The following is a 226,990-nucleotide window of genomic DNA, read 5'->3' on the forward strand; positions in this document are numbered from 1 at the left end:
CAATGGTCTTGTTGCGATGGTTCTCGCGCAGCGCATGGTGAGCCACCGTCAGCGTCGCGCCCGAGGACAGCAGCAACGCCGTGTTGATGGTCGGCACCGGCCACGGTTGCATCGACTTGAAGTGGGACACGAGCGTTGCCGGTCCGATGTTCGGCCACACCGCCGTGAAGTCAGGCCAGATCAGCTTGTAGTCGAGGCTGCCCAGTTCATGCAGCGCAATTTCACGGGCGTAGAACAGCGCGCCGAAAAACGCGCCGAAGAACATGACTTCGGAGAAGATGAACCAGCTCATGCTCCAACGGTACGACTTGTCGACGTTCTTGCCGTACATGCCACCTTCGGATTCGGAGATCGCGTCGCCGAACCAGTGCCACAACGTGTAGAGCAGCCACAACAAACCGGCGAGCACCGTAATCGGCGCCCAGCTTTCGCCGTTGATCCAGGCCGCAAGCGATGACAGCATGACCAGCAGCCCGATGGCCGCGCTGATCGGATGCCGCGACGGATGCGGTACGAAATAGTACGGGCTCTCGTTTTGACCGCTCATTCTTGATTCTCCACTTCAGTCCAGTTGTTCCGCTCGATCCGGATGGGTCCGGCTGTCTCTCCGGCGGTGCGTCGATACCGCACCGCTTCACTCTAATTTCGGGGCTGTGTCCGGCCCGGTGCTACCGCTTTTGCTGTTTCCCTCTACTGCGCGCCGGGCGCCTTAGCCCACCACCGCGCGTACCACCAGAATCAGGATGCCGATAAAAATCGCCGCACCGATCAGCGCCGCCGCCAGCACGTGGAGCGGATTGAGCTGGGTGGCGTCCGATTCCAGGTCGCGCCGTTTGCGCACGCCGAAAAACGCCCAGAACACGGCTTTCATCGACTGGCTGAAGCTGCCTTTCCCTGCAGCAGGGCCACCACCGCTACCGCCGTTGTCACTCATTGCGCGATCGTCTTCAGGAGAAAAAGCTCCGCTTGACGAAGATACCCACGAAAAACGCAGCGGCGATGGCCAGCATGAGCAAACCGAGCCGCAGGTTGCCCGCGCGGATTTCCTCAGGCGTACGTCGTTGTAGTGGATTCCGGGTCATGCTGGAGTTTCTCGGTACTTCACCAATGGAGCGTCGCTCTGCCACTTTAAGACTTCGCGGCGCTACGCCTTCGTTGCACCCGGTCCGGCTTGCGCCAGGACCAGGCCTATCGCGATACAACCACGCTTACTCGACCGTCGGCGGGTTTTCGAACGTGTGAAACGGAGCCGGGCTCGGCACGGTCCATTCGAGGCCCGTCGCGCCATCCCACGGCTTGTCGCTCGCCTTCTCGAGTTCGCCACCGCCGCGGTAAGCCGGCAGGGCAACCGCAAACAGGAAGTACACCTGAGCGAGGCCGAAGCCGAACGCGCCGATGGTGATGACCTGGTTCCAGTCGGTGAACTGCGCCGGGTAGTCTGCGTAACGACGCGGCATGCCTGCGAGACCCACGAAGTGCATCGGCAGGAAGGCGAGGTTAAAGAAGATCATCGAGGCCCAGAAGTGGATCTTGCCGCGCGTCTCGTTGTACATCCAGCCGGTCCACTTCGGCGACCAGTAGTACCAGCCGGAGAAGAGCCCGAACAGCGAGCCCGCCACCAGCACGTAGTGGAAGTGCGCCACCACGAAGTAGGTGCCGTGATACTGGATGTCGAGCGGCGCCATGGCGAGCATCAGGCCCGTCAGACCGCCGAACGTGAACACGAACAGGAAGCCCACCGCGAACAGCATCGGCGTTTCGAAGGTCAGCGAACCGCGCCACATCGTGGCCACCCAGTTGAACACCTTCACGCCGGTCGGCACGGCAATCAGCATGGTGGCGTACATGAAGAACAGCTGGCCCGTCACCGGCATGCCGGTGGCGAACATGTGGTGCGCCCAGACCATGAACGACAGGATCGCGATCGACGACGTGGCGTACACCATCGAGCTATAGCCGAACAGCGGCTTGCGCGAGAACGCCGGAATCACCTGCGAGACGATCCCGAACGCCGGCAAGATCATGATGTAGACCTCGGGGTGCCCGAAGAACCAGAAGATGTGCTGGTACATCACCGGGTCGCCGCCGCCCGCTGCGTTGAAGAACGAGGTGCCGAAGTGGCGGTCGAACAGCAGCATGGTGATCGCACCGGCCAGAACCGGCATCACGGCAATCAGCAGGTAAGCGGTGATGAGCCACGTCCAGACGAACATCGGCATCTTCATCAGCGTCAGGCCCGGCGCGCGCATGTTCAGGATCGTCACGACGATGTTGATCCCGCCCATGATCGACGAGGCGCCCATCAAGTGGACCGCGAAAATCGCGAAGTCCATGCCCGGTCCCATCTGCGTGGAGAGCGGCGCGTACAGCGTCCAGCCCGCAGCGGTTGCCCCGCCCGGCGCGAAGAACGAACCCACCAGCAGCACCGCCGCCACCGGCAGCAGCCAGAAGCTGAAGTTGTTCATGCGGGCGAAGGCCATGTCCGACGCGCCGATCTGCAGCGGCACCATCCAGTTCGCGAAGCCGACGAAGGCCGGCATGATCGCACCGAACACCATGATCAGGCCGTGCATCGTGGTCAACTGGTTGAAGAACTCGGGGCGCATGATCTGCAGGCCCGGCTCGAACAGTTCGGCACGGATCAACAGCGCCATCACGCCCCCGGACAGGAACATGGTGAACGAGAAGATCAGGTACAGCGTACCGATATCCTTGTGGTTCGTGGCATACAGCCAGCGACGCCAGCCATGCGGCGTCCCATGCGCATGGGGGTCGCCATGGACGTGCTCGTGGCCCGCAACTACATCGTGTCCAACGCTAGACATGACAATCTCCTAAAGCTAATTCTGCGGTACTGACATGAACACGTCAGGCAGCCGGGCTGATCTGGACTCGCCGGGCTTCTTTGGCGTCGCTACCGCCGGTGACCGTTTCCGGTTTCTTCAAAATAATATGGTCTTCGGCAATGCCGGCCGCCTTCAGCGCATCGCGCACGGCTTCCGCGCGGCTCTTGGCCAGCTTCGCGTTGACCTCGGCCGAGCCGGTTGCATCAGTAAAACCCGACAGCGTGAACTTCGCATCGGGATGCGCCTTGGCGTAGTCCGCAGCCGCGTCGACCGCGGCCTTCGCGTCGTCCGGCAGCGTGCTCTTGCCGGTTTCGAAGTAGACGTTGGCCGGCAATGCGGCTTGCGGTTGCGACGCCGCGCTGTCCGAACCGCCGGCGGCCGGGGCCGCACCGCTGGCGGCGCCTGAGTCGGAGGGCGCGGCGGCGCCGCTCGCGCCTGCCGCTGCGTCCGCAAGGTGGTCGCCGCCTTCCGGCAGCTTGCCGTTGCGAGCGTCCGCCACCTGCTTCGGCTGGAGAATGTCGCCCGTGTGGTTGCCCCACGAGTTGCGCTCGAAGGTGATAACAGACGCGATTTCGACGTCGTTCAGGGTGGGCGCCCACGACGGCATCACGTTCTTGCCCTTCAGCACGATGCTCACGTGTTGCGCGATCGGGCCGTTGGCGATCTTGCTGCCGTCGAGCGCCGGGAACGCGCCTGCACCCTTGCCGGTGGGCTGGTGGCAGACCGCGCAGTTCGACGCGTAGACCTTGCCGCCGCGCTCCATCAACTCGGCCATGGTGTAGGTCTTGTTCGGATCGTCAGCGCCGGCGGCCATTTTCTTCTTCTGGTCGTCGACCCACTTTGCATAGTCGTCAGCCGAAAGCACTTCGACCACAACCGGCATGAAGGCGTGTTCCTTGCCGCACAGTTCGGTACAGAAGCCGCGGAAGGTGCCGGTCTTGTCGGCCTTGAACCACGTGTCGCGCACGAAGCCCGGAATCGCATCCTGCTTCACGCCGAAGGCCGGCACGTACCAGGAGTGGACCACGTCGTTAGCGGTGGTGATGATGCGGATCTTCTTGTCGACCGGCACCACGAGCGGGTTGTCGACTTCCTGCAGATACGTATCGGAGATGGGCTGCTGGCCGTCGGTTTCGGCGCGCGGCGTGCTGAGGGTGGACAGGAAGCTGATGCCTTCGCCCGGACCCTTCACGTAGTCATAGCCCCACTTCCACTGATAGCCGGTCACCTTGATGGTGAGATCGGAGTTCGTGGTGTCCTTCATCGCCACGACCGTTCTGGTGGCGGGGAGCGCCATCAGCACGACGATGATGAATGGGACGATCGTCCAGATAATTTCGACGGTGGTGCTTTCGTGGAAATGGGAGGCTTTGTGGCCTTTCGACTTGCGGTGAGCGAAGACCGAATAGAACATCACGCCGAACACGCCCACGAAGATCACCGTACAGAGGATCAACATGAAGGTGTGCAGGTGATAGAGCTCCTCAGCGATAGCGGTTGCAGGCGGCTGGAGGTTGATCTCGTTGACGGCGGGGCCGCCCGGACTGTCGCCTACTGCCAGCGCAGCGCCGGCAAAGAGCAGCCCGGTAAGCGCCAGCCCGCCCATGAGGGCTCGCTTGATTGTTTTCATAGCTTCCTTACCCAAATTTTCCATTCAAACCCTCGACCCCGCTGGAAGGCTGTCTCGCGCGCCCCCTGAACGGCGCGAGCCTCAAGGCGTCTTAACAACGCCTGAGCCACATGCGCAATTCGCCTGCAAATTGCGCGCGCCGATACTGCGCGAGGTGTTGCCCGATCATGATCGTCTGGCCACGCGAGACCAGTTTGATGTGGTCACGCGGCGTTGCGCCCGGCTCAATCTGCACCCAGCGTGGATTGAATTCGAACTGCGTGACTTGCTCCGCACTAACCCGTTCGATCACGAGCCGGTTCGGAAACAGCCTGATGCGTTCGTAGTCCACAGCATGACGCGCGTATATTGCAAAAGCGATACCGACCGCCAGCAACTCGATGCCAGTGAACGGCAACACCAGCCAGGCGCCGATCAGATCCAGCATGAAAGCGATTACCAGCGAGACCACCGCAAGCGACAGATAGAAGCATACAAACTGCTTAGGGGACACCGAACAGTTGCGTTTCATCGTCCAGTCCTTGAGGACCGGTTCCGACTCCGCCAGCAGATCAGATGACGCCATCGCTGTCTCCTGCGAGTTGCCTCTTAACCTTGCCTGTTACTCAGTTCGTGCCGCCCTGCCCTGCTGTCCAGCCCCTCGGGCCTGCCGCCGCGGAAGTGGGAACTCCGAGCGACAAACTGACGCATTATAGGCGCGTTCAATGGCATCCACAAGCAACGGCCTATCGGCCTGGAAGCCAGGCCTGACAAGCCTCTGCGCCATTTTGACGCGCCTCGGGAGGCACTTTTGCCCCCGTAATTTCAGGCATAACAGATGCCCTCTTTCCGCCTCAACGATTCTTCGACGGGCCGCGTCCAATGTCTTCGAGACGCACGATTCCGTGTCCTTCCGCGGTCATGCGCGGCACCGCTTTCCAGGCATGTCCGTAGATCACCTCGAAGGTCAAAGGAAGCGTGCCGTCGGCACGGCGGCGCGCTTCCAACGCCCCGAGCAGCGCCTTGTGCAGACGCCGTGCGGCCGGGTTGTCCGACTCGCGCTGGAACGGGTAAGCGCCCCAGCGGCGCACATCCGCAAGCAGGGACTGCGGCGACTTGTAGGTGATCGTGATCGTCTCCTGGTCCATCACCGGGATTTCAAAGCCGCTCTCCACCAGCATATCGCCCAGATCGTGCATGTCGACAAAATCGATCACATGCCTGGCGGACGGCACCCCGTGCGCGGCCTCCACTTCGGCATAAGCGCCGCGCAACTCCTTCAGTGTATCGGGACCGAGCGTGCTGAACATCAGTAGACCTCCTACCTTGAGCACGCGCTGCCACTCTGGAAACACCAGATCGGGCCGCGAGTGCCAGTGCAAGGCGAGGTTCGACCAGATGAATTCGAATGCGCCGGCCGCAAACGGCAAGGCCGAGAAATCGGCCTGGGCGAAGCGCGGACCGCGCGCGCCCAGCGCCTTGCCGATCGACGCCGGCAGAAAGCGCCGCCAGCTCGTGTCGCCGGCGTCGTGCCGCAGCGCGCGGCCGAGCATCGCCTGCGAAAGGTCGGTGCCGAACACGGGCGCCTGCGGAAAGCGCTCGCGCAGGCCCGGCAGGTCGTCGCCCGCGCCGCAACCCGCGTCGAGGACGCTGGCCGGGTTGACCTTGATGTAGTCGAGGCGCTCGCGCATGCGCTGGGCGATCTCGCGCGGCAGGAATGCAACCTCGTCGAAGGTCGCGGCGCGGCGGTCGAAAATCCGCTGAAGGCGCCGGGAATCATAGGCCGGACGGCTAGTTTTTGCGGGAGATGGGGACATGGGAGACACACGGACGAAGAGCTCGAAGTATACTCGCTCGCTCCCCTCCATTCAGCGCAGGAGGCCTTCGCGGGCGGCCCACCGATGCGATTTCCGGCATCTCGTTCTTCACCTTGCGGCCGGCTTGCAGAGTTTGCAACCCGGCTCGGTTCGTCATGGCCGCGCCTCGCTCACGCCGCCCTGCCGAACCTCTGCGCGTTATGCGGCAATTTGTCGCAGAGCACGCTGTGCAGGGGGTGCGACGAGGCTTATGCGAATGAAACGCGTCTGCGCTGCACAGTTTGCGCGGTGCCGTTATCCCGTTCGCGCCGTGATCTGCGCGCGGGCTATCGCTGTGCGGATTGCGTTGCTACGCCGCCGCCGTTCGAGGCCACGCTGGCCCTGGCCGACTACCGCGCGCCGCTCGACACACTCGCTGTGGGCCTGAAATTTCGCGCCCGGCTGATGCTGGCCGACGAGTTCGCGCAGCGGCTCGCCCGCCTCGCAGACGATATGCTCGACGCATCGCACTGGCCCGACGTGATCGCGCCCGTACCGCTGGCGGCGAAGCGCCTCGTCGAACGCGGTTACAACCAGGCATGGCAGATTGCGAAGCCGCTTGGCCGCGCGCTGCGAGTGCGCAGCGACGCCACGCTGCTCGCGCGGGTGATCGAGACGGCGCCGCAGTCGCGGCTCGATCTGGATGCGCGCCGCCAGAACGTCGGCCGGGCGTTCCGGGTCAACGCGCCGGTGCATGGCCTGCATGTGGCCGTCGTCGACGATGTGATGACCACCGGCGCCACCCTCGAAGCGCTCGCGCATGCGCTGAAGGCGGCCGGCGCCCGGCGCGTGACCAACTTCGTCGCCCTGCGCACGCCGAAAAACTAGTTTCCACTGGCTCATATCATGTTTAACGTCGTTCTCGTCGAACCCGAAATTCCGCCGAACACCGGCAACGTCATCCGCCTGTGCGCCAATACCGGCGCCAGCCTGCATCTGATCGAACCGCTCGGCTTCCCGCTCGACGATGCCAAGATGCGGCGCGCCGGGCTCGACTATCACGAGTACGCCCAGATGCATGTGCATGCCGATTGGGCGGCGTTCGTGGCCAGCGAATCGCCTGATCCGGCGCGCATGTTCGCGTTCACCACGCGCGGCTCCGGCGCATTCCACTCGCATGCGTTCCTGCCTGGCGACTGGTTCGTGTTCGGCGCGGAGACGCGCGGCCTGCCCGCTGGCGTGCTGGAACAGTTCGCCGCTGAACAGCGGGTGCGCCTGCCGATGCGCCCCGGCAACCGCAGCCTGAATCTGTCGAACACGGTCGCGGTGGTGGTGTTCGAGGCGTGGCGTCAAGCCGGCTTCGAAGGCGGCGCCTGACGGCGCCCGGCCAGCGCGGCGAGTTGAGTCTGATAGCGCGCGAACATCGCGTCGTCGAAGCAGGCGAACAGCACGCGCTCGATGGACGGCACGCGCGGCAATGTCTCTAGCACCGCGTCGAGCGCAATCCGTACCGCGTCATCCGCAGGAAAACGGTAGACGCCGCAACTGATGGCGGGAAACGCAATGCTCTTGCAGTGCGCCTCGCCCGCGAGTTCGAGCGAGCGCCGGTAGCACGACCCCAGCAGTTCGGCCTCGCCTCGGCCGCCGCCGTGCCAGACCGGACCCACTGCATGGATGACGTGTTTGGCCGGCAACTGATAGCCGGCGGTGATTTTTGCGTCGCCCGTGGCGCAGCCGCCGAGCGTCTCGCACTCGCGTAACAGCGCACGCCCCGCCGCGCGATGGATCGCACCGTCTACGCCCCCGCCGCCCAGCAGCGAGGTATTCGCCGCGTTGACGATCGCGTCGAAGGCCAGCGTCGTGATGTCGACGACGCGCGCCTCGAGCGAACAATGACCTGATGTGAGCATGGGGAACCTCGCCATCCGAAACGTCGATAAGACGTGGACAGCGAAGGGAAGGCAAGCGTTCAGCGGAGCAGACCGGCGCTCGAAACCGCGCCCGTCTCGCGCTGAACGAATGCCTTATTCGGCTTTGGCGTCGCGCCGCAACAGCGCGCTAACGGCATCGCGTGCAGCGACACCGTCGAACAGCACCGCGCAGACCGCCTGAGTGATCGGCATCTCGATCGAGTGAGCCCGTGCGATCGCCAGCACGGCTTGCGCACAACGCACGCCTTCTGCCACATGACCGAGGCCGCCGAGGATGTCGTCCAGGGTGCGTCCCGAAGCCAGTTGCAGACCCACGGTCCGATTGCGCGACAGGTCGCCGGTGGCCGTCAGAATCAGGTCGCCGAGGCCGGTGAGCCCGGTAAACGTTTCTGCCCGGCCGCCAAGCGTCACGCCAAGGCGCGACATTTCGGCAAGACCGCGCGTGATCAGCGCGGCGCGTGCATTAAGCCCAAGCCCGAGCCCGTCGGCAATGCCCGTGGCGATGGCCAGCACGTTCTTCACCGCACCGCCCACCTCCACGCCGACGAGGTCGTCGCCCGTATAGATGCGCATGGCGCCGTGATGAAACGCCGCCACGGTCCGCTCGCGGCAAGCCGCCGAGGCACTGGCGATAGTCAGCGCAACCGGCAAGCCCTGCCCCACTTCGCGTGCAAAACTGGGGCCCGACAGCACGCCATTGCTGGCGTGACCGGCCAGCTCGGCGGCGACCACCTGATGCGGCAGCAACTGCGTATCCGCTTCGAAGCCCTTGCAGAGCCAGACCACGTGAGCCGGCACCTTGCCGGCGTCGCGCATTGCCCGAAACAAGCCGCGCAGGCCCGCCACCGGCGTGGCGACGACGCATAGCGCGTCGTCCGCGAGTCCATGACTGAGCGCCGTGCCAAGATCCGCTTCGTAGCGAAGCCCGGCCGGCAAAGCAACGCCCGCCAGATAGCGGGCGTTTTCCTGCGCGGCTGCAAGCTCGGCGACCAGCGCCGGTTCACGCGCCCACAGCACCGTATCGTGCCGCACAGCCAGATGGCCCGCGAGAGCGGTGCCCCATGCACCAGCGCCGAGAACGGCGACTTTCATACCCGGCACTGCGCGCGACGCTTAGTGCGTGACGCCGTTCTGCGCCGCACCGTCTTGCGAGCCGAGCTGCGCGAGACGTTGCTCGTACAGGGCCTGGAAGTTGATTTCGGCGAGGTGGATCGGCGGGAAACCGGCGCGCGTGATCGCGTCGGCGATGTTCGAGCGCAGATACGGGAACAGGATCGTCGGGCACGCGATGCCGACCAGCGGGTCGATCTGCTCAGCCGGAATATTGCGGATGTCGAAAATCCCAGCCTGCTTGGCTTCGATCAGGAACGCCACCTTGTCCGACACCTTGGCCGTCACGGTACCGGTGACGAGGATTTCGAACACGGTGTCGGCGAGGCGCTCGGCCTTCACGTCGACTTCCACTTCGACCGACGGCATTTCCTGTTCAAGGAAGATGGCCGGCGAATTCGGCTGCTCGAGCGACATGTCCTTCAGGTAGATGCGCTGGATGTTGAAGAACGGCTGGTTATTCTCGTCGGACATGATTGGGTATTCCCTGAATATGGTCATTTCGGCGCGCCATGCTTCCATGACGTGCCGGATCGGTGCGATACGCGCCGCCCACCGCGGGCGTCGACGAACCGGCTTGTTTTGGTACTGTTTTGCTTGCTCGCGGCCGTCTGAGCAACCTCAGCGAACGTCGGGCCGCCGGCAAGGCAGCCGCGAGGCTGCCTCTTCAGCAGGCACGCTCAGGCTGCTTCGAGCAGCGGCATCAGGCCGCCCGCGCGATCAAGCGCGGAAAGGTCATCATAGCCGCCCACGTGCGTCTCGCCGATGAACACCTGAGGAACCGTGCGACGACCCGTGCGGCTCATCATTTCTTCACGCCGGGCCGGGTCTTTGTCGATCAGCACCTTTTCGACGTTCTCGACGCCGCGCGACTTTAAAAGACGTTCGGCCATCTGGCAATACGGACACACCTGGGTGCTGTACATGATTACCTTGTTCACTTCGCTGCTCCTTGTTTCACAACCGGCATGCCGGCTTGCTGCCAGGCGTTCAGGCCGCCTTCGAGCACATGGACTTCGGCATAGCCCGCGTCCTGCACGACGCGTACCGCCTTGTTCGACTGCTGGCCGGTCTGGCAGACCAGCAGCACCGGGTTGCTCTTGTTCTTCACGAGCTGACCGACCTTCGCCTGCAACTCGGCAAACTCAAGATGCCGGGCCGCGGGCAGATGACCGTTGGCGAACTCCGCCGACGGCCGCAGGTCGATGACTACAGCGTTGCGGCGGTTGATCAGCTGGGTGGCTGCGGCTGCGGTCAGGCCGCCGCGGCCCCGGCGGCTGATGGTCGGCCACAGGAGCAACCCACCGGAGATGAGGACGATCGCGATGAGTACAAGGTTTGTGTAATCGGTGAAGAACTTCACGGAAAATCCGCCGAAAAAGAGAGAAATCGGAATGAGGCAATCCTGCCATTATAAAATAACCGACTGACGCGATGGCGACGGCCCATTTGGCCGTGTCCGCCGCGCTTTACCGCTTCCTTACTACCGACCGGCCATCTTATGTACAAACTCGTTCTCATCCGCCACGGCGAATCGACGTGGAACAAGGAAAACCGCTTCACGGGCTGGGTCGACGTCGACCTGACCGAGCAGGGCAATCGTGAAGCGCAGCAGGCGGGCGTGCTGCTGAAGGAATCGGGCTACACGTTCGACATCGCCTACACGTCGGTCCTGAAGCGCGCCATCCGCACGCTGTGGCACGTGCAGGACCAGATGGACCTGATGTACCTGCCGGTGGTCCATTCGTGGCGCCTCAACGAACGCCACTACGGCGCGCTGTCGGGCCTGAACAAGGCGGAGACCGCCGCGAAGTTCGGCGACGAGCAGGTGCTGGTCTGGCGCCGCAGCTACGATACGCCGCCGCCCGCGCTCGACCCGTCGGACGAACGCACCGCCTACAACGACCCGCGCTACGCCAAGGTGCCGCGCGAGCAGTTGCCGCTCACCGAGTGCCTGAAGGATACCGTGGCGCGCGTGCTGCCCATGTGGAACGAGTCGATTGCGCCCGCCATCAAGTCCGGCCGCAAGGTGGTGATCGCCGCGCACGGCAACTCGATCCGCGCGCTGGTGAAGTACCTCGACAATATCTCGGACGACGACATCGTCGGCCTGAACATCCCGAACGGCGTGCCGCTCGTGTATGAACTGGACGAGAACCTGAAGCCCATCAAGCACTACTACCTGGGCGACCAGGAAGCCATCGCGAAGGCCCAGGCGGCCGTCGCGAAGCAAGGCAAGGCGGGCTAAGGCCGGCGTGCGGCGTATGGCGCAAGGGCCTGCGCCGCTCGTTTGAGCTCCTGAGCGGCCTGCGCGAAGGTGCTCTTTGGCCTTTGCACAAGCCTCGCAGGCCGCCCTGCTTGCCTTGGCATTGGCCACATAAAGCGCAATACAACACTGCAGGAAACACGCCGTGTGCTCCGGCCCAAAGCGGCCGGGGTGCGCAGCGCAAGGCTCGCTGCCGGGGCCGGACAGCATCCATTCACGCCGTTACCGCACATTTCTTCTCCACCCCAGCGCAAATCCCCAGAACCTGGCACGCCACGCGCTGTCGAACTGCGATTACTATGCTGTGCACTGCCTGAGCGGGTGTGCAGTTATACTTGTCCGTCCCCATCTCTTTGACGCTGCCACGCGCTTCCGACCGCAACAGACTCTATGCGAAAGAACCTGAAAAATATCGGCCTGATTGCCGCGGGCCTTGCTACCGGCGTTTTTGCAACATTGCAACTTTCCGCCTCGGCCCAGCAACCCGCCAGCAGCGCGGTCGCCCCGCTGCCGCTCGATCAGCTGCGACTCTTTGCCGAAGTTTTCGGACAGATCAAGCACGAATATGTCGAACCGGTCGACGACAAGAAGCTCCTCACGGCCGCTATCAAGGGCATGGTGTCGAGCCTCGACCCGCACTCGTCGTATCTCGACAAGACCGATTACGAAGAACTGCAGGAACAGACCAAGGGCCGCTTCGCGGGCCTCGGTATTGAGATCTCGTCGGAAGACGGCCTGATCAAGGTGATCTCGCCGATCGAAGACACGCCTGCGTTCCGCGCCGGCATCCGGCCGGGCGACCTGATCACGCGTATCAACGACAAGCCGGTGCGCGGCATGACGCTCGACCAGGCCGTGAAGCAAATGCGCGGCGACCCGGGCACCAAGGTCACGCTGACCATCTTCCGCAAGACCGACGACCGCACCTTCCCGCTCACGGTCACGCGCGCCATCATCAAGGTGCAGAGCGTGAAGATGAAGATTCTGGCGCCGGGTTATGCGTACATCCGCATCACCAGCTTCCAGGAACGCACCACGCCCGATCTGGCTGAAAAGCTCCAGGAAATCGCGCGTCAACAGCCGAACCTGAAGGGTCTCGTGCTCGACCTGCGTAACAACGGTGGCGGTCTGTTGCAGAGCGCGGTCGGTGTGGCGGGCGCCTTCCTGCCGCCGGATTCGGTGGTGGTGTCCACTAACGGTCAGATCCCGGATTCGAAGCAGGTCTATCGCGACACCTACGACAACTACCGTCTGCCGTCGTTCGACAGCGATCCGCTGAAGGACGAAGCGCCGATCTTCAAGACCGTGCCGATGATCGTGCTGACCAACGCCTACTCGGCGTCGGCGTCGGAAATCGTTGCCGGTGCGCTGCAGGATCAGCATCGTGCGCTGATCGTCGGCAAGACGACCTTCGGCAAGGGCTCGGTGCAAACGGTGCGTCCGATGACGGCCGACACCGCGCTGCGCCTGACCACGGCGTACTACTACACGCCGAGCGGCCGTTCGATCCAGAACAAGGGCATTCGCCCGGATGTCGCGGTGGATCAATACGCGGACGGCGATCCGGACGACGCACTCGTGACGCGCGAAGTGGATTATTCGAACCACCTGGCGAACACGCAGGATCCGAACGAGAAGAAAGAACAGGAACAGCGCGAGCAGGACCGCATGGACCAGTTGCGGGTGCTTGAAGAGCAGAACGACAAGAAGACGCCGGAACAACGCCAGAAGGACCGCGACCGTAAGCCGGTCGAGTTCGGCTCGGCCGACGACTTCATGCTGCAGCAAGGCCTGAACAAGCTGGAAGGCAAGCCGGTGCAGGAGTCGAAGTCGCTCTCCGAACGCCGTCTCGCGCAGAACAAGCCGGAGCAATCCGCTTCGGCCCCGGTGGCAGTCAAGCCGACCACGCCGGTTCCGGGCATGGGCGCATCGGCTGCAGAACCGGCGTCGGCGCCGGTGCCGGCTTCGCAAAGCAACTAAGCAGCACGCCTCACCTCAAGGACCTTCGCAGCACGCGCTGCGAAGGTCTTTTCCCAGCGCGATTAAAATAACCCGAACGAAAACTCGCGCAGCAGGCCATTCCTGACCTTGTCCCGTAGACGGTTGGCCGGTCTGCAGTTACCGCGCGACTCACCTCTGCGCCCCGCCATGAACGACGATCAACTGCTCCGCTATTCCCGCCATATCCTCGTCGACGAACTCGGCATCGAGGCTCAGCAGCGTTTTCTCGATGCGCATGCAATCGTCGTCGGCGCCGGCGGACTAGGCTCGCCGGCGGCGATGTATCTGGCCGCGGCTGGGGTCGGCAAGCTCACGCTGGTCGACGCCGACACGGTCGATCTCACCAACCTGCAGCGCCAGATCCTGCACGTGACGGCGTCGGTGGGTCGCAGCAAGGTCGAATCCGGTCGCGACGCGATCGCGCAACTCAATCCCGAGGTGGTGGTGGATGCGGTCGCGCAGCGCGTCGACGATGCCTGGCTCGACGCGGCTGTGCCGCAAGCGACCGTCGTGCTCGATTGCACGGATAACTTCGCGACACGGCACGCCATCAACCGCGCGTGCTTTGCGCACCGCGTGCCGCTTGTGTCAGGTGCGGCGCTGCGCTTTGACGGGCAGATCAGCACGTTCGACTTCCGCGACGCCACGTCGCCCTGCTACGCGTGCGTGTTTCCGGAAGATCAACCGTTCGAGGAAGTGGCCTGTTCGACCATGGGTGTGTTTGCGCCGACCGTGGGGATCATCGGCGCGATGCAGGCCGCCGAGGCACTGCGTGTGATTGCCGGCATCGGCACGCCGCTGGTGGGTCGCCTGATGATGCTCGACTCGCTGCGCATGGAGTGGAATACGATGCGCGTCGCGCGCCAGCCGGATTGCCCGGTGTGCGGCGCGGCGCATCGTAGTTAAGTTTCAAGCAAGAGGACGTTCCCTCGCGCGCACGCGGCGAGGGAGCCGCCACTCAAACCAGCGCCACCCGCTTCAAGGCCGCCTGCACCTCTTCGGGCTCGAACGACGCCAGCACATCCGCCACCGGCTTCTCCAGCGTCTTCACATGCGAGCGCAGGATCTCCTGCTTCACGACCAGCAACTGGCTCGGATGCATGGAAAACTCGGTGAGCCCCATGCCGAGCAACAGACGCGTCAGCGCCGGATCGCCCGCCATTTCACCGCACACCGACACAGGCACGCCCGCCCGCTTCGCCTCGCGCAGCGTGAAGGCGATCAGGTGCAGCACCGCCGGATGCAGCGGATCGTACAGATGCGCGACGGCGTTGTCGGCGCGGTCGATCGCCAGCGTGTACTGGATCAGATCGTTGGTGCCGATCGACAGGAAATCGAGCCGCTTCAAAAACAGCGGCAACGCAATCGCCGCCGCCGGGATCTCGATCATCGCGCCGACCTGCACGTTCGGCGCGTAGGCAAGGCCTGCGTCGTCGAGTTGCCGCTTGGCCTCGCGAATCAGGTCGAGCGTCTGATCGATCTCCTGCGCATGCGCGAGCATCGGAATCAGGATCTTCACGGTGCCGAACGCCGACGCGCGCAGGATGGCGCGCAACTGCGTCAGGAACATCTGCGGCTCGGACAGGCTCCAGCGGATCGCCCGCAAGCCCAGCGCGGGATTCGCCGCGGTCTCGTAGCCGTCGCCGCTGTTCATCGAATCGAGCGGCTTGTCCGCGCCCACGTCGATGGTGCGGATCGTCACCGGCAGCCCGTTCATCAGCTCCACGGCCCGCTTGTAGGCTTCGAACTGCTCCTCTTCCGCCGGCAGCTTATCCTTGTGATTCATGAACAGGAATTCCGTGCGGAACAGGCCAATGCCGGTCGCGCCCGCATCCACCGCCGCCTTGGCGTCGTCGGGCAATTCGATGTTCGCGCACAGCTCGATACGCGTGCCGCACAGCGTCTGCGTAGGCGAGAATTTCAGGCGCTGCAGCTTGCGCTGCTCGAGCGCCTTCTCGCTTTGCCGGTACGAATACTCCTCGAGCACGATCGGCGCCGGATCGACGATCACAATGCCGTGGTCGCCGTCGACGATGATCAGATCGTCCTGGCGGATCAACGCGCTCGCGTGCTGCACGCCGACCGCTGCCGGAATGCCGAGGCTGCGCGCGACGATCGCCGTATGCGAGGTGCGTCCCCCCAGATCCGTGACGAAGCCCTGGAAGGTCTGCGTCTTGAACTGCATCATGTCGGCGGGCGCGATGTCGTGCGCGACCACGATCATTTCGTCGCAGGTGCCGTGCACGCTCTCTACAAGGCTCGCCGCCGACGCGCCGGCCAGCGCCTTCAGCACGCGTTCGACCACCTGCTGGATATCGGCTTTGCGCTCGCGCAGATATTCGTCTTCGATGTCGTCGAAGTGGCGCGACAGGCGCTCCAGTTGCTCGGTGAGCGCCCACTCGACGTTATAGCGGCGCGTGCGGATCAGGTCGATGGTTTCCTGGACGAGCATCGCATCGTTCAGGATCATTGAATGAACGTTGATGAACGCGCCCATCTCGCTCGGCGCGTCGGCCGCGAGATCTTCGCGCAATGCGTCGAGCTCCTGATGTACGAGTTGCTGGGCCGAGCGGAAACGCTCGACCTCACCCTCGATCTGGGCAGGTTCGATCAAATAGTGGTCGACGTCGAGTGCAGCCGGGGCGATCAGATAGGCCCGCCCGATGGCAATACCGCGTGACACGGGAATTCCATGCAGCGTGAAGGACACGCGCACCTCCTCTAGTTGTGTGATGCCGCGGTAGACCGCTGCAATGCTCTCAGACCTTGCAAGTCATTATAAATTCCGCAGCCGCTCAGCGCCCGCTTCGACAGTGTGCGCCGCAACACAAATGATTCTGACTGGTTAAAAAAAACGCCGCGGTAGACCGCGGCGTGATGACCCAGACAAACCGGTGTGTGCGGCGCTTTTACTGACCCTCGCCGAATTTATCGGCGATGAGTTTCAGTAGTGAGTCCATCGCTTCCTTTTCGTCGGAGCCTTCGGTCTCGATCAGCACTGTGCTGCCGATACCCGCGGCCAGCATCATCACACCCATGATGCTTTTCGCGTTGATGCGCCGCCCATTGCGGCTCATCCAGATTTCCGCCTGGAAGTTACCCGCGAGTTGCGTCAGTTTGGCCGACGCGCGCGCGTGCAGCCCCAGCTTGTTCACGATAGTCGTTTCCTGTTGCAGCATGTGATGGTCCGAAGCGCGGGTAATGATGTTATGAAAGATGAAACTGAAACCGTATTGAAACCGGATCGAAGACTGATCGAAGCCCTGGCGAAACCGTGGGACACCGTTAAAGGCTCGTCGAGCCCTGCTTGTGGGTGAGATCGGTCTCGGGCGGCATGGCCGGCACGCAATCGCCCATCACTGGCGCGCACGCCGGCGGGGACGAACCCGGAACAATCGCCTGCACACCCTTCGTCGCCCCGGACAGCGCCTTGTCGACGAGCGTGTCGAGCGGCGTGGCGCGGTAGCAGACCGCACGCAGCAGCATCGGCAGATTCACGCCCGCCAGCACACGCACCTGAGGTAGCGTTGCGAGCCGCGCGGCGATGTTCGAGGGCGTCGCGCCAAACATGTCGGTCAGTACGAGTGCGCCGTTCTCTTCCTTGAGCCGCTCGATCTCGGAGTACGCGAATGCGACGACCTCAGCGGGATCGCAATCCGGCGACACGTCGATAACGCCGATACGGGCCGGTAAGCCACCGTAGACGTGCGCGATACAGTCCCTGAGCGCCGTGGCGAGAGGGGCGTGTGCAATGATCAGAATGCCTGCCATGTCAGCCTTGCTGCAAAAAAACGGCCCTGAACCGTGGCCCGGTATGCACCGGGCCGTCATCCCCTCGACCGGCCGATGGTCATGAGGGTCGGATCGGCGTTTCTCGACGCCCGCGCGCCCGGCCTGTTGAGGCCGGCAACGCGTGCGTGCTTCATGCCTGCTTCATCTCTGCGGCTACGCCCCGCACGCCTGCTGGCGATGCTAACCCAAGCGCGGCACCGCTGAAGAGCGGGCATTGTAACAGGCCCATTTTCGCGCTTCCGCCACTTGTTCGCTCAACGTCGTCACTGCTCACTATCCAGCCGCATGCTCCAGCGCGTCGATGAACATCGCGGCAACGTCGAAGCCGGTCTGATCCATGATTTCGCGGAAGCACGTCGGGCTCGTCACGTTCACCTCAGTCAGGTAGTTGCCGATCGCATCGAGGCCCACCAGCAGCAGGCCGCGCGCCGCCAGCACAGGCCCAAGCGTCCCGGCAATCTTGCGATCGTGCTCGGTGAGCGGCTGCGCCACGCCCAGACCGCCCGCCGCCAGGTTGCCGCGCACCTCATTGCCCTGCGGAATGCGCGCGAGCGCGAACGGCACCGGCTGGCCGCCGATCAGCAGGATGCGCTTGTCGCCGTCCTTGATCTCGGGGATGAACTTCTGCGCCATCACCGAACGCGCGCCGTCGTGGCTCAGCATTTCGATGATCGACCCGAGATTCATGCCGTCGGCCTTGACGCGAAACACCCCCATGCCGCCCATGCCGTCGAGCGGCTTCAGGATCACGTCGCCATGCTCGGCGTGAAACGCGCGCAGCCGTGCGGCGTCGCGTGTCACCAGCGTGGGCGCCACGAACTCCGGAAACTCGCCGATCGCAAGCTTTTCCGAGTGATCGCGAATGGCCTGCGGTTTATTGAAGATGCGGGCGCCGCCGCGTTCTGCAAGCTCGAGCAGCCATGTCGACGTCACGTATTCCATGTCGAACGGCGGGTCTTTGCGCATCACCACCGCGCTGAAGCTTTTCAGCGAGCGCGGCGCAGCGGCATCGGCCGCGTACCAGGTCTCGCGATGGCCGTCCGACTGATCGCCGACAATCGCAAAGCGCTGCACGTTCGCCTCGACATCCGCCCCCGTCCACGCCAGGTGTTTCGGCTCGCAGGTGTAGAGCGTGTGACCGCGCCGGGCGGCCTCGGCCATCATCGCGTAGGTCGAATCCTTGTAGATCTTGAAGTGATCCAGCGGATCGGCGATAAACAGAATGTCCATGGGGGTCCTGGTGCGCCCTGATGGGCTTGGCATAGTGCGTTAAACAAGAGCGGCGTGCTGCTCCGCGCCGCCCGTCGGTCAGGCGCAGCTCTGCTGCGCCGCGGTGAAACGCGAGGTCTGGATTCAGACCTGGATGGCTTCCGGATCGGTCTTTTCGAGTTCGACCGACGCGGCCAGCAGTCCGAGGCGCGCCACCACGCCATACATATAGAAACGGTTCGGCGGCGCGGCGCCCGGCTTCGCATGCGCGTCCGGCAACGCCGTGTGCTCGAAGCCGAGCGGCACGAAATGCATGCCCGGCGCATTCAGATTCTGGTCGCGCTCGCGGCTGCCATGGACGCGATAGAAACCGCCCACCACGTAGCGGTCGATCATGTACACGACCGGCTCCGCCACTTCCTCGCCGATGCGCTCGAAAGTGTAAACGCCTTCCTGGACGATCACGTCATGCACCTCGAGGCCGTCCTTGGTGGCGGCCATCTTCGCGCGTTCGCGCTTGGTGAGCGCCGCGACTTCGGAAGCGTCGTGCACGGTCATCACGCCCATGCCATAAGTGCCCGCATCCGACTTGATGACCACATACGGCTTCTCGGAGATGCCGTACTCGCGATACTTCTTGGCAATCTTCTTCAGCACGCCGTCGATCGCATCGGCGAGCGCCTGTTCGCCGGTACGCTCCTGGAAATCCACGCCTTCGACATGCGCGAAGTACGGATTGATCATCCACGGATCGATCTCAACCATCTTCGCAAACTTCTTCGCGACGTCGTCATAACAGGAGAAGTGGGTCGATTTGCGCCGTACCGCCCACGCGGCATGCAACGGCGGCAGCAGGTATTGCTCGTGCAGATTTTCGAGGATCGGCGGAATGCCGCCGGAAAGATCATTGTTCAGCAGAATCGAACACGGGTCGAAGTTCTTCAGTCCGAGCCGGCGCGGTGTGCGTTCAAGCGGCTCGAGGACGATCTTCTGACCGTCCGACAGTGCAATGGTGACCGGCCCGACGATGCTTTCGTCGAGCGTGCCGAAACGTACGTTCAGCCCCGCCTGGCGCATGATGGTGGCCAGCCGCGCGACATTCTCCAGATAAAACGCGTTGCGTGTGTGACGCTCCGGAATAACCAGCAGGTTCTTCGCGTCCGGGCAGATTTTTTCGATCGAGGCCATCGCCGCCTGCACGGCAAGCGGCAGCACTTCCTGCGGCAGGTTGTTGAACGCGCCGGGGAACAGATTGGTGTCGACCGGCGCGAGCTTGAAGCCCGCGTTACGCAGATCGACAGAGCAATAGAACGGCGGCGTGTGTTCCTGCCATTCAAGACGGAACCAGCGTTCGATGGCGGGTGTGGCGTCGAGGATCTTCCGCTCGAGATCGAGCAGCGGGCCGTTTAACGCCGTAACTAGGTGCGGAACCATTGATCACTCGCAGACTGGAGAAAAAAGATTGTAGAGCAAACGCTTCGTCCATTTGGGGACGGTTTCTCCATTCGCAAGCAGACATGAATGCATTCTCGCTATCGGCGCCATAGCCGGCGGAACGGCTCCTCCAAACCAGTTTAGCGCGATTCATCCGGAAACAGCAGCCCGGGCCCACCAAGAAAAAGGCCCGCCGGAAGGCGGGCCAAAGTCGCTGCGCTTGATTCGTGATCGTGATTCGTACAACCTTAAAACGTTGAAACCTTGAAGCCTTATTCGACGTGTTCGCCGTGCAGGCTCACGTCCAGGCCTTCGCGTTCCTCTTCTTCCGTCACGCGGATACCCATCACCAGGTCGATGACCTTCAGCAGGATGAAGCTGACCACGCCGCTGTACACCAGCGTCGTCAGCACGCCCTTGGCCTGCAGGATCACGCTGCCGTCCGCGCCGCCAATGTCCTTGACTGCGAACACACCGGTCAGCAGCGCACCCACGATACCGCCGATGCAGTGCACGCCGAACGCGTCGAGCGAATCGTCGTAACCGAGCTTGGCTTTGAGCCACGTAGCCGACCAGAAGCAGATCACGCCGGCTGCGATGCCGATCACCAGCGAGCCGCCGATGCCGACGAAGCCCGATGCCGGCGTAATCGCCACCAGACCAGCCACTGCGCCCGACACGATGCCGAGTACCGACGGCTTGCCCTTGGCGATCCACTCGGCAAACATCCATGCGAGTGCTGCGGCTGCCGTTGCAACTTGCGTCGCGAACATCGCGAAGCCGGCACGGCCGTCTGCTGCCACTGCGGAACCTGCGTTGAAACCGAACCAGCCCACCCACAGCATCGCGCCACCGATCAGCGTCAGCGTGAGGTTATGCGGAGCCATGACTTCCTTGCCGTAGCCGACACGCTTGCCGAGCACCAGGCAGCATACGAGACCGGCGATACCGGCGTTGATGTGCACCACTGTGCCGCCTGCGAAGTCGAGGATGCCTGCGCTAGCCAGCCAGCCGGTCGGTTCCCAGACCATGTGTGCGATCGGCGAGTAGACGATGATCGACCACAGCGTCATGAACACCAGCATCGCCGAGAACTTCATGCGGTCGGCAAACGCACCCGTGATCAGCGCCGGCGTGATGATCGCGAAGGTCATCTGATACACGCAGTAGACCGTTTCCGGGATCGTCGGAGCCAGGTGGCTCACCGTCAGCGTGGTCGCCTTGTCGCCGTGGATATAGTTCATCCCGGCCATGAAGAAGCGCGAGAAGCCACCGATAAACATGCCGCCAGGCGTGAAGGCGATGCTGTAGCCCACCACCACCCAGACGATCGTCACGACGCAGGTGATCGCGAAGCTTTGCATCAGCGTCGCCAGCACGTTCTTCTTGCGGACCATGCCGCCGTAGAACAGTGCGAGACCCGGGATCGTCATGAACAGCACGAGCGCGGTGGAGGTCAGCATCCAGGCGGTGTCGCCGGAGTTGATCTTCGACGAGTCGACCGAGAACGGCGCGGTCGGCGCTGCCGGTGCGGCTGCGGCGGCAGCAGATGCGGCCGATGCATCAGGTGCGGCTGCGGCGGTTGCCGGTGCGGAAGCGTCCGCTGCCGGTGCCGACGCTGCGGCAGCCGGTGCGCTGGCTGTCGTGTCGGCGGCAGGCGCCGAGGCGGCTGCGGGTGCGGAAGCGTCGTCCGCGAGGGCGGCGCCGATACCGCTCGCAAGCAGCGATCCGGCCATCAGCAAGGACATCAATAATTTGCGCATCTTCGTTTTCCTCTTGTAGCTAGTCGCTATCGTTCTAATTACAGGGCGTCCGCCCCGGTCTCCCCGGTGCGAATCCGAATCACTTGCTCGATCGGCGTGACGAAAATCTTGCCGTCGCCAATCTTGCCGGTGCGTGCCGCACGTTCGAGCGCTTCGATGGCCTGATCGACGATGTCGTCCGAGACCGCGGCCTCGATCTTCACTTTCGGCAGGAAATCGACGACGTACTCTGCGCCGCGGTACAGCTCGGTGTGGCCTTTCTGACGTCCAAAGCCCTTCACTTCTGTCACGGTGATTCCCGAGACGCCGATTGCCGACAAGGCCTCGCGCGCCTCATCGAGCTTGAACGGCTTGATGATTGCGGTAATCAGTTTCATGAAATCCTCGCTGTAGTTGCGTAACCCGTTTGCGTAACCTTTGTTTCCCCTGAACTGTTGCGTCGATCCGCGGTTGGTGTTCAAACCGCATTCGATGCAGCACCGGTAAAAAACTCCCGGCGGTGCGCGCCGGGCAGTAACAGCAACTCGCATGCCATGTGAGTGTCATAGTCCATGGAACCGGTCCCCGAAAGTCGCTCGCGCCCCCCCTGGCCGGATGGCTAACGTGGTCGGGGGACGGTGGCGCGCCGCCTGGATCGTTGCTAGAGTGTTCGCAGGCTTCGGATGCGAAAGCGCGCACCAAAGGCGCTCATGCAGCGGAACTGGTCTGGCAACCATGCACCAGAATCGCTCATGGAATAATCCGGGGCACAGACGTAATGAGATATGCACACTTTTTGTGCACCCAAGGGGAACACCATGAAACAACCGAACGACGTCTTCAACGATTTGCAGGCGCGCATGAGCGATCTGCTCAAGAACTCGCCGGCCAAAGATGTCGAACGCAACGTCAAGGCCATGCTGTCGCAGGGCTTCTCGAAGCTCGATCTGGTTACGCGCGAAGAATTCGATACCCAGACCCAGGTCCTGGTGCGCACGCGTGCCCGGCTCGAGGAACTGGAGCGGCGCGTTGCCGAACTCGAGCAGAAGCTGCCGGTGACGCACACGTCTTAAAGCATTTCTGGATGCTGCACATCACAGGCAAGCGAGCCGTGACGTCATCAGCGTATTAGGGAGTCGCGCGCGCCGCCGGCGCGCCGTCTGACGGGAGAAAACATGTCGCTTGCCGTGGTGCGCAGTCGCGCGCCGGCCTCTGGCCGCGCGCCCGAAGTAACGGTCGAGGTTCACCTCGCCAACGGATTACCCTCTTTTTCGATCGTGGGCCTCCCCGATCTCGAAGTGCGCGAAAGCCGCGAACGCGTGCGGGCCGCACTGCAGAACTGCGGCTTCGACTTTCCGGTTCGCCGCATCACCGTCAACCTCGCCCCCGCCGACCTGCCGAAGGAATCCGGCCGTTTCGACCTGCCTATTGCCCTGGGCATCCTGGCCGCGAGCGGACAGATCCCGGTGGAGTCGCTGATGCATCGGGAATTTGCCGGCGAGCTGTCGCTGACCGGCGCGCTACGGCCCATGCGCGGCGCGTTCGCGATGGCGTGCGGGACGGCGCGCAGTCATGCGGCGCAGGTGGGCGGCGAAGCAGGCACGCATCCGGCGGCCGGGATGGCGGCGAACTCCCGGCCGAACGTCACGCTGTCGATGTTGCGGCCCGCCGCGGCCGAGCGCTCGCAGCGGGCCTCCGAACTCTATCTGCCGGCGGCCAGCGCGGCGGAGGCCGCGCTGGTGCCGGGCGTGGACGTCTACGGCGCAACCGACCTGCCCTCGCTCTGCGCCCATCTGGCCGGCGAGCCGGATGGGCGGCTTACGCCGGTCGCCGCACCCGAGCTCGCCGCCACACCGGCCGTGCCGACCGCCGACATGGCCGACGTGATCGGCCAGCGCGGCGCCCGACGAGCGCTGGAAGTCGCCGCCGCCGGCGGTCATCACGTTCTGATGGTGGGCCCGCCGGGCGCCGGCAAGTCGATGCTGGCCGCGCGCCTGCCAAGCCTGCTCCCGCCCATGACCGACGAAGAAGCGCTGACCTCGGCGGCGCTGCTGTCCGCCAGCATGGCGGGCTTCTCGCCGACGCAGTGGCGGCAGCGGCCATTCCGCGCGCCGCACCACTCTTCCAGCGCGGCGGCGCTGGTGGGTGGGCGCAATCCGCCGCAGCCGGGCGAGATCACCCTGGCGCACCTGGGCGTGCTGTTTCTCGATGAAATCCCTGAGTTCGACCGTCACGTGCTGGAGACGCTGCGCGAACCGCTCGAAGCCGGCCGCATCACGATCTCGCGAGCGGCCCTGCAAGCGGACTTCCCGGCGGCCTGCCAACTGATCGCGGCGATGAACCCCTGTCCATGCGGCTGGCGCGGCGACCCGAACGGGCGCTGCCGCTGCACGCCGGAAATCGCCGCGCGCTACCTGCGCAAGCTGTCGGGGCCGCTGCTCGACCGGATCGACATCCAGATCGAAATTCCCGCGCTGACGTCGGCCGAGCTATCCGCACGCTCAAGCACCATCGGCGAGCCGAGCGCAGCCATCGCCGAGCGGGTGAGTGCGGCGCGCAAGCGTCAACTGGCGCGGCAGGGGAAAACCAATCGCGAACTGAGCGGACGCGAGGTGGACGAGGTCTGCCGGCCCGACGCGGCCGGCGAGGCGCTGCTGCGCGAAGCGGGCGATCGCTTCGGCTGGTCGGCGCGTGCCTATTACCGCGTGCTGAAGGTGGCGCGGTCCATCGCGGACCTGGCCGGCGCCGACGTGCCGACCGGCAACCAGATCGCAGAAGCGGTTCAGTACCGTCGCGCGTTCGCGGTCGGATGAAGCAAAAAAATCGCTGTCAAGACTTGACTTATGCACATAAAAGCATTCCTGACAAACCTAAGGGCAATTGAAAGGTAAGCACACACCGTTTCGGAGAAAGCCTTGATTTGATTGACTTTTTAAATTTTCCCCGCAACAGGGAAAAGTTCCGGGAAGCCCGCCGGACGGGCATTTCAGCCGTCTCGCACAAGGTTCTCCACAAAGTTATCCACAGGCGCTGTGGGTAACGGAAAAATCCTCATAAAATCCGGCTATTAGCGTCATAACCTGCGGAGGAACTTTCACTTCGCGCAATGCTCCATGACACGCCCAATCACGGCGTGCCAGATTCAATACAGCTGGAAAGACTGGAAAAACTGGTCGACCTGCTCCTGCGGCAACGGCTCGCTGGCGATGATCGCCGCCTGGTAGACATGCCGGCCGTGAGCCACAAGCCGCGCGTAGATCGTGCGAGTCTCCTTTTGCTCGCCGGCTTTGCCGCTCAGCGTCATTTCGAGGCCGGGCACCTGACCGCCCGCTGCCAGCGGAATCTGTACGGGGCGCGCGTCGGGAGCGGCGCCGACGTTGCGGGCCAGTCCGGTACGCAGGAAGTCGAGCGCCGTGCGCTGCGTCTGCGGGTCGTCGGAGGGCAGCATTAGCGTACCCACCGCAAAGACAGCTTTGCCGGCCTCGGCGGTTTGCATCGCCATCTGCATCGACGTCCCGCCCACGTCGATCTGGCGCGCATCGTTGCCCGGCTTGGCCGGCAGGTCGACGGTGTAGCCGTTGTCGTTGTTCATCACCGTGCGCCAGTCGTAGGTCGGCGAGCAGGCCGCCAGCAACCCGCCCACGGCAAGCATGCAGACACCTGCGAACAGCACGCGGCGCAGTCGCGCCAATCCGGACAAAAGGCGCTGCGGAGCGGCTCCCGGGCGCACAGCGAGATCGAGCAGAAAACCGGGGGATGACAGGCGGAACGCGGGTCGAGACATGAGCACGAAGTCAGGGAAAGACGCAGCATAAAACCCTATTATCCGCTGACGGGCAACTCCCAGCCGCCATACCGGATTGAGGCTACAATACGTCGCAACGTTACGCGCGTTCTGCGCGATCCCGAGGTCCGTTCATGAGCCCTACCCCTTCTGCTCCGGTGACGAAGCGCACCAGCCCGATCCGCTATGTCGTCATGGCCGTCGTGGCCGGCGCCATTGCGATTGCCGGCTATTTCGCCTTCAACGGCCAGCAGCATGTGCCGGATGCCACGTTCACGCTGCTGTCCGGCCAGAAAGTCTCCACGGCCGATCTGAAGGGCAAGGTCTACCTCGTCAACTTCTGGGCCACCAACTGCGACACCTGCGTGCAGGAAATGCCGAAGATGGTCGACACGTATAACCGCTTCAAGGGCAAGGGCCTCGAATTCGTCGCTGTGGCGATGAACTACGACGCGCCCATGTACGTGACCAACTACACCGCGACGCGTCGCCTGCCGTTCAAGGTGGCGATGGACGACGGTTCCGCTGCCAAGCAGTTCGGCAATGTCCAGTTGACGCCGACCACCTTCGTGGTCGACAAGGACGGCAAGATTCTCAAGCGCTACGTCGGCGAGCCGCAGTTCGCCGAGCTGGATCAACTGCTCGAGAAGGCGCTGAACGCGGCCTGAAACACCGGGCGAAGCATCAGATAAAAACGCGCCGGTAGCGGACAGAATCCGCTACCGGCGCGTTGCTTTTGGGACGTGCGGTTCAGGACGCCTGGCCGGCCTCAACCGCGCCGCCCATCACCGCTCACCCTCTCCCTTCGCCGCCAGCCCATAGCGCTTGATCTTTTCATAGAGCGTCGCCTTACCCAGCTGCAAACGGTCCGCCGCCACCGCCACCGCGCCGCCCGTCTGCTCCAGCGCCTGCGCAATCACCGCACGCTCGAACTGCTCGACGCGCTCCTTGAGCGAGTGGGCGTCCGCGGCTTCATCGACGGAAGCTGTCATCGGATCTTCCGCCACCCCGAGCACGAGCCGGTCGGCCGCATTGCGCAGTTCCCGCACGTTGCCGGGCCAGTCGCGCTGCATCAGGCCGGCCCGCTGACGGTCGGTGAGGATCGGCGCGGGACGCTGATAACGCACCGCCGCATCGAGCAGGAAATGTTCGAACAGCGGCACGATGTCTTCGCGCCGCTCGGCGAGCGGCGGCAGCGCGATGGTCACCACGTTCAGCCGGTACAACAGGTCGCGCCGGAAGGTGCCGGCCGCGACGTGCTCCAGCATGTCGCCTTTGGCGGCGGCCACCACGCGGCAATTCACGCGAATCGGCTGGTTCGAGCCGAGCCGTTCCAGCACGCCGTCCTGCAGCACGCGCAACAGCTTGACCTGCAGACCGAGCGGCATGCTTTCGATCTCGTCGAGAAACAGCGTGCCGCCGGATGCATGTTCGAGCTTGCCGATCCGGCGTTTCGCCGCGCCCGTAAACGCGCCGGGCTCATAGCCGAACATCTCGGACTCGAACATCGGTTCGGGCAGCGCGCCGCAATTCACCGCGATAAACGGCTTGTCGCGCCGTGGCGACAATTCGTGCAGGCTGCGTGCGATCAGTTCCTTGCCCGCGCCGGTATCGCCGTTGATCAGCACAGAGGCGTCGGTGGGCGCGACGTTCGCGATCAGCCGGCGCACCTGCTCGATCACCGGACTGCGGCCAATGATGCGCGGCGCCACCGTGTTCTGCCCCGCCAGTTCGCGGCGCAGCGCGTGGTTCTCCAGCACCAGGGTGCGGCGTTCCAGCGCGCGCCGTACGGTTTCGATCAGACGCTCCGAGGCAAACGGCTTCTCGATGAAGTCGTAGGCGCCGTCGCGCATGGCCTGCACGGCCATCGAAATATCGCCGTGTCCGGTGACGAGAATCACCGGCACATCCGGCGCGCGTTCGTGACATTGCGCGAGCAGATCGAGACCGCTCGCGCCCGGCAAACGGATATCGCTGACGATCACGCCCGGAAAATCCGCGCTGATGGAACGCGCCGCCGCTTCGACCGATGCGTGACCGGTGACGTCGAAACCCGCGAGCTGCAGGCTTTGCACGCTCGCGCGACGCACTAGTTCGTCGTCCTCGATATACAGCACCGGCAAACTGTTGTTGACCATCGTCCTTACCACCTTAACCTTAAAGCGCCCGAGCGCATCTGAAGCCGCCTGAATTCAGGACCCTGCCGTGAGCGGGTCCGTTGCCTGCACACGGGTCCGGCGCAGCGTGAGCACGAACAGCGCGCCGCCGTCCGGGGCATTGCGCGCCACCAGCGAGCCCCCCGCGTCGCGCACGATCGAGGATGAGATCGCAAGGCCAAGCCCCAGCCCCTGGCCCATTTCCTTCGTCGTAAAGAACGGTTCGAAAAGCCTCGGCAGGACGTCGTCCGGGATGCCGTGACCGTTATCGTGAACCGAGATCGCAAGCGTCGCTTCGGCGGCCTCGATTTCGATCTCGATACGCGGAGGGGCTACACCCACCGCGGCATCAAGCGCGTTGCTCAGCAGATTGATCAGCACCTGCTCAAGCCGCAAATCGTCGCAATTCGCGACAAGCCCGGGATGCTCGTCGGACGGATCGAAGCCCGTGCGCGTGCCCGCTTCCGCGTCGACCACCGTCAACACCACTTCCACGTCCTGCAAGCGCTTTTGCAGCAGCGCCAGCACATTGCGCAGCGCACGCGCGAGCGGCGCTCGCGCGCTGCGCGGCCGCGCCCGTCCCACGAACAGCTTCAACTGGTTGGTGATCTTACCCATGCGCTCGGTGAGCGCGGCAATCGCCTCGAGATTCTCGCGCGCCGACTCCTGATCGCCGCGTTCGAGCAACACCCGCGTGTTATCCGAGAAGCCGCGCAACGCCGCTAACGGCTGATTCAACTCGTGCGTAATGCCAGCGGCCATCTGACCGAGCGCCGCCAGCTTGCTCGCCTGAATCAGCTCGTCATGCGCCGAGCGCAACTCCTGTTCGGCGCGCGTGCGTTCGCTCACTTCCTTCTTCAGTTGCTCGTTCGCCTGCGACAGGTCCGCGGTCCGCTCCGCCACCCGCTGATTCAACTCCGCGTACGCGCGCTGCAGCAGCTCGCGGCTGCGCATCATCTCGCGCACGCGTGCACGGCGCATTCTCCAGTAGAACGCCAGCAGGCACAGCGTGACGTAGCCGAAGCCGGTCACGATAGCGGCATTGCGGGCGTCGGCGTCGACCGGATCGACGCTCGCCATGGTGATCAGTTGCCAGTCGGGTTCGAGCATCGCCCGCCGCGTTGCCAGGTAGCGCGGCGCGTAACGTCCACCGCCGATGCGCACGATCTGCGCGTCGCCCTCAAGCGTGCGTTCGATCGTCACCGGCAGCGGCGGAATCTCCTGCTGCGCGTACTGGCGCGTCTGATAGATCGAGTCTGCCACCGCGCCCGAGAGCGGCCGCACCGTGTGGTATTTCCAGGCCGGCACGGAGGATAGAAAGATCACGCCGTGATCGTCGGTGACGATCAGCGGCTCGGACGCATCCGCGCCCTGAAACCATTCCAGATTGAGTTTGACGACCGCCACGCCGACGATCTGTCCATCGCGCCGCACCGGTTGCGAGATGTAGTAGCCGGGGTCATGCGAGATCGTGCCGATGCCGAAGAAACGGCCCACGCCGCCCTTCACCGCGTCCATGAAATACGGCCGGAACTGATACTCGACGCCGACAAAGCTCTCCGGCTCGCGCCAGTTGCTCGCCGCGACGCACAGCCCGTCCGTCTGAATGATGTAGGTGGCCGTGGCCCGCGCGTGGCGGTTGAGGTCTTCCAGATAACGGTTGGCGTGCTCGACGTTCGGCGCCGTGGGATTCACCAGCACGTCCTGCACGAACGGATGCTCGGCCAGCAGGTACGGCAGGGATTCGTAGCGCTCCAGCGTGCTCTTGAGCGCATTGGCCGTGCGGTCGACACGCACCGCGGCGTTGCGCCGCAAACTGTCGATGCCGCGCTGCCACGCGATGCTCCACGTGAGTCCGCACGCCGCCACGAGCCCGGCGACGAGCGCGAAGAGGATCAGCAGGCGGCGCGTCACGTTGGTGGATTCCGGTGAATGGGGTGCGGCTATTGTGGCATAACGCGCCGGGGCGGACAGCGCGACGAGCCGACCGGCATCTCTCGATGCCAGGTCCTCGTTGTCGCGTTCAGATCGATCTGGAGCGCTATATATGTGACACCGGTGGATGAGCTTGCGGGAGAACAATGAGCCAGCATTCAGACGTTGTCATACCAGCGAGGTCCGCCATGAAAATCGACGTAAAGAATCAGACACCGTATCGGTCTAACGAGGACGAGGGAACGAGCGGGACAAAGCCAGCCGCTCCAGGCCCGAAGCCCAGGACCTACCCGCCGGCAAATACACCGGCACAGGCCGGTTCGGAAAGAGGCGGGGATACCGGCGCGACTGACCATGCGAAAGCGCCGCCGTCCGATACAGGCGACACGGTATCGGCTAAAGAAAAGCCGGGGGAGCCGGCAAAGCCGCAGACAAACGAGGATGGTACGGCAGACGCAAATCCCGGAGTACCGGCGCAGTCTAGTGCATCGGTCCCGCCGCCAAATGGCAACACGCTGCAGATCAAGGTAGCCGGTATCGTCAACGCGGTTCCTCCACTCAAGCCGAGCGGCAGCACTCCGATCACCGGTCATACTACGAAGGCTGGCAACGTGCAACGCTCCAATCAGGCGGGTTACACCGCCGGCAACGCGGGTAGAAGCCTTACGAAGGGAATCGGGGACGCCGGAGAGTTGGCGCAGAGCGGCAACCAGGACGAGCGCACCCGCTACGCATTGCAACTCATCAAGGATCTCGCGAATGGATCTGCTTCCGGCATCGATCTGAAAAGAATGACGGATAAGAAGACTGTGGCGCACGAATACTTGCACGGACCGCGGCGCAAAGGCGCCTACAACGTTGAACATGGAGGCCATGGGACGCCCCACCGACAGCAGATCGAGCTGAAGAGCATGCGTACCCTGCCGAAAGCCAAGGCGACGCAGACCCTCGCAATCTCACAGTCCGTCGCCGGTGTGCAGGTACAGCCCAACCAGTCTGGCAAGCAGACACAGGCACAGACACCGACGAGCACGCAGTCATCGCAGACGAGTCCGAATACTTACGACGCCGCGACGCAAACCATGCCCGCTGCCGACGCGAGCACGCAGACTTCAACGCCGCAGGCGCCGGCCCAAGGAGATGGCGCCCCACAGACAGCGGGAGAACACTCGTCCACTGGGGCGCCTCATAGCCCGCGCGAGCCAGCGAGTTCGCCGGACCATCACAAGACGACACAAACCTCATCGCCTGACCGCGCAAACCGCGGTACTACGACGCCAATGCCAGATAGCACCGATGCGGGAGTGCAAAACGGAGCCGACATGCAAGACGGTAGCACCCAGCATGCGCCCCCCCAGCACAGCGTGCAAACGCAAACTTCAGTTCCGGTGACATCGACGCGTACAACGCCTGCTCCGCAGCCACCCCAGTTGCACGTATCGGAACCAACCAACGGGAACGAGACGACAACGGCCACCCAGGCCGGCGCACCGCTCGATACACGCGGCACGCAAACCGCCACCGGGACGCCGAAAGCAACACAGTTGAGTCCGCAACGACAGACCGCTGGCACGCAAACCTCATCGCCGTCTGTCCATCACTCCGCCACGCAGCACACGCCGCGACAGGTACACGCGCACTCTCAGACCACGTTCGGCAACACCTCCTCCGCCGAAACTCAGACAGGCGCGGATAATTCGAAGGGTTCTCAGGCCAATACGGATACGCACACGGTCGGGACGCAGTCGAAAGTCGGCACTGGCGAAGCCAAAACGCAGGCTAATCCGGGAAGTGAGAATAAATCCATACAGACCCGACCGCCGGTACAGCAACACGCAACGCAGACACCCCCGACGCCAGACACGGGCGCGGCACAATCGAATCCCGTCGGTACGCCAGCGTCGCAGGAGTCGGTCGAGACTACACACACGTCCGAGCAAGTCCCCGGTGCGACGTCAAAATCCATCGAGCTCACAAAAGGCGTCAAGGAAAACGGCCATTGGGTGGTGGCGGATATCGGATCACTGCCCGCTGACATCAACAATGTGAAAAAGCACGCCGATCTTGGATCGATCAGCGCGATCACCTCGACCAGCGCCGTGACCGTAGGCGATGTCCTTAACGTTATCAACTCCGAAGGGGGCCGCGCACTGGCTTTGGGAGCGAAATCGCTGTCATTGCTGGGTACGCTAGTCGGTCTCGCGCCGTCGGTCGGGCAGCTTGCCAACGATGTCAAACAGCTAATCGCAAATCCGAACGACAATCAGTCGAAATGGAATGTTGCGAACAGCGGTTTCGAGTTAGGCGGTGGCCTTGCCGCGGCAGCTGCCTCGATGGCTTTTCCGCCTGCCGCACTATTGCCGATCTTATTTCCCAATCTGGCTGAAATCGGTCACGCGGAAATATTGAGGCAGAAGAAGAATGGCCTGTATGCGGAAGGTCTAAAAGTCGAAGGTGATGCAACCAGCAACGACTACAAGATAGCGGCTCTCAACGCGACGCCGATCGTGAACTGGTTCTCGTCCACCTATACGCCGGAGTTGCGTCCAGCCATCGAGAAATTCGAAACGGAGCAGGGAAACAAGCCTGGCAATCCACCCGCCGGTGACTTGCCGGAGAACACACTCCATGACCAGCGCGTCTACGACTACTATGCCCAGGCGCTGAACGAGCGCGCCGCGCTGCTCGGCAATGCGGCCAACTCCTACCTCAAGAGCATTGCAGACAATTCAACCCTGAGTTCCGTCACAATGGTCTCGCGATGCCCACAGGTGTTTGGCTGGCCATCGAACGGACAGGCCATGCGCGTGTTCGATCGGGCCGCCGCTATCACGTACGATCGCGTTCACGACACGATCCACACCGAGTTTTTCGGCCCGGACAAGGACGGCACGTACAGATTGCCCACGCGGGATCCGTCGCTGCCGTCCGGCAAGGACAGCAAGAATCTGCTGTTCTGCTCGACCATGCTGGATCCTGAAGCCAAGCGGGTGGACTTCGACTTGCCGCAATACTTTGCCGATCCGGGCACGGTCGCGCTGGATATTCGCAAACAGCCGAACAAAACCTGATGGAGCTAGCTCGACATTCAAACGACGCTTAGGAGTGCGGAGCGCGGCGGCATGACAGGTCTTCTGTCGTTTCGAATACGGAGTGGTGCGACGCCAACCATTCCGTATTCGCGCCCTTCCGCGACACGCCAGAGGCGGCCCATATCGAGACTAAGGGCGACGCGCGCGGGTTCAGGCACCCGCCGCTTCCGTGTCCTTCACAGGAGCCGCTTCGCCGCGCAGCACGGCGCGCAGCTTCGCGTGGTCCAGTTCCTTCTCCCACGCCGACACCACCACCGTCGCCACACCGTTGCCGACAATGTTCGTCAGCGCGCGGCATTCGCTCATGAAGCGGTCGATCCCGAGAATCAGCACCATGCCCGACAGCGGAATCGTCGGCACCACGGCCAGGGTCGCAGCGAGCGTGATGAAACCGGCGCCCGTCACACCGCTTGCGCCCTTCGACGTCAGCATCGTGACGGCCAGCAGCGTGAGCTGCTGCGTGAGCGAGAGATCGGTGTTGGTGGCCTGGGCGATGAACAGCACGGCCATCGTCATGTAGATGTTGGTACCGTCGAGGTTGAACGAGTAACCGGTCGGCACCACGAGGCCCACCACCGAGCGCGAGCAGCCGAGCTTTTCGAGCTTCAGCATCAACTGCGGCAACGCCGCTTCCGACGAACTCGTGCCGAGCACGATCAGCATCTCTTCCTTGATGTACGCCACGAAGCGCAGCACGCTGAAGCCGACCATGCGGGCGATCGCGCCGAGCACCACCACCACGAACACGATCGAGGTGAGATAGAACGTGCCGATCAGCTTGAGCATGGGCAGGAGCGAGCCGATGCCGTACTTGCCGATGGTGAACGCCATTGCGCCGAAGGCACCGATCGGCGCCAGCTTCGTGATGATGCGCACCACGCCGAACAACACGCTCGACAGGCTTTCGACCAGATCCGTGACGACCTTGCCTCGCTCGCCGAGCGTCGCCAGCACGCTGCCGAACAGCATCGCGATCAGCAGGATCTGCAGGATCTCGCCCTGCGCGAACGCATCCGTGATCGTGTTCGGAATGATGTGCATCAGGAAGTCGACCGTGCTTTGGCCGTGCGCCTTGGCGGCGTACGAAGCGACCTCCTTGCCGTCGAGCGTGGCCGGATCGACGTTGAAGCCGACACCCGGTTTCAGCACGTGCGTGGCGATCAGGCCGAGCACCAGCGCGAACGACGAAACGACTTCGAAGTACAGCAGCGCCTTGCCGCCGACCCGCCCGACCTTCTTCATGTCCTGCATGCCGGCGATACCGGTGACGACAGTACAGAAGATGATCGGCCCGATCACCATCTTGATCAGCTTGATGAAGGCGTCGCCAAACGGCTTCATGTCGATGGCGAGAGCCGGCGAGTAATGACCGAGGACGATGCCGACGATGATCGCGGCGATCACCTGGACATAGAGCACTTTATAGAAGGGTTTCTTCACGATGGTTCCTGCGATGTGGATGAGCCAATGGCCTGCCACGCTGCGCATCAATGCGAACGAATGGACGTATCGCCTGTGCACGGCATCGGGCCGCGACAAGACGACGAGGTTATAAATACGGGGAGGGGAAATCGGACATCGTTGTCTCCATGCTTTAGTTGTCGGGCCTTTGCGGCCGCGCTTCTACTTCGCAAGGTCGATGCCAGCTAGATGACGGCTCTTTCTCTTTGATTTTTATAGGTATTTTTGTTCGGCTCGGCGTCTTGCGTCCGGCTTTCCGGAAATCCGGAGGCGAGGCGTCGGGGATTCCGGACGGCCCACGGCCAAAAAAAATGCCTTCCTCGCGGCAGGAAGGCATTTCCAAGCGTATATCGGAGACTTTATTGTTCGTGGGCTTCGCGTTGCGGTCCTGCTGCGAAGCTCACATCTCAATATTAGGATTATTTGGCCGCGCCTACCGTCAAGGATTGTCAAATCGGCGCGGGCGATTGAAGCCACCGTCCGTCTCACGGCCGCTGACGGGCTCAATCGAAATCGAACATGTCGAACAGGGAGCGCTTTTTCCGGTATCCCGTGTGCCCCGAATGGCCCGAGTGCCCCGAGCGACGCTCGTCGTATCGATGATGGCTCTCGTTCGGATACTCGCGATGCCGGTCCCGGCGATCTTCGCGGTTCGGACCGGAGACGAGCGGCGCACCGGCGCGCTCGCCGTCCTCTGCGATCAGCTTGTCGAGTTCGCCGCGATCGAGCCAGACACCCCGGCAATCCGGGCAGTAGTCGATCTCGATCGAGCGGCGCTCGGTCATCAGAAGGTCAGTCGTCTTGCAAACAGGGCATTTCATGGCGTCTCTCCTAAAAAGGGTAAAGCTTCGAATCCGCAACCTGGCGAGCCGCCCGATCCGGGCAAAGCGATCCGGCCATACCTCGCTCAGGTTGTTCCAACTTCTTTCCATGCGCGGCCGGTACGCCAGCGCTCATTGCGTGACAGCGTCGGTGCGCTTCGACCTGGCCCGGCGCGCCAGCATGTTCATGGCCTCGACGAAGGCCGAGAACGCCATCGCCGCGTAGATATACGTCTTCGGCACATGCGAGCCGAACCCTTCCGCGATCAGCGTCATGCCGATCACCAGCAGGAAGCTCAGCGCGAGAACGACGATGGTCGGGTTGCGGTCGATAAAGCGCGACAGCGGGCGGGCCGCGAACAGCATCACCATGACCGCGGCGATGACCGCGACAAACATGATCGGCATGTGGCTGGTCATGCCGACCGCCGTGATGATGCTGTCGACCGAAAACACGATATCGAGCAACAGGATCTGGCCGATCGCGGCCCCTACGGTCAGCGGGACCACCGCACTCGTCGCGCCGCGTGCGTCGTCCGCGTGGGTGACGTGGTGATGAATCTCGCGGGTCGCCTTCCAGACGAGGAACAGGCCGCCGCCCAGCAGGATCAGGTCGCGCCACGAGAACGCGTGGCCCAGCAGCGTCACGGCGGGCTGAGTCAGTTGCGCGATCCACGCGACCGTGCCGAGCAGGCCAAGCCGCAGCACCAGCGCGAGCAGAATGCCGAGGCGCTGGGTGCGTGCCCGCTGCGCTTCCGGCAGCTTGTTGCTGAGGATCGAGATGAAGATCAGGTTGTCGATGCCGAGCACGATCTCCATCACGACCAGCGTGAGGAGCGCGGCCCAGGCAGCGGGGTCGGAAATCAGAATGGTCAGGGCGTCCATGGCATGCGTCGGCGAAGTGAACCGAGTGATGTCGAAGTGATGCCATGATCGCCGCTTCACGACTTCGGATAAATCAGTGATATGCTGAATGACATATCGCTTTTTTCGAAGTGTCACCGCTCATGCTGAACTATCGCCATCTCTACTACTTCTGGATCGTCGTCAAGGAAGGCGGCTTCGCGCGCGCGGCCGAGCGTCTCGACATGGCCGTCCAGACCATCAGCGCGCAGGTACGTGAACTGGAAAAATCGATTGGGCGTCAGTTGCTGAAATCCGCGGGGCGCGGTGTCGCCATGACCGAAGCAGGCGAGACGGCGTTCAGCCGCGCGGAGCAGATCTTTCAGATCGGCGAAGCGCTACTCGACGAGATGCGCGAAGCAGGCGGCGAAGGGGTTGCGCGGCTCGCCGTGGGTCTCTCCGACGGCATTTCAAAGCTCGCCGCGCACGCGCTGCTTGCGCCCGTGCTCGGCACGCCGTCGCTCAGGCTGCTGTGCCACGAAGGCGAACATGCGCAACTGTTGTCGGAGCTCGCGCTGCATCGGCTCGATCTGGTGCTGGCCTGCCAGCCGGCGCCGCACAACGCGGACCTGCGCGTGGTGAGCCAGCGCCTCGTCGGTTCGCCGGTGGACTGGTACGGCCCCGCGGCGATCGTCTCGAAGGCATCGCGCGCCGGCTTTCCGCAGAGCCTCGCCGATCTGCCCGTGCTCCTGCCCACCGGGCACGCCGCGCTACGCGCACGGCTCGACCGGTGGTTCGAAGCGGCGGGCATCCGGCCGCGGATTGTCGGGGAGTTCGAAGACAGCGCGTTGATGGCGGTGTTCGCCGCGCGCGGGCTCGGCGTGTTTCCACTCGCGGAACTAGGCGCCGAGGACCTGTCCCTGCTGCGCGGACTGCGCCGGCTCGGCCGCGCGGACGGCGTGATCGAAGAGATCCACGCCATCCGCTCGCGGCGCGGCCAGCATCATCCGCTCGCGACTCAGGTGATCGACGCCGCGCGTTCGTGATCGAGCAAGGCCCTTGGCGGGATGCCGTGGCGAACGGTGACCGCCGCCGGTGCCGGAGCGAGTCCCCACACACTAAACACGGCCGCCAACAGGGCGATCTCGCCATCCGCGAGATGGTCGTCGGCAACCGCCACGGCAACGCACAGGCGAATCACCTTGCCGCGCAACACCGGGTCGTCGATCTCGCCCAGCAGTGTGGCCAGCATGGCCGTGTCGATCTGGCCGATGGTCGGCGCAAGCGGCGCGTGGGCGATAGAGTGATCCTCGCACAGCGCCTGCACGATCTGCGCGAATTGCGTGGGCGCGAGACCGAGCTGGCCGGCGATATCGAGTCTGTCGAGCGCGCGCTCCTCGGAGCTGCAGACGTGTCCGTCGGAGGTCAGCACCAGCGCGACAATCCGTGCTGCGGCTTGAGGACTGTTGCGGGGATAGGTTCGCATGACCGGGGCTCCTTTAGCGGACGTTGTCCGTAGTAATGATGAGCCCTAGTCTGCGTCAGGTTTCGAATCGGATAAACCTGCTAATCCAGAAGTGACAGTTCGAGAAAACCGAAGTGGTGTTCTAAGCCGCACCCTCTTCCAGCACCAGCAGATTCTCGTGCGAGAAGCCCAACGCCACCGGCTGACCCCGCTCGGGCAGACGGCGATTCGGATCGTTGAAGACGTCGAGCGAAATCACCGCATCCTTCACCCGCGTCCTGATCCGCACCACGGCGCCGAGAAAATTCACTTCTTCGACGGTCGCCGCCAGCGTGTTGCGCCCCGCCGCCGGCGCTTCCAGCACAATCGCCTCCGGGCGGAGCGCCAGCAGACGCTTCTTGCCGGCGTCGTCCGGCGCGAGCTGCTGAGTGGTCACGAGTTCCTGACCATCAACAGCCATCTTGCCGCTCGCCGGATCCACCACGTGACCGGATAGGATATTCAACGTGCCGACGAACGACGCCACGAAGCGCGTGCGCGGATAGTTGTAGATCTCCGAAGAGGTGCCCACCTGCTCGACCCGCCCTTCGTTCATCACCACGATGCGGTCGGAGATGGACAGCGCCTCTTCCTGATCGTGCGTGACGAAAATCGACGTGATGCCGAGTTCACGCTGCAACGCGCGTATGTCCTGGCGCAGCGAAATGCGGATCTTTGCGTCGAGCGCGGAGAGCGGCTCGTCGAGCAGCAGAACCTGCGGCTTGCCGGCGAGCGCGCGGGCCAAGGCGATGCGCTGCTGCTGGCCGCCCGAGAGTTGCCACGGATAGCGTTCGGCGACATGCGGCAGCTTGATCAGATCCAGCATCTCGCCCACCCGCTTGCGGATTTCATCCTGCGGACGGCGCGCCACCTTTAGCCCAAAACCGATATTGTCGGCCACGGTCATGTTCGGAAACAGCGCGTACGACTGAAACACCATGCCGACCTTGCGCTGGCGTGTACGCAGATGCGTAACGTCGCGACCATCGAGGCGAATCACGCCGCGCGTCGGGCTCTCGAAGCCCGCGATCATACGCAGCACCGTCGTCTTGCCGCAGCCCGACGGGCCGAGAAAGGTGATGAACTCGCCGCGCTCGATCTTCATGTCGAAATGATGCAGCGCCGTGTTCGCCCCGAAGGACTTGTGCAGATTTTCGATCTCAAGGAATGCCATGATTCGATGCCTCAGTTCTTCAGGGTTTTTGTCCGGCCAGCGCGCGGGCCGAGCCGCGAGCCGATCCGAACACCTGGATCAGCCCCATCGAGGCCCAGGTAATGGCGAACGCGATAATCGCGAGTGCCGACGGTTCATACGCGCGGTTCGCGCCGATCAGTTGCAGGTACGGTCCGAACGCCGGCCGGTCGAGCAGGCTCGCCAGCGTGAACTCGCCGATCACCACCGCAAAGGTGAGAAAGGCGCCGGACAGGATGCCCGAGCGGATATTCGGAAAGATCACCTTGAACAGGATGGTGGGCCAGGTTGCACCGAGACATTCGGCGGCTTCGGTGAGCGAGCGCACGTCGACTGCCGCGAGACCCGCATCGACCGCGCGGTACATATACGGCAGCGACAAGGTGACGTAGCCGAACACCAGCAGCAGATCGGTGGCGCGCTCGTTGCCGGTAAGCGGCAGGATCGAGCTGCTGTTGTAGATGCGCAGGTAGCCGAACACGATCACGATGGCCGGAATCACCAGCGGCAACAGCGTGATGAACTCCACCACCGGCCGCAGTCTCGGCAAACGCAGGCGGACCCAGTACGCCGTCGGCACCACCAGCAGCACGCCGACCACGATCGTCAGGACTGCCATCAGCATCGAGTAGCCGAACGAGGCCTGAAACCGCGGATCGCTCAGCACCACACGATAGGCGTCGAAACTGTATTCGCCGCGCCGCATGCGCAGACTGAATTCGAGGGTGGCGGCGAGCGGAATCAGGAAATACAGCGAGCCCACGACCATCGCGGTCCAGGCGCCCACACGCGATTGGCTGTTCATCGACGTCCCCTCTCGGCCCGCGAGCGCAGCCAGATGTAGCCGCCATTCGACAGGCCCGTCACCAGGATCATGCCGAGCGCGAGCGCGTAGCCGAGATTCTGGTTATGCAGCACGTCGCCGCGGATCTGCGCGTACAACAGGATGGTCACGATGTTCAGCGAGCTGCCGGTGAGCGCATAGGCCGTCGCGACTGCGCCGAACGAGTTGGCGAACAGCAGCAGGGTCGCGCCGAGCACGCTGGGCCACAGCACCGGCAACGCGACATAACGCCAATACTGGAACGACGTGCCGCCGAGGCAATCGCAGGCCTCGCGCCATTCGCGCTTCAGGCCGTCGAGCGCGGGCGTGACGATCAGAACCATCAGCGGAATCTGGAAGTACAGATAGGTCACCGTCAAGCCGGTGAAACTGAGGATGCTGAAGCCCGTCGAGTACAGGTTGAAGCCGAGGTATTTCTTCAGCAAAACCGTGACGAGACCGACGCGCCCCAGCGTGCAGATAAACGCGAACGCGAGCGGCACGCCGGCAAAATTCGAGGCGACCCCGGAGAAGGTCATCAGCGTCGGACGAATCCATACCGGCAAGCGTCCCTGCACGGCCGCCCAGGCCAGCAGCGAACCGATCACCGCGCCGCCGAGCGCCGACGCCGCGCTCACCTTGAAACTGATCCAGTAAGCGTCGAGCACGCCGGGCTGGAACAGATCGCGGAAGTTGACGAGCGTGAAATGCCCCTGGGGATCCTGAAACGCGCCGACCATCAGGAAGCCCGTCGGCAGGATCAGGAACAGCAGGGCAAACAGGAAAAATGGTGCAACGCCGAGCCAGGTCAGGAGCTGGGACGACTGTCCCGGTCCCTTCACGCCGGGCGCAGGCGCGGGCACCGGCGGAACCAGCAGTTCCGGCTGCGCCGACCCGATATCCGATGAAGCGGTCATAGGTCACCCTTGAAGCAATCAGGCTAAAGCCGGGACCACGCGGAGCGACGCTCGAAGGCGCACTCGCGGGCCCGGCACACAGCATGCTGGAGCAATAAAAGTCCGGCCTTACTTCACGTTCGCGCCGACCACTTCATCCCAATGCTTGGTGATGGTGTCCTTGTACGCGTCCTGCTGCGACAGCGTCGGGAACACGGCGTTCTTGTAGGCCGATGCCGGCGGCAACTTGTCGAGCAGCGCCTGCGGCACCTTCTTGCCAGCAACCAGTTGCGTATAGCGCATCGGGTGGCAGTAGCCGGTCAACCAGCCGATCTGGCCTTCGTCCGAGTACAGGTATTCCATCCACAGCTTCGCGGCGTTCGGATGCGGTGCAAACGCGCTGATCGCCTGCACGTAGACGCCGGCGACCACGCCCGTCTTCGGCACCACGACCTGCACCTTCGGATTGCCCTTGAGCGTGTCGCGGTCGGCCAGCGCGTTGTAGTCCCAACGCACGATGATCGGCGTCGTGCCTTGTGCGAGGGAAGCGGCCTTGCCGATCACCGGCACGAAGTTGCCGTTCTTGTTGAGGTCGGCGAAGTACTTCAGGCCGGCGTCGGCCGCCTTGGCGGTGTCGCCCCTGGTCGACGACAGGCCGGACGCGTACACGCCCTGGATGGCCTGGTTGGCCGAGCGCGGGTCGCCGGCGAGCGAGACGGCATTCTTGTAATCGGCCTTGAGCAGATCGCTCCAGTCGGCCGGCGCCTTGTCGATCATGTCCGCGTTCACTTCGAACGACAGCACGCCGTAGTAATCGCCGTACCAGTAGCCGTCAGCGTCCTTGGCCGAATCGGGAATCTCCTTCCACGTCGACACCTTGTACGGCTGCAGCAAGCCTTCTGCCTTCGCGGTCGGGCCGAACGACAGACCCACGTCGATCACGTCCGGCGCTTGCGGTCCCTTGTTGCCCTTGTTGGCCTTGATGGCTTCGACTTCGTCGCCCGAACCGGCATCCGGATTCAGCTCGTTGACCTTGATGCCGTACTTCTTTTCGAAGGCGGCAATCATCGGACCATAGCCGCACCAGTCATGCGGCAAGGCGATCACGGTGAGTTGTCCTTCCTGTTTGGCGGCGGCGACCAGCGCGTCGAGCGGCGCTGCGGACGCGCTACTGGCGCCTGCAGCGGCGACGCCCGCCACCGCTGACATCGAGATAACACGGCTCAACCACGTGCGGTTCATAGTATTCCCCATCCTTTGCCTAAAGTTGCTACGTTAGGAAAACTGCATTCTGACGATTGTCTTCGGCGCGCAAACACCCCGGCGCGCCTGCCATGCCTTACGCCGTATTTCCCGGCGTGGACAGCATGTCGTGCGCAAGCATATCGATGCGATCGGTACAAATCATGTCAACGCCCCAGTGGGCGAGCAGCTTCGCGCGGTCCGGATCGTTCACCGTATAGACGAGTACGCGCAGACCCTCGGCGCGAATCGCGGCGACGCGTTCCTCGGTGAGATGCTTATGGCTTGCATGCAGCGAGACGCAATCGAGTTCACGCACGATGCGCAGCCAGTCGTCCGGCACCGCTTCGAACAGCATCCCGCGCGCGAGCGTAGGGGCGGCGTCGCGGGCGGCGGCGAGCGCCTCGAACGAGAACGACGACAGTAGCGGCGGCGTCTGGTCCTGCCAGAGCGCGAGCGCGGCGCCGGCGACGAGTTGGCCCGTGATGACGTCGCGTCCGGGGCAAGGCTTGATTTCGATGTTGGCCGCAATGCCGTCGCGCTTGCAACGGGCAGCCGCATCGGCGAGCGTGGGCAAACGCTCGCCGGCGAACGCCGGGTCGCGCCACGAGCCGGCATCGAGCTTCGCCAGTTCCTGCCACGTATGTTCGGCGGCCGGGCCATGGCCGTTGGTGGTGCGATCGAGCGTGTCGTCGTGCAGCAGGAAGAGGTGGTCGTCGGCCGAGAGCTTGGCGTCGAACTCGACCATGCGATACCCGTAGCGCTTGCAGGCGTCGAATCCTGCCAGCGTGTTTTCCGGCGCGAGCGTCCCGCCGCAACGATGCGCGACCAGTCGCGGATACGGCCAGTCGGCATTTGTACGATCAATCCCAGTAGCCACGTCTGTACACCTTCGAAATAGACTGTTGCGCGCGCTTCGCCGGGCTGCCATCGTCAGGATGACGAACCGAACGGTATTATCCGGTCAGCCGGTTATCATGTCGCGGCACGCATCGAAAACGGCGGCAACAGTGGCCGCCGAGCCTAGTATGGAGCCAGCATACGGCAGCTTGCTTGTCAAAAGCGACGTTCAATGTTCGAAATTGGACATTTCAATTCCTTTTCGAACATTCCGTGTTCGGATTGGCCGGCTGCCAGCTAATCTGCGAAGGCTAAATTCAAATACACAAATTTGCAAGGCACCAAAAAAATACAACACGAAGCGGGTAAAGTAGCGCCGATGACATCGGCGCGACACACAACCGTGTCAGTGATGTCAAAGGCCCAAAAGCCGTCCAGACCGACTCATTCGTAAAGGGAAAATGCATGTGGCAGGAAGACCGTCATCAGAGAATTCGCGCGCTGCTATCGACCCTGCAACGGGTGTCGACCGAACGGATCATGGCGGATCTCGGCGTATCGCGCGAAACAGTACGGCGCGACCTGCTCGACCTGGAAGCACTCGGCGAATTGCGGCGGGTGCATGGCGGCGCGATCAAGCCTGCCGACGAAGCGCCCATCGCGGAACGCGCCCATACGCGGGTCAAGTCCAAGACGGCGATCGCCAAGGCGGCAATGGGCGTCATCTCTAGCGGCCAGACGCTGTTTATCGATGCCGGCACGACCACCTCGGCGCTTGCCGAAGAGCTGGCGAAGCTCGCCAATCTCACGGTGGTGACCAATTCGATCGACGTCGCGCTGAAGATGCGCGGAGCGGTCGAGCAGCAGGCGGAAGCCGCCAACGAAGTCATCCTGCTGGGCGGCTCGATCAGCGACCGGGCCATGGCGACGGGAGGCAGCACGACGATCCTCGAGATTCACCGCTTCCGGGCGGATGTGGCCTTGCTCTCGCCGGTCGGCATCGACCCGCGGCACGGCGCCACCAACTACGATCACGAGGAGACGGAAGTGGCGCGGGCGATGGTCGCCAATGCCCATCGTGTGGTGATCCTCGCCGACTACAGCAAGATCGGCCAGCGCAGCCGCATTTCGTACTGCCAGCCCGAGCAGATCGACGTGCTGATCACCAACAAGAAAGCGGCCGAGGCACCCGACTTCGCGGCCCTGAAGAAGAAGGTCGCGCGGATCATCCTGGCGTAGGGGTTTATTCCGGCGCGTGCAGGGTATCGAGGACGCGCTTGCGCAAGCGCGTATCGTGCAACGCACCGGCTGCGTCGAGCACCGGGTAGGCCGTCGAGCAGAACAGCGAGTTGAGCCGCTTCATGTCGCTGATCATGTCGAGATGCAGCGCGCTGGTCTCGATGCTGCGCAAGGTCTGCCCAGCCAGACGGTCCAGGTGGGCGTATGAGTACAGCCGCTCCAGATCGCGGAACCGCTCCTTCTCCGCCAGCAAGCGCTCGGCGCAACGCAAATCGTTGTTCAGAAACACCGACAGCCCGAGCTGCAGGTTGCTGACGAGCCGCGCATGCAGATCCTCCAGTTCGCCCAGCCCTTCCTCGGAGAACGAGAGCCGGTGGGCAATCTTCTTCTCCTCGATGTCCCCCACGATGCGCTCGATGATGTCGCCAGCGTGCTCGAGGTTGATGGTCAGCGCGATGATGTCGGTCCAGCGCCGGCTCTCCACTTCGTCGAGCTGCTCGCGGGAGATGCGCGCGAGATAGCCTTTGACGGCCGCATAAAGCTGGTCGACGTCGTCGTCCATCCGCGCCGTCTCGCGCGCCTTGGCCAGGTTGTTGTGATGAATCAGTTCGGCCACGTTGCCGAGCATGGTGCCGACGATGTCGCCAATGCGCAGCACTTCGCGCGCGGCGTTCGCCAGCGCGAGCGAGGGTGTGGAGAGCGCCGCGGCGTCGAGGTGCAAGGCGCGAAATTCGCCGTTCTGCGCCGGCACGTCCGGCAACAGACGGCTGCAGATGCGCGCCACCGGATCGATCAACGCAAGGCATGCGCAGCAGCGCAGCGTGTTGTAGATCAGATGAAACCCGACCACCGCTTCACGCGGGTTGCCGATCAGTACCGGCAGGCCACGCGCCAGCAGCGACGCAAACGGCAGGATCAACAATGCGCCGGCCAGCTTGAACACCAGGCTGCCGAGCGCGAGGCGCCGCGCCGCCGCGTTCTGCGCCAGCGTGCCGCTCAGCGCCAGCAGCCCGCTGCCGAGATTGGCGCCGATCACCAGGCACAACGCCACTTTCAACGAAATCACGCCGGACGATGCCAGCGTCGCCGTCAACAGCACCGCCGCGAGGCTCGAGTAGGAAATCACCGCGAAGGCGGCGCCGACCAGCGCATCGAGCATCGTGTCGCCGGTTAGCGCGCCGAACATGACGCGCACGCCGGCACCTTGCATCATCGGCTGGGCGGCTTCGACAATCAGATGCAGCGCCAGCAGGATCAGGCCAAGGCCGATCGCCGTGCGGCCCGCCTGGCCGATCCGCGTCTGCTTGCGTGTGAGGAACAGCGGCACGCCCATCAGGACGAGGATGGGCGACAGCCACGAGAGGTCCAGCGTGAGCACACGCGCCATCAGGGCCGTGCCGACGTCCGCGCCCAGCATGATGGCGAGTCCGCTGGTGAGAGGCAGCAAGCCCTGGGCGGCGAACGAGGTGACGATGACAGCCGTCGCGTTGCTGCTTTGCACGAGGCTCGTCACGAGCACACCGGAGCCGAACGCGCGCAGGCGGCTACCGGTGCTGCGGCCGAGTGCCGTGCGCAGATCCGCACCGAGCACGCGCAGGATGCCTGTACGAACGATGTGCGAGCCCCACACGAGGAGCGCCACACCGGAGAGAAGATTAAGCAGAATCAACATAGGGCACTACGCTTCTCAAACCGCCAACCATGACCGGACCCGCATGCCGCTGCCTGGCGACACCCGGAGAAATATGACAGTAGTGTTGCACAAATTTGGCTTATTGTATTTTTGGGTATTTAAATATACGATCTGCCAGCATGCGGAGAGGTGTGCCGCGCCGGCAGCGGGCCGGCTTCGAAGCGTTGATGCAAGGAATCCCTAGATGAGTCGTAACCTCGCGCTGTTCGATCTGGACCACACCCTGCTGCCGCTCGACAGCGACCAGGCGTGGGCCCACTTCATCGCAAAGCTGGGTGTGGAAGGCGCAGCGCAACACGCGGAAGACATCGATGCGTACTATCGCCAATACGTGGCGGGCACGCTCGATATGAACGATTACCTGAACTACACGCTCGCACCGCTCGCACGCCACTCCCGCGCGCAACTGGATGCGTGGCATGCCTCGTTCATGAGCGAGGTGATCGTGCCGGCCATCCGGCCCGCCGCACGCGAGCTGATTCAACGGCATCTCGATGCCGGCGACCTGTGCTGCATCGTGACCGCAACAAATGTGTTCGTGACGGCGCCGATCGGCAAGGCGCTGGGATTCGAGCATCTGCTCGGCATCGAACTCGGCACCGAAGGCGGCGATCCACTCGGGCGTTATACCGGCGCCGCAGTCGGCGTGCCGACTTTCCGCGAAGGCAAGATCGTGCGTACGGAGAGCTGGCTGGCGTCGCTGGGTTACGCGCTGCAGGACTTTCCGAAGAGCTACTTCTATAGCGATTCGATCAACGACGTGCCGCTGCTCGAGCGCGTCACGCATCCGGTGGCGACCAATCCGGATGCACGGCTGCGTGCGATTGCGCAAGAGCGGGACTGGCCGATCATTGAGTTGTTCGCGTGATGTTTGCGTAACTGAAGAGCGGTTGAGCGCACGCTGCGCTCAACCGCCGTTACCTGGCCGGCGGGTCCTACACGCGGCCCTTCCACGGCACCAGCCGCCGCTCCAGCGCCCGCATCCCCAGGTCGAAGATCCACGCGATCAGACCGATCAGCACGATCCCCATCACCACCACGTCGGTACGCAGAAAGCTCGACGCGTTCAGCACCATCTGACCCAGACCCGCCGTCGCCGCCACCATTTCGGCGGCCACCAGCGTGGTCCAACCGAAGCCGATCGCAATCCGCAGCCCGGTCAGAATCTCCGGCAAGGCCGCGGGCAACACCACGTAGCGCACGATCTGCGAAAACTTGCCGCCGAGCGAATACGCCGCATGAATCTGCTCGACAGTCGCGCTGCGCGCGCCGGCACGCGCCGCCATGGCGATCGGCGCGAAACAGGCGAGGTAGATGACGACAATCTTCGCCGTCTCGTCGATGCCGAACCAGATCACCACGAGCGGCAGATATGCGAGCGGCGGCAGCGGCCGGTAGAACTCCAGCGGCGGATCGAGCAGTCCGCGAGCTACCCGGCTCACGCCCATCAGAATGCCGACCGGCACTGCGGTGACCGTGGCGAGTGCGAACGCACCGAACACGCGCAGCGCGCTCCACGCGAGATGCTGCGACAAGGGCAAGCCGCCCTGGATGCGTCCGTGGCACGCGTCGATGAAGGCGGCCCAGACGGCTTCAGGTGTCGGCAGAAAGAGCGGCGGCAACCATTGCAGGTGCGTGGCGATCCACCACAACGCGGCAAGCGCGGCCACCGACGCGACGCTCAACGCCGCGGTCGGCCCTTCGCCCGGCATGCGCCACGCGCGCACGGGCCTGCCCTTCTTCTTCAGCGGCGACGCAGCCGGGGTACTGGATGAATCCATCGCCGCAGCGCTCTGCTGAGCCAGCGGCGCGCTGTCAAACGAATCACGCGAAGCCGTCACGACACCACCTCTTCATCCGCACGCTGATGCAGACGACGCACCAGCCGTTCACGCCACTCGATAAACTCCCGCGACGACTTTACCGCGCGCGCATCGCGCGTCTCGAGAAAGCGTCGCGCGAAAGGCAAGTCATAGCTCTCGGCGATACGGCCCGGCCCCGGTGTCATCACGACGAGACGCGTCGCCAGAAACAGCGCTTCTTCGACACTGTGCGTGATGAAAAACACCGTCTTGCCCGTACGGCCCCACACGTCGAGCACGAGTTCCTGCATCGACTCGCGCGTCATGGCATCGAGCGCGCCCATCGGCTCGTCCATCAACAGGACTTCGGGATCGCTCGCCAGTGCCCGCGCAATTCCCACGCGCTGCTGCATCCCGCCCGATAGCGCATAGACTCGCGCATGCGCATGCTGTTCGAGCCCGACCAGCGCGAGCATCTCGCGAGCGACACGATGGCGCTGCGCTTTCGGCACGTGCTGGAAACGCAAGCCGAGCGCGACATTGTCGAGCACGTCGAGCCAGGGCATCAGCGCATACTTCTGAAACACCACGCCACGATCGGCGCCGGGGCCGTTGACCAGTTCGCCGTTCAGACGAACTTCGCCGCCGGTCGGCGCGATAAAGCCGGCGATGCAATTGAGCAAGGTCGTCTTGCCGCAACCCGACGCGCCGAGCGCCACGACGAACTCGCCGGACTCGATACGCAGATCGACATCGGCGAGCGCAACGTTCGGGGCCGCGCCCCGGGCACCTTCGTAGGCGACATGGAGCCGCCGGATCTCGAGACCACTCATCTGGATACCTGTTGATTCGGAGGACCGGGCAGCGCCGGCGCGCCCAGGCGACACACGGCGCGGCCCGTCTTCCTAGTGTGCTGCCTGCTGGACAAAGCGCGGATCGATGCCTGCCGAGTAGTCCGGCAGCACGTTCTGGATTGTCCCTTGCGCCTTCAGGAACGTCGCCGTCGCCGCCAGCGATTTCGCCGCCCCGGATTGCGCGCCGCCGCCCAGCCACGTGTTCGATGCCTGCTGAGCCGCCGACGGGAAAGCGTACAGCGCCAGGCTCGCCGGCACGTCCTGAGCATTTGCTCCGGACTCCTTGGCGACTGCCGCGACTTCAGGAGAGCCCGTCGTCCACGTCGAGGTGTGATCGCGATAGCTGGCGTCGCTCGCGGCCAGCACCTTGACGAAACGCGCCACGAACTCCGGGTTCTGCTGCGCGAACTTGCGATCGACCACGAAGCCGTCGAAGGTCGCCTTACCGGTTTCCTGGGCGACCTGACCCGAGGTAATCAGCACCTTGCCGTTCTTCTTCACCTTGGCGAGCACCGGGTCCCAGATGTAGGTGGCGTCGATATCGCCACGGTCCCATGCAGCCGCGACTTCCTGCGGGCGCAGGTTGACGATCTTCACGTCAGCCGGATTCACGCCCGCGGCCTGCAGCGCGACGAGCGTATGGAAGTGCGAGGTCGACACGAACGGCACGCCGATCTTCTTGCCCTTGAGGCCGGCGATGCTGGTCACGCCCGAACCGTCGCGCGCCACCAGTGCTTCGGCATCGTTGATGTTGTCGAGAATCCAGAACAGCGAAATGTCGACGCCCTGCGACAGGCCTGCCGCAATCGGACTGGAACCGGCCTCGCCGAGTTGCACCGAACCCGACGCCAGCGCGCGAACCACCTCTGCGCCGCTGCTGAGCTGACGATAGACCACCTTGTAGCCGGTCTCCTTTTCGACTTCACCGGTGGCCTGGGCATAGCGCCAGGGCAGGACCATGTCCTGATACGCGATCACGACTTCTTTGGTGTCGGCGTGGGCGACGCTCGCAAAGGGAGCGGATACGGCAAGCAGCGTCACGAGCGCGGCGAGCGGGCGGAAGAATCGGTTCATCGAGAAGCCCCGTTGTAATAAGGTGTTTGGGAGGCTTTCGACTATAGGGAGTTTGGGCACGGGCGGTTCTAACGAATTCTAGATTGCTAATTACGCTGTTCGAGCATTGCTTTTCACGCTGGGTTGGGTGAGCGGGTCTGCTGCGATGTGCGCGAAGGGGCTTGCGACGGAGGGTGGCAGAGTCGCGCGAGGGGCGCAAGCTGGCCGTTCGGTCGATTGACCGGCGTGTGGGGTGGAACGGATCATGGACTGGTTTTCTTCACTGCACGTCATCTCCATTCATGATCGATTTTCTTGCGCACTTGAGCTGGTTTTTGTCCAACGTTGGCGTGCCGGTTCTGGCGCCGATTGCCTTGCTGCCGTTGCTGAATTTTTCGCATGTTTGGCGCCGCCGACGCGCGAAAGTATTTCAGCGATCCGGCTAGCAACGATGTTCCCGGCAAAACCTTGATGTGGGTGTCGTTCGTCGCAACAGCCTTCGTCGCGACAAGTTTTTCCATATCTCATTTTTCGTTAAGCCAAATATTTAGCCCGAGCGAGATATAATTAAAACCATTCAAGGGAGAACTTAACGTACCTAACCTTATCGACTACCTCCTCGAGAACGATGATGTGCGACACCGCGTCATGATGTACATCGCCTACTTCATGTTTATTGGGAGCGGCCTCTACTCAGTCAGTCTGCTGATTGCGCGACTTTTCTTCTGGAAGTACTGAACGCCGACTGCAACGTGCACACTCGAGCAGCGAACACCTCGGCGGCCGCCCGCATAAAAAAGCCCGCATCAAGTGCGGGCTCTACGTCAAACCAGACTACCGGGAAAAAGCTCAGACCACGCCGGCCCCATGCGCCTGCAGGTCCGCGTGATAGCTCGAACGCACCATCGCGCCAACGGCCGCGTGCGTGAAGCCCATCTTGTACGCTTCTTCCTCATACATCTTGAACGTATCGGGATGCACGTACGAGCGAACCGGCAGGTGATGCTCCGACGGTTGCAGGTACTGGCCGATCGTCAGCATGTCGACGTCGTGCTCGCGCAGATCGCGCATCACCTGAAGAATCTCTTCTTCCGTCTCACCCAGGCCGACCATCAAACCCGACTTGGTCGCGACATCCGGATGCAGCGCCTTGAAGTCCTTCAGCAGCTTCAGCGAGTGCGCGTAGTCCGAACCCGGGCGCGCTTCCTTGTACAGACGCGGCACCGTTTCGAGGTTGTGGTTCATCACATCGGGCGGAGCGGCATTGAGGATGCCCAGCGCTCGATCCAGACGGCCGCGGAAATCCGGCGTCAGGATTTCGATACGCGTTTCCGGCGACAACTCGCGGGTCTGGCGGATACATTCCACGAAGTGGGCCGCGCCGCCGTCGCGCAGATCGTCACGGTCCACGCTGGTGATCACCACGTACTTCAGCTTCAGCGCGGCAATCGTGCGCGCCAGGTTGCCCGGTTCCTCGACATCCAGCGGGTCGGGACGGCCATGGCCGACGTCGCAGAACGGGCAACGGCGCGTGCACTTGTCGCCCATGATCATGAACGTGGCGGTGCCCTTGCCAAAGCACTCGCCGATATTCGGGCAGCTCGCCTCTTCGCAGACCGTATGCAGGTTGTGCTCGCGCAGGATCTGCTTGATCTCGTAGAAGCGCGAATTGCCGGTGGCCGCTTTCACGCGAATCCAGTCCGGCTTCTTCAGCTTTTCGATCGGGATGATCTTGATCGGAATGCGCGCGGTCTTGGCCTGCGCCTTCTGTTTCGCCGTAGCGTCATAAGCGGCGGGCGCTGCTGCAGCGTCGGGGGCGGCAGAGCCGGCGAGGTTCGCGGTAACGTCAGTCATTCGTTCGATCCAGTCAGGCGGTCAAGACACCGGCCTGCGGTTGGGCGACGGCCGCGGGAGTGCCGTCGATGTTTGCGGTGAGGCATGCAGCAAAGGTCCGGGCCACCTCGTCCCAGCCGGCGGCGGCGCCGAGCGTCGCCATGTCGACGGTTTCGAGCCCGGCGTACCCGCATGGGTTGATGGCCAGAAACGGCCGCAGATCCATCTTCACGTTCAGGCTGACCCCGTGATAACTGCAGCCGTTGCGGATTTTCAGGCCCAGCGCGCCGATCTTGGCGCCGGCATGCGGCCCCACATCCGGACCAGGCGCCACGTAGATGCCTGGGGCGCCCGCCTTGCGTTCTCCGGCGAGATTATACGCCGCGAGCGTGTCGATCACGGCCTGCTCGATCCGCGTGACCAGCTCGCGCACCATCAGCTTGCGGCGGCGCAAGTCGAGCAGCAGGTACGCGACGACCTGTCCCGGCCCGTGATAGGTGATCTGCCCGCCGCGGTCGACTTTCACAAGCGGAATGCCGCTGTCGGCGGCCAGCAGGTGCGCCGGGTTGCCGGCCTGGCCGAGCGTAAAGACGGGGGGATGTTCGACCAGCCAGATTTCGTCCACGGTCTCGCTGTCGCGCGCGTCGGTGAAGGCGCGCATGGCGTCGAAGCTGGTTTCGTAGGGTTCGACGCCGCGCCAGCGGAGCGTCAGTGCGGGAGCGGAAGCAGATGAAGCCGCGCAGACGGGCTCGGCGCTCGCAGTTGCGGTCGGACTCACGGAGTCGGGCACCGCCTGATCTTCACGGCAGGGTGCAGCAGATAGGGAAAGCGGGGAAACCGGCGTGGCACACATGATCCGCCTAGTTTACCGAAATAATGAGATCCCCGCCCGAGCCGCTGTCCAAGCCGGCCCGCCCAACCCACCGCCGAGCCGCCTCAAACGGTCCGCCACCCATCGCGCGACCGCAAGCCGATCCGGTCCGCGAGACGCACCAGCCAGTCGAACGCGCGCACATCCGCGCGGGCCGGCACGGCGAACGCCACCCGTGCCTGCGCTCCGCTCTCGACGCTCAGCCAGAGCCGCTCGCCGCGCCGTAGACGCAGCGTGTGCCCCGGTTGGAGCCAGTAGTCTTCGGTATCGTCGCTGCGGGTCACCCACACTGCCCCGCCGCTCACCGCCAGCCGGGTGCTGCGCGCCACCTTCATCGGAACCGTTTCTCCCGCCTTGATTTCAAACGTGATACTAGAGGAAATTTCTCGCATGACACCCTCGCAAAAAGCTGTTTCGTGACTACAATCCTAGGTGCAACAAGGGTTTACGCAAAACGATCAAATTTCACCTCTATGTGAGAAAAATTGCGATGGACCTCCGACAACTCCCTGGACTCAACGCCATCAAGGCATTCGAGGCCGCCTCCCGGCACGAGAGCTTTTCGCGTGCGGCGGACGAACTGTTCGTCACGCACGGCGCGGTCAGCCATCAGATCCGGGCACTTGAAGCGGAACTGGGCGTGACCCTGTTCGCCCGCGACGGCAAACGCGTGCGCCTGACCGAGGTGGGCCGCCGCTACGCGGGGCAGGTGCGCAGTGCCTTGACGGCTCTGGCCGACGCCACGCGCGAGATCCGCGCCGGCGAGCGCGAGCGGCGTCTGGTGGTGTCGATGCTGTCGTCGTTCGCGGCGCGCTGGGTGACGCCGCGCATCGGCAGCTTTATCGAGGCGCATCCGCAGTGGGATCTCGAGTTGCTGTCCACCAATTCGCTGGCGGATTTCGCCCGCGACGACATCGATGCGGCAATTCGTTTTGGCTTCGGCAAGTACCCGGGCTTGCACGCGGAGCTTCTGCTGGAGGAGATTTTCTTTCCGGCCTGCGCACCGAATTTCAACGGCGGCAACCTGCCGAAGGTGCCGTCGGACCTCGCCAAAGTTCCACTGCTGCGCTCCGACGACGAATTGTGGCGACCCTGGTTCGACGCCGCCGGTCTCACCGACTGGCCCGAGCCGAAGCGCGGCGTGCTGTACCAGGATTCGTCGAACCTGTTGCAGGCGGCGATCGACGGCCAGGGCGTCGCGCTCACGCGTCGTTCGCTCGCGATGCACGAAATCGCCGCTGGGCGGCTGGTGCGGCTCTTCGATGTGGATGGTCCGAGCCCGTGGCAGTACTACTTCATCTGTCCGCCGCAGATGATGCAGGCGGAGCGGGTGCAGGCGTTTCGGGATTGGGTGTTCGAGGAGGTAGGACGGTTCAAGCTGCTCTTCGAGCGGGCTTGCGCGGCAGGGCCGCAGAACGGGGCGGACGCGTTGCACGTCGCACCCTAGGCACAGGCGCCGCAGCCGGCGAGACGCGAAACGTCCCGCCGGCTCACTGACTCACAGCACCACGTTCACCATCGGATGCCCGGTGAGCGCGCGATAGATATCGTCGAGATGGGCGCGGCTGGTTGCCCGCACCGTCACCGTCAGGCCGGTGTAGTTGCCGCCGCTCGACGGGCGTGTCTCGACGCGCGACGCGTCGACCGCTTCGTCAAACTGCTTCACCACCGTCACGATCGTCTCGGCAAACTCGGGATGCGACTTGCCCATCACCTTGATCGGGAAATCGCAGGGAAACTCAAACAGCGAATCGTTATCGGCTTGCATCTTCTTTCACTCCTCGACGACGGCTCCGGCAGCCTCGCCGCCGGAGCCGTTACCACGCAACCGCACGCACGAGCGTGCGCCTGCGCTTACTTCTTCTTGTTGAACATCAGCATCAGCGAATCCCACACGCGGCCCACCACGCCGGCTTGCGGCACGGCCTGCAACGCCACGATCGGGAACTGCGAAATCACCTTGCCGTCCGACACCAGCTTCACCGTGCCGACCTGCTGGCCATCGGCGATCGGCGCGATCAGCGGGTCGATATGCTCGACCTGCGGCTTGGCCTTGTCGGCGAGACCCTTCGGCACCGTGATGTACTGGTCGGCCTTCACGCCGATCTTGACCGTGTCTTCCGCGCCCTTATAGACGCGCGGCGTCTCGATCACCTGGCCGGCCTTGTACAGGCGCACCGTGTCGTACGCGCTATAGCCGTAGTTCAGCATCTTCATGCTGTCCTCGACGCGGTCGTGCTCTTTCACCTCACCCATCATCACCGACACCAGACGGCGCGATGCATCCGACGCGCCCGGCAGCGGACGCTTGGCGCTCGCGATCAGGCAATAGCCGGCCGCCTCGGTGTGACCGGTCTTCAGGCCGTCGACGGTCGGGTCGATCCACAGCAGACGGTTGCGGTTCGGCTGCTTGATCTTGTTGTAGGTGAATTCCTTGACCGAGAAAATGTTGTAGTAGTCAGGGTAGTCGCGAATCAGGCGTGCCGACAGGATCGCGAGGTCGCCCGCGCTCGTGTAGTGCTGCGGGTCGGGCATGCCGTTCACGTCGGCGAAATGCGTATGCGTCATGCCGAGGCGCTGCGCTTCGGTGTTCATCATGTTGACGAACTGCGACTCGCTGCCGCCGACCAGTTCGGCCAGCGCGATGGCCGCGTCGTTGCCCGACTGGATGATCATGCCGTAGACGAGGTCGTGCACGGAGACCGGCTTGTTCGCTTCGATGAACATGCGCGATTCGTCCGTTTTCACGCGGCGCACGGCTTCGCTCGGCGTGACGATCTGCTCCATCGAAATCTTCTTCGTCTGCAGCGCTTCGAAGACCAGATAGGCGGTCATCAGCTTGGTCAGCGACGCCGGCTCGACGCGCTCGTCGGCATTGCCGGAGGCGAGCACCTGGTTGCTGGTCGCGTCGACGAGCACCCACGAGCGCGCGTTCACCGCCGGCGGCGGGACTTGCGCGAAGGCCGCCGTGCTCGCCAGCAGCGAGGCCGGCAGCAACACGCCGAGCGTCACCGCACGGCTGATGGTATGGGGAACGAAAGACGAGAGTGACGAAAAACCGGAGGTGGAAAAACGCATAGGATCGATTCGGGCAGAAATATGCATCGCGCCCGGGGGCGCGCAGTTTGGAAGAGCCGGTCGGCGAGCGCTGGCCGCGAAAAAACGGCGCGGCGCCCGTTGGACTTCCGGCCACACGATCGGTTCGCGCAACGCGCCCCACCACCCGGCGCTGCAATCACGCAACGGCGCGCAACCATGCGCCTTCGCCGGATGGGCCGCGCTGCGCCCAAAAAAGAGCGCTCATTATACGCGCGCCGGGGAGGCAACTTTGCGCCTCGCGTGCCGATAAATTTTCATTTGGCGCGTACCTGTACCCCGGAAAACGCGCGCAGCCCCGCTGACTAGCGCCAGGCGTCGACGATGATGCGCTTCAGGATGTGCAGTTTGCGGTGCAGAAAATGCTCGGCGCCGGGAATCACGACCACCGGCAATTCCTGCGGCCGCGCCCAGTCGAACACCGATTGAATGGGGACCGTTTCGTCGGTTTCGCCGTGAATCACGAGTGTGTTTTCCGGCACGGGCGCAACATCCCAGCGGCTCGCCGCAGTGCCGACAAAGACGATCCGCTCGATCGCCTGCCCTTCTTCGACGAGCCGCGCCGCCACATGCGACAACACGACAGTGCCGAACGAAAAGCCCGCCAGCACGAGGGGCAGATCGGCCTGGCCCGGCTGCGCGCGCATGTGATCGAGTACCGCGCGCAGATCGTCGCGCTCGCCGATGCCGGCGTCGTGCTCACCCTCGGTCTGGCCGACGCCGCGAAAGTTCGAGCGATAGGTCACGTAGTTCAGTTGCACCAGCGTGCGGGCCAGCGTCTGTGCGACCTTGTTGTCCATCGTGCCGGCGAACAGCGGATGCGGATGCGCGACGAGCGCAATGCCGCGCGGCGCGGCGCCGTTTTCGCGCGTCTCGTCGGGCAGATCGAGCGCGACCTCGATCTTGCCGACCGGACCATCGATCAGATACTTTTTCGTATTGACGTTCATGGCGCCGCTTACCGATCGATTTTCAGACGCTCGACGACCTTGCCGTTCGCAAGATGCGATTCGACGATCTCGTCGATGTCGCTCTCGTCGACATACGTGTACCACGTGCCTTCCGGATAGATCACGACGGCCGGCCCTTCCTCGCAACGGTCGAGACACCCCGCCTTGTTGATGCGCACCTGGCCCGGGCCCGCTAGACCCAGTTGCTTCACGCGCTTTTTCGCATGCTCCTGCATGGCCTGCGCATTGCAGTTCGCGCAGCTCGGGCGCTCTGCGCCGGGGTCGCGCTGGTTGAGACAGAAGAAGACGTGGTACTTGTAGAAAGAGTCCATGGTGTCCGGGGCGAGACTGAAAGTGGTGGAGGCTCGATGACCGCCGGCATGGGCAAGCCACGTGGCGCTCCTGTAGTGGGTCGATTATAGCGACGGGGGCAGGCAGGCGCTCGGGCGAGCCGCTGCTCAAGCCGCATGCCGGCGCCTGAGCCAGGCGCGCTCCGCCGACAACGCCAGCCAGCCCAGCGCCGCATACGGCCATGTCCATGCGAGCCAGTGCGCGAGGCCGTTGAAGTGCAGATAGCGTCCCTGGCGCCAGTCCGCGAGCGTCACATCGAAATAGGGATTGACCGGCAGCAGGTTGACGAGCAGCAGCGCAATCACCAGCGTCCCCGCTGCGAACGCTGCCCGCCAGCGGCGCGGCACGCGCAGGGCCAGCAGCATCGCCAGGGTGCCGCCCGCGAGACCGGCAAGTGCGCCGGGCGTCGCCCAGTCGAACACCAGCCCCGCCTCCGATTGCAGAAAGGTCGCGCCGATCTTGATGCACACCGTCATCGCGACGAGCACCAGCAGCAGCCGCGCGCGCGGCGCCGGCGGGCGCATCGGCAGCGAAGCGAGTGCGCCGGCGGCAAACAGGGTGAGCGTCGCGATCAGCGCCTCCCAGCCGTCGTCCGGCAGGGCCGCGCCGAGGCGTCCAGGCCACGCCGCGATATGCCAGCTGGCGGGCGCCCACGCGAGCAACGCGTCCCGCATGGTCGGATCGGCGCGCAGCCATAGCGCGCGCGGCCAGTCGCCGAGGCAGAACAGACGCGGCGAAGGAAACATCGTCGCAAACGGCCACAACGCGGCAAGGCAGACAAGCGCCGCGCTATCGCGCCTGAACCACAGGAGACGCAAGCGGCGCAACAGACCGCGATCGAGCAAGGCGCCGGTAGCCGGCGCAATCAACGCCGCGCCCAGCAGCGCGCCGAACGCATTGGCAGCCAGATCGAGATTGGACGCGACACGGGTGGGCAACCAGGTCTGCACCGCTTCCATCGTGCCCGACAGCACGACACCCAGCCCGAAGGCGAGCGCCACGGCCAGCGTGCCGCGCCGGCGCGGATAGAGCGCCAGCACCACCAGCGCGCCGAACGGCATGTAACCGAGGACGTTGGTGAGCACATCGAAGGCCGTCAGATACTGCGGCAGCGGGTCGGTCAGATAAGCGAACGGGCTGAGGCCGAGCGAGCGCCAGCCTGAGAATGGATACCAGGAGCCATACACGATCAGGGCGGTGTACAAACCCAGCACCTGCTTCGCCAGCGCCGATGGCCGGCGCTGCGGCGGCTTGCCGCTCACGCTACGCTCCGCCGCGTGCGTGGCGTAGCGGTCATTGAGCGGCGACGAGCGCCTGCACGCCAAGCCACGCGGAGATCTGCGCGACGAGGTCGTCGCTGGCCGCGGCAAGCGCCTGGGCGGCGCCGGCCGCATCCGCCGAACTGGCCGGCGCGCGCGCAATGAAGGTGCGCTGCGCGAGGACCTTGCCGCCCTGCGTCAAGGTGGCGCGCGCGGTGACGGCGCCGTGGCTTTGCGACTGACTGTCGAAGATCTGCTCGAACTCGTTCAGATCCACCTTCAGCACCGGCGCGTTCACGCCGTCCGCACCGGTCAGCACCGTGCCGCGCTGCGAGAGTGCCGCGCGCAGGCGCTGCGTCAACAGCGCCGACGGCGCCATGCTCCAGTGGCTGTTCGCATACGCCGCCGTCTGCTGCGCGTCGGCATAGCTCAGGCGGTAGATCAGCTTGTCGGAGGCGAGCGTCTCGGGCGCGGTGACGTCCAGCACCTTGACGGCCGGCATCGGTCCCGAGGTGGCCGCCTGCGGCGCCGGGCCGAGGTCGTAGCGGATGTCGGCGAGCGCCGCCGGGTTGCCGGCACAACCGGTCAGCACGCCGAACGCCAGCGCGACAGCAAACGCGGCGCCAGCCTGGTACCTATGCGGAAACAAGCGGTAAAGGGAGCGGTTAAGCGAGGGTGCCATGACAATCTTCCTTTCAGATCATTTTGCCGGGTGGGCCGCGGGCCACGTAAAGCCGGGCTCGCCGGGACCGGGCGCCGCCGCCGGCGCGCCGAACAGCACACTGCGCGGGCTCGTGCTGAACGTGTCGGCGGCGCGATCCACCGAACGCACAGCGGAGCGTACATCGTCAGCCAGCGAATTGACGCGCGGCAAGGTGTCGTAACCGACCCGTGCCGAGAGGTCCTGCAACGACACATTCATCGCCGTCAGCGCATCGCCTGCCTGCTGCGCCGCCGTGCCGACCTTGTTCAGGTTGGCCTCAAACGGACCGTCCGGCCGGTTCAGGCCGGTGATCAACTGATTGGTCGACGCGAGCGTGCGATCCAGCTGGTCGAGCGTCTGCGGCAGCTTGCCGGCGGCCGGCGCCATCTGCTTCGTCAGGTCCGTGACGCCGTCGGCGGCGTGCTGCAGGCTGGCGGCCGTGCCCAGCAACTGATCGCGCATTTGCGGCGACAGCACGTCGTTCACGTCGTCCGCGATGCGTTCCAGCTTGCGCAGCAAGATGTCGCCGCGCTGCTGCAACTGATCGAGCAGGCCCGGGCGCATCGGCAATTGCGCCACCGCTTTCTCCGACGACGACAGCGGCGTCATATCGCGCCCCGTATCGTCGAGCTGGATGAATGCAATCCCCGTCACGCCCTGAAATCCAAGGCTGCCGTAGGTGGAATGCGTGATCGGCGCGTGCGTGTCGACGAGGATCCGAATCAGGATCTGCCCCGGATGCTCGCGGTCGAACTTGATCGACTGCACCTTGCCCACGTCGAGGCCGCGATAGCGCACTGCGGCATCCGTATAGAGCCCGGTGACGTTGGTGCGCGCAATCAGATCGTACGGCACGCGCACCGAACGGTCGACGTTGAACAAAAAGGCCGCCGCCGCAATCGCCACCAGCAGCACCACTGTGAAGAGCCCAGCCCAGAAGGCATGTGATTTGTTTTCCATTGTCAGGTTCCCTGGTTCACAGCGGCAGTTCGGACGACGCGGGTTCGAGCGCCGCGGGCGGCAGCTTGGCGCGACGCTCCGGCGGCAATGCCTGAAGCGCGCGGCGGCCGCGCAGGCCGAGGAAGTATTCGCGGATAAACGGATGATCGACGCCCGCGGCTTCCTCGACCGGGGCCGCGACCAGCACCTTGCGGTCGGCCAGCACGGCGACGCGGGTGGACAGCGCGACCATCGTGTCGAGATCGTGCGTCACCATCACGACGGTCAGGCCGAGCGCGCGATGCAGCGTGCTGACCAGTTCGACGAACTCGTCCGACGCTTGCGGATCGAGCCCGGCCGTCGGCTCGTCGAGAAACAGCAGCTCCGGTTCGAGTGCGATGGCGCGGGCGATGCCGACCCGCTTGATCATCCCGCCCGAGAGCGCCGACGGCATCTTCGACGCATGCTTGCACGGCAGGCCGACCATCTCGAGCTTCAGCATGACGATGTCGCGCAGCAGGTCTTCGGGGATCTTGCCGAGCTCGCGCAGCGGCTGCGCGATGTTGTCGAACACCGACAGCGACGAGAACAGCGCGCCGCGCTGGAACAGCATGCCGGAGCGGCTGCGCATCAGCAGCGCGGTGTCCGGCGAGATGGTCGAGATGTCCTCGCCGAACAGCTTGATGGTGCCCGACGACGGCCGTTCGAGCCCGAGGATCTGCCGCACCAGCGTGGTCTTGCCGGAGCCCGAGCCGCCGACGATCGAGACGATCTCGCCGCGCCGCACCTCGAAGTTCAGATGCTGGTGCACGATGTTGCGGCCGTAGCGCTTGGTCAGGTCGCGCACCTCGATGACCGGCTCGGCGATCGAGGGCAGCGGCTGGCCGCGCACGGATTGAGTGAGTGGCGCGCTCATCCGAGCCCCACGTTCTGGAACAGGATGGCGAACACCGCGTCGGCGAGAATCACGATGGTGATCGAGCTCACCACCGAGGTGGTCGTGCCCTCACCGAGGCTTTGCGAATTCGCCTTGATACGGAACCCGAAATGACAGCCGACGATGGCGATCAGCATGCCGAACGCCACGCCCTTGCCAAGGCCGATCCACAGGTTCGCGACCGGCACCACGCTCGGCAGGGCCCGCGCGAAATAGCCCATGTCGATGCCCAGCACCACTTTCGCCGCGAGCGCGCCGCCGGTCAGCGCGACGATGTTGGTCCACATCACAAGCAGCGGCATCGCCACGCCGAGTGCGAGCACACGCGGCAGGATCAACCGCAGGCCATGCGGAATGCCCATTACCCGCATGGCATCGAGTTCCTCGGTGACGCGCATCACGCCGATCTGCGCGGTGATCGCCGAGCCCGAGCGGCCGGCCACCAGAATCGCCGAGAGCACCGGTCCGAGTTCGCGTATCACCGACAGCCCGAGGATGTTGACGATGTACTGGTTCGCGCCGAATAGCCGCAGTTGCTGCGCGGACAGATAGCTCAGCACGATGCCGATCAGGAACGCTACCAGCGCGGTGATGGGCAGCGCCTTGGTGCCCGCGTTGTAGACGTTCGCGGAGATCTCGGTCCACGGCGTGATCTTCGGATTGCGCACGATCGCGAGCAGATCGAGCACCACGCGCCCGAACATCGCGATGCCGCCGTACAGATGCTCGAAGAAGGAGAACAGCGCGAGGCCGAGGCGGGTGAACGGGTCGTTCCGCACCACCAGTTCGGGCGTATCGCGCAGGGTGTCGAGCAAGGCGATGCGCTCGAAAATGTCGCGCTGGGTGTCGTTCAGTTCAGTCAGTTGGGACGGCAGCTTGTGGCCCCACACGCGCCAGAGCGCCTGGCCGCCAACGTGGTCCATACGCTCGATGCGCGACAGGTCCCAGTGCATCCCGTCGACGCCGATGAGCGAACGCAGACGGGGCACGACCTTGCCGGTGGCGCGGTCGCGCGCGAGTGCAAGCGCCGTCCACTGGCCGGAGAGCCGGACGATCTTGCCTTGGCTGCCTGCCGCGACTTCAAGGCCGGGCGGAGTGTCGTAGTTCAAGGATCGCTGGATTCTGGTTATCGGATCAGGGGCCATTGTAACGAACGCGGCGCGCAGGAACCGTGCTTGTGCGCTGCGAGTGGGTCTTCGTTGCCCCCAATCGCTACAATATGCGACATGAACGCTTCCAAGTCCTCCCCCCCTGCCGGCCCGAGCGGCGACTGGCGCATCGACCGCGAACGCGCCATTGCGCTGTTCGGTCCGCACGCGCACGACTGGCCAATCGAAATCGTCGAGGAAACCGGCTCCACCAATGCCGACCTGATGGCGCGCGTCAAGGCGCTGCCGCGCCGCTCGAACGCGCTGCCGCGGCCGATCGTGCGGGTCGCCTATCTGCAGACCGCCGGACGCGGCCGGCGCGGCCGCACGTGGTATGCGGAACCGGGCAACGCGCTGCTGTTCTCGGTGGCCTGCGTATTGCCGCGGCCGCTCGAAGGACTCGCCGGGCTGAGTCTCGCGGTGGGCGTGGCGCTGGTCGACGGGCTGCGCTCGCTGCCGGTCGCAGGACCGGGGCAGATTGCGCTGAAGTGGCCGAACGACGTGCTGCTGGAAGGCGACAAGCTGGCCGGCATCCTGATCGAAACGGCATGGAGTACCGAGTACGCAAGTGCCGTGGTGATCGGTATCGGTACCAATGTAAAGGGGGCGGACGAACTGGCAGCCAAGGTCGGTGCATTGAACGCCGACGTGCCGCCGCAGGCGCGCGGCACGATGCCTACCGCGCTCTCGCGGGCGCTGCCCAACGCCAATCTGACCGATACCCTCGCGGCCGAACTGAACGCGCTCGAGCCTGCGCTCAAACGCTTCGGCGCCGACGGCTTCGAGCCTTTCCAGCCGCGCTGGAATGCCTGTCACGCCTACGCGGGCCGCGAAGTGGTGCTGCTCGAGCAAGGTGTGGAGATCACGCGCGGCGTGGCGGCGGGCGTCGATGAAAGCGGGCAGTTGCTGCTCGACACGGCATCGGGACGCCAGGTCATTGCCACGGGCGACGTCTCGCTGCGTCTGGCAGACGGCACTGCATGAGCGGCGCGCCTTTTCTGCTGATCGACGCGGGTAACAGCCGCGTCAAGTGGGCGCTGGTGCAGGCGGACGGGACGCAGACGCATGCGGGAGCGTTTGCGCATCGCGATGCGGGCGGTGCCGCTTCGACGGCCACCGCTCGCGCCGATGCCCCTGACTGGTCGCAACTGCCGCATCCCGCGAGCGCCTGGCTGTCCAACGTCGCCGGCGAAGCGGTCGCGCAGCGTCTCGCCGCCCTGCTCGACGCGCACTGGCCCGGCCTGCCGCGCACGACGATTCGCGCCTGCGAGCGGCAATGCGGCGTGAGCAACGGCTACACGACACCCTCGGCACTCGGCAGCGACCGCTGGGCCGGCCTGATCGGCGCGCACGCCGCGTTTCCAGGCGAGCCGCTCCTGATCGCGACATTCGGCACCGCCACCACGCTGGAAGCACTGCGAGCCGACGGCAGGTTCGTCGGTGGCCTGATCGCGCCCGGCTGGTCGCTGATGATGCGCTCGCTCGGCGAGCACACGGCGCAACTGCCCACGCTCGATGCCCACGCGGCACGCGGTCTGCTGACGCCCGGCGCCGGCACCGGCGTCGCCCAGGGCGGCGAGCCGCAAACCGGCTACGAGCGCCGCGGTCCGTTTTTCGCCACGGACACGCCGCGCTCGCTCTCGGCGGGTTGCGCGCTGGCGCAGGCCGGCTTGATCGAACGGATGTGGAATGACCTGCAGGCCGAGTGGGGCGTGCCGGTGCGCCTCGTGGTGGGCGGGGGCGCCGCCGACGAAGTGACAGCCGCCCTCAAAGTACCGCATACTCGGCACGATTCGCTCGTGCTGTCCGGTCTCGCGCTGATCGCCGCCGCACAAGGCGCGTGAACCGGCGGCCACCGTTGAGCAACGCGCCTACCGCTCGCCGCACCCTTTAGACGGAGACTCCAACGATGCTGCGCTGGCTGATCGCTATTCTGTTTCTTGCCAACCTGCTCGCGTTCGCGACACTACGAGGCATCTTCGGCCCGCTACCCTACGCGGGTGCGCGCGAGCCGGGCCATCTGAATCGCCAGATTCATCCGGACACGTTGAGGGTGCAAGCGGTCTCCGAAGCGGCCGATCTCGCCGTGGTCGGCGGACCGGCTCCGGCGCCGGCGATCGCCGCGTCGGCGTTGAGTCAGTAGAGCCAATAAAACCAGCCGACGCGCGAACGGCAACTCAACCCTGCGCGCGAACCTTCTTGAGCAGTGCGGTCGTCGAGCGGTCGTGCTCGAACGGAATTGCCAGGGCGCGGCCGCCCCAGCCGCGCACCAGCGCGGACTCGGGGAGCTTGTCCATGTCGTAGTCGCCGCCCTTGACCAGGATGTCGGGGTGCAGCGCTTCGATCAACGACACCGGCGTCTGCTCTTCGAAACACACCACCCAGTCGACGCTTTCCAACGCAGCCAGCAAGGCCATCCGGTCGGCTTCGTTGTTGATCGGCCGGTCGTCGCCCTTGCCGAGCCTGCGCACCGAAGCGTCGCTGTTCACGCCCACAATCAGACTGGCGCCGAGGGCCTTCGCATCGGCCAGATAGGTGACGTGGCCGCGATGCAGGATGTCGAACACCCCGTTCGTGAACACCACGGGACCTGTGAGCGAAGGACGCAGTTGAGCCAGGGCGTCGCGGGTCGTGAGCTTGCGTTCGAAAGTGGCGGACATGAGAAATTCGAAGAAAAGAGAAGTCATGCAAACGGCCCGGCAGGCTTGCACCTGTCGGGCCGTTCTTTCACACGCTACGTGTCGTGTGTGTCACCTGGCGCCTCGCGCCAACGCATCACGCAGGGACCGTCAAGCCGGCTGCTCAGCCGACTTCTGATCGGCCTGCAGACGCGCCACGACTTCCTTGCGATAGCGGTTCAGTTCCTGCGCCGTATTGAAGGTGCGCTCGAACAGGATGGACAGGTTGTGCAGAATGCGTTCCACCACCTTCTTTTCCCAGCCGTCGTCAAAGCGGATCTGCTCGTCGAGCCAGCGCTCGAGCCATTCAGGATCGGGCAGGCGCGACTGGATCGTGTCGCGCGGGAACAGCGCCTGATTCACGTGCAGGTTGGTGGGGTGCAGCGGCTTTTCCGTGCGCCGCGCCGACGCCATCAGCACGCCGATCTTGGCAAACGCAGCACGCGCGACGTCGCCGCAATTCGTCATGGCCTTCTTCATGTAGCGCAGGTAAGCGCCGCCATGACGGGCTTCGTCACGCGAGATGGTTTCGTAGATGGCCTTGATGACCGGCTCCGTGTGCCATTCGGCCGCGCGGCGGTACCAGTGGTTCAGGCGGATTTCGCCGCAGAAGTGCAGCATCAGCGTTTCGAGCGGCGGCGCCGGATCGAATTCGAAGCGCACGGCGTGCAGTTCTTCTTCGGTCGGACACATTTCCGGCTTGAAGCGGCGCAGATACTCCATCAGCACCAGCGAGTGCTTTTGTTCTTCGAAGAACCACACGCTCATGAACGCGGAGAAATCGCTGTCATGATGATTGTCGCGCAGGAACATTTCCGTTGCGGGCAACGCGGACCATTCGGTGATCGCGTTCATCTTGATCGTCTTGGCCTGTTCGTCAGTCAAGAGCGATGCATCGAACGTGTCCCAGGGAATGTCTTTCTCCATGTCCCATCGAACGGATTCGAGCGATTTATAAAGTTCCGGATAAAGCATGGTGTTCATAGTCCCACCCCTGTTCTGCGCATTGCGACGTCTGTTTGTGTCTTTTGCAACTCTTGCTAACGGCGAACGAAACACACGCGTTCGCGAGCCAAGCATTCAATTTTACGCGGGAATCAGCCACTCAGATGCACCGAGCGGTAAAGAAGTCCTGCGGCATGTGTGCGCCCGCTAACACCGCGGTCTCGGGCCACGCGGCCAACCGTGCGCGAACCTACCCAACGCAATCGGCAGCCTGCCAGATGGAAGCCGCTATCCAGCCCCGCGCCGGTCGAACCGGCGGCAAACGGGCGGCGGATTGGTTGTTTTCGGGGCGCGCCCAAGGGCCAAACAGGCTTACAGCATGATAGCACGCGGGCCTGGCCCCCTTCCCTTACATAGGGTCACAGGCACCCGGCCCTTGATCGGTCTCAATAAAATAGCGGACGTTCGTGTTGTGCCTGTGACGAAGATCGAGCGCAAGACGTGTGCCGCGTCGCCAGAATCGGCGATGTACCTGTCCGCCAACGCGGTCATTGCTGTTCACAGGTTCACACCGCCGTTGCCACTCTTGCCTTCGTTGCCGCCCTCGCGTCCCTTGCCCACGTTGCCGTTGCCGCCACCCGCGTTGCCTTCGCCGGCCCGCTCGATCCAGGCCGCGATCTCGCCGCGCCGCGCAAGCGCGTCGCGGCGGCCGAGTTCGATCAGCTCGCGCGTGAATTCGCTTTCGAACAGCAGATAGCTGGCAAACGACGCCCCGGACGCCCGGTTGCCGCCCACCGCGCCGAGCAGGCCACGTACCGTCCGCGGCAAATGCTTCAGGTGGCGCGCCGCAATCAGCTCAATGCGCTCGCTTGGCGCGATCGCCAGCACGTCGATATGGCGCCAGCCGCTTTCCGGTTCCACCGTATGCGGCAGGTGCAGCACCATCCGGTTGATGTGCTCGATGCGTTCGATGTCCGCGCCGAGCGCATCGAGAAACACGCTCGCCAGCACCTGCTGGCCGATCTGCGCCAGCGACGGATAAGCATCGTCGCGTCCGGCCGCCGGCACCTCCGGCCGCGGCGTCGCGGCGCCAATCACGAGAATGCGGTTCGCGCCGAAATGAATCGCAGGGCTAAGCGGTGCGATCTGGCGGATCGAGCCGTCGCCGAAGTACTCGTGGCGGCCATCCAGTTCCAGCGGCACGGCGGGAAACACGTAGGGAATCGCCGAAGACGCAAGCAGATGAGCCGGAGTCAGTTCGACCATCCGCGCGGTGCGCTGCGCACGCCGCCAGGCCTGGATCGGCTCGCTGGCCTGGTAAAAGGTCAAATGCCGTCCCGACGAATAGCTGAGCGCAGTAATGGACAGCGCATGCAGCGCGCGCGTGTCGAGCATCTGCTCGATACGGTGAAAACCGAGCGCGTCTCGTAGCAGCCGGGCGAGCGGCGAGTTGTCGAATAACGCGCGCGGCGAGCGGTGAGCGGCCCAACCGAAGCTCATTGCCGCCAGCCAGCGAGCCCCCGCCCCGACCATGCCCGGCCAGTCGGTGCGGTACACGTGATGCGCGTGCATGCTCGACCAGACATGCACGAGTCGCTCGGCGCCACGGTAAAAGTCGTCCGCATGGCTTGCAATCGAGGTGGCGTTGATCGCGCCTGCGGAAGTGCCGCAGATCACACTGAATGGCGACGCACGGGAGGCCGGCACCACCTCGCGCGCGATCTCGGCAAGCGCCAGCAGCGCGCCCGCCTGGTAAGCGGCGCGCGCGCCGCCGCCCATCAGAACTAGCGCGAGCCGCATGCTCGGGGCTCGCTCCTGATCACGTCGAGCCGACTCATTCGGGCTGCGAAGGGGTTTTCCTTGCCGCGCGCGGCCGGCTCGCCGTGCCGCTCGACGCCGTGCTGCTCGATCTGGCAGCCGGTGAGCGCTTCGCAGCGGACTCCTTCGCAGACGACGTTGCCGCACCCGACGCACCCGACGCTCCGGCGGCGCCGGCTTGCTCCGCAGCGGCGCCGGTAGCAGACGCGGCCGCAGTGGCGTCAGCCGCGGCGGCTGCCGCCGCGGCCGGCTGGGTCATCGCAAACTGCGCGATCTGGTTGAACTGCGATTGCAGCAGATTCCACCAGACGGACGCATCGAAACCCGGCGCGTTCGCGCTCTCGCCCGCTTCCGCTTCGGCACTGCTCGCGGCTTCGGCACGCGGCGCAGCGGCCGGTTCGGGACGTGGCTTGTCGGGCGCGGGGGTCGGGGTGGCCGCCGGTTGCGCCATCGACTGCTGCGCGAAGGCGCCGAACGCGCGCAGCGTCGCGAGCGTGGCGCGCTGCACTTCCAGCGCCTGAATCGCCGACTGCAGCATGTTCAGATTCAGCTTGAGCCACTGCTCGACCGCACGCATGTCGGTGATGCGCTTGTCGAGTTCTTCGACGTTGGTGAGCGGCGCCATCATGTCGGACATCATCGACAGCGACGGCCCGAGGCCCGGCGTCGCGCCTGCCGGCGCACCCTGAAAGGCCGAGCCGAACGGACTCAAGCGCATCATGTCCCACATGCGGTCCAGCATCTCGCCGGGAGGAAAACCCGGAAAGCCGGGAAAGGGCGGCGTGGAGCCAGGTGTATCGGTCATGCTTTTCTCCTCGCAGCAGACAGAAATGGAATAGGCGCAGTCCGACGCGCGTTTCGTCCGATCATACCGCGCGTAACGGGCGGGTAAAGGGCTGATAAAGGACCGATCGATCAGCCGGAATGCTCACCGGACGAATCGCCGGCCGGGTGACTACTCCCCGAATGACTGCCTCCCGAGGCGCCGCCGCGAAAATCCGGTGCGCGCCGCTCGCGCAGCGACGTCACGCCTTCGCGCACATCGGGGCCGGCGAAGCCCATGAACTCGAGCGCAAGCGACGCATCGAAGGTCGGCCCCGCGGAACGCAGCCAGTTGTTCAACGCGTATTTGGTCCAGCGGATCGCCGTTTGCGAGCCGTGCGCGAGTCTCTCGGCGACTTCGAATGCTTTGGGCAACAGATCGTTTTCGTCGACGGCCAGCGAGACGAGACCGATCCGCTCGGCCTCTTCGCCGCTCACCGGCTCGCACAGCAACAGGTAGTACTTGGCCTTCGCCATACCGCACAGCAGAGGCCACACGATGGCCGCGTGATCGCCCGCGGCCACGCCGAGGCGCGTGTGACCGTCGATGATGCGCGCGCTCTTCGTCGCAATCGAAATATCGGCGAGGAGCCCTGCCACCAGCCCCGCGCCGACTGCCGGCCCGTGCATGGCGGAGACGATCGGCTTGCTGCAGTTGATCACGTTGTAGACGAGGTCGCGTGCCTCGCGCCAGACGCGGGTGCGGACCTCGAAGTCGGTCGCCATCTGCTCGACGAGCTGCAGATCGCCGCCCGCCGAAAAGCCCTTGCCCTCGCCGCGAATCACCGCAACGCGGGTGTCGGGATCGCGGTCGATATCGCGCCAGATTTCGGCAAGTTCGCGATGCATGCGCGCATCCGCCGTGGCCAGTGCGCTCTTGTTGGCGCCCTCGCCGCTCATGATGACTTCGAGGATGCCATGCGGATGCCGTCGCACACGCAGCGACTGGTAGTGCGCATAGAAGACAGGGTCGTTGATCGGTGCTTCGTGAGACATGGCGGTCAGTCCGGTAGATCGGAAACGCGATAGATCGAGACGTCAGTGTGAACGCAACGCGGCACAGGGTACGCGCCGCGGCAGCTTCAGTCCGGTTGATACACCCACTTGCCGTTGCTGATTTCCACCATCACGCGGGCGCGCTGGTCGAGCCCGAGGTGATCGGTCGGGCTCATGTTGACGACACCGTTAGTGTCCGCCAGACCGTGCGTCGCTTCCAGTGCATCGCGCAAGGCGTGACGAAATTCAGGCGTGCCAGGTTGCGCCGTTTTCAATGCGACCGGCACGGCATTCGACAGCAGCATGCCCGCGTCCCATGTGTACGAGCCGAAGGCCGATACGCTGCCGGCACCGTGCAGCGCTTCGAAGCGCGCCGTGTAGTCGAGCGCGAGGCGCTTCGCCGGATGGTCGGCCGGCAGTTGCGCCGCGACCAGCACCGGGCTGGCGGGCAGGAAGGTGCCGTTGCAGTCCGCCCCGCAGACGCGCAGGAAATCGTTATTGCCGACCCCGTGGTTGTGATAGATCAAGCCCTTGTAGCCACGCTCCTTGAGCGTTCGCGGCGGCAACGCGGCGGGCGTTCCCGCCGCGCCGACCACAACCGCATCCGGATGGGTGGCGAGGATCTTCAGCACCTGGCCGGTGACGCTTGGGTCGGCACGGTTAAAGCGCTCGCTCGCCACGAGCTTGATGTGATGGAGCTCGGCGAATTTCGCCACTTCGGCATAGAACGTCTCGCCGAGCGCATCGGCCTGGCCGATGTAGGCGATCGTCTTGACGCCGTGCGAGCTGGCGTGCGCGGTAATCGCGGAGGCCATCATCGCATCGGTTTGCGGGGTCTTGAACATCCAGTGACGCTTGGCGTCGACGGGTTCGATGATCTTCGCCGACGACGCCAGCGAGATCGTGGGCGTCTCGCCTTCCGCGATCACGTCGATCATCGCCAGCGTGTTAGGCGTGATCGACGAGCCGATGATGGCGTCGACATGGTCTTCGGAGATCAGCTTCTTCGTATCCTGCACTGCCTGGGTGGTGTCCGAGGCATCGTCGAGCACGATGTACTCGACCTTCTGGCCGCCCATTGTCTTCGGCAGCATGGCGGCCGTGTCGCGGGCCGGAATCCCGAGCGAGGCGGCCGGACCGGTCAGCGACAGCACCAGCCCGATCTTCACCTGGGCCAGCGCGAGAGCTGGAAATGCAGCCGCAAATACAAACGCAAACTTAAGCGCAAGCGCAAACGGGCGGAACCGCATGCCTGTCTCCTCACCGTGGTTTTGTCGTTATGTGCCACTTCGCCCTGGTCGTGGCGGGCAGCGGCGGTTAGCCGCGCCCTCGCCACCAGGCGTCTGTCAGTGTAGCGGCGCCCGGGTGCACGGGTATCGGGCGAAACCCTTTCGCCTGACTTAAAGGCCGGCCAGCGGGACGCCCCGCGCTTCAGCGAGCCGCATCAAGCGGTGCAATGCCCTGCTCGATCGAGCCGAAGATCGATTTGCCCGCTTCGTCGAACATCTCGATCTTCACCGTATCGCCGTATTTCATGAACTCCGTCTGCGGCGAACCGTGCTCGATGGTCTCGAGACAGCGCTTCTCGGCGATACAGCAATAGCCGCGCTTCGCATCCTTGTTCGAGACCGTCCCCGAGCCGACGATCGACCCCGCGCGCAAATTGCGCGTCTTCGCCGCATGCGCGATCAACTGGCCGAAGTGGAACACCATGTCCGTCCCGGCGTCCGGCTGGCCGACCTTCTTGCCGTTCCAGTGGACGATCATCGGCCGGTGCACGCGGCCCTCGCGCCAGTGCTCGCCGAGTTCGTCAGGCGTGACGGCAACCGGTGCGAACGACGTGGCCGGCTTGCTCTGAAAGAACCCGAAGCCCTTCGCCAGTTCTGCCGGAATCAGGTTGCGCAGCGAAACGTCGTTGACCAGCGCGATCAGCCGCACGCCCTTGAGCGCCTGATCGGGGGTGGCGCCCATCGGCACGTCGGTGGTGATCACGGCGACTTCCGCCTCGAAATCGATGCCGAAATCCTCCGATGCGCATACCACGTCGTCTTTCGGGCCGATGAAGTCGTCGCTGCCGCCCTGGTACATCAGCGGATCGGTCCAGAATTCCGGCGGCATCTCCGCGCCGCGCGCGCGGCGCACCAGTTCGACGTGGTTCACGTACGACGAGCCGTCGGCCCACTGGAACGCGCGCGGCAGCGGCGCCATGCATTCCTTCGCGTCGAACGCAAAGGCGTTGCGCGCGCGGCCCTGGTTGAGCGCGTCGTACAGATCCTGCAGTTGCGGCGCGTAGAAGGTCCAGTCGTCGAGCACGCGCTGCAGCGTCGGCGCGATCGCATCGGCGATGGCCGCGGAGTGCAGGTCGCGGGACACGACGATCAATTGACCGTCGCGTGTGCCGTCCTTCAGCGTGGCAAGTTTCATAGGGGAATGAGCCGTGTTAGTGACGATAGAGGGAATCTATTCTACGATGGTGAATCGCCCTGGCCCAAACGGCCGGTTCAAACGGCACGCTTTGACGTCGCGCCGGCGCCGTCCCATCCGACTCACCGTTCGCGCCTCGTGCGCCTTGCTTATGCCTTCACTTGCCCGCCCCGGCGCGATCGCTCCCGACGCCGACCCGCTCGACTCCGCTGACGACGACGCCGCCGAGGCCGGCGAGGAGAAGCTGCGCTCGGGCATCCAGTCGATCGAGGTGGGCTTTCGCCTGCTCGACGTCCTGACCCACGAGCCGCGCGCGATGATGCTGCGCGATCTCGCGCAACGCGCCGGCATGAGCCCCGCCAAGGCGCACCGGTATCTGGTGAGTTTCCTGCGCCTGGGCGTCGTCGCACAAGACCCGCTGTCCGGGCGCTACGAGCTCGGCGGCTTTGCCTTGCAACTGGGCCTGGCGCGGCTCGCGCGGGTCGATGGCGTGAAGCTCGCGCGGATCGCGCTGGCGGAGCTGCGCGACCGGCTCGACCTCACCGTGGGCATCGCCGTATGGGGCAACCAGGGGCCGACCGTCGTCCACTGGATGGAATCGAGTCATCCGGCGAAGGCCTCGCTCAAGCTCGGCGATGTGATGCCGCTGCTCGGCTCGGCCACCGGCTTGCTGTTCGCGGCCTATCTGCCGTCCAGCAAGACCGCTGCGATGATCGAGCGCGAACTGGCCGACTCGCGCCGTTCGTCGCACACCGATGGCCCGCGCACGCCCGAAGAGGTCGAGCGCGTCCTCGCCGAGGTGCGCGCGCATGAAGCCGCACGCGTCGAAGGCATGCTGCTGCCGACGATCCACGCGTTCTGCATGCCGGTCTTCGACTCGACCGGCGATCTCGCACTGGGGCTGATTGCGCTCGGCCACGAGGGCGCTTTCGATATCCGCTGGGACGGCGAGACCGACACGGCGCTGCGCGAGTGTGCGCGCAAATTGTCGTACGAACTGGGGTACAGTCCAGCGCCGCGTTAGGATGTCGGGGCGCGCAGCGACGCCGCTGCGGAACATCGCCCGCGGCCTGACGGTCGAACCCGTTCGCTGCGTGAGTCCCGCGCAGGCCTTCGCCTGAAGCGGCGCGTCACTTTTGATCTGCCAGAATCGCTCGCCCGATGCCGTTCACGTCCGCCGTCAGCCGTTCCGATCGCATGTTGCCTCACGCGGCGCGCCGCCCGCGTGCGTGGCGCTGGCTCGCCGTGCTTGCGGTCGTGCTTTGCGTGCATTGGATCGCGGCGCAGTGGGTCGAACGCAATCGCGAGACGTTCACGTCCGGGAACACGGCTCACGTGCCGGTGCAGATCGCGCTGCTGACGCCCGAGCGCATCGAGCGCAGTCCGGCTGAGACAGCGCCGCACCCGGCACCGCCGCCCGAGCACAAAGCCAGGGCAGCCGCCAGCAAGCCGCGCGAACATGTATTGACCGCGCTGCGCTCCGGGCCCGCGCCTGTTACCGCTGCGTCCGCCCCTGCGGCTGAGGCCGCCTCTTCAGCAGCCAGTGCGGCCGCAGCGTCCACTGCGGCCAGCGCCGCTACAGCGGGAAGCGCGCCAGCCGGCGGCCACGCCCCCGCCTCGCAAGCCGCGCCAGGCGTGAAGTTCTCGGTGCCGCCGTCGGGCGATCTGCAATACGACACGTTCTATAACGGCGTGCGCAATCAGCCAGGCACCATCCACTGGTCGAGCGACGGCAAGATCTACGATATGGTGGTGTCGATGCCGGTGCCGTTCATCGGCACCTTCAGCTACTCGAGCCACGGGCACGTCGATGCGTTCGGCCTCGCGCCGGACCAGTACATCGAAAAGCGCGGCCATCGGGCTGAGGACGTGGCGATCTTCAATCGCACCACGAAGCAGATCGCGTTCACCAAAACGCCCGCGTCTTTGCCCCTCAGCGATGGCGCACAAGACCGCTTCAGCATGGTGATGCAACTGGCGAGCCTCGTGCGCGGCGATCCGGATGCCTACAAGCCGGGCGTGACCCGCCAGTTTTTCGTAGTCGACAACGATAGCGGCGAAATCTGGCCAATTGAAACAATCGGCGACGAAACCATCCGCACACAACAAGGCTACGTCAGTGCGCGTCATTTCATGCGCCTGCCGCGTCACGCCGGCGATCAGCGGCGCATCGACGTGTGGCTCGCGCCGTCGCTCGGCTGGTTGCCCGCGCGGATCCTGCAGACCGAACCGAACGGCACAGAAATCCAGTTGGTCTGGAGCGGGCCGCTGAGTCCGCCGGGCGGCAACGGCAATGCGACTTCAACGGGCAATGGCGGCAGCGCGACCGCTTCCGGCAATCCTGCATCCACGGCGCCCTCAGCGCCCGACTCACCGATGGCTCCGGACACCGCCCCAGCCCCTGTGCCGGACAAACCCTGAAGTCGAACAGATATTCGGCAATTTGCCGAAACTTCCGCCAGCGGCATGACTCGCAGGACAAGCGGCGCCGTTCCAGCCGTTTCACCGCATCCCCTTTGAAGGAGCCTGCATGCAAGTGAACATCAACGGTATCGACACGCGCTATGTTCTGAGCAACGAAGGCGGCGGCCCCTGGCTGACGTTCATCCATCAACTCGGTGGCGACCTGTCCGTGTGGGACCAGCTCGCCGGCTACTTCCGCGACGACTTCACCGTGCTGCGTTACGACGTACGCGGTCACGGCGCCACCGGTGTACCGGACAAGCCCTTCAGCGTCGCCGACCTGTCCCGCGACCTCGCCACCCTGCTCGATGCACTGGGCGCCCCGCATACGCATCTGGTGGGGATGTCGATGGGCGGCATGGTCGCGCAGCAGTTCGCCCTCGATCATCCATCACGCATCGATACGCTGACGCTCGCCGACACGAGCGCGGGCACCGCGCCAGAGAATCGCGCCGTCTGGGATCAACGCGCGGCTACCGCACGCCGCGAAGGCATGGCTTCGCTTGTGCCTGCGACCTTAAGCCGCTGGTTGACGCCCGATTTCCAGGCGGCGCATCCGGAAGCGGTCGAGCAGATCCGCGAGGTGCTGCAGCACACCTCGCCCGCGGGCTACGCGCTCGCCTGCGAGGCTTTGCGCGACTTCAACGTGCAGGAGCGGTTGAACGAGATTCGTCTGCCTACGCTCACGGTCGCGGGACGCCATGACACAGGCACGCCACCTGCTGCAACAGAATTCATCGCGAAGTCGATTGAAGGCGCACAATACGAACTGCTGGATGCTGCCCATCTGGCGCCGATCGAACAGTCTCACCGTTTTGCTGCGTTGCTTGAAACGTTTCTCGAAACACGGGTCTAACCTGAAGGTCCGGGATTTTTACCAGCGTTACTCCGGACCCACCCCTTGAATTCCACACCATACGCTCCACTTATGGCGCAGGAACGGCCAGGAGCCAACGGAAATAAGGAGTGTCGCCATGCAAATGATCTACAACAGCCCCAACTATTGTGTTGTCGAGTTCCCGCCCCAGGACGGTCCCCTCGCCATGAAGTCAGGTGGTTATGAGATCGTGGACAAGAACATGCAACGCGAAATCTACATTGACGGCGCAATGGCGGCGCGCTTTCGCGAGCACGTCACCAAGCTGATCGAAGAAGAACCGTCGCTTGACGAAGTTGACGAATTCCTCGGCCAGTTCGACAGCCTGATGCATCAACCGGTGATCCTCCACTAACACGCACGCCTCGGCGACACGTACTCAAACCCCCGTCCGGCTTGCCGGGCGGGGGTTTTTGTTTTAACCACGGGGCACGCTACTGATTTCGTCAGCGGATTCGCGCGGCCGGCGGCATAATCGATACGAGACGGCATCTTTTACCGCCTTTACCGCCTGAGGCATGAACCGCTCGTCTTCCCGGCTAACATAAGCCCTATCACCGCGCGTCTGCGGCCGGCGAGGCCGTTGCGCAGCGGATACAATGACAGGTTTCCTGAAAAAACTGGCGCAAGCCCACTTCTGCCATGAACCAGCCCGCCCCCACCGTCAGTCCAGCCCGCCCCGCCGCAACCTATACGCGCGGCGCCGCGTTGCCCGCGCTTCTGCAATCGCGCATCCTGATTCTGGACGGGGCGATGGGCACGATGATCCAGCGTTACAAGCTCGACGAAGCCCGTTATCGCGGCGAGCGCTTCAAGGACTATGGCCGCGACATCAAGGGCAACAACGAGCTGCTGTCGATCACGCAGCCGCAGATCATCAGCGAGATCCACGAGCAGTATCTGGCGGCGGGCGCCGACATCATCGAAACCAATACGTTCGGCGCGACCACGGTCGCCCAGGCCGACTACGGGATGGAAGATCTCGCGATCGAGATGAACCTCGAATCGGCGAAGCTCGCGCGGGCGGCTTGCGACAAGTACTCGACGCCGGACAAGCCGCGCTTCGTCGCGGGCGCGATCGGACCGACGCCGAAGACGGCCAGCATCTCGCCGGACGTGAACGATCCGGGCGCCCGCAACGTGACCTTCGACGAACTGCGCGCGGCCTACTACGAGCAGGCCAAGGCGCTGCTCGACGGCGGCTCGGACCTGTTCCTCGTCGAAACGATTTTCGACACGCTCAACGCGAAGGCTGCGCTGTTCGCTCTCGACGAGCTGTTTGAAGACACGGGCGAACGTCTGCCGATCATGATCTCCGGCACCGTCACCGACGCATCGGGCCGCATCCTCTCGGGGCAGACGGTCGAGGCGTTCTGGAATTCGCTGCGTCATGCGAAGCCGCTTACCTTCGGCTTGAACTGCGCCCTGGGTGCGGCGTTGATGCGGCCGTATATCGCGGAGCTGGCGAAGCTGTGCGATACGTATGTGTCGTGCTATCCGAACGCGGGCTTGCCCAATCCGATGAGCGATACGGGCTTCGACGAATTGCCGGCGGATACGTCGGGGCTGTTGAAGGAGTTTGCGCAGGCCGGGCTGGTGAATATCGCGGGCGGGTGCTGCGGCACGACGCCTGAGCATATTGCGGCGATTGCGAAGGCGCTGACTGGCGTCAGGCCGCGGGTGTGGGCAAACTATCGGGAAACCGATACTGAAGCAGTCTGATCGCGGCACGTACCTCAACGGGAATCGATCGATGGCTGGCGTCACCAAACTGACGATTGCAGGGTTCAAATCCATACGCGAGTTGCGCGACTTCGAGTTGCGCAACCTGAACGTGTTGATTGGCGCCAATGGTGCCGGGAAGTCGAACTTTATCGGGCTGTTTCGGATGCTGGCGGAGATGTATGAGGAGCGGCTGCAGTTGTATGTGCAGCAGCAAGGCGGGCCGGATGCGTTGATGCATTTTTCGCGGAAGACGACGGATGCGATTCAGGTCGGATTGACGTTCGAGGGTACAGATATCTACCGGTTTGAGCTGACGGCGACAAACGACAACCGGCTGATTTTCACAAGCGAAACGTTCAGCTACGGCAAAGAGGGGGTACTTCCCGGAATGGTGTGGTCTTTCGCCGGGACTCCTGAGTCTAGCTTGAGGCAAATTGCTAGCGAACATCAACTCCCCTACGTCGCCGCTGTTATCGAAGGCACTCGCGTCTACCATTTCCACGACACCGGCGAAAAAGCCCGAGTCAAGCAGCCGCACGCGATCAACGACACGCTACGCCTCAAGGTGGACGGTGCGAACCTGGCTGCCTACCTGAGCATGCTTAAGACCGAGCACACGGACAGCTACCGGCAGATTGTCGACACCGTCCGCCTCGTAGCGCCGTTCTTCGACGACTTTGTCTTCCGCACCGATCCCGTCTCGAAGATCCAACTGGAATGGACCGAACGCGGCGACCCGGACACGCCATTCACAGCCCATGCGCTTTCCGACGGCACGCTGCGTTTCATTTGCCTTAGCACACTGCTGCTGCAGCCATGGGACCTGATGCCGGCGACCATCCTGATCGACGAGCCGGAACTAGGGCTGCACCCCTACGCGGTCAACCTGCTCGCCGACCTGCTCAAACGCGCGTCCGAACAAAAACAGTTGATCGTCTCGACCCAATCCGTCGAACTGCTGAACCGGATGGAACCCGGCGACGTGATCGTCGTCGACCGCAAAGACAACGCATCGACCTTCCACCGCCTCGACGCGACGCAGTTGCAAGACTGGCTCGACGACTACTCGCTCGGCGATCTCTGGAAGCAGAACGTGTTAGGCGGGAGGCCGGCGTAATGGTCGATCTGATCGTGGTCGGCGAAGGCCAGACCGAAGAAACGTTCGTGCGCGACGTCCTTGCTCCCGCGCTCAGCGCGAACTGCATTTACGCAAGCCCCCGGCTGATCAACACCTCGCGTGAGCAGCGCGGCGGCGCGCTGAATCTCGAGCGTGTCCGCAAGTTCATCGGCAACACCCTGCGCGAGCGCAACGATACTTACGTCACCACCTTGATCGACCTGTACGGTCTCGATACGACTTTCCGCGGCGTGACCAACAGCAAGGGCCACGCACCGGCCGCCCGGGCCGCACGCATCGAGCAACTGCTGCACGAAGACGTCATCGCCTTCGCGCGCTGCCGCCCGGAACGCTTCATCCCGCACATCCAGCCTCACGAGTTCGAATCGCTGCGGTTCTCGGACATCGCCACCTTGTGCGACGTCGAATCCGGCTGGCAAGCACAAAGCGCCCCGTTGATCGCCGCGCGGAACGCAGTCGACGATCCCGAATGGACCAACGATTCGCCGCAAACCGCGCCGTCGAAGCGGCTCGAACAACTGCATCCGCGCTATCGCAAGGTCCGCCACGGCCCGGTGGCCGCCGCCCGCATCGGCCTCGACCGGATCCGCGAGCACTGCCCGCACTTCCGTCAGTGGTACGACCGCCTCGTGGCGCTGCCCGCCCTGCACGTGCGGCACTCCAACATCGAATATACGACCTAACGCCATGACCGATCACACCATGCGCCTTTCCGGCCTCGAGCCGTTCAACGTCACGCCCGGGACGCTTTTCATCAACGTCGGTGAGCGCACCAACGTGACCGGCTCGAAGGCGTTCGCACGAATGATCCTGAACGACCAGTTCGACGACGCGATCGCCGTCGCGCGACAGCAGGTCGAAAACGGCGCGCAGGTCATCGACGTCAACATGGACGAGGCCATGCTCGACTCGAAAGCGGCCATGGTCCGCTTCATGAATCTGATCGCCTCGGAACCTGACATCGCGCGCGTGCCGATCATGATCGACTCGTCGAAGTGGGAAGTGATCGAAGCGGGTCTGAAGTGCGTGCAAGGCAAGGCGATCGTCAATTCGATCTCGCTGAAAGAAGGCGAGGAAGCGTTCCGTCATCACGCCAACCTGATTCGCCGTTACGGCGCGGCTGCCGTCGTGATGGCCTTCGACGAAAAAGGCCAGGCCGACACCTACCAGCGCAAGACTGAAATCTGCAAGCGCTCGTATGACTTCCTCGTCAATGAAGTGGGCTTCCCGCCCGAAGACATCATCTTCGACCCGAACATCTTCGCCGTCGCCACCGGCATCGAAGAGCACAACAACTACGCCGTCGACTTCATCAACGCCACGCGCTGGATCAAGGAAAACCTGCCGTACGCGAAGGTGAGCGGCGGCGTGTCGAACGTGTCGTTCTCGTTCCGCGGCAACGACCCGGTGCGCGAAGCGATCCACACCGTGTTCCTCTACTACGCCATCCAGGCGGGGATGGACATGGGCATCGTCAACGCCGGCCAGCTCGGTGTCTATGCCGACCTCGACCCCGAGTTGCGCGAGCGCGTCGAAGACGTGGTCCTCAACCGCCGCGACGACGGCACCGACCGCCTGTTAGAGATCGCCGACAAGTTCAAGACCGGCGCCGCGAAGAAGGAAGAAAACCTCGAGTGGCGCAACCAGCCGGTCGAGAAGCGTCTCTCGCATGCGCTGGTGCACGGCATCACCAACTTCATCGTCGAAGACACCGAGGAAGTGCGCGCCAGGATCGCCGCAGCCGGCGGCCGGCCGATCAATGTGATCGAAGGTCCGTTGATGGACGGCATGAACATCGTCGGCGACCTGTTCGGCCAGGGCAAGATGTTCCTGCCGCAGGTGGTGAAGTCGGCGCGCGTGATGAAGCAGGCAGTCGCGCATCTGATCCCGTACATCGAAGAAGAAAAGAAGCTGCTCGCCGAAGCCGGCGCCGACGTGCGCGCGAAGGGCAAGATCGTCATCGCCACCGTCAAGGGCGACGTGCACGACATCGGCAAGAACATCGTCTCAGTGGTGCTTCAGTGCAATAACTTCGAAGTGGTCAACATGGGCGTGATGGTCTCGTGCAACGACATTCTCGCCAGGGCGAAGGTCGAAGGCGCGGACATCATCGGGCTGTCCGGCCTGATCACGCCGAGCCTCGAAGAAATGGCCTATGTCGCCTCGGAAATGCAGCGCGACGACTACTTCCGCATCAAGAAGATTCCGCTGCTGATCGGCGGAGCGACCACCTCGCGCGTGCACACCGCCGTGAAGATTGCGCCGCACTACGAAGGGCCGGTGGTGTATGTGCCGGATGCGTCGCGTTCGGTATCGGTGGCGTCGAGCCTGCTCTCCGACGAAGGCGCCGCGAAATACCTCGACGAGCTGAAGTCCGACTACGACCGCATCCGCGAACAGCACGCCAACAAGAAAGCGCAGCCCATGGTGACGCTCGCCGAAGCGCGCGCCAACAAGACGAAGATCGACTGGGCCGGCTACCAGCCGATCAAGCCGAAGTTCATCGGCCGCCGCGTCTTCAAGAACTACGATCTCAACGAACTGGCGAACTATATCGACTGGGCGCCGTTCTTCCAGACCTGGGATCTGGCCGGCCCCTACCCCGCGATTCTCAATGACGAGATCGTGGGCGAGTCGGCGCGGCGTGTGTTCTCCGACGGCAAGTCGATGCTCGCGCGCCTGATCCAGGGCCGCTGGCTGCAGGCCAACGGCGTGATCGCGATGTTGCCGGCCAACACCGTCAACGACGACGACATCGAAATCTACACGGACGAATCGCGCTCGGAAGTCGCGCTCACCTGGCGCAACCTGCGCCAGCAAAGCGTGCGGCCGGTGGTGGACGGCGTGATGCGGCCGAACCGGTCGCTGGCCGACTTCATCGCGCCGAAGGATTCGGGCGTGGCCGACTACATCGGCCTGTTCGCCGTCACGGCGGGCCTCGGCGTCGACGTCAAGGAAAAGCAGTTCGAAAAGGATCACGACGACTACAGCGCAATCATGCTGAAGGCGCTGGCCGACCGCTTCGCGGAAGCCTTCGCCGAAGCGTTGCATGCCCGCGTGCGGCGCGACCTGTGGGGCTACGCCAGCAACGAAACGCTCTCCAACGACGACCTGATCGGCGAAAAGTATCGCGGCATCCGTCCCGCGCCCGGTTACCCGGCCTGCCCGGACCACCTCGTGAAGCGCGATATGTTTGAGGTGCTCCATGCGGAGGAGATCGGCATGAGCGTGACGGAATCGCTCGCCATGCTGCCGGCGGCCAGCGTCTCCGGCTTCTACCTGGCGCATCCGGACTGCACCTATTTCTCGGTGGGCAAGATCGGCCAGGACCAGCTGGAAGACTACGCACAGCGCATGGCGCTCTCGAAGCAGGACGCCGAACGGGCGCTGGCGCCGCTGCTGTAAACCGGCCCCACTATATCGAAAACGGAAGGCTGAATATTTCAAGCAAGCGGGTTTTCGGCTTTGTAGACTGCAAGCGCTTTACCTGCCAGACGCGGCCAGAAAACGCGTCGGCTCAACTACTTGCAACCGTCACGGAGAATCTCGCATGAAAAAGCTGACGTTCGTTTTGGCTGGTCTTTCGCTCGCAGTCGGTACTTCGGTCGCCTTCGCCCAGACGGCCGCTCCGGCTGCCGGCAGCGCAGTCAGTTCGTACTCGCCGCCGACCCAGAAGCACGTCAAGAAGCCCAAGAAGGCGAAGGTGAAGAAGGGTGCTTCGGCGCCCGCCGCGCCGGCCGCCGCCAGCCAGTAAGCCACGCCGGCTCGACGATTCCGGCGGCCAGCCACCAGCAGTCAGGCGCGTGCCGCCGGCCCCGTGATTCCCGCTGGAGCCGGGCCGAAACCCGGCTTATGCAGCCGCATAAAAGACAAGAACCCGCTTCGAGCGGGCTCTTGTCTTTTAGCATCGTGATGCGCGTGGGGACGTTCCGGCGCGCCTCGTGACCTGGCGCCGCGCCAGCACGCAGCGCCCGTCAGGCACAGCGTCGCAGGCGCTTATGCCGGTTCAGACGCCCCACATGATGTCCGCGTCTTCCTTTTGCGCTGCGCGCAGCATGTCGAGGAACGGAAACGCGCGTTGCGCGAGGCCGATCGGAATCTCGTGGTGCTCGTGGCCGTCTTCGCCTTCGTGGAAATGCCCATCGTGCTCGGCACGTTCCTGCTTGTCCGAACTGATAGCCGACTCCAGTTTGGTGATCGCCTCGGGCAGTTCATCGTGCATGATGACCCCACGTTCGCCGAGCCGTTTGCCGACGATGCCGACCAGATACTGCGCCAGATTTTCCAGCATCACCACATCCGGAGCGGCGCGGCATTTGAAAGTAATCAGCATGACTGTTCCCTTTTTGTCTTGTTGGATTTACGCGCCGATGGCCGTGGGACGACCGTCTGCGCGGGTTTCGTTGACACGCCGGCAGAGAGCGGCGGCCACGGCCCTTGGTGGGCATCTCATTGGACATATTAGCACCTGCTAAAATCCGTCCTGACGGAAAAGCGCGCCGCGCAATGCTGGACAATGGCTCGCACGGCCGGTCGGCGCGGGTTTGCCCCGCCTCGCGGCCCAGCCGGCACTGACGTTGGCCGGGCCGCTGCCGCGCTGCCGCCAGCGCCGCCCACATGGCCAGACGCACGCTTTCCAAGCCTTTGACGGACCGGTTGCACGCCTCACGCAGCCGCTCCCGTTTCACCGCACTGCCTCACTGGACTCGCAACAAGCATGCTGCCCGCACATAAACACACACTCGAATCACTGCTCGCCGACACCGTGAAGCAGGTCGCCGAAGCAACCCAAGGTGCAAGCGAAGCCGCCTTCGTCGCCCCCACCATCACGCTGGAACGCCCGAAAGTCGCCGCACACGGCGACGTAGCCTGCAACGTCGCCATGCAGCTGGCCAAACCGCTGCGCGCCAATCCGCGCCAGCTCGCCCAGCAGATCGTCGATGCAGTGCTCGCGCATCCGCAAGCCCAGGGCCTCGTGCAGGGCGCCGAAGTGGCCGGCCCCGGCTTCATCAACCTGCGCCTTGCTCCCGCTGCCAAGCAGGCGGTGATCGGCGCCGTGTTCGCGGAAAAGGAAGCCTTCGGCCGCTCGCAGCGCGACGCCGGCAAGCACGTGCTGGTCGAATTCGTGTCGGCCAACCCGACCGGTCCGCTCCACGTCGGCCATGGCCGTCAGGCGGCGCTGGGCGATGCGCTGTCGAACGTGCTGGCTTCGCAGGGCTACGACGTGCATCGCGAGTTCTACTACAACGATGCGGGTGTGCAGATCCATACGCTCGCCGTCTCCACCCAGGCACGCGCCCGCGGACTGAAACCGGGCGACGCCGGCTGGCCCGAATCGGCCTACAACGGCGACTACATTGCGGATATCGCACGCGACTACATGAACGGCGAAACCGTCGCCGCGAAAGACGTCGATGCGGTCAAGGGCGAAGGCGACGTCGAGAATCTCGACGCCATCCGCCGCTTCGCGGTCGCGTATCTGCGCCACGAGCAGGACATGGACTTGCAGGCCTTCGGCGTGAAGTTCGACCAGTACTACCTCGAATCCTCGCTGTACTCGGAAGGCCGCGTCGAGAAGACGGTGGCGGCGCTGATCGCCGCCGGCAAGACCTACGAGCAGGAAGGCGCGCTGTGGCTGCGCACCACGGACGACGGCGACGACAAAGACCGCGTCATGCGCAAGACCGACGGCACCTACACGTACTTCGTGCCGGACGTCGCGTACCACGTCGCCAAGTGGGAACGTGGCTTCACCAAGGTCATCAACGTGCAGGGCTCGGACCACCACGGCACCATCGCGCGGGTGCGCGCCGGCCTGCAGGGTCTCGGCATCGGCATTCCGAAGGGCTATCCCGACTACATCCTGCACAAGATGGTCACGGTGATGCGCGACGGCGAGGAAGTGAAGATCTCGAAGCGCGCGGGCAGCTATGTGACGGTGCGCGACCTGATCGAATGGTCGGGCGGCGCGACGCCGGGCTCGGAAACCTCGCCGGACCTGCTCGACGAAGCAACGATCCGCCGCGGCCGCGACGCCGTGCGGTTTTTCCTGATCTCGCGCAAGGCCGATACGGAATTCGTCTTCGACATCGACCTCGCGCTCAAGCAGAACGACGAGAATCCGGTGCACTACGTGCAGTATGCGCACGCCCGGATCTGCTCGGTCATCAGCGAAGCGAAGACGCGCTACAACACCGACGAGGCAATTCTGCCGACCGTGGACGTGTCCCTGCTCACCAGCGAACGTGCGATGGCGTTGCTGCAGAAACTGGCGGAATTCCCCGACATGCTGCAACACGCCGCCGACGAACTCGCGCCGCATGCGGTCGCGTTCTATCTGCGCGACCTCGCGGGCGAATTCCACTCGTTCTACAATGACAAGGCCGAACGCGTCCTGGTCGACGATGAAGCGCAGCGCAACGCGCGCGTCGCGCTGCTCGCCGCCACGCGCCAGGTGCTGGCAAACGGCCTTGCGACGATCGGCGTCTCTGCTCCCGAAAAGATGTAAGTCCTCCGGCACGACATGCACGCGGCCGTCGTTATAATCGACGGCCGTTCCAGGATTCTTTTTGCAGGTGATTTATACGATGGCAAAACCACGCCGCACAACGAAGCAGTCGAAGCAAACCGGGGGCACTTTTCTCGGCATCGTACTGGGCCTGATTGTCGGCCTGGCAATCGCGGTAGTGGTGGCGCTGTATATCACCCGGGCGCCTACGCCGTTTGTCGCCAAGGTGGCGCCGCCCGCGGCGTCCGACACCAGCGCAAGCGAAGCGCAATACGATCCGAACCGTCCGCTGCAAGGCAAGACGCCGGGCCAGGCGGTGCCGCAAGCCGCCCAGCCGGCGCCGCAAAACACGGCGCCGCAGGGCCAGGCGCCGGGCATGCTGCAGGAACCGGAGATCGTCGAAGTGCCGCCGGCCAGTTCGGCCAATGCAAACGGCGTCGCCGTGGCACCGCAGCCCGCGCAGGATAACGGCCAGCCCGCTCCGGCGAAGAAGCCGCAGCAGGCCACCAGCGCGCCGACCAGCACCGCCGCGGCCCCCGCGTCGAATGCGGCCAAGCCGGGCTCGGGCGCAGCGCCTTCCGCGGCGGACGCGAACAGCGGCTATTTCCTCCAGGTGGGCGCCTACAAGACGTCGGCGGATGCCGAGCAGCAGCGTGCACGCCTCGCCTTCCAGGGTTTCGAATCGAAGGTGACGCAGCGCGATGCCGGCGGCGTGACGTACTATCGCGTGCGCATTGGGCCGTTCTCGAAGTTCGACGACATGAATTCGGCCCGCCAGCGTCTGTCCGACGCAGGGGTCGAGACCGCCGTGATCCGCTTCACCAAGCAGTAATGTTCCGTCATGCGCCGCCGCTGAACCTCAGCGCGCGGCGCGAGTCTCAAGCACGGCAGAGGCCTGCCGCCACACTCTCATAACGGTGACAGCCATGCGTTTTACCGCCGCACCGCGCCACCGTTATTCCGCCTAATTGGGTCAACAAGACATGAAAAAACTGCTGAGCATTCTCTTCCTTTCACTCGGCCTCGTCAGCGCGGCCGTAGAGGCATCGCCGGCTGCGCCCGTCGCGGGCAAGGACTACACCGTCCTGCCGACGGCACAACCGGTCGACGTGCCCGCCGGCAAGATCGAAGTCACCGAATTCTTCTGGTACGGCTGCCCGCACTGCAACGAATTCAACCCGTACCTCGAAGCGTGGGTCAAGAAGCAGGGCCCGGACGTCGTGTTCAAGCGCGTGCCGGTCGCCTTCCGCGACGACTTCATCCCGCATTCGAAGATGTACCATGCGCTCGACGCGCTGGGCCTCGCGCAGAAGCTGACGCCGGTCGTCTTCAACGAAATCCACGTCAACAAGGACTACCTGCTGACGCCGGAAGACCAGGCCAAGTTCCTCGCCAAGAACGGCGTCGATCCGAAGAAGTACATGGACGCGTACAACTCATTCTCGACGCAGAGCGAGATCCAGCGCGACAAGAAGATGCTGGATGACTACAAGATCGACGGCGTGCCGACCCTTGCCGTGCAAGGCAAGTATGAAACCGGCCCGGCTGCGACGAACAGCCTGCCGGGCACGCTGCAGGTGCTCGACTACCTCGTCGCCCAGATCCGCGCGAAGAAGATGTAAGACCCACGGCGCCGGTATGAGTACACCTCTGAAGGTTTTCATCACCGGCGCATCGAGTGGTATCGGCCTCGCGCTCGCCGCCGAATATGCGCGGCGCGGCGCGATTCTCGGCCTCGTTGCCCGTCGCGGCGACGCCCTCGCCAGCTTCCAGCAGTCCCATCCCCAGCATTCCATCTCGATCTACCCCGTCGACGTACGCGACGCCGATGCGCTCGCTGCCGCCGCCGCGCAGTTCATCGAGCTATACGGCTGCCCCGACATCGTGATCGCCAATGCCGGCATCAGCCGTGGCGCCGTCACCGGACATGGCGATCTGCGGGCCTTCCGCGAGGTCATGGACGTCAACTACTTCGGCATGGTCGCCACCTTCGAGCCGTTCGCGGCTGCCATGATGACGGCCGGCAAAGGCGCGTTAGTGGGTCTGGCGAGCGTGGCCGGCGTGCGCGGCTTGCCGGGCTCGGGTGCATACAGCGCGTCGAAGGCCGCAGCGTTCAAGTATCTCGAGGCGCTGCGCGTCGAGATGCGGCCCAAGGGGGTCAACGTGGTGACCATCGCCCCCGGCTATGTCCGCACGCCCATGACGGCGCACAACCCGTATCGCATGCCGTTCCTGATGGACGCCGATCGCTTTGCCGCGAAGGTGGCCGACGCGGTCGAACGCAGTACGTCGTTTGCGATCTATCCGTGGCAGATGCGCGTCGTGGCGGCGCTGTTGCACGTGCTGCCGCGCTGGCTCTACGACCGCGCCTTCGAAAGAGCGCCGCGCAAGCCGCGCACCGTGGACTAACTCACCAACGCACGATCACACGAAGCGCACATCCGCCCGGCCTCGGCTATTTGGCGCGGTATGCTTCCATGGCTTCCGGGCGTTGAGCGCATCGAAAGAGCCACGGTGCGTCCATATGGATATGCCGATTACTTTGTTGTCGGCGCAACCACCCTTCGATAAGCTTTCGCCCTGGCGGGATCGCGCAGGCACGCCCTGCGCCGGCCCCGAAAACGTATCACAATAAACTCGGTGGTCCGCGCGGGCCGTTTGCATGGCCGCGCTTGTTATGGGAGATCCTATGCGCATTAAACTGCCCGTCGCCTTCATTGCCGCTTTACTCGCCGCAGCGCCTGCGCTCGCATTGGCCAAACCGCTGACGGTCTGTACCGAATCGAGCCCCGATGGCTTCGATATCGTCCAGTTCAACTCGCTCGTCACGACCAATGCGTCGGCGGATGTGATTTTCAACTCGCTGGTCTCGTACGACGAGGCGGAGAAGAAGGTCGTACCCGCACTCGCCCAGAGCTGGGACGTGAGCCCCGACGGTCTCACCTATACGTTCCATCTGCGCCCCAACGTGCAGTTCCAGACCACCGACTACTTCAAGCCCACCCACGCGCTGAACGCCGACGACGTCGTCTTCACCTTCAGCCGGATGCTCGACGACAGCAACCCGTGGCACAAGGTGACGGGTGCGAGCGGTTTCCCGCACGCGCAATCGATGGGTCTGCCGAAGCTGATCAAGTCGGTCTCGAAGGTCGACGACAACACGGTCAAGTTCGAACTGAACCAGCCGGATGCGACCTTCATCTCGATCCTGACGATGGGCTTCGCCTCGATCTATTCCGCCGAATACGCCGACCAGTTGCTGAAGGCGGGCAAGCAGGTCGACCTGAACGCCAAGCCGATCGGCACCGGCCCGTTCGTGCTGAAGAGCTACACGAAGGACGCCGTGATTCGCTATGACGTGAATCCTTCGTACTGGGGCCCCAAGCCGAAAATCGACCGTCTGATCTACGCGATCACACCGGACGCCACGGTGCGGGCGCAGAAGGTCAAGACGGGCGAATGCCAGATCGCGCTGTCGCCGAAGCCGCAGGATGTGGCGGACGCCAAGACCGACAAGTCGCTCGCGGTGGTGCAGACGCCCGCGTTCATGACCGCGTTCGTCGCGCTGAACACGGACAAGAAGCCGCTCGACAACCAGAAGGTGCGTGCCGCGCTGAACATGGCGTTCGACCGCACGACGTATCTGAAAACCGTGTTCGACAACACGGCGACGGCGGCGGTGAATCCGTATCCGCCGAACACGTGGAGCTACAACAAGTCGGTCAAGCCGTGGCCGTACGATCCGGCGAAGGCCAAGGCCCTGCTCGCCGAAGCGGGTTTCCCGAACGGCTTTTCGACGACCATCTGGGTGCGTCCGACGGGTAGTGTGCTCAACCCGAATCCGAAAGCCGGCGCCGAGCTGCTGCAGGCCGACTTTGCGAAGATCGGCGTGAAGGCGGACGTGAAGGTGATCGAATGGGGCGAGCTGATCAAGGAGGCCAAGCAGGGCCAGCACGACTCGCTGTTCATGGGCTGGGCGGGCGACAACGGCGATCCGGACAACTATCTGACGCCGCTCTTTAGCTGCAACGCGGTGAAGTCGGGCATCAACTTCGCGCGCTTTTGCGACGCGGATCTCGACAAGCTGATTGCCGACGGCAAGGCCACCACGGATCAAGCCAAGCGCGCGAAGGCGTATGAAGCGGCGCAGCAGATCATCCACGATCAGGCGCTGTGGATTCCGCTCGGCTATCCGACTGCGGCGGCTATCACGCGTACGGACGTGAGCGGCTATCACGTGAGTCCGTTCGGACGGCAGAACTTTACGACGGTGGCGGTGCAGTAATAGCGCAGCACCGTTCCAAGAAGGGGAAAACCAACAGGCCCGGTTGCACTGCACCGGGCCTGTTTTATTTCCTGCGAGTTTGAGGAGGACAACGCGTCAGTCGCGTTGGTCCTGAAGGCACCACCCTCCTCGCGTGACGTAACGCAAACGTCTCAGGCCGCAAACCGGATCACCCCATCCGCATCCTGCGTGCGCTTCAACTCCCCCGCGAGCCACAGCAAGTGCAAGTGCGCGAGCGCCTCGCCCATGGCAAACGTCAACTGATGGACATCGAGCTGCCGCCTGAACATCAGCGGCACGATATCCGCGGCACTCTGCGGCTTCTGCGCACAGGCTTCACGCACTTCGGCGAGCCGCGCATCATGATGCTCGCGCAACTGCGCAATGCGGGTCCGCACGCCGCGAAACGGCTTGCCGTGCGACGGCAGCACCAGCGTGTCTTCGGCCATCGTCTCGTAGCGGCCGAGCGACTCCAGATACAGCGCGAGCGGGCTGCCTTCCGGCTCCATGTCGAACACCGAGACGTTGGTGGAAATGCGCGGCAACACCATATCGCCCGAAATCAGCACACCGTCGGCCTCGTTATGCAACGCGCAGTGTTCCGGCGAGTGACCGTAACCGGTCACCACCCGCCAGGTCTTGCCGCCAATCACAATGCCCTGACCTTCGCGCATGCGCCGATACTGGCCCGGCACCGCCGGCACCAGATTCGAGTAGTAGCTGGTACGGTTGCGCAGCTTCTCCAGCGACGCCTCGTCGCTCAAGCCATGCCGCGCGAAGTGACGCGCGGCGCCCGCACCGCCGGCATTCGAGCCGTCGCCCGCCGCCAACACGCGAGCCTGCATGTATTCGCCGAGCGTCATCCACAGACGCACATCCCAGCGCTGCTTGTCGCCACCCGTGCAGATCCAGTGCGCCAGACCGATGTGATCCGGATGGCAATGCGTGGCGATCACGCGCAGCACCGGCAGGCCGTCCAGCACCGTGTCGAATACCTGCTCCCAGTTCGCCTTGATGGTGTCCGAGGTGATCCCGCAATCGACCACCGTCCAGCCTTGCTGACCGTCGATCTCATCGCGCAGCAGCCACAGGTTGATGTGGTCGAGCGCGAACGGCAACGGCATGCGCAGCCAGAACACACCGGGCGTGACTTCGAACGCATGACCGGGTTCCGGCAGGGTGTCCTTGAACGGGTAGTCGAGTTGGTGTTCGAGAGCATTCATTGTGGGGGGCTTCCTCCGCCGGTCGCGCAGCAACGGTGGTCACTTCGCCGCGGCGCGCCATGGTTGCGCTTTACTCAAGTTGACGATAACGTAAACGTCGATTCTATCGTCCAATCCGATTTTCTGCCCGGCCACGGGACGTCCCAATGAACACGCAATACACCATCACCGAGCTCGCGCGTGAATTCGACGTCACTCCCCGCGCAATCCGCTTCTATGAAGACCAGGGTTTACTCTCGCCGAGCCGGGAAGGGTCGAGCGGCTTGCGGCGCGTCTATTCGGGCCGCGACCGCACGCGCCTCAAGCTGACGTTGCGCGGCAAACGGCTGGGTTTCACGCTGTCGGAAATCCGCGACCTGCTCGACCTGTACGACTCGCCCACCGATACCGTGCCCCAGTTGCATGCCTTCCTCGCCACGGTGAAGCGGCATCGCGAAGTGCTGGAGCGTCAACTGGAAGACCTGAACGCCACGCTCGAAGACCTCGCGCAATACGAAGTCGAGGCGCGCACGTTGCTCGAAAGCGGTGCACGTGGGGCGGATGCGTTGGTGTCGGATGCACGGTCGACATGAATCACTTTCCCAAACTGCTATCGTCGCAAATCGGCTTCGACGTCGCGCAAACGATGCTCGAAGGCTTCGACCGTCACTATCGAATCTTCCGCGACGCGGCGATCGGCGCGAAGGCGCTCTTCGAAGCCGGCGACTGGCATGGCCTGCAACGTCTGGCGCGGGAGCGCATTACTTCGTATGACGAACGGGTCGAGGAATGCGTCGAGCTGCTCGAAGACGAATACGACGCCGAAAATATCGACGACGAAGTCTGGCAGCAGATCAAGCTGCATTACATCGGCCTCCTGACCACGCACCGGCAGCCCGAGTGCGCGGAGACGTTCTTCAATTCGGTGTGTTGCAAGATCCTGCACCGCTCGTATTTCAACAACGACTTCATCTTCGTGCGGCCCGCCATCTCGACCGAATACATCGAGAACGACGAGCCCGCTGCCAAGCCGACTTACCGCGCGTATTACCCCGGCAAGGAAGGACTCGCCGCGACGCTCGAGCGCATCGTCACGAACTTCCAGCTCGAGCCGCCGTTCGAAGACCTGCAGCGCGATGTCGGTTGCGTGATGCAAGCCATCGAAGACGCGTTCGGCACGTTCACTGAAGCTGCCAACTTCCAGATTCACGTGCTGTCGTCGCTGTTCTACCGGAACAAGTCGGCGTATATCGTCGGCCGCATCATCAACGGCGATTCGCTGCTGCCGTTTGCGGTGCCGCTGCGTCATGTGAAGCCCGGGCTGCTCGCGCTCGATACCGTGCTGCTCAAGCGCGACCAGTTGCTGATCATCTTCAGCTTCTCGCACTCGTATTTTCTGGTGGACATGGAAGTGCCGTCCGCTTACGTCGAATTTCTCGGCACCATCATGCCGGGCAAGCCGAAGGCGGAAATCTATACCTCGGTGGGCTTGCAGAAGCAGGGCAAGAATCTGTTCTATCGCGACCTGCTGCACCACCTGTCGCATTCGAGCGATCCGTTCATCATCGCGCCCGGCATCAAGGGGCTGGTGATGCTGGTGTTCACGCTGCCGTCGTTCCCTTACGTATTCAAGCTGATCAAGGACAACTTCCCGCCGCCGAAAGAAACCACGCGCGCGCTGATCCAGAGCAAGTATCAGCTCGTCAAACGGCACGACCGCCTGGGGCGCATGGCCGACACGCTGGAATATTCGAGCGTAGCGTTGCCGCTGGCGCGGCTCGACGAAGCGCTGCTGCGCGAACTCGAAAAGGAAGTGCCGTCGATGATCGAATACGAGGGCGATAACCTCGTGATCCGCCATCTGTACATCGAACGCCGCATGGTGCCGCTCAACCTCTACCTGCAAAACGGCAGTGACGAGGACGTCGAGCACGGCATCAAGGAATACGGCGAAGCGGTGAAGGAACTGATGCAGGCGAACATCTTCCCCGGCGACATGCTGTACAAGAACTTCGGCGTAACGCGTCATGGCCGTGTCGTGTTCTACGACTACGATGAGATCGAGTACCTGACCGATTGCAACGTGCGCGCCGTGCCGCCGCCGCGCAACGAGGAAGACGAGTTGTCCGGCGAGCCGTGGTATTCGGTCGGCCCGCACGACATCTTCCCGGAGACTTACGGCACCTTTCTGCTCGGCGACCCGCGTGTGCGCCGCGCCTTCATGCAGCACCACGCAGACTTCTTCGATCCCGCGCTGTGGCAACGGCATAAGGATCACTTACTGAAAGGCGAACTGCCCGACTTCTTTCCCTACGACAGCAGCGTGCGCTTTTGCACCCGCTACCCGGAGCGCTTCGCGCCCGTGGCCGATGCGGATGCCACCGGCAATGCCAACGACACAACGGCAGCGCGCCAACCTGCTGCGCGCGCGGCGTGAACGAGCATGACTTCCGTTCACCGTCCGCCCCTCCTGTAACGACACCGACCAGTCCAACGGTCCAGCAACCGACCCGACGCACCATGACCTCAAACGCCTCTGCTCTACCCAATCCGCTTGCGCATCTGTTCGACAACAACGACAAGTGGGTGACGCGCAAACTGTCCGAGGATCCGGAGTATTTCTCGCGCCTCGCCGACCAGCAGACGCCCGAATACCTGTGGATCGGCTGCTCGGATTCGCGCGTGCCGGCCAACCAGATCATCGGCCTGCCGCCGGGCGAAGTGTTCGTACACCGGAACATCGCGAACGTCGTGGTGCACACCGATCTGAACTGCCTGTCGGTGATCCAGTTCGCGGTCGACCTGCTGAAGGTCAAGCACATCATGGTGGTCGGCCACTATGGCTGTTCCGGCGTCGCCGCGGCGCTGCACGGCCGCCGTGTGGGCCTCGCGGATAACTGGCTGCATCACGTGCAGGACGTGCGCACCAAGCATGCGGCGCTGCTCGAGGAGTGGCCGATGGGCGAGGCGCGTCACCGCCGCCTGGTCGAACTGAACACGATCGAACAGGTCGTCAACGTCTGCCGTACCACCATCGTCAACGACGCGTGGGCGCGCGGCCAGGAACTGACTGTGCACGGCTGGGCCTACGGCGTGCACGACGGCAAGGTGCGCAATCTGGGCATGATGATCGGCGCGCCGGGCGAGCTCGATGAAACGTATACGCGGTGCGTGGCAGCCGTCTCGGCGGGCGGCGCGCACAAGACAGACAACGACGTGGTCGCCGCCGATGCGGCCAGGCTCGGCGATGTGCCGGCTGTCGTCGCAGGTGTGATCAAGGAGCTAAAACATGAGTGAGACAAAGCGTGACAAGCTGGCCGATCCGATCGTGATCGTTTCGGTCGCCCGTACCCCGATGGCCGCGTTTCAAGGCGATTTCGCCACGCTGACCGCGCCGCAACTCGGCGCCATCGCGATCGAAGCCGCCGTGCGGCGCGCGGGCCTGACGCCCGCTCAGATCGACGAGGTTGTGATGGGCTGCGTGCTGCCGGCCGGTCTCGGCCAGGCGCCGGCTCGCCAGGCGGCGCTCGGCGCCGGCCTGCCGCTCGCCACAGGCAGCACGACCGTGAACAAGATGTGCGGCTCCGGCATGCGCGCGGCGATGTTCGCGCACGACATGCTGGCCGCGGGTTCGGTGGACGTGATCGTCGCCGGCGGCATGGAAAGCATGACCAATGCGCCGTACCTGCTGCCCAAGGCGCGTGGCGGCATGCGCATGGGCCACGGCCAGGTGATCGACCATATGTTCTACGACGGTCTCGAAGACGCCTACGAAAAGGGCCGTCTGATGGGCACCTTCGCCGAAGAATGCGCGGCGTCGTTCGACTTCACCCGTGAGGCGCAGGACGCCTTCGCGGTGGAATCGCTCAAGCGCGCCAAGCGCGCCAACGAAGACGGCGCGTTCGCATGGGAGATCGCGCCGGTCAAGGTGGAGAGCCGCAAGGGCGACGTGACGATCGAGCGCGATGAACAGCCGTTCAAGGCGAACCTCGACAAGATCGCCACGCTCAAGCCTGCCTTCAGCAAAACCGGCACGGTGACGGCCGCGAACTCGTCGTCGATTTCGGACGGCGCGGCCGCGCTCGTGATGATGCGCGAATCGACCGCGAAGGAGTTGGGCGTCGAACCGCTTGCCCGCGTGGTCGGTCATTCGACCTTCGCTCAGGAGCCGGCGAAATTCACCACCGCGCCGGTCGGTGCGATCCGCAAACTGTTCGAGAAGAACGGCTGGCGCGCGGACGAAGTCGATCTGTATGAGGTGAACGAAGCGTTTGCCGTGGTCACGATGGCCGCGATGAAGGAGCACCGTCTGCCGCACGAGAAGGTCAACGTGAATGGCGGCGCGTGTGCGTTGGGTCATCCTATTGGCGCTTCGGGCGCACGCATTCTGGTGACGTTGATTGGCGCGCTGAAGCATCGCGGACTGAAGCGCGGCGTGGCGACGCTGTGCATCGGCGGCGGCGAAGCCACCGCGATGGGGATTGAACTGGTGTAAAGCGTGACGTGTGCGCCCCGCTCGTCGTGCGCGGCACGAACGGGCACGGCGCATGCGGTGCACGCATGCATGGAATCATGAGGTGATCGAATGAAAACAGTGTTGATCGTAGGGGCGTCGCGTGGCATCGGCCGCGAGTTTGCGCGCCAGTACAAACACGCCGGCTGGCGCGTGCTCGCCACGGCGCGCGACGAGGCGGCGCTCGAAGCACTGGAGGCGCTCGGTGCCGAGACGTTCTCGCTCGACGTCACCTCACAGACGGAAATTGCCGCGCTCGGCTGGAAGCTCGACGGCGAGCGGCTGGATGCGGCGATTGTCGTCTCGGGTGTCTACGGTCCACGCACGGACGGCATCGAAACCGTCAGCGCCGAAGACTTCGACGAGGTCATGGTGACCAACGTCCGCGGCCCGATGCAACTGCTGCCAATCCTGCTGCCGCTCGTCGAAGACGCCAACGGCGTGCTCGCGGTGCTATCGAGCAAGATGGGCAGCATCACCGAGGCGACCGGCACCACCGGCTGGCTGTATCGCGTGAGCAAGGCGGCGCTGAACGACGCGCTGAAGATCGCCTCGTTGCAGACGCGGCGGGCTGCCTGCGTCGCGCTGCATCCGGGCTGGGTCCGCACCGACATGGGCGGCGCCGAGGCGGCGATCGATCCCGAGCGCAGCGTGAGCGGCATGCGCCAGGTGCTGGCCCAGGCGGCGGCCGCGCGCGAATCGTTCAACGGCAGCTTCTATCAATACGACGGCACCGCGCTCGACTGGTAAGGATCAATGTCCCCCTCTTTGTTGACGACGCAACGACCGTCCGAGTGCCCCTGTGGCGGCGCTGCGGCGAACCTTCGCAGCGGTGCGAAGCCGCCCCGCTTCGCGCTTTGCTGTGGCCGTTATATCGACGGCGGCGAAGCCGCGCCCACGGCGCTCGAACTGATGCGCTCGCGCTATAGCGCGTATGTGCTCGGCGCGAGCGACTATCTGCGCGCAACGTGGGCGCCGCAGACATGCCCGGCCGATCTCGACGCCAACCCCGACGCGCCCGATGCACCACGCTGGCTAGGTCTGCAGATCAAACGCTTCGCCGCGCAAGACGAGACCCACGCCGAGGTCGAATTCGTCGCACGATATAAAGTCGGCGGCCGCGCTCACCGGTTGCAGGAACTGAGCCGCTTCGTTCGCGGCGACGATGGCCGCTGGCGCTACGTCGACGGCGACGTCAGCGAGACCTAGAGGCATCGCCATCGACGACACGCGGTAAGGGTTTGAAAGGCTTCCGCGCTGTTGTCACACGATTAATCGCGCGTTCACATATGCCCCTCAAAATGGCGCTGGGACGTGTGTTGGCTGTCTACCACATTGGCCGTATCGGTCATTTCTCCCGCCCTCCCCGCGCTGCAAGATGCACGCGGGGATTCGGCGCGTCCGTCACGTGTCGAGCACTGCGAATTTTTTGTCGCGGGTTCTCCTTAATTGCACAAACACAAATTGTCGTGCCAGGATCGGCCTGTAGGTTTTGTAGCGACACGTTGTGAGGGTGCGGTCCAAACCGTCCCCACAAAGATGAGCAAAAGCAGCGCCGGCTCCTGATACCTCGCGTTTCGACGGCTGCTTCCTGTGCATCGTGTGCCGCTCATCATCGGCGCGTGGGGTCGCGTCGGCCAGCTGGTGGGTTATCCCGTGCGATCTCGATCGGCGTGTGTGCGCTCAGCGCGCAACGCACGCGAGTGTCTTTTTGTGCCGCAAATCTTGCCGAAAGGCAGTTGTCAGCGAAACGCAAAAGACAGCAGACGATGCAGGTTTTAAGGACGTACTTCAAGGTAGGTGCTGCGAATGGGTTGCAGAAAGTTTCTGACGGTGGGTGCGATGGTGTGCGCGTGGGCGGGATGTGCCGCATCGTTTGCGCACGCCGATCCGCTGGCCGATTCGCAAGCAGGTCCACTGACGCGCGCCGAAGTGCCGCGCATCGCGCTGGACGACGACACTTACCTTCCCCGCGCCGGTCTCAACGAGCAGGTCATTCGCGTACCGGTGGACGCCGCCGGCACGATCACGCTTGAAACCACGGTTTACAAGCCCGACGGTCCGGGACCGTTCCCGATGATCGTCTTCAACCACGGCAAGATGCCGGGTGACCCACGCATGCAGGCACGCAGCGATCCGCTGCCGTTCGCGCGCGAGTTCGTGCGGCGCGGCTACGTGGTGGTGGCGCCGAACCGTCAGGGTTTCGCGCAATCGGGTGGCGCCTACGAGCAGGACGGTTGCGATGTCCAGCGTAATGGCCTGGGTCAGGCGGGCGATGTGGCTGCGACGGTTGAGTTCATGTCGAAGCAGCCTTATGTCGACGCGCAGCACATCGTCGTAGCGGGCACGTCGCATGGCGGTCTGGCGACGATGGCTTACGGTGTCGAGGCAGCGCCGGGCGTGCGGGCGCTCATCAATTTCTCCGGCGGCTTACGGCAGGACGCTTGTACCGACTGGCAGGGCAATCTCACGCATGCGTTTGGCGCGTATGGCGAGAAGACGAGTGTGCCGTCGCTGTGGCTGTATGGCGATAACGATTCGATCTGGTCGCAGCCTCTGGTCGCGAGCATGTATGCCGCGTATTCGGCGCATGGGGCGAGTGCGAAGATGGTGGACTTCGGCACTTACAAGAACGATGCGCACCGGTTGGTTGGCGATCGCGATGGCGTGCGGGTGTGGTGGCCGGCTGTCGAGGCGTTCCTTGCACGGGTCGGGATGCCGACGGGTGTGCAGTATCGGGTCGAGGATCCGGCGCCGCCTAAGGCTAGTGGCTATGCGGCTTTGGATGCTGTTACCGCTGTGCCTTTTGTCGATGAGGCCGGGCGGAATGGGTATCGCAACTTCCTGCATCAGTATCCTAGTCGGGCTTTTGCTGTTTCCGATTCGGGGGCGTGGTCGTGGGCTGAGGGCGGGGATGATCCTATGTCTGTCGCTGTGGCTAATTGCCAGAAGCAGAGTTCCGATCCCTGCCGGTTGTATGCAGTCAATGATGCTGTTGTCTGGAAGGATTCTTCTTCGCAGACGGCTAGTGCCAGTTCTGGTGATTCGGCTGGCTCCGCCGGTGGGAAGGGGGCGGAGGATAAGCGGGCTTTGGCTAGTCGGGAGTGATTGGTTTTTTTGCCTACGGCGGTGGCTGTGGTCCTGCGGTGTTGGCCTTTCCTTGCTTTGTTAGTGGTCTATTAGGTTCGCCCCTGTGCGGGGCAGCACTTACTTTCTTTGCCGCCGCAAAGAAAGTAAGCAAAGAAAGCGGGCTGCAACCGCTAGCCCGTAGTGAGCCATCTCTTGTGTGACCCCGGAGCGGTCCGAGACGAGAGCATCCCTCGCACTACCCTCGTTCGTGGCAAAGCACTCATCCGCTCCAGCGTCGCGCTGCGCGCCCCGCCGTCGGGTAAATCTCTCCCCGCAAATTCCGCAGTAGTCCAAATGTTATTTGCGCTGCACACCCTTTCCTTGCGTGTCCCGCCAAGATAGATTCTTCAAACCTTCCTGCACGCCCCGCCTTCCCCAGCAGACCGGTCCGCGACGCACTAGTGCGGAGTGGGATGGATGAGCCCTGTGTCACAGACGAGTGCGGTGCGAGAGAGGGTCTTGTCTTGGGCCGTTCCCCGTAGCAGCCCTAGATGGCTCACTACGAGCTAGCGGTGTGAGCCCGCTTTCTTTGCTTACTTTCTTTGCGGCGGCAAAGAAAGTAAGTGTGTAGTGGTCCAATGACTCTGGACACCTCTAAAGGGGATAATTCTCCAACCGAGGTGAGAAATGAGCAGACGGAACATAACTGACGAATTCAAGGCAGAAGCGGTGCAGCTGGTGGTTGCGCAGGGCTACTCGTTCGCGAAGGCCAGCGAAGCGCTAGGTGTTGGCGATACGGCGTTGCGGCGGTGGGTGGCGCAGTGGCGCGCCGAGCAGGTCCAGCCGCCGCGCACGCAGGTGCAGGTCAAAGCTGACCAGCGGCGTATCCGGGAGCTTGAGGCGCGGGTGGTCGAGCTTGAACGTGAGCGCGACATACTAAAAAAGTCCACGGCCTTCTTCGTCAAGGAACTGGATCGCTCCTCGAAGTGATCCGTTCGCTGAAGAAGGCCTGGCCGGTGAGTCTGATGTGCAGGTTGCTGAAGGTGCCGCGAAGCAGCTACTACGCGTTCGCGGGACGGGTTTGCAAGCCGGCAGCTTCACCCGCGCTACTCAGAACTGTGCGCCAGATCCACAGCGAGAGCCGCAGCAGTTACGGCAGTCGCAGGATGGCGCGGGCGCTGCAGCAGCAAGGTCACGCGATCGGACGCTACCGGGCCCGTTCGCTGATGCGCGAGGCGCAACTGGCGGTGGCGCGACGGCGAACGCACCGCTATCGCAAGGCCGAAGGTGAAGCACTGGTGGCGCCCAACCTGCTGGAGCGCAAGTTCGAGCCGGGTGCGATCAACCGGGTATGGGCCGGTGACATTACGTATGTGAGAACGCGGCAGGGCTGGTCCTATCTGGCGATCGTGATGGATCTGCATTCGCGTCGCATCGTGGGCTGGGCGTTTGCCTTGCAGGCGGATACCGAGCTGGTGATCCAGGCGCTACAGCAGGCCCGCAGCAGCCGGCGCCCAGCCCCCGGACTGATGTTCCACTCCGACCAGGGCTGCCAGTACACCAGCGAACGCTTCGTGAGTGATCTGAAGGCAAACGGGATGGTGCAGAGCATGAGCCGAAAGGGAAACTGCTGGGACAACGCGGTGGTCGAGCGCTTCTTCAGAAGCCTGAAGAGTGAATGGATCGGAGAACAGGAGTACTGCAGTCACGAACAGGCCCAGCGCGATATCGCGGGTTACGTGGCTGACTTTTACAACTACCGGCGCATCCATTCGGCGGCCAATGATTCGCCACCGGCGCGTTATGAGGCTTCTATTTACTGAAAACCCCTTTGTGGGTGTCCAAAGGGGCTTGACCACTACAGTGCCGCCCCGCACAGGGGCGACACTAATAGACCGATAAGAATACAAGGAAAGGCCAACACCACAGGAACGACAACCAAAAAGAGGCCGCCGCAGGCCAAAACCCACCCCCACCCCAAAGATTTTCCCCAACACCCCCCATGACTTTGCCGTCGTCATCTCCGCCGATTTGAACCCTTCTGACCAGAACGGATATCACCTGCAGAGAACACCCGCAAACCCCATACAGAGCGGAAAGAAACCGTGATTCAGGGGGTAGTGCATCAACCGAAAGAACGCGCTAATCTCGACCCCGCCGCAGCCAGCCTGCCACGCATTACCCCTATGGGGGACAGAAACACCCACCCCACACGCAAGCAAAAAATGGCACACCGCCGCGCGAAACAAAAACCCGCGCAGCACCGTACCGGAGTCGTTTTGGACACACCAGCAACAGCAGGAACCACCGCCGAGACCGACGACTGGGTCGCCCGCAGCCTGCGTGCCGTATGGCACCCCTGCACCCAGATGAAACACCACGAGCGCCTGCCGCTCATCCCCATCGCCCGCGGCTCAGGCCCCTGGCTCTATGACCGCGCCGGTCATCGCTACCTCGATGCCATCAGCTCCTGGTGGGTCAACCTGTTCGGCCACGCCAACCCGCGCATCAACGCCGCACTGAAAGACCAGCTCGACACGCTCGAACACGCCATGCTCGCCGGCTGCACGCACGAACCCGCCGTCGAACTCGCCGAACGCCTCGCCGCCCTCACGCAGCACACGCTCGGTCACGCGTTCTTCGCCTCCGATGGCGCATCCGCCGTCGAGATCGCGCTCAAGATGAGCTTCCATTCGTGGCGCAATCGCGGCTACGGCGACAAGCAGGAATTCGTCTGCATTGCGAACAGTTATCACGGCGAGACCATCGGCGCGCTCGGCGTCACCGACGTCGCCCTCTTCAAAGACGCCTACGATCCGCTGATCCGCCATGCGCACGTCGTCGCATCGCCCGACGCGCGACGCGCGGAACCGGGCGAAAGCGCGGCCGATGTCGCGCGCCGCGCGCTCGACGCCGTACGCGCCCTGTTCGAAGCCCGCAGCCACAGAATCGCCGCGCTCATCGTCGAGCCGCTCGTGCAATGCGCGGCCGGCATGGCCATGCACGATCCGTCGTATATCGCGGGTCTGCGTGTGCTGTGCGACCAGTTCGGCGTGCATCTGATCGCCGATGAAATCGCCGTCGGTTGCGGCCGCACCGGTACGTTCTTCGCCTGCGAGCAGGCAGGTATCTGGCCCGACTTCCTGTGCCTGTCGAAAGGTATCAGCGGCGGGTATCTGCCGCTGTCCATCGTGCTGTCGCGCGATGAAATCTTCGCCGCGTTCTACGACGACGACACCACACGCGGTTTCCTGCACTCGCATTCGTACACCGGCAATCCGCTCGCTTGCCGTGCCGCGCTCGCCACGCTCGATCTGTTCGCGAGCGACAACGTGCTGGCCGCCAACGCGCAAAAGTCGGCCACACTGCGCGCGGCGCTCGCGCCGCTTGCCGGGCACCCGCAAGTGCGCAATCTGCGTCAGTGCGGCACGATCTTCGCGTTCGATGCCGTCATCGCCGATCCGCAACAGGCCAAGACGTTCTCGCGCCGCTTCTTCACCCACGCCTTGCAGCGCGAATTGCTGCTGCGGCCGATTTCGACCACGGTGTATCTGATGCCGCCGTACATCCTCGATGACGCGGAGCTCGCCCTGCTGGCGGCCCGCACGCACGAGACCTTCGAAGCCACGCTCGCGGAGGCCGCATGATGCCGTTGCTCGCCACCCTCGAACAAGGCCTCGCGGATATCGACGCGCAAGGTCTGCGCCGCCGTCGCCGCACCGCCGACACACCGTGCGCTGCGCACATGATGGTCGACGGTCGTGAAATGATCGGCTTCGCCAGCAACGATTACCTCGGTCTCGCTGCGCATCCGCTGCTGGTCGCCGCGCTCGCCGAAGGCGCGCGGCGCTATGGCGCGGGCAGCGGTGGCTCGCATCTTTTGGGCGGCCACTCGCGCGCGCATGCGCAACTCGAAGACGATCTCGCGGGCTTTGTCGGCGGCTTCGTCGATGCGCCGCGCGCCCTGTACTTCAGCACCGGCTACATGGCGAACCTCGCGACGCTCACCGCGCTTGCCGGCCGCGGCGCCACACTCTTCTCGGATGCGCTCAATCACGCGTCGCTGATCGACGGTGCGCGGCTCTCGCGTGCCGACGTGCAGGTCTATCCGCACGCCGACACCGAAGCCTTGAGCACCATGCTCGAAGCATCGGATGCGGCCGTGAAGCTGATCGTCTCCGACACGGTGTTCAGCATGGATGGCGATGTCGCGCCCCTGCCCCGCCTGCTCGAACTCGCCGAGCGGCACGGCGCGTGGCTCATCCTCGACGATGCCCACGGCTTCGGCGTGCTCGGCCCGCAAGGCCGCGGCGCCATCGCTCATGAAGCGTTGCGCTCGCCGCATCTGATTTCGATCGGCACGCTCGGCAAAGCGGCCGGCGTGTCGGGCGCATTCGTCGTGGCCCATGAAACCGTGATCGAATGGCTCGTGCAGCGCGCCCGTCCGTACATCTTCACGACGGCGTCGGTGCCCGCTGCAGCGCATGCGGTATCGGCGAGCCTGCGCATCATTGCCGGCGACGAAGGCGATGCGCGGCGTGCCCATCTGCAGCAACTGATCGAACGCACGCGCGCGATGCTCAAGGCCACGCCGTGGTTGCCAGTCGATTCGCACACTGCCGTCCAGCCGCTCATCATCGGGGCGAACGACGCAACGCTGCAGATTGCCGCCACGCTCGATCGCGCCGGCCTATGGGTGCCCGCCATCCGTCCGCCGACCGTGCCGGCAGGCACCTCACGGCTGCGCATCTCGCTGTCGGCGGCGCACTCGCACGCGGATATCGATTACCTCGAAGCGGGCTTGCTGCAACTCAGCGAAGGCACGGTATGAGTACGGCGCTCTCGCTCTTCGTCACCGGCACCGACACCGAAATCGGCAAGACCCTGGTTTCGGCAGCCCTGCTGCGCGGCTTCGTGCGCGAAGGGTTGCGCGCCGCCGCCATGAAGCCGATCGCCGCCGGCGCGTTCGAAGTGAACGGCGTGTGGCACAACGAAGACGCGGACCAGCTCGACGCCGCGTCCAGCGTGCTGCTGCCGCCGACGCTTCGCACACCGTATCTGCTGAAGGCGCCCGCCGCGCCGCATATCGTTGCGACGCTGGAAAACGTCACGCTCGATATCGGCCACATCGTCGCTTGCCATGCACAGGCGCTCGAGCTCGCCGACGTAGTCGTCGTCGAAGGCGTCGGCGGTTTTCGCGTGCCGCTCACCGATACGCATGACACCGCGGATCTCGCCCTCGCCCTGAACCTGCCGGTCGTACTCGTGGTCGGCATGCGGCTCGGTTGCATCAGCCACGCCTTGCTGAGCGCCGAGGCCATCGCTGCGCGCGGCTTGCATCTGGCAGGCTGGGTCGCGAACCGCATCGATCCGGACATGGGCTTCGCGGATGAAAACATCGCCGCCATCCGCAGTCGGCTCATGCGCCAGTACGACGCGCCGTTGCTCGGCATCGTGCCGCATCTGAACCCTTTGTCTGCGGACGCGGCGGCGGATTGCCTCGATATCACCCCATTGTTGCAGACGCTGCGCACTGCGCAGCGCTGACTCACTTCATCTCCATCCACGAGGATTGACGATATGACCCAGCTTCACCTTGATCGCCCCCAAACGGACTCGACCGTTGCCAACGCAACCAATGCGGCCAACGCAGCGGCGCCAGGCACCGCGCGCTGGCGCGTCGTCGACGTGGTCGCGCTGTACGAACTGCCGCTCAACGACCTGATGTTCCGCGCGCAGCAAGTGCATCGCGAACACTTCGACGCCAACACCGTGCAACTCTCGACGCTGCTGTCCATCAAGACCGGCGGCTGCGAGGAAGACTGCGCGTATTGTCCGCAGTCGGTCCATCACGACACGGGCCTGCAGGCCGACAAGCTGATGCCGGTCGACGAAGTGCTCGCCGCCGCCAAGGTCGCCAAAGACAACGGCGCGACGCGTTTCTGCATGGGCGCGGCATGGCGCAATCCAAAGGATCGTCACCTTGAGCCGATCAAGGACATGATCCGCGGCGTGAAAGCGATGGGCCTCGAAACCTGCGTGACGCTCGGCATGCTGGAGACGCATCAGGCGCAAGGGCTGCGCGACGCCGGCCTCGATTACTACAACCACAACCTCGATACGTCGCCGGAGTTCTACGGTCAGATCATCTCGACGCGTACCTACCAGGACCGCCTCGATACGCTGGAACGCGTGCGCGACGCAGGCATCAATGTGTGCTGCGGCGGCATTGTGGGTCTCGGCGAATCGCGCCGTGAGCGCGCGGGGCTGATCGCACAGCTCGCGAACATGGATCCGTATCCGGAGTCGGTGCCGATCAACAATCTGGTGCAGGTCGAAGGCACACCGCTCACGGGCACCGAAGCGCTCGATCCGTTCGAATTCGTACGTACGATCGCGATTGCGCGCATCACGATGCCGCGCGCCATGGTGCGTCTGTCAGCCGGACGTGAGCAGATGAATGAGGCGCTGCAGGCCATGTGCTTCCTCGCCGGCGCGAATTCGATTTTCTACGGCGACCAGTTGCTGACCACCAGCAATCCGCAGGCCGAAGCGGACCGCAAGCTGCTCGAGCGTCTGGGTATTCGTGCCGAAGCCGCGCAGCAGATGCCGCTCGACAAGAGCGGTTGCGAGCGTGGTTGCGATGGACACGCGGCGGCGAACTAGGCGCGCCGGATTTGCTCACACCACCGCATGCCCCGCCAGTTCCAGCGCCTCCTCCTCGCGGAACCGCAACGGTGCGGCGCAATGCACCAGCGTATCGATGAAGTACTTGGCCCGCGGCCAGGGCCCAAACCCTGCCGCGGTATTGATATGTCCTGCGTCGCCGAGATTCACGAACGCGCTGCCGAAGCGTTGCGCCAATTCGCGCGCGCCGGCTAGCGGCATCCACGGATCGGTCTCGCTGCCGATCAGGATCGAGGGCACGCCCAGACGCCGCGCCTCGAACGGACCCGCGAAGGTAAATTTTGCGGGGCTGGCCGGCGCCACGAACAACACGCCCACGACCTCTCCCACATACGAAGCCTGCTGCAACGCATGCGCCGTCGCGAGGCAACCGAAGCTGTGCGCCGCCAGCACGAACGGCCCACGCTCGCGCGCCAGCAGTTCCCGCACCGAGCGCGCCCAGCCCGCCAGATCCGGTGCGTCCCAATCGGCCTGCTCGACGCGCAACGAGCGGGCGAACTGCCGTTCGAGCCACGTCTGCCAATGCGCGCCTTCGCTACCGTGCAGGCCCGGGACAGTCACGAGCCGCGGCGGCCATGTGGATTTGCTGCATGATTGCATGATTGTCCTCGCTGCCGGAATCCGGAAACCTATTGTGGAATGCGGGCCTGCGCGCGCGAACCAACTTTTTCTCATTTGCTTATTGGACCGCCGTCCCGCCGCCGGACCAGTCCTCCCCCGCGCGTCGCAGCGCCTCGCCGCGCGTCCCCGCACCCCGCCGCATCCCGCCCAACCGCACGCCCGTGCCAAACTGCGCGCGATTGCCGTCGAAAAAGTAGAATGAAGCCTATTCGTAAAACGGAGGAGGCCCCATGTCGCAAGCGTCGTCTGCCCAGCCACGCGCGTTGCAGCCGTTTCATCTGGCATTTCCTGTCGCCAGCCTGGACAACGCGCGCGCCTTCTATGGCGACCTGCTGGGCTGCCCCGAGGGCCGCAGCTCGCCGGAATGGGTCGATTTCGACTTCTTCGGCCACCAGTTGGTCGCGCACCTCGCGCCCGACGAAACCGGCCGGGCCGGCGTCAATGCGGTGGACGGCGACGACGTACCGGTGCGCCATTTCGGCGTCGTGCTGACCATGGACGACTGGAATGCCCTCGCCGCCAAGCTGAAGACGGCCGGCACCGCGTTCATCATCGAACCGCATATCCGCTTCAAAGGCGAAGTGGGCGAGCAGGCCACCATGTTCTTCCTCGACCCATGCGGCAACGCGCTCGAGTTCAAGGCCTTCAAGGACATCAGCCGGCTCTTCGCCAAGTAACGTCTGCCCCGAGCCGATCGCATGAAAATTCTCTTCTACACACCCCAGAACGACGCCGCCACCTGGCTGCACGATTTCAACCGCGCGCTGCCGGAAGCCGAGCTGCGCGAGTGGCAAGCGGGCGATACCGCCCCGGCCGACTTCGCCATCGTCTGGCGGCCGCCGCGCGAGATGCTCGCGGAACGCGCCGGGCTGCGCGCCATCTTCAATCTCGGCGCGGGCGTCGATGCCATTCTTGCGCTCGAACGCGCCCATCCCGGCACCCTGCCACGCAGCGCGCAACTCGTGCGTCTCGAAGACTCCGGCATGGCGCCGCAGATGGCCGAATACGTGACGCACGCCGTGCTGCGCTATCTGCGCCGCTTCGACGAATACGAAAGCCTGCAAGCGCAACGCCGCTGGAAAGTGCTCGACCCGCATCCGCGCGACACCTTCACGGTCGGTGTGCTGGGCCTCGGCGTGCTCGGCACGCATGTGGCGCGCGCACTTGTGCCGTTCGGCATGCCGGTGCGCGGCTATAGCCGCAGCGCACGGCAGATCGACGGCGTGACCACCTTCGCCGGCGAAGCGCAATTCGAAGCGTTTCTCAGCGGCGTCAAGGTGCTGGTCAACCTGCTGCCGCACACACCGGATACGCACGACGTACTGAACCGCCGCACGTTCTCGAAGCTCGCACGCGGGGCGTATCTGATCAACGTCGCGCGCGGCGCGCATCTGGTCGAGCAGGATCTGCTCGAAGCGCTCGCCGACGGTCAGATTGCCGCTGCCACGCTCGACGTGTTTCGCGAAGAACCGTTGCCGGTCGATCATCTGTTCTGGCAGGAGCCTCGCATCACGATTACCCCGCATAGCTCGGCGCAGACCTTGCGCGAAGAGAGCGTCGCCCAGGTCGCACAGAAAATCGCCGCGCTGATGCGTGGCGAAGCGGTGAGCGGCGTGGTCGATATTGCTCGCGGATATTGAACACCTGAGACAGCACCGCCTCGCGCGGACTCATTGCATGGGACCGGAGTAACGCACTAAAGCGCGAACTCCGGTCAACAGAGGAGACTCATCATGGCCTTGCCCCAAGCCGTCAAGATCGTCGAAGTCGGTCCACGCGACGGTCTGCAGAACGAAAAAGACTTCGTGCCGACCGCCGTCAAGATCGAACTGATCAATCGCCTGTCCGCGGCGGGCTTTCGCAATGTCGAATCCGCCTCGTTCGTCTCGCCGAAGTGGGTGCCGCAGATGGCCGACGGCGCCGAGGTGATGGCCGGCATCGAGCGCCGACCCGGCACGCTCTACTCGGTACTGACGCCGAATCTGCGCGGCTTCGAAGGCGCAATCGCCGCGCGAGCCGACGAGATTGTGATCTTCGGCGCCGCCAGCGAAGCCTTCTCGCAGAAGAACATCAACTGCAGCATCGCTGAAAGCATTGCGCGCTTCGAACCGGTGACGCAGGCCGCCAAGGAGCATGGCCTGCGGATTCGCGGCAGCGTTTCCTGTGCGCTTGGCTGTCCTTATCAGGGTGACGTGCCGGTGGCGTCGGTGGTCGACGTGGTCGAGCGTTTTGCGGCGCTAGGCTGCGACGAGATCGATATCGCCGATACGATCGGCGTGGGTACGCCCAAGCGCACCCGCGAAGTGTTCGCCGCCGTCACCCAGGTGTTTCCGCGCGAGCAACTCTCGGGACACTTCCACGACACCTACGGCCAGGCCCTCGCCAACATCTATGCCGCACTGCAGGAAGGCATCGAGATTTTTCATGCGTCGGTCGCGGGACTCGGCGGCTGCCCGTATGCCAAGGGCGCCACCGGCAACGTCGCGACCGAAGACGTGCTGTATCTGCTGAACGGCCTCGGCATCGAGACCGGCATCGATCTCGCGCAGGTCGTCGCGATCGGCGATTTCATTTCGAGTTCGATCGGCAAGCCCAACGTCTCGCGAGCCGGCAAGGCTCTCCTCGCGAAAGCACGCAGCGAACAAGGCTCGTGCGTCTAACCCATATCCACTGGAACGCGCTTTATGACGGACAACGCTTCTTCCCAACCTGCCGGCGATCTCGGCACACTGCCGGATTCGGCACGACGCGTCGCGTTACTGCTGCGCGAGCGCGGCCACGCCGGGCAGATCGTGATGCTGCCGGAGACCGGCAAGACTTCCGCTGAGGCAGCGGCAGGCCTCGGCTGCGAGGTCGCGCAAATCGCCAAATCGATCCTGTTTCGCCGGCGCGAAGACGACGCGCCGGTGCTGGTGGTCGCAAGCGGTGCGAATCGCGTCGACGAAAAGAAGGTCGCGGCGCAGGTCGGCGAGATCGCGCGTGCGGACGCCAAATTCGTGCGCGAGAAAACCGGCTACGCGATCGGCGGTGTGTGCCCGATCGGTCATGCCACGCCGCCCGTCACGCTGATCGACGCGGATCTGCTCGCGCTCGATAGCCTGTGGGCTGCAGCCGGACATCCGCATGCGGTCTTCAATCTGTCGCCGCAGGAACTGGTTGCGCTGACCGGCGCGCCGGTCGCCGACGTCGCGCTGCGAGAAACCGTATGACCGCGGCGACCACGACGGTGGAAGCACAAGACGCGGTCGCGCCGGTGCCGTCGCCGTGTATCAACGTGTGCCGGATGGACAAGGCGAGCGGTTGGTGTGAGGGGTGTCTGCGCACTATCGACGAAATTCGCGGCTGGTCGTCCTACGACGATACTCAGAAGCGCGCCGTCTGGGACACGCTCGACGCCCGCCACGCGCAGTGGATGGCGCACAACCGGCAGACGGCGAGATGAAGGTGGCGCCGCGCGTCGTGACGATTGGGGAAAGCTTCGGCAGCACGCTTACGCTGTCCGTGGACTCCGTCAAAGCATTCGCGACGCTGGTCAACGATCTCAACCCGCTGCATCACGACGACGCTTATGCCGCGCAAAGCCGCTTCGGCGGCTTGATCGCCTCGGGGACGCAACCTACCGCGCATTTCATGGCGCTATTGGCGACGCACTTTTCGCAGTACGCCCAGCCGCTCGGTCTCGAGTTCGATATCAAGCTGAAGAAGGCGGTCCACGCGCAGGACACGCTGACCATGACGTGGCGCGTGCGCGATGCATGGTGGAAGCCGAGCCTGAACGGCGATCTGACGCAGCTCGACGGTTCGGTCGTCAACCAGCACGGTGAGACGGTGCTGCTCGGCGCTTCGACGATCCTCGTGATGCCGAAGCCCACGCAGGAGTCTGCTCAGGAGTCCTGTGAGGATTCCGCACGCGCATCAGCGACGGAGCCGAAGCCATCATGAGCCTGCCCGAGTCCATCCAGGTCTTCGAACGCGGCTGGTTGTCGTCGAACAATGTGCTGCTGGTCGACGACGCGTGCGCCGCGATAGTCGACACCGGCTACGCGAGCCACGCACCGCAAACCCTCGCCCTGTTGCAGGCGGCGCTCGGCGAGCGGCCGCTCGATCTGATCGTCAACACCCATCTGCACTCGGACCACTGCGGCGGCAATGCGCTGCTTCAGGCGGCATGGCCTTGCCGTACCGCGATTCCCGCATCAGAGGCCGCAGCGATACGTAACTGGGACGAGGCGCACTTGAGCTATCGCGGCACCGGCCAGACCTGCGAGCGTTTTACGTTTACCGAGACGCTTGCCCCAGGCGACCACCTCACGCTCGGCGCGCTCGACTGGCAAGTGCTTGGCGCACCAGGCCACGACCCGCACTCGCTGATGCTCTATTGCGCGGAAGAGCGCGTGCTGATCAGCGCGGACGCGCTGTGGGAAAACGGCTTCGGTGTGATCTTTCCGGAACTCGAAGGCGAAAGCGGTTTCGCGGAAGAACAGGCCGTGCTGGAAGCGATTGCAAAGCTCGACGTGCGTACCGTCATCCCCGGTCATGGCGCGCCGTTCACGAACGTTTCGCTGGCGCTTGAGCGGGCCTTTTCGCGCGTGGCCTGGTTGCGCGCCGATCCGGCGCGCAACGCGAAGAATGCGCTGAAAGTGCTGATTGTGTTCAAGCTGCTCGAAGTGCGCACCATGAGCTTCGACGCGCTGCTGCGCATGCTCGACGCCGCCGCCGTCATGCGCGCCGCCGCGGCGATGCTCAAGCCGCGCGATGCCTGGCCGGCGCTGTTGCGGGGGTTGATCGAAGAGCTGGCGTCGAACGGCGGACCGTTGACGGTGGACGGCGAGCGTATCGACGCCCGGCGTATTGTCGCGCAGTGAATCGGCGCCCACTAAAATCCAGGCGCAAAAAAAAACCGCTCGCCATGAATGGCGAGCGGCGGAATTCGGTCGACGTGATCATCGTCTGAGGAAATCATACCCGGGCGGCATTTTTGATCGCATCGGTGATTTCCCTACAAAAACTTGACACTCTGACGTGGCGCGAATTCACACGCATGTCACGTAGACGAATATCGGCGCTGCGGCACCACCCGCCAACCGAGATTGACGCCCGCAGCGGCAAGCAGGATCAGCACCGCGCCGAGTACCTGCACCCAGGCGAGTTTCTGCCCAAACGCCACCCGGTCGACGATGATCGCGACAACCGGATAGATGAACGACAACGCGCCGGTCATCGCGGTAGGCAGCTTCTGGATCGCGCCGTAGAGCAGCACATACATGATGCCGGTATTGACCACCCCGAGCGTGACGAGCTCGAGCCAATGCGCGCCGGTGGTCGGCAATGCGTCGAAGCGCACGAACGGCGCGAGCATCAGCACGCCGAGGCCGACCTGGATCAGCGCGATCAGATGCGGCGGCGTGCCTTTGAGATGCTTGGTGATGATCGACGACACCGCGTACATGGCCGCCGCGCCGACCGCATAGGCGATCCCTTCGAGGTACTGCCCCGGCACCGCGAGTACCGCCGGCTCGACGCGCACGACAAACACCAGCCCGACGAACGCCACCAGCAGCCACGCGACGGTGGACGCCGTGACGCGTTCGCGGAACACCAGCGCACCGAGCGCCACCAGCATGAACGGCTGCGTGTTGTAGACGGCCGTGGCCATCGAAATGGACGCGCGCGAATACGCCGCGAACAGCAGCACCCAGTTGAGGACGATCGCCGCGCCGCCGAGCGCCGCCAGCCCCAGCACGCGCCAGGAGAACAGGCTGCGCCGGAACAACCCGAGCGCGGCGCACACCAGCATCAAGGTAGCGCCGCCGAACACGCAGCGAAAAAACACCACGTTGAGCGCGCTCTGCTGCGACGAGACGACCAGCCAGCCGATCGTCCCCGACATCAGCATGGCGACGCTCATCTCGGCCGCGCCGCGTCTCACTTCGTTGGTAGCCATCTTTCGGTCCTCCCAGGATTGATCACCGCATTGAAGGCAGTGTATTTAATCCAGATCGCCGAATACATGGCTAAACTGAGGCCCTCAGGTTCATCGACCTAATAATCGAAGGCCATCATGGCAAAACGCCTCGCGCCGGCCAGCCCGCCCGCTGCGCTCGACGACACCGATCGGGCGCTGCTGGCCGCGCTCGCAGAAGATGCACGCCAGCCGGTCAGCGAACTGGCGCGGCTCGTCGGCCTGTCGGCGCCGAGCACGGCCGAGCGTTTGCGCCGGCTCGAAACGCAGGGCGTGATCGAACGCTTCACCGTGCAGATCGATCCTCGCGCGCTCGGCTACACGCTGCAGGCCATCGTGCGCGTGAAGCCGTTGCCCGGGCAGTTGCATCTGGTGGAAGACGTGATCCGCCGCATCCCGGAGTTTGTGGAATGCGACAAGGTGACAGGCGACGATTGCTTCATCTGCCGCCTGTACCTGCATTCGATCGAGCAGCTCGACGAGATCCTCTCGAAGGTGACGGAACGTGCGGAGACCAGCACCGCCATCGTCAAGTCGACGCCGGTCGCGCGACGGCTGCCGCCGCTGGGCTGATCTTCTGCGCGCTGCTTCGCGAGACCCTGCCGAGTCCGCGTTGGCCCAGCGGAATGGGCTGCGCTCTGCGCAGCCCAGGCTTTACTGCTCGACGGTCTCGAAGAAGGCCAGCATCTCGGTGACCAGTTCCGCAGGCACCTCCTCCGGAATGTAGTGCCCGCACGGCAACGCCCGGCCGCTGACATCCCGCGCGACATGGCGCCATTCGGCAAGCGGCTCGAAGCACTTCTCGATCACCCCTTCCTCGCCCCACAGGATCCGCAGCGGACAGCCGATCTTGTGACCACGTTCGATATCCGCGCGATCGTGCTCGAGATCGATCGTCGCCGACGCGCGGTAGTCCTCGCACATCGCATGGACCGCCCCCGGTTGCCGCAAGGCGCTGCGATAGGCGTCGAGCTCCTCCGGTGCAAACGGCGTCAACCCGGCGTGGCGGCTGCCCATCACGCGGTCCACGTAGACATCCGGGTTCGCGCCGATCAGCGTCTCCGGCAACGGTTCCGGCTGGATCAGCAAGAACCAGTGGAAATACAGCGTGGCGAAGGTGCGGTCGGTGGCTTCGTACATGGCGAGCGTCGGCGCGATGTCGAGCAGCATCAGACGCTCGACGGCGTCCGGGTGATCGAGCGCCATCCGGTGCGCCACCCGTGCGCCGCGGTCGTGGGCGCAGACCAGAAAGCGGTCGTAGCCGAAGTGGCGCATCACGGCGACCTGGTCGGCCGCCATCGCCCGTTTCGAATAGGGTGTGTGGGTCGCGTCGCTCTCCGGCCGCGCCGAGGCGCCATAGCCGCGCAGATCGGTGGCGATGACCGTGAAATGCTTCGCGAGCTGCGCCGCGCACCGATGCCAGATCAGATGCGTTTGCGGATGGCCGTGCAGCAGTAAGAGAGGCGGTCCTGCCCCGCCCTTGACCCCGAAAATATCGACGTCGCCCGCGGCGACGCGAAAGGGCGTGAAATCCTCGAAGGGCATAGCGAGTCTCTTGTCGTTGTTCGTCAAAGCATTGTAGGAGCGCTGTGTGTCCGTACGGGGTGGGTTAGGTCACGTAACCGTAGAACCTGAACACTCCTTCCAACTGTCCGGCCCCTGCAGACGGACAGTCATTCGCCTATAATCGAACGATCGTTCTTAAATTCGAATCACCCCGACGGACCAACCGGACGAGATGGCCAGCCTGGCGTCGCGCCGCGGTTTGTCCCGCTACACTTCACATACGCCGGGCGTTTGATGCGCACCGGTCCGCTTTACAGGAGACTCGCACCATGGCATTGCCCGCCGTCCTGCAGCAGCTCGCGCTGCCCGTTGTTGCCTCGCCGATGTTCATCGTCAGCTATCCGGACCTCGTACTGGCCCAGTGCAAGGCCGGTATCGTCGGCTCGTTCCCCGCGCTCAATGCGCGGCCGGCGGAGCTGCTCGACGAATGGCTCACGCAGATCCAGGCATCGCTCGCCGAACACAAGGCCGCCCATCCGGATGCGGTGATCGGCCCGATCGCCGTCAACCAGATCGTTCATCAGTCGAATGCGCGGCTCGAGCATGACGTGCGGGTGTGCGTCGAACACAAGGTGCCGATTTTCATCACCAGCCTGCGCGCGCCGGCCAGGGAGATCGTCGACGCGGTCCACAGCTACGGCGGCATCGTGCTGCACGACGTGATCAACATCCGTCATGCTCAGAAGGCGCTGGAAGCGGGTGTGGACGGGCTGATCCTGGTGGCGGCCGGCGCGGGCGGCCATGCCGGCACGACCTCGCCGTTCGCGCTGGTCGGCGAAGTGCGGAAGATTTTCGACGGCCCGATCATTCTGTCCGGCGCGATTGCCAACGGCGGCTCGATCCTCGCTGCGCAGGCGATGGGCGCGGACCTCGCGTACATGGGCACGCGTTTTATCGCGACCCAGGAAGCGCACGCGGTGGAAAGCTACAAGCACGCAATCGTCAACTCGAGCGCCTCGGACATCATCTACACGAACCTGTTCACGGGCGTGCACGGCAACTACATCCGCGAAAGCATCCTCAACGCCGGGCTAGACCCGGATGCGCTGCCGGAATCGGACAAGACCGCAATGAACTTCGCCAGCGACAAGGCCAAGGCGTGGAAAGACATCTGGGGCGCAGGCCAGGGCGTGGGCCTGATGGACGACGTGCCGAGCGTCGCCGAACTGGTCGAGCGTCTGAAGAAGGAATACAACGAAGCGAAGGCGCGGCTCGGGATCGCACGCTGATCCTCGCGAACAACGCACGGCTCCTTTGGGGGCCGTGAGTCGTTTCATTTACAAAGCGCCCGACACCGGCTCTTGCTCGACGCAGCGGCACGCATTCAAGCCTCTATACCGGCGGACGCCCGTCCGCCTAGCTCACTGCCAGCGCCTTGATCTGCTCGAGCGACGGCCACAACGTCTCGTCTGCGAATCGCTCAGCCAGAAAATCGACGAACGAGCGTACCTTCGCCGACAGGTGACGCCGGCTCGCATACACGACATGAATCGGCAACTCGCGCGGCGGCACCTGGTCGACGAGCAGCGGCACCAGCCGGCCCGCGGCGAGATCGTCGCCGATCACTTCCGTGCCAAGCATCGCAATCCCGGCGCCTTGCAGCACGATGACCCGTTGCGCCTCCAGGTGATTGACGATCAGGTTGCCGGACAGCCGCACACGCGGCCCGCCTTCCGCGCCTGAAGGGCCGAGTTCCGGCGCAGCGACGCCCGCGTACTGCAGATAATTGTGGCGCGACAGATCGGCAATGCGGGTGGGCGTGCCATGGCGGCGCAAGTAGTCGGGCGACGCGCACAGCACCAGGTGCGCCGTCGCAATCTGCCGCGCAATCAGCGACGACGACTTCAAGCCCGACGGCGAGGCGCGAATCGCGACGTCGAACCCCTCGTCGATCAGTTCGACAACGCGATCGGACAACGTGATTTCCACCGTGACCTGCGGATACTGCGCCGCGTAGTCGGCCACCGCGCTCATCACACGGCTCAGGCCAAACGCCGACAGCGACGACACCCGCAGCCTCCCCTGCGGCACGACGCTCGCGGCGCCGACCGCCTGTTCCGCTTCGTCGAGTTCGGTCAGCACCTGGCTCAGCCGTTCGTAATACTCACGACCCGCCTCGGTGGGCGCGACGCGCCGGGTGGTGCGGTTCAGGAGCCGCGCACCGAGCTGCTGCTCCAGATGCATCACGTGCTTGCTCGCCATCGCCGCGGACATCTCCATGCGCTCGGCCGCGCCGACGAAGCTCCCCACTTCGACGACGTGGCGAAACACTTTCATGCTGACCAAGGTATCCATGGCAATCGCTCGTGCGAGGAATCAATCGACGCCATTTTGCCGTCTTTATCAAAGCAGTGTGAGCAAACCAGTCTTATCGCCCCTTTCCGTTTCCAGAAGCGACAAACCCCGCCTTCTCACGAAGGCGGGGTTTGCGAAGCACAACGCGTCGCAGCCGGGGATGCGCTCAAGAGAACACCGGGCCGGGCCGCTTCAGGTTCGAGGATGCTCAGAACTTCGTGCGGATACCCACGCCGTACGTGTTGCCCGAGGTCTGGCTGGTGTAGTGGTCGTACATATAAGCCGCGTAGACGTCCGTGCGCTTGGAGAGCGGATAGTCGTAGCCGAGCGCCGCCGTCTCACGCGTCTGGTCCAGGCCGCTGCCGTCGCGCGAGTACGCGTACGAAGCCATGATCGTGCCGGGGCCGGCCGGCACCGTGACGCCGCCCTGGGCGGTGTTCACATGCCAGCTGCCCGTGGTCTGGTCGTTGTACGTGTACATGTACTGACCGTAGAACTTGATGAACTTCAGGTCGAAGGTGGCGCCGAACTGGGCCACGCTCTGGCTCTTCATGTCCGGCAGGCCGACGCTCTGCGCGAGGCCGGTGAGGTCGCCCGGATTGTTGTTGAAGTTCACGTACTGGTACACACCGGTCAAGGCGAACGGGCCATGGAAGTACAGGAACTGGGCGCTCCACTTCTTCGCGCCGTTATCCCCGGCCGTATTGCCGAGCGCGTACATCACGTTGGCGCTCAAGCCATTGAAGTTCGGCGACGAATACTCCACCGCGTTGTTCCAGCCCGAATCGCCGACCACGCCCTGATCGGTCGTGTAGGTCGGGAACGTGCCGAGGCCGAGGTACGTGTGCCATACCATCGGCGAGAATTCGTACGAGTCGACGAACGGGTTGAACAGGATGGTCGACACGAACAGCGGCGTCGTCAGGCGTCCGGCCGTCACCGTGCCGTATGGCGATTCGATACCCACATAGGCGTTACGCGAGAACATCGTATCGCCCGTGAAGCGGCCGTACTGGCCGTTCTGCGCCAGGAAGAAGCCTTCGAGCGTGAAGATCGCCTTGTAGCCGCCGCCCAGATCCTCCGCTCCCTTCATACCCCAGTAGGACGTCGACATACCGCCGCCGGACACCTCCGCTGCGCTTTTGCCGTCCGGGAATTTCTGCACGCCGACCCATTCGTCGACCTGACCGTACAGTTGCACGCTCGATTGTGCGAACGCCGTCGATGCACCCGCCAGAAGGCCGGCGACCACGCTGGCCTTGAGAGTTGTTTTGAGCGCACGGCGGTAGTTTGTATTCATGGGTTCTCCTGTCTTTGTCAAAAGGGGGTATGGCTGTGCGGCGGGGAGCTCGCGCCAACGGTTTCTTGGTCGTCCGTTAGATCACCGAGCTAATCTGGGCGAGACCATCTTTGCGGACCATTTTTGTGGACAAAAATATGGGTTGTTATTGCCGGTATATCGGTCTGATTAGTTTTGTCGTTTATCGGACTGCTAAAGCACGGTGGCCTTTCGCCGGCACCCCCGTATCACGTCCCTAATAACGGGCTGTGAGGCCCGCCAGGACTGCTGCGCAAAGACGGATAACGGCTCAGGCGCCGCGCCGATGACCGATTACGGGCAAAGACACGAAATTTGACGATCAGGAGGGAGGCGACGTAGGGCGTTGTCACGAAAGTGTGGCGTGCATACGTCACTTATTTGGATGGGATCAGCGACAGCGGCCGGCGCGAAGGCTGGCTGACGGATTGAAAGCTACGGAAAAGGGTAGTGACGACCGCAGAACGCGGCAGTGCGCCGGTTGACTCAGGCTGGGTCAGTACGACGTTCGAAGGCTGAAAGCCTCACCGCGACGCAGGCGAGGATACGTTGAACACGCCGGGATAAGGTTAATTGCGGTAGGGGGTGGGCGCCGGTGGCCGCCCCATGTACTCGTCCGGCGGGCGGGGGACGGGACGCGTCGCCCCGCGCTCCTCGTTGTAGCGGGCCACGTCGGCGCGGATCGAGCCCGCACGCACCATCGACTCGTCTTCCGGCGGACGCGGCACCGAGCGCGTCTCGGCGCTCACGGTAGTAATGGATCCGGCGTACTGGAAGCCGTTGCGCGGATCGGCGCGGCTGTCGCCGCGATAACCGCCGCCGGCCACCCGCTGCGGTTGCGGCGCGTTGTAGCCGCCGCGGACATTGCCCGCGCCATGCGCAAGCCGGACATTGCGGTCAACAGGCGCGCCGCGTTCTGCACGGGCATTGGCATTGCGTGCATCGTGCGGGACGCCGGCGCGAGCGAAACCACCGCCCTGACCGCCGCCATGCGGCATCTGGGGCGCTCTCGCGGAGGCGAGCGAACAGAGCGCAGTCACGACTGCGCCCAGAACCCACCGCCTTGTTTTCGCCAAACCTGCGTCCACCATGATTCACCTGCTCGAAGACCCGCCTGAAGCCTGCCGTTCGAGCTGCGGCGAGACTTGTTCCAGGATTTGCGAACCGCGTCGGTCTTTCCGAGGCGGATGCATCCCATTGGCCTTTGATCAGTAATTTATGGGTCGCTCCGAGGGGTGTCGAGCCAAAAAGTGTTAGGCCCGACACTGCCTTGTAACACCGTGTTACTGCGACGTTTTTTCACGACAAAGGCCTTGCGTGAGGGCCCTGTTGGGGCTTCCAGATTGCCTCGTCGGACGGCCCAAACGACCGTCCCAAAGGGCCGGATTCCGTCGGTAGAAAACGCCTGGAAAAGGACGCACGCAGCACTCAAACGGAGAGGGTTCCATGGCCTTCGTTACGCAATACCGACCACCCTGCCGCGACCATCCGGCGCGGTGGTTGCGAGTCCGTCACATGCACTACCCGCATCAATCGATTCCGCAAATGAATTTGCATTTTTAATCGCTTTCCATTACTAATGGACCCTCCCCTTACAGCAAACGGCCCGTGCCAGTGCGCACGCGTTTTTGCATTTCCGCCTTACCCGTATTGAGATTCCGAAATGGCTCGCCCGAAACTGCTTCCCGATAACTTCACGTTGTGCCTTGTCTGCACGGTGGTCCTCGCCAGCCTGCTGCCGGTGCATGGGCAGGCGGCCGTCGGCTTCAACTGGTTGACGAATATCGCCGTCGGCCTGCTGTTTTTCCTGCACGGCGCCAAGCTTTCGCGCGAAGCGATCGTGGCGGGCGCGACGCACTGGCGCCTGCATCTCGTCGTTCTGCTGAGCACGTTTGCGCTGTTTCCACTGCTCGGGCTCGCGCTCAAACCGCTGCTTTCGCCCCTTGTCACGCCTGCGCTCTACGCCGGCGTCCTCTTCCTCTGTACGCTGCCATCGACGGTCCAGTCGTCCATCGCGTTCACTTCGATTGCCAAAGGCAACGTGCCTGCCGCCGTCTGCAGCGCGTCGGCGTCGAGCCTGCTCGGCATCTTCATCACGCCGGCGCTCGTCAGTCTGGTGGTCACGAATCAGGCAGCCGGCGGCACGTCCGCCTGGCATACCGTCTGGAACATCGTGCTGCAGTTGCTGGTGCCGTTCGTGGCCGGACAGTTGTTGCGGCCGGTGATCGGCAAATGGATCGAACGCAACCGCGGCGTGCTGAAGTTCGTGGACCAGGGCTCGATCCTGCTCGTGGTGTACGGCGCGTTCAGCGAAGCCGTCAACGAGGGCCTGTGGCGTCATACGTCGCTTGGCGCGCTGGGCGGTCTGGTGTTGATCAATGTCGTGTTGCTGGCGCTCGCGCTGACCGTCACGATGTTCACCAGCAAGCGGCTCGGCTTCAACCGCGCGGACCAGATCACCATCATCTTCTGCGGCTCGAAGAAGAGCCTCGCCGCCGGCGTGCCCATGGCGAAGGTCATCTTCGCCTCGCACGCGGTGGGAGCTGTCGTACTGCCGCTGATGCTGTTTCATCAGATCCAGCTGATGGTGTGCGCCGCGCTCGCGCAACGCTGGGGCGCGCGCGACACCAGTGGCGAAAGCCACGCCGCCGCAGAGGAACGCCCCGCGGCTGCGGTTGCGCGCCGCTAGCGCATTGCTGTACGAGTCGAACAAGAGATTCATAAGCTCCTCCCTGAGCCTGTTTGAAGAAAGCCGCCGTCGAGCGGCTTTTTCGTTATTTCACGCCTAAACGCGCGCGCCGTCGCCCTGGCCTGATGGCATAGGCCAAGGTGACGGGCTTACCGGTGAGATGTCACCAAAGATTCACTTAATTTATCCGCGGCGCTGCCGATAAGCTGACGGTCCACCGTTTTGGCCCACTGCCATGCCACTTCGCTCGTCCCCTCGATACGGAGCGCCCAGCATCGAGGATTTGATCGCCCGGCGTGATTTGTCCGCCGTATTCCAACCCATTGTCGATTTCGACGACGGAGCGATTCTCGGCTATGAGGGGCTGATTCGCGGACCGGCGGGCTCTCCGCTCGAGACTCCCTTCGCTCTGTTCGCCCAGGCGAACGCCGAGGGTTGCGTCATTGCGCTGGAGCGGGCTGCCGCGCGCACCTGCATCGAGGCCTTCGCGCGCCTCGCGTGCGAGGGCCAGCTGTTCCTCAACTTCAGCGCGGGCGCGCTGCGGCAAATCGCGGATGCCTCGGATGACACGCTCGCCGTACTGCGGCACGCCGGCATCGAACCCGGGCGGATCGTGATCGAGTTGACCGAGCAAAGCGCGATTCCCGACGTCGGCAGCTTCCTGCCGGTGCTCGCGACGCTGCGCACCGCCGGCGCGCAATTCGCCCTGGACGACTACGGCACCGCGAACGCCAGCATGAACCTGTGGGTGCGGCTGCAACCGGACGTCGTGAAGATCGACCGCTTCTTTATTCACGACATCGCGAGCGACCCGCTGAAGTTCGAAGCCGTGCGCGCGATGCAGCACTTCGCCAACGCGAGCGGCGCGAAACTCGTGGCGGAAGGGATCGAAAACGAAGCGGACCTGATCGTCGTGCGCGACATGGGGATTGGCTGCGGGCAAGGCTATTTCTTCGGCCGCCCCAACGCGCAGCCCGCGCGCATGGTCGCCGACGACGCACGCCAGGCGATCCGCGCCGGCCATATCGCGGTGTTCCCGGAAACCACCCGCTCGGGCGGCGCTTCGCCGTCGGGCGGCATGGCCTCCGCGAAGATGCTGGTGCATGCGCCGGCCTTGCAGCGCCACGCCACCAACAACGACGTGCTCGAACTGTTCAACCGCTTGCCCGACCTGCACGCGGTGGCTGTGGTCGAACACGACGAGCCGGTCGCGCTGATCAACCGGCGCAGCTTCATGGACCGCTATGCCCTGCCGTATCACCGCGAGCTGTTCGGTAAGCGGCCCTGCCTGCTGTTTGCGAATGCGTCGCCGGTGATCATCGAAAAATCGATGACCGTCGAGCAGATGGCCAAGCTGCTAGCCAGCGACGACCAGCGCTACCTGGCGGATGGTTTCGTGATCACCGACAACGGCAAATATGCGGGCCTCGGCACCGGCGAGAAACTCGTGCGCGCGGTCACGGAGGTACGCATCGAAGCGGCGCGCTACGCGAATCCGCTGACCTTCCTGCCCGGCAACATTCCGATCAGTTCGCACATCTCGCGCCTGCTCGGCAACGACGCCGGGTTCTACGCCTGCTACGTCGATCTGAATCACTTCAAGCCCTTCAACGACCAGTACGGCTACTGGCAAGGCGACGAAGTCCTCAAATTCGCGGCGGCGGTGCTCGCCGACGTGTGCGATCCGACGCGCGACTTCCTTGGCCACGTGGGCGGCGACGATTTCCTGATCCTGTTCCAGAGCGACGACTGGCAGGAGCGTGTACTGCGTGCGATTCATGTGTTCAACGAAGGCGCACAACGCTTCTACGCGCCCGACGACCGCCTGGCCGGCGGCATTCACGGTGAAGACCGGCGCGGCAATCCGACCTTCTTCGGCTTTGTCACGATGGCGATTGGCTGCGTGCACGTCGAATCCGACGGCGGTCCGACGCTGTATAGCAGCGAGGAAATTGCGTCGGTGGCCGCGCTGGCCAAGCGGCGGGCGAAGCAGGACGTGTCGGGCTTTGTGCTGATCGAGGCGGATGAGAGCGCGGCTTTGTTGAAAGGGCACGCGGAGCCGCCACAGTTGGCGAGTTAGTGGCGTGGGTAACGTGGGGTACTCACGGTTCCTGCAGGTGGAAACAGCAGATGCGGCTGCGTGAGTTCGTATGCCCCGTTCCTGGCTGGGAGAGGCACGTACTGATACGCCTTTCAGCTCGACGCCGCTTCCTGAGCCAGTTTCCGAATGTCCGGGTCCGCGTCGTGCAAGCACTCCGAAATGATTGCAGGCGCCAGCACGCCTCTTTCGCTCATCATGCTTACCGTTCCACATCGGCACAGCGTACAAGGATTATTTTCATAATCCCCAATGAGCGCTTCCAGGAGATCGCAAGACTCGTTCTCACGGCACATTCTCGCAATGCTGAAGCCGATCGCATGAGCCTCGCCATCACTCGCGGAAATGCCTGACAACGCAGATCTCACGAGAAGGGCGTCTTCATTGCGATAGTGTTTTACGAGCGTTTCCATACCGTCCGATACGGCCTTCGCGGATCGCGCAGAACGCAGGGCCGCGCGCGCGAAATTGCCCACGCTCGGATCGTGGCACTGTGCAAGTGCAGTAATTGCTGCGGCGCGAATCTTGTCGTGATCTGATTCCGCCAGCTTCCATATCGCAGGATGCAATTCCGGTAGCATTGCTGCGCGGAAAACCCACAGCAGTCGCAAGCAGACCTTCTCATCGCTTTCGTTGATCAAACGAAGCCAGACTACTTTCAGTTCGTCCACAGTCGCGTATTTGCCGAAGCGCGTGTATTTGAATGACGTGTCACCGACGCCCGCTGCCGCGTCAGCGAGTATTTTCTCGAGTGGAAACTCGCGACGCGAACTCTCCCTTCGCTCCTCGTCGCGCAGAGGCACCTTGTCTGTCTGAAACTCACGCTCCCACGACTGCTCACTGTTCCAGAAAGCGCCGATTGCTTCATCGGATACCGCGAGTTGCTCAAGCACAGCATCTGCCGATTCTCGAAGACCCGATTCACCCGCGAGGTGATATGGAAACGGCAACCTCTCCTCGGAGCTCTCAAGCAACGACCGTCCAAAACGTCGCGCCAGTTCCACAACGGCATCGACACCGTCCAACAAAACAAGTGCATTGCAACCGAACTGATCGCCCTCAAGCACAAACGACTGATCGCCCTCAAGCACAAACGACTGATCGAGTACGCGACGTCGAAGTGCATTGGCTGCGATCTCGTCACCATGTATGGCCAGTTGCGCGGTCAATTCGCAAAGGTGTTCGATATCGTTGTTGTCCGTTTCCTGGCGAAACGCGGACAGGATTGCCGATGCGAACACGGGATACTCCTCGCGTCCCTTGAACATGCTAAAGAGCCACGGCGCCCGACTCGACTCGCATTGCCGGTCGTATGCGGGGTTCTTCAGGCATGCTGCGAGAACAAGATCCGCGACTTCGGGCAGGCCGAAGTTTTGTACGTGCAAGAAGGCGCGGCCGTGACCTCGTTTGAGGGCAGTAGCAAATACTTCTTTTGAGAGGTGTTTGTGCATTTTTTGACCTGTTATGCGGGCGCGGTCGATGGGCTAGATCGGAGGCGTTCTCGGAATGCTTCTCGACGCTCACGCAACCGCCCGTTGCAAGCTCGCCAGGGTATTAGATGAACTCTTTGCCCGTATATGGCTCTACCGACACCAATCGCACAACAGCGCAATGCAAGAAGATGGGGAGGCCCGCGGAAGGTTCGACGTCGACATCAATTCGACCATCGTCGCGCCTGCTGAATCGCATGTCATTTATCCAGTTTGGAACGTTCACTTCTTCCGTTGAAAATTCGTCCCCCGCTACGTCCTTGAGCTGAAATGTGAGTTTGCAATGCAAGTTTTCGCCGTTCCACTCCGGGTTGTCTTGGCCGCCATGATGAATGCACATCTCCATATCGGCTTGCTGCTTGTCACCCAAGGCGTAGCGACGTAGCGATACCTCCAGCAACTGCGCGTCGTGAAACGCAGGCCAATACCCGTAGATACGGCGAATCAGCCACCCGTCCGTGACTACACTTTCGTCAGTCTCCTGGTGGCGATTGAATCGCTCCGATTCGTAGTGCTCAGGCAGACACTCGATTTGTTGTTCGATCAGCTCCCGCACGCGCGCTTCTGCCCCGTGTCGCGGACCTTCGAAGTCTAATGGGCTCGCACCACTGCCGAACCAGCCTTCGCTTGATTCCCGCGCGACCTCAAAGCCGTATACATACGAACCGTCGCTACGCTGATAGACGTGATATCCAATGTCGTAAGTCAATGCTCGGTAAGCGGCTCGTCCTCACCGTCGTAGACGGTTGCTGCGATACACAGCAAAGTGATGTCCATCATTTTCGATTTGATGGACACCACTTTGTCAGAGTCTCCAGAGAAGAAGCATGGAAGTCGAGCAGGCCGTCCGAATTACCCACGGGAGCTTCGGGACCGGCTGGCGGCAGCAGCGTGTGAGCCGGGCGTCTCGGTCGCGAGACTGGCCCGTGAGAATGGCATCAACGCGAACATGCTGTACACCTGGCGGCGGCGATATCTCGCCGAGCAGCAAGCTCCGTCTACCAGCCTCCTCCCGGTCGTACTGCTGAGTGACGCGCTGACGCAGGTCGTTGCGTCATCTTCGGGGGTTCCGCAAGCGCCAGATATGAAGCCGGCGTCTCCTGGGGGCACGATCGAGATCCGCATCGGCCGTGCGATGGTTAAGGTAGACGGCCTGGTCGACGCTGACATGCTGCGTACCGTGCTGGGCAGTCTGCGATCATGATCTCTCTGCCGGTTGGTACGCGCATCTGGATCGCTGCAGGCGTGACCGATATGCGATGTGGGTTCCAGGGACTGGCCGCAAAGGTACAAACGGCGCTTGAAGAGAATCCGCTGGGAGGCAACGTCTACATCTTCCGGGGCCGCCGGGGCGACCTCGTAAAAATCCTCTGGGCAACGGAGGACGGAATCTGGCTTCTCGCGAAGCGGCTTGAGCGGGGCCGTTTTATCTGGCCCCAGGCCGACGGCGGGAAGGTCCATCTGAGTTCAGCACAACTGTCAATGCTTCTCGAGGGCATCGATTGGCGACAGCCCCGTCGTACCGCCGCGTTATCGATGTTGTAAACCGCGCCGCGGACTCGTAAACTACGGCGTATGTCGAACGGCGCCGATCTTCCAGACGATGTCGAATTGTTGAAGGCCTTGCTGGTCGAGGCCCGTAGTCTGCTTGCTGAACGCGATGTCGAGATCGAGCAGCTTAAGGCGCAGATCGACAAACTTCGACGCATGCAGTTCGGCCGCAAGTCCGAACAGTTGCAGCGGCAGATCGAGACCCTCGAGACCCAACTCGAGGATCTGGCCGCCGGACGCGGCGTTGCAGACGTGGAGCGAGCGCAAGCTCGAGGCGCAAACGCTTCCTCCTCCAATGCAACGATGGACGAAGCGGCTTCGAGGCAAGCGCTGGCTGCGCACCTCGCGCGTGTGGATCATGTGCTCGAGCCCGAATCGAGTTGCCCGGACTGCGGTCAACAGATGCAGGTGCTCGGTGAGGACGTGTCCGAGCAACTCGCCCGGGTCGCAGCGGCGTTCAAAGTCGTTCGCACGATCCGGCGCAAATTCGTTTGCCCATGCTGCAGCACCATCAGGCAGCCACCCATGCCCGGCCTTCCGATCGAGCGGAGCATCGCCCATCCAAGCTTGCTGGCGGATATCCTCGTTTCGAAATACGCAGACCACCAGCCGTTGTATCGGCAATCGGCGATCGCGGCGCGCGACGGCGTGACGCTCGACCGGGCCAGCATGGGTCGCTGGGTCGGCCAATGCGAAGCGTTGTGCGCGCCGCTGATTGAGGCGCTGCGCCGCTATACGGTGTCGGCCGCCAAGCTGCATGCGGACGACACACCGATCCCGGTGCTCTCACCGGGCAACAGGAAGACCCGCACCGGTCGGCTATGGGTCTATGTGCGCGACGATCGTCGCTCGGGGTCGACGCAACCCGCTGCGGTATGGTTCGCATACTCGCCGAACAGACAGGGCATCCACCCTCAGACTCATCTCGCCGGCTTCAGGGGGACCCTGCAAGCGGACGCTTACGCGGGCTTCGATGAGCTGTTCCTGGGTGGCTCTGTACTGGAAGCGGCATGTCATGCTCACGCGAGGAGAAAGTTCTACGACATCCACGTGCGCACGCCGTCCGACACGACGCAAAAAGCGCTTGAATACATTGGCGCGCTATACGACATCGAGGCCTCCATTCGCGGCAAGCCTGCGGCCGAACGGCTACAAATACGGCAGGAGAAAGCCAGGCCACTGCTTCAAATCTATGAAGCGTGGCTCAAGGCCAGGCTCGAAACATTGTCGTCGAAGTCCGACACTGCCAAGGCGATCAACTACTCGCTTAACCAGTGGCGCGCCCTGACGCTATATTGCGAAGACGGCACGCTCGAGATCGACAATAACATCGCGGAAAACGCGTTGCGTTGTGTAAGCCTGGGTCGGAAGAATTTCCTGTTTGCCGGTTCCGACAGCGGTGGTGAACGTGCTGCTGCGATGTACTCATTGATTGGCACGTGCGCCCTCAACGACATTGATCCGCGCGCTTACCTGAACTATGTGCTAGCTCACATCGCTGACCATAAAATCAATCGCATCGACGAGCTTCTGCCGTGGCGCGTGGCCGACAAGCTGCACACGCCAGCCAGTCCGCCGACACCCGCTACCTGACAGTCCAAGTCCGGATCACCATCATGCCTCACGTGCACGCGCGTGGACGAACGGCCCACGTGAGCCGCTTACAATGCTCGTTCATTCTTGCGAACATATCGATACGTGTGATCGTAGTCGGCTCTTAGTCTCATCTGGTCTTCACGATGCTTTGAGCATCGCACGTTGCGCTTTTGGAATTTACGATGTAGTTGTGCATCAACCACAGCTGAAGACACGATGGTTGCACAGCAAGCCGGTCATTTGCGATCCGAATGAATAACGTAGGTGCAAAGAAAATTCGGATTCTTGACGACCTCTCCAGACGACCTGAGTCGATAGTCTCCCGGCGGAGCAGGTTCAACGTGCGAAAAGTCCGGAGGCAGAGCGAACTCCGCCCCGCCGCCGCTCAAACGCAAGACAATCCCGGCTTGCGAGTTTGCGCGCACAACCTCACCGTGAAATTGTTCCACGCCGGTAGTCTCGTTGTCGCGATTCACATAGGTGAGACCAACAAGCACACTTTTTCCGATCACAGCCGCGGCTAGCGCTTCGTCGAAGTCGGGGAGTTGTGAGTTGTCGTTGGTCATGATTGATTCGTTGTTCCATGGGATAACGATGCACGCGAGGAGCGTACGGTCACTCCACTAGCAGCGCTGCTCAAGGTTTCAGCGAAGTACTGCTCACTCATCTCGCTTAACTCTTCCGCACCCTGGCGAACCAGCGGGAACGTGCAGTAGCTGAGGTCATAATGTCCTGCAATAGGCAGCCCTTTGGCGCTCGTCCTCTGATCACCAATCTTGTGCATCCATTTTGGTTTCATGCGAAGTTGATCACAGATTTCTTGCGGATCGACATTTTTGCTAAAAAATCGAAGGGATACAGTAAAGCGAAATGAATTCATACCTGTTCACCTATGGCACATAGACCTTGTAATCACCGTAATTCACGGCATCGCCATTTGAATCACCCGTAATCACATCACCATTGGGTGCTATTCCTGTCCAATCCCTTGGACCCGCCCCTACACCGTCTTTGATTCCGTGCACAGGATCCTTATCAAATCCCATCGTATCAATCGGCCTCGTACCTGCAGTGCATCCCTTAGGTTTCGAGCCTGGCTTAGGCTTCGCAAAGGTCGGCCCTGACCAACTATCGCGGAGTTTGTTCCATCAGTTGCTAACTCCTTGTGGACCAGGTAACGGCGCAACCCAAGACGGCCTGCTTGGCCCATACCCGCTACCTGGCGGACCAGCAGGAACAGGAACGCCCATTGCCTGCAATCCGGACGGATCAGTAAGCTGCACCGGGTTCCCCCCACATAAGCATACGCATTCGTTTGCCCACTCGCTCAGCCGATCGGATCCTCGCTGATGAACCGCCCGGTTTGCGGACTGTAATACCGGTTGCGATAGTAGTACAACGGTACTGCAGCGGCACGACATCGTTCACAGTCGGACGGGCGCGTCGTAACTGCATTTGTTGCACACACTTGCGTTTGACTGGCGACACCCCCAAAGCTGGGTGCTCGGCTTAATCAAGGTTAGACAAAGGATGGCAGCTTACAGACTAGCCTCCACCACATTCGCCGTTCTCGGTGAAGTAACACCTGCCTAGCTCGATAGCGGCTGGTGGATATCCCAAGTCTGGCATTTCCATGCAAGCCTTTAGGTGTCCTTCGAACTCGAGGCGAACGGCTTCAGATCTCAAATACGAAAGCCGGGTATGCGTCATATATTTAGCTACATCGTGCAGCACGCCAAAGATAGCGTTATGCAGATTCCGCATCACGATTTCTTCATCAGTGCCAATATACCGAGCCTCCCGGATATCGGCCGTGTCATAGAGCCCGGCAACCGAATAACGCCCCGATTCGGCATCCCTATGAAGCAACGCGCTCAAATCGATCTCGTCCGGCCACTCCAAAAGCGCTCGTGCAAGTAGATCGTTAAACCTAAGTGACATACTTCTCTCCGTCCACTATTTCCGAATGCGTCCGTCGGGCCAGATGCTCTGGGGCTTCTTCCCGCTTTCCCATGCCTTCTTGTCCGGCCAGCGCTTCCATTGCGGACCATCACCGTCTCGGTTGCCGTGCCCGGCAGTGTCCTTCTCCCAAACGGAACCGTCACTTGGGCACAGTTTCCCGGGAGTGCCGGTAATTGGCTGAAACTTATCTTTCGCACTGCCCGGATTGTCTGGATAAACAACAGGATCATCACCGTCGCTGAACATCGGGCCGAGAACATCACCGGCAACAATGCCGCCAATGATCCCCCCGATAATCCCGCCCGCTATTGTGCCCGCCGGCCCGAGGGTAGACCCAGCCTCGCCTCCTGCTATAACACCTGCAAGCGGATTGGTGCCACGCGAATCGCGATACGAAACGGGATTGCCGCCCACATAAGCATACGCGTTCGTCTGCCCACTCGCCCAGCCGGTCGGGTCTTCACTGATGAATCTCCCGGTTTGCGGACTGTAATACCGGTTCCGATAGTAATACACCCCCGTCCCATCATTCTCCCGCCCGGTGTACTGCTGCGAATTCACATCCGCGGCACCCGCCAGCGTCGTCACCCCATACGGCTGGTACCTGTACTGCGTCTGGCTCTGCTGGTTCGCATCGGTCAGCGCAATCACATTGTTATTCGCATCGCGCAACACATACCGATCCCCACCCGCATCATCCCCAACCCGCCGGTACGTCAGCTCATCCAGTCCACCCTCCGGGTACGGCGAGAACACGCGAATCCGCCTTGACCAGTCGTTATCCGGAATCGTGAAGCTCAGCTCGTCGCCAATCCAGAACGACTGTATCCGGTGGCCATTGACCGTCTGGTCCCGGCGACGCCCGGACATGTCATAGCTGAAGCTCGCCGTCACCGCACCGCTGATCTGTCCCAGCAGGCCCTGCGCGTTCCAGCTGTACTGGTTCGCCCCGTCGCTCGCGAGACTGCCGTTCAGGTCGTAGGTGTAGGCCATGCCCGCCCAGCGCGTGAGCTGGTTCGCGCCGTTGTACTGCGCGTCGCTCACCGCCTGCGGCAGGTCCACCTTCGCCAGGCTCCCGCCTGCCCTCGTGCGACGCCCCGCCGCGTCATAGCCATACGTCAGCTCGCCCAGCACGCTGCCGTCCGCGCGCCTGTACGTGATGCCCGTCAGCTGGCTGGCCGCATCCCACGCGTAGTCCGCCGTGATGCCATTGGCCAGCGTCGCGTGGCTGCGCCGCCCGAGCGCGTCGTAGCCGTAGCTGAACGTGCGCACGTCGTGGTTGAGCTGGTACTGGATCTGCGTGATCCGGTGCTCCGCATCGCGGCTGTAGTCCACCGTCGCATCGCTCATCTCCATGCGCGACAGGTCGCGGCTGTCCGGCGCATAGCGCAGCCACACCGTGCCCTGCTGGCTCGCGTGGTCGAACCAGCCGTTGAGGTAGCCCGTCACGCTGTCGTAGTAGCGGTACGTCGCCGTGGGGGCCTGGCCGTCGTCCGCGTCCGTACCCAGTTGCAGCCGGCCGGACGCATCCCTGCCGTAGCTCCACGAGCGGTTCGGCTTCGCACCCGCACTGCTGGAGAAGTAGACCGCCGCCAGCTGGCCCGCCGCGTCGTAGATGTACGTCCTCACCTGCCCCTTGCGGTCGGTCACCGTCGCCAGTTCTCCGGCGCTGTTCCACGTGTAGGTCTCGCTGTGGCCCAGTGGATCGCTTTTGCTCACCGGGCGCCCGATCGCGTTATACGTGTAGCGCGTCGTGACGCCCTTCGGATCGGCCCCGGCAAGCAGGTGCCCATTGCGGTCCCACGTGAAGCGGGTCACACCGCCCAGTGCGTCGGTGACGTCGGTGGTACGGTCCAGCGCGTCGAGCGTGCGCCGCGTCGTGTTGCCCAGCGGGTCCTGTACCGCCGTCACCCGGCCTGCCGCATCGGTCGTGAACTGCGTGGTCCGGTTCAGCGGGTCGGTGACGCTCGCCAGATCCGGCCCGGCGTAGGCGTACTTCGTCACGCCCCTGAGCGCATCGGTCACCGTCAGCGGGCGGCCCTGGCTGTCATTCGTGAACGTCGTGCGGTTGCCGGCACGGTCAGTCGCCGTCAGCAGGTTGCCCTTCGCGTCGTACGTATAGACGGTGCTCACACCACGCTGGGGGTCGCCCGCCTGCGCTTCGGTGAGCAACTGGCTGTAGCTGTCGAAGCTGCGCGTAACCAGCGTGCCGGACTGGTCCGCCTCGCTGGTCCGGTTACCGTTCGCGTCGTAGCCGTAGGTGTACTGGCGGTCCATCGACGTGAGGTTCGTCGTACGGCCATTCGCGTCGTACGTGAAGGTCTGCACCTGCTGGATCGGCTGGCCGGCCGGGTACGTGTTGCGCACCACCCGCCCGTTCGCATCGAACTCCAGACGGCGCACGCTGCCGCGCCGGTCCGTCACTTCCGTCTGGGTGACCTTGCCGCCCGAGACCGTGTACGCCATCGCGAACGTGCTGCCGTCAGCCAGCGTCTGCGCCACCACCCGGTCGCTGTCGTCGTAGGTGTTGACCACCTGCGGGTTGCCTTCCGGGTCCGTCACGCTGACGAGACGGCTCTTCGTGTCCCAGCCGTACTTCCATACGCCACCACCGGCGTCGGTCATCTGGGTGAGACGGTCCTGACTGTCGTACTGATAGGCGACCTGCCGGTTCAGTGGATCGGTCACGCGCGACACCAGCGGCGTGCCGCGGCTACCCGTGATGGACGTAAATGCCAGTGCGCGCCCGCCTGGGCTGGTGATGCCCGTGACCGCGCCCGTCCTGCTGTCGCGGGCGATCACCACAGTGTTGCCGTTGCGGTCCTGCACACGGGTCAGGCGGTACAGGCCGGCGATCATCGTGAACTGCCGCACGCGCCCATCGCGCAGCGTGAGCACTTTCGTGGTGCCACTGCCGGTGATGCTGGCGCGATAGTAGTCGCCGGGGCTCGTCAGGTCGTCCCACGTTGAGGTGGTGCCGGTCCGCAGCGCGAACGGCACGTGAATGCCACTCGACAGGTAAAGCTGGATAAGCTGCCGCGCGCCATTGGCATCCGCAGCGGCCACCGTCAGGTAGCTGTCGTAGTTAAACGTCGCTCCGATGCCGAAGGCACCCGCCATCGGTCTGCCCGAGGTGTCATAGGCGCTGCTGCGGTAGACCCGTGCGAGATCGAGCGCGCCTGCCGGATCCGCAACATGCAGGTCATGGGCAACGAGGTGGAACTGGCCTGTGTACAGCCGGACCGGATCCCCGCCCGACGTGCTGCTGCCGCAACCCGCCGTCGCATCGCCGCCACCGCAGCCGCCCGCGCCGCCGGCGTTGCCGTCCACGCCATCACCGTCGATGACCACGCTCTCATCCGGCGAGACCGGTTCAACCGTCGCGCCGGCGGACGGCCCGCTGCAGTACGACGCGATCTCACCGGGGTCACCGCAGACGTACCCGCCCATTCCACCGAAATCGGCCGTCGATGCCTTAAGCGGGCACGCCGGATCGGCGGGATAAGCGCCCGCAGCAATGTACTTCGACGGGCAGTCGACGGCATGCGCGTGCGGTGCGGCAAACCACGACAGCAAGACAAACAGCAGCAGCAGGAACGGACGCTGCAGGGACTGCCGCCGCGCGGCAGCAACGTGAACAGTTCGCATGGAAAACCTGACAGATCAGATGCGGGAAAGAAACACGCGGGCCAGCCGGCTCAACGCGCCGCGGCCTGGCTGGCGGTGGCATTCGACGCATCATCCGCACGCGTGGCAGCGACACTCTCCTGCCGGCGAATCGCGGTGATATTGCCGGCCGCGTCGTAGTCGTAATACGCGGTGTTGCCCGACACCGTCACCAAGGTCAGACGCCCCACGGCGTCGTAGCCATAAGTGATGTCGTCAGCATGGGAGAGCGAAGAAAACAGCAGCACGCACACCGCGGCGAATCCACCGGCCAGCCCCTGAACGACACTCGCTTTAGCACAGCCGGATAACGCAGAAGCAGCCCGGACGCGGGCGCAGACAGCAGCCATCAATATCTCCCCCAAGAATCAACAGTAAGGTTTACTGAATAATTCTGAAAGATATCGAATACCGATTCGACTCGGTATCAGGCTGCCCTGAGATTGCGTAGGAGAATCCGCACGCCAACGCAAAACTTCAACGCATCGCCGATGTGGGCATCTGGCGACATCACCACAGTCAGCATCAGTCATCGCAAATCTGAGTGACAGCTACACCAAGTCCGTCACCGCACCCCATCACCCTGTTTAGTGAATTTTACTAAACACAATAAAACTGTATTTAACCCATACATACGGGTATTTACGCGTATCAAATCCCACCACCCGAGGGACTTTCCAACCGGTTTTACTATACAATCCCCGAAAATCAACTAACCCGCGGTCAGCCGAGCGCTCGCCGCCCACCCAGATGGCCACAACCATCCGCGATGTCGCCCGCGCCGCCAGCGTGTCGATCGGCACCGTCTCCCGCGCGCTGAAGAACCAGCCAGGCCTCTCCGACGCCACCCGCCTGCGGGTCGTCGAGGCCGCGCGCCAGCTCGGCTACGATCACGCCCAGTTGCGCCCGCGCATCCGCCGGCTCACCTTTCTGCTGCATCGCCAGCACAACAATTTCGCGGCCAGTCCGTTCTTCTCGCATGTCCTGCACGGCGTCGAAGACGCGTGCCGCGAACGCGGCATCGTGCCTTCTGTGCTCACCGCAGGCCCCACGGAAGACGTGATCCAGCAGATGCGCCTGCATGCGCCCGACGCGGTTGCGATCGCCGGCTTCGTCGAGCCCGAGACGCTCACCACGCTGGTCGCCATGCAGCGTCCGCTGGTGCTGATCGACCTGTGGGCGCCCGGCCTGCGCTCGGTGAATCTCGACAACGCCGCCGGCGCCGCTCTCGCGATGCAGCATCTGTTCGCCCACCAGCACAAGCGCATCGCCTTCATCGGCGGTTCGCTCGCGCATTTCAGCATTGCGCAGCGCGCGCTCGGCTACCGCCGGGCGTTCTTCGAAGCCGGCCTGCTGTTCGATCCGTCGCTCGAAGTGACCATCGACGCCGGGCTCGACCCCGATACCGGCGCCGCGCTCGCCATGCAGCGGCTGCTCGACATGGCCGGCGCCACCGGCCAGCGTCCCGATGCCGTATTTGCCTACAACGACGCCGCCGCGCTCGCCGCGCTGCGCGTCTGCCTTGCGCGCGGCCTGCGCGTTCCGCAGGACATCGCGATCATCGGTTTCGACGACATCCCCGCCGCCGCCCACGCCACGCCGCCGCTGTCGACAATCTCCGTCGACAAGGAAGCGCTCGGCCGGCGCGGCGTCGAGCTGCTGCTCGAGGAGTCGCCTGCCGAACGCGAAGTCCACCTGCCCGTTCATCTCATTGCCCGTGCCAGTACCTCGGTGAAAAAGCCATGACGCAATCCGATACGCTTCAGCCTGCCCACGCCGGCGCCCCCTCGTCCGCAACACCCGCGACGCCTGCGGTCGCCAGCTTCCGCGAGCGCGACTTCCTGCTCGCGCATATCCAGGACACCTTGCGCTTCTACGCGCCGAACGTGTTCGACCCGAGCGGCGGTTTCTACCACTTCTTCCGCGACGACGGTTCGATCTATAACCGCACGACGCGCCATCTCGTCAGCAGTTGCCGCTACGTGTTCAACTACGCGATGGCGTACCGCGAGTTCGGCGATCCGCAGCATCTGGAGTACGCGCGCCACGGCCTGAATTTCCTGCGCGACGCACACTGGGACGCGGAACTCAAAGGCTACGACTGGGAACTCGACTGGCGCGACGGCAGCAAGCACGTGCTCGACGCCACCCGCCATTGCTACGGTCTCGCCTTCGTGCTACTGGCGTATTCGCACGCCGCGATGGCCGGCATCGAAGAAGCGAAGCCGATGATCGGCGCCACCTTCGAGCTGATGGAACACCGCTTCTGGGACGCCGCCGCCGGTCTCTATGCCGACGAAGCGACGCCCGACTGGCGCGTGAGTTCGTACCGCGGCCAGAACGCCAACATGCACACCACCGAGGCGCTGCTCGCCGCCTACGAGGCGACCGGCCATCTGGTGTATCTGGATCGCGCGGAACGGGTGGCGTCGAACATCACGCTGCGCCAGGCAAAGCTCTCGCAAGGCCTCGTGTGGGAGCATTTCCACGCTGACTGGTCGGTGGACTGGCACTACAACGAGGAAGACAGTTCGAACATCTTCCGTCCGTGGGGCTTCCAGCCAGGTCATCAGACCGAATGGGCCAAGCTGCTGCTGATCCTCGAGCGGCATCGTCCGCTGCCCTGGCTGCTGCCGCGCGCCATCGAACTGTTCGACGCGGCCATGACGCACGCCTGGGACGACGACCACGGCGGCCTCTACTACGGCTTCGGCCCGGACGGCACGGTCTGCGATCACGACAAGTATTTCTGGGTGCAAGCCGAAACCTTCGCGACCGCCGCGCTGCTCGGCAAGCGCACCGGCAACGAACGTTTCTGGGACTGGTACGACGAGATCTGGCGCTATAGCTGGACGCATTTCGTCGACCACAAGTACGGCGCGTGGTACCGCATCCTGACCTGCGACAATCGCAAGTACAGCGACGAAAAAAGCCCAGCCGGCAAGACCGATTACCACACGATGGGCGCATGCTACGAAGTGCTGATGCATGCACTGCCGCACACGCCCTCCACAACGAACGACTCCGCACGGTGAGCACCATGAGCGCCACGACTGAATTTCCCCTCTTCGTCTCGCCCGGCGACATCCTGACCGACCTCGTGCGCACCGGCGATTCGCAATGGCTGTCGCGCCCCGGCGGCGCCGGCTGGAACGTCGCCCGTGCGGTCGCGCGCCTCGGTCTGCCGACCGCCTGCGTCGGCTCGCTCGGCACCGACAACTTCTCCGACGAACTGTGGAACGCCAGCGTCGCCGCGGGTCTCGACATGCGCTTCATGCAGCGCGTCGAACGGCCGCCGCTGCTTGCGATCGTCCATCAGACGCATCCGCCTGCGTACTTCTTCATGGGCGAGAACGGCGCCGACCTCGCCTTCGATCCCGCCAAGCTGCCGGAAGGCTGGATGAACCAGGCGAAGTGGGCGCACTTCGGCTGCATCAGTCTCGTGCGTCAGCCGCTCGGCGACACGCTCGCGGCGCTGGCCGCGGAACTGCGCGCGCGCGGCGTCAAGATCAGCTTCGACCCGAATTACCGCAATCTGATGGCGCACGGCTACGAGCCGACGCTGCGCAAGATGGCCGCACTCGCCGACCTGATCAAGGTCTCCGACGAGGATCTGCGCCTGCTCTTCAAAGGCAGCGAAGCCGAGGCGCTTGCCGAGTTGCGCGCCATGAATCCCAAGGCGATGGTGCTGGTCACGCGTGGCGCGGAAAAGGCCACGCTGTTCGACGGAGATACGATCATCGAGGCACAGCCGCCGCGCGTCGAAGTGGCCGATACGGTCGGCGCGGGGGATGCATCGATCGGCGGCTTCCTGTTCAGTCTGATGACGGCGCCGCAGCGCACGTGGCAGGAGCATCTTGCGTTCGCGCTGGCAGCGGGCGCTGCGGCATGCCGGCATGCGGGCGCGCACTCCCCGTCGCTGGACGAAGTGGTGGCGTTGCTGGAGGGGTGACGAGGCGCCGGGCGAGAGGGGTGAGCAAAGGAGTGCGCGGCGCTCGCAGGAAGGCCGGTGAGTCCGAAATCGGCGTGCTACGATGGAATCTCCCCCTTGCTGGAGAAGCATCATGGAGGACGTCACCTATACCAAAGGACTCTACACGGCCACCGCCACGGCGCGTCCGGTAGACGGCGGAGCATATCGCGGCGTGGTCACGCTCTCGCGCGACGAAGGCGGCGAGCTGGAAGACACGCTCTATGAAGTCGAGGCCACCTCGGCCTCCGAGGAAGAAGCGCTCGAGGAAGCGAAAGCGTTAGCCCATCGCATCCTCGGCGAGATCGAATTCTAGGCAGACCCGGCGCCGCGCGCGCCGGCGTATTCCCGCTGCGTGGCGCTTGTCCCGACCCCAGCGGATGGAGGCGAAGATGGCTGAACAGCACTTCCCCTATGGCGTGTACTCGATTCACGTGCGTCCCCTCGAACTGCAAGGCGCGCGCTGGGATGCGGAGTACGAAATCCGCCAGCTCGACCGCGCAGTGCAGGCGTGGACCACGGTGGGCGGCGACAGCGGTTACGCGAGCGAAACCGAAGCCGTCGATACGGCGCACCGGCAGGCGGTCGCGGATATCGAACACGGCGCCGGCATTCCGAAGCCACGAACGTTTCCGTGATGGCGTGAGTTCGCACGCGGCGGACTGCGCGCCGCGCGAGACGTGCGATGTGCGAGCCATGCGAACGTTCGCTTTGCGGCACCTCGACCCGCAGCGAAAATCCGTAAAAGCGCGTCGTGCGGCGTGCTACGCTTTGCGCGTTTTCACGCTGAAGAACACGCAATGGCCACCGACACGTCAGACCGCACACCCGGCGCCGGCGCCGAAACGGGCACCCGCGCTGCCGGCGCGGACGCAACGGCATCTTCACGCAAGCGCCTGCCGCGCGGCAGCCGCGAGATCCCTTTCGGTTCGCGCACGATCATTGCGCACGGCATGCCGATCCGTTTCTGGCAGGATATTTACCACAGTGCATTGACGATCAAGTGGCCCACGTTCTTCGTGTCGCTCGCGCTGATGTTCCTGCTGCTCAACGCGACGTTTGCCTCGCTCTATATGCTCGGCACGGCACCGATTGCGAATCAGTTTCCCAAAGGCTTCGGCGGTGCGTTTTTCTTCAGCGTCGAAACGCTCGCGACGGTCGGCTACGGCGACATGCATCCGCAGACGGTCTACGCTCACTGGATCGCCACGCTCGAAATCTTCGTCGGCATGTCGGGCATCGCGTTGGCGACCGGCCTGATCTTCGCGCGCTTCTCGCGGCCGCGCGCCAAAATCATGTTTTCCCGTTACGCGGTAATCCGGCCAATCGACGGCCACATGACGCTGCAGGCCCGCGCGGCGAATGGCCGCCAGAATATGATCGCCGAGGCCCACGGCAGGATGCGCATGATGCGCGTCGAAACGTCGGCCGAAGGCTACCGGCTGCGCAAGCTCTACGACCTGACGCTCGTACGCGACCAGCATCCGGCGTTTCTGTTTAGCTGGACCCTGATGCACATCATCGACGAGACCAGCCCGCTTTTCGGCGAAACGGCCGAGTCGATGAAGGCGCGCGAAGCGTCCTTGCTGATCTCCATCGAAGGCGCCGACGAAGAGACCGCGCAGACCATGCAGGCGCGTCACACCTGGGAAGCGGATAGCATCCGCTGGCAACACAAATACGTCGACCTGCTCCGCGAGGAAGACGGCGTAAGCCATATCGACTACATCCACTTCGACGAAATAGAACCGCTGGAACCGCTGGCGCCGTCCGTCCCGGCCGCCCAGATGGACCCGCATGCGGTGCCGGGCGCCTGAGCCACCGGCAGATCTATCTCAAAACCGCGCGAATTCGCGGAGTACTTCACTCCTTTCGGGCAACAAAGCCGGAAACAAGCAAAAATAATCTCTAATCGGCGCTAAAAAATAGAGTCTCTTTCGACGCGAAGCCTTTATGGTCCCCATCCACTTCGCGCGAACGCATAAAAACGGAGACTTACCATGACCGCTCGCCTGCCTGTCGACGGCACGCCCGCCCTCGCCGATTACAAGCTGTCCGATAACCTCACCGCCACCCGCGGCCGCATTTTCCTGACCGGCACGCAGGCACTGGTACGTCTCGTGTTGATGCAACGCGCGCTCGACAAGGCGCGCGACATGAACACCGCCGGCTTCATCAGCGGCTATCGCGGCTCGCCGCTCGGCATGGTCGACCAGCAGTTGTGGAAGGCGAAGAAGCTGCTCGCGGCGAGCGATATCCGCTTCCTGCCCGCGATCAACGAGGAGCTGGGCGGCACCGCGGTGCTCGGCACGCAGCGGGTCGAGTCGGACCCGGAGCGCACCGTCGAAGGTGTGTTTGCAATGTGGTACGGCAAAGGCCCGGGCGTGGACCGCGCCGGCGACGCGCTCAAGCACGGCAACGCCTACGGTTCGTCGAAGCATGGTGGCGTGCTGGTGGTGGCGGGTGACGACCACGGCTGCGTGTCGTCGTCGATGCCGCATCAGAGCGACTTCGCGATGATGGCCTGGCATATGCCGGTGGTGAATCCGTCGAACGTCGCCGACATGCTGGAGTTCGGCCTGTACGGCTGGGCGCTGTCGCGCTTCTCGGGCGCCTGGGTCGGCTACAAGGCGATTTCGGAGACGGTCGAATCCGGCTCGACCGTCGACCTCGATGCATTGCAAACGCAGTGGACGGATCCGCAAGACTACCAGGAACCCGCCGGCGGTCTGCATAACCGCTGGCCCGATCTGCCGAGCCTCACCATCGAGGCGCGGCTCGCCGCCAAGCTCGACGCCGTGCGCCATTTCGCGCGCAGCAACAGCATCGACAAATGGATTGCGCCGAGTCCGCAGGCGAACGTCGGCATCGTCACCTGCGGCAAGGCGCATCTGGATCTGATGGAAGCACTGCGCCGCCTCGACCTCACCGTCGCCGATCTCGACGCGGCCGGCGTGCGTATCTACAAGGTCGGGCTGTCGTTCCCACTGGAGATGACACGCATCGACAGGTTCGTCGAAGGCCTTTCGGAAGTGCTGGTGATCGAGGAGAAAGGCCCGGTCATCGAGCAGCAGATCAAGGACTACCTGTACAACCGTCGCGACGGCGCACGTCCTGTCGTGGTGGGCAAGTACGCCGAGGATGGCTCGTTGCTGCTGTCGTCGCTTGGCGAGTTGCGGCCTTCGCGCATCCTGCCGGTGTTCGCCAACTGGCTCGCGCGGCACAAGCCCGCGCTCGATCGCCGCGAACGCGTGGTCGATCTGGTGGCGCCGCAAATCCTTTCGAATGCCGCCGACGCAGTCAAGCGCACGCCGTACTTCTGCTCCGGCTGCCCGCACAACACCTCGACGAAAGTCCCCGAAGGCTCGATTGCGCAAGCCGGCATTGGCTGCCACTTTATGGCCTCGTGGATGGAGCGCGATACGACCGGGCTGATCCAGATGGGCGGCGAAGGCGTGGACTGGGCTTCGCATTCGATGTTCACGAAGACGCGTCACGTGTTTCAGAACCTCGGCGACGGCACCTACTTTCACTCGGGCATTCTGGCGATCCGCCAGGCGGTGGCGGCGAAGGCCACCATCACCTACAAGATTCTCTATAACGACGCCGTGGCGATGACGGGCGGCCAGCCGGTCGACGGCAGCATCTCGGTGCCGCAGATTGCGCGTCAGGTGGAAGCCGAAGGCGTCTCGCGTTTCGTGGTGGTCAGCGACGAGCCCGAAAAATACGACGGCCATCATGGGCTGTTTCCGCAAGGCACCACCTTCCACCATCGCAGCGAACTCGATGCCGTGCAGCGCGTGCTGCGCGATATCGACGGCGTCACCGTGCTGATCTACGACCAGACCTGCGCGGCCGAGAAACGTCGTCGCAGGAAGAAAGGTGAATTCCCCGATCCGGACAAGCGCCTCTTTATCAACGAAGAGGTCTGCGAAGGATGCGGCGATTGCGGCGTGCAGTCGAACTGCCTGTCCGTCGAACCGGTTGAGACCGCGCTGGGCCGCAAACGCCGCATCGACCAGTCGTCGTGCAACAAGGACTTCTCCTGCGTGAACGGCTTTTGCCCGAGCTTCGTGACGATCGAAGGCGGCAAGCTCAAGAAGGCCGCCGGCGCCGCCTTCGATGCCGCCGCGCTGGCTGCCCGCGTCGACGCGTTGCCGGTGCCGGCCACGCAACTCGATGCCGCGCCGTACGACATTCTGGTCACGGGCGTCGGCGGCACGGGCGTCGTGACGGTGGGCGCGCTGATCAGCATGGCCGCGCATCTGGAAGGCAAGAGCGCGTCGGTACTCGACTTCATGGGTTTTGCGCAGAAGGGCGGCTCCGTGCTGTCGTTCGTGCGCTTCGCCGCGCGCGACGAATGGCTCAACCAGGTGCGTATCGACACGCAGCAGGCCGACGTGCTGCTCGCATGCGACATGGTGGTGGGCGCGAGTTCCGACGCGCTGCAAACGGTGCGTCATGGCCGTACGCGGATTGTCGTGAATACGCATGCGATTCCGAACGCGACCTTCGTGCAGAACCCGGACGCGAACCTGCACGCGGATGCGCTGATCGACAAGATGCGTCACGCGGCGGGTGAAGAACGCATGTCGAGCTGCGATGCGCAAGCGCTCGCGACGCGGTTCCTCGGCGACACGATCGGCGCCAACATCCTGATGCTCGGCTTTGCATGGCAGTTGGGTCTCGTGCCGGTGTCGTTCGGCGCGATGATGCGTGCGATCGAACTGAACAACGTTGCTGTGCAGATGAATCAACTGGCGTTTTCGGTGGGCCGTCTTGCCGCGGCTGATCCGGCGGCGCTCGAAGCGCTGTGGCAGGAACGGCATGCGGCGCAACAGCCGCTGCGTATCGATACGCTGGACGAACTGATCGCGCATCGCGAAACGCGCCTGGCGGTGTATGGCGGCGAGCGGTACGTGAAGCGCTATCGTACGCTGGTGGATGCCGCGCGGCGGGCCGAGGCGGGTATCGGCGGTGCTTCGTCAGGTGAGCGCCTGACGCGTGCGGTGGCGACGACGTTCTACCGGCTGCTGGCGGTGAAGGATGAATACGAAGTGGCGCGCCTGCATACGGACAGCGCGTTCCGCGCCTCGCTCGAAGCGCAATTCGAAGGCGTGGCGGGCAAGGACTTCGGCGTGAAGTTCAATCTCGCGCCGCCGACCTTGTCGCGTCCGAAGCATGGCGCGACACCGGTGAAGAAGACCTTCGGTCAATGGCTGTGGCCGCTGCTCGGCACCATGGCGAAGTTCCGCGGACTACGCGGCACGATGCTCGATCCGTTTGGCCGCACGCTCGAACGCCGCATGGAACGCGAACTGGCCGACGACTACGAAGTGACCCTGCAACAGGCGTTGGCGAAGCTCGATGCGGGCAACGTTGAAGAGATCGTCAAGCTGGCGGATCTGCATGCCCGCGTGCGTGGCTATGGGCATGTGAAGCTGGCAAATCTGGCCGGCGTGAAGCGCAGCGAACGGGATTTGGCTGCGCGTCTGCAGATCGCAGCGGCGACGGGCGCGGCGGTTAAGCAAGCGTTGGAGGAAGCGAAGGGCGCCGGGACCTTGCGGGGGATTCCGGTGGTGGTGGCGAAGTAAGCGTGTGAAGCGCGCGCCGCTGCGCAGAGGATTCATTCGCAGCGGTGCACGGCACTTTCTGACTCAAGCCGACAGACCCCCACCTGCATGGCCCGTTTTCAAAACCGCTCTTCATCCACCCAATCAATGTCCCCGCACAAGACGCAGGTCTGTTCACCGACATGCGTCACCACCGACAACGTCACGCACGGCAACGCCTCGTTGATCGACAGATACGGCCGGGTCACATGCACCCGCTCCGGCGCATTGATCGCCGCCCGAAAATACGGTCGACGCAGCCAGTTGGCCCCCTGCGCATCGGCGAGCGGCAAAAAGCGCGTCTCATGCGCCGCGCGATCCGCCCGCAGCACCACGTTGCGGCCCGCCTGACGACCCTTCGCATCCAGCAGGAAGCAGCGCGCCGCGTGATCGAGCGCGAGGAAGTTCCAGCACACTTCATCGAGCGGCTCACCGGCGGCGAGCCGTTCCGCCGCGCGTTCGAACGCGCGGACATACGGCGCCAGCCGGCTCGCATTGCGCCGCTCGCGAGCCTCTGCCTGGTCGCGATAACGCTCCGTGACTTCGCTGATGCAGGTCACCGCTTGCACGCTGTCCGCGGCGCCCGGATTCGGCCGGCCGAAGAAAAAGCCCTGCACGAAGTCGGCGTCGCAGGCGAGCGCCATCTGCGCCTCATGTTCGGTCTCCACGCCTTCGATCAGCACCAGCTTGCCCGCTTCGTGCAGCAGCGCGACCAGACCCGGCAGGATCGTCGCCATGTCGGCGCGATGGGCGGCATGCGAGAGCATGATGCGGTCGAGTTTCACGATGTCCGGATTCAGTTGCCAGATCCGTTCGACGTTCGAATGTCCCGCGCCAAAATCGTCAAGCGCAATCAGGAAGCCGAGTTCGCGGAACTTGCGCACGGCGTCCGCGAGACGCTCCAGATCTTCCGCGCGCTGTTCCAGCACCTCGAGCACGATGCGTCGCGGCGACAGATCCAGCCGCCGCAGATTCGCGAGTAGCGCAGCGGCGTGATACGGATCGGTCAACGCCCCCGGATGGACGTTCAGAAACAGCCACTCCTTCTCGGCGCCGAGCACCTTGAAATTCTCCAGGTGCAGCGCCTGAGCCAACCGGTCCACCTGCAGCACGTCGCCGAGCCGGGCGGCCTGGCCGAAGACGTCGAGCGGCGACACAGGCCGGTCGAGCGCGTCGTGGGCCCGCAGCAAACCCTCGTAACCGACCGCGCGCATGTGCGACAAACTGAAGATCGGCTGAAACACGCTCGTCAGCTCCAGCTCGCCATGCCGCACCGAATACCGCTCCAGCCCCGAAGTCACACTCACCTCGAAGCCGTGCGGTGCGGCGGTCGTCCTTTCCTGTTGCGCAATCGTCATGCATTCCTCTCACGCGAGATCAGGGCCGGTTCGTGCGGAGGCAAACAACCACGGCGCCGTTTCTCAAAATGTGCGTCATCGCCACTCCTTAAGCAAGCTCCGTGCGCACGCAGCCGCACATTCCAATGAAGTTTGCATGCCCGGCTGCACCGCCAGTAGCTACGTGCCTCGCGTCCGGGCGCGCGATGCACCACCTGGGTGCATGACCCTTAGCCGGCAAAGGCTATTGGGGAGCGCACGCGGCGCGGCGCAATCCGGCCGTTCGCTGCATACCTCGCGCCGGCCAGGCGCGGCCTCGGGCTAAAATTCGCGCTGGTGTTCACGGGCCTGCCAGATGGAAATTGTTTTCACCGTCCTGATTCTCCTGCTCGCGGTGGCCGTCTCCGGTGTCGGCGTCCGCGTGCTGCCCTTCAAGCTGCCGCTGCCGCTCGTGCAGATCGCCCTCGGTGCGCTGCTCGCGTGGCCGAGGCTCGGCCTGCACGTCACCTTCGATCCGGAAATCTTCATGATGCTCTTCATTCCGCCGCTGTTGTTCGCGGATGGATGGCGCATCCCGAAGCGCGAGTTCTTCATGGCGCGGCGCTCGATCCTGCTGCTCGCGCTGGGTCTCGTGTTCATGACGGTGCTGGCGGTCGGCTACTTCGTGCATGCGCTGGTGCCGGAGATTTCGCTGCCGGTCGCCTTTGCGCTCGCCGCCGTGCTATCGCCGACCGATGCGGTCGCGCTGACCGGGATCGCCGGCAAGAACCGGATTCCCGCGAACCTCATGCACATCCTCGAAGGCGAGGCGCTGATGAACGACGCGTCGGGCCTCGTCGCGCTGAAGTTCGCGATTGCCGCCGCGTTGACCGGCGTGTTCTCGCTGCGCGACGCGTCGGTCAGCTTCGTGATCATCGCCCTGGGCGGTCTGGCGACGGGAGCCGCCGTGAGCTGGCTGTTCGGCTTCGCGTCCGCACGCTTTCTGAGCGTCACCGAGGAAGGCGACCCCGCGCCGGGCGTCGTGATGACGCTTCTGATTCCGTTCGCGGCTTATCTGTTTGCGGAGCATTTCGGCTGGTCGGGCATCCTCGCCGCCGTGGCCGCCGGGATGATGATGAACTACACCAGCATCGCGAATGCGGGGCCGGTCTCGGCGCGCGTGCGGGCCAACAGCACGTGGACGATGATCGAGTTCGTCTTCAACGGCATGGTGTTCATCCTGCTCGGGCTGCAGTTCCCACATATCCTCGGCCGCGCGCTGATCGATGCGCACGAGACCAGCAACGAACAGATGGCGCGGCTGATCGGCTATATCGCGGCGGTGGCGCTCGCGCTGTACGCGCTGCGCTTCGTGTGGGTCTGGCTGCTGCGCTGGTTCGCCAGTCGCGGCGCGGCCAAACAGGGGATGAGCAGCGCGGTGCCGGGCCTGCGCACCGTCACGGTGACGACGGTGGCCGGCGTGCGCGGCGCGGTGACGATGGCCGGCGTACTGTCGCTGCCGGAGGCGTTGCCCAACGGCGTTCCACTGCCTGGCCGCGATCTCGCGATCTTTATCGCCTCGGGTGTGATTCTGGCGTCGCTGCTGATAGCGGTGATCGGGCTGCCGCTTTTGCTGCGCGGCTGGCGGCGCGGGCGCGATCCGAACGCCGCCGAAGAACGGCTCGCCCGCAAGCTCGCGGCGCAAGCGGCGATCCGCGCCATCGACGGTCTGCATGAGACCGCCAGCGCCGACCTCGACGAATCGGCCTTCGCCTATGCCGCGGATGTGGCGGCGCGCGTGATGGATATCTACCGCCGGCGTCTGGCCACCCTCGGCGATGAAGCCACCGCGCCGAGCGAGCAGGCGCGGCGCGCGGAAGCGCTGGAGTTTCAGATGAAGCTGGCGGCGATGCGCGCCGAACGCGCCGTGCTGCTTGCGCTGCGCAACGAGCAGAAGATCAACGACGAGACGCTCAACAAGCTGATGCGCGAAGTGGATCTGTCGGAGACTGCGTTAATCACGCGCGGCGTGGCGCGCGCGTGACCGGCACGCTCACACCGCTGGCTGCTGCGCCGGCTTGCGACGCAACAGTGCGTACAGAATGATCGCGCCGAAGGTAGCGGTACCGATACCGCCGAGCGCAAAGCCGCCCAGCTTCAGCGAGAAATCGCCCGCGCCCAGCACGAGCGTCACGGCGGCGACGATCAGATTGCGGTTGTCGGAGAAGTCCACCTTGTTGACGACCCAGATGCGCGCGCCCGTCACCGCAATCAGCCCGAACACCACGATCGACACGCCGCCCAGCACCGGCCCGGGAATCGTCTGGATCACCGCACCGAACTTCGGCGAGAAGCCGAGCACCAGCGCGATCACGGCGGCAATCACGAACACCAGCGTCGAGTAGATTTTGGTGACCGCCATCACGCCAATGTTTTCCGCGTAAGTCGTGACGCCGGTGCCGCCCGAGAAGCCCGAGACGATAGTGGCGAGACCGTCGCCAATGAAGGCGCGGCCCACGTAGCGATCGAGGTTCTGGCCGGTCATCGCGCTTACGGCCTTGATGTGACCGAGATTTTCCGCGACGAGGATCACGGCGATCGGCGCGAGCAACGTCATGGCCTGAGCGTTGAACGCCGGCGCGGTGAAGTGCGGCATGCCGAACCAGGCGGCGTTGGCGACGATCGAGAAGTCGATGGGCTTACCCATACCGAGTCCGTTCGTGACGATCGCATAGATCACGTAGGCGACCAGCAGGCCCACCAGAATCAGCAGCCGCTGCAGCATGCCGCGCGCAAACACCGCCACGGCGGCCACGCATAGCACGGTGACGAGCGCCATCCACGAATCGAAGTTGCTGCCGCTCACGCCCTTGACGGCGATCGGCGCGAGGTTGAGGCCGATCACGCAGACGATCGCGCCCGTCACGAGCGGCGGCATCAGCGTTTCGATCCACTTCGTGCCAACCGCCGCGACGATCAGCCCGATGATCGCGTACACCACGCCGCACGCGATGATCCCACCGAGCGCCACGGGGATGTTCAGGTTGGGACCGTGTCCGCCGTAGCCGGTCACGGCAATCACGAGGCCGATGAACGCGAAGCTCGAACCGAGATAGCTCGGCACCCGGCCGCCCACCACCACAAAGAACAGCAGCGTGCCGATACCCGACATGAAAATGCACAGGTTCGGATCGAAGCCCATCAGCAGCGGCGCAAGCACGGTCGAGCCGAACATCGCAACGACGTGCTGGATGCCCATTGCCAGCATCTGCGGCCAGGCGAGCCGCTCGTCGGTGTTGACGACGCGGCCCTCGGCGGCGCTCGGCTGCGTTCGCCAGCGGGGGAAGTAGGAATCGGCCATGGCGGGGGTTCTCCTCTATCGGCGTGGTGTGCGTCGGGCGTGGCTGCCGCCTGGGCGGCGCCTCTCTCAGAGCCGCCGTGCAAGCGCGCACTCCGATCGACGCCTTGTTCGACGCGTGGTTTAAATTACGCGCGAGTGTACGGAGAGCGTCTGGCGCTGACAAGCGAACTCGTGGACGCGCTGCGGCAAGCACGGGCCTTGCGCGCCCGATGCAACTACGGCTCGCGGTGCGCCTGATGCACCGGAGCCACCCGAGGCGCCTAGAGCGCGAACACCGCGACCGCGGTCTTCAGTTCGCGCGCCTGGTCCGCCATCGACGCCGCTGCGGCCGCGGCCTGCTCGACCAGCGCCGCATTCTGCTGGGTGACCTCATCCATCTGAGCGACGGCGCGGTTCACCTGTTCGATGCCCGTGCTCTGTTCGTGCGATGCAGCAGAGATTTCACCCATGATGTCGGTCACACGCTTCACCGCCTGGGTGACTTCGGCCATCGTGTGCCCGGCGCGCTCGGCGAGCGCGGCGCCGCTGCCGACACGTGACGTCGAATTTTCGATCAGCTCCTTGATCTCTTTGGCCGACAACGCGCTGCGTTGCGCAAGCGAGCGCACCTCGCCGGCTACCACCGCGAAGCCGCGGCCCTGCTCGCCCGCGCGGGCCGCTTCGACAGCCGCGTTGAGCGCCAGGATATTGGTCTGGAAGGCGATGCCCTCGATCACCGCAATGATGTCGGTCATGCGCTTCGAGCCCGCAGCCAGTTCGCGCATGGTCTCGACCACGTCGCCCACCAGATCGCTGCCGCGCGCCGCCACCTCCGACGCGCCATGCGCCACGCCGCTCGCCTGCTGCGCGTTGTCGGCGTTCTGCCGCACGGTCGCGGTCAACTGCTCCATGCTCGACGCGGTCTCTTCGAGCGACGCGGCCTGCTCTTCCGTACGCTGCGACAGATCGGTATTGCCCTGGGCGATCTCGCCGGAAGCAAGCAGGATCGACTCGCTCGATTCGCTGATGCCCGAGACGATCCCGGCAAGCCGTTCGCGCATATTGCGGAGTGCGAACAGCAGGCTGTGGGTATCGCCGGCGCGAGTGTCGACTCGCACGCTGAGGTCGCCATCCGCGATACGGTTGGCAATCTGCGCGGCGTAGCCGGGTTCGCCGCCGAGTTGGCGCCTGAGCCGACGCGCAATCAGCCACGCCAGCAGCATGCCGGCCACGAGCGCACCCAGCACGAGCGACGACAGCACGATACGCATCTGCCGGTAGCTGGCTGCGGCCTGGACCTGCGCATCGCTCGCCTGCTGGCGGCGGTAATCGATCACCTGCACGATGCTGTCGCGCAAGGCTTCGCTCGACGCAATCGCGCGGCGCACCAGTTCCTTGTTGTCGACACCCGCCGGAATCGGCTCCGCGCCAATCTGCTGATGCACGATCCCTTCCCACACCGCCGACTTGCGCAGCACCTCGGCGAACAGCGCCTGGCCCTTGCTGGTGGAGAGCGTAGCCCGGTAGCGATCGTAGGCGTCGTGCATGCTCTTGAGCGAGGCGACGATGCCGGCATCGAGACGCCGGCGACCGGCATCGTCTTCCGCGTAGCCGAGATTCGCCGCTGCGAGGTCCGCATCGATCTTGTTGCGGTTCGCTTCTTCCATCCAGTAGAGACCGTCCATATGCCGGCTGCCGATCTCGTTGGTAAGGTCATGCATCGACGCTAGCGTCATCAGGCCGGTGGCCCCGACCACCGCACAAAATCCGATCACGATCGCGAATGCCAACAGCAGGCTTTGCAACACCGTCATGCGCTCGAACCACTTCATTTCACCATCCTCGACTGAGCTTCGCGCCAATGCGGCGTCGACAGTACGCGCAATAGCGCGTCCAGTCCTTTTACGGCCGCGCAGTGGGCGACTTGACCTGCTAATGGCGGGAATAACCGGGACAGGATGTTGAAAGGCTGCGTCTCGCAAAGCCTTATCGGGATTGGGATTTGTCTGATTTATCGGGGATTACCCGCTGGCTACACTGGCTTCTGCTGCGTGACCCCATGTATTGCGCATGCGATGTTGTAACTCTCCGACTTGCCGCTCACGTTTCCCCAGCGTGAGCGGTTTTTTTTCGCCTGCTGGTTTGTCGATGGTGTTACTGGCTCAATGCCCGCGCGGCGAGCTTCGCCGTATGCTCGCGCACATCGGTGGGCCATTGCGCGATTGAGGCGTCGAAACGCACGGGATCAGCGGCATACAGCGCCCGGGTCGCTTCCTCATAACCCGGCAGATTGCCGGCCAGCGCGGTCATGAAGCGGTAGGCCGCTTCCTGCGCACGACGCATACGGTCTTTGTCGTCGCCCGCGAGCCGCGCCGCTTCCACCAGTTTGCGCAACGCCACCGAGGCCCCGCCCGACTGGCTGTTCAGCCAGTCCCAATGACGCGGCAGCAGTGTGACTTCGCGCGCCACTACGCCGAGCTTCGGCCGGCCGCGGCCGCGAGGCGTGCCTTCCCCAACGGACTCTGCGGGCTCGCCTTCTGCACCCGGCTCCTCGCGCTGCAGTCTTGCGAGCACTTCGTCCGCCGTGCCGCGCAAGTCGAATTCGACGGGCTGACTGGTCTCGTCGTCGAACACCAGCACCGGCGCCTGTTCGCCGCGCTCGATCACCCGCCTGAGCGCCAGCGCAACCTCCTTGCGTGTGCCTGAGGCAATGCGTCGAAGGCCTTCGAAGGCGGTACATGTGCTTGCTTGCGGGGTCATCACGAAAATCCTCATTCATCGATTTTCGTTAATTATACCCGGGTAAAATTAGAACGCAATATCACCCGGATAAAACACTGTGCCCCCGCGTCGGCCCGCCTAATGCCCCGGTTGCGTCACCATGCCCGGGCTGTCGGCACGCGCCGCGACCGGATAGGCGAGGATGCGGTTGCGGCCCGCATCCTTGGCCTCGTAGAGGGCCGTGTCGGCCGCGTTGACGAATGCCCGGTAGGTGGCGAAGGCGTGGCTCGCCGTACTGGCAATGCCGATGCTGATGGTCAGCACGTGATGCGCACTGGCGACGTGGCCCAACACCAGCGCCTGCACGGCCGCGCGAATCTGTTCGGCGATCTGCGCCGCACCGCCGGCATCGGTGTCGGGCAACAGCACGGCGAATTCCTCGCCGCCGTAGCGCGCGGCCACGTCGCTGGGCCGCCGGACGTTGCCGTCGATGCAGCGGGCCACCGCCACCAGCGCATCGTCGCCGGCCGAGTGGCCGTAGAGATCGTTGAAGCCCTTGAAGTTGTCGACGTCGATCAGCAGCATCGACAAGGGCCGCCCGCTGCGCTGCATCAGAAGCCACGCCTCTTCCGCGCGTTCCTCGAAGGTGCGGCGGTTGTTCAGCCCTGTCAGTCCATCCGTGCGGGCCAGTACCCGCAACGCTTCTTCCACTTCCTGGCGGCGTCTGAGCTGTTGCGAGAACAGCACCGCGAGCGCGATGATCGCCATGTCGAGCGAGCCGATCAGGCTGCCGATAATCCAGGCGCGGCGCCGCCAGCCGGCGTAGATATCGCGCGTGGAGATCGCGACGTCGAGCAGCAGCGGAAAGCGGTCGATATGGCGGAACGCGTACCAGCGCTCCACACCGTCGATGGAAGCCGTGCCGAAGAAATCGCCGCTGTCCTGCAGCGTGAAGCGGGTGTAGTTCGCCGTGCCGACCAGACTGATGCCGATGATTTTCGGGTCGTAGGGGCGCCGCATCAGCATCGTGCCGTTGGCCAGCATCAGCGCCATCGAGCCGCTATTGCCGAGGTTCATCCCGGCAAAGAGGCGGTGGAAATACTCGAGCCGCAGCGTGCCGACCACCACGCCGGCGAAGCTTCCGTCCGGGTGCGAGAGGCGCCGGCTCAGCGCGATGCTCATGCCGGCGTTGGAGAGCCTCGACTTGAACGGCCGGCTAACGTACAGCCCGACGTCGGGTGAATTGCGATGAACCACGAAATAGTCGCGGTCCGCGGAATTGATGTGCCGCGGCGGCACGGACTGCGAATCGATAATGGCGTTGCCGGCTTCGTCCAGCACGAGCATCGAGCCCATGTCCTGGGCGCTCGCGGCGCCGTCGAACAGCACCAGCTGACGGATCGCGGGCGGCAAGGCCATCACACCCGGCTGCTTGAGACCGGCGATGACCGCCAGCAGCGACAAATCGTACAGTTCGAGGTTGCGCGCCACGTCGCGCTCGACCAGCAGGGAAACGTTCCCGGCCGAGTCCTGGGCGCGCCGCAAGGCATCGTCGCGCATCTGCGCCAGCACCCAGATGGCGATCGCGAGGATCGCGCCGGCTAGCGCGAGGCTGATGACAATCACGGCATTCGGTCGGCGCGTCACCATGTGTCTGGTTGTGTCGAGCATGCGCGTTGGCCTACGCGCGTTATCGGGGACTGCAATCGCGGCCCGGCCAGAAAGCGCAGTGGGCATGAGGCGGATCATGCCTTCGCGCGCGGATTCCTGGAAGCGGTAGCGTAACAGACGCCTATCCGGTATATCGGCGCATTTCTTATTTTGCTTAATGCCCCGCAGCGATGCCTATACTGATCATTAAAGCTGAAGAATGGTCGAACGGCGAGCACACGACGGCCGCGCCCGCAGGCAAGGTCACGGCAAATCGTTCAGGTTTCCGGAGGAAAATCGATGACACCAAGCGTTGTCGCGGACGAGCCATCCGCAGCCGTGCGGGCTGTCACCCGGGCCTACGTCAGCCTGCTGATCGCCGGCTTTGCGCTGATCCCGGCCTACCTGATCGCCTATCTCTACGTTTTCCAGAACCCCGCCCTCACGTTCGAAAACCACGTTTTCCACGAAGTCGCGATTGCCGCGGCGACGCTCGAAGGCCTGTTCGTCGCCTATGTTGCCTGGCAATGCTATCTGTCGTCCGGCGAGCCCCTGCTGCGCTGGCTGACGCTGGGCTTTCTGGCCTTCGTGCTGATCTACGCGCTGCACGGCGCCTTCACCGGCATGGCGCATCACAACATGTGGCTGTTCCTGCTATACGGTCCGGCGTCGCGGCTGGCGATGTCGGCGCTGCTGCTCGTCGCGCTGCTGGCGTGGCATCAGCCGCCCGATCCCGTGCCGGCGCGCCGCGCGCCGCGCCGCTGGCTCGGATGGATCGCCCTGTTCCTCGCAATCGATGTGGCGGTGGGCATCCTCGCCTACTCGCCGATCGCAGGCGAGCTCGCGGTGCGCCTGTCGCTCGAAGGCGGCGCGCTGCTGCTCTCGAGCGTGAATGTGGCGATCCTGCTGGCGCGGCGGATCTACTCGCCGCTGATGAAGATTTTCGGCATCTCGGTGACGTCGTTCGCGCTGTCTTCACTCGCCTTCATCCTGGGGCGGCCGTGGAATCACATGTGGTGGCTCGCTCACGCAATCTTCGCCGCAGGGTTCTTTTTGCTGAGTTACGGCGTCGTCCAGGCGTTCCGCACCACCCGCTCGTTCGCGACGATCTACAGCCAGGAAGAGCTGATGGCGCGTCTTGCCGAAGCGATGGCGCGCACCGAGAGCGCCTTGCAGGAGTTGAAGCGCACCAACCTCAAGCTCGAGCATCTCGCCGCCACCGATCCGCTGACGGGCGCTGCCAACCGGCGCCAATTCATCGACATGGTGGACGCCGAGATCGAGCGCGCGAAACGCGGCGGCGCGCCGTTTTCGCTGCTCGCGCTCGATCTCGACCACTTCAAGGCGATCAACGATTCGTACGGACATCAGGTCGGCGATGAGATCTTGCGCGGCTTCGTGCAGCGCTGTCTCGACGCCATCCGGCCGTATGACGGCGTCGCACGCGTGGGCGGCGAAGAGTTCATGGTGCTGCTGCCGCAGGTGGTGCTGGCGGTTGGGCAGTCGGTGGCCGAGCGGATTCGCGAAGCGGTCGCCAACGGCGTGTTTGGGGGGCAGTCCGGCAAGAGCGTCGCCCTCACCGTGAGCATCGGCGTGTCGCAGTTCGGCCGCGATGGCGACACCATCGACGCTATCCTGCGCGCCGCCGACGAGCGGCTTTATCGGGCGAAACATCTGGGCCGCAACCGGGTCATCGCCACCTGAGGCGAGACCGGTTGCGCCAAACAATCACACTATCCTGCGCGCGGCGTCAGCGGCGGCGTCCCCGCCGGGCCCGCCGGCGTGCGGCAGATCGCGCTGATATCCGCCGGCTCCAGCACCGCTCGCGCCGCGTCGGGCCGTCGCGCTACCGCGAGCATCGCGAGGCCGACCTCCTCGGTCGTCACGATCTGATTCGGCGTCAACAGGCGCATAAGCGCCATCACCGGCCGCAAGAGCGGATAGAGCAACCGGTACATGCGCGTTTTGGACTGGATGCCGTGGAGCGGCTCGATCACCCCGGGACGGAACAGATAGACCGCGCGGAACGGCAGCAACTTCAGCGCGTTCTCCGTGCGGCCTTTGACGCGCGCCCACATGCTGCGGCCGTGCTCGCTGCTGTCGGTGCCGCGTCCGGAGACGTACACGAAGGTCATCTGCGGATTGAGGCGCGCCAGCGTGCGGGCGGCTGCCAGCGTCAGGTCGTAGGTCAGGCGGCTGTAGTCGGCCTCCTGCATGCGGAACGACGACACGCCGAGGCAAAAGAAGCACGCATCGAAGCCTTGTAGCGACGACTCGATCGCGCGGTAGTCCATCATGTCCGGGTGGACGATCTCGGTGAGACGCGGATCAAGCTGGCCGGTCGGCGAGCGGCCCACGGTCTGCACGAACTCGACGTCCTTGGCCCGCAGGCACTCGCGCAGCACGCCTTGTCCCACCATGCCGGTTGCGCCGAATAACAAAACTCTCATGACACCTGCTCCGGTTCGGTACGCGGCCAACGAAGGTTGGTCAGCGCTTCAGATACATCCCACAGGCGGGCAGCCACCGCCCGGTCTTGCGCTCGCGGCGCGATAGCGGCCACACCCGGCGGCCCCTTCAGCTCGAACAGTCCACTCGGACCGTAGTAGCCGCCCGGCATCGCTTCGGGCGCCGTGGCCGCCAGCAGGGTAGGCAATGCGCCTGCCGCAGCCGAGTGACTCATCAGCGGTTGAATCGTCAGGCGGTTGACGGTTTGCATGAAGCCATCCGCACCCGGCCCGTTGGCGATCAGATCCGTACGCGCGAACCCTGGATGCGCCGCATTGCTAAGGAGTCCCCATCTATTGGCGTCGCTGCGGCGTTGCAGTTCCAGAGCGAACATCAGCATGGCGAGTTTCGATTGCCCATACGCGGCCCATGGGTCATAACGGCGGGCCCATTGCAGATCGTCGAAATGGATGGCGGCGTGTAGCTTGTGGGCGATGCTGCTCAGATTGACGACGCGCGCTTGCCGGCCGTTGCGAAGCACCGGCAGCAGTTGCGCCGTCAGCGCAAAATGCGCCAGATAGTTGGTGCCGAACTGCAATTCGAAACCATCCGCGGTGGTCTGGCGAGCGGGCGGCGTCATGACGCCCGCGTTGTTGACCAGCAGATCGAGCGCGTCGTGATCGCCGGCGAAGCGCTCGGCAAACTCGCGCACCGACGCGAGGCTCGCCAGATCGAGATGCTCGTAGGCGATCGACGCCGCTGGATATTGCGCGCGGATCGCCGCGAGCGCCGCGCTGCCCTTGGCCGCATTGCGCCCGGTCAGCACCACCTGCGCGCCCGCCCCGGCCAGCGCGAGCGCGGTTTCGAAGCCGAGCCCGCCGGTCGCGCCGGTGATCACCGCGAGGCGCCCGGTTTGCCGTGGCATGTCGTCGGTGGTCCAGTGAACCATAGTGCCCGTCCTCAGGATTGTGGGAAGTCCGGCAGTGCAGCGGGTGCAGCAAAGTCGGTTGCGAGGCTCACCTCGCGCCATGCAGCGGCACTTGCCGCGCGTGCCTTGTCCGCTTCGCCGAAGAAGTGAAGCGCGTCGCTGCCGAGCAGCAGGTGCACCGGCGTCTGCTCGTGATAAGCAAGCTTCAGCACGACCTGCGCCACCTTCGCCGGATCGCTGGTTTCCTTGCCGACGTGCTGGCCCAGCAGCCCAATGATGGCGCCAACAGAAGGAGCATAGTCCTCCAGCAGTTCGGGCAGCGCGTTACTTGCTTCGTTGCCCCACTCGGTTTTCATGCCGCCCGGTTCGAGCGCCGTGACCTTGATGCCGAGCGGCGCCAGTTCCTGGCTCACCACTTCGGTAAATCCGCCCACTGCCCACTTGGCCGATTGATAGGCGCTGAACCCCGGCATGCCGATGCGGCCGCCCACCGACGAAATCTGGATGATGTGGCCGCTGCGTTGCTTGCGCAAAATGGGGATCGCTGCGCGCGTGACGTTGACCACGCCGTAGAAGTTGGTGTCGATCTGCGCGCGAAAGTCGTCTTCGCTAGCCTGCTCGAACGGCGCGAGGTGACCGAAGCCGGCATTGTTGACCAGCACGTCGAGCCGCCCGAACGCGTCGAGCGTCGCCGCGACGGCAGCCTGCGCGGCGGCGGCATCCGTGACGTCGAGTGCGACCGCGCGCACCTGCTCGCCGTACTGCTCGACGAGATCCGCGAGGTGCTGCGGATTGCGCGCCGTCGCGACCACCCGCTCCCCGGCTGCCAACGCGGCTTCGACAATCTTGCGCCCGAGTCCGCGCGCGCTACCTGTAACCAGCCAGACCTTTGCCATGATGCACTCCTTTCGGTTTAGATGAGCATGTAATCACTCATTAACTACATAAAAAATTTCGACCAAACTTCAGCCTTTAGCGACGGCGTTCCAGAACGCCTCAAAACCTGCGTCGCGGTACCGCTCTGCCTGAGCGGGCTCGCGTTCGATGAATTCCATGGTGGTGTCCGCCAACGCCCCCATGATGGCCGCCACGAAAGCCGGCGGATGATCGCGCAACACGCCGCTGGCGACGCTCGCCTGCATCATCTCGTTGACGTCGGCAAACGCCCGCATGCCCGCCGCGCGGGTCGGCTCGCTCAGGCGGTCGGAGACAGCCAGTTGCGCGACGGCCCGGCGCTTGTGCGGAAAGGCGACGCCCCAGTCCACGTATTTCTGCCACACGTGGCGCGAACGCGCCCGAATGCTCGCCGCCTTTGGATAGCCAGCCATCATCACCTCCCGCATGTCCGACTTGATGTCGAGATACAGTTCGTTCAGCAAGGCGTCCTTGCTTTCGAAATAGGTGAAGAGCGTGCCTTCCGCCACGCCGGCGACCTTCGCGATCCGCGCAGTCGGCGCACCCAGCCCCTGCTCCGCGATCACCTGAGTGGCCGCAGCCAGGATGGCGTTGCGTTTGTCTTCGCTTTTCGGACGGGCCATGCGCGTTTCGGATCCAACTTGAATAATGAGTGAATACTCAATCATAAACACGACGACCGACTAGTGCAAGTGCGACTTTTGCCCGTCCCGCTCCGCCACGCTCGCCAGCTTCGATTCAAGCCCGACACATCCGACGAAATGAAAGACAGTTGAAATATGATGATTGGAGCCTCGCTCGCGTCGTCAGTTATTTAGGTGTGCATCATAAAAAAGTGGCACACCAATTTCTCCTCAAAACACGCCGTATTGCGCACGATCAGAATAGCGTTTGACCCCTGTTTCACAGGCCTGGTGCGTGATTCGCACCGCCGCGGGATCTATTGTTCATACGTTACAGCTCGTTACGTCTTTTCGGCAGACCTAAGAAATATCGTCCGGTAGGATTCACCCGGCAAAAAACAAACCACCACTTAAATCGGTAAGTTCAGGTCCGCGGGCCGCCTTGCATTGAGGTTGATACCAACCTTACTTTTGCGTTTCGGCACCGGACTCTCAGCGCAAAACCACGCGGCCGGGCCGGATGCTTCGCCGCCGTCACAGGCTGTGCGACATCCATCGTGAGTCCGCAGGCCGTGCCGGCAACAGCAAGATGCATCCGCGCTCCGACACACCGCGCTTCGAACCACCGTATCCGCAGGCAGCGACCGCACGAGGCCCAGCCTCGGCGTCGCCTGCTGACGTCAAAACCCAATACTGAGTTCGCGCGGCGACGCACCCGATGCAAGACGTCGCAGGACCGGTATTTTTACTTTTGCGCCCCACAGATGAAACTCCAACCGTTATTGCTTTCTTCATTGGTATTGGCGCTAGCCGGTTGCGGCGGCGGTGGCGGATCCGGCAGCGGCTCCAGCGGCACGACCGCCAACAACGGCACCAGCGGCTCCACCAACGGCAGCAGCGCCACGCTGACGGCCAACGCCAATGCCGGCGAACTGATGTCCTGCCAGTCCCCCACTACCTCGAGCGCCGCCGCCGGCAGCCCGCTGATTTCCGCCGACACGCCAAGCGCCGACGCCACCCGCATGTTTGCCTCGGGCAGCACGTTCCAGCTTGCGTTCGTGACCAATGCGCCCACCGCCGACAAGGTCAACTGGGCGGTCAGCGACCAGCTCGGCAACGTCGCGGCGAGCGGCAGCTTTCCGGTCGCGAACGGCCCCGTCACCACCACGCTCAGTTGCACCTCGACGCTCGCCGGCTATTTCGCGGCCTCCGCGACGCTGGCGGCCAACGGCGGCCAGTTGCCGTCGGACGGCACGCGTCCCACCGGCATCGCCTCGTTCGGCGTGGTGCCGAATCTGTCCAGCGTCGTGCCCGCGGTGACGTATGCGCATCAGGAAGAACATCGCTTCGGCATGCAGGGTGAAAACGACAACGGCCCCTTGCTGGCCGACCTCGGCATTGCGTCGACGATCGACAACCGTCAGATGTCGACGATGGAACCGAATGCTGCGAACACCTTCAACCCCGCGGCAAACAACCTCGACCCGTTCTATACCTCGGGCAAGGTGATGCGCCTGATCCGTCTGGACGGCATTCCCGCCTGGGCGAGCCCGACCGGTGCATTCGAGGACGACACCAACCCGCCGTCGAGCCTCTCGTATTACCAGAACTACATGAGCCGGGTGGGGACGGAATCCAATACGATTCGCACTACGTATTTCCCGAACCAGGCGAACAACTACTACCAGGTGACGTGGGAGCCGAACCAGTTCTGGGTCGACACGGACGCCAACTTCGTCGCCCTGTATCAGTCGGTGTATCAAGGCATCCACTCGACCGACCCGCATGCGGTGGTGATGGGGCCGACCGACGCCTTCCCGGCGCTGACGACCACGCGCCTGAAGCGTATCGCGTCGCTCGGCTTCGGCAACTATATCGACGGTATTGCGACGCACGGCTACTACGACGCGGGCACCTCACCTTCGCATCCGCCCGAGCGCCTTGAGACCGATCCGAACCCGGCCAACGTCGCCAACTCGTTGATGAGCCAGATTCGCGCGCTGCGCACGGAAATGGCAACGGACTACAAGCCCGGCATGAAACTGTTCCAGACCGAGGTGGGTATCAGCTATGACCTCGGCTCTTCGTACGGCCCGAACTATCCGAGTGCCAACGTGCTGTTCGCGCAAGCCGCGGTCGTGGCCCGCACCCACATCATCACGCTGGGCGAAGGGGTGGATCAGACCTACGTGTTCTACGGTGCGGATTACCCGGGTGAAGTCGGCTACGGTACGTTCTTCGACCTCGCCGATGCACAGGGCGCGTACGGTGCGACCGACATCAGCCCGAAGCCGGCCGCGATGGCCGTCAGCGCGCTGACGCACGTTCTGGACGGCACCAACACGCTGGGGCCGATGAACGGCACGCCCTCCGGTGTCTATGCGTACGCGTTCCAGCAGCTCGGCAACGGTGCGGTGATCACGGCGCTGTGGACCCACAACAACAATGTGTGGAGTGCGAGCACGGGATTCAGCTCGACGTATAGCGTGCCTTATAACCTCGCCGTCGATGCGCCTGGCACGAGCGGCACCGTCAAGGTCATCGACATGATGGGCAATCCGCTGACGATGAACTACACCAACGGCACGCTGACGCTCAACCTGACCGAAGCGCCGGTGTACGTGGTGTCGAATAACGCAACGGTGGCCAAGGCGAACGTGACGACGCCGACCGGCTACGTGGCGAACTGAGCGACAGCGCAATAGCGCGATGCTCGCGGTCGCGTCAGCCGTGCGGGTCCGGCGGCTGGCGCGACGAGCGGCCAAACAGCGTAGCGTGTCGGGACGGCTTGTCGGGCGGGTCGTCGGCGATGATGCCGAACTCGACCGGCGAGCGTACATAGAACACGTGCACGCGTTCGGCGCGCACGATTTCGAGCAACCGTTCGGCCTCCTCTTCGGTCACGGCGAGGATGATCTGCAACGGCTGATCGGTGAGCTTGAGCATGTGCGCAGCATGATGCGCACCGGCATGGCCGATGCCTTCCGCACAATTGATGACGGTCGCACCGTGGATGCCCAGTGCACGAACCTGCAGCAGCAACCATTCGCACACCGTATGATGGCCATGCTTGCGGTTTTTCTCTGTGTAGAACGTCAGTTGATAGCCATTCATGGCTGCCTCCCCCGCCTCATGCCGGCCTGCCCGGCAGCGGCCCGCGAGCCCGCCGAAACTCACTCCCCGCCGCCCTCTGCTTCGCTCACTCCCAGCACGTCGTATTCGACCGGGCAGCGCGTATAGAACAGCCGCACGCCGCCGCGCCGCAGGTGATCGAGTAGCGCATCGATACGTGAATCATCCGACGCCACCGTGACCACGACCGGCTGATCGACCAGTTCGAAAAAACGCGCTGCGTGGTACTTGCCGTGTACGTCGATACTCTCGCTCACTTCAATCACCGTCGCGCCCTCGATGCCGGCCTGCGTCGTCTGCTCCAGAATCCACTCGACGACCGTCTTGTGACCCTTGCGATGACTCTGATTGTCCGCGAACACGGTCAACTGGCTGCCTTTCATAAGGGCCTCCGCCGCCTTGCGATGCGTCCGCGCTCACGCGGGCCGTCATCTTAAGGATAGGAAATTGTTCGGCGCTGTGCGCGCCAATCAGAAAACCTGACCGTCTGCGGCGAGCCGGTCAACATGACGCGCAATGCTTACCTTGCGGTAGTCCTGACCATAAAACACCGGCATTTTATGCGCGGGATGCGATGAATACACGAACGCTTGTGCTTCTCTTGCGGGTTCGTTTCGTTGCACGGGAACATATTCGCCCAAAGGACGTCAGGGAATATATCCCCCGCGAGAATAACGAGAGCGCCCCATGAACGACCTGCTGACAAGACTCCTGCATGTCCAACCGTCACTGATGGTGACGGTGGCGTACGACGTGCTCCACCTGGTTGCCGCCGCGCTGATTCTCGCCGTGGGCTGGTGGCTGTCCAACCGGATTGGCACGCTGTTCGCGAGGGCATTTGCGCACACGCATGCCGATCCCACGCTCGGCCCCATGCTCAAGGCAATGGGCACGTGGGCGGTGCGCGTGGTGGCGTTTATCGCCGCGCTAAGCGAGGTCGGCATCGCGACCGCCAGCGTGCTGGCCGTGCTGGGCGCAGCCGGCCTCGCGATCGGGCTGGCGCTGCAGGGCACGCTGCAGAACATCGCGGCGGGCATCATGCTGCTGATGCTGCGGCCGTTTCGCGCCGGCGACGTGATCGAAGGCAGCGGTGCGGCCGCAGGCATCGTGCGGGAGGTGGGGCTCTTCACCACCCGCATCGAGCGCAGCGACGGTAACGCCGTGTTCGTGCCGAATAGCCAGATCTGGAGCAATCCGGTCATCAACTACAGTACCGGCGGCACACAGCGTATTGAAGTGGATGTGGAGCTGGCGCAGCGCAAGGATGTAGATGCGGCGATCGGTGAGTTGAAGAAGCTGGTGGCGGACGAGCCGCGGGTGTTGAGTGGGACAACGCTTGCGCCGGTGGTCACGGTGGCGAGTTATTCGAAGTCAGGCGGTGCGCGGTTGCGGATTGCGGCGTGGGTGCGTAGTCCGGACGCGCCGCTTGCTACTGAGGATTTGCGCGGTCATGCGAAGGCGGCGTTGGCGGAGGCGGGGTGTGCGGTGGGGATGGGGTGAGGGGGGCGTAAAAGTGGTTGATTTGTAACCTAGCGAAAATACATCATAGCCCTGTGTTATATGGTTTTTTGTTGCACAGATTATTTTATGTGTACCATCCCCGCACGTTGACGATATCCAGCGCTTCGCCAAATCGCTTCTCGCCACAGATCGGCTCCAAGCGGCAACATGCGAAAAGCGGCCACCCAAATGCAAAACACCGCACGACATCCGAAGACGTAGTGCGGTGTTTCTAAATGGCTTCGTGGTGGAGAGGAGGAGGATCGAACTCCCGACCTTCGCATTGCGAACGCGACGCTCTCCCAGCTGAGCTACCCCCCCAACGACAAATGATTCTAGCACAAGGTTTTTCGCTTTTGCCAAGCCCCCGAGTGCTGCAAAACGTCACTTCGACGGCGCTCCCGCGACCACCCAATCCACCACCGTGCGGATATCCGCATCGCTCATCGCCGGGTGGGCGGGCATCGGAATCGCCCCCCACACACCCGAGCCGCCGTTCTTCACCTTGAGCGCCAGCTTCGCCGGCGCCTGGGCGTCGCCCTTGTACTTCGCCGCGATCTGCTGAAACGACGGCCCAACGAGCTTGCGATCCACCGCATGGCAACCCATGCACGCATTGGCGCTGGCGATCGTCTGACCGCGCGGCGTGCCGTCGGCGTGCGCCGTTGCGGCCAGACCGCTCAGTGCGAGAACTGCACTCACGCGAAGCAAGCCCCGCCCAAAACCACGCTGAATATGAACACCCCACTTCATTGGCTGACCTGCGGGTTGCCCGGATGCACCTGGGTCGAGTTCGTCACCGGCGCCGGCGCCTGCTGATCGAGCGGACGCGAGCTCACCGATGCATCCGGCACCGCGCCAACCGTCGCATCGGTGGTCGGCGGGGGCGGCGGCGCAGCCGGTGCACTTGCTGCTGCCGCAGTCGCCGCAGCGGCGTCTTCCGGCAGGATGTACTGGAACACCTTCACCACTTGCGTGACGCCCGGCACGCGGCTCGCCACGTCGGCGCCGCGCGCGCCTTCATCGCGAGTGACGAGGCCCATCAGATAGACCGAGCCGTTCTCGCACACCACCTTGAAGTTGTTCGCCGAAATATTCTTCTCAGCGATCAGCGCAGTCTTCACCCGTGTTTCAAGGTAGGAGTCGTTAGCCCGCGAGGAAATCTCCGCTGCGGGCTGAACGGCCAGTTCGTTGACGATCGAAGTGACATTGTTCAGGCTGCGCACAATCTGCTCCGCCTTCTGCTTCGACGCGTCGTCCGGCACTTCGCCGGTCAGCAACACGCGGCGGTTGAACACCGTCACGTTGACGTGCGCCGAATCCGGCAAATTCTGGCTGATCTGCGCGAGCGACTTCACCTGAATCTCACGGTCCTCGGTCTGCGCGCCAACCGTGCGCCGGTCGGTCGCCACCAACGCGCCGCCACCGGCCGCACCGGCCACCAGCAAAAAGCACCCTTGCAGCGTCGCGGACAGACCCGCCGCCAGCCCCACCACCAGTGTCGTTCTCACCAGTGTCGTCTTGACGCGAAATACGCTCATCAACTAGCTCTCCTTCGGAATCAGTCTTCGCCCAGCAACATGGCATCGATGCCGTCGCACAGACAATGGATGGTCAGCAAATGCACTTCCTGAACACGCGCGGTGCGGTCCGATGGTACGCAGATCGAAATGTCGGTGTCGGCCAATACTTCGTGTGCCTTGCCGCCGCCTTTCCCCGTCAACGCCACCACGATCATTTCGCGCTCGTGCGCGGCCTCGATGGCGGCCAGCACGTTCGCCGAGTTACCCGAGGTCGTGATGGCGAGCAACACGTCGCCGGGCTGACCGAGCGCCCACACCTGCTTCGAGAAGATCTGCTCGAATGTGTAGTCGTTGGCTATGGCGGTGAGCACGGAGCTGTCGGTACTCAACGCAATAGCGGGCAAGCCGGGCCGTTCGCGTTCGAAGCGGCCGATCAGTTCGGCTGCGAAATGTTGTGCGTCGGCAGCGGATCCTCCGTTGCCGCACGCAAGAATGCGGTTGCCGTTGGCAAGCGCCATAAACATCGTGTCGATCGCAGCGGCGATCGGCATCGACAAGGTTTCCAGGGCTTCGAGTTTGACCGCCGCGCTGTCGCGGAAGTGCTGTTGAATGCGTTCGACTGACATCGAGTCTCTATCTTTTACCGCGTATGGACCGCTGCACGCGGCCCTGTTGTGAAGACATGTTGTTCTGACTGACAGTGCGGGCGGCGCCCATGCGCCTGCGGCCCCGCGAATGACTCGACGCCGCGTCACCCGCACGCGAGCGCAAGTTTATCGCACTCAAGCCCGTTATCCGCGAGGCGGCTCAGACTTCGTCGGCGCGAAATGCGTCGCGCAGCCAGACCAGCCGCCCGGCTTCGAACGCGACCACATCGAAACGGCACGCCGGCACGACACTCACGCGCGTGGCCAGATAGTGCCGCGCGGCGCGCACCAGCCGTTGTCGCTTCTGCCAGCCAATGCTCGCGGCCGCGCCGCCAAAGTGTCGTTGCGCCCTCGCTCGCACTTCGACGAACACCAGCGCGCCATCGCGCTCGCGCATCACCAGATCGATTTCTCCGCCACGGCACGCCACATTGCGCGCCACCAGGCGCAAGCGCTGGCGCTGCAGAAACACCAGTGCGTGCGCTTCGAAAGCGGCTCCGACGTCTTTGGACCCACCCCGTCCCGAAAAGTTGTGGGCACCGGAAGGTGGCGTTGAACGGCCCGGCCGCTCGGCCGCTGCGTGGCACAATGTCGGCCTTGCTCTGTCTGTCTGCGTCTTCTGCCTCATGACCCCTCTCTCCGAACTTGCGCAAGGGCAGCAATATCCTGCTGCCGCGCTCTATGTGGTGGCGACGCCGATCGGCAACGTAGCGGACATCACGCTGCGCGCGCTGCACGTACTCGGACTGGTGGACCGCATCGCCGCCGAGGACACCCGCAACACCGGTCAACTGCTGGCCCGCTACGGCATCTCGAAGCCGCTTCTCGCCGTGCATCAGCACAACGAGCGCGCGGCGGCGTTGCGCATCGTCGAGCATCTGCAAGCGGGCGAGCGGGTCGCTTACGTTTCCGATGCCGGCACACCCGGCATTTCGGACCCCGGCGCGAAGCTCGTCGACGCCGTGCGCGAAGCCGGCCTGCCGGTGATTCCGCTGCCCGGCGCGAGCGCGCTCGCCACGGCGCTCTCCGCCGCCGGCGATTGGGTCGCGACCTTCTCGTTCCTCGGATTTTTGCCGCCCAAAGCGAAGCAACGCGCGGCAACCCTGCAAGCGCTCGCGACGCATCCACATGCAATGGTCTTCTACGAAGCGCCGCATCGCATCGTGGAAACGGTCGAAGCGCTGGCCGAAGCATTCGGCGGCGCACGCAAACTGCTCGTCGCCCGTGAGCTGACAAAGTTACATGAGGCGCTGCATCAATGCACCCTGGCCGAAGGGCCAACGTGGCTGGCAGCCGATCCGAACCGGCAGCGCGGCGAATTTGTGCTGGTCGTGCAAGGCGCGCAGCAGGAAGCGGCCGGCGAACACGATCACGACGCGTTGCTAGGCATCCTGCTGGAAGAATTGACGGTGAGTAGCGCGGCGAAAGTCGCGGCGGCCATCACGGGAGCGTCGCGCAACGCGCTGTACGCGCGCGCCCTGGCGCTGAAAAAAGACGCGGAAGAATAAAGGGCCGCGCGAGCGGCCCTTCGGAGAGGCGCGCGGACGGCAACAAGCCGAACCCGCCTCAGCGTGAGCGACAAGGTACGCATCACGCGCACCTTGCGGCCTTCAGCACATCATTTGACGTCGTTGCTGTTCGACGCCAGCATCTCGGCGCGTTCCGCCTTCGCCTGCTGCTGTGTCAAACCTTCGATCTGCACGCGCGCGGTGCCGGCGCGCTGCATGTGCAGCGCGGTAGCGGCCGCCAGCGAGAGATCGATGACCCGGCCGCGCGCGAACGGGCCGCGGTCGTTGATCCGGACGATCACGGAACTGTCGTTGGCCGGATTGGTGACCTTCACGTAAGAGCCGAGCGGCAGCGTGCGGTGCGCTGCGGTGAGCGCGTGCATGTCGTAGCGCTCGCCGTTCGCCGTGCGACGGCCGTGGAAGAACCTGCCGTACCAGGACGCGCGCCCGGTTTCGTGGTAACCGGCCACATTAGGACCTGTTTCCGAGAGTGGCTGGGCGTCGGCAAGCGACGTACCGCTTGCCGCGGAAGCCGATGCAGCCGGCGTGCCGAAGGCCTGCGGCGCGAACGTACCGGCGCCGCCTGCTTGCGCGCTCTTCGTGCTGAGCGGCGGGTTACTTGCCTCGTTGGCTGCGTTCGGGGGCATGGCGCACCCTGCGAGCACAAAAAAGGCAAAAAGACTCCCCATACTTCGGGATGACCGAGTTTTCATAAGACGTAAAATCACAATGTCGAGCCGCATCACGCGATAGCTGCGTGTTGCTGCGACTCCGGCGGAAAGCGAACGACCACGCGCCGCGCAGAAAAGCGCAGTACGCCGAAGCCCGCACGCGGCACACTCTGCCGCTCCCGCACGGTTAATTTTCACGTCTGGCGCAACCTGTCCCCGGCAGCCTGACCAGACCCCACAAGCCGCCATCGAACGTGGCAATCACGTTCTTGCGCCCTAGACAACAGCGCGCAGGAACGGCGGCGTAGGCCCCACCCAGCGTCACGGCAGAAGGCCGTTGCAGGCGCGTGGCACCTGGCTGGACGAGACGTGCGCATCGGACGCATCCGATGCTGGATTTGCCGTCAACTACAACAACGACGGCACTTACTTGACGACGATCGGCGCCCTATTTTTAATAGGTACGCATCGTCCTGTGGCAGCACGGTTTCCCGTACACATGAGCCCATTATACCCAAAACACAATTTTGGGATGGCAAGCGCCTGATAACTTTGATGAATTTTCACTATTGATGCAAAAATGGGCATGGCGAAGCCGTCATTGGGCGTGTCGGCGAGGGCCCTGCCGCGCCGGTACAATCAACGTTTTTGCCGCGGCCTACCGTCCTCATGAAAGTCACTCTGATCCCTGTCACGCCGTTCCAGCAGAACTGTTCGCTGCTCGTTTGCGAGGCGACGGGACGCGCCGCCGTCGTCGATCCTGGCGGCGATCTCGAGATCATCCAGGGTGAAGTCGAGCGGCAGAAGGTGTCGGTCGAAAAGATCTTCCTCACGCACGGCCACATCGATCACTGCGCCGGCGCGAAGACCCTGGCCACGCACTACGGCGTGCCGATCGACGGGCCGCATCCCGATGAACGCTTCTGGCTCGACAAGCTGCCCGACCAGAGCACGCGCTTCGGCTTTCCGGCGGCGCAAGCGTTCGAGCCGGACCGCTGGCTGCAGGACGGCGACACGGTCCAGTTCGGCCATGAGACGCTGGAGGTCTATCACTGTCCAGGGCATACGCCCGGCCACGTGATCTTCTTTAGCCGGGCCCACCGGCTCGCGCTGGTGGGCGACGTGCTGTTCGCCGGCTCGATCGGCCGGACGGATTTTCCGCGCGGTAACCACGCCGACCTGATCCGCTCGATCCGCGACAAGCTGTGGCCACTCGGCGACGATGTCACCTTCGTCCCCGGTCACGGCCCGACCTCGACGTTCGGCGCCGAGCGCCGCACGAACCCGTATGTCGCAGATGGAGTGAGTGCATGAGCACCGAAATCTATGTGAGTACCGACGTCGAAGCGGACGGCCCGATTCCGGGTCCGCACTCCATGCTCAGTTTCGCCTCGGCCGCGTACACCGAAGACAAGCAACTCATCGGCACGTTCTCCGCGAACCTTGAAGTGCTGGAAGGCGCGAGCGCTCACCCGGTCCAGGAGGCGTGGTGGAAGACCCAGCCCGAAGCGTGGGCAGCCTGCCGCCGCGACCTGCAGCAGCCGGCCAAGGCGCTGACGGACTACGTGACCTGGGTCGAAGCGCTGCCGGGCAAACCGGTCTTTGTGGCCATGCCGGCGGGCTTCGATTTCACCTTCATGTTCTGGTACATGATGCGCTTCACCGGCCGTTGTCCGTTCTCGTGGTCCGCGCTCGACATCAAGACGCTCGCGTTCGCGATGACCGGCCTGCCTTATCGCAAGTGCATCAAGCCGCGCCTGCCGCAGCGCTGGTTCGACGATCACCCGCATACCCACGTCGCGCTCGACGACGCGATCGAACAGGGCGCCCTCTTCTGCAACATGCTCGCCGAACTGCGCGCCACCCAGGCGGCCACGGCAGCAGCCGCAAAAGATGGGGACGGCTCAGGGCAAAAAGCCGCTGTCAAACCTGCAAATTAGGGAATCTCCCTCGTCAGAGCCGTTTTACATTGCGTTTCGTTTTCGCGGCCTCTACCATTAGGACCATGGCACGCCAACGGAGGCGCAGTTGACACTCGATACGTTCTCGCAAAAGATCCTGCGCCTGTTGCAGCTCGACGCTCGCCGGTCGGTACAGGAGATCTCCGACCAGGTCGGTCTCTCCAGCACACCGTGCTGGCGGCGGATCAAGGACATGGAGCAATCGGGGGTGATCCAGCGCTATACGGCACTGCTGGATCGCGAAAAGCTCGGTCTGCATGTCTGCGCGCTCGCCCACATCCATCTGACACGGCACACGGAAGGCGGGGTCGAACAGTTCGAGCGCGAGATCGCCACCTGTCCCGAAGTGACCGAGTGCTACAGCACCACCGGCGAATCGGATTACATCCTCAAGATCGTCGCGCCGGACATCAAGGCGTACGACGCGTTTCTGCACGAACGCATCTTCAAGATTCCGGCGGTCGCGCAAGTTCGCACGAGCGTCGTCCTGCGCGAAATCAAGTTCGACACGCAACTGCCGCTTTAAGCGTGTGACGATGGCGGCCGGCCCAAATGCATCGTCGGGGGCCGCCGCTTCTAGACGAGGTCGTGACGCTCTGGCGTTGCCGGCTCGGCGGCCTGTTCTTCGACGCGCGCGTCCGGCTCCATTGCCCTCAGCACGCTCAGATGCCGAGCACCCAGCCGACGCTTCAATCCCGCGAGATCCAGATGGGCCAGCCGCTGTGCGTCGCTTTCGCGGGCACCGGACGCGCTGGCGGGCAGCGTCACGTCGACGTCGAGACCCGTGCTCAGGTAGTGCAGATTGACCGCCGCAGCATGCTCGCCCTGTTCGGCCAGCGCTGTGTCGATCTCCGCCACGATCTGCTCGCGCGGCGGCAGGTCGACGGGTGGCCGGGCCAGCGTATCGTTTTCCGGATCGACGTGGATCAGCGCATCCAGTACACGGTTGTCCGTCAGGACGCGTGAACGCGCCGACTCGGCAATGTAGTGCCCTTCCGATACCGAGATCAGCGGATCGACCAGGATGTGTGCGTCGACGAGTGCGAGGTCGCCCATTTTGCGCGTGCGCAGTTCGTGCACGTCGCGCACGCCGGGCGTCGACATCAGCAGCTTGCGCACGTCGGCCGCCGCGACATCGTCGAGCGCGCGGTCGGACAGATCCTGTAGCGCATCCCAGCCGAACGTCCAGCCCATCCGCGCGACCATGAAACCCACGATCGCCGCCGCAATCGGATCGAGCAGCCGGACACCGGCCACACTGCCGAGAATGCCAAGCGCCACCACCAGCGACGACGCGGCATCCGACCGCGCATGCCAGGCGTTGGCAATCAGCATGGCCGAGCGCACGCGTTGCGCTTCGCGCAGCATATAGCGGAAAAGTCCTTCTTTTGAGACGAGTACCAGCAGGGCCACGACGAGTGCGCTGAGGTGAACTGCGGGAATATCCTGCAAATCGGCCAGACGCGTTCCGGCCCGCCACAGCATGCCGACGCCGACCGCGATTAACAGCGCACCGAGAAACAGTGAGGCAACCGTCTCATAGCGGCTGTGGCCATAATTGTGATCGGCATCCGGTTCGACGCCGCTGTGACGATTGGCAATTAGTACGACAATATCCGAGACCAGATCGGCCAGCGAATGGACGCCATCCGCGACGAGCGCCTGCGAATGGGCAATCACGCCGATGACGATTTGCAGCATCATCAACACCGTATTGAGCACGATACTGACAAAAGTGCTTTTACGCGCGACGTGATGTTTTTCGGCGGATTGGGCGGCGAGAGTAGAAAGCATGCGAGCGCGCGGAATTTTTCAATGGCCGAATTCTAACCGCCGCTTCATGACAAAACGACCCACACCCCTAAAATTCTCTTTTAAATCAGATGCTTATCTAAACACGAAGCATTCGTGTTTCGACTCTAAGAGGGTGGATTTGCGCAAGGCATTGGGAATGGAGTCCTGCAGATAGCGCGATCGGCTATCCGGAACAAAAAAACCGCGCACCTGGTGGTTGCGCGGTTCTCTGGCCGACGGCGCACTTAAGCGCACGCCGGGATGCTGCGATTAACGCGCGATCAGAAACTTCTCGCGATCCTGACCGGCGATCCAACGCGGCGGCTTGCCACGACCGGACCACGTGCTGCCGCTTTCCGGGTCGCGGTACTTCGGCGCGACACCAGCACGCGGACGGCCCACTTTCGCATTCTTGCCACGGCCACCGCCCAACTCGGTGAGCGTAATGCCGTAGTCGGCCATCTTCTGCTTGATCTCGTTCAACACTTCCGCGTATTCGCGCGACTTTGCTTCTTCGATCTGCTTTTCCAGCTTCTCTCGCTGCGCGAGTAGTTCCTTGTAGGAAGACATAGGTTCCCTTATGGTTTGGATAAATGACTACCGGTCTGAGCCGGTTTGCCCTTTGAAGGTGTTCATGCCTCGGAATTTGCAGGCGAGATTAACACAAAACGGAAAGCGGGGAAAAGTCCAATTCTTAAATTAATTATGTTTCGTTTCAAAAAATTTCATTAACCTTCATGCAACGGAGTCTTTCATTTACCTCTTTTTCGCAGGCTACGGAAAAGACCGCCGCACGCCGAGTAAATATCTCAATTTAATTCCCCAATTATGAAAATTAATATGAGAATTGGGAGGAAAGATCTCATGGGATGAGAGCTTCTGACGAGATACCGGCTCAAAAATGAGATAAATAGCCCGGATGCATCAAACCGTCGGTGTTTTCCCGGAATAGTAGGCGTCACGAAGCATTCATCTGTCGCGTCATGCAATCTTCTAGTGCCGCATGCAAGAATCCGGTCTCTTTGGCGACTGTCTCGAATATGTAGCGATTCCGCATATTGCCGCTCTGCAGATCCGCGCCGTAGCGGTCCACGCCCAATAGTTCGAGATCAGCCGGTCGCTGTGGATGCGTGTCGAAAAACGCCAGCAATGCCTCCTCTTCATCTAACGCCAGGGGTTCGAGGGGATCGAGTTCATTGCCGTCGAGCCAGCCCATCGCGCCAAAGCCGCCGATATAGCGCATTCGTTCCAGCGTCATCACCCAGAAACTGAAGTCGCCGAGCGCGAGGTAACGCTCGGCGTCCGGGTGATAGCGCAGGTAACGCCGCACTGCGGCGGGCGCCGGTTCCATCCTCTCGAACGCGCCTAACAGGGTGAGGCGCTGACCGTTGAGCACGTCGCCATCCGGAGCGTGCGAAACGAGAAAGCCCGCCCGCGCATCCGCCTCCAGGTTGCGCGTGTGTTCGGCAAGGCGGCTCACCAGGATCGTCGGACGATGTCGCGCGTCGGGCGCAAACGGCAGGATCGACGGATACGGGAAACCCTCGGGCTGACGCGAATGCGTCGCGAGCGTGCCGGCAGCGGCCCGGTGCAGCAGATGAAGCGGAGCGTGAGCGGGAATATTCAAGTGCGCGTCCTCGATGGATGGCGAATCGTTGCGCAAATCAAGGCAGCGATGCGTCCATCATTCTGAATGAATAGGAGAAGATATTAGTGCAGCGCAAGCCTGCACGACCCCGGCGGCTTCGTTAGAATCGAACCTTCGCTTTCAGGCGGCTTTCTTGAATCCGCCTGCATCCTCGCTCACTTCCTGTTGCCCGCCCACGAGACTTCTGTGTCCGACCGCTCCCCCGACCTCTCTGCGCTTCCCGCTGCTCATCGCGATCTGCCGGCCGCGTCGCTGCGTCGCGCCCGCATCGCGACCATGGCGCTCTTCTTTATTGCCGGGATGATGTATGCGTCGTGGGGGGTGCATGTGCCGACGGTACGCGACCGCTTCCATCTGAACCCGGCGCTGCTGTCCTTCGCGTTGCTGGCGGTGGCGGGCGGGTCGATTACGGCAATGGCAACCAATGCGTCGTGGATTGCGCGAGTCGGCACGCGCCGCGCGTGTCTCAGCGGCGGGCTGATGATGGCGGCCTGCGCAGCGCTGATTCTCGTCGTGCCCGCCTACTGGATGCTGCTGATCGTGCTGGCGGTGTTCGGCGCCGGCATGGCCACGCTGGACGTCGCCATGAACGCCGAAGCGAGCGCCGTCGAGCAGACGCTGGGGCGGCCGATCATGTCTGCGCTGCACGGCATGTTCAGCGTAGGCGGCATGGTGGGCGCGGCTGTGGGCGGAGCATTGCTGTCGCGCGGGATGGCGCCCGAGATGCACCTCGCGTTGACCGCGACGCTAAGCGCACTCGTCCTGCTGGTGGCCTGCCCGGCCGTCTTGCCGCACGTGCCGCACGCCGACCACCCGGATTCCGCCACGCCGCGCGCCAACCGCTGGCGCTCGCCTGCGCTTTGGGCGCTGGGGGCAACCGCACTGGTCGCGCTAATCGCCGAAGGGGCGATGTACGACTGGGCGACCGTGTATATGCGCGATGTCGTCCTTGCCACGCCGGCGCTTGCGAGCGCGGCCTACGCGGCGTTTTCCGGCGGCATGGCGGCGGCCCGCTTCGGCGGCGACGCCGTGCGCGCCCGGTTCGGTGCGCCGCAACTCGTGATGGTGAGCGCCTCACTCGCCTGCGCGGGGATGATCGGGGCACTGCTGCTGCCCTATCCGTTCGCTGCGTTGACCGGCTTCACGCTGATGGGTCTCGGGCTGGCGAACATGATGCCGGTGCTGTTCGCGGCCGCCGCGCGGGTCGAAGGCATTCATGCGGCCGAGGGACTCGCGCATGTGGCGGGGCTCGCGTACTTCGGACTGCTGCTGGGGCCGGTGATCATCGGCGGGGTCGCGCAGGTGACCAGTCTGCCGGTTGGGTTGTCGGTGGTGGCGGTGTGTTCCGCGTTGATCGCGTTCGCCGGGCCCAAGGTTTTGCGGCGCCTGAAAATCTGATCTGGGCCGGGGCCGCACGCTGGTTGGCAGCGCGTCGGATTGGCTGGAATGCGCGGCCTTACGTAACGTTACACCCACGGGACGCGAGGTCTTGTTCCGTGACACATCACTGTGTGCAGCGGGCATCGGGCTCTTCATCACATCCGGCACACCCTTGATTCTTCTGGGTTTGCTCTGCATGACCGATCACGTCGTACAAATGGCATAGGGCTTGCAGTTAGCTCCCCCACCGGTTTAAAGACAGGGGAGCAAAAACATGAAGCGCAATTTCCAGATGACGGCCATCGCCATGTGCGTGTCGTCAGTGATGATTCTCCAAGGCTGCGGGACAACGGTGAATAAACCACCGACAGTCGGCAGCGGTTCGGGAAGCGGTACCTTAGGCACGGGCGGGGGTTCGGGCGCTGGGTCCGGTTCGGGGTCTGGGTCGGGTTCGGGTTCGGGCGGGGGTACGCATACGCCGACGCCGACGCCGACTCCGACTCCGACTCCGACTCCGACTCCGACGCCGACGCCGACGCCGACGCCAACGCCGACGCCTACTCCGACGCCTACTCCGACGCCCACACCGACGCCGACTCCGACGCCGACGCCGACTCCGACTCCGACTCCGACTCCGACGCCAACACCGACGCCGACTCCGACACCCACGCCGACTCCGACTCCGACACCGACACCGACACCGACACCGACACCGACACCGACGCCGACGCCGACTCCGACTCCGACGCCGACGCCGACGCCGACGCCGACGCCGACGCCGACTCCGACTCCGACTCCGACTCCGACTCCGACTCCGACGCCGACGCCGACGCCGACGCCGACGCCGACGCCGACGCCGACGCCGACGCCGACACCAACGCCGACACCCACGCCAACGCCAACACCCACGCCCACACCGACACCAACGAGCGCCAACCCCATCGGCGTCGTCGTCCAGAACACCGGCAACGTCGTCACCGCCACCGGCCAGACCGTCTCGTCAATCGGCAGCCAGATCGGCCTCACCCCGATCCCCGGCGGCAACTCCGCGACCACCGCCGCGCTCGGCAACGTCCTGTCCAATCTCGGCAATGGTGTCACCGCCGTCGGCATGGGCGCGACCAACGGCCTCGGCCAGCTTGGCGCCTCGGCCAATCCGCTTGGCGTCACCCTGTCGAGCAGCGGCAACCTCGTCTATGACGCCGGCCAGGCCGTCAACAGCGCCGGCCAGCTCGTCACCAGTCTCGGCACCGGTCCGACCGCGGCCCTCAGCCCGTTGACCACCCCGCTCGGCAGCACGGTCTCCACACTCGGCAACGCCGTCAGCGGACTCGGCACCCAGCTCGGCACGGCCCTCTCCACCGGTCCGATCGAGCAGGTCACGCAGTCGGTCAGCACCGTCATCACGCCGATCACCACCACCGTCGCCCAGACGACGCAGACCATCGGCAACACCACCGGCCTCGGCGCGCCGCTCAACGGCCTGCTCTCGACCATCGGCCATGGCCTGGACAGCGCAGGCAGCCAGATCAGCAGCGCAACCGGTAACCCGATCGGCCAGAACCTGGGCAACGTGGTCACCAAGCTCGGCGACACCGTCACGTCCGCCGGCGGCCTGCTGACCGGCGGCACGGGTGGCAATCCGCTGGCGCCTATCACCGGCATCCTCAGCGGCGGTACCAACCCGCTCAGCGGGACGCCGCTGGCACCGCTCACCAGCATCCTGACGGCCTTGCCCGGCACGCTGAGCGGCGGCCTCACCGGCGGCAGTTCGGGTAACCCGCTCGCTCCGCTCACGGGTGTGCTGACCTCGGTGACCTCGTCGCTGACGGGGGCACTCGGCGGCGCCAGTGGCGGCTCGGGCAGTCCGCTTGCGCCGCTGACCGGCATCCTGACCTCGGTCACCGGTGCGCTCGGCGGGGCCAGCGGCGGCTCCGGCAATCCGTTGGCGCCGGTCACCTCGGCGGTCTCGTCGCTGACCGGTGCGCTGGGTTCGGCAACCGGCGGTGCGACCGGATCCGGTTCGTCTGGCGGATCGGGTTCAGGCGGGTCCGGCTCAGCCGGCAACCTGCTGGCGCCGCTCACGGGCCTCGTCTCCTCGCTCACCGGCGGGCTGACCGGCGCGACCTCGGGTAGCGGGTCCGGTACCACGGGCGGCCTGCTCAGCGGACTCGCAGCGAAAAAATAACGACAGTAGATAAAAAGAAGCACTAAGGGGGGCGGCGGGCCGGGCAACCGGTCCGCCGTTTTTTTATCGCGCGGACGCGAACAACCCCTCCGCCGATCGGGCCGTCCGCGGCGGCGACCTATTTCGCGCGGGTCGCGCGCACCGGACCGACTGTGTTGCAGTGTTTGAAAGTGCGATCAAGACCGGCTCGGCGCGCCGCTTTGCGGCGAGTGAGATCGCTAGAAACGCGCCGCGTTGCGTTACGTTACACGCGCCGGACGCGAGGTTTTGTTCCGCGACACATCGCTGCTCGCAGCGACTGCCGGAATCGTCATCACATCCCGCACACCCTTGATTCTTCTAGGTTTACTTCGGACGACCGATCACATCGCACGAATGGCATAGGGCTTGCAGTTAGCTCTCCATCAGTTCAATGACGGGGGAGCAGAGACATGAATCGCAATTTCCAAATGACGGCCATCGCCATGTGCGTGTCGTCGCTGATGATTCTTCAAGGTTGCGGCACAACGGTCAACAAACCGCCGACAACTGGCAGCGGCGCGGGAGGCGGTACGGTAAGCACGGGCGGGGGTTCGGGTGGAGGCTCGGGTGCCGGTGGTTCGGGTGGAGGCACGTCGACACCGACTCCAACTCCGACGCCCACACCGACTCCGACACCTACTCCGACACCGACGCCAACACCGACGCCGACGCCGACACCAACGCCGACACCGACACCCACACCGACGCCGACACCCACGCCAACACCGACACCAACGAGCGCCAACCCCATCGGCGTCGTCGTCCAGAACACCGGCAACGTCGTCACCGCCACCGGCCAGACCGTCTCGTCAATCGGCAGCCAGATCGGCCTCACTCCGATCCCCGGCGGCAACTCCGCGACTACCGCCGCGCTCGGCAACGTCCTGTCCAATCTCGGCAATGGCGTCACCGCCGTCGGCATGGGCGCGACCAACGGCCTCGGCCAGCTTGGCGCCTCGACCAATCCGCTTGGCGTCACCCTGTCGAGCAGCGGCAACCTCGTCTATGACGCCGGCCAGGCCGTCAACAGCGCCGGCCAGCTCGTCACCAGTCTCGGCACCGGTCCGACCGCGGCCCTCAGCCCGTTGACCACCCCGCTCGGCAGCACGGTCTCCACACTCGGCAACGCCGTCAGCGGACTCGGCACCCAGCTCGGCACGGCCCTCTCCACCGGTCCGATCGAGCAGGTCACACAGTCGGTCAGCACCGTCATCACGCCGATCACCACCACCGTCGCCCAGACGACGCAGACCATCGGCAACACCACCGGCCTCGGCGCGCCGCTCAACGGCCTGCTCTCGACCATCGGCCATGGCCTGGACAGCGCAGGCAGCCAGATCAGCAGCGCAACCGGTAACCCGATCGGCCAGAACCTGGGCAACGTGGTCACCAAGCTCGGCGACACCGTCACGTCCGCCGGCGGCCTGCTGACCGGCGGCACGGGTGGCAACCCGCTGGCGCCTATCACCGGCATCCTCAGCGGCGGTACCAACCCGCTCAGCGGGACGCCGCTGGCACCGCTCACCAGCATCCTGACGGCCTTGCCCGGCACGCTGAGCGGCGGCCTCACCGGCGGCAGTTCGGGTAACCCGCTCGCTCCGCTCACGGGTGTGCTGACCTCGGTGACCTCGTCGCTGACGGGGGCACTCGGCGGCGCCAGCGGCGGCTCGGGCAGTCCGCTTGCGCCGCTGACCGGCATCCTGACCTCGGTCACCGGTGCGCTCGGCGGGGCCAGCGGCGGCTCCGGCAATCCGTTGGCGCCGGTCACCTCCGCGGTCTCGTCGCTGACCGGTGCGCTGGGTTCGGCCACCGGCGGTGCGGCGGGATCCGGTTCGTCAGGCGGGTCCGGCTCGGCCGGCAACCTGCTGGCGCCGGTCACGGGCCTCGTCTCCTCGCTCACCGGTGGGCTGACCGGCGCGACCTCGGGTAGCGGGTCCGGTACCACGGGCGGCCTGCTCAGCGGACTCGCAGCGAAGAAATAACGACAGCAAATAAAAAGAAGTACCAGGGGGGCGGTGGGCCGGGCAACCGGCCCGCCGTTTTTTTATCGCGCGAACGCGAACGACATCGCGCCCGCATCACAGCGCATTGCGCGCCTAGAGTTCGTGATACGTATCGTAGGTATTGCAGAAATCGTTGCGCACGACGAAGTTCGTATAGGTCATCGTGACAGAGGCCTCGAGGCCTTCCACGTAATGCCACCAACCGATCGGCAGGAACAGCAGGTCGCCGGGCCCGATCGTGCATTCGATCAGGTTCGCCTGCTGCAAAGCCGGAAAGCGCGACGCGTCGATCGCACTGCCGTCTACCTGCGAATAACAGTGCAACAGGTTATACATGTGCGGCGTATCCGACATCGGCACCAGCTTGACCCGCTTGCGCCCGATCACCTGCGCCATGAAATTATTGGTCAGGTCATGATGAAACGGCGTCTTCGTGCCGGCCGGGCCAAACCAGAAAAAGCCGGTATCCGGCGACGCGGGATCGAGATACTCGCGGATAGTCGGCGCATCTGCCCACAACGCCGCTAGCGACACGCGATTTTGCGACGTGTTGTTCGCCGTCATATAAAAGTCATTGGTCGCGCCACTGCCTTCAACCAGATCGACATACTCGCGAAACGGCATGGTTCGCTTCAGATTCGGCTGGTTGATCTCGTAGTTCGGATCGGCGTTGCGACCGAACTGCACTTCCACTTCGCAATCGCCGCAGCGCGCGCGAAAGTAATCGAAATTCCATTGCTTACGCGCCGGCCATGCATCGAATGCGCCGGTGATAATCACCGGCCGGTTCTGAAAGTAGTACTGCTCAAAGAATTCGTCACGCGAGAGCCGCTCGCGCCGTTCGACTTCGCCGCCACGCTCCCGCATGCGGCTCAACTGGCCATACACGGAAAGCGTCCAGTCGCGCTTGCGCAAACGATTGCGCAGACGCGTGCCGCCCTGAAGATACGGGCTCGCCAATGCGGTGTTGATTTCGAGCGCCGCTTCTTCGGGATTGAATCCCTGTTGCAACAGCGCGGCATGCAAGTCGGGCGGCGGCGCGCCCAGCAGCAGATTTTCGGCTATCCAGCGGCGCCAGTCGTCGATCGATCGGGTCACGGTTTGTCTCCCCCTGCGTTGATTCGTCCTATCGTTAGACTCTCATGCAAGCGCCCAAAAGAAAAGGCACGCGTTTCTAAAAAACGCGTGCCTTGAATCATCCGGCAGACGGCAGGTGAAACACCTACCGTCATGCCATGTGATATTTACATCTTGACCACGTCGAGCAGCGTCTTCTTGCCGCCCTTGTAGTTGTACAGCGAGATCACGCCGTGCTGCAGGTCGCCGTGCGAATCGAACGTCGTTTCGCCAATCACGCCCTTGTAGTCCGTCGTCGGCATGGCTGCCAGGATCTTTGCCGGATCCGTCGAGTTAGCACGCTTCATAGCGTCGACGATGATGTACACAGCGTCATACGTGAACGGAGCGTAGATCTGGATCGGTTGGCCAAAACGCTTTTCGTACTTGGCTTCGAACGCCTTGCCGCCAGCCATCTTCTCGAGCGCCATACCGGCTTCCGAGCAGACGATGTTGTCGGTTGCGTCGCCAGCCAGGTCCGACAGCTTGTCGGTACACACGCCGTCACCCGCCAGAACCTTCGCACGCAGGCCGAGCTGCTTGGCTTGCTTAGCGAACGGGCCGCCGGTTGCGTCCATGCCGCCGTACATGATCGCGTCAGGGTTTTCGCCCTTGATCTTCGTCAGAATGGCGCGGAAGTCGACAGCCTTGTCGTTAGTCGCGTCATGCGACATCACGTTCATGCCGAGCGACTTGGCGGTCTTCTCGAACTCGTTTGCCAGACCCTGGCCGTAAGCCGTCGAGTCGTCGACAATCGCGACGCTCTTCACCTTCAGGTCCTTGGATGCGTAGTTAGCCAGTGCCGGGCCTTGTTGCGCATCGGTCGCGACGACGCGGTACGTCGTCTTGAAGCCCTGTTGCGTATAGGCCGGGTTCGTTGCCGACGGCGAGATCTGCACGATGCCTGCATCGCTATAGATCTTCGAAGCCGGAATCGAAGTGCCCGAGTTCAAGTGGCCGACCACTGCAACCACCTTATCGTCGACCAGCTTCTGCGCAACTTGCGTTGCCGTACGCGGGTCAGCTGCGTCGTCTTGTGCGTCCAGTTCCAGCGTAACCTTCTGGCCGCCAATCGTCAGACCCTTGGCGTTGATCTCTTCAACTGCCAGACGAGCGCCGTTTTCGTTGTCCTTACCCAGGTGAGCAATACCGCCAGTAAGCGGTGCGACGTGGCCGATCTTGACGACCTCGTCCGCCACCGCGCCCGTTGCCAACGACGCAAACAACATGGCCGCAGCGCTGATCGGCAACAGCTTTTGAATCTTGATGTTCATGTAAGTCTCCAGTTTCGGTCCCAAAAACAACGTAATCGCCCTGTGCCCCGCTTCCTTCTCGTGTCGCTCAATCCCGTGGACGACCACGCCGGTTGCATCGTTATGCACTTGGCCAGCACGTGAACCAGTCTGTTTGTGGCAGGCGGCTATGCGTACTTGCGCGCAAGTGTAGGCTATCAAATTAATTTGTGGGATTTTTTTGAGGAAGTGGGATGAACACCAATAGCGTTTATCCCATGAGGTTGAATGGAGAACCGGTGGCCACCCCGGAAAGCACCAGCCCATGCGGGTTTCCGCTAAGCGAGGCGAATTTTTCGGCGCGCCTGCCTAAAGGGTTTTTCGCGCATAAACCGTTAATTGGCCGAATAAGGATTGCGTGGCGGAAACAAATCCGCCACATGCGCCGCGCCGCCTCCAGCCTCGCTGCACGGCCTTTCTTTTAGTGGCAAACTGACCGCCCGCTGCGGGCATTGCCCGCCTGCACCCATAGTCATTTGAAGGAGAGCAACGTGAGCGTGACTTCCCGATGGATCGACATTCCGGCCGGCAATGAAAGCTTCCAGGGCTATCTCGCGCTGCCCAAAGGCGGCAAGGGTCCGGCCGTCATCATCATTCAGGAAATCTTCGGCGTGAACAGCCATATCCGCGCGGTCGCCGACCAGTACGCGCAAGATGGCTACGTGGCGCTCGCGCCGGACATCTTCTGGCGCACCCAGCCGCGCGTCGAGCTGACCTATGCCGGCGCCGACCGCGACAAGGGCATCGAAATCCTGCAGAAGACCGACGTGGGTCTTGCCGTGGCCGACATCGGCGCCACCGCCGCTGCGCTGCGCGCCCTGCCGGAAGTCACCGGCAAGGTGGCGGCAATCGGCTACTGCTTCGGCGGCCGCCTTGCCTACCTGACCGCCGCGCAAAACACGATCGACCTCGGCGTGAGCTACTACGGCGGCGGCATCCAGAACCTGCTCGACGAAGCAGCGAAGATCAAGGTGCCGATGCAGTTCCACTACGGCGAACTCGATCACGGCATTCCGCTGGAAGCGGTGGGACAGGTGCAGGAACGTTTCGCCGGTCGCGGCGACGCGGAATTCCACATCTATGCGAATGCCGATCACGGCTTCAACTGCACCGACCGTGCGTCGTACAACCAGCATGCCGCCGCGCTCGCACACGGCCGTACGCTGACGTTCCTCGGCGAGCGTCTCTAAGTCAGTTACGCTAGCGATACGCGAGGCTCATCCGGCGTGCTATCCGACTACCTGGCCCATGACGCAATCGGCCTCGCCACGCTGGTCCGCACCCGCGAAGCCAGCGCGCGCGAATTGCTCGACATCGCGATCGCGCGCGCCGAAGCAGCCAATCCCGCCATCAATGCCATCGTCCTCAAGGACTACGACGCGGCACGCCAACGCGCGTCACGCAGCGATGCTGCGCGGACGCCCGGCGACGGCCCGTTCGCAGGCGTGCCCTATCTGATCAAGGATCTGGGTGCGCCGGTTGCGGGTTTACGGATGTCGATGGGCAGCCGCCACTACCGCCACTTCGTGCCCACCGAAGACGCGCCGGTCGTCGCCCTGGCGCGCGCCGCCGGCCTCAATATCTTCGCCAAGACAAGTACCTCGGAACTGGGCCAGATGCCCTACACCGAGCCTGAACTGTTCGGCCCGTGCCGCAATCCGTGGAGCCTCGACCACACGCCAGGCGGCTCGAGCGGCGGTGCCGGAGCCGCGGTCGCCGCCGGCATCGTGCCGCTCGCGCATGCTTCCGACGGCGGCGGCTCGATCCGCATCCCCGCCTCCTGCTGCGGTCTGTTCGGCCTCAAGCCATCGCGTGGACGCGTTCCGGGTCTCTACGCTCCCAGCGCCGGCGAGCTAGGCGTCGATCATGCCGTCTCGCGCAGCGTGCGCGACAGCGCCCTGCTGCTCGATTTCATGACCGGACACACGCAGCATCAAGCCGTGGGCGCACCCGGCACGTTTCTCGGCGCGCTCAGCGAACCATGCGCGCCGCTGGCGATTGCCTACGTGACGGACCCGATGCTCGCGCCCACGCTGTCCGCCGATGCTCGCGCCGCGCTCGACGACGCGGCGCAGCTCGCGGCATCGCTCGGACATCATGTCGAACCGGTCACGCTCGGCATCGACTTCGAAGCGGTGCGCCATGCCTTCCTGATGCTGTGTTCGGTGACAACGCGCGACATGGTGCTGAACGCCGAGCGCATCACCGGCCGCAAGCCCTCGCGCGACGAGTTCGAAATTGCGACGTGGGCGATGGCGCAAATCGGCCGCAAACTCGGCGAACGTGCGTTGCCCGCCGCCCTCGAGGAACAACGCCGCATCACCGTCAAGCTCACCGATCTGCTGTCGCGCTACGACGTGATCCTGTGCGCGACGCTGGCCTCTGCGCCGATCAAGATCGGCGAGATGCAGCCGACCCAGAGCGAGCGCATGCAGATGCGCGCGGTCACCGCGATGCCGATCGAACCGCTGTTGCGAAAGATGCTGGCGGAAGCCGCCGACAAGGCATTCGCCTGGGCCGGTTGCACGGAGGTGTTCAATCTGAGCGGACAGCCGGCGATGTCGGTGCCGCTGTACTGGAATGCACGCGGCCTGCCGGTGGGCGTGCAGTTCGCGGCCCGCGAGGGCGGCGAGGCCACATTGTTGCGGCTCGCTGCGCAACTGGAAGCGGCGCGTCCCTGGTTCTCCAGAAGACCGCCCTTGATGCCGGCGCGCTTCTGAACGCAGCACGCGCCAAAGCGTGCGCTCAGCTCAGGCGTGTTTGCGGCGCGCGTCGAGATCGGCGTGACGCATGCCGGGAATACAGGCGAGCGCGACGGTCGATAGCGCGAGTCCAGCCATCACGTAGTAGATAGGCGCGAGCGGCGAGCCGGTAGTTTTGGTGAGCCAGGTAACGATGAACTGACCAAAGCCGCCGAACACCATCACCGCAATGTTGTATGCGAGCGAGAGTCCCGTAGAGCGCACGTTGGCCGGAAACAGCTCGGCAATCAGCGCACCGAATGGACCGTAGTAGCCGGACAGCGTGATCGAGAGAAGGGCCTGCACCAGAATCAGTTTGGACACACTCGGTGCCGCCGCAAGCCACGAGAACAGCGGATAGATGATCGCGAGGGTCAGCACCAGCGACCACATCGACAGTCCCTTACGGCCGATGCGGTCCGACCATGCACCGGTCAGCGGCGAGAGCACCATCAGCAGCAGGTTGCCGGCAATCACCGCATAGAACGACTGCGCATACGGCAGCTTCAGTTGCTTCACTGCGAAGGTGGGCAGATAGCTGATCAATACGTAAATGGTGACCGTCAAGGCGATGACGGTGCCCAGTCCGCACACCACTTCGCGACTATGGTTCGTGAACACTTCACGCAGCGTCGCGCGACGGGCGGTCTGTTGGGCATGCAAAAACGCTTCGGAATCAGCAAGGTGGCGGCGGATATAAAAGCCGATCGGGCCGATTACGAGCCCAAGCACGAAGGGCACGCGCCAGCCCCACGACTTGAGAGCTTCCGGCGACAGTCCATGCGTAATCAGTGCGCCCACCACCGCGCCGAGCAGCAAGGCGGCCGCCTGGCTCGCCATCTGCCAACTGCCGTAAAAGCCGCGCTTCGAGAACGGTGCGGCTTCGATCAGGAGTGCAGTTGAACTGCCGAATTCGCCGCCGGCCGAGAAGCCCTGCAGCAGACGGCCGAACACGATCATCAGCGGCGCGCCGATGCCGATGGCGGAATACGGCGGCGCAATCGCCAGCAGCAGGATGCCGAGGGTCATCAGCGCAATCACCAGCGACAAGGCCGCCTTGCGTCCCGCACGATCCGCGTAAAGTCCCAGCACGATGCCGCCGACCGGCCGCATGACGAACGCGACACCGAAACTGGCGGTGGTGAGAAGCAGCGACGAATAATCGCTGCTGGTGGGGAAGAAGAGCCCGGCGATCACCACGGTCATCAGACCGAATACGGTGAAGTCGTACCACTCGAGCGCGTTGCCGATAACCGCTGCTGTCACCGCTCGCGTGTTGAGGCTCCTGGATGCCGCCATCAGAATCTCCAGCCTTCGAAAAGTATCGCGCGCGGTGTTGAAGATGGGCCGCTCGACGCAACGACGCGCTGCTGCCATGCCAAATGCATTGCGAGTGTAAAGATCGCTGTAACGGTTTTCAAGCTGCAAAAAGGCGCCGGCCGCTCGCTGCGGCCGGCGCCTTCATCCATCAGCGGGAGAACCGTGCCGTCATGCTGCAGCGCGTTTCGCGCGACAGGTCCGACACGCGGCCCTCAACGGCATCTCATGCCTTCTTGTTGTATGCACTGCACCAACCCTTGGCCGACACCTGCTTGCCGCCGAACATCGGGCAGCCGCCCCACGGATCGGCGGCCTTGCCCTGATAGAAGCTGCAGTTGCCGCAGTCCTGGCCGGCGGCGTACTTGGCGTATTTGGCCTTGTCGACCTGGGCGGCGTCCTGCTTGTAGCCGAGCGCCTGAGCGGTCGGATCGGCTTCGGTGACTTTGGGAGCGTCGGCAAAGGCCTGGCGCGACAATGCAAGCGTCGACGCGACGCCGATGCTCGTAATCAGGAAACTACGACGGGATGACTTCATGGGGACTCACTCCATTTTGTATTGGGCTCAACGCCGTTCTGACGACAGCGGTCCTCAAGCATAGCAATGAAGCCCCCACGCGTGACGGCTCAAATGATAGAGATAAGCGAATGGGTAGTTCGGCGCATGACCGTGTCATAGGCGCTGCCCGCGCCGACTGCGCGTGTTGCGCGCTCCGGGCCGCAGGCCGCGATCGGTTCAGGTGCGGCCCACCAGTTCGCAGACGCGCTGCGCGATCGCCAGACACGCGGTTAGCCCCGGCGATTCGATCCCGAACAGGTTGACGAGGCCACGCACGCCGTGTGCAGCGGGGCCCTGAATCACGAAGTCGGCGGCGGGTTCGCCCGGACCGGAGAGCTTGGGACGAATGCCGGCATAGGCCGGTTGCAAGGCGCCGTCGGGCAGCGCGGGCCAGTAGGCGCGAATCGCCGCATAGAAGGAATCCGCCCGATGCGGATCGACGTCGTAGTTGATCGCGTCGACCCATTCGACGTCCGGACCGAAACGCGCCTGGCCGCCGAGATCGATGGTCAGATGCACGCCGAGACCCGCCTCGTTCGGCATCGGATAGATCAGGCGGCTAAACGGCGCGCGCCCCGAGATGCTGAAGTAGTTGCCGCGCGCCAGATAGAGCGGCGGCACATGGCGGGCATCGAGTCCTCGAATCTGCCGGGCCAGCGCATTGGCCTGCAGCCCCGCACTGTTGATCACGCACGCCGCGCTGATCGTCGTGGGCGCCGCGCCGCCTACCTTCACGACGAAGCGTCCGTTGCTCGACGTGATCGCTTCGACCGGCGCGTGGAACGCGCACACTGCGCCATCGCGTTCGGCGTCGCCCTGAATCGCCAGCATCAGTTGATGACTGTCGACAATGCCGGTGCGCGGCGAGAACACCGCCTCGACGCATTCGAGCGCCGGCTCCAGCGCCTGCGCCTCAGCGCCGCCAATGCGCATCAGGTCGAGCACGCCGTTTTCCTTGCCGCGCGCCATGATGCTTTCGAGCTGCGGAATCTGGTTGCGCGAAGTGGCCACGAGCAGCTTGCCGCAACGCGAATGCGGCACGCCGTGTTGCTCGCAGTACTCGTACAGCATCTCGCGGCCGCGCACGCAGAGTGCTGCCTTCACCGAGCCGCGCGGATAGTAGATGCCCGCGTGAATCACTTCGCTATTGCGCGAGCTGGTGCCTACGCCGATGGCTTCGGCCGCCTCCAGCACGATCACTTCGTGGCCGCGCGCCGCGAGAGCACGCGCCACCGCCAGGCCCACGACACCGGCGCCAATCACTACACACTCGATCTGATCCATGTCCCTTGACGCGGCCTACCGCACCGCGCGCTGCCTCGTCCACCTGATGAAGATGAAGACAGGATGTGGCCGTTTGATAAGGCTCGCCGCTCGCTGCCGAACGCATCCTGCACACATGACAAAATTGTACGGTGCGGTACAGAAACGAATGCCCGCAGTCGCGACGACTGCGGGCATCGGATCGGGAACCAGCCCTGATTCTGCGTGTTGATTCTGTGTGCCGCACGGCTTCAGTGTACGCCGTCGAGGGACGAGGCGCTCGCTTGATACGAGCAGACGGCGGGTTCAGGTGGTTTTTACGGCGCCTCAGTTCTGCACGGCGGCGCGATTGAGCGAGGCATCGCGCTCGGCACTGGTTCGCACCGTATTGATCTGCACACGCGGCACGGTATAGCCGCCGGTGGCGAACTGTGCGGGATATGCGGGCGCGTTCGGATTCATGCTCAGTTCGCCGTCGGCGCGCGCCTGCGCCAGTTCGGCCCGAACCTCGGCACGGGTCTTCGGGGCATTGTTCGCAGCGGCGGTGTCCTCGCCGGCGAAGGCGGGCACCGCAACGGCGGCGGAAATCAGCAAGGCAGCGAAGGGAGCAAAGCGAGCAAAGGGGGCGAGTTTCATGATGGGTTCCAGATTCGTCAGTACCGTTGAATCGACTGAGATGCCGCGCCGCCGTTTGCGCACCGCTGCATGTCGGGACAACCCAGTGTAGGCCACGACTATCAAAAATTTATTCTGATTGGGCCAATTAACAGTTACATCCAGGACAACAATCGTGGCGCCCGTGTGGTCGATTGCGCTCAGGATGGGCACGCCGCGCGCGGTCCCTCCGACCAACAAAAAACCGCCCGAAGGCGGTTGTTCGCGGTGGAGCGGTGAGCCTCGCTCAAAAGCCGATCGGTTTGCGGCGGTTGCCGTAGTCGAGCCGGATATCGTCCGCGCCGATCCAGTCGCGGCCGTCGATCCGTGCCGCCCCGAAGCCGTTCAGAATCGCGCGGCGCATTTCCCGCGGCGAGGCATGTTTCAACGCATCGAGCGCGGCATCGCCCAGTTCGCCGGGAAAGCGCAATCCCCAGCCATGGGCCGTGCGGATTTCATCGTAGATGGATTGGGCGATGCGCCGCGCACCGTCGCGATCCGGCGGCGGGATCTCGTAGACGTTCATGCGGTTGAGGATCGGCTCGGGGATCGAGCGCTCGTCGTTGGCCGTCGCGATCCAGATGACGTGACCCGCGTTGATCGGGATCTCGGCGAATTCATCGATGAAGGTTTGCGCCGTGTCGTGCTCCAGCAGCGCATACAGCGCGCCGAGCGGATCGTATTGCGAGTCGCCGGTGGCCTTGTCGATTTCGTCGACGGCAATCACGGGGTTCGCGTAGCTGCCATGCACGAGTGCATCGAAGACCTTGCCGGGCTTGGCGTTCTTCCATTGCGACGACGCCCCCGAGAGAATCCAGCCCGCCGTCAGCGAACTCATCGCCACGTAGTGATACGACGTGCCCAGAAGCCGCGCGAGCTGCTTCGCAAAATGCGTCTTGCCGATGCCAGGGTCGCCGAGCAGCAGGATCGGCATCAGTTCCAGCCGATCCTCGGTCTCGAGGCACAGCGCGACCTGCTTGCGCACGTCGTCGAGCGGTTCGCTGAAGTTGGGCAGCGCCTCGACCAGATCGTCGATAGAGGGCATCCGGTTCGGCTTCACGCAGAAGCGCAGATTGCCGATCTTCAGCATCTTTTCGTAGGTAGTGCGCAGCGCGTCGTTGGCGCCGTCGCCGAGATCGTTCAGCGCGGTTTCAACCCGCTCGAGGTCATAGACCTTGCTGAACGACGCCACCGCGATTTCCTGTTTGACCATTGCTGTTGTCATAGCTCACCCCGTCGTGCTGGTCTTGCCGCTACGGCACCGGTGAGGCGCCGTTTCAAGTCCAGTGTAACGAGGCCATATTCGTGCGCAAGCCAGCAGCCATGCGGGTCTGCTGCTAACACGCGCAGTGGGCTATCGGCACAGCCTGGTTGAATGGGCCGAACTCATCCTCATCTGATACGAAACGCATTGTTGCTGAACCCGGTCCCGACATTCGTGTCAGAAAGACGTTATGCCCATCAGGCGTAAGATGGGCGCCTGTCACCCAGCCGGACACAGCGCTCCCGGAGAGCCGTCAACCATGTGGAAATCCAGTCTCGTCGCCGTGCTGTTCGGCACATCGTTATTCGCTCAGGCCCAGCAACCGGCCGACCAGCAGGTCGTGCAGTGGCAGTTGCAGGTGATGCGCGACGGCCAGCAGATCGATGCGTTCGAGGGTGAGACGACGGTCGGCCAGGCGCGCACCGACACGCATCATCAGGTGGTGCAGCACAACGTCGGCTGCAAGGATGCGCCCGCCGGCAGTATCGATCTGACGCGCACGCTCACGGTCTCGCCGATCCAGGCCGACGCGAATCAGGTCACGCTCGCCATCGACGCGCAGGAAACCCTTGAAGATGACAGCGCCCAGAAAACCGATACCGGTTGCAAGCTGCCGCCGCAGCCGCGCCAGGTGAGCGCCAATCATCCGGGTCTGCAAGTGGCTGCCGGCCAATGGGCCACCTGGCAGATCGTCGACAAGAATCCGAACCTGGTGTACCGAATCCGTGCGAGCCTTGCCCATCACTCCTGATATCAACGAACACCGTGGACCACGCGGTATGCGAAACCCCGAAGAACTGATCCGCCCAGGCGTGCAGCCCAAGGACTTCATTGCGGTCAGCTGGAACCTGCACAAAGGGCGCACGCCGCTCGGCTTTCAGGCCTGGCAGGCAATGCAGCGCTGGGTGCAGTCGACCCCCGCCGACGCCTTCTTCCTGCAGGAAGCGATGGCGCGGCGCATGCCGGCGCCGGTGCTCTCAGGCGGGTTCGGCGCACCGCTGCGCGATCCGCTCGACGATGTCTGGCATTGCCAGGCCACTGAAATCGCCCGCTCGGCGGAATTGCAGATTGCGCTAGGGCCGAACGTGTTCAAGCCGTCGTGGCGGCATGGCAATGCGATCCTGTCGCCGCATCCGCTCGATCTCGGCGGCCGTTGGGACATCTCTGCCCACCGCTTCGAAAAACGCGGCCTGCTGGTGGCGCGGGCCACCTTCGCCGGCCATTCCGTGACGCTGCTGTGCGCGCATCTCGCGCTCACGCGGGCGGCCCGTCTGCGGCAGATGACGTGGATTGCTCACTGGATTGCGAAGGAAGCGCCAGAGGGGCCACTCGTGCTCGCCGGCGACTTCAACGACTGGCGCAACGACTCGGTGCCGCTGTTCGGCGAACACGGTCTGTATGAGGTGGCGACATTGCTGGGGGAGTCCGGACGGACCTTCCCGGCGTTCTCACCGGCGCTCGCGCTCGACAAGATGTTCGTGCGCGGCATGAAGCCGGTCGAGTGGATCCAGCCAACGCAGGAGACCGCGTGGCTGTCGGATCATTTGCCGTACATGGCGCGCTTGCGGGTGGAGTAACGCTGCGCGTAGCAGCTTGCGCGCGGATCGACAGCCGTCGCGCTTCGCTTGCGGGTTAGACCCGCTGCGGCGTCCAGTGCACGGTCGCGGCGATCTGCTCATCCGGCATCAGCACGCAGCCGCCTACATGGTCGCGCGTGTCGTCGGCGTTGAAGCAATCGGTGGTGTTGGTCACCGGTTCGACGCACAACAGCGCTTCGCTCGCAGGCGCAAACACCACCAGATGATCGAACGGCGCTTGCGCCGTCAACGTCAGTTGACGGCCTTCGTCCGGCCACGCAATCGTCGCGCTGCGCGACCAGCCGGCGAAGTTGTTGTCGAGATCGAACGCATCGGCGGCCATCCCTTCGCGCATGGCATCGACCGCGGGATGCGGGCCCAGGTGGGTCGGCAGCACCTCGCCGTCCGCGTGCCACATGCCCTGCACCTGCGCATGCACGCGCGTGCTGGCGGTACGCGGGTAATACGGATGATGCCCCATGCCGAACGGCATTGGCCGCTCAGCCAGGTTGTGCGCAGACAACGTCACCCGTAGCGCATCCCCCGCCAGTTCGATGCGCTGCATCGCGCGATAGCGAAACGGCCAGTCGCCTGGCGCGTGCGGATCGGGCTCGTGATCGAAGTGCAGCTCCACCGAACTCGCGGTGCGCGCGCCCACCCGCCACGCGCGACGCCACGCATGACCATGCAGCGCGTGGGCGAACAGGTTGCCGTCGCCGGCGAGATCGACGGTGCGTCCGTCGAACTCGAAACGCGCATCGCGAATGCGGTTGCAATACGGCAGTAGCGGGAAGCTCCCCATGCGCAGCGGATCGCGTGCGGCGAGCGCCGCCTCGGTGGCGGGCCGCAACCAGTGCACTGGCCCAGTGGCCGCCGCCTCGTAGTACGCAGCAATCGAACCGCCGACGTGCGGCGCAACCAGCAGACGCATGGTGCCGCTCGCCAACGCGATCAAGGCGGGATCGTCGAGCTGGAACGCCTCTGTCGCGGCTGGCCGGATCGGATTCAAGGAAACATCGCGCATGGTGAGGATAGGAAAGGCCCTGGGCGGAACGCGGCCGACATGGCCCCGCGCGACCGAGAATCGCACGTCGCAACTCTCAGGTCAATATTATTAGTAATATTTAGTTCAAAATTGCACCAATAGAAAGCCCCGCCAGACGTCCCAAATGACGGGTTTTTGCGCGTTGCCGTCCGCATATTATTAGTGGTACCGTCAGCACGATCGTGCCCTTGGCATTCCCTGTTTTCGCCGCCGCTTCGGCGCGGCCCGCTCAATGAAAAAATCGACTCAACGCCGTCCCACGATGACCGACATCGCCAAGCTCACCGGCGTGTCGCAATCGACGGTCTCGCTTGTCCTGAACAACGCGACCGGCGCGAAATTCTCCGAGGCCACCCGCAACAAGGTGCTCAAGGCCGCCCACGATCTCGGCTACCGGCTCTCGGCGCGCGAACCGGTGCTCGCGTCCAAGGACGAGCGCAACCTGATCGTCTATCTCGCCGACGAAATCTCGACGAGTCCGCACCCGGTCGTCAACATCGACGGAGCACGCGACGCCGCCTACGCGAGCGGCAAGATGCTCGCGGTCTACTCGACCCACGGCAACGCGGACATCGAACAACAGGTGCTCGAAACCACGCTGTCGAATCCGCACCTGTTCGGCGTGATCTACGCCACCGTCTACACGCGCAAGGTGAGCCTGCCGGCCGCGCTGTCGCGCGTGCCGACCGTGCTGCTCAACTGCTACACGAGCGAAGGCGGCCAGTCGTCGGTGGTGCCCGCCGAAGTGGCGGGCGGCCATATCGCCACCGAGTACCTGCTCAACGCCGGCCACCGGCGCATCGGCTACATCAACGGCGAGCCGTGGCAGGACGCCTCGAAGGACCGCCTGAAGGGCTACCGCACCGCGCTCGCCACCGCCGACCTGCCGTTCGCCCCGGAACTCGTGCGCGAAGGCGACTGGAGCTCGGGCGTGGGCTTCGAGCACACGCTCTCGCTGATGCGCGAGGCGCATCCGCCCACCGCCATCTTCTGCGCCAACGACCTGACCGCGCTCGGCGCGATCGAGGCGCTCAAGCAGCTTGGCCTGCGGGTGCCCGAAGACATCTCCGTGCTCGGCTACGACGACCAGGAAATTGCCCGCCACACCCATCCGCCGCTCTCGACGGTCGTGCTGCCGAACTACGAGCTGGGCCGCTGGGCAGTGGAAACCTTGCTGCAGGAAGAACAGAACCGCGCCGCGGGCGCGCCGGTGCGGCACCGCATGGTGAAGCTCGACGGTCCGCTCGTCGAACGCGCCTCAGTGAGGGTAATTACCGAGGCAAAATCGCCCATAATTAATATTATTAGTGATTGACCGATAATAATTCCGAGTGGAATAATCGGCACGTCCGGTCAACGGTGCGCAGGTGCCGACCGGCAGGAGAAACACCAAAAAGCAAATACACCTACCTCACCAGGTACTGGAGGAAGACATGGCATCGCTCGAACGGCAATTGCGTGGTCAAAGTCGTCGGCTGACCGCATCCCCGCTGGCTGCATCGCTTGTGGCCCTGACACTCGGTTTTGGCGTCGCAACGGCTCACGCCGACGATGCCCTGCCCAAGATACCCAGCAAGACTCCGCTGAAGGTCGGCTTCGCGCAGACCGAAAGCAACAATCCGTGGCGGCTCGCGGAAACCAAGAGCATGAAGGACATCGCCGCCAAGTGCGGCTGGCAACTGGTCGTCACCGACGCCAACGGCTCCAACGCCAAGCAGGTCTCGGACATCCAGAACATGATCGCGCAGCACGTCGATCTGCTGGTGTTCCCGCCGCGTGAAGAAAAGCCGCTCTCGCCGGTTGTGCTGCAGGCGAAGAAGGCCGGCATTCCAGTGATCCTGGTGGACCGCGACGTCGATCACTCGGTCGCCAAGCCGGGCACGGACTACATCACCTTCATCGGCTCCGACTTTATCAACCAGGGCCAGCGCGCCGCCGACTGGCTGGTGAAGGCCACCAACGGCAAGGCCAAGATCATCGAACTCGAAGGCACCACGGGCGCCTCGGCTGCGAACGATCGCAAGAAGGGCTTCGACGACGTGATCGCGAAGCATCCGGACATGCAGATCATTGCTTCGCAGGACGGCGATTTCTCGCGCGACAAGGGTCGTCAGGTGATGGAAACGCTGCTGCAGGCGCACCCGGACGTGACCGCGGTCTACGCGCATAACGACGAAATGGCGCTGGGCGCGATCGCTGCGATCAAGGCGGCCGGCAAGCAACCGGGCAAGGACATCCAGATCGTGACGATCGACGGCACCAAGGGCGGCATGGACGCCATCGCCGCCGGCGAACTGGGCGCCAGCGTGCAGTCGAGCCCGTTCTTCGGCCCGCTCGCCTGCGATGTCGCGCAGAAATTCGCCAAGGGCGAAACGATCCCGACCTGGGTGAAAGTCTCCGACCGCTTCTACGACAAGAGCAACGTGCAGCAGAGCATGCAGTACGGCTATTGATGTCGCCCCGGCCGTCGGCACGCCGGATCCGGCGTCATAGCTGATCCGGCGCTGCCGATGGCGACGCGCAGTCAGTCTTCTACCCTCGGAGGCGGTCACCTCTGAGGATTGGGAGGCGCCCCGCAGGACGTCCCCTTTATGTCTCCGGGGGGACGGGAAGGGTTCGGAGCGACGCGCCCGTGCCACGACGGGCCGTCGCTTCGCTTTGTCTTACGGACTACTATGGGAAGGTGGCGCGAGCCGCTCCGCCGCCCCGCCGCACAGTATCTGCAGCAGGAGAATAGACGTGACGCAATCCGGCAGCCCCACGCCGCCGTCTCCCAGCGCCGGACGTTCGCCGCTCCTGGAGATGCAGGACATCCAGATCAGTTTCGGCGGCGTGCCCGCCCTGCGCAACGCCAATCTGAGCGTCGCCGCAGGCGAAGTGCATGCGCTGATCGGCCAGAACGGCGCCGGCAAATCCACCATGATCAAGATCCTCACCGGCGCCTATCGGCGCGCCGGTGGGAGCGTGCGTTTCGAAGGCCGCGAGATCGATTTCCGCACGCCGAAGGAAGCGCGTGAAGCGGGCATCAGCACGATCTACCAGGAGATCAATCTGGTGCCGTTCCGCTCCGTGGCGGAAAACATTTTTCTCGGCCGTGAGCCGCGCCGCTACGGTTTGATCGACTGGCGCGCGGTGCAGCGGCGCGCAGCTGCGCTGCTTGAGTCGTTCGGCCTGCAGATCGACGTGAAGAAACCCGTGCGCAGCTATTCAACCGCCATCCAGCAGATGGTGGCGCTCGCGCGCGCGGTGTCGTCCGACGCGAAGATGGTGATCATGGACGAATCCACCTCGTCGCTCGACGAACGCGAAGTGGAACTGCTGTTCAGCGTGGTGCGCAAGCTGCGCGACGACGGCCGCGCGGTGATTTTCGTCTCGCACCGCCTCGACGAACTCTACGCGCTGTGCGACCGCGTCACGGTGATGCGCGACGGCCAGACCGTCGCCCAAAGCTCGATGGCGGAGATGGACAAACTGCAGCTCGTCACGACGATGCTCGGCCGCACGCTGGCCGCCGTCGTTCAGGACGACAGCACCGCGCGCGAGGCCAATCTCGCGCGCCGCGGCGCGCAGGTGATGGCGGCGCACAACCTCAGCGCCCATCCGAAGGTGAGCGACGTCTCGCTCGAAGTGCATGCGGGCGAAGCGGTAGGGCTCGCCGGCCTGCTCGGCTCGGGCCGCACGGAGACGATGCGTCTGATGTTCGGCGCCGACCCGCTCGAACACGGCACGCTCGCCGTGGGCGGCGAAACCGTGACGCTCAAGTCGCCGCAAGATGCGATTGCACGCGGCTTCGCCTACCTCACCGAAGACCGCAAAGGCGACGGCATCGTCCCTGAACTGTCGGTGCGCGACAACCTCACGCTGGTGTGCCTGCGCACGCTGGCCAAACATGGTGTGGTGGACGTGAAAAAGCAGCAGGCCATCGTGGAGCGCTTTATCGCCTCGCTCGGCATCAAGTTGCGCTCGCCGGATCAACCGATCCGCGAACTGTCCGGCGGCAATCAGCAAAAGGTGTTGCTGGCGCGCTGGCTCGCCGCCGAGCCGTCGCTGCTGCTGCTCGACGAGCCGACCCGCGGCATCGACGTCGGCGCCAAGGCGGACGTCGCGAAGATCGTGCGCGAACTGCGCGACGCCGGGCTTGCCGTGCTGCTGTCCGCGTCGGAACTGGAAGAGCTCACTGCTGTGGCGGACCGCGCCGTGGTGATCCGCGACGGCCGCACCGTCGCCGAACTGAACGGCGCTCAAATGAGCGAGAGCAGCATCATGGACGCCATCGCCTATGGCAGCGACGGCCCCTCGCAACTGGTCGAAGCCGCCCACACGGCCCATATCGAAGACGCGCTGGAGGGCGACCGTCATGGCGCTTAAGTCGCTTAAACCACTAGGCAATCAGGCTGCGCAGCCGCTGGCCGCGCAAACCCCGCTGTCCGCCCCGGATAGCGCAGCACAACAACAGGCGAAGAAGCGGCACCGCGTCACGATCCAGCGCGAAGTCATCGTGCTGCTGGCGATGCTGGTGTTCAATCTGCTGTTCACGCAGCACTTCTGGTCGCTGCAAACCTTCAACGTCAATCTGACACAGGTGGTGACGATCGTGATCGTCGGCATCGGCATGACGCTGGTGGTGGCGACGGGCGGCATCGATCTGTCGGTGGGCGCGTCCATGGCGATTTCCGGCGCGCTGGCGCCGATGCTGTTCATGAATATCCCGGGCCCCGGCGGCATCGCCCTCGCGTTCGTCCTGCCGGTGATCGCCGCGGCGGCATGCGGCGTCTTCAACGGCTTGCTGGTGACGAAGCTCTCGGTGCAGCCGATCGTCGCCACGCTGGTGCTGTTCATTGCCGGTCGCGGCATCGCCCAGGTGGTCACCGACGGCAGCCTGCAGGCCTTCGACAACCCCGCGTTCCAGTGGATCGCCCTCGGCAAGGTAGGCGGCGTGCCGTTCCAGGTGCTGCTGATGTTCGCACTGGTCGCGCTGTTCGTCTGGGTCGTGCGCAAGACGCTGTTCGGCCAGTACCTGCTGATCACCGGCGGCAACGAAAAGGCCGCCTATCTGTGCGGCGTGCCGACCGCACGCGTCAAGCTGATCGCCTACACGATATGCGCGGCGCTGGCGGGTCTCGCAGGGTTGATCTCGATTTCGGTGAACTCGTCGTCGGACGCGAATGTGGTCGGCCTCGGCATCGAACTCGATGCGATCGCCGCGGTGGCGGTCGGCGGTACGGCGCTGACGGGCGGCAAGGCGTATATCGGCGGCACGCTGATCGGTGCGCTGATCATCCAGTTGCTGCGCTTTACCCTGCTCGCGCACGGCATTCCCGACGCGGCGGCGCTGGTCGTCAAGGCCGCGATCATCGTCGCAGCGGTGTACGTGCAACGGCGCTCGCGCTGATCCCGAACCGCCCATGTCGACCCTGCTGCCCGTGCTCTCCAAGACTCCGGACCCGATGCGATGAAAAAGAATCTCCCCATCCTGCTCGCGCTCGTCGCCCTCGTGGTGTTCGGGCTCGTGCGTTACGACCACTTCGGCTCGGCCTACAACATCAATTCGTTCTGGCGCTACAACTCGATGTTCGCGCTGATCTCGGTGGGCATGGCCTTCGTGATTATCACGGGCGGCATCGACCTTTCGGTGGGCACGGTAGCGGCCATGTCGAGCGTCGTGGCCGCGCTCACCAGCACCTATGGCGGTTGGGTCGCCGTACTGGCCGGCTCCTTGGCAGGGTTAATCGTGGGTGTGCTGAATGGCATCATCATCACGCGTCTGAAGATCCTGCCGTTCATCACGACGCTCGCCACCAGTCTCGGCGCGCACGGCGTCGGGCTGCTGCTCGGCAAGAACGACGCGGTGTCGATCGCCCCCGACTCGAATTTCGGCGCCTTCGGTCAAGGCGATCTGTTCGGCCTGCCGATCCCCGGCATCGTCGCGGTGGTGGCGGCGCTGGCCGGGTGGCTCGCGCTGCGCAGCACGCGCTTTGGACGGCATTCGCTCGCCATCGGCGGCAGTGAGGAAGCGGCGCGCCTGATGGGACTGAATGTGGACCGCACGCTGGTCACGGCCTATGCCGTAAGCGGCCTGCTGGCCGGCATGGCCGGCGTGATCCTCGCGGCCCAGTTCGGCGCGGGGCAGCCGAACGAAGGGGTGGGCTGGGAGCTGTTCGCGATCTCCGCCGTGGTGCTGGGCGGCACCCTGCTGACCGGCGGCGAGGGCTCGATTGCGATGACGATTGCCGGCGTCCTGCTGCTCGGCCTGGTGTTCAACCTGCTCAACTTCGAAAACGGCCTTGGCTTCATCAGCCTGTCGGCGTACTGGCAATCGGTGATTCGCGGCGTGTTCCTGCTGGCCGTCATCGTGATGCAGGCGCGCGTGCTGAAACAGCGGGGGCGCAAGCGCACGGCTGCCGTGGCGGGCTAAAGGCGGCCTCGCAGGGAATTCGGGCCACGCGCACTGACGCGCGGCGCCCCGGCGCCGTTTTGCCGGCGGCAGCAGCCCCGCTTGTGGTGGCTAAAGACGGCACTTGCGCCGCTTTCCCGGCGCTTTTTCGCCACTTTTGCGGCATTTTTGCCCCTTTTGCCGTCCCGCTAGCAGGGTCAATGCTGCGCTGCGCGACGGCTTTCTGTATCATCCCAAAAACTTGTTGTGAGGACGTATGCCTACCGGCACGCGATCCGGTCACCGGACGGCGCAACGCACCACGCGAATTTGCCCATCGCCGTACCGCTGCTGAACCCCGGCTGTACCCCCGCCGACGTGCTCCACCGCGTGCCGTTCCGACGCCGAAGCCGCAAGTCCGGCAAACCGCTTGACCACGCTCGACGCCGTGCCGATACCCTCAGGTGGCAAGCGCGGTAAAATAGCGGATTGCGCATCATTTCCCTGGCCCCGGATCAGCAGCGGGGTTAGCGCAGCATCGCCCTTGCCGTGCCGGCCGGCTAGTCGTCTGGCCGTCTTTGTTTTCGCACCATCCAAGAAGCCATGAGCAACCTGAATTCACAAACCGTCCTGAGCGTCCATCACTGGACCGATACGCTGTTCAGCTTCACCTGCACGCGCGACCCGTCATTTCGCTTCGAAAACGGCCAGTTCACGATGGTGGGCCTCGAAGTCGACGGCAAGCCGCTGATCCGCGCCTACAGCCTCGCGAGCGCGAACTACGAAGAGCACCTCGAATTCCTGAGCATCAAGGTTCAGGACGGCCCGCTCACCTCGCGCCTGCAGCACCTGAAGGTCGGCGACGAAGTCCTGATCGGCAAGAAGCCGGTCGGCACGCTGATGGCCGACAACCTGTTGCCGGGCAAGACGCTGTGGCTGCTGTCCACCGGCACGGGCCTCGCGCCGTTCATGTCCATCATTAAAGATCCGGACATCTACGACCGTTACGAGCGCGTGGTGCTCACGCACACCTGCCGTTTCGTCGACGAGCTGGCGTACAAGGAATACATCACGGACCACCTGCCGGCGCACGAGCACCTCGGCGAACTGGTTCAGGAAAAGCTGCTGTATTACCCCACCGTCACGCGCGAAGCGTTCCAGAACCGTGGCCGGATCACCGAGCTGATCGAAACCGAAAAGCTGTTCGCCGACCTCGGCGTGCCGGGCTTCTCGCTGGAAAACGACCGCGTCATGCTGTGCGGCAGCCCGCACATGCTGCGCGACACGCGCAAGCTGCTCGACGACGCGGGCTTCCAGGAAGGCAGCAACAATGCGCCGGGGCACTACGTCGTCGAAAAGGCGTTCGTGGGCTAAGCCTAAGCCGCGCGTTACGCGGACGTACCCGGCTCGCCGCCCGCCGGCTGAGCCGCGAAAAACCGGAGCCTTCGCGCTCCGGTTTTGCTTTTTGCGCGCTCGCCGCGAACGCTCGCCGGGTGTTTTTCTGCGCCCGGCAAACCCTCTGCGAAGACATGACCGGCTCACCGCCGACGCCGGAATCCTCGCCCGCTCATCCAGTTACAATTCCGACACACGGCCTCACCTTCAATGTCAGCATTTTTCCTACATGCAAAATGCATATGACAAGTCAACCTCAATAAATTCCTGCCGCAAAAAACCCACGCTGAGCCTTGTCCTATCTGCTTCTTTTCTTTTTTTTGGGATATGATCGCGGCGCATCACCGGTTGCCGTAAGACCCCACCAGGGTTACAGCCGATTTGTTACTGAATGTAAATTTCGTTACGCTACCTCGTAGCGATTTGTCCGTCATGCCGGGGTGCGCAGCGGACACTTCTTGAGGCCAGAGATTCGCATGCGTTCCCTTGTCTTCGCGCCGTCGAAGCGCACCCGGTTTGCTGTGCGAGCAGCATCCTAAGCGGGAGAGTCATGGATACGTCGATTGTCGTACCGATCACCGCGCATGTGCCCACTTCCATCGCCCGCGAAGGCCTCGATGGGGCGAGCGCCAGCAGCCCTGCCGAGCGCGAGATCGCGCGTCTGCGCGCCCGCGTGCGCGAACTGTCCGCTGAACTCGTCCATGCCCAGGAAGCCGCCTGCCAGCGCGTCGCGCGCGAGTTGCACGACAGCGTCGGCGCCGAACTGACCGCGACGCACTTCGCGCTCGCCGGCGTCGAAACCTGGCTGCCCGCCGATGCGCCGCCGCAGTGCGCCGCCGCGCTCACGGTTGCCCAGCGCTCGCTCGACGCCGTCGGCGAAGCCACCCGCCATGCGGTCGCCGAATTGCACGCGCCTTCGCTCGACGCCGGTATCGTGGGCGCGCTGTCGCAATGGACCGGCGACTTCGCCGCCCGCACGCAATTGCGCACCAGCTTCGTGTGCGCTGCCGACGTCCGCCTCACGCGCTTGCCGGCGGATGCCGCGCTCGCGATCTTCCGGGTCGCCCAGGAAGCGCTCAACAACACCGCCAAGCATGCCCGCGCCAGCGCGGCGGACGTGCGCATCGAAGCGAGCCGCCGCCACCTGACGCTCGTCGTCAGTGACGACGGCATTGGCCTCGCACCGCGCGCCCGCACGCGCCGCGGCCATTTCGGCCTCGCCGGCATGCGCGCCCGCTGCGCGGCCTTCGACGGCAGCCTGCAGATCGGCGCCAGCCGCCCCGACGCCAGTACGCACGCGCGCGGCACCACGGTGCGTGCGCGTTTTGCGTGGGATGCGATGCTCGCCGGCGCTGCGTGCGCCGAACGCCTCGCGGCCGGCGCCGCGTCTTTCTCTTCCTGAGCGCGCCGTCATGAGCCTGCGCATCCTGCTCGTCGACGACCACGCCGTGGTCCGCCAGGGCGTCCGGCAACTGTTGATGGACCGTGGCGTGGCGCTCGAAGTCGACGAAGCGGAAACCGGCGCCGATGCGCTCGTTGCGGTGGCGAAGCACGTCTACGACGTCGTCCTGCTCGACATCTCGCTGCCCGACATGAATGGCGTCGAAGCGCTCAAGCGCCTCAAGCGCAAGGCGCCGCGCGCGGCGGTGCTGATGTTCTCCATGTATCGCGAAGACCAGTATGCAGTCCGGGCGTTGAAGGCCGGCGCGGCCGGTTACCTCTCGAAGACCGTCGACGCCGCGCAGATGATCGGCGCGATCCAGCAGGTCGCGGCGGGCCGCAAGTACGTCAGCCCGGCGATGGCCGAGGCGCTCGCCGATTACGTTTCGTTCGACGGCGAGCAGTTGCCGCACGAAAAGCTCTCCGACCGCGAATATCAGACGCTCTGCATGCTCGCCTCCGGCAAGCGGCTGACGGATATCGCCAATGCGCTGTCTTTGTCGGTTAAGACCGTGAGCGTGTACCGCACGCGGCTGCTGGAAAAGATGAAGCTGCGCAACAACGCCGAACTCACCTTCTATGTGATGAGCAACCGCCTCGTCGACCTGAATCCGGCCATGGCCGGCTAGGGTTAAGGGCACCGCAGCGGGGCGCGGCACGACGGCGCGCGTCCTGTCCTGCGTCATCCGCCTGCTATCCCGGAAAAGTAAGGGGTCGCACATCCGCTAAAATCCTGGGTTTCCCGACATTCGGCGCGCAAGACGCGTGCACTACTGGAGACCCACGCCAATGTCCCTGTTTCGCAAGAAAAGCGTCGAGCACATGCTCGCCGCCAGCAGCAAAAGCGGCGGCCTGAAGAAAACCCTCGGCGCGCTCGACCTCACTTTCCTCGGTGTCGGCGCCATCATCGGCACCGGCATTTTCGTCCTGACCGGCACCGGCGCCGTACAAGCCGGCCCGGCGCTGATGCTGTCGTTCATCATCGCGGCCATTGCCTGCGGTTTCGCGGCGCTGGCTTATGCTGAGTTCGCCTCCACCATTCCGGTCGCCGGCTCGATCTACACCTACTCGTACGCCACCCTCGGCGAACTGGCCGCGTGGATCATCGGCTGGGACCTGATGCTCGAATACGGGCTCGCCACCTCGGCCGTGTCGGTCGGCTGGTCGGGCTATCTGCAGTCGCTGCTGTCGGGTTTCGGCGTGACGCTGCCGGTCGCCCTGTCGGCCGCGCCCGGCGCGCTGCCCGGCCATACCACCCTGTTCAACCTGCCCGCCTTCGTCGTGATGATGGCGATCACCGCGCTGCTGTCGGTCGGCATCCGCGAATCCGCGCGCATCAACAACATCATGGTGGCGATCAAGGTGATCGTCGTGCTGCTGGTGATCGGCGTCGGCGTGTTTCACGTCACGCCCGCTAACTGGCATCCGTTCATGCCGAACGGCTGGAACGGCGTGTTCGGCGCGGCGGCGGTGATGTTCTTTGCGTTTATCGGCTTCGATTCCGTTTCGTCGGCGGCCGAAGAGGTGAAGAATCCGAAGCGCGATCTGCCGGTCGGCATCATTGCCTCGCTTGGTGTGTGCGCCGTGCTGTACGTGGCGGTGGCGGCGGTCGTGACGGGCATCGTGCCGTCGGCGCAGTTCGCCAGCATCTCGCACCCGGTGTCGTACGCACTGCAGGTGGCCGGCGAGAAATGGGTAGCTGGCTTCATCGATCTGGGCGCCGTGCTCGGCATGCTGACGGTGATTCTGGTGATGGCCTACGGCCAGACGCGTGTGATCTTCGCCATGTCGCGCGACGGACTGCTGCCCGCCGCGCTTTCGCACGTGCATCCGCGTTTTGCGACGCCGTTCCTGACCACCTGGCTCGTCGGCATCTTCTTCGGCCTGATCGGCGCGCTGGTGCCGCTCAACGTGCTCGCGGAGTTGATCAACATCGGCACGCTGGCGGCGTTTTCGATGGTGTCGATCGCCGTGCTGATCCTGCGCAGGACGCATCCGGACCTGCCGCGCGCCTTCCGCTGTCCAGGCGTGCCGGTGGTGCCGGTGCTCGCCGTGGCGTCGTGCCTGTTCCTGATGGTGAACCTGAAGGCGGTCACGTGGATGGCCTTCGTGATCTGGCTGCTGATCGGCATGGTGATCTATTTCGGTTACTCGCGCCGCCATTCCAAACTCGCGCACGGCTCGCAGCATTGATAGAGGAGCGCCGCGAAACTGAGCGTTGCCCGCCGGCGTTCTGAGGCGCTCAGCGGTATGCATAGGCCTTCATGGGCCTTCAGCAACGCCCAACGGCCTTCCCTGCCGCCTCAAAATGGCTTCAGAACGGCACGCCTGCCCACGCAGCGTGCCGTTTTTTCTTGTCCGGGCCGACACCGCCGCGCGCGCCGTGCCAGCCTCCGGACGATTTCCCCCGATAGCAGCCCTGCCCGATTTGTGCTTTACTTTTCGGTGGAACCATAAAAAGCACAAACCGAAGCGAGCCCTCACAGCAGGCAGGCGGAAGGTAGTGAACGTGGGCCCGCGCCGGTCTCGATCCCTCTCGCAACCATGTTGCATGGGACCAGAGTAAGCGCCAAAGCGCTAGCTCTGGCCGACAAAGGAGACAGTTCATGGCGATCAGCATCAGTCTGACGGTGAACGGCACGCCCGTTACCGCCGAAATCGAGCCCCACACCCTGCTTGTCCAGTTCCTGCGCGATCAACTCCGGCTCACCGGCACGCATATCGGCTGCGACACCGCCCAATGCGGCGCGTGCACGGTGCATCTGAACGGACGCGCGATCAAATCGTGCAACATTCTCGCCGTGCAGGCCGAAGGTGCGCAGATCACCACCATCGAAGGTCTCGCCAAAGACGGCGAACTGCATCCCATGCAGGCGGCGTTCCGCCACTGCCACGGCCTGCAGTGCGGCTTCTGCACGCCGGGCATGGTGATGAGCGCGACCTCGCTGGCGCAGCGTCAGCCCGATCTCACCGAAGCGGACGTGCGCGCCCAGCTCGACGGCAATCTGTGCCGCTGTACGGGGTATCACAACATCGTCAAGGCCGTGCTCGAAGGCGCTGCCGGCATGAAGTCCGGCGCCGCCGCTCAGGCGAGCGCGCAAGTCACGGTCTGAGGAGACGACGATGAACGCACCCGACCCGCATCCGCTGATTGGCGCCTCCGTCCAGCGCAAGGAAGACTACCGGTTCCTGACCGGCAATGGTCAGTACACCGACGATATCGTGCTGCCCCAGCAAACCTATGCCGTGTTCCTGCGCTCGCCGTACGCGCATGCGCGGATCAAAAGCATCGACACGGCCGCGGCGAAGCAATCGCCTGGCGTGGTGGCGATTTTCACCGGCGCGGATATGGCCGCTGACAGCGTGGGCGGCCTGCCCTGCGGCTGGCTGATCCACAGCGTCGACGGCAAACCGATGAACGAGCCGCCACATCCGGTGATCGCGCATACCAAGGCGCGCCACGTCGGCGACCAGGTGGCGCTGGTGATCGCCCGCTCGGTGAAAGAGGCGAAAGACGCCGCCGAGTTGATCGAAGTCGATTACGACGTGCTGCCCGCCGTGGTGGATACGGCGCACGCCGCCGATCCGGGCCAGCCCGCCGTGCACGACGAAGTGCCGGACAACGTCTGCTACACGTGGGGTCACGGCGACAAGGCGGCCACCGACGCCGCCTTCGCCAAAGCCGCGCACGTCACGACGCTCGATATCGTCAACAACCGCCTGATCCCGAACGCGATCGAACCGCGAGCGGTGAACGCCAGCTGGTCGCCGCAGGACGACAGCTACACGGTATATGTCGCGAACCAGAATCCGCACGTCGAACGGCTGCTGATGGCGGCGTTCGTGCTGTCGCTGCCGGAATCGAAGCTGCGCGTGATTGCGCCGGACGTCGGCGGCGGCTTTGGTTCGAAGATCTTTTTATATGCCGAAGATGTGGCGCTCACCTGGGCGTCGAAGAAAATCCGCCGGCCGGTGAAATGGACTGCAGAACGTTCGGAGGCCTTCATTTCGGATGCACATGGCCGCGACCATGTGACGAAGGCCGAGCTGGCCATGGACGCCAACGGCACTTTCCTCGCCATGCGCGTGCACACCATCGCCAACATGGGCGCGTACCTGTCGACCTTCGCCTCGAGCGTGCCCACCATCCTCTACGCGACGCTGCTGGCGGGTCAGTACGCCACGCCCGCGATCTACGCCGAGGTGAAGGCGGTCTTCACCAATACGGTCCCCGTCGATGCATACCGTGGCGCGGGCCGGCCTGAAGCCACCTATGTGGTCGAACGGCTGGTCGAAACCGCGGCGCGCGAAATGAACCTCGATCCGGCGGAGATCCGCCGCCGCAACTTCATTCGCACGTTTCCGTATGCGACACCGGTAGGCCTCACTTACGACACCGGCGATTACGAAACCACGCTGGCCCGCGCGCTGGAACTCGCCGACGTGAAAGGCTTCGCGGCCCGCAAGCAGGCCTCGGAGCGAAACGGCAAGCGGCGTGGACTTGGATACTCGTGCTACATCGAAGCCTGTGGACTCGCACCGTCGAATATCGCCGGCGCGCTCGGCGCTCGAGCCGGCCTGTTCGAAGCGGGTGAGGTACGCGTGCACCCCACCGGTTCGGTGACGGTGTTCACCGGCTCGCACAGTCACGGCCAAGGGCATGAGACGACGTTCGCCCAGGTCGTGGCGGACCGGCTCGGCATTCCGATTGAGAACGTCGAAATCGTGCATGGCGATACCGGTCGCATTCCGTTCGGCATGGGCACATATGGCTCACGCTCGATTGCGGTGGGCGGCTCGGCGATCATGAAGGCGCTCGACAAGATCGAAGCAAAGGCGAAGAAAATCGCCGCGCATCTGCTGGAAGCGGCGGCCGAAGACATCGAGTTCAAGAACGGCGTGTTCCGCGTCGCCGGCACCGACCGCACCAAGGCTTTTGCCGACATCTCGCTCGCCGCCTACGTGCCGCACAACTATCCGCTCGACAAGCTCGAACCGGGACTCGACGAAAGCGCCTTCTACGATCCGACCAACTTCACCTATCCGGCCGGCTCGTATATCTGCGAAGTGGAGGTGGATCCGGATACCGGCGAGTGCCGCATCCAGCAATTCACCGCGGTCGACGATTTCGGCAACGTGATCAATCCGATGATCGTCGAAGGCCAGGTGCATGGCGGCCTGGGTCAGGGGATCGGCCAGGCGATGCTCGAGCGCTGCGTGTACGACAACGACAGCGGCCAGTTGCTGTCCGGCTCGTACATGGACTACGCGATGCCGCGCGCCTCCGACCTGCCGAGCTTCACGGTGGAAACCGCCAAAGGCACGCCGTGCACGCACAATCCGCTCGGCGTGAAGGGCTGCGGCGAAGCGGGCGCAATCGGTTCGCCGCCGGCGGTGATCAACGCGATTCTCGATGCGCTGGCGCCGCTCGGCGTGAAGGATCTGCAAATGCCCGCCACGCCGCATCGTGTGTGGTCCGCGATCCGCGCTGCGCAACAACCCTGACCGGAGCAAGCCGACATGTACACCTTCGACTATCAACGCGCGGCCGATCCCAAAGCGGCGGTCGCCGCGCTCGCCGGCGACAGCGACGCAAAATTCCTCGCCGGCGGCCAAAGCCTGCTGCCGACCATGCGCCTGCGCCTCGCGCAGCCATCGAAGCTGATCGACGTCACGCGGATTGCCGCGCTCAAGGAGATTCGCGTCGACGCCAACAGCGTGACCATCGGCGCGGCCGTCTGTCATGCGGACGTCGCCGATCACGCCGACATCCGCCGCGTCCTGCCTGGGCTTGCCAGCCTCGCGAGCCATATCGGCGACCGTCAGGTGCGCGCGCTCGGCACGATCGGCGGCTCGCTCGCCAACAACGATCCCGCCGCCTGCTATCCGGCCGCGGTGCTGGCGCTCGGCGCCACGATCGTGACGGACCGGCGGCGCATCGCCGCCGACGACTTCTTTGTCGGCATGTACGAGACTGCGCTCGCGCCCGACGAGCTGATCACCGCCGTCGAATTTCCGCTCGCCGAGCGCAGCGCCTACGAGAAATTCCGCAATCCGGCTTCGCACTTTGCGCTGGTTGGCGTGTTTGTCGCGAAACGGGCGGATGGGGTGCGGGTGGCGGTGACGGGCGCGGGGGCATCCGTGTTTCGCTCTCCTGATCTGGAGAGCGCGCTCACCGCGAACTTTACGCCAGCGGCGGCGCAAGCCGTCACGGTGTCCGCAGACGACCTGAACACGGATATGCACGCCAGCGCCGAGTACCGGGCGCATCTGATTCCGCTGCTGACTGCACGGGCGGTGACCACCGCGAATGGTTAGTTCAATTGACGACACCCTTGCCCAGCTCGGCGCTCAAGGCTATTTCGCGAGCCGCGAGCTGGCGACCGCGCTGTTCCTTGCGCTGCGCATGGAACGGCCGTTGTTTGTCGAGGGCGAGCCGGGAGTCGGCAAGACCGAACTGGCCAAGGCAGCCGCGGGCCTGCTCGGCACGTCGATGCTGCGGCTGCAATGCTACGAAGGGCTCGACACGGCCAGCGCGCTCTACGAGTGGGACTATCCGCGGCAGATCATGGCGCTGCGGCTGGCAGAAGCGGCCGGTGAGCGGCCCGGCAACGACACGCTATATCGCAGCGAATTTCTCCTCAAGCGCCCGCTGTTGCAGGCGCTGATGCCGGACGAACTGCATCCCGGCGCGCGTCGTGTGCTGCTGATCGACGAGATCGACCGCGCCGACGAGCCGTTCGAGGCGTTTCTGCTCGAACTGCTGTCGGACTTTCAGGTGTCGATTCCGGAATACGGCACGGTGCGCGCCGAGCAACCGCCGCTCGTCGTGATGACCTCGAACCGCACCCGCGAGGTACACGACGCATTAAAGCGCCGCTGCCTGTATCAATGGATCGACTATCCGGAGCGCGATCGCGAACTGGCGATCGTCGCGGCGCGCGCCCCGCAGACGAGCGCCGAGTTGCAACGGCGTGCCGTCGATTTCGTGCATCAGTTGCGCGGCATGGATCTGTTCAAGGCCCCGGGGATCGCGGAGACAATCGACTGGTGCCGCGCGCTGGCCGCGTTGAGCGTGACCGAACTCGATCCGCAGTCGGTGCAGGACACGCTCGGCGTGCTGCTGAAGTATCAGGACGATCTGGCGCGGGTGGACGCAGCGCAGATCGGGCAGTGCCTGGCAGCGAAGGAATGACGGCGGGTATGACAGTCATGCCAAGTGCTCCCGATGACGAACTGCCTCCCACACTCGCGCACAATGTCGTCCATTTCGTGCGCGTGCTGCGCGGCGCGGGCTTGCCGATGTCGCCGTCGCACGCGGTGGATGCACTCGATGCGTTGCGCTGGATCGACCTCGGCCGCCGCGATGACGTATGCGCCGCACTGGCCGCGCTGCTGATCTCCGCCCCCGACGAACGCGAGATCTTCAACACGGCCTTCAACCTGTTCTGGCGCGATCCCGACTGGGAAAGCAAGCTGCGCGCGCTGCTGCTGCCGAAGGTGCGCAACGGTCTGCCGCCGCCCAGGCGCAACAACCGTCTCGCCGACGCGCTTGCCGCGCGTCCGGCCGGCTCACGCAACGCCCAGACCGCACCCGAAACCGAGCAACACGAACTGCGCGCGCACGTCACGTTCAGCGCCGAAGAGCGTCTGCGTCACCGCGACTTCGACACCCTCAGCGCCGACGAATGGCGCACGCTGCGTCATGTGATCCGCGGTCACCGCCTGCCGCTCGCCACCGAACCGACGCGCCGCCTCAAGGCCGCCTCGCGCGGCACCCATGCGGACCTGCGGGCGAGCGCGCGTCACGCGGTACGCTCGGGCGGCGACTGGACCGTGTGGAAGTACCGCGCTGTCATCGAACGCAAGCCGCCGCTCGTGCTGCTGCTCGATATCTCCGGATCGATGAGCGCCTATTCGCGCGCGGTACTGTATTTCTGTCACGCATTATTGCAATCGCGAGAACGGCTGCAGGTATTCTTGTTCGGCACGCGCCTCACCCATGCGACGCGCGCGCTGCGCGAGCGCGACCCCGACGTGGCGATCGCCGCGCTGGCCGATCAGGTGGTGGACTGGTCGGGCGGCACACGCATCGGCGCGGCGCTCGCCGAGTTCAACCGGCGCTGGGCGCGGCGCGTGCTGTCCGGCAGGGCAACCGTACTGCTCGTCACCGACGGCCTCGACCACGAGGCCATTGACATGCTCGACACCGAAATGGCGCGTCTGCGCCGCTTCGCCCATCGCATCATCTGGCTCAACCCGCTGCTGCGGTATAGCGGCTTCTCAGCGAAGGCGCGCGGCGTGCAGGCGATCCTGCCCTATGTCGACGCGCACCGGCCAGTTCATAATCTCGATAGTCTGGCTGCATTCGGCCGCGATCTGGCGCAACTGACGCGCGCCCCTCGCGCCGATGCCGCGGCCGGAACACAAGGAGTCACGCGATGGAACTGACCGAAAGCTACACGCTGCCCGTCTCGCAGCAGCGCACGTGGGAGGCGCTGAACGACACCGCGATCCTGCGCGCGTCGATCCCCGGCTGCGAGAGCATCGAAGCGGACGGCGAGAACGCGTTTGCGCTGTCGATGGCCGCCTCGGTAGGTCCCGTGAAGGCGCGCTTCAAAGGGCGTATGCTGCTGACCGATATCAACGCGCCGCAGACCTACACCATCGTCTTCGAAGGCCAGGGCGGGGTGGCCGGGTTCGGCTCCGGCAATGCCCGCGTCACGTTGGAACCGGAGGGCCCCGAAGCGACCAGGCTGACGTACACGGCGAGCGCGCAGGTCGGCGGCAAACTGGCGCAAATCGGCTCGCGGCTCGTCGACGGCGCGGCACGCAAGCTGGCCGGCGAATTTTTCAAGCGCTTCAGCGCTCAGGTGACCGATGAAGGCGGCGCGGATGCAGCGGCCGACACCGCGGCGCCAGCAGACGACACAGCATCAACCGACGGCGCGGATTCCGAATCCGGCGACGCTCAAGCGAAAAGGAAGAAATCATGGACAGCGTGGATCTCGAAGTCCTGAAGTCCAGTGCACGCTGGCTCGAACTGGGACATCGCGCGCTACTCGTCACCGTGGTCAAGACGTGGGGCTCGTCGCCACGTCCGGAAGGCGCAATGCTGGCGGTGCGCGACGATGGTCTCGTGGTGGGATCGGTGTCGGGCGGCTGCATCGAAGACGACCTGATCGACCGGGTGCGGCAACGCGGCATCGAGCAAACCTTGCCGGAGGCGGTCAAGTACGGCATCACGGCGGAAGAAGCGCATCGTTTCGGGCTGCCCTGCGGCGGCACCATCCAGTTGGTGCTCGAGCCGTTGAACGAGGCAAGCGGCATCGCCGAACTGTGTGAAGCGGTCGAAGACGGCAAGCTGATTGCACGCCGGGTCGAGATGGCGACGGGCGGGGTGCAACTGGGCGCCGCGCAGGCGACGGACGGCGTCGACTTCGACGGCGAGCGCCTGCTGACGATCCACGGACCGCGCTACCGGATGCTGGTGATCGGCGCGGGGCAATTGTCGCGCTATCTCTGCCATATCGCGGTGGGGCTCGACTACCAGGTGACCGTCTGCGATCCGCGCGAAGAGTACACCGACGAATGGGATATCCCCGGCACAAGGATCGTACGCACGATGCCCGACGATACGGTGCTCGACATGAAGCTCGACGAGCGCTGCGCGGTGATCGCGCTGACGCACGACCCGAAGCTCGACGATCTTGCCTTGATGGAAGCACTGAAGACGCCCGCGTTCTATGTCGGCGCGCTGGGATCGCGGCGCAACAATGCCGCCCGGCGCGAGCGGCTCAAGGAGTTCGACCTGAACGATACCGAACTGGCGAGGCTGCATGGGCCGGTCGGCATTTATATCGGCAGCAGAACGCCGCCGGAGATCGCCGTGTCGATTCTGGCGGAAGTGACGGCGGCAAAGAACGGCGTATCGCTGCCGACCTTGCTGCAGGTTGAAGGCGCGAAAGCCGCACGGGAAATTGCCGCGAGCGGCGGCGCGACCTGTAACGTCTAACGCGTTTCCTCTACACCTTTTCCTCCACAACGTTAGCCATCCGGCTGACTGGTTTCTCTCCCCCAAATCCCTAGCATGACCTCATGCGCGGCGCCCCGTCGCCGCGCACATGCGTTCGTCGCGCGAGGCGCTGCGAGGTCGCTTGCGATCTCTGCGTATCGCACGCGCAACGGCGTCGTTATTCCGTTGACGGAATATTCCATGGAGGGTATATTTATCTATGAGTTGGGAAATCGAGTACACCGATCTCTTCGGTGCATGGTGGGAAGATTTGACGGAAGCAGAGCAGGTGTCGGTCAAGGCATCGGTTGATTTGCTTGAGCAGGTTGGCCCGGAATTGCCGCACCCGTATTGCAGCCAGGTCAAGGGCTCGAAGTACGGTCGTATGCGCGAATTGAGAGTCCAGCATGCGGGCAAACCTTATCGCGTGCTTTATGCATTTGACCCATTCCGCACGGGCATTCTGCTGCTCGGCGGCAACAAGACCGGTAACGATCGCTGGTATGCAGTCAATGTGCCACGTGCCGATGCGTTATTTGGCGAGCATCTGGCACAACTGGAACAGAAAGGAGGCCGTAATGGCAAAGAAGTTCTCTGAACTCGCAGCAAAGATGTCACCCGAGTTGCGTGCCGAGGCAGCGCAACGGACCAACGCAATGCTCGCCGAAATGGCGCTCGCGGAATTACGCCGTGCTCTTGGCTTCTCGCAGGAGGAGCTGGCCGGCTTGCTGGATGTGAAGCAACCCAGTATCGCCAAGCTCGAGCAGCGAACGGACATGTACATCTCCACGTTGCGTGACCATATTCATGCACTGGGCGGCGAGCTGGTCATGATCGCGCGCTTCCCGGATCGCGACGTCAAACTGAGTTCGCTAGGGGAGAGGCCTGCGGCCCGGGGCGCGGCCGCCTGACTCGTCGGCACAGTGTAGAGGCGAAAACCGGGCTTATGCGCGCCGCCCGCTTGACAAGCGGCTTCTGTGAACCGACTCTGAGCGACGCAGCCCCGTCAACGTATCCGTTCGGACACCTGAACCCGCCATGCGCCTCGCCCCTTTCGCCTATATCGCGACTGCCAGCTGGCTCTTGAGCGCCTGCGCCGCCAGCGCGAGCGTTGCGGTCGCGGTCGGCCCGGACGATCCCTACACCAACGAGGGCGAAACCCAGACCTACACCGTCAACGCGGACGGCTCGTACAGCAAGCTCGACAGCATGACGCTGCACGTGAACAACGAGGCGGGCGTGGCGCGCGTGGCCCAGCAATACATCTGGTTCAACCGCAACATGGCGGATGTGCAGATCATCGAGGCTTATACGACCGGTGCGGACGGAGTGCGCCATGACGTCCAGCCCGACGAGATCCGCGACGTGCAGGAAGCTCGCTCGTTCGACGCCCCAATGTTCCAGGACATCCAGGAAAAGGTGATCGTGTTCCCTGCGGTCGAACCAGGCTCGCGCGTTCACCTGACTTACCGCAAGACGCAAAAGGTGCCGATCGTAGCGGGTGAATTCAGCGATTTCACGCCGCCCGATCTCGCACCCACTCACAACTTCCGCCTGATCTACGACCTCCCCGCCGACAAGCCGCTTTACGCCGACGCCCGCGGCTTCACGGTCGAGCCGCCGGTCACGCACGACGGCCGCACACGTTACGAATTCCGCTATGACCGGGCGCATTTCAGCCGCCTCGAGCATGGTTCGGTGGCGTATGTGTCCTACGGCGACCGCTTGATGGTGTCCACCTTCGCGGACTACGCGGCATTCGCCGCGACGTATCGCGCGTCGGCGGCCGACCCGAGCGCGCATGACGCCGCGCTGGTCCAGCTCGCGCAATCGGTCGCTGCGCACCAGAGCTCGCCACGGGCGAAAGCCAAGGCGCTCTACGACTGGGTCCGCCGCAATGTGCGCTACGTCGCCATCAACGTGGGGCGCGGCGCGGTGGTGCCGCATCCGGCGAGCGCCATCCTCGCGGACCGCTATGGCGACTGCAAGGACCACGTCGCGCTATACGGCGCGTTGCTCGACGCGGTGGGCATCCGCAACGAGCCGGCGCTGATCAGCAGCGGCACGATCTACACGCTGCCGAGCGTGCCCGGCTACGGCGTGATCAATCACGTGATCACCTGGCTGCCCGACTTGCAGATGTACGCCGACTCCACAGCATCGAATGTGGAATTCGGCTTTCTGCCGTCCACCGACATGGACCGGCCCGCGTTACTCGTCGACCAGGGCAAGCTGGCGCAAACGCCGGCGACTGCCACCATGGCGCATCGTTCCGAGTTGTCGATCACGGTCGCGCCCGATGGCTCGGCGAGTTTCGTCTATCAGGTGCAGGCGTCCGGCTGGCCGGCGGAACAGGGACGCGCAATGCTGCGCATGCAGACACCGGCGCAGCGTGAGGAATCGATTCAGGCCGAACTGCGCAGTGCCAACCTGAACGGCACGGCCACGCTATCCACAAGCGACCTCGCCGCCACCGACGGCCCCTTGACGATCACAATGAAAGGCACGTTGGAGAGCCTCGTGGTGCCGGGCACCGCGGCCTCCATTCCCGCACTGACGAGCTTTGCGGGCGGCTTCAGTGCGGATGCGCAGTACTGGTTAGGCGAACGTCAGCGCACCCAGCCGTTCGTCTGCCGCAACCTCGAGTTGCACGAACACGCGCGCATTTCGCTGCCACCCAACTTCAGCGTGCTCGACATGCCGGAGGCGACGCAAGCGCAGGATCGCTTCATCGATTTCCACTCGCAGTACCGCTTCGATCCGCTTACCAACATCGTGACGATGACGCGCGACGGCGTCACGCATTTCGACAGCGAAGTCTGCACTCCCGACGAGTTCGCGCAGATGCGTCCCACCATCGAGCGGGTCGGGCGCGACGTGCGGGCCGAGGTGATCGTTAAGTCGACGCTGGTCGAGTCGTCGCACGTGGCGGCGTTCTCACCCTCTACGCCGTCCTCGTCGCTCTCGCCGTTCGCGCCATGATAAGGCCGCCCTACGGCCGCAATACCGCCTCAACCGAAGGCTAAACCGGCCAGAGCGGCCCTTCCTGCATGGCGCCGAGTTGCTCGCGCATTTCGAGAATGCGGTCTTCCCAGTAGCGCTGCGTGTTGAACCACGGAAACGCCGCAGGAAAAGCCGGATCGTTCCAGCGGCGCGCAAGCCATGCCTGGTAATGAATCAGACGCAACGTGCGCAAGGCTTCGATCAGATGCAGTTCGCGCGGCTCGAACTCGCAGAAGTCTTCGTAGCCCGCGAGCAGATCGGTGAGCGCGCGCGACGCTTCGGCCCGCTCGCCCGGCAACAGCAACCACAGATCCTGCACCGCCGGCCCCATGCGGCTATCGTCGAAGTCGACGAAATGCGGGCCGGCATCGGTCCATAGCACGTTGCTCGGATGGCAGTCGCCATGCATGCGCAAAGGGCGAATGTCGCCGGCCCGCTCGAACGCCTGTTCGACGCCTTGCAGCGCGAGATTCACCACGGTTTCCCATGCGGTGCGTACGTTGTCGGGCACGAAGTGCTGCGACAGCAGGAAGTCGCGCGGCTCATAGCCGAAGGTCTGGATGTCGAGCGTGGGACGCGCCGTGTAGTCCTCGGTCTGGCCCACGGCGTGGATGCGGCCGATAAAACGGCCGAGCCATTCGAGCGTGTCGGGCCGGTCCAGGTCGGGCGCGCGACCGCCGCGCCGCTCGAAGATCGAGAAGCGGAAGCCATCGAATGCATGCAGTGTGCGGCCTTCGAAGACGCGCGCGGGCACCGCCGGAATCTCGCGCGCGGCGAGCTCGGCGACAAACGCGTGCTCTTCGAGAATCGCCTCGTCCGTCCAGCGCTCGGGCCGGTAGAACTTCGCGACGACGGGCGGGCCGTCCTCGACGCCGATCTGATAGACGCGGTTTTCGTAGCTGTTGAGCGGCAGCATGCGTCCATCGGTGCGAACGCCGACCGTGCTCAACACGCTGTCGATTGCGTCGAGCACACATTCCGGCGTCAGCCGGGTAAAAGGCACAGCGCCGGAGACGCTGTCCTGCGAATCGTGAGTGTCTGGGTTCATGCCCGCATTGTGCGCCGCGACGCCGTCAAAGACGAGCGCTGCAGCGACACGCGCGGACACGCGCCGCGTTCAGTGCATCTGCGCACTGGCCGGGCGCACGAGCTCGCCCGTATCGATCAGGTCTTCGAGGAAGAAGGGTTCTGTATTCAACTGGAGCGATGTGCCGGGTTCGCCGGCATACCACGCCACCATCGCCATATCGCCAAGAATGCGCATGACAATCCCGCGCGCGCCCTGCGGCACGGCGATATGCACGGATCGGACAATAGAACCGACTTGCATGATATTTCCCCGTTCTCCCATTGCCGGCTATATGACGATCGTGCCGGTCGAGGTGATGATAAAAGCGCCGCTTCGCCGAACACGTTGCGCACGCACCTGATTGTCTCCGCGTCGCACGCGGTGGTGGACCGGCAAAAAAACCAAGCCGATGGCCCTACTCTACCGCATGCTGATGACCCATCATAAACCCTGCGGCACTGATATCTCAAAAACGTGCGTGCTGGGCGGCGGCATCGTCGTCATGTTGAACAACCTCGGACCGACGATGCTGAAGACAATCGTGGTCATCGCAGACGGTGTCGCTTCTGTCGCGTTTGGTTTTTTCCTGGGCCGTGCACGAGCGGGCGAGGCACCGGGTGCCCCATCATCCAGAAAGGACAATGTAAGCGGCCGCTACACTGCCTGGCGCGTCAACGACGCCTGGTGAAAACCCGCGCAGCCCCGCCAGGCAAGACTTCCACGCACTGCGAAGCCTCGCTGCAGCGCCGCAAACAGGTCCCCCATCGCCCAAGGGGTGGCCTATACTCACATCAAGCGTGGCAGCCGCATCAAGCCTAAAAATACAGGGCTGAACCCGCGAGCAACACCATAAGGAGACGAGCATGACGACCTACTTCACGATCGCCGATTTCATCCTGATCATTCCGATGGCGCTAGCCGGTGCGTTGTTTGTCGGCGCCCTACCGTGCAAGACGGAGTTGAGGCACAACATCTTCCGCCTGATTGGCGCGCTGATGGGTGTGGGCGTCGCCGTGCTGCTAGTCGAAGGACTACCCGCGCTAGTCTAGCCGCGCGGCCGCGGCCGGGGCGCCAGTCAATGCGCCGTCGCCGCGTCCAGCGCTCCGGGTCCCCTGAACTGGCGTAACGCGCTGCGGAAATAGGCGGGGTCGATCGCGTCCGTTTGTGCGTCCGCTTTTGCGTCCGTTCCTGCGTTTTTTTCGCCGCGCGTTTCAAGCGCGAGCGCCGGCAACGCCGTCCACGGCAACGTGGGATGCTGATGATGCAAACGATGCAGATGGTGATTCATCAGCACACCTTGCCATACCCGCGCCACGCGAAAGTTGCGCGAACGTCCGGGTACGTCGAGCGCCACGCCATGGTGCGGCAGGTTGTCCGCGAGCGACAGCCACACGCCGCGCAAATACATCGACACGGCCAGCACCGGCCACCACGTCCCATACAGATAGAAGGCAAGCGCGAACAACGCAAGGCTCAATAGCCAGTCGCGGCGGATGCGTGCGCGCCGCGCGGGATCGGCCGCGAAACTCGCGAACAGACGCTGCACGTCGGCACCGGCGGGCCCCTCCGCTCCGATTGCGCGGGACACCAGCGAGCGCGCCAACTTGGCCGGCGCAAAGGCGAGCAGCGGCAACACCAGTTCGCCCGCATACAGACCGCCCAGCAAACGTCCGTAGTAACCGGGCAGCACCTGCCACAGCGGCCGGCTTGCGTCGAGCACGTCCGGGCGATCGAACGGTTCGCGGGTAAAGCGATGATGCATCAGGTGTCCGAAGCGTACGGCGTCGAACGGCAGCGCGAAGGCGATCGCCAGGGTGCGCGCCACACCTTCGTTCAGATGCCGTGCGGCAAACAGTTGTCCGTGAATCGCTTCGTGAATCAAACCCCAGTGCATGGGAGTCGACACCACCAGCGGCACGATCAGCAGCAACGCCGGCATCCCCCATTCACGTAGCAGGAACGGCAAGCCGAAAAGCTGCAGCGCCGTCGCCAGCGTGACCACCGCAAGCAGCGTGAGATTGGCGCGTACGTCGATGGCCGCGCGTCGCGGGGTGCGTCGCGCGTTTGCCGTAGTCGGCGTTGCCGGTCCAGCCTGAGCGGCCGCACGTGGGTCCATTTTCCCTCCGTCGAGACGAGATCGCCGCGACCTTAGCAGCGCTCTGTGACAGCGGGAAGAACGGCCTCGGCGTGGCACAACGGGTGACGCGAGACCCACGCCCAAAAAGGAAAGCCGCCTTACGGCGGCTTTCCTGACATCGCTCCGACGGGTACGCCGTCAGCTTTAGATGGCCTGATCCGTGGACGGCTTCTCCCACAGGTTGACGCCGCCTTCGGTCGCATAGCGGTCGATCTCCGCCAGCTCTTCCTTCGAGAACTCGAGGTTCTTCAACGCACCGACGTTTTCACGTACCTGCTCGGCCTTGCTCGCGCCGATCAGCGCCGAAGTAATGCGTCCACCACGCAGCGTCCACGCGAGCGCCATCTGCGCGAGACTCTGACCGCGACGTTGGGCAATCTCGTTGAGCTTGCGCACATGCTCGATGTTCTGCGCGCTGAGGTGGTCCTGCTTCAGCGAACCGCCGCCCGGCTTGTTGACGCGCGCATCGTCCGGTACGCCGTTCAGATACTTGCCGGTCAACAGGCCTTGCGCGAGCGGCGTGAAGGCGATGCTGCCCGTGCCGAGATCTTCGAGCGTGTCGAGCAGCTCGTGCTCGACCCAGCGGTTCAGCAGGTTGTAGGCCGGCTGATGGATCAGCAGCGGCACTTTGTATTCGGCGAGCAGCTTCGCCATCTCGCGCGTCTTGGCGGCCGAGTACGACGAGATGCCGATGTACAGCGCCTTGCCCTGCTGCACGGCGCTCGCCAGTGCGCCGGCGGTTTCTTCGAGCGGCGTGTCGGCGTCGAAACGATGCGAATAGAAGATGTCCACGTACTCGAGCCCCATGCGTTGCAGGCTCTGATCCAGACTCGCGAGGATGTACTTGCGCGAGCCGCCGCCCTGGCCGTACGGACCCGGCCACATGTCCCAACCGGCCTTCGACGAGATCAGCAGTTCGTCGCGGTACGGCTTGAAGTCGTCCTTGAACAGACGTCCGAAGTTCGTTTCAGCACTGCCGTACGGCGGCCCGTAGTTGTTCGCCAGGTCGAAGTGCGTGATGCCGAGATCGAACGCGGTACGCAGGATTTCGCGTTGCGTGGAGAGCGGTGTCGTATCGCCGAAGTTGTGCCACAGGCCCAGTGAGAGCGCCGGTAGTTTGAGGCCCGACTTGCCGCAAACGCGGTACTGCATGTCCGAATAGCGTGCTGAAGCTGCTTCGTAAGCCATTGCTTGAATCCCTTGATGAAAACGGAAGGAAGAGTCGTCAGGCAGCCGCTGCGCCGATTGCTCGGGCGGCACGGCCGCGTGCGGTTCAGTGCGGGGTGAGACGAACTCACTATCTTAGCGAATCGTCGAAAGACTTGCTGAGGCCCATTATGCGGGACAGAAGCGAGCGGCGAAGAGGCCTGCCAGGCGATTGAAGCGGCGGCTGGCAACACGGCTGACGCATGGACGCGGCAGCAACCCTCCCCTACACTTCGACGACCCTGTTTATAGGAGGTTTTTCATGACCAAAGCGATTTCGCTCGCATTGATTGTCGGCGGCGTGGTGCTGCTGTACTTCGGCGGCGAGGCGTACCACTCGCTCAGCAGCGACGTGTCGCGCGTGTTCACCGGCTCGCCCTCCAACAAGGCGATTTACCTGATTGCAGGCGGCGTGGTGGCGACGCTCGCAGGCCTGATTGGGATGGCCACATCGAGCGGCAAGCGCTAGGACGCGCGGCAGAGGGCACCCGCCCGGCGGGTGCCCGGCCTTGGTTCAGAAGGCCACTTCGGGCTTCGACGCGGAGCGCGAACCCGGCAGCGGCACGTTGCTCGCGCCGTGATAGGTGTACACCAGCGAAAACTTCACGTCGTCGCTGATGTTCTTGCCGGCCGAATGCAGCGTATTGCAGTGGAAAAACACCACATCGCCGGCCTTGAGCTCCGGGGACACAGCCGTCTGGATCAGCGCCTGATTCTCGGGCAAATCGGAGCGGAAGAACTTCGCGTCGTCGAAACGCTCGGACGTGAACGTCGCACTGTGCGACTGCGGCACGAGCCACAGCGCGCCGTTATCGACGGTTTCCGGGCCGAGCGCGAGCCACACGGAGACCAGATCGTCCCGCTCGAACGACCAGTAACGCACGTCGCGATGCCAGCCGGTCAGACTGCCATAGGCAGGATGCTTGGTCATCATGCAGTTGTGATGGGCGCGCGACAGGCGCGGTTCCTCACCGAAATAGGTTTCCATCCAGCCGCGGATTTCCGGCGCCGTGGCCCACTCGGCGAAGCGCGGGTGGCGCGCATAGGCATCGAGCAGCCGGCGCACCGTATGGCCGCCAGGCGCATGCTTGGACTCCGGCGCGCCCGGATAGCGCAGATCCGCCTCGAACTCGACCGGCGTGGCCGCTTCCTGCAATTGCTGCAGGGCGATCTGCTTCAGTTCGCTGCAGCGCTCGGGCGAAACCAGCCCCGGCACGACGACGAAGCCCCGTTCCCGCAACATCTGAACCTGTTCTTTCTTCGAATGAACTGACATGGGGTATTCCGTTACTTTCTACTGGCTGATGCTCGATTGTAAAACGTGCGCGATCAGCGTGCGGCCTTTGCGGTGCGACAAAGGGGCCGGGTGCACGCGGCAAGGGCGGACATGCACATTTTTCGACCGTCAAGGGACGGATTTCATCTGCGCCGGCGACGGATCTGCCCCGTAAAAACCCGTAAGCCCGAGGGTTAAAACGGACTTTCTGACGTCACGATTCGCGTGTAGCCTGCTCGCATGTTGATTGCAATTCCCGCTGCTTTCCTTAGCGCACGGCCTTTCCAGGCCGCTGCCGCCACTTTCCGGTCCATTTCCGGGCTTGCGCGCCGCTCCCGCTGGCATAGTTGGTGCTGCTTTTTCTAGCACCTCCCGTCGCGCGACACGCTGCCCACCTTTGAAGCCATGCACACTCTCCTGAGCACCCGTCTTACCCGCGCCGCCCTCAAGGCAGCGCGTCCCGCGCGCCGCCATGTCGTGCGCGCGCTGCGCCACCACGCAACCCGTACCCGCGCGCTCGCCGGGCAATGGCGCGACGCCAAACCGGTGGACGGCATCCGCACCTGGTTCCAGACGTTCTTCATCGCACTGCGCACGCAAGCCGGCTCGCGCCGCTTTTCGCTGCGCACGCTGCTGCGCAAGCCGACGCCGTTGCGCGCGCTGCCCGCGCCACGCGTCGCCGCGCCACGCAGCACCAGCCGTCGGCCGCGCCGGATGTCGTTTAGCAGTGAAGGGTGGTTTGGGTTCGCAAGCCGCTGAGGCATGCGTTTAGTGCGATTTTTTGTACTACCCAGTGGCAACCATTGCTTAGAGCTCTCCGATACACCCTCCTATGGCGTCCGCCACGCTAAATAAGCTCGTTCGCGACAAAATCGCGTCCAGCTTAGCGCTTCGGCGACATTTCTCGTCCAGAATCCCAGTTCTTTAGCGGGAAAGCGACGGACCATGTGCCTCAGCACGCCTCGGATTTAGCTGAAAAACGACAAAAGCACTATAATAAAAGCTGAAATACGACACGCGCGGGCGAAAATGAGCGGCTTAAAAGCGGAAAAACGACAGTTCGATGAAGTGCTGTTTGCGACCGGCGACGCTGCATTCGACCGCGACCTCCAGCGGCGCGCCAAGAGCGGACTCTTGACGCGAGTCGCCCCGGGTGTCTACGTCGAAGCTGGAGTCGATGAAGAAATCGCAGGGCGAGTTCAGCGGAACTGGCAAAAGCTTGCCGCGCACGCCGTCCCTGGCGGCGTCGTTTCGCATCTCAGCGCGTTCACGCGCGGTATCACAGCGACCAACGAGGTCGTGATATCGCATCCCACGCGCTTCAACCGGCGCATCCGCTATCCCGGCCTCACTCTGGTCTTGCTTAAGGGCCCCGGCCGCCAGCCCGGAGATTTTCCACTTGGATCATTTGACCTGTATTGGTCTTCTTTCGAACGCGCTCTGCTCGAAAATCTAAGCCGTGGCTCTGCGACGACCCGCGCGTCGCACGAGGAGGTGGAGGAGCGCCTCATCAACTGCCTGAACGCAAACAAGGAAACTGGGCTAAACCGGATTCGCGACCGCGCTCGGGAATTGTCCGTTCCATTGGCCGCCGGGGCCAGTTTTGATGTACTCAACAGTATGATCGGGGCGCTGCTGAGCACTCACTCGAAAGGGACGCTCAAAACCAAGACAGGATTGGCCATCGCTAACGGCACGCCCATTGATACGAACCGCATCAACCTCTTCGGTACCCTCGCGACCGCGCTACGCGTCGCAGTGCTGCCGGATATTGCCGAGGTCGCTGCGCCAGGCAGCGGCCGAATCAATTTCGCGTTCTTCGAGTCGTACTTTTCCAACTACGTAGAGGGGACCAAATTCTCCGTGGAGGAAGCCGAAGGGATCGTCCTGCGCAATAAGATCGTTCCTCAACGACCTAAGGATTCTCACGACATTTTGGGAGTGTTCAATCTCGCCAACAGTACCGACACCAGGGCAGCCGTACCTCCGGTCGGTGACGACTTCGTCGATGTCCTTCAGGAGCGGCATCTGAGAATGCTTGAGCGACGCCCCGAGGCTCGTCCTGGGCAGCTGAAACTCGAATCGAACTATGCGGGCACGACGCAATTCGTACAGCCTTCGCACGTACGCGGAACCCTTGCAGAAGGGTCCCGCCTGGCGCTTGCAGTTCCCGAGGGACTTGCTCGGGCCATCTACTATCTTTTCCTGATTGCCGAAGTTCATCCGTTCGAGGACGGTAACGGCCGCTTGTCGCGATTGATCATGAACGCCGAGCTATCCAGAGTCGAGCGCTGTCGCATCATCATCCCGACGCTGTTCCACCCTCAGTTTGTCGACTGCCTTCGAGTGCTGACACAAGGGCAGCACACGGAGCCGCTAATCAAGGCAATGTCCCGAATGGCAAAGTGGTGCGCCCAATTCGACTACTCGGGCCTTGCCAACCTAATACTGCAAATCAGGGCCACGAACTCGCTGGAAGAATCGCCTGCGGAGTTTCGTCTGTTGAATGCCGACGGTTCCCGGGCAACGTAGCCGGCCTGTCACAGACAACCCGCCGCTCGGCTCAAGCACGTATTCCCGCGACGAAACACGCGTTTCAAATAAAAAAGGACAGGGATTCGCGTCCCTGTCCTTCATTCAAAACCGCCAGACAAACGTGGCTTAAGCCAGCGCAGCCACCGGCTCCGTGCCTGCGGCCTCAGCGAGGACCAGCGCCTTGTCGGTCGCCTCCCACGTGAATTCCGGCTCTTCGCGGCCGAAGTGGCCGTAAGCGGCGCTCTTTTCGTAGATCGGACGCAGCAGGTCCAGCATCTGGATGATGCCCTTCGGACGCAGGTCGAAGTGTTCCTGAACGAGGCGCGTGATCGTTGCATCCGACACGCGGCCCGTACCGAACGTGTTGACCATCACCGACGTAGGCTGCGCCACGCCGATCGCATACGACACCTGAATCAGGCAGCGCGACGCGAGACCCGCAGCCACGATGTTCTTCGCGACATAGCGGCCGGCGTAAGCCGCCGAACGGTCGACCTTCGACGGATCCTTGCCCGAGAACGCGCCGCCGCCGTGCGGAGCCGCGCCACCGTACGTGTCGACGATGATCTTGCGGCCGGTCAAGCCGCAATCGCCTTGCGGGCCGCCAATCACGAACCGGCCGGTCGGGTTGACCAGGAACTTGATGTCGCCCTTGATCAGCTCAGCCGGCAGCGTCGGCTTGATGACTTCTTCGATCACGGCTTCGCGCAGTGTGGACAGCTCGATGTCCGGCGAATGCTGCGTGGACAGCACGACCGTGTCGATTGAATGCGGCTTGCCGTCGACGTAGCGCACGGTGACCTGCGACTTCGCATCCGGACGCAGCCAGGGCAGACGGCCGTCGCGGCGCAGGTTAGCCTGGCGTTCGACCAGACGGTGCGAGAGGTGGATGGGCAGCGGCATCAACTCCGGTGTTTCTTCGCACGCAAAGCCGAACATCAGACCCTGGTCGCCCGCCCCCTGGTCGAGGTTGTTGTCGTGCGCACGGTCCACGCCCTGGGCGATGTCCGGCGACTGCTTGTCGTACGCGACCAGCACCGCGCAACCGCGGTAGTCGATGCCGTAATCGGTGTTGTCGTAGCCGATGCGCTTGATCGTATTGCGCGCGACCTGGATGTAATCGACGTTGGCGGTGGTGGTGATTTCACCGGCCAGCACGACCAGACCCGTGTTGCACAGCGTTTCAGCGGCGACGCGGGAATATTTGTCCTGAGCCAGGATGGCGTCGAGAATCGCGTCCGAGATCTGGTCCGCGACCTTGTCCGGATGGCCTTCGGAAACGGATTCTGAGGTGAAGAGATAGTCGTTTGCCACGTTGCAGACTCCTGTTATGTGGTTACGGTTGAGTTTCACGTAGCCAGCTTCGGAGGCCTGAAGCGGCGACGCTTTAGCGGATTTCCTGACTAGCGGGCGCGTATCGCGTGGATCGCACCTGCCAGCTTCGCCCCGCAAGTTGTCTATTAACTCGGCGAAGCCCTTATTATAGCGACTTCCTACATTTGTCACAGAGTACCCACGCGTGTTGTATTTCGACTCGTTTTCGGTTTCCTTGAGCGCCGCGTCCTCAGGTGCCCGCCGTGGAGCGGCGACATGCTGAGCCGCTTCGGAGCCAAACTCGCCATCGGACTGCTGAAACTGTTTGCGCTTTTGCCCTACGGCCTCATCGCCCGCATCGGCGACGGCCTGGGCTGGCTGCTCTATCAGATCCCCAGCCGGCGCAAGCGCATCGTCCATATCAACCTGAAGCTGTGCTTCCCCGAATGGAGCGACGAGCGCCGTGAAGACGTCGCGCAGAAGCATTTCCGCCACGCCATCCGCAGCTATGTGGAGCGCAGCGTCCAGTGGTTCGGCTCGGCCAGGAAGCTCGAAAAGCTGATCCAGCTCGACAGCGCGATCGACCTCACCGACCCCAACCTGCCGCCCACGCTGTTTCTCGGCTTTCACTTCGTCGGTATCGAGGCGGGCTCGATCTTCCTGAACTATTCGCTCAGGCGCCAATGCGGCTCGCTGTATCAGCCCATGTCGAACCCGGAACTCGAGGCCGTCGCCAAGGCGGCGCGCGCCCGCTTCGGCGCGGACATGGCAAGCCGCGCCGACAGCGCCCGCATGGTGCTGCGCTGGCTGCGCGACAAAAAGCCGGTGATGCTCGGCGCCGACATGGACTACGGCATGCGCAATTCGGCCTTCGTGCCGTTTTTCGGCGTGCCGGCCTGCACGCTGACCGCCGTCGGGCGGCTTGCCAAGGTCGGCCAGGCGCAGGTGGTGCCGTTCATCGGCGAAGTGCTGCCGAACTACAAAGGCTATCGTCTCAAGGTGTTCAAGCCGTGGGACCACTACCCCACCGGCGACGACGAAGCCGACGCGCGCCGCATGAACGCGTTCCTGGAAGAGCAGATTCCGCTGATGCCGGAACAATATTATTGGGTGCACAAGCGCTTCAAGACGCGGCCGCCGGGCGAGCCGAGCGTGTACTGAACGCAACGCGGGAGCCGCCTGGCGGAAATGGCGAGCCCCGCAACACGAAGGATCCCGGCGCAATAAAAACGGCGTTCGGCGCACGTCCGCGCGCGTCCCTTACAATAGCGACATGAGACTGAAATTCACCAAGATGCACGGCGCGGGTAACGACTTTGTCGTGCTCGACGGCTTTACGCAGCCGCTCAAGCTGAGCGCGGAGCAAGTGCGCGCGCTCGCGGACCGGCACTTCGGCGTCGGCGCCGATCAGCTCCTGCTGGTCGAAAAGCCCACCATCGAGGGCGTGGATTTCAGGTACCGCATTTTCAATTGCGACGGCGGCGAGGTCGAGCACTGCGGCAACGGCGCGCGCTGCTTCGTCAAGTTCGTGCGCGACACGCGCCTGACCGACAAGCGCAGCGTGCGGGTCCAGGTGCAAAACGGCGTCATCACGCTGACCATGCAGGACAACGGCGAAGTCACGGTGGATATGGGCGTGCCTGTGTTCGAACCGGCCCGCGTGCCGTTCGACGCAAGCCGCCTCGACGGACGCCGCGAGGGTGGCGACACGCTCTGGCCGCTCGAGGTGAACGGCGTCGAACGCTGGATCTCGGTCGTCTCGATGGGCAATCCGCACGCCGTGCAGGTGGTCGAGGACGTCGAGGCGTTTCCGGTGCTGATCGAAGGGCCCATCATTGAACATCATCCGCGCTTCCCGCAACGGGTGAACGCCGGCTTCATGCAGATCGTCGCGCGCAACGAGATCAACCTGCGCGTCTACGAGCGCGGCGCCGGCGAGACACTGGCATGCGGCACGGGCGCCTGTGCGGCGGTCGCCGCCGGGATCCGCCGCGGGCTGCTCGATTCGCCGGTGAAGGTGCATACCCATGGCGGCGCGCTGACAATTTCCTGGAATGGCGAACACGACGATGCGCCGCTCCTGATGGCCGGGCCCGCTGCGACCGTATTCGAAGGTGAAATCGAACTGGCCGACTAAGCGGCCACGACGCGTGGCCCGAGGCATGGCCGTACCCAACCAGACACGTGACCGACTGACCCCATTGACCGATGCGCCCGCGTGAGGGCGTAGTCCTTTAGCCGAAACCATGAACGATCGCGAAGTCGCTGAATACCTGCTCGCCAACCCCGAATTCTTCGCCGAACACGCGGAAATGCTCGCGACCATCAAGCTCGCGAATCCGCACGGCAAAGCCGCGGTCTCGCTGCAGGAACGGCAGATGGAAATGCTGCGCGAGAAGAACAAGCATCTCGAACGGCGCCTCGCCGAACTGCTGCGCTACGGGCACGAGAACGACAGCATTGCGTCGAAGTTCAACCGCTGGACCATCCGCGTGATGTCCGAGCGCGATCCGTACGCACTGCCGCGCACCATCGCCAACGGCCTGCGCGATGTGTTCGACGTGCCGCAGGCGGCGCTGCGCGTGTGGGACGTCGCCGAGCCCTACACCCAGGCCGACTTCGCGCGTCAGGTTGGCGAGGAAGTGCGGATCTTCGCGAACAGCCTCACCACACCGTATTGCGGCGCCAATTCCGGCTTCGAAGCGGCGCAATGGCTCGTGCCGGCGGTGACGTCCGTGCCCGCTGAAGGCGCCGAGCCGCAGGAAGGCGGGCATGCCACGGAATCGATCGCGCTGCTCGCGCTGCGCGACCCCGAGGGCAAGGAAGAGACGCCGACTTTCGGCTTGCTGGTGATGGGCTCGTCCGACCCGCGGCGCTTCCACGACGGCATGGCGACCGACTTCCTGACGCAGATCGGCGCCTTGGCCAGCGCGGCGCTCAGCCGCCTGCTGCCGCGCTGAACGGCCGATCCGCCACCCGCCGCCGACCCACTGTGACCACCGCCGATCCGATCGCCGACTACCTGTCGAATCTCGAGCACGAGCGGCGGCTATCGGCGCATACGTTGCGCGGCTACACCCATGAACTGGACGAACTGAAGCGGCTGGCCAAAGGCCGGCCGCTCGAAAGCCTGACCGCCATCGACATCCGCGGCGCGGTTTCGAGAGCCCACGCGGCCGGCATGACGGCGCGTTCGATCAGTCACCGGCTGTCGGCATGGCGGGCCTTCTACCGCTGGCTCGCCGGGCGGGTCGACCTGCCGGCCAATCCGGTTGCGACAGTGCGCGCACCGAAGCAGGCGAAAACGCTGCCCAAGGCGCTCTCGGTCGACGATGCCAACCGGCTGATGGAAGCGCCCGCCGCCGGCACGGCAGAAGGGCTGCGCGATCACGCGATCCTCGAACTGTTCTATTCGTCCGGCTTGCGCCTCGCGGAACTGGTCGGGCTCGACGCCCGCTTCGCCGACACCGGCGGCTACCGTTCCGCCGGCTGGCTCAAGCTCGATTCCGCCGAAGTCGAAGTGCTCGGCAAGGGCAACCGGCGCCGCATTGTGCCCGTGGGCAGCAAGGCGCTCGATGCGCTCAACGCGTGGCTCGCGGTGCGCGGCGAATTCGTCAAGCAAGACCCGCATCCGCTGTTTCTGTCGGCGCGCGGCAACCGGATGTCGCCGAACGTCGTGCGCGAGCGCGTCAAGCGCATGGCGCTGGTCGCCGGCATTCCCGCCAATGTCCATCCGCACGTGCTGCGCCACTCGTTCGCCACCCATGTGCTGCAGTCGAGCGGCGATCTGCGCGCCGTGCAGGAACTGCTGGGGCACGCCAGCATCACCGCCACGCAGGTGTACACCGCGCTCGATTTCCAGCACCTCGCGCACGTCTACGACCAGGCGCATCCGCGCGCCAAAAAACGCGACTGAGACGAACGCTTCTGGTGGGCGTTCGGCGCCCGCTCTCGCCAGTTTCGCCGCCTCGAGCGGCCTATTGTTCTGCTGAATACCTCACGAAGTCATGAATACCGTTACGCTCAAACCGTCGAAAGAAAAGTCGCTGCTGCGCCGCCATCCGTGGGTCTACGCGACCGCCATCGACCGCGTCGACGGGAAGCCGGCCGCCGGCGCTACCGTGCTGGTCCGCTCGCATGACGGCCGTTTTCTGGCGCGCGCCGCCTACAGCCCGCATTCGCAGATTCGCGCGCGGGTCTGGAGCTTCGACGAAGCGGAGCCGATCGACCACGCGTTCTTCAAGCGCCGCGTGCAGCGCGCCATCGAGCATCGTCAGGCGATGGTGCACAACACCGGCGCCGTGCGCCTGATCTTCGGCGAAGCGGATGGCCTGCCGGGCCTGATCGTGGATCACTACGTCGCCGACGACGCCGGCCAGCGCAGCCAGCTCGTCTGCCAGTTCATGGCCGCCGGGGTCGAGGCGTGGAAGGAGGCGATCGTCGCGGCCTTAAGCGCCGCCACCGGCTGCCCGAACGTCTATGAGCGCTCGGACGTGTCGATCCGCGAGAAGGAAGGCCTGGAACAGATCACCGGCGTGCTGGCGGGCGAGCCGCCGTCCGACCCGCTGATCGCCAGCGAAAACGGCGTGCGCTACCACGTCGACGTGCGTAACGGCCACAAGACCGGCTTTTACGTCGATCAGCGCGACAACCGCGCCCTCGTGCAGGAGCTCGCCCAGGATCGCGACGTGCTGAACTGCTTCTGCTACACCGGCGGCTTCTCGCTGGCGGCGCTCAAGGGCGGGGCAAAACGGGTGGTGTCGATCGACTCCTCCGGCGAGGCTCTGGCGCTCGCGCAACAGAACGTCACCGCCAACGGCTTCGACGCCGCCCGCGCCACCTGGCTCGACGCCGACGCGTTCAAGACGCTGCGCCGGCTCCACGAAGAAGGCGAGCGCTTCGACCTGATCGTGCTCGATCCGCCCAAATTCGCGCCGTCGCGCGAACACGTGGACCGCGCCGCGCGGGCCTACAAGGACATCAACCTGACCGGCCTCAAGCTGCTGCGCCCGGGCGGCCTGCTGTTCACCTATTCGTGTTCCGGCGCCATCGACGCGGAGCTGTTCCAGAAGATCGTTGCCGGCGCGGCCGCGGATGCCCGCGTCGACGCCCGCATCCTCAAGCGCCTCGGGGCCGGCGTCGACCATCCGCTGCTCACGGCTTTCCCGGAAGGCGAGTATCTGAAAGGCCTATTGTTGCAAATCGCCTGATCGCCCATAGTTTGAGGGTTATTTCCCGCGCGGCGGGCGGACCGGGTGCCTGAGTGCCCGAAGGCCCGCCGTCTGCAGCGGCTTGACAGATATGTTTCAATAACCGATTAGCTCGAACGGCGCAGGCTTATGTCTGCCGCCGCTCCAGGCATTCCGATTCACGCACAGATTCACGCACAAACAGGCGACCACCATGATTCCCGTCACTATCCTGACCGGCTTCCTCGGCAGCGGCAAAACCACCCTGCTCAAGCGCATCCTGAACGAAAAGCACGGCATGAAGATCGCCGTGATCGAGAACGAGTTCGGCGAAGAGAATATCGACAACGAAATCCTCGTGCAGGACGCGAACGAGCAGATCATCCAGATGAGCAACGGCTGCATCTGCTGCACGATCCGCGGCGACCTGGCGCGCGTGCTCGGCGACCTGGCGGCGAAAAAGCGCGCCGGCGAGCTGGATTTCGACCGCGTCGTGATCGAAACCACAGGTCTCGCGAATCCGGGTCCGGTCGCGCAGACGTTCTTCATGGATAACGAGATCGCCGACGAATTCCTGCTCGACGCGATCATCACGCTGGTCGACGCCAAGCACGCCAACCACCAGCTCGACGAGCACGAAGTGGTGCAGCGCCAGGTCGGTTTCGCCGATCGCCTGTTCATCACCAAGGCCGATCTGGTCGACGAAGCCGCGCTGGACGCGCTGCGTCATCGCCTGCTGCACATGAACCCGCGCGCGGCGATCAAGATGGTGAATTTCGGCGAAGCGGACATCAAGGAAATCTTCGACCTGCGCGGCTTCAACCTGAATTCGAAGCTGGAAATCGACCCGGACTTCCTGGCTGAAGACGAGCACGCGCACAGCCACGCCCACGCGCACGACGAGCACGGCCATACGCATGACGACCACGCGAATTGCGACCACGATCACGGCCACTGCGATCACGAAGGCCACGACCACGGCCATCACCACCACGCGCATCACGACGACAAGATCAAGTCGTTCGTCTTCCGCAGCGACCGCCCGTTCGATCCGAACAAGCTCGAGGACTTCCTGGGCGGCATCCTGCAGATCTACGGCGAGCGGCTGCTGCGCTATAAAGGCGTGTTGTACATGAAGGGCGTCGACCGCAAGGTGGTGTTCCAGGGCGTGCATCAGATGATGGGCAGCGATCTGGCCGCCAAATGGCAACCGGTCGAAAAGAAAAACAGCAAGATGGTCTTTATCGGCATCGAATTGCCGCAAGACCTGATTACCGACGGCCTGAGCGCTTGCCTCGTCTGAACGGCCGCCGGCAGGGGCGGCAGGGGTCGCAGAGCCGGGAACGAAGAATGCGTGGGGCTCGAAAAGCCCCCGGTTCTGCCCAAAAGCACCCAGGAAGCACGCAACCTGTGAAAAACGCGTGAAAACCCTGTTGCAGGAATCGTGCACGGGCATCGCTTTTTAGGCGTTCGCGCGTTATATTTTCGGGATAATGGCGTGCCGCGGCCCGGAATAATCCCGGTTGCGGTGACGGATTGTGATTCAGTTACAATACGTGCCCACTGGAGAATGAGAACGATTGCCCGGTCAGCGCGTATCCCGCGCCGGGCCTGACACGGCGCCGGAAAATCTTGTCCGGGAAGCAGCACGCCGACAAGCTGGCTGGCCCACCGCCGCAACAGGCACGCCGCCGGTAAGCAATGCCTCAGGAGCATTTGAAGATCGTTTCCAGAGGAGTTCGGCCCCGCATCGACGCCAGGGCGCCCAGCGCTTAGGCGTCCGGCGCTTCGGCGTCACGACAGCCCACCGTCCGTGTTCGCCGGCGCTCATTGAGCGTTTCACCGCCTTTGCGGGCAACACGAAAGTGCGGGCAACATGTACGAGTTTTGCCTCACATTGAAGAAGCAAGCCAGATGACGACGAAACGACTCTTGACCGAAGCCGAAATCCTGAAGATGAGCGACAAGGATTACATGAATGAGGATCAGCTCGCTTTCTTCAAGAACAAGCTTGAACAGCTGCAGGCGGAGATTCTCCGCAATGCCGGCCAGACGACCGAAAACCTGCGCGAAACCGTGATCGTGCCGGACCCGGCCGATCGCGCGACGATCGAGGAAGAGCATGCGCTGGAACTGCGCACGCGCGACCGCGAACGCAAGCTGCTGAAGAAGGTGCAGCAATCGCTCGCGCGCATCGAATCGGGCGACTACGGCTGGTGCGAAGAAACCGGCGAGCCGATCGGCATTCCGCGTATGCTGGCCCGGCCCACAGCTACCCTGTCGCTCGAAGCGCAGGAACGCCGCGAACTGCGCCAGAAGCTGTTCGGCGACTGAACGCCTGCGGCGCGGCCTACGGCCCGCCCTGACACGCTGCTTCGTTGAGAGGCGCACGGTGAGCTGTGCGCCTTTTTCTTTGCGGCCAGTGGGGGCTGGCGCCCGGCGTCCCGCTTTACGCCGCATACCCGCCCCGCCTGTGCCCCGGTCACCAGCATCTTTTACCGCTCCGGGCACCGCGCCCGCCGCGCACCAGTCATTTGGTCGCCGCGGCTCCCATCCCCTCGCGTCCTACCCCGTCTCTGCCGCTTTTTTCCGGCGTTTTTCCGCCCTATGCCGTTCGGCTGGCTCTTGATATGACAGCGCCCGCCCTAAAATAAACCCGACATGCGTCGTACGAGCGCGCGGGCCGCCCTTTGCTGGCTTGACGTCGCGCGCCGTGCGCTCTATCGGCTTCAGGCGGTAGCGCCCGGCGCATCGGCGCGATGGCGTGCGAGCGCTGCCGCGTCCTACCCGTTTTGCAAAAGGAACGCATATGGAGCAATTTCACGGCACGACGATCGTATCCGTGCGCCGCGGCGACAAGGTAGCCCTCGGGGGCGACGGACAGGTCACGCTGGGCAACATCGTCATGAAGGGCGGTGCCAAAAAAGTCCGGCGCATCTATAACGGCCAGGTGCTGGTCGGCTTCGCCGGCGGCACAGCCGACGCCTTTTCGCTGCTCGACCGCTTCGAAGCCAAACTTGAAAAACACCAGGGCAACCTGACCCGCTCGGCCGTCGAGCTTGCCAAAGACTGGCGCACCGACCGCATGCTGCGCCGGCTCGAAGCCATGCTGATCGCGGCCGACGCGCACACCACCCTCGTCATCACCGGCAACGGCGACGTGCTGGACCCGGAAGGCGGCATCTGCGCAATCGGCTCGGGCGGCGCGTATGCGCAGGCGGCGGCCAAGGCGCTCGCCGACAACACGGAGCTGTCGCCGCGCGAGATCGTCGAGAAGTCGCTGCAGATTGCCGGCGACATGTGCATCTACACGAATCACAACCGCGTTATCGAGACGATCGAGTAAGGACCCACGATGAGCACCATGACCCCTGCCGAGATCGTCTCGGAACTCGACAAGCACATCATCGGCCAAGGCCGCGCGAAGAAAGCGGTCGCGGTGGCGCTGCGCAACCGCTGGCGCCGTCAGCAGGTGGGCGAGCCGCTGCGCCAGGAAATCACGCCGAAGAACATTCTGATGATCGGACCGACGGGCGTCGGCAAGACGGAAATCGCCCGGCGTCTCGCCAAGCTCGCTGACGCACCGTTCATCAAGATCGAAGCCACCAAGTTCACCGAAGTGGGTTACGTGGGCCGCGACGTGGACAGCATCGTGCGCGACCTGATCGAAATTTCGGTGAAGCAGACCCGCGAA

General features: G+C 64.0%; 214 protein-coding genes, 1 tRNA gene and 1 pseudogene (2 of these 216 only partly in view). 111 read left to right on the forward strand and 105 right to left on the reverse strand.

The window, feature by feature from the left end:
* The 7 genes from BUS12_RS29540 to BUS12_RS29565 form a co-directional block, all read right to left on the reverse strand.
* On the reverse strand, nucleotides 1-547 hold the 5' portion of the coding sequence (locus BUS12_RS29540; protein ID WP_074300895.1) for a cytochrome c oxidase subunit 3. The gene continues 311 nt to the left of window position 1, outside the view; the window shows 547 of its 858 coding nt (coding positions 1-547); the start codon lies at nucleotides 545-547; its stop codon lies beyond the left edge, outside the window.
* Between the two features lie 162 nt (nucleotides 548-709).
* Nucleotides 710-934: a DUF2970 domain-containing protein gene (locus BUS12_RS29545; RefSeq protein ID WP_074300896.1), complete on the reverse strand. Its 225-nt coding sequence runs from the start codon at nucleotides 932-934 to the stop codon at nucleotides 710-712.
* Between the two features lie 13 nt (nucleotides 935-947).
* Nucleotides 948-1,082, reverse strand: coding sequence for a cytochrome oxidase small assembly protein (locus BUS12_RS39150; protein WP_216352739.1), 135 nt, complete (start codon nucleotides 1,080-1,082; stop codon nucleotides 948-950).
* A 126-nt stretch (nucleotides 1,083-1,208) separates the two neighbouring features.
* A complete protein-coding gene (gene ctaD / locus BUS12_RS29550; protein WP_074300897.1) occupies nucleotides 1,209-2,825 on the reverse strand; it encodes a cytochrome c oxidase subunit I in 1,617 nt (538 codons plus the stop codon).
* Between the two features lie 43 nt (nucleotides 2,826-2,868).
* Entirely contained in the window at nucleotides 2,869-4,500 is a 1,632-nt protein-coding gene (coxB, locus tag BUS12_RS29555) for a cytochrome c oxidase subunit II (RefSeq protein ID WP_074300898.1), read from the reverse strand.
* Nucleotides 4,501-4,567: 67 nt separating this feature from the next.
* Nucleotides 4,568-5,041: a DUF2244 domain-containing protein gene (locus BUS12_RS29560; protein WP_074300899.1), complete on the reverse strand. Its 474-nt coding sequence runs from the start codon at nucleotides 5,039-5,041 to the stop codon at nucleotides 4,568-4,570.
* A 268-nt stretch (nucleotides 5,042-5,309) separates the two neighbouring features.
* Complete coding sequence (locus BUS12_RS29565; RefSeq protein ID WP_074300900.1) at nucleotides 5,310-6,272, reverse strand: methyltransferase domain-containing protein; 963 nt, start codon at nucleotides 6,270-6,272, stop codon at nucleotides 5,310-5,312.
* A gap of 84 nt (nucleotides 6,273-6,356) precedes the next feature.
* On the opposite strand from BUS12_RS29565, the gene BUS12_RS29570 reads away from it, so the two are divergent.
* Nucleotides 6,357-7,139 carry a ComF family protein gene (locus BUS12_RS29570; protein ID WP_074300901.1) on the forward strand — a complete coding sequence of 261 codons (783 nt, stop codon included), beginning with the start codon at nucleotides 6,357-6,359 and terminating at the stop codon, nucleotides 7,137-7,139.
* Between the two features lie 18 nt (nucleotides 7,140-7,157).
* Nucleotides 7,158-7,628, forward strand: a complete 471-nt coding sequence (gene trmL, locus BUS12_RS29575; RefSeq protein ID WP_074300902.1) for a tRNA (uridine(34)/cytosine(34)/5-carboxymethylaminomethyluridine(34)-2'-O)-methyltransferase TrmL — start codon at nucleotides 7,158-7,160, stop codon at nucleotides 7,626-7,628.
* On the opposite strand, the gene BUS12_RS29580 is transcribed toward trmL, so the two are convergent.
* The 5 genes from BUS12_RS29580 to BUS12_RS29600 form a co-directional block, all read right to left on the reverse strand.
* Nucleotides 7,601-8,161 carry an O-acetyl-ADP-ribose deacetylase gene (locus BUS12_RS29580; RefSeq protein WP_074300903.1) on the reverse strand — a complete coding sequence of 187 codons (561 nt, stop codon included), beginning with the start codon at nucleotides 8,159-8,161 and terminating at the stop codon, nucleotides 7,601-7,603. The two genes, trmL and BUS12_RS29580, sit on opposite strands and share 28 nt — an antisense overlap.
* Nucleotides 8,162-8,275: 114 nt before the next feature.
* Nucleotides 8,276-9,274 carry an NAD(P)H-dependent glycerol-3-phosphate dehydrogenase gene (locus tag BUS12_RS29585; RefSeq protein WP_074300904.1) on the reverse strand — a complete coding sequence of 333 codons (999 nt, stop codon included), beginning with the start codon at nucleotides 9,272-9,274 and terminating at the stop codon, nucleotides 8,276-8,278.
* Between the two features lie 21 nt (nucleotides 9,275-9,295).
* Entirely contained in the window at nucleotides 9,296-9,766 is a 471-nt protein-coding gene (gene secB / locus BUS12_RS29590) for a protein-export chaperone SecB (protein WP_074300905.1), read from the reverse strand.
* 206 nt (nucleotides 9,767-9,972) lie between these two features.
* The gene (gene grxC / locus BUS12_RS29595; RefSeq protein ID WP_074300906.1) at nucleotides 9,973-10,233 is read right to left on the reverse strand and encodes a glutaredoxin 3; all 261 of its coding nucleotides are present in this window, start codon (nucleotides 10,231-10,233) and stop codon (nucleotides 9,973-9,975) included.
* On the reverse strand, nucleotides 10,230-10,655 hold the full coding sequence (locus BUS12_RS29600; RefSeq protein ID WP_074300907.1) for a rhodanese-like domain-containing protein: 426 nt from the start codon (nucleotides 10,653-10,655) through the stop codon (nucleotides 10,230-10,232). The genes grxC and BUS12_RS29600 overlap by 4 nt, the downstream gene beginning before the upstream one ends.
* Before the next feature lie 138 nt (nucleotides 10,656-10,793).
* On the opposite strand from BUS12_RS29600, the gene gpmA reads away from it, so the two are divergent.
* The 3 genes from gpmA (at nucleotide 10,794) to BUS12_RS29615 (ending at nucleotide 14,465) form a co-directional block, all read left to right on the forward strand.
* Nucleotides 10,794-11,540 (forward strand): 2,3-diphosphoglycerate-dependent phosphoglycerate mutase, encoded by a 747-nt coding sequence (gene gpmA / locus BUS12_RS29605; protein ID WP_074300908.1) that lies wholly within the window; start codon nucleotides 10,794-10,796, stop codon nucleotides 11,538-11,540.
* 408 nt (nucleotides 11,541-11,948) lie between these two features.
* On the forward strand, nucleotides 11,949-13,538 hold the full coding sequence (locus tag BUS12_RS29610) for a S41 family peptidase (RefSeq protein WP_074300909.1): 1,590 nt from the start codon (nucleotides 11,949-11,951) through the stop codon (nucleotides 13,536-13,538).
* A 168-nt stretch (nucleotides 13,539-13,706) separates the two neighbouring features.
* The gene (locus tag BUS12_RS29615; protein ID WP_074300910.1) at nucleotides 13,707-14,465 is read left to right on the forward strand and encodes a HesA/MoeB/ThiF family protein; all 759 of its coding nucleotides are present in this window, start codon (nucleotides 13,707-13,709) and stop codon (nucleotides 14,463-14,465) included.
* A gap of 52 nt (nucleotides 14,466-14,517) precedes the next feature.
* Here BUS12_RS29615 and ptsP read toward each other — a convergent pair whose 3' ends face one another.
* The 7 genes from ptsP to BUS12_RS29650 all read right to left on the reverse strand — a co-directional run bounded on the left by ptsP (nucleotide 14,518) and on the right by BUS12_RS29650 (nucleotide 22,134).
* Complete coding sequence (gene ptsP, locus BUS12_RS29620) at nucleotides 14,518-16,269, reverse strand: phosphoenolpyruvate--protein phosphotransferase (RefSeq protein WP_074301777.1); 1,752 nt, start codon at nucleotides 16,267-16,269, stop codon at nucleotides 14,518-14,520.
* Nucleotides 16,270-16,468: 199 nt separating this feature from the next.
* Complete coding sequence (locus BUS12_RS29625) at nucleotides 16,469-16,738, reverse strand: HPr family phosphocarrier protein (protein ID WP_074300911.1); 270 nt, start codon at nucleotides 16,736-16,738, stop codon at nucleotides 16,469-16,471.
* 106 nt (nucleotides 16,739-16,844) lie between these two features.
* A complete protein-coding gene (locus tag BUS12_RS29630) occupies nucleotides 16,845-17,330 on the reverse strand; it encodes a PTS sugar transporter subunit IIA (RefSeq protein WP_074300912.1) in 486 nt (161 codons plus the stop codon).
* A gap of 294 nt (nucleotides 17,331-17,624) precedes the next feature.
* Nucleotides 17,625-18,581, reverse strand: a complete 957-nt coding sequence (gene gshB / locus BUS12_RS29635; RefSeq protein ID WP_074300913.1) for a glutathione synthase — start codon at nucleotides 18,579-18,581, stop codon at nucleotides 17,625-17,627.
* Between the two features lie 123 nt (nucleotides 18,582-18,704).
* Nucleotides 18,705-19,994, reverse strand: a complete 1,290-nt coding sequence (gene gshA, locus BUS12_RS29640) for a glutamate--cysteine ligase (RefSeq protein WP_074300914.1) — start codon at nucleotides 19,992-19,994, stop codon at nucleotides 18,705-18,707.
* A 272-nt stretch (nucleotides 19,995-20,266) separates the two neighbouring features.
* Nucleotides 20,267-21,757, reverse strand: coding sequence for an ammonium transporter (locus BUS12_RS29645; RefSeq protein ID WP_074300915.1), 1,491 nt, complete (start codon nucleotides 21,755-21,757; stop codon nucleotides 20,267-20,269).
* A 38-nt stretch (nucleotides 21,758-21,795) separates the two neighbouring features.
* Complete coding sequence (locus BUS12_RS29650) at nucleotides 21,796-22,134, reverse strand: P-II family nitrogen regulator (protein WP_006048089.1); 339 nt, start codon at nucleotides 22,132-22,134, stop codon at nucleotides 21,796-21,798.
* Nucleotides 22,135-22,554: 420 nt separating this feature from the next.
* Between BUS12_RS29650 and BUS12_RS29655 the strand changes: the two genes are divergently transcribed.
* Both BUS12_RS29655 and BUS12_RS29660 read left to right on the forward strand, forming a co-directional pair.
* Complete coding sequence (locus BUS12_RS29655; protein WP_074300916.1) at nucleotides 22,555-22,809, forward strand: accessory factor UbiK family protein; 255 nt, start codon at nucleotides 22,555-22,557, stop codon at nucleotides 22,807-22,809.
* Nucleotides 22,810-22,911: 102 nt separating this feature from the next.
* Nucleotides 22,912-24,549, forward strand: a complete 1,638-nt coding sequence (locus BUS12_RS29660) for a YifB family Mg chelatase-like AAA ATPase (RefSeq protein WP_074300917.1) — start codon at nucleotides 22,912-22,914, stop codon at nucleotides 24,547-24,549.
* Nucleotides 24,550-24,878: 329 nt separating this feature from the next.
* Here the strand turns inward: BUS12_RS29660 and BUS12_RS29665 are convergent, their stop codons facing one another.
* A complete protein-coding gene (locus BUS12_RS29665; RefSeq protein WP_074300918.1) occupies nucleotides 24,879-25,520 on the reverse strand; it encodes a hypothetical protein in 642 nt (213 codons plus the stop codon).
* A gap of 134 nt (nucleotides 25,521-25,654) precedes the next feature.
* On the opposite strand from BUS12_RS29665, the gene BUS12_RS29670 reads away from it, so the two are divergent.
* A complete protein-coding gene (locus tag BUS12_RS29670) occupies nucleotides 25,655-26,188 on the forward strand; it encodes a peroxiredoxin family protein (RefSeq protein WP_074300919.1) in 534 nt (177 codons plus the stop codon).
* 117 nt (nucleotides 26,189-26,305) lie between these two features.
* Here the strand turns inward: BUS12_RS29670 and BUS12_RS29675 are convergent, their stop codons facing one another.
* A complete protein-coding gene (locus BUS12_RS29675) occupies nucleotides 26,306-27,658 on the reverse strand; it encodes a sigma-54-dependent transcriptional regulator (RefSeq protein WP_074300920.1) in 1,353 nt (450 codons plus the stop codon).
* A 54-nt stretch (nucleotides 27,659-27,712) separates the two neighbouring features.
* The gene (locus BUS12_RS29680) at nucleotides 27,713-29,650 is read right to left on the reverse strand and encodes a sensor histidine kinase (RefSeq protein WP_367117689.1); all 1,938 of its coding nucleotides are present in this window, start codon (nucleotides 29,648-29,650) and stop codon (nucleotides 27,713-27,715) included.
* A gap of 149 nt (nucleotides 29,651-29,799) precedes the next feature.
* Between BUS12_RS29680 and BUS12_RS38450 the strand changes: the two genes are divergently transcribed.
* Entirely contained in the window at nucleotides 29,800-32,682 is a 2,883-nt protein-coding gene (locus BUS12_RS38450) for a hypothetical protein (protein WP_143788492.1), read from the forward strand.
* Nucleotides 32,683-32,853: 171 nt separating this feature from the next.
* On the opposite strand, the gene BUS12_RS29690 is transcribed toward BUS12_RS38450, so the two are convergent.
* The 3 genes from BUS12_RS29690 to BUS12_RS29700 form a co-directional block, all read right to left on the reverse strand.
* Nucleotides 32,854-34,143: a dicarboxylate/amino acid:cation symporter gene (locus tag BUS12_RS29690; RefSeq protein ID WP_074301779.1), complete on the reverse strand. Its 1,290-nt coding sequence runs from the start codon at nucleotides 34,141-34,143 to the stop codon at nucleotides 32,854-32,856.
* Nucleotides 34,144-34,667: 524 nt separating this feature from the next.
* A complete protein-coding gene (locus BUS12_RS29695) occupies nucleotides 34,668-34,985 on the reverse strand; it encodes a TFIIB-type zinc ribbon-containing protein (RefSeq protein WP_074300922.1) in 318 nt (105 codons plus the stop codon).
* Between the two features lie 132 nt (nucleotides 34,986-35,117).
* Nucleotides 35,118-35,870: a TerC family protein gene (locus BUS12_RS29700; RefSeq protein WP_074300923.1), complete on the reverse strand. Its 753-nt coding sequence runs from the start codon at nucleotides 35,868-35,870 to the stop codon at nucleotides 35,118-35,120.
* Nucleotides 35,871-35,992: 122 nt separating this feature from the next.
* Here BUS12_RS29700 and BUS12_RS29705 point away from each other — a divergent pair, with 122 nt between their 5' ends.
* Nucleotides 35,993-36,874 carry a LysR family transcriptional regulator gene (locus BUS12_RS29705; protein WP_074300924.1) on the forward strand — a complete coding sequence of 294 codons (882 nt, stop codon included), beginning with the start codon at nucleotides 35,993-35,995 and terminating at the stop codon, nucleotides 36,872-36,874.
* Here BUS12_RS29705 and BUS12_RS29710 read toward each other — a convergent pair.
* From BUS12_RS29710 to ugpQ, 6 genes are all read right to left on the reverse strand, one after another.
* Complete coding sequence (locus BUS12_RS29710) at nucleotides 36,847-37,314, reverse strand: TerB family tellurite resistance protein (protein WP_074300925.1); 468 nt, start codon at nucleotides 37,312-37,314, stop codon at nucleotides 36,847-36,849. The genes BUS12_RS29705 and BUS12_RS29710 overlap by 28 nt on opposite strands.
* A 121-nt stretch (nucleotides 37,315-37,435) precedes the next feature.
* Entirely contained in the window at nucleotides 37,436-38,506 is a 1,071-nt protein-coding gene (locus BUS12_RS29715; protein WP_074300926.1) for an ABC transporter ATP-binding protein, read from the reverse strand.
* Between the two features lie 19 nt (nucleotides 38,507-38,525).
* Nucleotides 38,526-39,329 carry an ABC transporter permease gene (locus tag BUS12_RS29720; protein WP_074300927.1) on the reverse strand — a complete coding sequence of 268 codons (804 nt, stop codon included), beginning with the start codon at nucleotides 39,327-39,329 and terminating at the stop codon, nucleotides 38,526-38,528.
* On the reverse strand, nucleotides 39,326-40,264 hold the full coding sequence (locus BUS12_RS29725; protein WP_074300928.1) for an ABC transporter permease: 939 nt from the start codon (nucleotides 40,262-40,264) through the stop codon (nucleotides 39,326-39,328). Before BUS12_RS29725 ends, BUS12_RS29720 begins: the two co-directional genes overlap by 4 nt.
* A gap of 108 nt (nucleotides 40,265-40,372) precedes the next feature.
* Nucleotides 40,373-41,485, reverse strand: a complete 1,113-nt coding sequence (locus BUS12_RS29730; RefSeq protein ID WP_074300929.1) for an ABC transporter substrate-binding protein — start codon at nucleotides 41,483-41,485, stop codon at nucleotides 40,373-40,375.
* Nucleotides 41,486-41,582: 97 nt separating this feature from the next.
* Nucleotides 41,583-42,365, reverse strand: a complete 783-nt coding sequence (gene ugpQ, locus BUS12_RS29735) for a glycerophosphodiester phosphodiesterase (RefSeq protein ID WP_074300930.1) — start codon at nucleotides 42,363-42,365, stop codon at nucleotides 41,583-41,585.
* A gap of 425 nt (nucleotides 42,366-42,790) precedes the next feature.
* Here ugpQ and BUS12_RS29740 point away from each other — a divergent pair, with 425 nt between their 5' ends.
* Complete coding sequence (locus tag BUS12_RS29740) at nucleotides 42,791-43,564, forward strand: DeoR/GlpR family DNA-binding transcription regulator (RefSeq protein ID WP_074300931.1); 774 nt, start codon at nucleotides 42,791-42,793, stop codon at nucleotides 43,562-43,564.
* 4 nt (nucleotides 43,565-43,568) lie between these two features.
* On the opposite strand, the gene BUS12_RS29745 is transcribed toward BUS12_RS29740, so the two are convergent.
* A complete protein-coding gene (locus BUS12_RS29745) occupies nucleotides 43,569-45,236 on the reverse strand; it encodes a Na/Pi cotransporter family protein (RefSeq protein ID WP_074300932.1) in 1,668 nt (555 codons plus the stop codon).
* Between the two features lie 205 nt (nucleotides 45,237-45,441).
* Here BUS12_RS29745 and BUS12_RS29750 point away from each other — a divergent pair, with 205 nt between their 5' ends.
* On the forward strand, nucleotides 45,442-46,125 hold the full coding sequence (locus tag BUS12_RS29750) for a histidinol-phosphatase (RefSeq protein WP_074300933.1): 684 nt from the start codon (nucleotides 45,442-45,444) through the stop codon (nucleotides 46,123-46,125).
* Between the two features lie 67 nt (nucleotides 46,126-46,192).
* On the opposite strand, the gene BUS12_RS29755 is transcribed toward BUS12_RS29750, so the two are convergent.
* From BUS12_RS29755 to BUS12_RS29780, 7 genes are all read right to left on the reverse strand, one after another.
* Nucleotides 46,193-47,038, reverse strand: coding sequence for an ABC transporter permease subunit (locus BUS12_RS29755; RefSeq protein ID WP_074301780.1), 846 nt, complete (start codon nucleotides 47,036-47,038; stop codon nucleotides 46,193-46,195).
* A 56-nt stretch (nucleotides 47,039-47,094) separates the two neighbouring features.
* Entirely contained in the window at nucleotides 47,095-47,892 is a 798-nt protein-coding gene (locus tag BUS12_RS29760) for a taurine ABC transporter ATP-binding protein (RefSeq protein ID WP_074300934.1), read from the reverse strand.
* 72 nt (nucleotides 47,893-47,964) lie between these two features.
* Nucleotides 47,965-48,987: a taurine ABC transporter substrate-binding protein gene (tauA, locus tag BUS12_RS29765; RefSeq protein ID WP_074300935.1), complete on the reverse strand. Its 1,023-nt coding sequence runs from the start codon at nucleotides 48,985-48,987 to the stop codon at nucleotides 47,965-47,967.
* Between the two features lie 269 nt (nucleotides 48,988-49,256).
* Complete coding sequence (locus BUS12_RS38455) at nucleotides 49,257-49,487, reverse strand: hypothetical protein (RefSeq protein WP_143788494.1); 231 nt, start codon at nucleotides 49,485-49,487, stop codon at nucleotides 49,257-49,259.
* 328 nt (nucleotides 49,488-49,815) lie between these two features.
* A complete protein-coding gene (lipA, locus tag BUS12_RS29770; RefSeq protein WP_074300936.1) occupies nucleotides 49,816-50,820 on the reverse strand; it encodes a lipoyl synthase in 1,005 nt (334 codons plus the stop codon).
* Nucleotides 50,821-50,833: 13 nt separating this feature from the next.
* Nucleotides 50,834-51,652 (reverse strand): lipoyl(octanoyl) transferase LipB, encoded by an 819-nt coding sequence (lipB, locus tag BUS12_RS29775; protein WP_074300937.1) that lies wholly within the window; start codon nucleotides 51,650-51,652, stop codon nucleotides 50,834-50,836.
* Between the two features lie 83 nt (nucleotides 51,653-51,735).
* On the reverse strand, nucleotides 51,736-52,062 hold the full coding sequence (locus BUS12_RS29780; RefSeq protein ID WP_074300938.1) for a DUF2917 domain-containing protein: 327 nt from the start codon (nucleotides 52,060-52,062) through the stop codon (nucleotides 51,736-51,738).
* Nucleotides 52,063-52,160: 98 nt separating this feature from the next.
* Between BUS12_RS29780 and BUS12_RS29785 the strand changes: the two genes are divergently transcribed.
* A complete protein-coding gene (locus BUS12_RS29785) occupies nucleotides 52,161-53,117 on the forward strand; it encodes a transcriptional regulator GcvA (RefSeq protein WP_074300939.1) in 957 nt (318 codons plus the stop codon).
* 51 nt (nucleotides 53,118-53,168) lie between these two features.
* Here the strand turns inward: BUS12_RS29785 and BUS12_RS29790 are convergent, their stop codons facing one another.
* From BUS12_RS29790 to BUS12_RS29830, 9 genes are all read right to left on the reverse strand, one after another.
* A complete protein-coding gene (locus tag BUS12_RS29790; protein WP_074300940.1) occupies nucleotides 53,169-53,438 on the reverse strand; it encodes a DUF493 family protein in 270 nt (89 codons plus the stop codon).
* Nucleotides 53,439-53,524: 86 nt separating this feature from the next.
* Entirely contained in the window at nucleotides 53,525-54,748 is a 1,224-nt protein-coding gene (locus tag BUS12_RS29795; protein ID WP_074300941.1) for a D-alanyl-D-alanine carboxypeptidase family protein, read from the reverse strand.
* Between the two features lie 323 nt (nucleotides 54,749-55,071).
* Nucleotides 55,072-55,716 (reverse strand): alpha/beta hydrolase, encoded by a 645-nt coding sequence (locus tag BUS12_RS29800; RefSeq protein WP_074300942.1) that lies wholly within the window; start codon nucleotides 55,714-55,716, stop codon nucleotides 55,072-55,074.
* 8 nt (nucleotides 55,717-55,724) lie between these two features.
* Nucleotides 55,725-56,048 (reverse strand): (2Fe-2S) ferredoxin domain-containing protein, encoded by a 324-nt coding sequence (locus BUS12_RS29805; protein WP_074300943.1) that lies wholly within the window; start codon nucleotides 56,046-56,048, stop codon nucleotides 55,725-55,727.
* A 126-nt stretch (nucleotides 56,049-56,174) separates the two neighbouring features.
* Nucleotides 56,175-57,329: a VanZ family protein gene (locus BUS12_RS29810; protein ID WP_074301781.1), complete on the reverse strand. Its 1,155-nt coding sequence runs from the start codon at nucleotides 57,327-57,329 to the stop codon at nucleotides 56,175-56,177.
* A gap of 31 nt (nucleotides 57,330-57,360) precedes the next feature.
* Nucleotides 57,361-58,008 carry an ABC-type transport auxiliary lipoprotein family protein gene (locus BUS12_RS29815; protein WP_074300944.1) on the reverse strand — a complete coding sequence of 216 codons (648 nt, stop codon included), beginning with the start codon at nucleotides 58,006-58,008 and terminating at the stop codon, nucleotides 57,361-57,363.
* An 18-nt stretch (nucleotides 58,009-58,026) separates the two neighbouring features.
* Nucleotides 58,027-58,989: an MlaD family protein gene (locus tag BUS12_RS29820; protein WP_074300945.1), complete on the reverse strand. Its 963-nt coding sequence runs from the start codon at nucleotides 58,987-58,989 to the stop codon at nucleotides 58,027-58,029.
* A 16-nt stretch (nucleotides 58,990-59,005) separates the two neighbouring features.
* Nucleotides 59,006-59,884, reverse strand: coding sequence for an ABC transporter ATP-binding protein (locus tag BUS12_RS29825; protein WP_074300946.1), 879 nt, complete (start codon nucleotides 59,882-59,884; stop codon nucleotides 59,006-59,008).
* Nucleotides 59,881-61,014: an MlaE family ABC transporter permease gene (locus BUS12_RS29830; RefSeq protein ID WP_074300947.1), complete on the reverse strand. Its 1,134-nt coding sequence runs from the start codon at nucleotides 61,012-61,014 to the stop codon at nucleotides 59,881-59,883. Before BUS12_RS29830 ends, BUS12_RS29825 begins: the two co-directional genes overlap by 4 nt.
* A gap of 117 nt (nucleotides 61,015-61,131) precedes the next feature.
* On the opposite strand from BUS12_RS29830, the gene BUS12_RS29835 reads away from it, so the two are divergent.
* The 3 genes from BUS12_RS29835 (at nucleotide 61,132) to BUS12_RS29845 (ending at nucleotide 63,196) form a co-directional block, all read left to right on the forward strand.
* A complete protein-coding gene (locus BUS12_RS29835; protein WP_074300948.1) occupies nucleotides 61,132-62,037 on the forward strand; it encodes a biotin--[acetyl-CoA-carboxylase] ligase in 906 nt (301 codons plus the stop codon).
* A complete protein-coding gene (locus tag BUS12_RS29840; RefSeq protein ID WP_074300949.1) occupies nucleotides 62,034-62,897 on the forward strand; it encodes a type III pantothenate kinase in 864 nt (287 codons plus the stop codon). The genes BUS12_RS29835 and BUS12_RS29840 overlap by 4 nt, the downstream gene beginning before the upstream one ends.
* 65 nt (nucleotides 62,898-62,962) lie before the next feature.
* Nucleotides 62,963-63,196 carry a hypothetical protein gene (locus BUS12_RS29845; protein WP_074300950.1) on the forward strand — a complete coding sequence of 78 codons (234 nt, stop codon included), beginning with the start codon at nucleotides 62,963-62,965 and terminating at the stop codon, nucleotides 63,194-63,196.
* Between the two features lie 34 nt (nucleotides 63,197-63,230).
* On the opposite strand, the gene rfaE2 is transcribed toward BUS12_RS29845, so the two are convergent.
* The 7 genes from rfaE2 to BUS12_RS29880 all read right to left on the reverse strand — a co-directional run bounded on the left by rfaE2 (nucleotide 63,231) and on the right by BUS12_RS29880 (nucleotide 70,736).
* Entirely contained in the window at nucleotides 63,231-63,713 is a 483-nt protein-coding gene (rfaE2, locus tag BUS12_RS29850) for a D-glycero-beta-D-manno-heptose 1-phosphate adenylyltransferase (protein WP_074300951.1), read from the reverse strand.
* 129 nt (nucleotides 63,714-63,842) lie between these two features.
* Nucleotides 63,843-64,715 carry a ferritin family protein gene (locus tag BUS12_RS29855; RefSeq protein ID WP_074300952.1) on the reverse strand — a complete coding sequence of 291 codons (873 nt, stop codon included), beginning with the start codon at nucleotides 64,713-64,715 and terminating at the stop codon, nucleotides 63,843-63,845.
* A 519-nt stretch (nucleotides 64,716-65,234) separates the two neighbouring features.
* Nucleotides 65,235-66,476: a patatin-like phospholipase family protein gene (locus tag BUS12_RS29860; protein ID WP_074300953.1), complete on the reverse strand. Its 1,242-nt coding sequence runs from the start codon at nucleotides 66,474-66,476 to the stop codon at nucleotides 65,235-65,237.
* A gap of 34 nt (nucleotides 66,477-66,510) precedes the next feature.
* On the reverse strand, nucleotides 66,511-67,299 hold the full coding sequence (locus BUS12_RS29865) for a PhaM family polyhydroxyalkanoate granule multifunctional regulatory protein (protein WP_074300954.1): 789 nt from the start codon (nucleotides 67,297-67,299) through the stop codon (nucleotides 66,511-66,513).
* 110 nt (nucleotides 67,300-67,409) lie between these two features.
* Nucleotides 67,410-68,312, reverse strand: coding sequence for an enoyl-CoA hydratase/isomerase family protein (locus BUS12_RS29870; RefSeq protein WP_074300955.1), 903 nt, complete (start codon nucleotides 68,310-68,312; stop codon nucleotides 67,410-67,412).
* Between the two features lie 86 nt (nucleotides 68,313-68,398).
* The gene (locus tag BUS12_RS29875; RefSeq protein WP_074300956.1) at nucleotides 68,399-69,562 is read right to left on the reverse strand and encodes an ABC transporter substrate-binding protein; all 1,164 of its coding nucleotides are present in this window, start codon (nucleotides 69,560-69,562) and stop codon (nucleotides 68,399-68,401) included.
* Nucleotides 69,563-69,743: 181 nt separating this feature from the next.
* Complete coding sequence (locus tag BUS12_RS29880; protein ID WP_074300957.1) at nucleotides 69,744-70,736, reverse strand: fumarylacetoacetate hydrolase family protein; 993 nt, start codon at nucleotides 70,734-70,736, stop codon at nucleotides 69,744-69,746.
* 151 nt (nucleotides 70,737-70,887) lie between these two features.
* Here BUS12_RS29880 and BUS12_RS29885 point away from each other — a divergent pair, with 151 nt between their 5' ends.
* The 9 genes from BUS12_RS29885 (at nucleotide 70,888) to BUS12_RS29925 (ending at nucleotide 80,693) form a co-directional block, all read left to right on the forward strand.
* On the forward strand, nucleotides 70,888-71,760 hold the full coding sequence (locus BUS12_RS29885; RefSeq protein ID WP_074300958.1) for an IclR family transcriptional regulator: 873 nt from the start codon (nucleotides 70,888-70,890) through the stop codon (nucleotides 71,758-71,760).
* 137 nt (nucleotides 71,761-71,897) lie between these two features.
* The gene (locus BUS12_RS29890; protein WP_074300959.1) at nucleotides 71,898-73,157 is read left to right on the forward strand and encodes a DUF3108 domain-containing protein; all 1,260 of its coding nucleotides are present in this window, start codon (nucleotides 71,898-71,900) and stop codon (nucleotides 73,155-73,157) included.
* 109 nt (nucleotides 73,158-73,266) lie between these two features.
* On the forward strand, nucleotides 73,267-74,055 hold the full coding sequence (gene pcaD / locus BUS12_RS29895; protein WP_074300960.1) for a 3-oxoadipate enol-lactonase: 789 nt from the start codon (nucleotides 73,267-73,269) through the stop codon (nucleotides 74,053-74,055).
* Nucleotides 74,056-74,173: 118 nt separating this feature from the next.
* The gene (locus BUS12_RS29900) at nucleotides 74,174-74,431 is read left to right on the forward strand and encodes a BTH_I0359 family protein (RefSeq protein ID WP_074263200.1); all 258 of its coding nucleotides are present in this window, start codon (nucleotides 74,174-74,176) and stop codon (nucleotides 74,429-74,431) included.
* Between the two features lie 287 nt (nucleotides 74,432-74,718).
* The gene (locus BUS12_RS29905) at nucleotides 74,719-75,798 is read left to right on the forward strand and encodes a homocysteine S-methyltransferase family protein (protein ID WP_074300961.1); all 1,080 of its coding nucleotides are present in this window, start codon (nucleotides 74,719-74,721) and stop codon (nucleotides 75,796-75,798) included.
* A 31-nt stretch (nucleotides 75,799-75,829) separates the two neighbouring features.
* Nucleotides 75,830-76,918 carry an AAA family ATPase gene (locus BUS12_RS29910; RefSeq protein ID WP_074300962.1) on the forward strand — a complete coding sequence of 363 codons (1,089 nt, stop codon included), beginning with the start codon at nucleotides 75,830-75,832 and terminating at the stop codon, nucleotides 76,916-76,918.
* A complete protein-coding gene (locus BUS12_RS29915) occupies nucleotides 76,918-77,622 on the forward strand; it encodes a DUF4276 family protein (protein ID WP_074300963.1) in 705 nt (234 codons plus the stop codon). The genes BUS12_RS29910 and BUS12_RS29915 overlap by 1 nt, the downstream gene beginning before the upstream one ends.
* Nucleotides 77,623-77,626: 4 nt before the next feature.
* A complete protein-coding gene (gene metH / locus BUS12_RS29920; RefSeq protein ID WP_074300964.1) occupies nucleotides 77,627-80,344 on the forward strand; it encodes a methionine synthase in 2,718 nt (905 codons plus the stop codon).
* 145 nt (nucleotides 80,345-80,489) lie between these two features.
* The gene (locus BUS12_RS29925) at nucleotides 80,490-80,693 is read left to right on the forward strand and encodes an acid-shock protein (protein WP_074300965.1); all 204 of its coding nucleotides are present in this window, start codon (nucleotides 80,490-80,492) and stop codon (nucleotides 80,691-80,693) included.
* A 252-nt stretch (nucleotides 80,694-80,945) separates the two neighbouring features.
* Here BUS12_RS29925 and BUS12_RS29930 read toward each other — a convergent pair whose 3' ends face one another.
* Nucleotides 80,946-81,272, reverse strand: coding sequence for a DUF1840 domain-containing protein (locus tag BUS12_RS29930; RefSeq protein WP_074300966.1), 327 nt, complete (start codon nucleotides 81,270-81,272; stop codon nucleotides 80,946-80,948).
* 384 nt (nucleotides 81,273-81,656) lie between these two features.
* Here BUS12_RS29930 and argS point away from each other — a divergent pair, with 384 nt between their 5' ends.
* From argS to BUS12_RS29955, 5 genes are all read left to right on the forward strand, one after another.
* Nucleotides 81,657-83,447 carry an arginine--tRNA ligase gene (gene argS, locus BUS12_RS29935; RefSeq protein WP_074300967.1) on the forward strand — a complete coding sequence of 597 codons (1,791 nt, stop codon included), beginning with the start codon at nucleotides 81,657-81,659 and terminating at the stop codon, nucleotides 83,445-83,447.
* Between the two features lie 79 nt (nucleotides 83,448-83,526).
* Nucleotides 83,527-84,279, forward strand: coding sequence for an SPOR domain-containing protein (locus BUS12_RS29940; RefSeq protein WP_253190231.1), 753 nt, complete (start codon nucleotides 83,527-83,529; stop codon nucleotides 84,277-84,279).
* A gap of 151 nt (nucleotides 84,280-84,430) precedes the next feature.
* Nucleotides 84,431-85,069 carry a thiol:disulfide interchange protein DsbA/DsbL gene (locus tag BUS12_RS29945; RefSeq protein WP_074300969.1) on the forward strand — a complete coding sequence of 213 codons (639 nt, stop codon included), beginning with the start codon at nucleotides 84,431-84,433 and terminating at the stop codon, nucleotides 85,067-85,069.
* Between the two features lie 16 nt (nucleotides 85,070-85,085).
* Nucleotides 85,086-85,856 (forward strand): SDR family oxidoreductase, encoded by a 771-nt coding sequence (locus BUS12_RS29950; RefSeq protein WP_074300970.1) that lies wholly within the window; start codon nucleotides 85,086-85,088, stop codon nucleotides 85,854-85,856.
* 280 nt (nucleotides 85,857-86,136) lie between these two features.
* A complete protein-coding gene (locus BUS12_RS29955) occupies nucleotides 86,137-87,732 on the forward strand; it encodes an ABC transporter substrate-binding protein (RefSeq protein ID WP_074300971.1) in 1,596 nt (531 codons plus the stop codon).
* Nucleotides 87,733-87,884: 152 nt separating this feature from the next.
* On the opposite strand, the gene BUS12_RS29960 is transcribed toward BUS12_RS29955, so the two are convergent.
* Entirely contained in the window at nucleotides 87,885-88,955 is a 1,071-nt protein-coding gene (locus BUS12_RS29960) for an MBL fold metallo-hydrolase (RefSeq protein ID WP_074300972.1), read from the reverse strand.
* 146 nt (nucleotides 88,956-89,101) lie between these two features.
* Between BUS12_RS29960 and BUS12_RS29965 the strand changes: the two genes are divergently transcribed.
* The 12 genes from BUS12_RS29965 (at nucleotide 89,102) to bioB (ending at nucleotide 103,182) form a co-directional block, all read left to right on the forward strand.
* The gene (locus BUS12_RS29965) at nucleotides 89,102-89,527 is read left to right on the forward strand and encodes a MerR family transcriptional regulator (protein ID WP_074300973.1); all 426 of its coding nucleotides are present in this window, start codon (nucleotides 89,102-89,104) and stop codon (nucleotides 89,525-89,527) included.
* Nucleotides 89,524-91,371, forward strand: coding sequence for a bifunctional isocitrate dehydrogenase kinase/phosphatase (gene aceK / locus BUS12_RS29970; RefSeq protein WP_074300974.1), 1,848 nt, complete (start codon nucleotides 89,524-89,526; stop codon nucleotides 91,369-91,371). Before BUS12_RS29965 ends, aceK begins: the two co-directional genes overlap by 4 nt.
* Before the next feature lie 83 nt (nucleotides 91,372-91,454).
* Nucleotides 91,455-92,231 carry a carbonate dehydratase gene (can, locus tag BUS12_RS29975; protein WP_074300975.1) on the forward strand — a complete coding sequence of 259 codons (777 nt, stop codon included), beginning with the start codon at nucleotides 91,455-91,457 and terminating at the stop codon, nucleotides 92,229-92,231.
* Entirely contained in the window at nucleotides 92,224-93,429 is a 1,206-nt protein-coding gene (locus tag BUS12_RS29980; protein ID WP_074300976.1) for an acetyl-CoA C-acetyltransferase, read from the forward strand. The genes can and BUS12_RS29980 overlap by 8 nt, the downstream gene beginning before the upstream one ends.
* 90 nt (nucleotides 93,430-93,519) lie before the next feature.
* Nucleotides 93,520-94,197 carry an SDR family oxidoreductase gene (locus tag BUS12_RS29985; protein ID WP_074300977.1) on the forward strand — a complete coding sequence of 226 codons (678 nt, stop codon included), beginning with the start codon at nucleotides 93,520-93,522 and terminating at the stop codon, nucleotides 94,195-94,197.
* Nucleotides 94,198-94,203: 6 nt separating this feature from the next.
* A complete protein-coding gene (locus tag BUS12_RS29990) occupies nucleotides 94,204-94,656 on the forward strand; it encodes a YchJ family protein (protein WP_074300978.1) in 453 nt (150 codons plus the stop codon).
* A gap of 600 nt (nucleotides 94,657-95,256) precedes the next feature.
* Nucleotides 95,257-96,555, forward strand: a complete 1,299-nt coding sequence (locus BUS12_RS29995; RefSeq protein WP_074300979.1) for a dienelactone hydrolase family protein — start codon at nucleotides 95,257-95,259, stop codon at nucleotides 96,553-96,555.
* 648 nt (nucleotides 96,556-97,203) lie between these two features.
* A protein-coding gene (locus tag BUS12_RS30005; RefSeq protein ID WP_253190019.1) for an IS3 family transposase occupies nucleotides 97,204-98,339 on the forward strand; the annotation gives its coding sequence in 2 pieces (ribosomal slippage) (nucleotides 97,204-97,462 and nucleotides 97,462-98,339; 1,137 coding nt in all).
* Between the two features lie 456 nt (nucleotides 98,340-98,795).
* Nucleotides 98,796-100,163: an adenosylmethionine--8-amino-7-oxononanoate transaminase gene (bioA, locus tag BUS12_RS30010; protein ID WP_074300980.1), complete on the forward strand. Its 1,368-nt coding sequence runs from the start codon at nucleotides 98,796-98,798 to the stop codon at nucleotides 100,161-100,163.
* Nucleotides 100,163-101,347 carry an 8-amino-7-oxononanoate synthase gene (bioF, locus tag BUS12_RS30015; RefSeq protein WP_074301782.1) on the forward strand — a complete coding sequence of 395 codons (1,185 nt, stop codon included), beginning with the start codon at nucleotides 100,163-100,165 and terminating at the stop codon, nucleotides 101,345-101,347. Before bioA ends, bioF begins: the two co-directional genes overlap by 1 nt.
* Nucleotides 101,344-102,063, forward strand: a complete 720-nt coding sequence (gene bioD, locus BUS12_RS30020) for a dethiobiotin synthase (RefSeq protein ID WP_074300981.1) — start codon at nucleotides 101,344-101,346, stop codon at nucleotides 102,061-102,063. The genes bioF and bioD overlap by 4 nt, the downstream gene beginning before the upstream one ends.
* A 33-nt stretch (nucleotides 102,064-102,096) precedes the next feature.
* Complete coding sequence (gene bioB, locus BUS12_RS30025; RefSeq protein WP_074300982.1) at nucleotides 102,097-103,182, forward strand: biotin synthase BioB; 1,086 nt, start codon at nucleotides 102,097-102,099, stop codon at nucleotides 103,180-103,182.
* Between the two features lie 15 nt (nucleotides 103,183-103,197).
* Here the strand turns inward: bioB and BUS12_RS30030 are convergent, their stop codons facing one another.
* Nucleotides 103,198-103,803, reverse strand: coding sequence for an RBBP9/YdeN family alpha/beta hydrolase (locus BUS12_RS30030; protein WP_074300983.1), 606 nt, complete (start codon nucleotides 103,801-103,803; stop codon nucleotides 103,198-103,200).
* A gap of 251 nt (nucleotides 103,804-104,054) precedes the next feature.
* Between BUS12_RS30030 and BUS12_RS30035 the strand changes: the two genes are divergently transcribed.
* The 7 genes from BUS12_RS30035 (at nucleotide 104,055) to BUS12_RS30065 (ending at nucleotide 108,689) form a co-directional block, all read left to right on the forward strand.
* Entirely contained in the window at nucleotides 104,055-104,501 is a 447-nt protein-coding gene (locus BUS12_RS30035) for a VOC family protein (RefSeq protein WP_074300984.1), read from the forward strand.
* A 21-nt stretch (nucleotides 104,502-104,522) separates the two neighbouring features.
* The gene (locus BUS12_RS30040) at nucleotides 104,523-105,464 is read left to right on the forward strand and encodes a 2-hydroxyacid dehydrogenase (protein WP_074300985.1); all 942 of its coding nucleotides are present in this window, start codon (nucleotides 104,523-104,525) and stop codon (nucleotides 105,462-105,464) included.
* 93 nt (nucleotides 105,465-105,557) lie between these two features.
* Nucleotides 105,558-106,484: a hydroxymethylglutaryl-CoA lyase gene (locus BUS12_RS30045; protein WP_074300986.1), complete on the forward strand. Its 927-nt coding sequence runs from the start codon at nucleotides 105,558-105,560 to the stop codon at nucleotides 106,482-106,484.
* Between the two features lie 24 nt (nucleotides 106,485-106,508).
* Nucleotides 106,509-107,033, forward strand: a complete 525-nt coding sequence (locus BUS12_RS30050; protein ID WP_074300987.1) for a YbaK/EbsC family protein — start codon at nucleotides 106,509-106,511, stop codon at nucleotides 107,031-107,033.
* Nucleotides 107,030-107,266 (forward strand): DUF1289 domain-containing protein, encoded by a 237-nt coding sequence (locus BUS12_RS30055; protein ID WP_074300988.1) that lies wholly within the window; start codon nucleotides 107,030-107,032, stop codon nucleotides 107,264-107,266. The genes BUS12_RS30050 and BUS12_RS30055 overlap by 4 nt, the downstream gene beginning before the upstream one ends.
* Nucleotides 107,263-107,766: a MaoC family dehydratase gene (locus BUS12_RS30060; protein ID WP_074300989.1), complete on the forward strand. Its 504-nt coding sequence runs from the start codon at nucleotides 107,263-107,265 to the stop codon at nucleotides 107,764-107,766. The genes BUS12_RS30055 and BUS12_RS30060 overlap by 4 nt, the downstream gene beginning before the upstream one ends.
* Nucleotides 107,760-108,689 (forward strand): MBL fold metallo-hydrolase, encoded by a 930-nt coding sequence (locus BUS12_RS30065; RefSeq protein ID WP_074300990.1) that lies wholly within the window; start codon nucleotides 107,760-107,762, stop codon nucleotides 108,687-108,689. Before BUS12_RS30060 ends, BUS12_RS30065 begins: the two co-directional genes overlap by 7 nt.
* A gap of 179 nt (nucleotides 108,690-108,868) precedes the next feature.
* Here the strand turns inward: BUS12_RS30065 and BUS12_RS30070 are convergent, their stop codons facing one another.
* Complete coding sequence (locus BUS12_RS30070; protein ID WP_074300991.1) at nucleotides 108,869-109,768, reverse strand: DMT family transporter; 900 nt, start codon at nucleotides 109,766-109,768, stop codon at nucleotides 108,869-108,871.
* 117 nt (nucleotides 109,769-109,885) lie between these two features.
* Between BUS12_RS30070 and BUS12_RS30075 the strand changes: the two genes are divergently transcribed.
* A complete protein-coding gene (locus tag BUS12_RS30075) occupies nucleotides 109,886-110,359 on the forward strand; it encodes an Lrp/AsnC family transcriptional regulator (protein ID WP_074300992.1) in 474 nt (157 codons plus the stop codon).
* Nucleotides 110,360-110,440: 81 nt separating this feature from the next.
* On the opposite strand, the gene BUS12_RS30080 is transcribed toward BUS12_RS30075, so the two are convergent.
* Entirely contained in the window at nucleotides 110,441-111,331 is an 891-nt protein-coding gene (locus BUS12_RS30080; protein WP_074300993.1) for an alpha/beta fold hydrolase, read from the reverse strand.
* A 290-nt stretch (nucleotides 111,332-111,621) separates the two neighbouring features.
* Here BUS12_RS30080 and BUS12_RS30085 point away from each other — a divergent pair, with 290 nt between their 5' ends.
* Complete coding sequence (locus BUS12_RS30085; protein ID WP_074300994.1) at nucleotides 111,622-112,581, forward strand: NAD(P)H-dependent flavin oxidoreductase; 960 nt, start codon at nucleotides 111,622-111,624, stop codon at nucleotides 112,579-112,581.
* A 127-nt stretch (nucleotides 112,582-112,708) separates the two neighbouring features.
* Here the strand turns inward: BUS12_RS30085 and BUS12_RS30090 are convergent, their stop codons facing one another.
* From BUS12_RS30090 to BUS12_RS30100, 3 genes are all read right to left on the reverse strand, one after another.
* Complete coding sequence (locus BUS12_RS30090; protein WP_074300995.1) at nucleotides 112,709-113,647, reverse strand: LysR family transcriptional regulator; 939 nt, start codon at nucleotides 113,645-113,647, stop codon at nucleotides 112,709-112,711.
* Nucleotides 113,648-113,855: 208 nt separating this feature from the next.
* Nucleotides 113,856-114,947 carry a porin gene (locus BUS12_RS30095; RefSeq protein ID WP_074300996.1) on the reverse strand — a complete coding sequence of 364 codons (1,092 nt, stop codon included), beginning with the start codon at nucleotides 114,945-114,947 and terminating at the stop codon, nucleotides 113,856-113,858.
* Nucleotides 114,948-115,534: 587 nt separating this feature from the next.
* The gene (locus BUS12_RS30100; protein ID WP_253190232.1) at nucleotides 115,535-116,005 is read right to left on the reverse strand and encodes a hypothetical protein; all 471 of its coding nucleotides are present in this window, start codon (nucleotides 116,003-116,005) and stop codon (nucleotides 115,535-115,537) included.
* A gap of 623 nt (nucleotides 116,006-116,628) precedes the next feature.
* On the opposite strand from BUS12_RS30100, the gene BUS12_RS30105 reads away from it, so the two are divergent.
* Together BUS12_RS30105 and BUS12_RS30110 are read left to right on the forward strand one after the other, a co-directional pair.
* Entirely contained in the window at nucleotides 116,629-117,654 is a 1,026-nt protein-coding gene (locus tag BUS12_RS30105) for a bile acid:sodium symporter family protein (protein ID WP_074300998.1), read from the forward strand.
* Between the two features lie 235 nt (nucleotides 117,655-117,889).
* Nucleotides 117,890-119,734 (forward strand): EAL domain-containing protein, encoded by a 1,845-nt coding sequence (locus BUS12_RS30110; protein WP_074300999.1) that lies wholly within the window; start codon nucleotides 117,890-117,892, stop codon nucleotides 119,732-119,734.
* 113 nt (nucleotides 119,735-119,847) lie between these two features.
* Here BUS12_RS30110 and BUS12_RS30115 read toward each other — a convergent pair whose 3' ends face one another.
* Both BUS12_RS30115 and BUS12_RS30120 read right to left on the reverse strand, forming a co-directional pair.
* On the reverse strand, nucleotides 119,848-121,203 hold the full coding sequence (locus BUS12_RS30115; RefSeq protein ID WP_074301000.1) for a hypothetical protein: 1,356 nt from the start codon (nucleotides 121,201-121,203) through the stop codon (nucleotides 119,848-119,850).
* A 103-nt stretch (nucleotides 121,204-121,306) separates the two neighbouring features.
* Complete coding sequence (locus BUS12_RS30120; RefSeq protein ID WP_074301001.1) at nucleotides 121,307-121,951, reverse strand: Imm50 family immunity protein; 645 nt, start codon at nucleotides 121,949-121,951, stop codon at nucleotides 121,307-121,309.
* A gap of 60 nt (nucleotides 121,952-122,011) precedes the next feature.
* Here BUS12_RS30120 and tnpA point away from each other — a divergent pair, with 60 nt between their 5' ends.
* From tnpA to tnpC, 3 genes are read left to right on the forward strand one after another with little or no spacing between them, the layout of a single operon-like run.
* Nucleotides 122,012-122,446, forward strand: coding sequence for an IS66-like element accessory protein TnpA (tnpA, locus tag BUS12_RS30125; RefSeq protein ID WP_171991578.1), 435 nt, complete (start codon nucleotides 122,012-122,014; stop codon nucleotides 122,444-122,446).
* Complete coding sequence (tnpB, locus tag BUS12_RS30130; protein ID WP_074294021.1) at nucleotides 122,443-122,787, forward strand: IS66 family insertion sequence element accessory protein TnpB; 345 nt, start codon at nucleotides 122,443-122,445, stop codon at nucleotides 122,785-122,787. Before tnpA ends, tnpB begins: the two co-directional genes overlap by 4 nt.
* A 30-nt stretch (nucleotides 122,788-122,817) precedes the next feature.
* Nucleotides 122,818-124,386, forward strand: coding sequence for an IS66 family transposase (gene tnpC, locus BUS12_RS30135; RefSeq protein ID WP_074294020.1), 1,569 nt, complete (start codon nucleotides 122,818-122,820; stop codon nucleotides 124,384-124,386).
* Nucleotides 124,387-124,625: 239 nt separating this feature from the next.
* On the opposite strand, the gene BUS12_RS30140 is transcribed toward tnpC, so the two are convergent.
* From BUS12_RS30140 to BUS12_RS30160, 6 genes are all read right to left on the reverse strand, one after another.
* On the reverse strand, nucleotides 124,626-124,955 hold the full coding sequence (locus BUS12_RS30140) for a hypothetical protein (RefSeq protein ID WP_074301002.1): 330 nt from the start codon (nucleotides 124,953-124,955) through the stop codon (nucleotides 124,626-124,628).
* Nucleotides 124,952-125,269: a hypothetical protein gene (locus tag BUS12_RS38460; protein WP_143788496.1), complete on the reverse strand. Its 318-nt coding sequence runs from the start codon at nucleotides 125,267-125,269 to the stop codon at nucleotides 124,952-124,954. Before BUS12_RS38460 ends, BUS12_RS30140 begins: the two co-directional genes overlap by 4 nt.
* Nucleotides 125,270-125,716: 447 nt before the next feature.
* Entirely contained in the window at nucleotides 125,717-125,857 is a 141-nt protein-coding gene (locus tag BUS12_RS39845; RefSeq protein ID WP_143788497.1) for an RHS repeat-associated core domain-containing protein, read from the reverse strand.
* A gap of 77 nt (nucleotides 125,858-125,934) precedes the next feature.
* A complete protein-coding gene (locus BUS12_RS30150; protein ID WP_074301003.1) occupies nucleotides 125,935-126,330 on the reverse strand; it encodes a hypothetical protein in 396 nt (131 codons plus the stop codon).
* A gap of 15 nt (nucleotides 126,331-126,345) precedes the next feature.
* The gene (locus tag BUS12_RS30155; protein WP_083640669.1) at nucleotides 126,346-129,999 is read right to left on the reverse strand and encodes an RHS repeat-associated core domain-containing protein; all 3,654 of its coding nucleotides are present in this window, start codon (nucleotides 129,997-129,999) and stop codon (nucleotides 126,346-126,348) included.
* 50 nt (nucleotides 130,000-130,049) lie between these two features.
* Nucleotides 130,050-130,367 (reverse strand): RHS repeat domain-containing protein, encoded by a 318-nt coding sequence (locus tag BUS12_RS30160; RefSeq protein WP_083640670.1) that lies wholly within the window; start codon nucleotides 130,365-130,367, stop codon nucleotides 130,050-130,052.
* A gap of 400 nt (nucleotides 130,368-130,767) precedes the next feature.
* On the opposite strand from BUS12_RS30160, the gene BUS12_RS30165 reads away from it, so the two are divergent.
* From BUS12_RS30165 to BUS12_RS30195, 7 genes are all read left to right on the forward strand, one after another.
* Complete coding sequence (locus BUS12_RS30165) at nucleotides 130,768-131,763, forward strand: LacI family DNA-binding transcriptional regulator (protein WP_074301005.1); 996 nt, start codon at nucleotides 130,768-130,770, stop codon at nucleotides 131,761-131,763.
* Complete coding sequence (locus BUS12_RS30170) at nucleotides 131,760-133,052, forward strand: AGE family epimerase/isomerase (RefSeq protein WP_074301006.1); 1,293 nt, start codon at nucleotides 131,760-131,762, stop codon at nucleotides 133,050-133,052. The genes BUS12_RS30165 and BUS12_RS30170 overlap by 4 nt, the downstream gene beginning before the upstream one ends.
* Before the next feature lie 5 nt (nucleotides 133,053-133,057).
* Complete coding sequence (locus tag BUS12_RS30175) at nucleotides 133,058-133,969, forward strand: carbohydrate kinase family protein (RefSeq protein WP_074301007.1); 912 nt, start codon at nucleotides 133,058-133,060, stop codon at nucleotides 133,967-133,969.
* 112 nt (nucleotides 133,970-134,081) lie between these two features.
* A complete protein-coding gene (locus BUS12_RS30180; protein WP_074301008.1) occupies nucleotides 134,082-134,303 on the forward strand; it encodes a hypothetical protein in 222 nt (73 codons plus the stop codon).
* A gap of 76 nt (nucleotides 134,304-134,379) precedes the next feature.
* The gene (locus BUS12_RS30185; RefSeq protein WP_074301009.1) at nucleotides 134,380-134,625 is read left to right on the forward strand and encodes a hypothetical protein; all 246 of its coding nucleotides are present in this window, start codon (nucleotides 134,380-134,382) and stop codon (nucleotides 134,623-134,625) included.
* Nucleotides 134,626-134,787: 162 nt separating this feature from the next.
* The gene (locus BUS12_RS30190; protein ID WP_074301010.1) at nucleotides 134,788-135,804 is read left to right on the forward strand and encodes an ion channel; all 1,017 of its coding nucleotides are present in this window, start codon (nucleotides 134,788-134,790) and stop codon (nucleotides 135,802-135,804) included.
* A 183-nt stretch (nucleotides 135,805-135,987) separates the two neighbouring features.
* Nucleotides 135,988-139,581, forward strand: coding sequence for an indolepyruvate ferredoxin oxidoreductase family protein (locus BUS12_RS30195; protein ID WP_074301011.1), 3,594 nt, complete (start codon nucleotides 135,988-135,990; stop codon nucleotides 139,579-139,581).
* Between the two features lie 98 nt (nucleotides 139,582-139,679).
* Here the strand turns inward: BUS12_RS30195 and BUS12_RS30200 are convergent, their stop codons facing one another.
* Complete coding sequence (locus BUS12_RS30200; protein ID WP_074301012.1) at nucleotides 139,680-140,957, reverse strand: sensor domain-containing phosphodiesterase; 1,278 nt, start codon at nucleotides 140,955-140,957, stop codon at nucleotides 139,680-139,682.
* 334 nt (nucleotides 140,958-141,291) lie between these two features.
* On the opposite strand from BUS12_RS30200, the gene BUS12_RS30205 reads away from it, so the two are divergent.
* Entirely contained in the window at nucleotides 141,292-142,959 is a 1,668-nt protein-coding gene (locus tag BUS12_RS30205; RefSeq protein WP_074301013.1) for a Na+/H+ antiporter, read from the forward strand.
* 9 nt (nucleotides 142,960-142,968) lie between these two features.
* Here BUS12_RS30205 and BUS12_RS30210 read toward each other — a convergent pair whose 3' ends face one another.
* From BUS12_RS30210 to BUS12_RS30225, 4 genes are all read right to left on the reverse strand, one after another.
* Entirely contained in the window at nucleotides 142,969-144,276 is a 1,308-nt protein-coding gene (locus BUS12_RS30210) for a solute carrier family 23 protein (RefSeq protein WP_074301014.1), read from the reverse strand.
* 260 nt (nucleotides 144,277-144,536) lie between these two features.
* Nucleotides 144,537-146,087: a methyl-accepting chemotaxis protein gene (locus BUS12_RS30215; RefSeq protein WP_074301015.1), complete on the reverse strand. Its 1,551-nt coding sequence runs from the start codon at nucleotides 146,085-146,087 to the stop codon at nucleotides 144,537-144,539.
* Between the two features lie 322 nt (nucleotides 146,088-146,409).
* Nucleotides 146,410-147,015, reverse strand: coding sequence for a DUF2239 family protein (locus BUS12_RS30220; RefSeq protein ID WP_074301784.1), 606 nt, complete (start codon nucleotides 147,013-147,015; stop codon nucleotides 146,410-146,412).
* A 99-nt stretch (nucleotides 147,016-147,114) separates the two neighbouring features.
* On the reverse strand, nucleotides 147,115-148,626 hold the full coding sequence (locus tag BUS12_RS30225; RefSeq protein WP_074301016.1) for a sensor domain-containing diguanylate cyclase: 1,512 nt from the start codon (nucleotides 148,624-148,626) through the stop codon (nucleotides 147,115-147,117).
* Between the two features lie 300 nt (nucleotides 148,627-148,926).
* Here BUS12_RS30225 and BUS12_RS30230 point away from each other — a divergent pair, with 300 nt between their 5' ends.
* Nucleotides 148,927-150,330, forward strand: coding sequence for a GGDEF domain-containing protein (locus tag BUS12_RS30230; RefSeq protein ID WP_074301017.1), 1,404 nt, complete (start codon nucleotides 148,927-148,929; stop codon nucleotides 150,328-150,330).
* Between the two features lie 29 nt (nucleotides 150,331-150,359).
* On the opposite strand, the gene BUS12_RS30235 is transcribed toward BUS12_RS30230, so the two are convergent.
* From BUS12_RS30235 to BUS12_RS30250, 4 genes are all read right to left on the reverse strand, one after another.
* The gene (locus tag BUS12_RS30235) at nucleotides 150,360-151,076 is read right to left on the reverse strand and encodes a Rossmann-fold NAD(P)-binding domain-containing protein (RefSeq protein ID WP_074301018.1); all 717 of its coding nucleotides are present in this window, start codon (nucleotides 151,074-151,076) and stop codon (nucleotides 150,360-150,362) included.
* Entirely contained in the window at nucleotides 151,073-152,023 is a 951-nt protein-coding gene (locus tag BUS12_RS30240; protein ID WP_074301019.1) for an oxidoreductase, read from the reverse strand. The genes BUS12_RS30235 and BUS12_RS30240 overlap by 4 nt, the downstream gene beginning before the upstream one ends.
* Nucleotides 152,024-152,034: 11 nt before the next feature.
* The gene (locus BUS12_RS30245; RefSeq protein WP_074301020.1) at nucleotides 152,035-152,898 is read right to left on the reverse strand and encodes an SDR family NAD(P)-dependent oxidoreductase; all 864 of its coding nucleotides are present in this window, start codon (nucleotides 152,896-152,898) and stop codon (nucleotides 152,035-152,037) included.
* 69 nt (nucleotides 152,899-152,967) lie between these two features.
* Entirely contained in the window at nucleotides 152,968-153,540 is a 573-nt protein-coding gene (locus tag BUS12_RS30250; protein WP_074301021.1) for a TetR/AcrR family transcriptional regulator, read from the reverse strand.
* 764 nt (nucleotides 153,541-154,304) lie between these two features.
* Here BUS12_RS30250 and BUS12_RS30255 point away from each other — a divergent pair.
* Nucleotides 154,305-156,230, forward strand: coding sequence for a hypothetical protein (locus BUS12_RS30255; RefSeq protein ID WP_074301022.1), 1,926 nt, complete (start codon nucleotides 154,305-154,307; stop codon nucleotides 156,228-156,230).
* A gap of 34 nt (nucleotides 156,231-156,264) precedes the next feature.
* Here BUS12_RS30255 and BUS12_RS30260 read toward each other — a convergent pair whose 3' ends face one another.
* Together BUS12_RS30260 and BUS12_RS30265 are read right to left on the reverse strand one after the other, a co-directional pair.
* A complete protein-coding gene (locus tag BUS12_RS30260) occupies nucleotides 156,265-156,654 on the reverse strand; it encodes a DUF190 domain-containing protein (RefSeq protein WP_074301023.1) in 390 nt (129 codons plus the stop codon).
* A gap of 59 nt (nucleotides 156,655-156,713) precedes the next feature.
* Nucleotides 156,714-157,055 carry a DUF190 domain-containing protein gene (locus BUS12_RS30265; RefSeq protein WP_074301024.1) on the reverse strand — a complete coding sequence of 114 codons (342 nt, stop codon included), beginning with the start codon at nucleotides 157,053-157,055 and terminating at the stop codon, nucleotides 156,714-156,716.
* Between the two features lie 304 nt (nucleotides 157,056-157,359).
* Here BUS12_RS30265 and BUS12_RS30270 point away from each other — a divergent pair, with 304 nt between their 5' ends.
* Nucleotides 157,360-158,172, forward strand: coding sequence for a mechanosensitive ion channel family protein (locus BUS12_RS30270; protein WP_074301025.1), 813 nt, complete (start codon nucleotides 157,360-157,362; stop codon nucleotides 158,170-158,172).
* Between the two features lie 245 nt (nucleotides 158,173-158,417).
* On the opposite strand, the gene BUS12_RS30275 is transcribed toward BUS12_RS30270, so the two are convergent.
* The 5 genes from BUS12_RS30275 to BUS12_RS30295 form a co-directional block, all read right to left on the reverse strand.
* Nucleotides 158,418-158,493 (reverse strand) — tRNA-Ala (locus BUS12_RS30275).
* A 63-nt stretch (nucleotides 158,494-158,556) separates the two neighbouring features.
* A complete protein-coding gene (locus BUS12_RS30280) occupies nucleotides 158,557-158,925 on the reverse strand; it encodes a c-type cytochrome (RefSeq protein ID WP_083640672.1) in 369 nt (122 codons plus the stop codon).
* The gene (locus tag BUS12_RS30285) at nucleotides 158,922-159,713 is read right to left on the reverse strand and encodes a BON domain-containing protein (RefSeq protein WP_074301026.1); all 792 of its coding nucleotides are present in this window, start codon (nucleotides 159,711-159,713) and stop codon (nucleotides 158,922-158,924) included. Before BUS12_RS30285 ends, BUS12_RS30280 begins: the two co-directional genes overlap by 4 nt.
* Nucleotides 159,714-159,733: 20 nt before the next feature.
* The gene (locus BUS12_RS30290; protein ID WP_074301027.1) at nucleotides 159,734-160,321 is read right to left on the reverse strand and encodes a phosphoheptose isomerase; all 588 of its coding nucleotides are present in this window, start codon (nucleotides 160,319-160,321) and stop codon (nucleotides 159,734-159,736) included.
* 181 nt (nucleotides 160,322-160,502) lie between these two features.
* A complete protein-coding gene (locus BUS12_RS30295; protein WP_083640673.1) occupies nucleotides 160,503-160,970 on the reverse strand; it encodes a YraN family protein in 468 nt (155 codons plus the stop codon).
* Here BUS12_RS30295 and rsmI point away from each other — a divergent pair.
* The gene (gene rsmI / locus BUS12_RS30300) at nucleotides 160,969-161,850 is read left to right on the forward strand and encodes a 16S rRNA (cytidine(1402)-2'-O)-methyltransferase (protein ID WP_074301029.1); all 882 of its coding nucleotides are present in this window, start codon (nucleotides 160,969-160,971) and stop codon (nucleotides 161,848-161,850) included. The genes BUS12_RS30295 and rsmI overlap by 2 nt on opposite strands.
* A 110-nt stretch (nucleotides 161,851-161,960) precedes the next feature.
* Here the strand turns inward: rsmI and BUS12_RS30305 are convergent, their stop codons facing one another.
* On the reverse strand, nucleotides 161,961-162,563 hold the full coding sequence (locus BUS12_RS30305; RefSeq protein WP_429308711.1) for a septal ring lytic transglycosylase RlpA family protein: 603 nt from the start codon (nucleotides 162,561-162,563) through the stop codon (nucleotides 161,961-161,963).
* A 627-nt stretch (nucleotides 162,564-163,190) separates the two neighbouring features.
* Here BUS12_RS30305 and BUS12_RS30310 point away from each other — a divergent pair.
* The 3 genes from BUS12_RS30310 to BUS12_RS30320 all read left to right on the forward strand — a co-directional run bounded on the left by BUS12_RS30310 (nucleotide 163,191) and on the right by BUS12_RS30320 (nucleotide 165,008).
* Nucleotides 163,191-163,835, forward strand: coding sequence for an MBL fold metallo-hydrolase (locus BUS12_RS30310; RefSeq protein ID WP_074301031.1), 645 nt, complete (start codon nucleotides 163,191-163,193; stop codon nucleotides 163,833-163,835).
* A complete protein-coding gene (locus tag BUS12_RS30315) occupies nucleotides 163,832-164,461 on the forward strand; it encodes a 3'-5' exonuclease family protein (RefSeq protein ID WP_074301032.1) in 630 nt (209 codons plus the stop codon). Before BUS12_RS30310 ends, BUS12_RS30315 begins: the two co-directional genes overlap by 4 nt.
* An 88-nt stretch (nucleotides 164,462-164,549) precedes the next feature.
* A complete protein-coding gene (locus tag BUS12_RS30320; RefSeq protein WP_074263115.1) occupies nucleotides 164,550-165,008 on the forward strand; it encodes an Lrp/AsnC family transcriptional regulator in 459 nt (152 codons plus the stop codon).
* Nucleotides 165,009-165,058: 50 nt separating this feature from the next.
* On the opposite strand, the gene BUS12_RS30325 is transcribed toward BUS12_RS30320, so the two are convergent.
* The 3 genes from BUS12_RS30325 to BUS12_RS30335 all read right to left on the reverse strand — a co-directional run bounded on the left by BUS12_RS30325 (nucleotide 165,059) and on the right by BUS12_RS30335 (nucleotide 167,903).
* Complete coding sequence (locus BUS12_RS30325) at nucleotides 165,059-166,276, reverse strand: cation diffusion facilitator family transporter (RefSeq protein ID WP_074301033.1); 1,218 nt, start codon at nucleotides 166,274-166,276, stop codon at nucleotides 165,059-165,061.
* A gap of 270 nt (nucleotides 166,277-166,546) precedes the next feature.
* Nucleotides 166,547-166,846 carry an H-NS histone family protein gene (locus BUS12_RS30330; RefSeq protein WP_074301034.1) on the reverse strand — a complete coding sequence of 100 codons (300 nt, stop codon included), beginning with the start codon at nucleotides 166,844-166,846 and terminating at the stop codon, nucleotides 166,547-166,549.
* A gap of 388 nt (nucleotides 166,847-167,234) precedes the next feature.
* Entirely contained in the window at nucleotides 167,235-167,903 is a 669-nt protein-coding gene (locus BUS12_RS30335; RefSeq protein ID WP_074301786.1) for a HugZ family pyridoxamine 5'-phosphate oxidase, read from the reverse strand.
* 207 nt (nucleotides 167,904-168,110) lie between these two features.
* Between BUS12_RS30335 and BUS12_RS30340 the strand changes: the two genes are divergently transcribed.
* The 3 genes and pseudogenes from BUS12_RS30340 (at nucleotide 168,111) to BUS12_RS30360 (ending at nucleotide 173,495) form a co-directional block, all read left to right on the forward strand.
* Nucleotides 168,111-169,322 (forward strand): MFS transporter, encoded by a 1,212-nt coding sequence (locus tag BUS12_RS30340; protein ID WP_074301035.1) that lies wholly within the window; start codon nucleotides 168,111-168,113, stop codon nucleotides 169,320-169,322.
* Between the two features lie 823 nt (nucleotides 169,323-170,145).
* A pseudogene (locus BUS12_RS30355) lies at nucleotides 170,146-171,492 on the forward strand (collagen-like triple helix repeat-containing protein); the annotation flags it as partial.
* Nucleotides 171,493-171,923: 431 nt separating this feature from the next.
* Nucleotides 171,924-173,495, forward strand: coding sequence for a collagen-like triple helix repeat-containing protein (locus BUS12_RS30360; protein ID WP_074301036.1), 1,572 nt, complete (start codon nucleotides 171,924-171,926; stop codon nucleotides 173,493-173,495).
* Between the two features lie 114 nt (nucleotides 173,496-173,609).
* Here BUS12_RS30360 and BUS12_RS30365 read toward each other — a convergent pair whose 3' ends face one another.
* Entirely contained in the window at nucleotides 173,610-174,614 is a 1,005-nt protein-coding gene (locus BUS12_RS30365; RefSeq protein ID WP_074301037.1) for a cupin-like domain-containing protein, read from the reverse strand.
* Between the two features lie 146 nt (nucleotides 174,615-174,760).
* A complete protein-coding gene (locus tag BUS12_RS30370; RefSeq protein WP_074301038.1) occupies nucleotides 174,761-175,906 on the reverse strand; it encodes a branched-chain amino acid ABC transporter substrate-binding protein in 1,146 nt (381 codons plus the stop codon).
* 509 nt (nucleotides 175,907-176,415) lie between these two features.
* On the opposite strand from BUS12_RS30370, the gene BUS12_RS30375 reads away from it, so the two are divergent.
* Nucleotides 176,416-177,114 carry a dienelactone hydrolase family protein gene (locus BUS12_RS30375; RefSeq protein WP_074301039.1) on the forward strand — a complete coding sequence of 233 codons (699 nt, stop codon included), beginning with the start codon at nucleotides 176,416-176,418 and terminating at the stop codon, nucleotides 177,112-177,114.
* Between the two features lie 36 nt (nucleotides 177,115-177,150).
* A complete protein-coding gene (locus tag BUS12_RS30380; RefSeq protein WP_074301040.1) occupies nucleotides 177,151-178,644 on the forward strand; it encodes an amidase in 1,494 nt (497 codons plus the stop codon).
* Nucleotides 178,645-178,674: 30 nt separating this feature from the next.
* Here the strand turns inward: BUS12_RS30380 and BUS12_RS30385 are convergent, their stop codons facing one another.
* The 5 genes from BUS12_RS30385 to BUS12_RS30405 form a co-directional block, all read right to left on the reverse strand.
* Nucleotides 178,675-179,964: an MFS transporter gene (locus tag BUS12_RS30385; RefSeq protein WP_074301787.1), complete on the reverse strand. Its 1,290-nt coding sequence runs from the start codon at nucleotides 179,962-179,964 to the stop codon at nucleotides 178,675-178,677.
* A gap of 244 nt (nucleotides 179,965-180,208) precedes the next feature.
* A complete protein-coding gene (locus BUS12_RS30390; RefSeq protein WP_074301041.1) occupies nucleotides 180,209-180,520 on the reverse strand; it encodes a high-potential iron-sulfur protein in 312 nt (103 codons plus the stop codon).
* A gap of 198 nt (nucleotides 180,521-180,718) precedes the next feature.
* Nucleotides 180,719-181,825 carry an NAD(P)/FAD-dependent oxidoreductase gene (locus BUS12_RS30395; RefSeq protein ID WP_074301042.1) on the reverse strand — a complete coding sequence of 369 codons (1,107 nt, stop codon included), beginning with the start codon at nucleotides 181,823-181,825 and terminating at the stop codon, nucleotides 180,719-180,721.
* A gap of 306 nt (nucleotides 181,826-182,131) precedes the next feature.
* Complete coding sequence (locus tag BUS12_RS39950; protein WP_437123883.1) at nucleotides 182,132-182,632, reverse strand: DUF4148 domain-containing protein; 501 nt, start codon at nucleotides 182,630-182,632, stop codon at nucleotides 182,132-182,134.
* Between the two features lie 73 nt (nucleotides 182,633-182,705).
* Nucleotides 182,706-183,683 carry an AAA family ATPase gene (locus BUS12_RS30405; protein WP_074301044.1) on the reverse strand — a complete coding sequence of 326 codons (978 nt, stop codon included), beginning with the start codon at nucleotides 183,681-183,683 and terminating at the stop codon, nucleotides 182,706-182,708.
* A gap of 298 nt (nucleotides 183,684-183,981) precedes the next feature.
* Between BUS12_RS30405 and BUS12_RS30410 the strand changes: the two genes are divergently transcribed.
* The gene (locus BUS12_RS30410; protein ID WP_074301045.1) at nucleotides 183,982-184,473 is read left to right on the forward strand and encodes a hypothetical protein; all 492 of its coding nucleotides are present in this window, start codon (nucleotides 183,982-183,984) and stop codon (nucleotides 184,471-184,473) included.
* 28 nt (nucleotides 184,474-184,501) lie between these two features.
* Nucleotides 184,502-185,299, forward strand: a complete 798-nt coding sequence (locus BUS12_RS30415) for an endonuclease/exonuclease/phosphatase family protein (protein WP_074301046.1) — start codon at nucleotides 184,502-184,504, stop codon at nucleotides 185,297-185,299.
* Nucleotides 185,300-185,354: 55 nt separating this feature from the next.
* Here the strand turns inward: BUS12_RS30415 and BUS12_RS30420 are convergent, their stop codons facing one another.
* The gene (locus BUS12_RS30420; protein WP_074301047.1) at nucleotides 185,355-186,323 is read right to left on the reverse strand and encodes an aldose 1-epimerase; all 969 of its coding nucleotides are present in this window, start codon (nucleotides 186,321-186,323) and stop codon (nucleotides 185,355-185,357) included.
* 283 nt (nucleotides 186,324-186,606) lie between these two features.
* On the opposite strand from BUS12_RS30420, the gene BUS12_RS30425 reads away from it, so the two are divergent.
* The 19 genes from BUS12_RS30425 to BUS12_RS30515 all read left to right on the forward strand — a co-directional run bounded on the left by BUS12_RS30425 (nucleotide 186,607) and on the right by BUS12_RS30515 (nucleotide 208,549).
* The gene (locus BUS12_RS30425) at nucleotides 186,607-187,659 is read left to right on the forward strand and encodes a LacI family DNA-binding transcriptional regulator (RefSeq protein WP_074301048.1); all 1,053 of its coding nucleotides are present in this window, start codon (nucleotides 186,607-186,609) and stop codon (nucleotides 187,657-187,659) included.
* 118 nt (nucleotides 187,660-187,777) lie between these two features.
* Nucleotides 187,778-188,797 (forward strand): ABC transporter substrate-binding protein, encoded by a 1,020-nt coding sequence (locus tag BUS12_RS30430; protein WP_074301049.1) that lies wholly within the window; start codon nucleotides 187,778-187,780, stop codon nucleotides 188,795-188,797.
* 286 nt (nucleotides 188,798-189,083) lie between these two features.
* On the forward strand, nucleotides 189,084-190,712 hold the full coding sequence (locus tag BUS12_RS30435) for a sugar ABC transporter ATP-binding protein (protein WP_074301050.1): 1,629 nt from the start codon (nucleotides 189,084-189,086) through the stop codon (nucleotides 190,710-190,712).
* The gene (locus BUS12_RS30440; RefSeq protein ID WP_074301051.1) at nucleotides 190,702-191,736 is read left to right on the forward strand and encodes an ABC transporter permease; all 1,035 of its coding nucleotides are present in this window, start codon (nucleotides 190,702-190,704) and stop codon (nucleotides 191,734-191,736) included. The genes BUS12_RS30435 and BUS12_RS30440 overlap by 11 nt, the downstream gene beginning before the upstream one ends.
* A gap of 60 nt (nucleotides 191,737-191,796) precedes the next feature.
* Entirely contained in the window at nucleotides 191,797-192,759 is a 963-nt protein-coding gene (locus tag BUS12_RS30445) for an ABC transporter permease (protein WP_074301052.1), read from the forward strand.
* Nucleotides 192,760-193,320: 561 nt separating this feature from the next.
* Nucleotides 193,321-194,091, forward strand: a complete 771-nt coding sequence (locus BUS12_RS30450) for a ferredoxin--NADP reductase (protein WP_074301053.1) — start codon at nucleotides 193,321-193,323, stop codon at nucleotides 194,089-194,091.
* Between the two features lie 571 nt (nucleotides 194,092-194,662).
* Nucleotides 194,663-195,514, forward strand: coding sequence for a sensor histidine kinase (locus tag BUS12_RS30455; protein ID WP_074301054.1), 852 nt, complete (start codon nucleotides 194,663-194,665; stop codon nucleotides 195,512-195,514).
* A gap of 10 nt (nucleotides 195,515-195,524) precedes the next feature.
* A complete protein-coding gene (rqpR, locus tag BUS12_RS30460) occupies nucleotides 195,525-196,181 on the forward strand; it encodes a response regulator transcription factor RqpR (protein WP_074301055.1) in 657 nt (218 codons plus the stop codon).
* Nucleotides 196,182-196,341: 160 nt separating this feature from the next.
* Entirely contained in the window at nucleotides 196,342-197,745 is a 1,404-nt protein-coding gene (locus BUS12_RS30465; RefSeq protein ID WP_074301056.1) for a branched-chain amino acid transporter BcaP, read from the forward strand.
* A 413-nt stretch (nucleotides 197,746-198,158) separates the two neighbouring features.
* Complete coding sequence (locus tag BUS12_RS30470) at nucleotides 198,159-198,665, forward strand: (2Fe-2S)-binding protein (protein ID WP_074301057.1); 507 nt, start codon at nucleotides 198,159-198,161, stop codon at nucleotides 198,663-198,665.
* Between the two features lie 10 nt (nucleotides 198,666-198,675).
* The gene (locus BUS12_RS30475; protein ID WP_074301058.1) at nucleotides 198,676-201,057 is read left to right on the forward strand and encodes a xanthine dehydrogenase family protein molybdopterin-binding subunit; all 2,382 of its coding nucleotides are present in this window, start codon (nucleotides 198,676-198,678) and stop codon (nucleotides 201,055-201,057) included.
* Between the two features lie 15 nt (nucleotides 201,058-201,072).
* The gene (locus BUS12_RS30480; protein WP_074301059.1) at nucleotides 201,073-201,870 is read left to right on the forward strand and encodes an FAD binding domain-containing protein; all 798 of its coding nucleotides are present in this window, start codon (nucleotides 201,073-201,075) and stop codon (nucleotides 201,868-201,870) included.
* Nucleotides 201,863-202,747: an AAA family ATPase gene (locus BUS12_RS30485; protein ID WP_074301060.1), complete on the forward strand. Its 885-nt coding sequence runs from the start codon at nucleotides 201,863-201,865 to the stop codon at nucleotides 202,745-202,747. The genes BUS12_RS30480 and BUS12_RS30485 overlap by 8 nt, the downstream gene beginning before the upstream one ends.
* An 8-nt stretch (nucleotides 202,748-202,755) precedes the next feature.
* Nucleotides 202,756-204,003, forward strand: a complete 1,248-nt coding sequence (locus BUS12_RS30490) for a vWA domain-containing protein (RefSeq protein ID WP_253190233.1) — start codon at nucleotides 202,756-202,758, stop codon at nucleotides 204,001-204,003.
* Nucleotides 203,994-204,572, forward strand: coding sequence for an SRPBCC family protein (locus BUS12_RS30495; RefSeq protein WP_074301062.1), 579 nt, complete (start codon nucleotides 203,994-203,996; stop codon nucleotides 204,570-204,572). Before BUS12_RS30490 ends, BUS12_RS30495 begins: the two co-directional genes overlap by 10 nt.
* Complete coding sequence (locus tag BUS12_RS30500) at nucleotides 204,545-205,567, forward strand: XdhC family protein (protein ID WP_074301063.1); 1,023 nt, start codon at nucleotides 204,545-204,547, stop codon at nucleotides 205,565-205,567. Before BUS12_RS30495 ends, BUS12_RS30500 begins: the two co-directional genes overlap by 28 nt.
* 220 nt (nucleotides 205,568-205,787) lie before the next feature.
* A complete protein-coding gene (locus tag BUS12_RS30505; RefSeq protein WP_074301064.1) occupies nucleotides 205,788-206,165 on the forward strand; it encodes a type II toxin-antitoxin system RelE/ParE family toxin in 378 nt (125 codons plus the stop codon).
* Entirely contained in the window at nucleotides 206,146-206,478 is a 333-nt protein-coding gene (locus tag BUS12_RS30510; RefSeq protein WP_074301065.1) for a helix-turn-helix domain-containing protein, read from the forward strand. The genes BUS12_RS30505 and BUS12_RS30510 overlap by 20 nt, the downstream gene beginning before the upstream one ends.
* A gap of 127 nt (nucleotides 206,479-206,605) precedes the next feature.
* Nucleotides 206,606-208,549, forward strand: a complete 1,944-nt coding sequence (locus BUS12_RS30515; RefSeq protein WP_074301066.1) for a DUF3857 domain-containing transglutaminase family protein — start codon at nucleotides 206,606-206,608, stop codon at nucleotides 208,547-208,549.
* A gap of 40 nt (nucleotides 208,550-208,589) precedes the next feature.
* Here BUS12_RS30515 and BUS12_RS30520 read toward each other — a convergent pair whose 3' ends face one another.
* Nucleotides 208,590-209,618 carry a serine/threonine protein kinase gene (locus BUS12_RS30520; protein ID WP_074301788.1) on the reverse strand — a complete coding sequence of 343 codons (1,029 nt, stop codon included), beginning with the start codon at nucleotides 209,616-209,618 and terminating at the stop codon, nucleotides 208,590-208,592.
* A gap of 69 nt (nucleotides 209,619-209,687) precedes the next feature.
* Nucleotides 209,688-209,900, reverse strand: coding sequence for a hypothetical protein (locus BUS12_RS30525; protein ID WP_074263085.1), 213 nt, complete (start codon nucleotides 209,898-209,900; stop codon nucleotides 209,688-209,690).
* Between the two features lie 148 nt (nucleotides 209,901-210,048).
* On the opposite strand from BUS12_RS30525, the gene BUS12_RS30530 reads away from it, so the two are divergent.
* Nucleotides 210,049-210,327, forward strand: coding sequence for a hypothetical protein (locus BUS12_RS30530; RefSeq protein ID WP_074301067.1), 279 nt, complete (start codon nucleotides 210,049-210,051; stop codon nucleotides 210,325-210,327).
* 175 nt (nucleotides 210,328-210,502) lie between these two features.
* Nucleotides 210,503-210,688, forward strand: coding sequence for a hypothetical protein (locus BUS12_RS30535; protein WP_074301068.1), 186 nt, complete (start codon nucleotides 210,503-210,505; stop codon nucleotides 210,686-210,688).
* A 26-nt stretch (nucleotides 210,689-210,714) separates the two neighbouring features.
* Here BUS12_RS30535 and BUS12_RS30540 read toward each other — a convergent pair whose 3' ends face one another.
* On the reverse strand, nucleotides 210,715-211,755 hold the full coding sequence (locus tag BUS12_RS30540) for a fatty acid desaturase (protein WP_074301069.1): 1,041 nt from the start codon (nucleotides 211,753-211,755) through the stop codon (nucleotides 210,715-210,717).
* A 165-nt stretch (nucleotides 211,756-211,920) separates the two neighbouring features.
* On the reverse strand, nucleotides 211,921-212,964 hold the full coding sequence (gene mgrA / locus BUS12_RS30545) for an L-glyceraldehyde 3-phosphate reductase (RefSeq protein WP_074301070.1): 1,044 nt from the start codon (nucleotides 212,962-212,964) through the stop codon (nucleotides 211,921-211,923).
* Between the two features lie 280 nt (nucleotides 212,965-213,244).
* Between mgrA and BUS12_RS30550 the strand changes: the two genes are divergently transcribed.
* Nucleotides 213,245-213,451, forward strand: coding sequence for a DUF3185 family protein (locus tag BUS12_RS30550; RefSeq protein WP_074301071.1), 207 nt, complete (start codon nucleotides 213,245-213,247; stop codon nucleotides 213,449-213,451).
* A gap of 45 nt (nucleotides 213,452-213,496) precedes the next feature.
* Here BUS12_RS30550 and BUS12_RS30555 read toward each other — a convergent pair whose 3' ends face one another.
* Nucleotides 213,497-214,258, reverse strand: a complete 762-nt coding sequence (locus BUS12_RS30555) for a phytanoyl-CoA dioxygenase family protein (RefSeq protein ID WP_074301072.1) — start codon at nucleotides 214,256-214,258, stop codon at nucleotides 213,497-213,499.
* Between the two features lie 405 nt (nucleotides 214,259-214,663).
* On the opposite strand from BUS12_RS30555, the gene BUS12_RS30560 reads away from it, so the two are divergent.
* Nucleotides 214,664-215,017 carry a hypothetical protein gene (locus tag BUS12_RS30560; RefSeq protein ID WP_074301073.1) on the forward strand — a complete coding sequence of 118 codons (354 nt, stop codon included), beginning with the start codon at nucleotides 214,664-214,666 and terminating at the stop codon, nucleotides 215,015-215,017.
* Nucleotides 215,018-215,287: 270 nt separating this feature from the next.
* A complete protein-coding gene (locus BUS12_RS30565) occupies nucleotides 215,288-216,790 on the forward strand; it encodes a Fic family protein (protein WP_074301074.1) in 1,503 nt (500 codons plus the stop codon).
* Nucleotides 216,791-216,919: 129 nt separating this feature from the next.
* Here BUS12_RS30565 and metK read toward each other — a convergent pair whose 3' ends face one another.
* Nucleotides 216,920-218,107, reverse strand: coding sequence for a methionine adenosyltransferase (gene metK / locus BUS12_RS30570; RefSeq protein ID WP_074301075.1), 1,188 nt, complete (start codon nucleotides 218,105-218,107; stop codon nucleotides 216,920-216,922).
* Between the two features lie 276 nt (nucleotides 218,108-218,383).
* Here metK and BUS12_RS30575 point away from each other — a divergent pair, with 276 nt between their 5' ends.
* The 9 genes from BUS12_RS30575 to hslU form a co-directional block, all read left to right on the forward strand.
* On the forward strand, nucleotides 218,384-219,268 hold the full coding sequence (locus BUS12_RS30575; protein ID WP_074301076.1) for a lipid A biosynthesis lauroyl acyltransferase: 885 nt from the start codon (nucleotides 218,384-218,386) through the stop codon (nucleotides 219,266-219,268).
* 112 nt (nucleotides 219,269-219,380) lie between these two features.
* A complete protein-coding gene (gene dapF / locus BUS12_RS30580) occupies nucleotides 219,381-220,244 on the forward strand; it encodes a diaminopimelate epimerase (protein ID WP_074301077.1) in 864 nt (287 codons plus the stop codon).
* A gap of 109 nt (nucleotides 220,245-220,353) precedes the next feature.
* Nucleotides 220,354-221,067: a DUF484 family protein gene (locus BUS12_RS30585; RefSeq protein ID WP_074301078.1), complete on the forward strand. Its 714-nt coding sequence runs from the start codon at nucleotides 220,354-220,356 to the stop codon at nucleotides 221,065-221,067.
* A 32-nt stretch (nucleotides 221,068-221,099) separates the two neighbouring features.
* Complete coding sequence (xerC, locus tag BUS12_RS30590) at nucleotides 221,100-222,023, forward strand: tyrosine recombinase XerC (RefSeq protein WP_074301079.1); 924 nt, start codon at nucleotides 221,100-221,102, stop codon at nucleotides 222,021-222,023.
* A 91-nt stretch (nucleotides 222,024-222,114) separates the two neighbouring features.
* The gene (locus BUS12_RS30595) at nucleotides 222,115-223,317 is read left to right on the forward strand and encodes a class I SAM-dependent rRNA methyltransferase (protein WP_074301080.1); all 1,203 of its coding nucleotides are present in this window, start codon (nucleotides 222,115-222,117) and stop codon (nucleotides 223,315-223,317) included.
* Between the two features lie 193 nt (nucleotides 223,318-223,510).
* Nucleotides 223,511-224,599, forward strand: coding sequence for a CobW family GTP-binding protein (locus tag BUS12_RS30600; RefSeq protein WP_074301081.1), 1,089 nt, complete (start codon nucleotides 223,511-223,513; stop codon nucleotides 224,597-224,599).
* A 611-nt stretch (nucleotides 224,600-225,210) separates the two neighbouring features.
* On the forward strand, nucleotides 225,211-225,630 hold the full coding sequence (gene dksA / locus BUS12_RS30605; RefSeq protein ID WP_074301082.1) for an RNA polymerase-binding protein DksA: 420 nt from the start codon (nucleotides 225,211-225,213) through the stop codon (nucleotides 225,628-225,630).
* 475 nt (nucleotides 225,631-226,105) lie between these two features.
* Nucleotides 226,106-226,642 carry an ATP-dependent protease subunit HslV gene (hslV, locus tag BUS12_RS30610; RefSeq protein ID WP_074301083.1) on the forward strand — a complete coding sequence of 179 codons (537 nt, stop codon included), beginning with the start codon at nucleotides 226,106-226,108 and terminating at the stop codon, nucleotides 226,640-226,642.
* A 9-nt stretch (nucleotides 226,643-226,651) separates the two neighbouring features.
* Nucleotides 226,652-226,990, forward strand: the start of a protein-coding gene (gene hslU / locus BUS12_RS30615; RefSeq protein ID WP_074301084.1) for an ATP-dependent protease ATPase subunit HslU. 1,008 nt of this gene lie beyond the right edge of the window; 339 of the gene's 1,347 nt are visible here — the first part of the coding sequence; the start codon lies at nucleotides 226,652-226,654; the stop codon falls past the right edge of the window.

Origin of the sequence: Paraburkholderia phenazinium, from assembly GCF_900142845.1 — a bacterium.
GTDB classification, from domain to species: Bacteria; Pseudomonadota; Gammaproteobacteria; order Burkholderiales; family Burkholderiaceae; genus Paraburkholderia; species Paraburkholderia phenazinium_A.

Excerpts from the sequence above, each read along its gene's own strand:
- BUS12_RS29545 (WP_074300896.1), bottom strand. The coding sequence starts at position 934 with ATGAGTGACAACGGCGGTAGCGGTGGTGGCCCTGCTGCAGGGAAAGGC.
- BUS12_RS39150 (WP_216352739.1), bottom strand. The coding sequence starts at position 1,082 with ATGACCCGGAATCCACTACAACGACGTACGCCTGAGGAAATCCGCGCG.
- ctaD (WP_074300897.1), bottom strand. The coding sequence starts at position 2,825 with ATGTCTAGCGTTGGACACGATGTAGTTGCGGGCCACGAGCACGTCCAT.
- coxB (WP_074300898.1), bottom strand. The coding sequence starts at position 4,500 with ATGGAAAATTTGGGTAAGGAAGCTATGAAAACAATCAAGCGAGCCCTC.
- BUS12_RS29560 (WP_074300899.1), bottom strand. The coding sequence starts at position 5,041 with ATGGCGTCATCTGATCTGCTGGCGGAGTCGGAACCGGTCCTCAAGGAC.
- BUS12_RS29565 (WP_074300900.1), bottom strand. The coding sequence starts at position 6,272 with ATGTCCCCATCTCCCGCAAAAACTAGCCGTCCGGCCTATGATTCCCGG.
- BUS12_RS29570 (WP_074300901.1), top strand. The coding sequence starts at position 6,357 with ATGCGATTTCCGGCATCTCGTTCTTCACCTTGCGGCCGGCTTGCAGAG.
- trmL (WP_074300902.1), top strand. The coding sequence starts at position 7,158 with ATGTTTAACGTCGTTCTCGTCGAACCCGAAATTCCGCCGAACACCGGC.
- BUS12_RS29580 (WP_074300903.1), bottom strand. The coding sequence starts at position 8,161 with ATGCTCACATCAGGTCATTGTTCGCTCGAGGCGCGCGTCGTCGACATC.
- BUS12_RS29585 (WP_074300904.1), bottom strand. The coding sequence starts at position 9,274 with ATGAAAGTCGCCGTTCTCGGCGCTGGTGCATGGGGCACCGCTCTCGCG.
- secB (WP_074300905.1), bottom strand. The coding sequence starts at position 9,766 with ATGTCCGACGAGAATAACCAGCCGTTCTTCAACATCCAGCGCATCTAC.
- gpmA (WP_074300908.1), top strand. The coding sequence starts at position 10,794 with ATGTACAAACTCGTTCTCATCCGCCACGGCGAATCGACGTGGAACAAG.
- BUS12_RS29610 (WP_074300909.1), top strand. The coding sequence starts at position 11,949 with ATGCGAAAGAACCTGAAAAATATCGGCCTGATTGCCGCGGGCCTTGCT.
- BUS12_RS29615 (WP_074300910.1), top strand. The coding sequence starts at position 13,707 with ATGAACGACGATCAACTGCTCCGCTATTCCCGCCATATCCTCGTCGAC.
- BUS12_RS29625 (WP_074300911.1), bottom strand. The coding sequence starts at position 16,738 with ATGCTGCAACAGGAAACGACTATCGTGAACAAGCTGGGGCTGCACGCG.
- BUS12_RS29630 (WP_074300912.1), bottom strand. The coding sequence starts at position 17,330 with ATGGCAGGCATTCTGATCATTGCACACGCCCCTCTCGCCACGGCGCTC.
- gshB (WP_074300913.1), bottom strand. The coding sequence starts at position 18,581 with ATGGACATTCTGTTTATCGCCGATCCGCTGGATCACTTCAAGATCTAC.
- gshA (WP_074300914.1), bottom strand. The coding sequence starts at position 19,994 with ATGGTTCCGCACCTAGTTACGGCGTTAAACGGCCCGCTGCTCGATCTC.
- BUS12_RS29645 (WP_074300915.1), bottom strand. The coding sequence starts at position 21,757 with ATGCGCAAATTATTGATGTCCTTGCTGATGGCCGGATCGCTGCTTGCG.
- BUS12_RS29650 (WP_006048089.1), bottom strand. The coding sequence starts at position 22,134 with ATGAAACTGATTACCGCAATCATCAAGCCGTTCAAGCTCGATGAGGCG.
- BUS12_RS29655 (WP_074300916.1), top strand. The coding sequence starts at position 22,555 with ATGAAACAACCGAACGACGTCTTCAACGATTTGCAGGCGCGCATGAGC.
- BUS12_RS29660 (WP_074300917.1), top strand. The coding sequence starts at position 22,912 with ATGTCGCTTGCCGTGGTGCGCAGTCGCGCGCCGGCCTCTGGCCGCGCG.
- BUS12_RS29665 (WP_074300918.1), bottom strand. The coding sequence starts at position 25,520 with ATGTCTCGACCCGCGTTCCGCCTGTCATCCCCCGGTTTTCTGCTCGAT.
- BUS12_RS29670 (WP_074300919.1), top strand. The coding sequence starts at position 25,655 with ATGAGCCCTACCCCTTCTGCTCCGGTGACGAAGCGCACCAGCCCGATC.
- BUS12_RS29675 (WP_074300920.1), bottom strand. The coding sequence starts at position 27,658 with ATGGTCAACAACAGTTTGCCGGTGCTGTATATCGAGGACGACGAACTA.
- BUS12_RS38450 (WP_143788492.1), top strand. The coding sequence starts at position 29,800 with ATGAAAATCGACGTAAAGAATCAGACACCGTATCGGTCTAACGAGGAC.
- BUS12_RS29695 (WP_074300922.1), bottom strand. The coding sequence starts at position 34,985 with ATGAAATGCCCTGTTTGCAAGACGACTGACCTTCTGATGACCGAGCGC.
- BUS12_RS29700 (WP_074300923.1), bottom strand. The coding sequence starts at position 35,870 with ATGGACGCCCTGACCATTCTGATTTCCGACCCCGCTGCCTGGGCCGCG.
- BUS12_RS29705 (WP_074300924.1), top strand. The coding sequence starts at position 35,993 with ATGCTGAACTATCGCCATCTCTACTACTTCTGGATCGTCGTCAAGGAA.
- BUS12_RS29710 (WP_074300925.1), bottom strand. The coding sequence starts at position 37,314 with ATGCGAACCTATCCCCGCAACAGTCCTCAAGCCGCAGCACGGATTGTC.
- BUS12_RS29715 (WP_074300926.1), bottom strand. The coding sequence starts at position 38,506 with ATGGCATTCCTTGAGATCGAAAATCTGCACAAGTCCTTCGGGGCGAAC.
- BUS12_RS29720 (WP_074300927.1), bottom strand. The coding sequence starts at position 39,329 with ATGAACAGCCAATCGCGTGTGGGCGCCTGGACCGCGATGGTCGTGGGC.
- BUS12_RS29725 (WP_074300928.1), bottom strand. The coding sequence starts at position 40,264 with ATGACCGCTTCATCGGATATCGGGTCGGCGCAGCCGGAACTGCTGGTT.
- BUS12_RS29730 (WP_074300929.1), bottom strand. The coding sequence starts at position 41,485 with ATGAACCGCACGTGGTTGAGCCGTGTTATCTCGATGTCAGCGGTGGCG.
- BUS12_RS29740 (WP_074300931.1), top strand. The coding sequence starts at position 42,791 with ATGTGGCAGGAAGACCGTCATCAGAGAATTCGCGCGCTGCTATCGACC.
- BUS12_RS29745 (WP_074300932.1), bottom strand. The coding sequence starts at position 45,236 with ATGTTGATTCTGCTTAATCTTCTCTCCGGTGTGGCGCTCCTCGTGTGG.
- BUS12_RS29750 (WP_074300933.1), top strand. The coding sequence starts at position 45,442 with ATGAGTCGTAACCTCGCGCTGTTCGATCTGGACCACACCCTGCTGCCG.
- BUS12_RS29755 (WP_074301780.1), bottom strand. The coding sequence starts at position 47,038 with ATGGATTCATCCAGTACCCCGGCTGCGTCGCCGCTGAAGAAGAAGGGC.
- BUS12_RS29760 (WP_074300934.1), bottom strand. The coding sequence starts at position 47,892 with ATGAGTGGTCTCGAGATCCGGCGGCTCCATGTCGCCTACGAAGGTGCC.
- tauA (WP_074300935.1), bottom strand. The coding sequence starts at position 48,987 with ATGAACCGATTCTTCCGCCCGCTCGCCGCGCTCGTGACGCTGCTTGCC.
- BUS12_RS38455 (WP_143788494.1), bottom strand. The coding sequence starts at position 49,487 with ATGGAAAAACTTGTCGCGACGAAGGCTGTTGCGACGAACGACACCCAC.
- lipA (WP_074300936.1), bottom strand. The coding sequence starts at position 50,820 with ATGACTGACGTTACCGCGAACCTCGCCGGCTCTGCCGCCCCCGACGCT.
- lipB (WP_074300937.1), bottom strand. The coding sequence starts at position 51,652 with ATGTGTGCCACGCCGGTTTCCCCGCTTTCCCTATCTGCTGCACCCTGC.
- BUS12_RS29780 (WP_074300938.1), bottom strand. The coding sequence starts at position 52,062 with ATGCGAGAAATTTCCTCTAGTATCACGTTTGAAATCAAGGCGGGAGAA.
- BUS12_RS29785 (WP_074300939.1), top strand. The coding sequence starts at position 52,161 with ATGGACCTCCGACAACTCCCTGGACTCAACGCCATCAAGGCATTCGAG.
- BUS12_RS29790 (WP_074300940.1), bottom strand. The coding sequence starts at position 53,438 with ATGCAAGCCGATAACGATTCGCTGTTTGAGTTTCCCTGCGATTTCCCG.
- BUS12_RS29795 (WP_074300941.1), bottom strand. The coding sequence starts at position 54,748 with ATGCGTTTTTCCACCTCCGGTTTTTCGTCACTCTCGTCTTTCGTTCCC.
- BUS12_RS29800 (WP_074300942.1), bottom strand. The coding sequence starts at position 55,716 with ATGAACGTCAATACGAAAAAGTATCTGATCGATGGTCCGGTCGGCAAG.
- BUS12_RS29805 (WP_074300943.1), bottom strand. The coding sequence starts at position 56,048 with ATGGACTCTTTCTACAAGTACCACGTCTTCTTCTGTCTCAACCAGCGC.
- BUS12_RS29815 (WP_074300944.1), bottom strand. The coding sequence starts at position 58,008 with ATGGCACCCTCGCTTAACCGCTCCCTTTACCGCTTGTTTCCGCATAGG.
- BUS12_RS29820 (WP_074300945.1), bottom strand. The coding sequence starts at position 58,989 with ATGGAAAACAAATCACATGCCTTCTGGGCTGGGCTCTTCACAGTGGTG.
- BUS12_RS29825 (WP_074300946.1), bottom strand. The coding sequence starts at position 59,884 with ATGAGCGCGCCACTCACTCAATCCGTGCGCGGCCAGCCGCTGCCCTCG.
- BUS12_RS29835 (WP_074300948.1), top strand. The coding sequence starts at position 61,132 with ATGAACGCTTCCAAGTCCTCCCCCCCTGCCGGCCCGAGCGGCGACTGG.
- BUS12_RS29840 (WP_074300949.1), top strand. The coding sequence starts at position 62,034 with ATGAGCGGCGCGCCTTTTCTGCTGATCGACGCGGGTAACAGCCGCGTC.
- BUS12_RS29845 (WP_074300950.1), top strand. The coding sequence starts at position 62,963 with ATGCTGCGCTGGCTGATCGCTATTCTGTTTCTTGCCAACCTGCTCGCG.
- rfaE2 (WP_074300951.1), bottom strand. The coding sequence starts at position 63,713 with ATGTCCGCCACTTTCGAACGCAAGCTCACGACCCGCGACGCCCTGGCT.
- BUS12_RS29855 (WP_074300952.1), bottom strand. The coding sequence starts at position 64,715 with ATGAACACCATGCTTTATCCGGAACTTTATAAATCGCTCGAATCCGTT.
- BUS12_RS29860 (WP_074300953.1), bottom strand. The coding sequence starts at position 66,476 with ATGCGGCTCGCGCTAGTTCTGATGGGCGGCGGCGCGCGCGCCGCTTAC.
- BUS12_RS29865 (WP_074300954.1), bottom strand. The coding sequence starts at position 67,299 with ATGACCGATACACCTGGCTCCACGCCGCCCTTTCCCGGCTTTCCGGGT.
- BUS12_RS29870 (WP_074300955.1), bottom strand. The coding sequence starts at position 68,312 with ATGTCTCACGAAGCACCGATCAACGACCCTGTCTTCTATGCGCACTAC.
- BUS12_RS29875 (WP_074300956.1), bottom strand. The coding sequence starts at position 69,562 with ATGCGGTTCCGCCCGTTTGCGCTTGCGCTTAAGTTTGCGTTTGTATTT.
- BUS12_RS29880 (WP_074300957.1), bottom strand. The coding sequence starts at position 70,736 with ATGAAACTTGCCACGCTGAAGGACGGCACACGCGACGGTCAATTGATC.
- BUS12_RS29885 (WP_074300958.1), top strand. The coding sequence starts at position 70,888 with ATGCCTTCACTTGCCCGCCCCGGCGCGATCGCTCCCGACGCCGACCCG.
- BUS12_RS29890 (WP_074300959.1), top strand. The coding sequence starts at position 71,898 with ATGCCGTTCACGTCCGCCGTCAGCCGTTCCGATCGCATGTTGCCTCAC.
- pcaD (WP_074300960.1), top strand. The coding sequence starts at position 73,267 with ATGCAAGTGAACATCAACGGTATCGACACGCGCTATGTTCTGAGCAAC.
- BUS12_RS29900 (WP_074263200.1), top strand. The coding sequence starts at position 74,174 with ATGCAAATGATCTACAACAGCCCCAACTATTGTGTTGTCGAGTTCCCG.
- BUS12_RS29905 (WP_074300961.1), top strand. The coding sequence starts at position 74,719 with ATGAACCAGCCCGCCCCCACCGTCAGTCCAGCCCGCCCCGCCGCAACC.
- BUS12_RS29910 (WP_074300962.1), top strand. The coding sequence starts at position 75,830 with ATGGCTGGCGTCACCAAACTGACGATTGCAGGGTTCAAATCCATACGC.
- BUS12_RS29915 (WP_074300963.1), top strand. The coding sequence starts at position 76,918 with ATGGTCGATCTGATCGTGGTCGGCGAAGGCCAGACCGAAGAAACGTTC.
- metH (WP_074300964.1), top strand. The coding sequence starts at position 77,627 with ATGACCGATCACACCATGCGCCTTTCCGGCCTCGAGCCGTTCAACGTC.
- BUS12_RS29925 (WP_074300965.1), top strand. The coding sequence starts at position 80,490 with ATGAAAAAGCTGACGTTCGTTTTGGCTGGTCTTTCGCTCGCAGTCGGT.
- BUS12_RS29930 (WP_074300966.1), bottom strand. The coding sequence starts at position 81,272 with ATGCTGATTACTTTCAAATGCCGCGCCGCTCCGGATGTGGTGATGCTG.
- argS (WP_074300967.1), top strand. The coding sequence starts at position 81,657 with ATGCTGCCCGCACATAAACACACACTCGAATCACTGCTCGCCGACACC.
- BUS12_RS29940 (WP_253190231.1), top strand. The coding sequence starts at position 83,527 with ATGGCAAAACCACGCCGCACAACGAAGCAGTCGAAGCAAACCGGGGGC.
- BUS12_RS29945 (WP_074300969.1), top strand. The coding sequence starts at position 84,431 with ATGAAAAAACTGCTGAGCATTCTCTTCCTTTCACTCGGCCTCGTCAGC.
- BUS12_RS29950 (WP_074300970.1), top strand. The coding sequence starts at position 85,086 with ATGAGTACACCTCTGAAGGTTTTCATCACCGGCGCATCGAGTGGTATC.
- BUS12_RS29955 (WP_074300971.1), top strand. The coding sequence starts at position 86,137 with ATGCGCATTAAACTGCCCGTCGCCTTCATTGCCGCTTTACTCGCCGCA.
- BUS12_RS29960 (WP_074300972.1), bottom strand. The coding sequence starts at position 88,955 with ATGAATGCTCTCGAACACCAACTCGACTACCCGTTCAAGGACACCCTG.
- BUS12_RS29965 (WP_074300973.1), top strand. The coding sequence starts at position 89,102 with ATGAACACGCAATACACCATCACCGAGCTCGCGCGTGAATTCGACGTC.
- aceK (WP_074300974.1), top strand. The coding sequence starts at position 89,524 with ATGAATCACTTTCCCAAACTGCTATCGTCGCAAATCGGCTTCGACGTC.
- can (WP_074300975.1), top strand. The coding sequence starts at position 91,455 with ATGACCTCAAACGCCTCTGCTCTACCCAATCCGCTTGCGCATCTGTTC.
- BUS12_RS29980 (WP_074300976.1), top strand. The coding sequence starts at position 92,224 with ATGAGTGAGACAAAGCGTGACAAGCTGGCCGATCCGATCGTGATCGTT.
- BUS12_RS29985 (WP_074300977.1), top strand. The coding sequence starts at position 93,520 with ATGAAAACAGTGTTGATCGTAGGGGCGTCGCGTGGCATCGGCCGCGAG.
- BUS12_RS29990 (WP_074300978.1), top strand. The coding sequence starts at position 94,204 with ATGTCCCCCTCTTTGTTGACGACGCAACGACCGTCCGAGTGCCCCTGT.
- BUS12_RS29995 (WP_074300979.1), top strand. The coding sequence starts at position 95,257 with ATGGGTTGCAGAAAGTTTCTGACGGTGGGTGCGATGGTGTGCGCGTGG.
- bioF (WP_074301782.1), top strand. The coding sequence starts at position 100,163 with ATGCCGTTGCTCGCCACCCTCGAACAAGGCCTCGCGGATATCGACGCG.
- bioD (WP_074300981.1), top strand. The coding sequence starts at position 101,344 with ATGAGTACGGCGCTCTCGCTCTTCGTCACCGGCACCGACACCGAAATC.
- bioB (WP_074300982.1), top strand. The coding sequence starts at position 102,097 with ATGACCCAGCTTCACCTTGATCGCCCCCAAACGGACTCGACCGTTGCC.
- BUS12_RS30030 (WP_074300983.1), bottom strand. The coding sequence starts at position 103,803 with ATGCAATCATGCAGCAAATCCACATGGCCGCCGCGGCTCGTGACTGTC.
- BUS12_RS30035 (WP_074300984.1), top strand. The coding sequence starts at position 104,055 with ATGTCGCAAGCGTCGTCTGCCCAGCCACGCGCGTTGCAGCCGTTTCAT.
- BUS12_RS30040 (WP_074300985.1), top strand. The coding sequence starts at position 104,523 with ATGAAAATTCTCTTCTACACACCCCAGAACGACGCCGCCACCTGGCTG.
- BUS12_RS30045 (WP_074300986.1), top strand. The coding sequence starts at position 105,558 with ATGGCCTTGCCCCAAGCCGTCAAGATCGTCGAAGTCGGTCCACGCGAC.
- BUS12_RS30050 (WP_074300987.1), top strand. The coding sequence starts at position 106,509 with ATGACGGACAACGCTTCTTCCCAACCTGCCGGCGATCTCGGCACACTG.
- BUS12_RS30055 (WP_074300988.1), top strand. The coding sequence starts at position 107,030 with ATGACCGCGGCGACCACGACGGTGGAAGCACAAGACGCGGTCGCGCCG.
- BUS12_RS30060 (WP_074300989.1), top strand. The coding sequence starts at position 107,263 with ATGAAGGTGGCGCCGCGCGTCGTGACGATTGGGGAAAGCTTCGGCAGC.
- BUS12_RS30070 (WP_074300991.1), bottom strand. The coding sequence starts at position 109,768 with ATGGCTACCAACGAAGTGAGACGCGGCGCGGCCGAGATGAGCGTCGCC.
- BUS12_RS30075 (WP_074300992.1), top strand. The coding sequence starts at position 109,886 with ATGGCAAAACGCCTCGCGCCGGCCAGCCCGCCCGCTGCGCTCGACGAC.
- BUS12_RS30080 (WP_074300993.1), bottom strand. The coding sequence starts at position 111,331 with ATGCCCTTCGAGGATTTCACGCCCTTTCGCGTCGCCGCGGGCGACGTC.
- BUS12_RS30085 (WP_074300994.1), top strand. The coding sequence starts at position 111,622 with ATGGCATTGCCCGCCGTCCTGCAGCAGCTCGCGCTGCCCGTTGTTGCC.
- BUS12_RS30090 (WP_074300995.1), bottom strand. The coding sequence starts at position 113,647 with ATGGATACCTTGGTCAGCATGAAAGTGTTTCGCCACGTCGTCGAAGTG.
- BUS12_RS30095 (WP_074300996.1), bottom strand. The coding sequence starts at position 114,947 with ATGAATACAAACTACCGCCGTGCGCTCAAAACAACTCTCAAGGCCAGC.
- BUS12_RS30105 (WP_074300998.1), top strand. The coding sequence starts at position 116,629 with ATGGCTCGCCCGAAACTGCTTCCCGATAACTTCACGTTGTGCCTTGTC.
- BUS12_RS30110 (WP_074300999.1), top strand. The coding sequence starts at position 117,890 with ATGCCACTTCGCTCGTCCCCTCGATACGGAGCGCCCAGCATCGAGGAT.
- BUS12_RS30115 (WP_074301000.1), bottom strand. The coding sequence starts at position 121,203 with ATGCACAAACACCTCTCAAAAGAAGTATTTGCTACTGCCCTCAAACGA.
- tnpA (WP_171991578.1), top strand. The coding sequence starts at position 122,012 with ATGTCCATCATTTTCGATTTGATGGACACCACTTTGTCAGAGTCTCCA.
- tnpB (WP_074294021.1), top strand. The coding sequence starts at position 122,443 with ATGATCTCTCTGCCGGTTGGTACGCGCATCTGGATCGCTGCAGGCGTG.
- tnpC (WP_074294020.1), top strand. The coding sequence starts at position 122,818 with ATGTCGAACGGCGCCGATCTTCCAGACGATGTCGAATTGTTGAAGGCC.
- BUS12_RS30140 (WP_074301002.1), bottom strand. The coding sequence starts at position 124,955 with ATGACCAACGACAACTCACAACTCCCCGACTTCGACGAAGCGCTAGCC.
- BUS12_RS38460 (WP_143788496.1), bottom strand. The coding sequence starts at position 125,269 with ATGAATTCATTTCGCTTTACTGTATCCCTTCGATTTTTTAGCAAAAAT.
- BUS12_RS30150 (WP_074301003.1), bottom strand. The coding sequence starts at position 126,330 with ATGTCACTTAGGTTTAACGATCTACTTGCACGAGCGCTTTTGGAGTGG.
- BUS12_RS30155 (WP_083640669.1), bottom strand. The coding sequence starts at position 129,999 with ATGCGAACTGTTCACGTTGCTGCCGCGCGGCGGCAGTCCCTGCAGCGT.
- BUS12_RS30160 (WP_083640670.1), bottom strand. The coding sequence starts at position 130,367 with ATGGCTGCTGTCTGCGCCCGCGTCCGGGCTGCTTCTGCGTTATCCGGC.
- BUS12_RS30165 (WP_074301005.1), top strand. The coding sequence starts at position 130,768 with ATGGCCACAACCATCCGCGATGTCGCCCGCGCCGCCAGCGTGTCGATC.
- BUS12_RS30170 (WP_074301006.1), top strand. The coding sequence starts at position 131,760 with ATGACGCAATCCGATACGCTTCAGCCTGCCCACGCCGGCGCCCCCTCG.
- BUS12_RS30175 (WP_074301007.1), top strand. The coding sequence starts at position 133,058 with ATGAGCGCCACGACTGAATTTCCCCTCTTCGTCTCGCCCGGCGACATC.
- BUS12_RS30180 (WP_074301008.1), top strand. The coding sequence starts at position 134,082 with ATGGAGGACGTCACCTATACCAAAGGACTCTACACGGCCACCGCCACG.
- BUS12_RS30185 (WP_074301009.1), top strand. The coding sequence starts at position 134,380 with ATGGCTGAACAGCACTTCCCCTATGGCGTGTACTCGATTCACGTGCGT.
- BUS12_RS30190 (WP_074301010.1), top strand. The coding sequence starts at position 134,788 with ATGGCCACCGACACGTCAGACCGCACACCCGGCGCCGGCGCCGAAACG.
- BUS12_RS30195 (WP_074301011.1), top strand. The coding sequence starts at position 135,988 with ATGACCGCTCGCCTGCCTGTCGACGGCACGCCCGCCCTCGCCGATTAC.
- BUS12_RS30200 (WP_074301012.1), bottom strand. The coding sequence starts at position 140,957 with ATGACGATTGCGCAACAGGAAAGGACGACCGCCGCACCGCACGGCTTC.
- BUS12_RS30205 (WP_074301013.1), top strand. The coding sequence starts at position 141,292 with ATGGAAATTGTTTTCACCGTCCTGATTCTCCTGCTCGCGGTGGCCGTC.
- BUS12_RS30210 (WP_074301014.1), bottom strand. The coding sequence starts at position 144,276 with ATGGCCGATTCCTACTTCCCCCGCTGGCGAACGCAGCCGAGCGCCGCC.
- BUS12_RS30215 (WP_074301015.1), bottom strand. The coding sequence starts at position 146,087 with ATGAAGTGGTTCGAGCGCATGACGGTGTTGCAAAGCCTGCTGTTGGCA.
- BUS12_RS30220 (WP_074301784.1), bottom strand. The coding sequence starts at position 147,015 with ATGACCCCGCAAGCAAGCACATGTACCGCCTTCGAAGGCCTTCGACGC.
- BUS12_RS30225 (WP_074301016.1), bottom strand. The coding sequence starts at position 148,626 with ATGGTGACGCGCCGACCGAATGCCGTGATTGTCATCAGCCTCGCGCTA.
- BUS12_RS30230 (WP_074301017.1), top strand. The coding sequence starts at position 148,927 with ATGACACCAAGCGTTGTCGCGGACGAGCCATCCGCAGCCGTGCGGGCT.
- BUS12_RS30235 (WP_074301018.1), bottom strand. The coding sequence starts at position 151,076 with ATGAGAGTTTTGTTATTCGGCGCAACCGGCATGGTGGGACAAGGCGTG.
- BUS12_RS30240 (WP_074301019.1), bottom strand. The coding sequence starts at position 152,023 with ATGGTTCACTGGACCACCGACGACATGCCACGGCAAACCGGGCGCCTC.
- BUS12_RS30245 (WP_074301020.1), bottom strand. The coding sequence starts at position 152,898 with ATGGCAAAGGTCTGGCTGGTTACAGGTAGCGCGCGCGGACTCGGGCGC.
- BUS12_RS30250 (WP_074301021.1), bottom strand. The coding sequence starts at position 153,540 with ATGGCCCGTCCGAAAAGCGAAGACAAACGCAACGCCATCCTGGCTGCG.
- BUS12_RS30255 (WP_074301022.1), top strand. The coding sequence starts at position 154,305 with ATGAAACTCCAACCGTTATTGCTTTCTTCATTGGTATTGGCGCTAGCC.
- BUS12_RS30260 (WP_074301023.1), bottom strand. The coding sequence starts at position 156,654 with ATGAATGGCTATCAACTGACGTTCTACACAGAGAAAAACCGCAAGCAT.
- BUS12_RS30265 (WP_074301024.1), bottom strand. The coding sequence starts at position 157,055 with ATGAAAGGCAGCCAGTTGACCGTGTTCGCGGACAATCAGAGTCATCGC.
- BUS12_RS30270 (WP_074301025.1), top strand. The coding sequence starts at position 157,360 with ATGAACGACCTGCTGACAAGACTCCTGCATGTCCAACCGTCACTGATG.
- BUS12_RS30280 (WP_083640672.1), bottom strand. The coding sequence starts at position 158,925 with ATGAAGTGGGGTGTTCATATTCAGCGTGGTTTTGGGCGGGGCTTGCTT.
- BUS12_RS30285 (WP_074301026.1), bottom strand. The coding sequence starts at position 159,713 with ATGAGCGTATTTCGCGTCAAGACGACACTGGTGAGAACGACACTGGTG.
- BUS12_RS30290 (WP_074301027.1), bottom strand. The coding sequence starts at position 160,321 with ATGTCAGTCGAACGCATTCAACAGCACTTCCGCGACAGCGCGGCGGTC.
- rsmI (WP_074301029.1), top strand. The coding sequence starts at position 160,969 with ATGACCCCTCTCTCCGAACTTGCGCAAGGGCAGCAATATCCTGCTGCC.
- BUS12_RS30295 (WP_083640673.1), bottom strand. The coding sequence starts at position 160,970 with ATGAGGCAGAAGACGCAGACAGACAGAGCAAGGCCGACATTGTGCCAC.
- BUS12_RS30305 (WP_429308711.1), bottom strand. The coding sequence starts at position 162,563 with ATGAAAACTCGGTCATCCCGAAGTATGGGGAGTCTTTTTGCCTTTTTT.
- BUS12_RS30310 (WP_074301031.1), top strand. The coding sequence starts at position 163,191 with ATGAAAGTCACTCTGATCCCTGTCACGCCGTTCCAGCAGAACTGTTCG.
- BUS12_RS30315 (WP_074301032.1), top strand. The coding sequence starts at position 163,832 with ATGAGCACCGAAATCTATGTGAGTACCGACGTCGAAGCGGACGGCCCG.
- BUS12_RS30325 (WP_074301033.1), bottom strand. The coding sequence starts at position 166,276 with ATGCTTTCTACTCTCGCCGCCCAATCCGCCGAAAAACATCACGTCGCG.
- BUS12_RS30330 (WP_074301034.1), bottom strand. The coding sequence starts at position 166,846 with ATGTCTTCCTACAAGGAACTACTCGCGCAGCGAGAGAAGCTGGAAAAG.
- BUS12_RS30360 (WP_074301036.1), top strand. The coding sequence starts at position 171,924 with ATGAATCGCAATTTCCAAATGACGGCCATCGCCATGTGCGTGTCGTCG.
- BUS12_RS30370 (WP_074301038.1), bottom strand. The coding sequence starts at position 175,906 with ATGAACATCAAGATTCAAAAGCTGTTGCCGATCAGCGCTGCGGCCATG.
- BUS12_RS30385 (WP_074301787.1), bottom strand. The coding sequence starts at position 179,964 with ATGGCGGCATCCAGGAGCCTCAACACGCGAGCGGTGACAGCAGCGGTT.
- BUS12_RS30390 (WP_074301041.1), bottom strand. The coding sequence starts at position 180,520 with ATGAAGTCATCCCGTCGTAGTTTCCTGATTACGAGCATCGGCGTCGCG.
- BUS12_RS30395 (WP_074301042.1), bottom strand. The coding sequence starts at position 181,825 with ATGGATCAGATCGAGTGTGTAGTGATTGGCGCCGGTGTCGTGGGCCTG.
- BUS12_RS30405 (WP_074301044.1), bottom strand. The coding sequence starts at position 183,683 with ATGACAACAGCAATGGTCAAACAGGAAATCGCGGTGGCGTCGTTCAGC.
- BUS12_RS30410 (WP_074301045.1), top strand. The coding sequence starts at position 183,982 with ATGTGGAAATCCAGTCTCGTCGCCGTGCTGTTCGGCACATCGTTATTC.
- BUS12_RS30415 (WP_074301046.1), top strand. The coding sequence starts at position 184,502 with ATGCGAAACCCCGAAGAACTGATCCGCCCAGGCGTGCAGCCCAAGGAC.
- BUS12_RS30420 (WP_074301047.1), bottom strand. The coding sequence starts at position 186,323 with ATGCGCGATGTTTCCTTGAATCCGATCCGGCCAGCCGCGACAGAGGCG.
- BUS12_RS30425 (WP_074301048.1), top strand. The coding sequence starts at position 186,607 with ATGACCGACATCGCCAAGCTCACCGGCGTGTCGCAATCGACGGTCTCG.
- BUS12_RS30430 (WP_074301049.1), top strand. The coding sequence starts at position 187,778 with ATGGCATCGCTCGAACGGCAATTGCGTGGTCAAAGTCGTCGGCTGACC.
- BUS12_RS30440 (WP_074301051.1), top strand. The coding sequence starts at position 190,702 with ATGGCGCTTAAGTCGCTTAAACCACTAGGCAATCAGGCTGCGCAGCCG.
- BUS12_RS30445 (WP_074301052.1), top strand. The coding sequence starts at position 191,797 with ATGAAAAAGAATCTCCCCATCCTGCTCGCGCTCGTCGCCCTCGTGGTG.
- BUS12_RS30450 (WP_074301053.1), top strand. The coding sequence starts at position 193,321 with ATGAGCAACCTGAATTCACAAACCGTCCTGAGCGTCCATCACTGGACC.
- BUS12_RS30455 (WP_074301054.1), top strand. The coding sequence starts at position 194,663 with ATGGATACGTCGATTGTCGTACCGATCACCGCGCATGTGCCCACTTCC.
- rqpR (WP_074301055.1), top strand. The coding sequence starts at position 195,525 with ATGAGCCTGCGCATCCTGCTCGTCGACGACCACGCCGTGGTCCGCCAG.
- BUS12_RS30465 (WP_074301056.1), top strand. The coding sequence starts at position 196,342 with ATGTCCCTGTTTCGCAAGAAAAGCGTCGAGCACATGCTCGCCGCCAGC.
- BUS12_RS30470 (WP_074301057.1), top strand. The coding sequence starts at position 198,159 with ATGGCGATCAGCATCAGTCTGACGGTGAACGGCACGCCCGTTACCGCC.
- BUS12_RS30475 (WP_074301058.1), top strand. The coding sequence starts at position 198,676 with ATGAACGCACCCGACCCGCATCCGCTGATTGGCGCCTCCGTCCAGCGC.
- BUS12_RS30480 (WP_074301059.1), top strand. The coding sequence starts at position 201,073 with ATGTACACCTTCGACTATCAACGCGCGGCCGATCCCAAAGCGGCGGTC.
- BUS12_RS30485 (WP_074301060.1), top strand. The coding sequence starts at position 201,863 with ATGGTTAGTTCAATTGACGACACCCTTGCCCAGCTCGGCGCTCAAGGC.
- BUS12_RS30490 (WP_253190233.1), top strand. The coding sequence starts at position 202,756 with ATGACAGTCATGCCAAGTGCTCCCGATGACGAACTGCCTCCCACACTC.
- BUS12_RS30495 (WP_074301062.1), top strand. The coding sequence starts at position 203,994 with ATGGAACTGACCGAAAGCTACACGCTGCCCGTCTCGCAGCAGCGCACG.
- BUS12_RS30500 (WP_074301063.1), top strand. The coding sequence starts at position 204,545 with ATGGACAGCGTGGATCTCGAAGTCCTGAAGTCCAGTGCACGCTGGCTC.
- BUS12_RS30505 (WP_074301064.1), top strand. The coding sequence starts at position 205,788 with ATGAGTTGGGAAATCGAGTACACCGATCTCTTCGGTGCATGGTGGGAA.
- BUS12_RS30510 (WP_074301065.1), top strand. The coding sequence starts at position 206,146 with ATGGCAAAGAAGTTCTCTGAACTCGCAGCAAAGATGTCACCCGAGTTG.
- BUS12_RS30515 (WP_074301066.1), top strand. The coding sequence starts at position 206,606 with ATGCGCCTCGCCCCTTTCGCCTATATCGCGACTGCCAGCTGGCTCTTG.
- BUS12_RS30520 (WP_074301788.1), bottom strand. The coding sequence starts at position 209,618 with ATGAACCCAGACACTCACGATTCGCAGGACAGCGTCTCCGGCGCTGTG.
- BUS12_RS30525 (WP_074263085.1), bottom strand. The coding sequence starts at position 209,900 with ATGCAAGTCGGTTCTATTGTCCGATCCGTGCATATCGCCGTGCCGCAG.
- BUS12_RS30530 (WP_074301067.1), top strand. The coding sequence starts at position 210,049 with ATGGCCCTACTCTACCGCATGCTGATGACCCATCATAAACCCTGCGGC.
- BUS12_RS30535 (WP_074301068.1), top strand. The coding sequence starts at position 210,503 with ATGACGACCTACTTCACGATCGCCGATTTCATCCTGATCATTCCGATG.
- BUS12_RS30540 (WP_074301069.1), bottom strand. The coding sequence starts at position 211,755 with ATGGACCCACGTGCGGCCGCTCAGGCTGGACCGGCAACGCCGACTACG.
- mgrA (WP_074301070.1), bottom strand. The coding sequence starts at position 212,964 with ATGGCTTACGAAGCAGCTTCAGCACGCTATTCGGACATGCAGTACCGC.
- BUS12_RS30550 (WP_074301071.1), top strand. The coding sequence starts at position 213,245 with ATGACCAAAGCGATTTCGCTCGCATTGATTGTCGGCGGCGTGGTGCTG.
- BUS12_RS30555 (WP_074301072.1), bottom strand. The coding sequence starts at position 214,258 with ATGTCAGTTCATTCGAAGAAAGAACAGGTTCAGATGTTGCGGGAACGG.
- BUS12_RS30560 (WP_074301073.1), top strand. The coding sequence starts at position 214,664 with ATGCACACTCTCCTGAGCACCCGTCTTACCCGCGCCGCCCTCAAGGCA.
- BUS12_RS30565 (WP_074301074.1), top strand. The coding sequence starts at position 215,288 with ATGAGCGGCTTAAAAGCGGAAAAACGACAGTTCGATGAAGTGCTGTTT.
- BUS12_RS30575 (WP_074301076.1), top strand. The coding sequence starts at position 218,384 with ATGCTGAGCCGCTTCGGAGCCAAACTCGCCATCGGACTGCTGAAACTG.
- dapF (WP_074301077.1), top strand. The coding sequence starts at position 219,381 with ATGAGACTGAAATTCACCAAGATGCACGGCGCGGGTAACGACTTTGTC.
- BUS12_RS30585 (WP_074301078.1), top strand. The coding sequence starts at position 220,354 with ATGAACGATCGCGAAGTCGCTGAATACCTGCTCGCCAACCCCGAATTC.
- BUS12_RS30595 (WP_074301080.1), top strand. The coding sequence starts at position 222,115 with ATGAATACCGTTACGCTCAAACCGTCGAAAGAAAAGTCGCTGCTGCGC.
- BUS12_RS30600 (WP_074301081.1), top strand. The coding sequence starts at position 223,511 with ATGATTCCCGTCACTATCCTGACCGGCTTCCTCGGCAGCGGCAAAACC.
- dksA (WP_074301082.1), top strand. The coding sequence starts at position 225,211 with ATGACGACGAAACGACTCTTGACCGAAGCCGAAATCCTGAAGATGAGC.
- hslV (WP_074301083.1), top strand. The coding sequence starts at position 226,106 with ATGGAGCAATTTCACGGCACGACGATCGTATCCGTGCGCCGCGGCGAC.